208 protein-coding genes and 1 tRNA gene (2 of these 209 running past the window's edge) are annotated in these 227,376 nt (G+C 72.0%); 77 read left to right on the top strand and 132 right to left on the bottom strand.

What is annotated here, in order from left to right; genetic code table 11:
• Window positions 1-402: the beginning of an HNH endonuclease gene (locus tag ACWAUO_RS10095; RefSeq protein ID WP_460775113.1), read on the bottom strand. It extends 1,143 nt beyond the left edge of the window; the window shows 402 of its 1,545 coding nt (coding positions 1-402); it begins with the start codon at window positions 400-402; the stop codon falls past the left edge of the window.
• 154 nt (window positions 403-556) lie between these two features.
• On the opposite strand from ACWAUO_RS10095, the gene ACWAUO_RS10090 reads away from it, so the two are divergent.
• A complete protein-coding gene (locus tag ACWAUO_RS10090; RefSeq protein ID WP_460775111.1) occupies window positions 557-1,135 on the top strand; it encodes a carboxymuconolactone decarboxylase family protein in 579 nt (192 codons plus the stop codon).
• A gap of 104 nt (window positions 1,136-1,239) precedes the next feature.
• Here ACWAUO_RS10090 and ACWAUO_RS10085 read toward each other — a convergent pair whose 3' ends face one another.
• Window positions 1,240-1,521 carry a winged helix-turn-helix transcriptional regulator gene (locus tag ACWAUO_RS10085; protein ID WP_460775110.1) on the bottom strand — a complete coding sequence of 94 codons (282 nt, stop codon included), beginning with the start codon at window positions 1,519-1,521 and terminating at the stop codon, window positions 1,240-1,242.
• A 306-nt stretch (window positions 1,522-1,827) separates the two neighbouring features.
• On the opposite strand from ACWAUO_RS10085, the gene ACWAUO_RS10080 reads away from it, so the two are divergent.
• Window positions 1,828-3,078, top strand: a complete 1,251-nt coding sequence (locus ACWAUO_RS10080; protein ID WP_460775266.1) for an MFS transporter — start codon at window positions 1,828-1,830, stop codon at window positions 3,076-3,078.
• A 174-nt stretch (window positions 3,079-3,252) separates the two neighbouring features.
• On the opposite strand, the gene ACWAUO_RS10075 is transcribed toward ACWAUO_RS10080, so the two are convergent.
• On the bottom strand, window positions 3,253-3,888 hold the full coding sequence (locus ACWAUO_RS10075; protein WP_460775109.1) for a cyclase family protein: 636 nt from the start codon (window positions 3,886-3,888) through the stop codon (window positions 3,253-3,255).
• A 121-nt stretch (window positions 3,889-4,009) separates the two neighbouring features.
• Between ACWAUO_RS10075 and ACWAUO_RS10070 the strand changes: the two genes are divergently transcribed.
• Window positions 4,010-4,255, top strand: a complete 246-nt coding sequence (locus tag ACWAUO_RS10070) for a hypothetical protein (protein WP_460775107.1) — start codon at window positions 4,010-4,012, stop codon at window positions 4,253-4,255.
• Here the strand turns inward: ACWAUO_RS10070 and ACWAUO_RS10065 are convergent.
• The 4 genes from ACWAUO_RS10065 to ACWAUO_RS10050 all read right to left on the bottom strand — a co-directional run bounded on the left by ACWAUO_RS10065 (window position 4,252) and on the right by ACWAUO_RS10050 (window position 11,627).
• On the bottom strand, window positions 4,252-5,091 hold the full coding sequence (locus tag ACWAUO_RS10065; RefSeq protein WP_460775106.1) for a transposase: 840 nt from the start codon (window positions 5,089-5,091) through the stop codon (window positions 4,252-4,254). The genes ACWAUO_RS10070 and ACWAUO_RS10065 overlap by 4 nt on opposite strands.
• Before the next feature lie 235 nt (window positions 5,092-5,326).
• Window positions 5,327-8,398, bottom strand: coding sequence for a type I restriction endonuclease subunit R (locus tag ACWAUO_RS10060; RefSeq protein ID WP_460775104.1), 3,072 nt, complete (start codon window positions 8,396-8,398; stop codon window positions 5,327-5,329).
• 29 nt (window positions 8,399-8,427) lie between these two features.
• Window positions 8,428-9,573, bottom strand: coding sequence for a restriction endonuclease subunit S (locus ACWAUO_RS10055; RefSeq protein ID WP_460775103.1), 1,146 nt, complete (start codon window positions 9,571-9,573; stop codon window positions 8,428-8,430).
• 104 nt (window positions 9,574-9,677) lie between these two features.
• Window positions 9,678-11,627, bottom strand: a complete 1,950-nt coding sequence (locus ACWAUO_RS10050; protein WP_460775101.1) for a type I restriction-modification system subunit M — start codon at window positions 11,625-11,627, stop codon at window positions 9,678-9,680.
• A gap of 136 nt (window positions 11,628-11,763) precedes the next feature.
• Between ACWAUO_RS10050 and ACWAUO_RS10045 the strand changes: the two genes are divergently transcribed.
• The gene (locus ACWAUO_RS10045; protein WP_460775100.1) at window positions 11,764-13,029 is read left to right on the top strand and encodes a type I glutamate--ammonia ligase; all 1,266 of its coding nucleotides are present in this window, start codon (window positions 11,764-11,766) and stop codon (window positions 13,027-13,029) included.
• A gap of 6 nt (window positions 13,030-13,035) precedes the next feature.
• Here ACWAUO_RS10045 and ACWAUO_RS10040 read toward each other — a convergent pair whose 3' ends face one another.
• The 5 genes from ACWAUO_RS10040 to ACWAUO_RS10020 form a co-directional block, all read right to left on the bottom strand.
• Window positions 13,036-13,260 (bottom strand): PLDc N-terminal domain-containing protein, encoded by a 225-nt coding sequence (locus ACWAUO_RS10040; RefSeq protein WP_460775098.1) that lies wholly within the window; start codon window positions 13,258-13,260, stop codon window positions 13,036-13,038.
• Window positions 13,261-13,339: 79 nt separating this feature from the next.
• On the bottom strand, window positions 13,340-14,029 hold the full coding sequence (locus ACWAUO_RS10035; RefSeq protein ID WP_460775097.1) for an SDR family oxidoreductase: 690 nt from the start codon (window positions 14,027-14,029) through the stop codon (window positions 13,340-13,342).
• A 19-nt stretch (window positions 14,030-14,048) separates the two neighbouring features.
• Window positions 14,049-14,630, bottom strand: a complete 582-nt coding sequence (locus tag ACWAUO_RS10030; protein WP_460775095.1) for an IMPACT family protein — start codon at window positions 14,628-14,630, stop codon at window positions 14,049-14,051.
• Window positions 14,631-14,660: 30 nt separating this feature from the next.
• Complete coding sequence (locus ACWAUO_RS10025; protein WP_460775093.1) at window positions 14,661-15,116, bottom strand: aromatic ring-opening dioxygenase LigA; 456 nt, start codon at window positions 15,114-15,116, stop codon at window positions 14,661-14,663.
• Window positions 15,117-15,183: 67 nt separating this feature from the next.
• Entirely contained in the window at window positions 15,184-15,465 is a 282-nt protein-coding gene (locus ACWAUO_RS10020; RefSeq protein ID WP_460775092.1) for an alpha/beta fold hydrolase, read from the bottom strand.
• A 167-nt stretch (window positions 15,466-15,632) separates the two neighbouring features.
• On the opposite strand from ACWAUO_RS10020, the gene trxB reads away from it, so the two are divergent.
• Genes trxB through ACWAUO_RS09995 form a run of 5 tightly spaced genes read left to right on the top strand, consistent with a single transcriptional unit; the run spans window position 15,633 to window position 19,437 of the window.
• Window positions 15,633-16,607, top strand: coding sequence for a thioredoxin-disulfide reductase (gene trxB / locus ACWAUO_RS10015; RefSeq protein ID WP_460775091.1), 975 nt, complete (start codon window positions 15,633-15,635; stop codon window positions 16,605-16,607).
• Complete coding sequence (gene trxA / locus ACWAUO_RS10010; protein WP_460775090.1) at window positions 16,604-16,930, top strand: thioredoxin; 327 nt, start codon at window positions 16,604-16,606, stop codon at window positions 16,928-16,930. The genes trxB and trxA overlap by 4 nt, the downstream gene beginning before the upstream one ends.
• The gene (gene arsB / locus ACWAUO_RS10005) at window positions 16,927-18,015 is read left to right on the top strand and encodes an ACR3 family arsenite efflux transporter (RefSeq protein ID WP_460775088.1); all 1,089 of its coding nucleotides are present in this window, start codon (window positions 16,927-16,929) and stop codon (window positions 18,013-18,015) included. Before trxA ends, arsB begins: the two co-directional genes overlap by 4 nt.
• Window positions 18,012-19,016, top strand: coding sequence for a metalloregulator ArsR/SmtB family transcription factor (locus tag ACWAUO_RS10000; RefSeq protein ID WP_460775086.1), 1,005 nt, complete (start codon window positions 18,012-18,014; stop codon window positions 19,014-19,016). Before arsB ends, ACWAUO_RS10000 begins: the two co-directional genes overlap by 4 nt.
• Before the next feature lie 16 nt (window positions 19,017-19,032).
• Window positions 19,033-19,437 carry an arsenate reductase ArsC gene (locus tag ACWAUO_RS09995; protein WP_460775084.1) on the top strand — a complete coding sequence of 135 codons (405 nt, stop codon included), beginning with the start codon at window positions 19,033-19,035 and terminating at the stop codon, window positions 19,435-19,437.
• Window positions 19,438-19,685: 248 nt separating this feature from the next.
• Here ACWAUO_RS09995 and ACWAUO_RS09990 read toward each other — a convergent pair whose 3' ends face one another.
• A complete protein-coding gene (locus tag ACWAUO_RS09990; protein ID WP_460775083.1) occupies window positions 19,686-19,967 on the bottom strand; it encodes a putative quinol monooxygenase in 282 nt (93 codons plus the stop codon).
• Between the two features lie 242 nt (window positions 19,968-20,209).
• On the opposite strand from ACWAUO_RS09990, the gene ACWAUO_RS09985 reads away from it, so the two are divergent.
• A complete protein-coding gene (locus tag ACWAUO_RS09985; protein ID WP_460775081.1) occupies window positions 20,210-20,623 on the top strand; it encodes a DUF1801 domain-containing protein in 414 nt (137 codons plus the stop codon).
• A gap of 76 nt (window positions 20,624-20,699) precedes the next feature.
• On the top strand, window positions 20,700-21,101 hold the full coding sequence (locus ACWAUO_RS09980) for a hypothetical protein (RefSeq protein WP_460775080.1): 402 nt from the start codon (window positions 20,700-20,702) through the stop codon (window positions 21,099-21,101).
• Window positions 21,102-21,263: 162 nt separating this feature from the next.
• Here ACWAUO_RS09980 and ACWAUO_RS09975 read toward each other — a convergent pair whose 3' ends face one another.
• From ACWAUO_RS09975 to ACWAUO_RS09955, 5 genes are all read right to left on the bottom strand, one after another.
• Window positions 21,264-21,821: a TetR/AcrR family transcriptional regulator gene (locus ACWAUO_RS09975; protein WP_460775079.1), complete on the bottom strand. Its 558-nt coding sequence runs from the start codon at window positions 21,819-21,821 to the stop codon at window positions 21,264-21,266.
• A gap of 386 nt (window positions 21,822-22,207) precedes the next feature.
• Entirely contained in the window at window positions 22,208-22,417 is a 210-nt protein-coding gene (locus tag ACWAUO_RS09970; protein ID WP_460775077.1) for a hypothetical protein, read from the bottom strand.
• A 51-nt stretch (window positions 22,418-22,468) separates the two neighbouring features.
• Window positions 22,469-23,290, bottom strand: coding sequence for a siderophore-interacting protein (locus ACWAUO_RS09965; protein ID WP_460775076.1), 822 nt, complete (start codon window positions 23,288-23,290; stop codon window positions 22,469-22,471).
• Window positions 23,291-23,360: 70 nt separating this feature from the next.
• Window positions 23,361-24,434, bottom strand: a complete 1,074-nt coding sequence (ychF, locus tag ACWAUO_RS09960; RefSeq protein ID WP_460775075.1) for a redox-regulated ATPase YchF — start codon at window positions 24,432-24,434, stop codon at window positions 23,361-23,363.
• Window positions 24,435-24,470: 36 nt separating this feature from the next.
• Complete coding sequence (locus tag ACWAUO_RS09955; protein ID WP_460775073.1) at window positions 24,471-25,298, bottom strand: class I SAM-dependent methyltransferase; 828 nt, start codon at window positions 25,296-25,298, stop codon at window positions 24,471-24,473.
• 7 nt (window positions 25,299-25,305) lie between these two features.
• Here ACWAUO_RS09955 and ACWAUO_RS09950 point away from each other — a divergent pair, with 7 nt between their 5' ends.
• The 3 genes from ACWAUO_RS09950 to ACWAUO_RS09940 all read left to right on the top strand — a co-directional run bounded on the left by ACWAUO_RS09950 (window position 25,306) and on the right by ACWAUO_RS09940 (window position 27,697).
• On the top strand, window positions 25,306-25,470 hold the full coding sequence (locus ACWAUO_RS09950) for a hypothetical protein (protein ID WP_460775071.1): 165 nt from the start codon (window positions 25,306-25,308) through the stop codon (window positions 25,468-25,470).
• Between the two features lie 103 nt (window positions 25,471-25,573).
• On the top strand, window positions 25,574-26,161 hold the full coding sequence (locus tag ACWAUO_RS09945) for an exonuclease domain-containing protein (protein ID WP_460775070.1): 588 nt from the start codon (window positions 25,574-25,576) through the stop codon (window positions 26,159-26,161).
• 222 nt (window positions 26,162-26,383) lie between these two features.
• Window positions 26,384-27,697, top strand: coding sequence for a DNA recombination protein RmuC (locus tag ACWAUO_RS09940; protein WP_460775069.1), 1,314 nt, complete (start codon window positions 26,384-26,386; stop codon window positions 27,695-27,697).
• A 3-nt stretch (window positions 27,698-27,700) separates the two neighbouring features.
• Here the strand turns inward: ACWAUO_RS09940 and ACWAUO_RS09935 are convergent, their stop codons facing one another.
• Window positions 27,701-27,883: a UDP-N-acetylmuramyl pentapeptide phosphotransferase gene (locus ACWAUO_RS09935; protein ID WP_460775067.1), complete on the bottom strand. Its 183-nt coding sequence runs from the start codon at window positions 27,881-27,883 to the stop codon at window positions 27,701-27,703.
• Window positions 27,884-28,104: 221 nt separating this feature from the next.
• Window positions 28,105-29,091, bottom strand: a complete 987-nt coding sequence (glpX, locus tag ACWAUO_RS09930) for a class II fructose-bisphosphatase (protein ID WP_460775066.1) — start codon at window positions 29,089-29,091, stop codon at window positions 28,105-28,107.
• A gap of 183 nt (window positions 29,092-29,274) precedes the next feature.
• Here glpX and fbaA point away from each other — a divergent pair, with 183 nt between their 5' ends.
• Window positions 29,275-30,303 (top strand): class II fructose-bisphosphate aldolase, encoded by a 1,029-nt coding sequence (gene fbaA, locus ACWAUO_RS09925; RefSeq protein ID WP_460775065.1) that lies wholly within the window; start codon window positions 29,275-29,277, stop codon window positions 30,301-30,303.
• Between the two features lie 175 nt (window positions 30,304-30,478).
• Here fbaA and ACWAUO_RS09920 read toward each other — a convergent pair whose 3' ends face one another.
• From ACWAUO_RS09920 to ACWAUO_RS09910, 3 genes are read right to left on the bottom strand one after another with little or no spacing between them, the layout of a single operon-like run.
• The gene (locus ACWAUO_RS09920; RefSeq protein WP_460775064.1) at window positions 30,479-31,027 is read right to left on the bottom strand and encodes an MOSC domain-containing protein; all 549 of its coding nucleotides are present in this window, start codon (window positions 31,025-31,027) and stop codon (window positions 30,479-30,481) included.
• On the bottom strand, window positions 31,027-31,623 hold the full coding sequence (locus ACWAUO_RS09915) for a DUF6264 family protein (RefSeq protein ID WP_460775062.1): 597 nt from the start codon (window positions 31,621-31,623) through the stop codon (window positions 31,027-31,029). The genes ACWAUO_RS09920 and ACWAUO_RS09915 overlap by 1 nt, the downstream gene beginning before the upstream one ends.
• A complete protein-coding gene (locus tag ACWAUO_RS09910; RefSeq protein WP_460775265.1) occupies window positions 31,620-32,660 on the bottom strand; it encodes a 4-hydroxy-3-methylbut-2-enyl diphosphate reductase in 1,041 nt (346 codons plus the stop codon). The genes ACWAUO_RS09915 and ACWAUO_RS09910 overlap by 4 nt, the downstream gene beginning before the upstream one ends.
• A gap of 78 nt (window positions 32,661-32,738) precedes the next feature.
• Between ACWAUO_RS09910 and xseA the strand changes: the two genes are divergently transcribed.
• From xseA to ACWAUO_RS09875, 7 genes are read left to right on the top strand one after another with little or no spacing between them, the layout of a single operon-like run.
• The gene (gene xseA, locus ACWAUO_RS09905; protein WP_460775061.1) at window positions 32,739-34,028 is read left to right on the top strand and encodes an exodeoxyribonuclease VII large subunit; all 1,290 of its coding nucleotides are present in this window, start codon (window positions 32,739-32,741) and stop codon (window positions 34,026-34,028) included.
• Between the two features lie 10 nt (window positions 34,029-34,038).
• Entirely contained in the window at window positions 34,039-34,269 is a 231-nt protein-coding gene (locus ACWAUO_RS09900) for an exodeoxyribonuclease VII small subunit (protein ID WP_460775060.1), read from the top strand.
• Window positions 34,266-34,907, top strand: coding sequence for a DUF4245 domain-containing protein (locus ACWAUO_RS09895; protein ID WP_460775058.1), 642 nt, complete (start codon window positions 34,266-34,268; stop codon window positions 34,905-34,907). The genes ACWAUO_RS09900 and ACWAUO_RS09895 overlap by 4 nt, the downstream gene beginning before the upstream one ends.
• A 38-nt stretch (window positions 34,908-34,945) precedes the next feature.
• Complete coding sequence (locus ACWAUO_RS09890) at window positions 34,946-35,545, top strand: carbonic anhydrase (protein WP_460775263.1); 600 nt, start codon at window positions 34,946-34,948, stop codon at window positions 35,543-35,545.
• Window positions 35,546-35,593: 48 nt separating this feature from the next.
• Window positions 35,594-36,988, top strand: coding sequence for a class II fumarate hydratase (locus ACWAUO_RS09885; RefSeq protein ID WP_460775057.1), 1,395 nt, complete (start codon window positions 35,594-35,596; stop codon window positions 36,986-36,988).
• Between the two features lie 40 nt (window positions 36,989-37,028).
• Window positions 37,029-38,483, top strand: a complete 1,455-nt coding sequence (locus tag ACWAUO_RS09880) for a sensor histidine kinase (RefSeq protein WP_460775056.1) — start codon at window positions 37,029-37,031, stop codon at window positions 38,481-38,483.
• Window positions 38,480-39,136: a response regulator transcription factor gene (locus tag ACWAUO_RS09875; protein ID WP_460775054.1), complete on the top strand. Its 657-nt coding sequence runs from the start codon at window positions 38,480-38,482 to the stop codon at window positions 39,134-39,136. The genes ACWAUO_RS09880 and ACWAUO_RS09875 overlap by 4 nt, the downstream gene beginning before the upstream one ends.
• Window positions 39,137-39,447: 311 nt before the next feature.
• Here the strand turns inward: ACWAUO_RS09875 and ACWAUO_RS09870 are convergent, their stop codons facing one another.
• Together ACWAUO_RS09870 and ACWAUO_RS09865 are read right to left on the bottom strand one after the other, a co-directional pair.
• Window positions 39,448-40,800 carry a PhoH family protein gene (locus tag ACWAUO_RS09870; RefSeq protein WP_460775052.1) on the bottom strand — a complete coding sequence of 451 codons (1,353 nt, stop codon included), beginning with the start codon at window positions 40,798-40,800 and terminating at the stop codon, window positions 39,448-39,450.
• Window positions 40,801-41,081: 281 nt separating this feature from the next.
• A complete protein-coding gene (locus ACWAUO_RS09865) occupies window positions 41,082-41,867 on the bottom strand; it encodes an isoprenyl transferase (protein ID WP_460775051.1) in 786 nt (261 codons plus the stop codon).
• Between the two features lie 88 nt (window positions 41,868-41,955).
• On the opposite strand from ACWAUO_RS09865, the gene trhA reads away from it, so the two are divergent.
• A complete protein-coding gene (gene trhA, locus ACWAUO_RS09860) occupies window positions 41,956-42,684 on the top strand; it encodes a PAQR family membrane homeostasis protein TrhA (protein WP_460775049.1) in 729 nt (242 codons plus the stop codon).
• 12 nt (window positions 42,685-42,696) lie between these two features.
• On the opposite strand, the gene ACWAUO_RS09855 is transcribed toward trhA, so the two are convergent.
• Window positions 42,697-42,984, bottom strand: coding sequence for a hypothetical protein (locus ACWAUO_RS09855; protein WP_460775048.1), 288 nt, complete (start codon window positions 42,982-42,984; stop codon window positions 42,697-42,699).
• A gap of 81 nt (window positions 42,985-43,065) precedes the next feature.
• On the opposite strand from ACWAUO_RS09855, the gene ACWAUO_RS09850 reads away from it, so the two are divergent.
• Both ACWAUO_RS09850 and greA read left to right on the top strand, forming a co-directional pair.
• Window positions 43,066-43,455: a DUF4307 domain-containing protein gene (locus ACWAUO_RS09850; protein WP_460775047.1), complete on the top strand. Its 390-nt coding sequence runs from the start codon at window positions 43,066-43,068 to the stop codon at window positions 43,453-43,455.
• A gap of 87 nt (window positions 43,456-43,542) precedes the next feature.
• Window positions 43,543-44,034, top strand: coding sequence for a transcription elongation factor GreA (gene greA, locus ACWAUO_RS09845; protein ID WP_460775045.1), 492 nt, complete (start codon window positions 43,543-43,545; stop codon window positions 44,032-44,034).
• A gap of 66 nt (window positions 44,035-44,100) precedes the next feature.
• Here the strand turns inward: greA and ilvA are convergent, their stop codons facing one another.
• On the bottom strand, window positions 44,101-45,327 hold the full coding sequence (gene ilvA / locus ACWAUO_RS09840) for a threonine ammonia-lyase (RefSeq protein ID WP_460775044.1): 1,227 nt from the start codon (window positions 45,325-45,327) through the stop codon (window positions 44,101-44,103).
• On the bottom strand, window positions 45,324-46,511 hold the full coding sequence (locus tag ACWAUO_RS09835) for an AI-2E family transporter (protein ID WP_460775043.1): 1,188 nt from the start codon (window positions 46,509-46,511) through the stop codon (window positions 45,324-45,326). Before ACWAUO_RS09835 ends, ilvA begins: the two co-directional genes overlap by 4 nt.
• 90 nt (window positions 46,512-46,601) lie before the next feature.
• On the opposite strand from ACWAUO_RS09835, the gene ACWAUO_RS09830 reads away from it, so the two are divergent.
• Window positions 46,602-47,858: a winged helix-turn-helix domain-containing protein gene (locus ACWAUO_RS09830; protein WP_460775041.1), complete on the top strand. Its 1,257-nt coding sequence runs from the start codon at window positions 46,602-46,604 to the stop codon at window positions 47,856-47,858.
• 73 nt (window positions 47,859-47,931) lie between these two features.
• Here the strand turns inward: ACWAUO_RS09830 and ACWAUO_RS09825 are convergent, their stop codons facing one another.
• From ACWAUO_RS09825 to ACWAUO_RS09765, 13 genes are all read right to left on the bottom strand, one after another.
• Entirely contained in the window at window positions 47,932-48,822 is an 891-nt protein-coding gene (locus ACWAUO_RS09825; protein WP_460775040.1) for a M48 family metallopeptidase, read from the bottom strand.
• A 24-nt stretch (window positions 48,823-48,846) separates the two neighbouring features.
• Window positions 48,847-49,413 carry a LemA family protein gene (locus ACWAUO_RS09820; protein WP_460775038.1) on the bottom strand — a complete coding sequence of 189 codons (567 nt, stop codon included), beginning with the start codon at window positions 49,411-49,413 and terminating at the stop codon, window positions 48,847-48,849.
• Window positions 49,414-49,448: 35 nt separating this feature from the next.
• Window positions 49,449-50,780 (bottom strand): D-arabinono-1,4-lactone oxidase, encoded by a 1,332-nt coding sequence (locus tag ACWAUO_RS09815; RefSeq protein ID WP_460775037.1) that lies wholly within the window; start codon window positions 50,778-50,780, stop codon window positions 49,449-49,451.
• Window positions 50,777-52,000, bottom strand: coding sequence for an alanine racemase (locus ACWAUO_RS09810; RefSeq protein ID WP_460775036.1), 1,224 nt, complete (start codon window positions 51,998-52,000; stop codon window positions 50,777-50,779). The genes ACWAUO_RS09815 and ACWAUO_RS09810 overlap by 4 nt, the downstream gene beginning before the upstream one ends.
• Before the next feature lie 37 nt (window positions 52,001-52,037).
• Window positions 52,038-53,255, bottom strand: a complete 1,218-nt coding sequence (locus ACWAUO_RS09805) for a sensor histidine kinase (RefSeq protein ID WP_460775034.1) — start codon at window positions 53,253-53,255, stop codon at window positions 52,038-52,040.
• Between the two features lie 28 nt (window positions 53,256-53,283).
• Complete coding sequence (locus tag ACWAUO_RS09800; RefSeq protein ID WP_460775033.1) at window positions 53,284-54,015, bottom strand: HNH endonuclease family protein; 732 nt, start codon at window positions 54,013-54,015, stop codon at window positions 53,284-53,286.
• A gap of 186 nt (window positions 54,016-54,201) precedes the next feature.
• Window positions 54,202-54,274, bottom strand: a tRNA-Leu gene (locus ACWAUO_RS09795).
• A gap of 81 nt (window positions 54,275-54,355) precedes the next feature.
• The gene (locus ACWAUO_RS09790; protein ID WP_460775262.1) at window positions 54,356-55,702 is read right to left on the bottom strand and encodes an NAD(P)/FAD-dependent oxidoreductase; all 1,347 of its coding nucleotides are present in this window, start codon (window positions 55,700-55,702) and stop codon (window positions 54,356-54,358) included.
• A gap of 47 nt (window positions 55,703-55,749) precedes the next feature.
• Window positions 55,750-57,021, bottom strand: coding sequence for a S8 family peptidase (locus tag ACWAUO_RS09785; RefSeq protein ID WP_460775032.1), 1,272 nt, complete (start codon window positions 57,019-57,021; stop codon window positions 55,750-55,752).
• Window positions 57,018-57,563 carry a DUF501 domain-containing protein gene (locus ACWAUO_RS09780; protein WP_460775030.1) on the bottom strand — a complete coding sequence of 182 codons (546 nt, stop codon included), beginning with the start codon at window positions 57,561-57,563 and terminating at the stop codon, window positions 57,018-57,020. The genes ACWAUO_RS09785 and ACWAUO_RS09780 overlap by 4 nt, the downstream gene beginning before the upstream one ends.
• A 37-nt stretch (window positions 57,564-57,600) precedes the next feature.
• Complete coding sequence (locus ACWAUO_RS09775; RefSeq protein WP_460775029.1) at window positions 57,601-58,092, bottom strand: septum formation initiator family protein; 492 nt, start codon at window positions 58,090-58,092, stop codon at window positions 57,601-57,603.
• A gap of 34 nt (window positions 58,093-58,126) precedes the next feature.
• Complete coding sequence (gene eno / locus ACWAUO_RS09770; protein WP_460775028.1) at window positions 58,127-59,407, bottom strand: phosphopyruvate hydratase; 1,281 nt, start codon at window positions 59,405-59,407, stop codon at window positions 58,127-58,129.
• A gap of 157 nt (window positions 59,408-59,564) precedes the next feature.
• A complete protein-coding gene (locus tag ACWAUO_RS09765; protein ID WP_460775027.1) occupies window positions 59,565-60,242 on the bottom strand; it encodes an O-methyltransferase in 678 nt (225 codons plus the stop codon).
• Between the two features lie 101 nt (window positions 60,243-60,343).
• On the opposite strand from ACWAUO_RS09765, the gene ACWAUO_RS09760 reads away from it, so the two are divergent.
• On the top strand, window positions 60,344-60,817 hold the full coding sequence (locus tag ACWAUO_RS09760; RefSeq protein ID WP_460775025.1) for a PaaI family thioesterase: 474 nt from the start codon (window positions 60,344-60,346) through the stop codon (window positions 60,815-60,817).
• 132 nt (window positions 60,818-60,949) lie between these two features.
• Here the strand turns inward: ACWAUO_RS09760 and ACWAUO_RS09755 are convergent, their stop codons facing one another.
• Genes ACWAUO_RS09755 through ACWAUO_RS09740 form a run of 4 tightly spaced genes read right to left on the bottom strand, consistent with a single transcriptional unit; the run spans window position 60,950 to window position 64,038 of the window.
• Complete coding sequence (locus tag ACWAUO_RS09755; RefSeq protein WP_460775024.1) at window positions 60,950-61,879, bottom strand: lysostaphin resistance A-like protein; 930 nt, start codon at window positions 61,877-61,879, stop codon at window positions 60,950-60,952.
• Window positions 61,876-62,868: a DUF1648 domain-containing protein gene (locus ACWAUO_RS09750; RefSeq protein ID WP_460775023.1), complete on the bottom strand. Its 993-nt coding sequence runs from the start codon at window positions 62,866-62,868 to the stop codon at window positions 61,876-61,878. Before ACWAUO_RS09750 ends, ACWAUO_RS09755 begins: the two co-directional genes overlap by 4 nt.
• Complete coding sequence (locus ACWAUO_RS09745; RefSeq protein ID WP_460775021.1) at window positions 62,858-63,214, bottom strand: GntR family transcriptional regulator; 357 nt, start codon at window positions 63,212-63,214, stop codon at window positions 62,858-62,860. Before ACWAUO_RS09745 ends, ACWAUO_RS09750 begins: the two co-directional genes overlap by 11 nt.
• A gap of 59 nt (window positions 63,215-63,273) precedes the next feature.
• Window positions 63,274-64,038 (bottom strand): AraC family transcriptional regulator, encoded by a 765-nt coding sequence (locus ACWAUO_RS09740; RefSeq protein WP_460775019.1) that lies wholly within the window; start codon window positions 64,036-64,038, stop codon window positions 63,274-63,276.
• An 87-nt stretch (window positions 64,039-64,125) separates the two neighbouring features.
• Between ACWAUO_RS09740 and ACWAUO_RS09735 the strand changes: the two genes are divergently transcribed.
• Window positions 64,126-64,623: a VOC family protein gene (locus ACWAUO_RS09735; RefSeq protein ID WP_460775018.1), complete on the top strand. Its 498-nt coding sequence runs from the start codon at window positions 64,126-64,128 to the stop codon at window positions 64,621-64,623.
• Between the two features lie 78 nt (window positions 64,624-64,701).
• Here ACWAUO_RS09735 and hisS read toward each other — a convergent pair whose 3' ends face one another.
• Genes hisS through ACWAUO_RS09720 form a run of 3 tightly spaced genes read right to left on the bottom strand, consistent with a single transcriptional unit; the run spans window position 64,702 to window position 67,826 of the window.
• The gene (gene hisS / locus ACWAUO_RS09730; protein ID WP_460775260.1) at window positions 64,702-65,967 is read right to left on the bottom strand and encodes a histidine--tRNA ligase; all 1,266 of its coding nucleotides are present in this window, start codon (window positions 65,965-65,967) and stop codon (window positions 64,702-64,704) included.
• A 33-nt stretch (window positions 65,968-66,000) separates the two neighbouring features.
• Window positions 66,001-66,672, bottom strand: a complete 672-nt coding sequence (locus ACWAUO_RS09725) for a nucleoside triphosphate pyrophosphohydrolase (protein WP_460775016.1) — start codon at window positions 66,670-66,672, stop codon at window positions 66,001-66,003.
• Window positions 66,669-67,826 carry a Na+/H+ antiporter NhaA gene (locus ACWAUO_RS09720; RefSeq protein ID WP_460775014.1) on the bottom strand — a complete coding sequence of 386 codons (1,158 nt, stop codon included), beginning with the start codon at window positions 67,824-67,826 and terminating at the stop codon, window positions 66,669-66,671. The genes ACWAUO_RS09725 and ACWAUO_RS09720 overlap by 4 nt, the downstream gene beginning before the upstream one ends.
• Window positions 67,827-67,964: 138 nt before the next feature.
• Here ACWAUO_RS09720 and ACWAUO_RS09715 point away from each other — a divergent pair, with 138 nt between their 5' ends.
• Window positions 67,965-70,631 carry a phosphoenolpyruvate carboxylase gene (locus ACWAUO_RS09715; protein WP_460775012.1) on the top strand — a complete coding sequence of 889 codons (2,667 nt, stop codon included), beginning with the start codon at window positions 67,965-67,967 and terminating at the stop codon, window positions 70,629-70,631.
• Between the two features lie 126 nt (window positions 70,632-70,757).
• Here ACWAUO_RS09715 and ACWAUO_RS09710 read toward each other — a convergent pair whose 3' ends face one another.
• Window positions 70,758-71,357: a gamma carbonic anhydrase family protein gene (locus ACWAUO_RS09710; RefSeq protein WP_460775011.1), complete on the bottom strand. Its 600-nt coding sequence runs from the start codon at window positions 71,355-71,357 to the stop codon at window positions 70,758-70,760.
• A 138-nt stretch (window positions 71,358-71,495) separates the two neighbouring features.
• On the opposite strand from ACWAUO_RS09710, the gene ACWAUO_RS09705 reads away from it, so the two are divergent.
• Both ACWAUO_RS09705 and gdhA read left to right on the top strand, forming a co-directional pair.
• Window positions 71,496-72,884, top strand: coding sequence for a basic amino acid/polyamine antiporter (locus ACWAUO_RS09705; protein WP_460775259.1), 1,389 nt, complete (start codon window positions 71,496-71,498; stop codon window positions 72,882-72,884).
• A gap of 107 nt (window positions 72,885-72,991) precedes the next feature.
• Window positions 72,992-74,344 carry an NADP-specific glutamate dehydrogenase gene (gene gdhA / locus ACWAUO_RS09700; RefSeq protein ID WP_460775009.1) on the top strand — a complete coding sequence of 451 codons (1,353 nt, stop codon included), beginning with the start codon at window positions 72,992-72,994 and terminating at the stop codon, window positions 74,342-74,344.
• 209 nt (window positions 74,345-74,553) lie between these two features.
• Here the strand turns inward: gdhA and ACWAUO_RS09695 are convergent, their stop codons facing one another.
• The 4 genes from ACWAUO_RS09695 to ACWAUO_RS09680 form a co-directional block, all read right to left on the bottom strand.
• Window positions 74,554-75,669 carry a linear amide C-N hydrolase gene (locus ACWAUO_RS09695; protein WP_460775008.1) on the bottom strand — a complete coding sequence of 372 codons (1,116 nt, stop codon included), beginning with the start codon at window positions 75,667-75,669 and terminating at the stop codon, window positions 74,554-74,556.
• Between the two features lie 186 nt (window positions 75,670-75,855).
• Window positions 75,856-79,437, bottom strand: a complete 3,582-nt coding sequence (mfd, locus tag ACWAUO_RS09690; protein ID WP_460775007.1) for a transcription-repair coupling factor — start codon at window positions 79,435-79,437, stop codon at window positions 75,856-75,858.
• 25 nt (window positions 79,438-79,462) lie between these two features.
• On the bottom strand, window positions 79,463-80,044 hold the full coding sequence (gene pth / locus ACWAUO_RS09685) for an aminoacyl-tRNA hydrolase (RefSeq protein ID WP_460775005.1): 582 nt from the start codon (window positions 80,042-80,044) through the stop codon (window positions 79,463-79,465).
• 123 nt (window positions 80,045-80,167) lie between these two features.
• Window positions 80,168-80,776 carry a 50S ribosomal protein L25/general stress protein Ctc gene (locus tag ACWAUO_RS09680; protein WP_460775004.1) on the bottom strand — a complete coding sequence of 203 codons (609 nt, stop codon included), beginning with the start codon at window positions 80,774-80,776 and terminating at the stop codon, window positions 80,168-80,170.
• 212 nt (window positions 80,777-80,988) lie between these two features.
• Between ACWAUO_RS09680 and ACWAUO_RS09675 the strand changes: the two genes are divergently transcribed.
• Window positions 80,989-81,135 carry a hypothetical protein gene (locus tag ACWAUO_RS09675; RefSeq protein WP_460775002.1) on the top strand — a complete coding sequence of 49 codons (147 nt, stop codon included), beginning with the start codon at window positions 80,989-80,991 and terminating at the stop codon, window positions 81,133-81,135.
• Window positions 81,136-81,187: 52 nt separating this feature from the next.
• Here the strand turns inward: ACWAUO_RS09675 and ACWAUO_RS09670 are convergent, their stop codons facing one another.
• The 4 genes from ACWAUO_RS09670 to ACWAUO_RS09655 are packed head-to-tail and all read right to left on the bottom strand — an operon-like array spanning window position 81,188 to window position 85,917.
• Window positions 81,188-82,723, bottom strand: coding sequence for a gluconokinase (locus tag ACWAUO_RS09670; RefSeq protein ID WP_460775000.1), 1,536 nt, complete (start codon window positions 82,721-82,723; stop codon window positions 81,188-81,190).
• A complete protein-coding gene (locus ACWAUO_RS09665) occupies window positions 82,720-83,754 on the bottom strand; it encodes a zinc-binding dehydrogenase (RefSeq protein WP_460774999.1) in 1,035 nt (344 codons plus the stop codon). Before ACWAUO_RS09665 ends, ACWAUO_RS09670 begins: the two co-directional genes overlap by 4 nt.
• Window positions 83,755-83,771: 17 nt before the next feature.
• A complete protein-coding gene (locus ACWAUO_RS09660) occupies window positions 83,772-84,539 on the bottom strand; it encodes an SDR family oxidoreductase (protein ID WP_460774998.1) in 768 nt (255 codons plus the stop codon).
• Entirely contained in the window at window positions 84,532-85,917 is a 1,386-nt protein-coding gene (locus ACWAUO_RS09655; protein ID WP_460774996.1) for a GntP family permease, read from the bottom strand. The genes ACWAUO_RS09660 and ACWAUO_RS09655 overlap by 8 nt, the downstream gene beginning before the upstream one ends.
• A 185-nt stretch (window positions 85,918-86,102) precedes the next feature.
• Here ACWAUO_RS09655 and ACWAUO_RS09650 point away from each other — a divergent pair, with 185 nt between their 5' ends.
• Window positions 86,103-86,810, top strand: a complete 708-nt coding sequence (locus ACWAUO_RS09650) for a FadR/GntR family transcriptional regulator (protein ID WP_460774995.1) — start codon at window positions 86,103-86,105, stop codon at window positions 86,808-86,810.
• Between the two features lie 399 nt (window positions 86,811-87,209).
• On the opposite strand, the gene ACWAUO_RS09645 is transcribed toward ACWAUO_RS09650, so the two are convergent.
• The 4 genes from ACWAUO_RS09645 to ACWAUO_RS09630 form a co-directional block, all read right to left on the bottom strand.
• Window positions 87,210-88,433 (bottom strand): IS256 family transposase, encoded by a 1,224-nt coding sequence (locus ACWAUO_RS09645; RefSeq protein WP_460774701.1) that lies wholly within the window; start codon window positions 88,431-88,433, stop codon window positions 87,210-87,212.
• 247 nt (window positions 88,434-88,680) lie between these two features.
• Window positions 88,681-90,093, bottom strand: coding sequence for an MFS transporter (locus tag ACWAUO_RS09640; RefSeq protein WP_460774994.1), 1,413 nt, complete (start codon window positions 90,091-90,093; stop codon window positions 88,681-88,683).
• 153 nt (window positions 90,094-90,246) lie between these two features.
• Window positions 90,247-90,999 carry an IclR family transcriptional regulator gene (locus ACWAUO_RS09635; RefSeq protein WP_460774992.1) on the bottom strand — a complete coding sequence of 251 codons (753 nt, stop codon included), beginning with the start codon at window positions 90,997-90,999 and terminating at the stop codon, window positions 90,247-90,249.
• Window positions 91,000-91,016: 17 nt separating this feature from the next.
• Window positions 91,017-92,078 carry a D-2-hydroxyacid dehydrogenase gene (locus ACWAUO_RS09630; RefSeq protein ID WP_460774990.1) on the bottom strand — a complete coding sequence of 354 codons (1,062 nt, stop codon included), beginning with the start codon at window positions 92,076-92,078 and terminating at the stop codon, window positions 91,017-91,019.
• A gap of 98 nt (window positions 92,079-92,176) precedes the next feature.
• Here ACWAUO_RS09630 and ACWAUO_RS09625 point away from each other — a divergent pair, with 98 nt between their 5' ends.
• From ACWAUO_RS09625 to ACWAUO_RS09595, 7 genes are all read left to right on the top strand, one after another.
• Window positions 92,177-93,082 carry an NAD(P)-dependent oxidoreductase gene (locus tag ACWAUO_RS09625; protein WP_460774989.1) on the top strand — a complete coding sequence of 302 codons (906 nt, stop codon included), beginning with the start codon at window positions 92,177-92,179 and terminating at the stop codon, window positions 93,080-93,082.
• Between the two features lie 77 nt (window positions 93,083-93,159).
• A complete protein-coding gene (gene gndA, locus ACWAUO_RS09620; protein WP_460774988.1) occupies window positions 93,160-94,608 on the top strand; it encodes an NADP-dependent phosphogluconate dehydrogenase in 1,449 nt (482 codons plus the stop codon).
• Between the two features lies 1 nt (window position 94,609).
• Entirely contained in the window at window positions 94,610-95,047 is a 438-nt protein-coding gene (locus tag ACWAUO_RS09615) for a VanZ family protein (RefSeq protein WP_460774986.1), read from the top strand.
• 11 nt (window positions 95,048-95,058) lie between these two features.
• Window positions 95,059-95,493 carry a TlpA family protein disulfide reductase gene (locus tag ACWAUO_RS09610; protein WP_460774984.1) on the top strand — a complete coding sequence of 145 codons (435 nt, stop codon included), beginning with the start codon at window positions 95,059-95,061 and terminating at the stop codon, window positions 95,491-95,493.
• Window positions 95,486-95,992 (top strand): DUF4395 domain-containing protein, encoded by a 507-nt coding sequence (locus tag ACWAUO_RS09605; protein ID WP_460774983.1) that lies wholly within the window; start codon window positions 95,486-95,488, stop codon window positions 95,990-95,992. The genes ACWAUO_RS09610 and ACWAUO_RS09605 overlap by 8 nt, the downstream gene beginning before the upstream one ends.
• A gap of 302 nt (window positions 95,993-96,294) precedes the next feature.
• A complete protein-coding gene (locus ACWAUO_RS09600) occupies window positions 96,295-96,720 on the top strand; it encodes an OsmC family peroxiredoxin (RefSeq protein WP_460774981.1) in 426 nt (141 codons plus the stop codon).
• Window positions 96,713-97,615, top strand: a complete 903-nt coding sequence (locus tag ACWAUO_RS09595) for a TIGR01777 family oxidoreductase (protein WP_460774980.1) — start codon at window positions 96,713-96,715, stop codon at window positions 97,613-97,615. Before ACWAUO_RS09600 ends, ACWAUO_RS09595 begins: the two co-directional genes overlap by 8 nt.
• Window positions 97,616-97,763: 148 nt before the next feature.
• On the opposite strand, the gene ACWAUO_RS09590 is transcribed toward ACWAUO_RS09595, so the two are convergent.
• Together ACWAUO_RS09590 and dapB are read right to left on the bottom strand one after the other, a co-directional pair.
• Window positions 97,764-98,213, bottom strand: a complete 450-nt coding sequence (locus tag ACWAUO_RS09590; RefSeq protein WP_460774979.1) for a hypothetical protein — start codon at window positions 98,211-98,213, stop codon at window positions 97,764-97,766.
• Window positions 98,210-99,025 carry a 4-hydroxy-tetrahydrodipicolinate reductase gene (gene dapB / locus ACWAUO_RS09585; protein ID WP_460774977.1) on the bottom strand — a complete coding sequence of 272 codons (816 nt, stop codon included), beginning with the start codon at window positions 99,023-99,025 and terminating at the stop codon, window positions 98,210-98,212. The genes ACWAUO_RS09590 and dapB overlap by 4 nt, the downstream gene beginning before the upstream one ends.
• Window positions 99,026-99,057: 32 nt before the next feature.
• On the opposite strand from dapB, the gene ACWAUO_RS09580 reads away from it, so the two are divergent.
• Entirely contained in the window at window positions 99,058-99,528 is a 471-nt protein-coding gene (locus ACWAUO_RS09580) for a GNAT family N-acetyltransferase (protein WP_460774976.1), read from the top strand.
• A 232-nt stretch (window positions 99,529-99,760) separates the two neighbouring features.
• On the opposite strand, the gene ACWAUO_RS09575 is transcribed toward ACWAUO_RS09580, so the two are convergent.
• The 3 genes from ACWAUO_RS09575 to ACWAUO_RS09565 form a co-directional block, all read right to left on the bottom strand.
• The gene (locus ACWAUO_RS09575; RefSeq protein WP_460774974.1) at window positions 99,761-100,363 is read right to left on the bottom strand and encodes a histidine phosphatase family protein; all 603 of its coding nucleotides are present in this window, start codon (window positions 100,361-100,363) and stop codon (window positions 99,761-99,763) included.
• A gap of 58 nt (window positions 100,364-100,421) precedes the next feature.
• Window positions 100,422-101,426, bottom strand: coding sequence for an aldo/keto reductase (locus tag ACWAUO_RS09570; RefSeq protein WP_460774973.1), 1,005 nt, complete (start codon window positions 101,424-101,426; stop codon window positions 100,422-100,424).
• 209 nt (window positions 101,427-101,635) lie between these two features.
• The gene (locus tag ACWAUO_RS09565) at window positions 101,636-103,900 is read right to left on the bottom strand and encodes a polyribonucleotide nucleotidyltransferase (RefSeq protein WP_460774971.1); all 2,265 of its coding nucleotides are present in this window, start codon (window positions 103,898-103,900) and stop codon (window positions 101,636-101,638) included.
• Window positions 103,901-104,268: 368 nt separating this feature from the next.
• Here ACWAUO_RS09565 and ACWAUO_RS09560 point away from each other — a divergent pair, with 368 nt between their 5' ends.
• Both ACWAUO_RS09560 and ACWAUO_RS09555 read left to right on the top strand, forming a co-directional pair.
• Window positions 104,269-104,442, top strand: a complete 174-nt coding sequence (locus ACWAUO_RS09560) for a hypothetical protein (RefSeq protein ID WP_460774970.1) — start codon at window positions 104,269-104,271, stop codon at window positions 104,440-104,442.
• 53 nt (window positions 104,443-104,495) lie between these two features.
• Entirely contained in the window at window positions 104,496-105,677 is a 1,182-nt protein-coding gene (locus tag ACWAUO_RS09555) for an aggregation-promoting factor C-terminal-like domain-containing protein (protein ID WP_460774969.1), read from the top strand.
• Here ACWAUO_RS09555 and ACWAUO_RS09550 read toward each other — a convergent pair whose 3' ends face one another.
• The 5 genes from ACWAUO_RS09550 to ACWAUO_RS09530 form a co-directional block, all read right to left on the bottom strand.
• Window positions 105,678-106,436: a fructosamine kinase family protein gene (locus ACWAUO_RS09550; protein WP_460775258.1), complete on the bottom strand. Its 759-nt coding sequence runs from the start codon at window positions 106,434-106,436 to the stop codon at window positions 105,678-105,680.
• Between the two features lie 23 nt (window positions 106,437-106,459).
• Window positions 106,460-106,942, bottom strand: coding sequence for a hypothetical protein (locus ACWAUO_RS09545; RefSeq protein ID WP_460774967.1), 483 nt, complete (start codon window positions 106,940-106,942; stop codon window positions 106,460-106,462).
• A 30-nt stretch (window positions 106,943-106,972) separates the two neighbouring features.
• Window positions 106,973-107,602 (bottom strand): FMN reductase, encoded by a 630-nt coding sequence (locus tag ACWAUO_RS09540; RefSeq protein WP_460774966.1) that lies wholly within the window; start codon window positions 107,600-107,602, stop codon window positions 106,973-106,975.
• Between the two features lies 1 nt (window position 107,603).
• Window positions 107,604-108,800, bottom strand: coding sequence for an LLM class flavin-dependent oxidoreductase (locus ACWAUO_RS09535; protein WP_460775256.1), 1,197 nt, complete (start codon window positions 108,798-108,800; stop codon window positions 107,604-107,606).
• Between the two features lie 151 nt (window positions 108,801-108,951).
• Window positions 108,952-109,836 carry an alpha/beta fold hydrolase gene (locus tag ACWAUO_RS09530; RefSeq protein WP_460774964.1) on the bottom strand — a complete coding sequence of 295 codons (885 nt, stop codon included), beginning with the start codon at window positions 109,834-109,836 and terminating at the stop codon, window positions 108,952-108,954.
• 90 nt (window positions 109,837-109,926) lie between these two features.
• Between ACWAUO_RS09530 and ACWAUO_RS09525 the strand changes: the two genes are divergently transcribed.
• The 3 genes from ACWAUO_RS09525 to ACWAUO_RS09515 all read left to right on the top strand — a co-directional run bounded on the left by ACWAUO_RS09525 (window position 109,927) and on the right by ACWAUO_RS09515 (window position 113,485).
• Window positions 109,927-110,988: an acyltransferase family protein gene (locus ACWAUO_RS09525; protein ID WP_460774963.1), complete on the top strand. Its 1,062-nt coding sequence runs from the start codon at window positions 109,927-109,929 to the stop codon at window positions 110,986-110,988.
• Window positions 110,989-111,138: 150 nt separating this feature from the next.
• Entirely contained in the window at window positions 111,139-112,356 is a 1,218-nt protein-coding gene (locus tag ACWAUO_RS09520; protein WP_460774961.1) for an oxygenase MpaB family protein, read from the top strand.
• Between the two features lie 109 nt (window positions 112,357-112,465).
• Complete coding sequence (locus ACWAUO_RS09515; protein ID WP_460774960.1) at window positions 112,466-113,485, top strand: isopenicillin N synthase family dioxygenase; 1,020 nt, start codon at window positions 112,466-112,468, stop codon at window positions 113,483-113,485.
• A gap of 177 nt (window positions 113,486-113,662) precedes the next feature.
• Here the strand turns inward: ACWAUO_RS09515 and rpsO are convergent, their stop codons facing one another.
• The gene (gene rpsO / locus ACWAUO_RS09510; RefSeq protein ID WP_460774958.1) at window positions 113,663-113,932 is read right to left on the bottom strand and encodes a 30S ribosomal protein S15; all 270 of its coding nucleotides are present in this window, start codon (window positions 113,930-113,932) and stop codon (window positions 113,663-113,665) included.
• Between the two features lie 188 nt (window positions 113,933-114,120).
• Between rpsO and ACWAUO_RS09505 the strand changes: the two genes are divergently transcribed.
• Together ACWAUO_RS09505 and ACWAUO_RS09500 are read left to right on the top strand one after the other, a co-directional pair.
• Complete coding sequence (locus tag ACWAUO_RS09505; protein ID WP_460774956.1) at window positions 114,121-115,428, top strand: MFS transporter; 1,308 nt, start codon at window positions 114,121-114,123, stop codon at window positions 115,426-115,428.
• Between the two features lie 79 nt (window positions 115,429-115,507).
• Window positions 115,508-116,515: a DMT family transporter gene (locus ACWAUO_RS09500; protein WP_460774955.1), complete on the top strand. Its 1,008-nt coding sequence runs from the start codon at window positions 115,508-115,510 to the stop codon at window positions 116,513-116,515.
• Here ACWAUO_RS09500 and ACWAUO_RS09495 read toward each other — a convergent pair.
• Together ACWAUO_RS09495 and ACWAUO_RS09490 are read right to left on the bottom strand one after the other, a co-directional pair.
• Window positions 116,475-117,035, bottom strand: a complete 561-nt coding sequence (locus ACWAUO_RS09495; RefSeq protein WP_460774953.1) for a YceI family protein — start codon at window positions 117,033-117,035, stop codon at window positions 116,475-116,477. The genes ACWAUO_RS09500 and ACWAUO_RS09495 overlap by 41 nt on opposite strands.
• Window positions 117,036-117,184: 149 nt before the next feature.
• Complete coding sequence (locus tag ACWAUO_RS09490) at window positions 117,185-117,553, bottom strand: FKBP-type peptidyl-prolyl cis-trans isomerase (protein ID WP_460774951.1); 369 nt, start codon at window positions 117,551-117,553, stop codon at window positions 117,185-117,187.
• A 163-nt stretch (window positions 117,554-117,716) separates the two neighbouring features.
• On the opposite strand from ACWAUO_RS09490, the gene ACWAUO_RS09485 reads away from it, so the two are divergent.
• Window positions 117,717-118,295: a TetR/AcrR family transcriptional regulator gene (locus ACWAUO_RS09485; RefSeq protein WP_460774949.1), complete on the top strand. Its 579-nt coding sequence runs from the start codon at window positions 117,717-117,719 to the stop codon at window positions 118,293-118,295.
• Window positions 118,296-118,350: 55 nt separating this feature from the next.
• On the opposite strand, the gene ACWAUO_RS09480 is transcribed toward ACWAUO_RS09485, so the two are convergent.
• The 7 genes from ACWAUO_RS09480 to ACWAUO_RS09450 all read right to left on the bottom strand — a co-directional run bounded on the left by ACWAUO_RS09480 (window position 118,351) and on the right by ACWAUO_RS09450 (window position 126,385).
• Window positions 118,351-119,709: an NtaA/DmoA family FMN-dependent monooxygenase gene (locus tag ACWAUO_RS09480; protein WP_460774948.1), complete on the bottom strand. Its 1,359-nt coding sequence runs from the start codon at window positions 119,707-119,709 to the stop codon at window positions 118,351-118,353.
• Window positions 119,706-120,695, bottom strand: coding sequence for an adenosine deaminase (gene add / locus ACWAUO_RS09475; protein ID WP_460774947.1), 990 nt, complete (start codon window positions 120,693-120,695; stop codon window positions 119,706-119,708). The genes ACWAUO_RS09480 and add overlap by 4 nt, the downstream gene beginning before the upstream one ends.
• Before the next feature lie 92 nt (window positions 120,696-120,787).
• Window positions 120,788-122,002 carry a PrsW family intramembrane metalloprotease gene (locus tag ACWAUO_RS09470; protein ID WP_460774945.1) on the bottom strand — a complete coding sequence of 405 codons (1,215 nt, stop codon included), beginning with the start codon at window positions 122,000-122,002 and terminating at the stop codon, window positions 120,788-120,790.
• Window positions 122,003-122,012: 10 nt separating this feature from the next.
• Window positions 122,013-123,512 carry an aspartate ammonia-lyase gene (locus tag ACWAUO_RS09465; RefSeq protein ID WP_460774944.1) on the bottom strand — a complete coding sequence of 500 codons (1,500 nt, stop codon included), beginning with the start codon at window positions 123,510-123,512 and terminating at the stop codon, window positions 122,013-122,015.
• A 116-nt stretch (window positions 123,513-123,628) separates the two neighbouring features.
• Window positions 123,629-124,552: a phosphodiesterase gene (locus tag ACWAUO_RS09460; protein ID WP_460774942.1), complete on the bottom strand. Its 924-nt coding sequence runs from the start codon at window positions 124,550-124,552 to the stop codon at window positions 123,629-123,631.
• Between the two features lie 34 nt (window positions 124,553-124,586).
• Complete coding sequence (locus ACWAUO_RS09455) at window positions 124,587-124,919, bottom strand: peptidase (protein ID WP_460774941.1); 333 nt, start codon at window positions 124,917-124,919, stop codon at window positions 124,587-124,589.
• On the bottom strand, window positions 124,916-126,385 hold the full coding sequence (locus ACWAUO_RS09450; protein WP_460774939.1) for an inorganic phosphate transporter: 1,470 nt from the start codon (window positions 126,383-126,385) through the stop codon (window positions 124,916-124,918). Before ACWAUO_RS09450 ends, ACWAUO_RS09455 begins: the two co-directional genes overlap by 4 nt.
• Window positions 126,386-126,571: 186 nt before the next feature.
• Here ACWAUO_RS09450 and ACWAUO_RS09445 point away from each other — a divergent pair, with 186 nt between their 5' ends.
• On the top strand, window positions 126,572-128,689 hold the full coding sequence (locus ACWAUO_RS09445; protein WP_460774938.1) for a S9 family peptidase: 2,118 nt from the start codon (window positions 126,572-126,574) through the stop codon (window positions 128,687-128,689).
• 158 nt (window positions 128,690-128,847) lie between these two features.
• Here ACWAUO_RS09445 and ACWAUO_RS09440 read toward each other — a convergent pair whose 3' ends face one another.
• The 4 genes from ACWAUO_RS09440 to ACWAUO_RS09425 all read right to left on the bottom strand — a co-directional run bounded on the left by ACWAUO_RS09440 (window position 128,848) and on the right by ACWAUO_RS09425 (window position 135,821).
• Window positions 128,848-129,765, bottom strand: coding sequence for a DUF559 domain-containing protein (locus tag ACWAUO_RS09440; RefSeq protein WP_460774936.1), 918 nt, complete (start codon window positions 129,763-129,765; stop codon window positions 128,848-128,850).
• A gap of 227 nt (window positions 129,766-129,992) precedes the next feature.
• Window positions 129,993-131,021, bottom strand: coding sequence for a 6-phosphofructokinase (locus ACWAUO_RS09435; RefSeq protein WP_460774935.1), 1,029 nt, complete (start codon window positions 131,019-131,021; stop codon window positions 129,993-129,995).
• Between the two features lie 126 nt (window positions 131,022-131,147).
• Window positions 131,148-133,307 carry a DEAD/DEAH box helicase gene (locus ACWAUO_RS09430; RefSeq protein WP_460774933.1) on the bottom strand — a complete coding sequence of 720 codons (2,160 nt, stop codon included), beginning with the start codon at window positions 133,305-133,307 and terminating at the stop codon, window positions 131,148-131,150.
• A 273-nt stretch (window positions 133,308-133,580) separates the two neighbouring features.
• Window positions 133,581-135,821, bottom strand: coding sequence for a heavy metal translocating P-type ATPase (locus tag ACWAUO_RS09425; RefSeq protein WP_460774932.1), 2,241 nt, complete (start codon window positions 135,819-135,821; stop codon window positions 133,581-133,583).
• A 61-nt stretch (window positions 135,822-135,882) separates the two neighbouring features.
• Between ACWAUO_RS09425 and deoC the strand changes: the two genes are divergently transcribed.
• Window positions 135,883-136,599 carry a deoxyribose-phosphate aldolase gene (gene deoC, locus ACWAUO_RS09420; protein ID WP_460774930.1) on the top strand — a complete coding sequence of 239 codons (717 nt, stop codon included), beginning with the start codon at window positions 135,883-135,885 and terminating at the stop codon, window positions 136,597-136,599.
• Between the two features lie 343 nt (window positions 136,600-136,942).
• On the opposite strand, the gene ACWAUO_RS09415 is transcribed toward deoC, so the two are convergent.
• From ACWAUO_RS09415 to truB, 4 genes are read right to left on the bottom strand one after another with little or no spacing between them, the layout of a single operon-like run.
• Window positions 136,943-137,890 carry a bifunctional riboflavin kinase/FAD synthetase gene (locus tag ACWAUO_RS09415; protein WP_460775255.1) on the bottom strand — a complete coding sequence of 316 codons (948 nt, stop codon included), beginning with the start codon at window positions 137,888-137,890 and terminating at the stop codon, window positions 136,943-136,945.
• Window positions 137,887-138,342, bottom strand: coding sequence for a hypothetical protein (locus ACWAUO_RS09410; RefSeq protein ID WP_460774929.1), 456 nt, complete (start codon window positions 138,340-138,342; stop codon window positions 137,887-137,889). The genes ACWAUO_RS09415 and ACWAUO_RS09410 overlap by 4 nt, the downstream gene beginning before the upstream one ends.
• 27 nt (window positions 138,343-138,369) lie before the next feature.
• Window positions 138,370-138,738, bottom strand: coding sequence for a hypothetical protein (locus tag ACWAUO_RS09405; RefSeq protein ID WP_460774927.1), 369 nt, complete (start codon window positions 138,736-138,738; stop codon window positions 138,370-138,372).
• Entirely contained in the window at window positions 138,735-139,640 is a 906-nt protein-coding gene (truB, locus tag ACWAUO_RS09400) for a tRNA pseudouridine(55) synthase TruB (protein ID WP_460774926.1), read from the bottom strand. Before truB ends, ACWAUO_RS09405 begins: the two co-directional genes overlap by 4 nt.
• Before the next feature lie 36 nt (window positions 139,641-139,676).
• Here truB and ACWAUO_RS09395 point away from each other — a divergent pair, with 36 nt between their 5' ends.
• Window positions 139,677-140,546, top strand: a complete 870-nt coding sequence (locus ACWAUO_RS09395) for an HhH-GPD family protein (protein WP_460774924.1) — start codon at window positions 139,677-139,679, stop codon at window positions 140,544-140,546.
• A gap of 7 nt (window positions 140,547-140,553) precedes the next feature.
• Here the strand turns inward: ACWAUO_RS09395 and ACWAUO_RS09390 are convergent, their stop codons facing one another.
• From ACWAUO_RS09390 to rsmI, 3 genes are read right to left on the bottom strand one after another with little or no spacing between them, the layout of a single operon-like run.
• On the bottom strand, window positions 140,554-141,435 hold the full coding sequence (locus ACWAUO_RS09390; RefSeq protein ID WP_460774922.1) for a TatD family hydrolase: 882 nt from the start codon (window positions 141,433-141,435) through the stop codon (window positions 140,554-140,556).
• A 41-nt stretch (window positions 141,436-141,476) separates the two neighbouring features.
• Window positions 141,477-143,051: a methionine--tRNA ligase gene (gene metG / locus ACWAUO_RS09385; protein ID WP_460774921.1), complete on the bottom strand. Its 1,575-nt coding sequence runs from the start codon at window positions 143,049-143,051 to the stop codon at window positions 141,477-141,479.
• A gap of 50 nt (window positions 143,052-143,101) precedes the next feature.
• Window positions 143,102-143,920, bottom strand: a complete 819-nt coding sequence (rsmI, locus tag ACWAUO_RS09380) for a 16S rRNA (cytidine(1402)-2'-O)-methyltransferase (protein ID WP_460774919.1) — start codon at window positions 143,918-143,920, stop codon at window positions 143,102-143,104.
• Between the two features lie 22 nt (window positions 143,921-143,942).
• On the opposite strand from rsmI, the gene ACWAUO_RS09375 reads away from it, so the two are divergent.
• Entirely contained in the window at window positions 143,943-145,484 is a 1,542-nt protein-coding gene (locus ACWAUO_RS09375; protein WP_460774918.1) for a dolichyl-phosphate-mannose--protein mannosyltransferase, read from the top strand.
• A 9-nt stretch (window positions 145,485-145,493) separates the two neighbouring features.
• On the opposite strand, the gene ACWAUO_RS09370 is transcribed toward ACWAUO_RS09375, so the two are convergent.
• Both ACWAUO_RS09370 and ACWAUO_RS09365 read right to left on the bottom strand, forming a co-directional pair.
• A complete protein-coding gene (locus ACWAUO_RS09370; RefSeq protein ID WP_460774917.1) occupies window positions 145,494-146,039 on the bottom strand; it encodes a MarR family winged helix-turn-helix transcriptional regulator in 546 nt (181 codons plus the stop codon).
• A gap of 23 nt (window positions 146,040-146,062) precedes the next feature.
• A complete protein-coding gene (locus tag ACWAUO_RS09365) occupies window positions 146,063-147,880 on the bottom strand; it encodes a thioredoxin domain-containing protein (protein WP_460774915.1) in 1,818 nt (605 codons plus the stop codon).
• A 198-nt stretch (window positions 147,881-148,078) separates the two neighbouring features.
• Here ACWAUO_RS09365 and ACWAUO_RS09360 point away from each other — a divergent pair, with 198 nt between their 5' ends.
• The 10 genes from ACWAUO_RS09360 (at window position 148,079) to ACWAUO_RS09315 (ending at window position 167,469) form a co-directional block, all read left to right on the top strand.
• Entirely contained in the window at window positions 148,079-149,215 is a 1,137-nt protein-coding gene (locus ACWAUO_RS09360) for a serine/threonine-protein kinase (RefSeq protein ID WP_460774914.1), read from the top strand.
• 3 nt (window positions 149,216-149,218) lie between these two features.
• Window positions 149,219-155,230, top strand: a complete 6,012-nt coding sequence (locus tag ACWAUO_RS09355; protein ID WP_460774912.1) for an Ig-like domain-containing protein — start codon at window positions 149,219-149,221, stop codon at window positions 155,228-155,230.
• The gene (locus tag ACWAUO_RS09350; protein WP_460774911.1) at window positions 155,227-156,192 is read left to right on the top strand and encodes an AAA family ATPase; all 966 of its coding nucleotides are present in this window, start codon (window positions 155,227-155,229) and stop codon (window positions 156,190-156,192) included. Before ACWAUO_RS09355 ends, ACWAUO_RS09350 begins: the two co-directional genes overlap by 4 nt.
• Window positions 156,189-157,553 (top strand): DUF58 domain-containing protein, encoded by a 1,365-nt coding sequence (locus tag ACWAUO_RS09345; RefSeq protein WP_460774909.1) that lies wholly within the window; start codon window positions 156,189-156,191, stop codon window positions 157,551-157,553. The genes ACWAUO_RS09350 and ACWAUO_RS09345 overlap by 4 nt, the downstream gene beginning before the upstream one ends.
• Entirely contained in the window at window positions 157,550-160,045 is a 2,496-nt protein-coding gene (locus ACWAUO_RS09340; RefSeq protein WP_460774908.1) for a transglutaminase domain-containing protein, read from the top strand. Before ACWAUO_RS09345 ends, ACWAUO_RS09340 begins: the two co-directional genes overlap by 4 nt.
• A complete protein-coding gene (locus tag ACWAUO_RS09335; RefSeq protein WP_460774906.1) occupies window positions 160,042-160,872 on the top strand; it encodes a PP2C family protein-serine/threonine phosphatase in 831 nt (276 codons plus the stop codon). The genes ACWAUO_RS09340 and ACWAUO_RS09335 overlap by 4 nt, the downstream gene beginning before the upstream one ends.
• Entirely contained in the window at window positions 160,865-161,716 is an 852-nt protein-coding gene (locus ACWAUO_RS09330) for an FHA domain-containing protein (RefSeq protein WP_460774905.1), read from the top strand. The genes ACWAUO_RS09335 and ACWAUO_RS09330 overlap by 8 nt, the downstream gene beginning before the upstream one ends.
• Window positions 161,713-162,474: a hypothetical protein gene (locus ACWAUO_RS09325; RefSeq protein WP_460774904.1), complete on the top strand. Its 762-nt coding sequence runs from the start codon at window positions 161,713-161,715 to the stop codon at window positions 162,472-162,474. Before ACWAUO_RS09330 ends, ACWAUO_RS09325 begins: the two co-directional genes overlap by 4 nt.
• A gap of 22 nt (window positions 162,475-162,496) precedes the next feature.
• Complete coding sequence (hrpA, locus tag ACWAUO_RS09320) at window positions 162,497-166,441, top strand: ATP-dependent RNA helicase HrpA (RefSeq protein ID WP_460774902.1); 3,945 nt, start codon at window positions 162,497-162,499, stop codon at window positions 166,439-166,441.
• A gap of 86 nt (window positions 166,442-166,527) precedes the next feature.
• On the top strand, window positions 166,528-167,469 hold the full coding sequence (locus ACWAUO_RS09315; protein ID WP_460774901.1) for a quinone oxidoreductase family protein: 942 nt from the start codon (window positions 166,528-166,530) through the stop codon (window positions 167,467-167,469).
• 350 nt (window positions 167,470-167,819) lie between these two features.
• On the opposite strand, the gene ACWAUO_RS09310 is transcribed toward ACWAUO_RS09315, so the two are convergent.
• The 7 genes from ACWAUO_RS09310 to ACWAUO_RS09280 form a co-directional block, all read right to left on the bottom strand.
• On the bottom strand, window positions 167,820-169,262 hold the full coding sequence (locus ACWAUO_RS09310; protein WP_460774899.1) for an LLM class flavin-dependent oxidoreductase: 1,443 nt from the start codon (window positions 169,260-169,262) through the stop codon (window positions 167,820-167,822).
• An 83-nt stretch (window positions 169,263-169,345) separates the two neighbouring features.
• Window positions 169,346-170,605 carry an MFS transporter gene (locus tag ACWAUO_RS09305; protein WP_460774898.1) on the bottom strand — a complete coding sequence of 420 codons (1,260 nt, stop codon included), beginning with the start codon at window positions 170,603-170,605 and terminating at the stop codon, window positions 169,346-169,348.
• Between the two features lie 55 nt (window positions 170,606-170,660).
• Window positions 170,661-170,978, bottom strand: a complete 318-nt coding sequence (locus ACWAUO_RS09300; protein WP_460774897.1) for a thiamine-binding protein — start codon at window positions 170,976-170,978, stop codon at window positions 170,661-170,663.
• Window positions 170,978-172,264, bottom strand: coding sequence for a glycosyltransferase 87 family protein (locus ACWAUO_RS09295; protein WP_460774895.1), 1,287 nt, complete (start codon window positions 172,262-172,264; stop codon window positions 170,978-170,980). Before ACWAUO_RS09295 ends, ACWAUO_RS09300 begins: the two co-directional genes overlap by 1 nt.
• Before the next feature lie 44 nt (window positions 172,265-172,308).
• The gene (locus ACWAUO_RS09290; RefSeq protein ID WP_460774894.1) at window positions 172,309-173,157 is read right to left on the bottom strand and encodes an ADP-dependent NAD(P)H-hydrate dehydratase; all 849 of its coding nucleotides are present in this window, start codon (window positions 173,155-173,157) and stop codon (window positions 172,309-172,311) included.
• Window positions 173,158-173,185: 28 nt separating this feature from the next.
• Window positions 173,186-174,238 (bottom strand): hemolysin family protein, encoded by a 1,053-nt coding sequence (locus tag ACWAUO_RS09285; protein ID WP_460774892.1) that lies wholly within the window; start codon window positions 174,236-174,238, stop codon window positions 173,186-173,188.
• On the bottom strand, window positions 174,235-175,578 hold the full coding sequence (locus tag ACWAUO_RS09280; RefSeq protein ID WP_460774891.1) for a hemolysin family protein: 1,344 nt from the start codon (window positions 175,576-175,578) through the stop codon (window positions 174,235-174,237). Before ACWAUO_RS09280 ends, ACWAUO_RS09285 begins: the two co-directional genes overlap by 4 nt.
• Before the next feature lie 318 nt (window positions 175,579-175,896).
• Here ACWAUO_RS09280 and ACWAUO_RS09275 point away from each other — a divergent pair, with 318 nt between their 5' ends.
• A complete protein-coding gene (locus tag ACWAUO_RS09275) occupies window positions 175,897-179,589 on the top strand; it encodes a multifunctional oxoglutarate decarboxylase/oxoglutarate dehydrogenase thiamine pyrophosphate-binding subunit/dihydrolipoyllysine-residue succinyltransferase subunit (RefSeq protein WP_460774889.1) in 3,693 nt (1,230 codons plus the stop codon).
• 108 nt (window positions 179,590-179,697) lie between these two features.
• Here the strand turns inward: ACWAUO_RS09275 and ACWAUO_RS09270 are convergent, their stop codons facing one another.
• The gene (locus ACWAUO_RS09270; protein ID WP_460774887.1) at window positions 179,698-179,943 is read right to left on the bottom strand and encodes a zf-HC2 domain-containing protein; all 246 of its coding nucleotides are present in this window, start codon (window positions 179,941-179,943) and stop codon (window positions 179,698-179,700) included.
• Window positions 179,940-180,578: a sigma-70 family RNA polymerase sigma factor gene (locus tag ACWAUO_RS09265; protein WP_460774885.1), complete on the bottom strand. Its 639-nt coding sequence runs from the start codon at window positions 180,576-180,578 to the stop codon at window positions 179,940-179,942. The genes ACWAUO_RS09270 and ACWAUO_RS09265 overlap by 4 nt, the downstream gene beginning before the upstream one ends.
• A 62-nt stretch (window positions 180,579-180,640) precedes the next feature.
• On the opposite strand from ACWAUO_RS09265, the gene aroA reads away from it, so the two are divergent.
• From aroA to bcp, 3 genes are read left to right on the top strand one after another with little or no spacing between them, the layout of a single operon-like run.
• Complete coding sequence (aroA, locus tag ACWAUO_RS09260) at window positions 180,641-181,963, top strand: 3-phosphoshikimate 1-carboxyvinyltransferase (protein WP_460774883.1); 1,323 nt, start codon at window positions 180,641-180,643, stop codon at window positions 181,961-181,963.
• Complete coding sequence (gene rsgA / locus ACWAUO_RS09255; protein WP_460774881.1) at window positions 181,960-183,030, top strand: ribosome small subunit-dependent GTPase A; 1,071 nt, start codon at window positions 181,960-181,962, stop codon at window positions 183,028-183,030. The genes aroA and rsgA overlap by 4 nt, the downstream gene beginning before the upstream one ends.
• A 10-nt stretch (window positions 183,031-183,040) precedes the next feature.
• On the top strand, window positions 183,041-183,508 hold the full coding sequence (gene bcp, locus ACWAUO_RS09250) for a thioredoxin-dependent thiol peroxidase (RefSeq protein WP_460774880.1): 468 nt from the start codon (window positions 183,041-183,043) through the stop codon (window positions 183,506-183,508).
• 18 nt (window positions 183,509-183,526) lie between these two features.
• On the opposite strand, the gene ACWAUO_RS09245 is transcribed toward bcp, so the two are convergent.
• The gene (locus tag ACWAUO_RS09245) at window positions 183,527-183,943 is read right to left on the bottom strand and encodes a histidine kinase (protein ID WP_460774878.1); all 417 of its coding nucleotides are present in this window, start codon (window positions 183,941-183,943) and stop codon (window positions 183,527-183,529) included.
• Between the two features lie 239 nt (window positions 183,944-184,182).
• Between ACWAUO_RS09245 and ACWAUO_RS09240 the strand changes: the two genes are divergently transcribed.
• Window positions 184,183-184,431, top strand: coding sequence for a WhiB family transcriptional regulator (locus tag ACWAUO_RS09240; RefSeq protein WP_036295594.1), 249 nt, complete (start codon window positions 184,183-184,185; stop codon window positions 184,429-184,431).
• Window positions 184,432-184,476: 45 nt separating this feature from the next.
• Here ACWAUO_RS09240 and ACWAUO_RS09235 read toward each other — a convergent pair whose 3' ends face one another.
• From ACWAUO_RS09235 to ACWAUO_RS09225, 3 genes are read right to left on the bottom strand one after another with little or no spacing between them, the layout of a single operon-like run.
• Window positions 184,477-185,970: a sensor histidine kinase gene (locus ACWAUO_RS09235; RefSeq protein WP_460774877.1), complete on the bottom strand. Its 1,494-nt coding sequence runs from the start codon at window positions 185,968-185,970 to the stop codon at window positions 184,477-184,479.
• A gap of 9 nt (window positions 185,971-185,979) precedes the next feature.
• Window positions 185,980-187,230 carry an AAA family ATPase gene (locus tag ACWAUO_RS09230; protein WP_460774875.1) on the bottom strand — a complete coding sequence of 417 codons (1,251 nt, stop codon included), beginning with the start codon at window positions 187,228-187,230 and terminating at the stop codon, window positions 185,980-185,982.
• On the bottom strand, window positions 187,227-187,853 hold the full coding sequence (locus ACWAUO_RS09225) for an SAF domain-containing protein (protein ID WP_460774874.1): 627 nt from the start codon (window positions 187,851-187,853) through the stop codon (window positions 187,227-187,229). The genes ACWAUO_RS09230 and ACWAUO_RS09225 overlap by 4 nt, the downstream gene beginning before the upstream one ends.
• 101 nt (window positions 187,854-187,954) lie before the next feature.
• Between ACWAUO_RS09225 and ACWAUO_RS09220 the strand changes: the two genes are divergently transcribed.
• Window positions 187,955-188,236 (top strand): helix-turn-helix domain-containing protein, encoded by a 282-nt coding sequence (locus ACWAUO_RS09220; RefSeq protein ID WP_460774873.1) that lies wholly within the window; start codon window positions 187,955-187,957, stop codon window positions 188,234-188,236.
• A 1-nt stretch (window position 188,237) separates the two neighbouring features.
• Here ACWAUO_RS09220 and ACWAUO_RS09215 read toward each other — a convergent pair whose 3' ends face one another.
• A complete protein-coding gene (locus ACWAUO_RS09215; RefSeq protein WP_460774871.1) occupies window positions 188,238-188,828 on the bottom strand; it encodes a hypothetical protein in 591 nt (196 codons plus the stop codon).
• Between the two features lie 116 nt (window positions 188,829-188,944).
• On the opposite strand from ACWAUO_RS09215, the gene ACWAUO_RS09210 reads away from it, so the two are divergent.
• On the top strand, window positions 188,945-189,382 hold the full coding sequence (locus ACWAUO_RS09210; protein WP_460774870.1) for an Rv3235 family protein: 438 nt from the start codon (window positions 188,945-188,947) through the stop codon (window positions 189,380-189,382).
• Window positions 189,383-189,395: 13 nt separating this feature from the next.
• Here the strand turns inward: ACWAUO_RS09210 and ACWAUO_RS09205 are convergent, their stop codons facing one another.
• The 7 genes from ACWAUO_RS09205 to ACWAUO_RS09175 all read right to left on the bottom strand — a co-directional run bounded on the left by ACWAUO_RS09205 (window position 189,396) and on the right by ACWAUO_RS09175 (window position 197,030).
• Entirely contained in the window at window positions 189,396-191,033 is a 1,638-nt protein-coding gene (locus tag ACWAUO_RS09205) for an FAD-dependent oxidoreductase (RefSeq protein WP_460774869.1), read from the bottom strand.
• 1 nt (window position 191,034) lies between these two features.
• A complete protein-coding gene (locus ACWAUO_RS09200) occupies window positions 191,035-191,385 on the bottom strand; it encodes a hypothetical protein (protein WP_460774868.1) in 351 nt (116 codons plus the stop codon).
• Between the two features lie 70 nt (window positions 191,386-191,455).
• A complete protein-coding gene (locus tag ACWAUO_RS09195; RefSeq protein WP_460774866.1) occupies window positions 191,456-192,682 on the bottom strand; it encodes a pyridoxal phosphate-dependent aminotransferase in 1,227 nt (408 codons plus the stop codon).
• Window positions 192,683-192,860: 178 nt separating this feature from the next.
• A complete protein-coding gene (locus ACWAUO_RS09190) occupies window positions 192,861-193,709 on the bottom strand; it encodes an ABC transporter permease (protein ID WP_460775254.1) in 849 nt (282 codons plus the stop codon).
• A gap of 2 nt (window positions 193,710-193,711) precedes the next feature.
• Window positions 193,712-194,632, bottom strand: coding sequence for an ABC transporter permease (locus ACWAUO_RS09185; protein WP_460774865.1), 921 nt, complete (start codon window positions 194,630-194,632; stop codon window positions 193,712-193,714).
• 2 nt (window positions 194,633-194,634) lie between these two features.
• Window positions 194,635-195,807 (bottom strand): ABC transporter ATP-binding protein, encoded by a 1,173-nt coding sequence (locus ACWAUO_RS09180; protein WP_460774863.1) that lies wholly within the window; start codon window positions 195,805-195,807, stop codon window positions 194,635-194,637.
• Complete coding sequence (locus ACWAUO_RS09175) at window positions 195,804-197,030, bottom strand: ABC transporter substrate-binding protein (protein ID WP_460774862.1); 1,227 nt, start codon at window positions 197,028-197,030, stop codon at window positions 195,804-195,806. The genes ACWAUO_RS09180 and ACWAUO_RS09175 overlap by 4 nt, the downstream gene beginning before the upstream one ends.
• A 188-nt stretch (window positions 197,031-197,218) precedes the next feature.
• Between ACWAUO_RS09175 and ACWAUO_RS09170 the strand changes: the two genes are divergently transcribed.
• On the top strand, window positions 197,219-197,680 hold the full coding sequence (locus tag ACWAUO_RS09170; RefSeq protein WP_460774860.1) for an Lrp/AsnC family transcriptional regulator: 462 nt from the start codon (window positions 197,219-197,221) through the stop codon (window positions 197,678-197,680).
• Between the two features lie 16 nt (window positions 197,681-197,696).
• Here ACWAUO_RS09170 and secA read toward each other — a convergent pair whose 3' ends face one another.
• Window positions 197,697-200,492, bottom strand: a complete 2,796-nt coding sequence (gene secA / locus ACWAUO_RS09165) for a preprotein translocase subunit SecA (protein ID WP_460774859.1) — start codon at window positions 200,490-200,492, stop codon at window positions 197,697-197,699.
• A gap of 193 nt (window positions 200,493-200,685) precedes the next feature.
• On the opposite strand from secA, the gene ACWAUO_RS09160 reads away from it, so the two are divergent.
• Both ACWAUO_RS09160 and ACWAUO_RS09155 read left to right on the top strand, forming a co-directional pair.
• Complete coding sequence (locus tag ACWAUO_RS09160; protein ID WP_460774857.1) at window positions 200,686-201,270, top strand: PadR family transcriptional regulator; 585 nt, start codon at window positions 200,686-200,688, stop codon at window positions 201,268-201,270.
• 9 nt (window positions 201,271-201,279) lie between these two features.
• The gene (locus tag ACWAUO_RS09155; RefSeq protein WP_460774856.1) at window positions 201,280-202,587 is read left to right on the top strand and encodes a hypothetical protein; all 1,308 of its coding nucleotides are present in this window, start codon (window positions 201,280-201,282) and stop codon (window positions 202,585-202,587) included.
• Window positions 202,588-202,973: 386 nt separating this feature from the next.
• On the opposite strand, the gene hpf is transcribed toward ACWAUO_RS09155, so the two are convergent.
• The 8 genes from hpf to ACWAUO_RS09115 form a co-directional block, all read right to left on the bottom strand.
• Complete coding sequence (gene hpf, locus ACWAUO_RS09150) at window positions 202,974-203,636, bottom strand: ribosome hibernation-promoting factor, HPF/YfiA family (protein WP_460774855.1); 663 nt, start codon at window positions 203,634-203,636, stop codon at window positions 202,974-202,976.
• 85 nt (window positions 203,637-203,721) lie between these two features.
• Window positions 203,722-204,396: a ComF family protein gene (locus ACWAUO_RS09145; protein ID WP_460774853.1), complete on the bottom strand. Its 675-nt coding sequence runs from the start codon at window positions 204,394-204,396 to the stop codon at window positions 203,722-203,724.
• Window positions 204,397-204,483: 87 nt separating this feature from the next.
• Window positions 204,484-206,154, bottom strand: coding sequence for an LpqB family beta-propeller domain-containing protein (locus ACWAUO_RS09140; RefSeq protein WP_460774851.1), 1,671 nt, complete (start codon window positions 206,152-206,154; stop codon window positions 204,484-204,486).
• Window positions 206,151-207,821, bottom strand: coding sequence for an MtrAB system histidine kinase MtrB (gene mtrB, locus ACWAUO_RS09135; RefSeq protein WP_460774850.1), 1,671 nt, complete (start codon window positions 207,819-207,821; stop codon window positions 206,151-206,153). The genes ACWAUO_RS09140 and mtrB overlap by 4 nt, the downstream gene beginning before the upstream one ends.
• 4 nt (window positions 207,822-207,825) lie before the next feature.
• Complete coding sequence (gene mtrA / locus ACWAUO_RS09130; RefSeq protein ID WP_460774848.1) at window positions 207,826-208,506, bottom strand: MtrAB system response regulator MtrA; 681 nt, start codon at window positions 208,504-208,506, stop codon at window positions 207,826-207,828.
• Window positions 208,507-208,685: 179 nt separating this feature from the next.
• The gene (gene katG, locus ACWAUO_RS09125; RefSeq protein ID WP_460774847.1) at window positions 208,686-211,034 is read right to left on the bottom strand and encodes a catalase/peroxidase HPI; all 2,349 of its coding nucleotides are present in this window, start codon (window positions 211,032-211,034) and stop codon (window positions 208,686-208,688) included.
• A gap of 38 nt (window positions 211,035-211,072) precedes the next feature.
• Window positions 211,073-211,501, bottom strand: coding sequence for a Fur family transcriptional regulator (locus ACWAUO_RS09120; RefSeq protein ID WP_460774845.1), 429 nt, complete (start codon window positions 211,499-211,501; stop codon window positions 211,073-211,075).
• A 59-nt stretch (window positions 211,502-211,560) separates the two neighbouring features.
• Window positions 211,561-211,767, bottom strand: a complete 207-nt coding sequence (locus ACWAUO_RS09115; protein WP_460774844.1) for a DUF3499 family protein — start codon at window positions 211,765-211,767, stop codon at window positions 211,561-211,563.
• A gap of 88 nt (window positions 211,768-211,855) precedes the next feature.
• Here ACWAUO_RS09115 and ACWAUO_RS09110 point away from each other — a divergent pair, with 88 nt between their 5' ends.
• Complete coding sequence (locus ACWAUO_RS09110; protein WP_460774842.1) at window positions 211,856-212,293, top strand: metallopeptidase family protein; 438 nt, start codon at window positions 211,856-211,858, stop codon at window positions 212,291-212,293.
• A gap of 6 nt (window positions 212,294-212,299) precedes the next feature.
• Here the strand turns inward: ACWAUO_RS09110 and ACWAUO_RS09105 are convergent, their stop codons facing one another.
• The 4 genes from ACWAUO_RS09105 to manA form a co-directional block, all read right to left on the bottom strand.
• Window positions 212,300-213,706 carry a DUF5719 family protein gene (locus tag ACWAUO_RS09105; protein ID WP_460774841.1) on the bottom strand — a complete coding sequence of 469 codons (1,407 nt, stop codon included), beginning with the start codon at window positions 213,704-213,706 and terminating at the stop codon, window positions 212,300-212,302.
• Window positions 213,703-216,579: a glycosyltransferase gene (locus ACWAUO_RS09100; RefSeq protein WP_460774839.1), complete on the bottom strand. Its 2,877-nt coding sequence runs from the start codon at window positions 216,577-216,579 to the stop codon at window positions 213,703-213,705. Before ACWAUO_RS09100 ends, ACWAUO_RS09105 begins: the two co-directional genes overlap by 4 nt.
• Window positions 216,580-216,672: 93 nt before the next feature.
• A complete protein-coding gene (locus ACWAUO_RS09095; protein WP_460774838.1) occupies window positions 216,673-216,999 on the bottom strand; it encodes a WhiB family transcriptional regulator in 327 nt (108 codons plus the stop codon).
• A gap of 152 nt (window positions 217,000-217,151) precedes the next feature.
• The gene (gene manA / locus ACWAUO_RS09090) at window positions 217,152-218,300 is read right to left on the bottom strand and encodes a mannose-6-phosphate isomerase, class I (protein WP_460774836.1); all 1,149 of its coding nucleotides are present in this window, start codon (window positions 218,298-218,300) and stop codon (window positions 217,152-217,154) included.
• Window positions 218,301-218,341: 41 nt separating this feature from the next.
• On the opposite strand from manA, the gene ACWAUO_RS09085 reads away from it, so the two are divergent.
• From ACWAUO_RS09085 to ACWAUO_RS09075, 3 genes are read left to right on the top strand one after another with little or no spacing between them, the layout of a single operon-like run.
• Window positions 218,342-219,745, top strand: coding sequence for an O-antigen ligase family protein (locus ACWAUO_RS09085; protein WP_460774834.1), 1,404 nt, complete (start codon window positions 218,342-218,344; stop codon window positions 219,743-219,745).
• Window positions 219,742-221,085, top strand: coding sequence for an O-antigen ligase family protein (locus ACWAUO_RS09080; RefSeq protein ID WP_460774833.1), 1,344 nt, complete (start codon window positions 219,742-219,744; stop codon window positions 221,083-221,085). Before ACWAUO_RS09085 ends, ACWAUO_RS09080 begins: the two co-directional genes overlap by 4 nt.
• Window positions 221,086-221,097: 12 nt before the next feature.
• Window positions 221,098-222,084, top strand: a complete 987-nt coding sequence (locus ACWAUO_RS09075) for a glycosyltransferase family 2 protein (protein WP_460774832.1) — start codon at window positions 221,098-221,100, stop codon at window positions 222,082-222,084.
• A gap of 26 nt (window positions 222,085-222,110) precedes the next feature.
• Here the strand turns inward: ACWAUO_RS09075 and ACWAUO_RS09070 are convergent, their stop codons facing one another.
• The 4 genes in view from ACWAUO_RS09070 to ACWAUO_RS09055 are tightly spaced (at most 50 nt apart) and all read right to left on the bottom strand, a layout consistent with a single transcriptional unit that may run on beyond the window.
• A complete protein-coding gene (locus ACWAUO_RS09070) occupies window positions 222,111-222,869 on the bottom strand; it encodes an ABC transporter ATP-binding protein (protein ID WP_460774830.1) in 759 nt (252 codons plus the stop codon).
• Window positions 222,869-223,660, bottom strand: a complete 792-nt coding sequence (locus ACWAUO_RS09065; RefSeq protein WP_460774828.1) for an ABC transporter permease — start codon at window positions 223,658-223,660, stop codon at window positions 222,869-222,871. Before ACWAUO_RS09065 ends, ACWAUO_RS09070 begins: the two co-directional genes overlap by 1 nt.
• A 50-nt stretch (window positions 223,661-223,710) precedes the next feature.
• Complete coding sequence (locus ACWAUO_RS09060; RefSeq protein ID WP_460774826.1) at window positions 223,711-225,714, bottom strand: DUF6541 family protein; 2,004 nt, start codon at window positions 225,712-225,714, stop codon at window positions 223,711-223,713.
• A gap of 6 nt (window positions 225,715-225,720) precedes the next feature.
• Window positions 225,721-227,376: the 3' portion of a glycosyltransferase gene (locus ACWAUO_RS09055; protein ID WP_460774824.1), read on the bottom strand. It continues 162 nt past the right edge of the window; the window shows 1,656 of its 1,818 coding nt (coding positions 163-1,818); its start codon lies beyond the right edge, outside the window — the gene reads right to left on this strand; it ends in the stop codon at window positions 225,721-225,723.

The raw sequence follows: 227,376 nt of genomic DNA, 5'->3' as shown, positions 1-227,376 counted from the left end.
GTACTCGGGCCGGACCTCGGCCGGCAGGATCATGCCGAGGTCGGTGATGATCCGGACGTGCGAGCGGTTGATCCGGCCCGCCTCCCACGCGGCGAGCGTGGCCGGGTAGTCGTGCACGAGCTCGCGCGCCTCGTCGATCTGCCGCTGCACGGACCGGTCGGTCACCCGCAGCACGCCCGCGAGTTCTGCCGCGATGGAGCGCAGCGCCATCTCGTGCTCACGCGTCTTCGCGGAACTCCGCGCCGCCTGCTTCTCGGCGAGGTCGGCGGCCCGGGCGAGCGCGCGGATGCGGGCGACCTGCGCCTGTGCCTCCAGCATCCGCGTCTTGTCGACGTCCGCGGCGATCTGCGCCAGCTCGGCGGTGTCGCCGTCGCTGTTCCAAACCGCCCCGTTCGAATGCATATACCAAGTCTTGCAGCACCCTCCGACATTGACTCTCGGAGATACAGACGATGTGAGAAACCTGCCGCGCACCAAACCTGGGGAGGAGAGATCGACACCGCTGTCGCCGCGCGCGGACCAGGCGTACCGTCCCTCACGAGAGAGGGGAATCACCATGCTCATCACTCCCCCGAGCCGCGACGACGTCACCGGATACGCCGCCGACCTCTACGCACAGGACCTCGCCGATGACGGCGTCGTCTTCGGCCACACGCAGGCGATGGCGATGAATCCCGAGGCGCATGCGGCGTTCGAGGCCCTCATCCACGCGGTCGTGCCGTCGATCGGCGTGCGCGTCTACGAGGCGGCGACGCTCGGCGCGGCGCGCGCGCTCGGGTCGTCGCATTGCAAGCTCGCGCACGGCCGCCGGTCGGTGCGTGCCGGCGTGCTCGACGAGGCCGGACTCGCCGCGTTCGCGGCGGGCGACGACAGCGGGTTCAGCGAGGCGGAGCGCGCGGTCATCCGGTTCGCCGAGCGGCTGTCGACGGATGCGGCGGCGATGACGGATGCGGACACCCAGACCCTGCGCGACGTGGGCTTCTCCGACCGGCAGATCGTCGACATCACGCTCGCCGCAGCAGGCCGGAACTTCTTCAGCCGTGCGCTGCTCGCCCTGGCCGTGCCGACGGACGAGATGCCCGGCCTCGATCCCGCGATCGCCGCCGCCCTCGTGGCCGCGCCGCGCCAGACCTGACGCTCGACCGCACCGCACCGCCGCGCCAGACCCGATCCGCACCGCGCGAGACGCGCACCGCCGCGCCCCCGCACCGCGCGAGACGCACCGCCGCACCCCACCCCCTACTCCCCCGCGGCGCCCCACCGCCCGAGCGCGTCGATCGCCTCCCGCAGCGCCATCCCCCGCTCGGTCAGCGCGTACGCGCGGGTGTTGTGCTTCAGCGGCAGCCGCACGAGCACCCCGGCCTCCTCGAGTTCGCGCAGGCGCGTGGCGAGCATGTTCGTCGGCACACCGAGGTCGCGTTGCAGGTCGCCGTACCGCTGCGGCCCGTCGAGCAGGCGCTCCACGATCCGCAGCGCCCACCGCGCGCCGACGATCTCGAGTGCGGCGGCGAGGTCGCTCACGCGGCGTCGGGCTTCATCCAGAACGGCGAGTAGTGGGGCAGGTGATGAAGAGGCTCATGCGCACACACTTGTATTTTGCAAGTGACCCGTCAAGACCTCGTCGCGACCGGGGCATCGAGGCACAGCATCCGGATGCTGCCACGCACCGTCCGCGGACTGCCGACCCGGGCGCAGCCACCCAAGCCGCGCGTCGTCGCTGGCTAGACTCCACGGGTCCCCCGCACGAGAAAGACCCGCCGGACGACCGACCCGAGGGCCACCCCGCTCGCACCCACGAGCACCCTCGATTCCCCGCAGCGTCACCGCATCCACCCGGCATGGTGGGTCGCGGGGGTCGCGTTCCTGTCGCTGCTCGCCGCGGCCGGCTTCCGCGCGGCGCCGGGCGCGCTGATGACGCCGCTGCATCACGAGTTCGGCTGGTCGACGGGGATGATGTCGGCCGCGGTGAGCGTGAACCTGCTGCTGTACGGACTCACGGCGCCGTTCGCGGCCGCGCTCATGGACCGGTTCGGCATCCGTCAGGTGATCGCGGCGGCGCTCGTGCTCATCGCGCTGGGTTCCGGATGCAGCGTGTTCATGACCGCGTCGTGGCAGCTGCTCGTGTTCTGGGGCCTGCTCATCGGGCTCGGCACCGGCTCGATGGCGCTGGTGTTCGCGGCGACGGTCGCGAACCGCTGGTTCGTGGCGCGGCGCGGGCTCGTCATGGGTGTGCTGACGGCGGGGTCCGCGACGGGGCAGCTCATCTTCCTGCCGCCGGTCGCGGCGGTGGCCGAGTCGGAGGGGTGGCGGCCCGCATCCCTGCTCATCGCCGGCGCGGCGCTCATGGCGGTGCCGATCGTGTGGGCGGTCATGCGCGATCGTCCATCCGACCGCGGGGTGCTCCCCTACGGCGCGGATGCCGCGACGTACGTCGAGCCGCCGCGCACCGTCTCGGGCAACGCGGCGCGGCGTGCGCTCGAGGGACTCGCGTGGGCGGCGCGGAAGAAGTCGTTCTGGGCGCTCGCGGGCGCGTTCGCGATCTGCGGCGCGACGACGAACGGCCTGGTCGGCATCCATTTCATCCCGTCGGCGCACGATCACGGGATGCCGGCTACGACCGCCGCGACCCTGCTCGCCGTGGTCGGGATCTTCGACATCGTCGGCACGGTCGCGTCGGGCTGGCTGACGGACAAGTTCGATCCGCGGAAGCTGCTGCTCGCGTACTACGGGTTCCGGGGGGTGGGGCTGCTCGTGCTGCCGTGGCTGCTCGCCGACACGGTGCACCCGAGCATGGTGCTGTTCATCGTGATCTACGGGCTCGACTGGGTCGCGACGGTACCGCCGACCTCGGCGCTGTGCCGGGAACTCTACGGCGACCGCGGCACGATCGTGTTCGGCTGGGTGTTCGCGTCGCACCAGGTGGGTGCGGCGATCGCCGCGTTCGGCGCCGGCGTCATCCGCGACGTGTTCGGCGAGTACACCTACGCGTGGTGGGGCGGCGCCGCACTGTGCGCGATCGCCGCGGTGCTGTCGATCGCGGTGAAGCGGGCGCGGGCGGAGGATGCGGTCGCGGGGTGAGGTGGTGCGGGTTCGGCTCCCGTCATCCCGCCGGTACGCGTGGCAACTCCCGTTGGATACTGCGGCCCCACCCGGCCGGATCTACCACCTGAGCAACCCCAACGCGGCTGAAGTGGCAGTCTCTGCCGCATTGCACACGCTGACTCCGCGTGAGCCGCCACTTCAGAACACGGTCTACACCCACGCGACCCCACGGACCGGCGCACCGTCGTCCTGCAATGCCAACGGGAAGAATCCGACCCGAACCCGCGCAGGCAGCCGGTCGACGTTGGTCATGTTCTCGACGATGAGTCCGTCGCGACCGAGCACGAGGTCGTGAACCGGGATGCCTCCACTCCCAGAGCCCGTTGGGTCAGGGCTCAGCGTGTCGACGGCGAGCACCCGCATCCCGCGCGCCCAGAGTTCCTCCGCCGCGTCCGGCGCGAGGAACGGATGATGCACCGCGTCAGTCGTGTCGAACTTCGCCGCCCACCCCGTGTCGATGAGCACGATCCGCGGCAGCTCGGCCGGGACCGCTCCCCCGTCGAACGTGAGGTCACGCATACGGTAGGCAGTCCCGGCGCTCGCGTGCGCACGCAGTACGACGGCGTCGCCGACCAGTTCCTCCAGGGCGATGTCGGCCATCGTGCGCCCGCCCGGGACGGTGTGTGCGGGCGCGTCGACGTGCGTACCGGTGTGACTGCCGAGGTGGACGCGCGCGACCGACGCACCGTCTTCCGCGTAGGTGAGTGCGGGTTCGATTCCCACCTCGGGGTCGCCCGGGTAGACCGGCATCCCGTCGCGAATCGGGTGGCTCAGGTCGATCAGCATGCTTCCCAGGATGCCGCAGGCGGATGATGGGCACACGCCCCGCGGCAGCGCTAAGGTCCTAACCAAGAGTCTTCCGGCGCCCTCACTGAAAGCGGCCGGGCGGACCGAAGGCGGGGGGGTCATGGCAAAGATCGCGAAGCTCATTCCTGGGAGCAGAGACGTTAGGCCGCCGCAGAGCGAGGTCGACGGCTATTTCCAGACTGTCGACGCGCCGGACGGCACTCGATACCTGTACCTCTACAACTACGCATCGGGCGGCCCCCGCGATGGCGCGTCACCCACACAGAGCATTCATTTCGACCGGGCCTCTGCAATGGAGTTCCGCCGGATCATCGATGTGGTGTTTGGCGCACCGGACGGGCGCTAGTCATCCAGTTCGTCTTGCGTTCTTTCGACTTCCTTCCTTGCGCGAGTTGACCGGGCCATCGCTTCCTTCCGCTCAGTCTCCAGCTCGTCGACCACGTCATCCGCGACGTCGGTCTCATCCATGACCCGCTGTAATTGCGTGCGGAGGTCCTCGGCCCGCTCGTGCAGCATGTCCGCGTGCTCGCGAGCCTTCGCCAGCTGGGCCTCGATCTTCGCAAGTGCGCGCTCGGCCTCGGATGCCGCGCGCTCGGCGGCCTTCGCCGCGGCTTCGGCCGCCTTTCGGGCGCGCCGCTCCGCGAGGTCGTCCCGAGACTTCGGATGCTGCGGCTGGACGTCTGCGATAGCGCCGGCGACGTGACCCGCGAGATCATCGAGGTCGCCTGCCTCGAGCGGTTTGATGAGCCGCCCGGTCAGCACGGCCGCGGCCGCGCGCTCGTCCATCACGGCGGCGTTGATCGTCGCCGCCACGGATTCCTGCGCCGACGCGCTCAACGTACCGCCTTGCTCCTTCACAAGTTGGCCCGCACGTTTGGCGAGGGAAGCCACGAGTTCGCGGCGCTGCCGGCTGAGCTGTTTCAGTTCCGCCGCGTCGAGGTCTTCCTGCGCTTCGCGCAGTGCGGCCGATAATTCGATGGCCTGCGCGAGCTGACCGTCGGCGACGAGGAGATTGACCGCCCATGCGGCGACCGTCGGCTTCCGGAGCGCCTTGACCTGCTTCGCTGCCTCACCGGTCAGTTCGGCGGCGCGGGCGTTTCGCGCGGCGGTGAACTGGACGGGCGGGAGGACATACAGCTCCGCAGCCGACGATCCTGCATCGTTGCCGGATACCGGCACCATCTTCCTTTCCCTCCCTATTGCGGCACGCTGATCCACTCGGCTCCCGTCAAGGTGGCAATCGGCACACGCTGCCGCCCCAGTTGGCGCATCGATGGGTCCGTTCTAGACCCACGGTGAAGAGACCTCCTGCGGTGCGCGGGCCAATGTGAACGCGCTCGAAGGTGTCGCGCTTGGAGATGCCTTCATCTTCAAGGTTCATGGACTCCTCAGCTCGCTCCAACGGACGGTCGTGTGTTTAGGCGTGTGCAGTGCCCTTGTTTGCGAAGAACTCGTAGAGCATCGCCGGCAACGCTTTGCCAAGCTCGTTGAACAAAGCGCTGTCGCCGAGCAGATCATCAATGAACGCGGGGGTCTCGTCCCGCACCTCTACGACGGCTTTGGCGAAGGCTTTCGGCAGGACGGGTGACTCGGCGAACTGCTGCGGGGTGTTGACTCCGGCTTGGCGGGCGAGGTCAATGTCGAGGGCGAGCTTCCCGACGATGTGGTTCATGGTGATGTCGATGACCCCGACGCCGTACTTGTCGCCGAGGCGTTCGTTGAGCTTCTCGATGATCTCCTCGAGAGCGCTGCGGTGCTTTTCATGGATCGCGCCCGAACCGATCGCAGTGATGGGATCGAGGCCAGGGCCCTGTTCGAGGTTGAGCTTCACCGTCTCGCCGGCCTTGATGTTGTACCCGACGAGCTGCACCTGCGACACATCGACCGGTGCGTCATACGTGGCGGTGGACAGTTGCGGCAGGATGCGGCGGAAGAAGTAGTGCCTGCGGGGGAGGTCGGGGTCCTCGAGGTTACGGATCTGTGAGACGAAGTCGTACAGCTTCACGAACTGGTTGACGTCGGACTTGAACAGCTTCAGCTCGTCCTGCTCGGTCTTGTCCCCGTCGAGCACGGCTGTGACCCATCGCTTGTTGAAGCGGTCGACGGCAGGTGCAGTCGCGGCCGAGATCTTCGAGTTGGCGTTGGTGCCGCCGGTGAGCGCGGCGTCGAACGCCTGGCGAATTTCTGCTATGTCGTAGATGCCGGACGAGTCGAGTTTGGCGACGAGGTCGTAGATGATGTGCGGGTCGGTGGTCGCGGTGAGGAACGCCTTGCGGTAGTACGGCAGGAACGCGTCGAGCACGTCCTGCGGCTCGTTGACGAAGTCGAGGACGAAGGTCTTGTCCTTGCCCGGGTACGTGCGGTTCAAGCGCGACAGGGTCTGCACGGCTTGCACTCCGCCGAGCTTCTTGTCGACGTACATGGCGACCAGGCGCGGCTGGTCGAACCCGGTCTGGAACTTCTCGGCGACGATCATCACGTTGAAGGTGGCGGGCTTGAACGCCTCGGCCAGGTCGCTCTGCGCGCCCGGGTTCTGCGTGCGTTCAGTGAGGTTTTCACCGACGTCTTCAGGGTCGTCGACGGTGCCGGAGAACGCCACCAGCGAGCGGACGTCGGTCACACCGGTGTCATCCAGGTACTTGTCGAGGTACTTCTTCCACCGCACCGCCTCTTTGCGGGAACTGGTGACGACCGTTGCCTTCGCCTTGCCGTCCAGCAAGGGGCGCACGTAGGCGCGGAAGTGGTCGACGACGATCTTCGCCTTCTGGCTGATGTTCGTCGGATGCAGTCGCACGAACTGCACGAGCGCCTTCACCGCCGTCGACTCATCGACCTCCTGATCGCTGTCGTACTCAGCGCCCGGATGCTGCAGCTTCCACGCGACCTTGTACGGGGTGTAGTTCTGCAGCACGTCGAGGATGAACCCCTCCTCGATCGCCTGCTGCATCGAGTACAGGTCGAACGGCTCCGGGGCGTCACCGCCATCCGGGACGCGACCGAACAACTCCAGCGTCTTCGCTTTCGGGGTGGCGGTGAACGCGAAGTACGAGATGTTCGGCGCGGATGCGGTGACCTCCATCGCCCACTGCAGGTACGCCTCCGAATCCACGGGCGCACCCTCCGCGACCGCGGCCTGCTCAGCCGGCGACAACACCTTCGTGAGCGCGCCCGCCGTCGACCCGGTCTGCGACGAATGCGCCTCGTCCGCGATCACCGCGAACCGGCGCCCCTGCAACTCCGGGAGCGTCTGGATCGCAGTGATGAGCGCTTCGAACGACTGGATCGTGACGATCACGATGTTCTTGCCACCGGTCAGCGCCGCCGCAAGCTGCGCCGACTTGGACTCGCCACCGTCTCGGGTGATCGACTGCACCACCCCGGACTGCTTCTCGAACTGCGTGATCGCGTCCTGCAACTGCTTGTCGAGCACGGTGCGGTCAGTGACCACCACAACGGTGTCGAACACACGGTTGTTGGCATCGTCGTGAAGCTGGGTGAGACGGTGCGCAAGCCACGAGATCGAGTTGGTCTTTCCTGACCCTGCCGAATGCTGAATCAGGTAGCGGCGCCCGGCGCCCTCCTCACGTGCAGCTTCCACGAGCCGAGTGACGGCACGCCACTGGTGGTAGCGAGGGAAGAGCACCTTCTCGGTGCGGGTCTTCTTGCCCGTGTCGGGGTCGGTGTCGACCTCGACCTGCAGGTGCACGAAAGACGCGAACAGCCGCAGCCACGTGTCGCGCTGCAGGATCTCCTTCCAGAAGTAGGACGATGCCGACCCGTTCGGGTTCGGTGGGTTCCCCGCCCCCTGATCATGCCCCCTGTTGAACGGAAGGAATCGAGTCTTCGGGCCGGCGAGCTTCGTCGTCATCCGCACCTCGGAGTTCGACACCACGAAATGCACCAGCGACCGCCGCGCGAAACCGAACAGCGGCTCCCCGGCAGGGTTCCGATCGAACTGATACTGCGCCACCGCGTTGCCGATCGACTGCGTGAAGTCCGTCTTCAACTCGATCGTCGCGACCGGGATGCCGTTGATGAACAGCACCAGATCGAGCGCCTTGTTCGGGTGCTTTACCGAGTAATGCACCTGCCGCATCACCCGCACCCGCATCTTGCCGTAGGCCGCAAGCGTCTCCGGATTGTTCGTCGTAGACGGACGGAACTGCGCCATCCTCAGCTTCGCCGTCCCACCGTGCGGCGGCAACACCGTGAACCCGTCATGAAGCATCCGGATCGTGCCGCCGTTCTTCAACGGGTCGTTATCGAGCGTTTTCGCCAGCCGCTCAATCAGGAACCGCCGGGAGGCCTCCTGCTTCTCAGGGGTGTCGTGCGGGCGGACGACCTTCGCGAACTCGGTCGGCTGCGAATCAGCCAGCCAGCCGAGCACATCCTCGGGGAACAGCGCGAGCTCACGGTCGTAGCCGGCGTCGGTCGGCGAATACAGCCACCCGTTCGCCGCGAGATGCTCTGCGATCTCGTTCTCCAGCACCGACTCCAGATGCGCCCCAGCAACACCACTCACACCGCCACCCCCACATCGATCTTCCCCGTCACCGCAGCCGAAATCAGCGCAGCCCGTCGTTCGCGTGCGAGGGCGACGCCGCGGTGAGCTGTTTGGATTGCGGCATCGATTCGAGTCGTCTGCGCGCGAATGTAGTCGACAATGACGCCCTGCTCCTCCACCGGTGGGACCGGGATACGCAGGGTCGCGAGCTTGTCATTGTTGAGGATCGGCAGCGTGTTGCCAACTGAGAGACGCGCCACCGCTTCGCGCGCAGCCACGAACACCCAGTAAAGAAACTCGTCATTCAACGCCCAGCTGACCGACGTGATCTGCTGGTTGAAGTATGAGGCACGCTCAATGCGACCCGACTTGCCGAGCGTCGCACCGATTGTGCATACAAGCGTTGCACCTGGAACCGCAGGTCTCCCCTGCGTAGCGCCTTCCGGAGTCAACCATCGCGAGGCAACGCTTGCCGCGCCCGACACATCAAGGTCGTCGGGCCGGATCCACGGTTCGCCCGGCTCGTCTGCAAAGACCATGTCACCGGAAGGCGTCGTACCAGTTCTGATCCGCGCGGACCACCGAAGAGGGCGGACATCCCAGTTGGCCGGAATCGACCCGATCCAGTCGACGCCGCTGTCCACGAGGCGCGCTTCCTGTCGGACACCCCCGGTCGCTGCATCAGCGATGACGGCGGCGCGGCGTTCGGTGAGGAGGGCGATGAGCTCCTCGTTCTTCGCGATGAACGCGTCGATCTGCGCCGTCTCCCGATCCAGATAGTCCGCAATCGCCCGCTGTACCTCGACGCGGGGCGCGGGCACCCGGAAGCTCGCAGCGAAGGAATCGGGCACACGTCGAAGTCCGCCGGACCCGGTCATCTGCGACACTCCGGAAGACCGGAAGTCGCCGGACTGCAGGATCCAAGCGAGGAAGCGAGCGTCCAGACCGTGCCGCGGACGGAGCACAGAGATCTCGGTCGTCGCGAAGGCGTATCCGTTCGGGAGATCCCTCGCTAAGAGCCCCTTGCCGTTCTCGAAGCACGGCGTGACCTTCGCATACGCGACGTCGCCGTCTGCGACAAATGAATACCCGCTGAGGAGATCGCTCGTCGGTCGCGTCCGCGAGGTGTCAGTGCCGCCAAACTCGCTGATCGCTTCCATCGGTAGGTAGCAAGACTCGTCGCTCGTCGGACGTGGTCTGGGGTTGAACTCGACGAGATACCGAAGAGGGATCCGGGGAGCCGCAGCCAGTTCCGCCCGTGGATTCATCGTTCCACCTCCGCGAGCATCGCGCGGAGCTCGTCCATGACGCGTTCGAGGTCGCGGTCGATTTCCTCGAGGGGACGCGGTGGCACGTACTGGTAGAAGTGGCGCGTGAAGGGGATTTCGGCGCCGTCTTTGGTCTTCGTGTGGTCGACCCAGGCGCTGGGGGCGTAGGGGAGCACTTCGCGGGCAACGTACTGGTCGATGTCTTCGTCCCACGGCACGTTCTCGGTGTCGCGCAGCGAGGTGTCGGGTTCGGGGTTGCCCTTGGCGTCGCGGCAGATGTCGGCGGTGTCGTCCTGCTCGCCGAGCTCCATCGTCACCGCCTTCAGCAGCGGCGCCGGCAACGTGAGACCTTCGGCCTTCGCGGCATCCTTCAGTGCTTTGTGGAACTCTGCACGGTTGGTCCACACCTTGTCTGATCCGAGTCGGTCGAGCGCGGCGCGGAGGGCGGCGGCATCCGTCTCGTTCAGCTTCTGCACGGTCTTGGCCTCGAACACGGTGTCGATGCGGTCGGAGGTCGCCTGCCAGCTCAGCTGCAGCGGACGCTCGACCGTGATGGTGCGGTAGAGGAAGTCTTCGTTGCGGAAGATCTTCGAGTGCTCGTCGGCCTCGAATCGGGAATACAGCTCGACGATGGTGTGGATGTTCTCGGCGGACAGTTCGTTGCGCTTGGAGCCGAGGCCTTTGCGAAGTTTGGTGAACATCTCGCGGGCGTCGATGAGCTGCACCTTGCCGCGGCGTTCGTCCTGCTTGCGGTTGGTGAGGACCCAGATGTAGGTGGAGATGCCGGTGTTGTAGAACATGTCCTTCGGCAGGCCGATGATCGCCTCGACGAGGTCGTTGTCGAGTAGCCACTTGCGGATGTTCGACTCGCCGCTGCCCGCGCCGCCCGAGAACAGGGGCGACCCGTTGAGGACGATCGCCATGCGCGAGCCGCCGTCCTCGGGTTTGCGCATCTTCGACACGAGGTGGAGGAGGAACAGCATCGCCCCGTCGCTGACGGTCGGGGTGCCGGGGCCGAATCGGCCTTTGAACCCGAGCTTGTTGTGCTCGTCTTCGACGACGGCGCGCTGGTCTTTCCAGTCGACGCCGAAGGGTGGGTTGGACAGGCCGTAGTCGAACTTCTTGTCTTCGAAGGCGTCTTCGGTGAGGGTGTCGCCGAGGGCGATGTTGTCGACATCCTGACCCTTGATAACCATGTCGGCTTTGCAGATTGCGTAGGAGGCGTCGTTGTAGTCCTGCCCGTACAGGCTGAGCTGGATGCCGGGGTTCGCACGCCGCAGGTACTCGTCGGCGACCGACAGCATGCCGCCCGTGCCCGCTGTCGGGTCGTAGATCGAGCGGACGACACCGGACTTGGTGAGCGCGTCATCGTCGAGTGCGAAGATCAGCTGCACCATCAGCGAGATCACCTCACGCGGGGTGTAGTGGTCGCCGGCGGTCTCGTTTGAGCGTTCATTCGCCCACCGGATGAGCTCCTCGAACACGAGCCCCATCTGGATGTTGCTGACGGTGCGCGGGTGGAAGTCTGCTTGGGCGAACTTCTCCGTGACGGCGAAGAGTTTGTTCTTCTCGGCGAGTTTGTTCAGCGTCTTGTCGAACTCGAATCGCTCGAAGATGTCACGCACGTTGGACGAGAACCCTGCCAGGTACGCGGCGATGTTGGAACGCAGGTCCTGCGGATCGGCGACAAGCTTGCCGAAGTCAAACGCGCTGGTGTTGTAGAACTGGTGCCCCGCTGCCTCGGTGAGCTTCATGTGCTGCAGCACATCCGGCAGGTCGGCTACCGAGGGGGCCACCTTGAGTACTTCGGCCTTCGTGTCGGCAAGGACTGCGTCGAGTCGCCGGAGGACGGTGAACGGCAGCACGACCGACCCATACTCGGACGGCTTGAAGGGGCCCCGAAGAGACTCGGCGATATTCCAGATGAAGTTGACGTGGTTGACCACCGGTGAAGCACTCCCCTAGGCGAACACATGGGGCATTTTGTCCCCCACCCTCATCCTCGCCCAAGATGCGTGGGCACACTCGCGCGTCGGGGAGCGTGTCTCGCGCGCTCCGCCAAGAGCCCGCTACGTTCATCTCATGTCCGTCACCGCCGACGAGCAGCTGCTGATCGGGTCTCTGATCGACCCGGGAGGTGTCGCGCGCGCGAAGGCGGTTCCCGCTGCGCGTACGCACGAGTTCGCGACCTCCGGGATGGGCGCCTCACCGAGTTGGAACGTGTTCCGCGCTGACGATCAGCTGGCGTTCACGCAGCGGTTCTCCCCCGCCGGCGACATGCGGCTGCGGATCGTCGCCGAAGCCGCTCGCGCGCTGGGCGACGGGCTCAGCTGGGGTCCCGTCACCGCTCACACGCTGGACGGTGACGTCGATCCCACCTGCAGCCGCTCTGTGCTCGCGCGAACAGTGGCCCGGCTACAGGATGCGGGCATCACCGCATCCGTCGGGCACGAGCTGGAGTTCCAGCTCTTCCCGAACGCCCCGGCGCCGAACGAGGGTTGGTCGGCGTACGGCCTCCGCGCCGTCGCCGACCACGCGACGTTCCTCCAGCTCGTGCTCGCGCGAGCGCGAACCGCCGCGCTCGACATCGTGCAGATGCACGCAGAAGCGGGGCCGAACCAGTTCGAACTGTCGATCGCACCGAGACCGCCGGTCGAAGCAGCCGACGACCTCGTGCTCGCCCGGCTCATCGTCGGGCTCGCAGCGCGCGACACCGGCTACGGCGTCTCGTTCTCGCCGCTCCCTGAAGCCGGCGCCGCGGGGAACGGCGCGCACCAACACCTCTCGCTGCACGCCGACGACGGCCCGCTGTTCTCCGGTGGCGACGGGCCGTACGGGCTCACGGACCGCGGTGCTGCGGCGATCGCCGGCATCCTCGCGACGCTGCCCGACATCGGCGCGGTCCTCGCAGGGTCTCCGCTCTCCGCAGAGCGACTGAAGCCGGGCATGTGGTCCGGTGCGACCTGCCGGTGGGGGCTCGAGGATCGTGAGGCCACGGTCAGGCTCGTCGCCGCGACAGCGGGCACGCCGTCCGGCGCGAACATCGAGATCAAGCCGATCGACGCGTCAGCGAACCCGTATCTTGCGACCGCGCTCATCCTCGGCGGCGCGCTCGACGGCATCAAACGAAACGCACCGCTTCTGCCCGAGGCATCCGACGATGCCCCGTTGCTTCCCACCGACACGAACGAGCAACTCGCCCGGCTCGAACGGTCACCCATCGCGAACCGCGTACTGGGACCGGAGCTCGTCGAGGCGATCACCGCCGTCCGCCGACTCGAGCACGAGACGTGGAGCGAGCGCGGCGTCGAGGAACGCGCGGAGCGGTTCCGCTTCACCTGGGGCTGAGCGGCCTCACCTGCGGTGTTTGATCCCTACCAGGAAGTAGGCGGCGGGGCCGATCCAGTTCACGAGGATCGCCGGGATCCACGCCGGCTTCGGCCCGCGGATCTCTGAGGCGTCGCGGAACGCGAGGTCCCAGAACGCGAGGAACGCGAACGCGACCTGCACGATCCCGAGCAGGCCGAGACCGATCTTGCCGCCCGTCGACACCGTGGCATCCGTCTTCGTCGTCATCATCGACCTCCCCTTGAGTGGATGAGGTCAGGCTAGCGAGTGAGGATGCGTTTCGTCTCGCCTCGCGCGTCGATCGACGCCGTCAAACGCCGGGGCGGATGTGCAGCTCGGGCACCTGCGCGTCGCGGGGCATGTCGAGGGCGGTGAGGATGCCGGCGACCACCGACGCCGGGTCGATGAACGCATCCGGGTCGTAGGCCTTGCCCTCCTGCTCGTGCACGCGCTCCTGCATCGGCGTCGCCGTGCGCCCGGGGAACACCGACGACACCCGCACGCCGTGCGGCGCCTCCTCCTGCCGCAGCGAGTCGGCGAGCGCCTTCAGCCCGTGCTTCGACGCCGCGTACGCCGACCACTCCGGCGCGGCACGCAGTCCGGCACCGGAGTTCACGAACAGCACCTGCCCCTTCGTCGCGCGGATCGCGGGCAGCAGGATGCGGGTGAGCTCGGCCGGACCGATGAGGTTCACGTTCAGCTGCCACTCCCACGACGACACCGGCAGGTCGGCGACCGGCCCGAGGTCGACGACACCGGCGCCGTGGATGAGCGCGTCGACCCGCTCGGGCAGCCGCTGACCGGCGAGCGCCGACGCGATGGTCGCGGGCACGTCGAGGTCGGCCACCAGCGTCGTCGAGCCCGGGAACCGGTCCTCGAGCTCCTCCGCACGCTCGGCGCTGCGGGCGACGAGCACGAGGTCGTCACCTCGCTCGCGCAGGCGCGTCGCGAGCGCCGCCCCGATCCCCGAACCTGCACCGGTCAGCACGTGGAGAGCCATGGGTTCATCGTCCCATGCGTCAGCCCCAGACGGCCCGCCCCTGCGACACGTCGTCGATCCGCGCGGCGACCTCGGCGGCGCGGTCCTCGGCCAGCTCGAACGCGATCGTCACGCCCTCGCCGTGCTGCACCTCGCCGAGTGTCGCCCCGTGCGCGTCGAGCTCGCGGCGCACCAGCCCCTCGAGGGCGTACGGCACGGTCACGCGGAGCGTCCGGGTGCGCACGAGCGGCACGCGCTCCGCATCCGTGAGGGCCTGGGCGACGGCATCCGTGTACGCGCGGACGAGTCCGCCGGCGCCGAGCTTCACGCCGCCGAAGTAGCGGACCACCGTCGCGAGCACGCCCTCGAGCTCCTGGAACCGCAGCACGTCGAGCATCGGCCGTCCGGCGGTGCCGCTCGGCTCGCCGTCGTCGACCGCGGCGGAATGCCCGCCCGCCATGAGCGCCCAGCAGATGTGCCGGGCGTCCGGATGCTGCGCCCACAACTCCTGCACGCGCGCGACCGCCTGCTCTCGCCCGGAGACGGGTTCGACGCAGCCGATGAAGCGGCTCTTCTTGATGAGGAGCTCGCTGTGCACGGGCGCGGCGAGGGTGAACGGCATCCGTTCCAGTCTCCCACTGACGCTGCGCGGTCAGCCGCGGCGGAGCACCCGCCCGGTGACGAGGAAGAACGCACCGAGCCCTGCGACGAGCGCGCTCACGCCGTACGCGAGCACCGACGTCATGAGCGAGGTGCGCAGCGACGCCGCGGTCGACAGCGCCGCGCTCTGCCCGCGCAGCTTCCGCTCCTCGTCGCTCCCCTTCTCGACGGTCTTCAGCTCCTCGCTGATGTCGGCGAACGTCTTGCCCGCCGACCCGCGCTCGGCGTTCCGCTTGATCACGAGCGCCTCAGCGTATGCGGTGACCGGCCCCTGCACGGGCTTGCCCGGCAGCACGTCGGCGTCATCGGGCACCGAGATCTTCTCGGCGCCCAGCTGCTGGGTCACGACCGCCCACGCGGCGGCACCGCCCGCGAGCAGCAGCGTGCCGGCAGCGGTCGTGAGGCGACCCACGGTGACGAGAGCGGATGCGGACTGCGAAGACGTCATGGCGTCCTTTCGGGTGACGGATGAGCTCGACAGCATCCTGCCAGCAACCGGACGCGTGATGCGCATGTCAGCGCGCCGCGACCTGGGCGGCCCAGTCGCGCAGCAGCGCGCGGACCGCATCCGGTGCGTCGATCGAGAGATTGGGCCCGGCACGGTCGAGCATGGCGTAGGTCGCGCGCGGCAGCCGCTGCGCGAGCGCCCACTGGTCCTCGACCCCGACGACCGAGTCCTGCCGCCCCGTCACGATGAGCACCGGGCGGTCGAAGGCGTCGAGCCGCTCGTCCGGGAGCTCGGGCAGCGCGTACTCGCGGGCGAGATGCGCCATGGCGCGGACGTCGGCTGCGCGCACTGGTAGGTCCGATTGTTGAAGAGTGCACTTTTCGCGCTTCTTCGTCGATGATGCGGAGGTCGCGCGCAAAGGGCGTTGATGGTCATGCCTGAGCACGGCAGGTGAACATCCGGTGGCAAAGCCATCGCGGACTCTCGGATTGATTCGATAGATGTCAATATAGAAGCATGTCGAACCAAGAAGTCGAACTGGTCATCGTGGGGTCCGGTCCCGCGGGGTACACGGCCGCGGTCTACGCGGCGCGTGCGGGGCTCGAGCCGGTGGTGATCGCGGGTTCGGTGACCGCGGGCGGTGCGCTGATGACGACGACCGAGGTGGAGAACTTCCCGGGTTTCGTCGATGGTGTGCAGGGGTCGGAGCTCATGGAGTCGATGCGGGCGCAGGCGGAGCGGTTCGGCGCTCGGATCGTCTACGACGACGCGATCCGCCTCGAGCTCGACGACGACGTGAAGACCATCGAAACCGGTGCAGGGGCGACGTACCGGGCACGCGCAGTGATCCTCACGATGGGTTCCGCGTACCGGAAGCTCGGCCTTCCCGGGGAGGAGCGCCTGTCCGGGCACGGTGTGTCGTGGTGCGCGACGTGCGACGGGTTCTTCTTCCGCGAGCAGGAGATCGTCGTGGTCGGCGGCGGGGACTCCGCGATGGAGGAGGCACTGTTCCTCACCCGGTTCGCGTCGAAGGTGACCGTGGTGCACCGCAGGGACGAGTTCCGGGCGTCGAGGATCATGGCGCAGCGCGTGCTCGATGATCCGAAGATCGAGGTCGCCTGTAACAGCGAGGTCGCCGCGATCCTCGGCGACGAGCAGGTCACCGGGCTCACGCTGCGCGACACCGTCACCGGAGCCGAGCGGAGGCTCGACGCGACGGGGGTGTTCGTCGCGATCGGGCACGACCCGCGCTCCGAGCTCGTGACCGGGCAGGTCGACACCGACGCGGACGGGTACGTGCGGGTCGCGCACCCGTCGACGAGGACGAACCTGGCCGGGGTGTTCGCGGCCGGGGATCTCGTCGATCACACGTACTGGCAGGCGATCACCGCCTCGGGCACGGGCTGCGCGGCGGCGCAGGACGCCCAGCACTACCTGTCGAACCTCGCACCCGCCACCGTTTCCGAGCTTGCTTTGGAGGTCTCCGCATGAGCACCGTCACACCCGTCACCGACGCCACCTTCCAGGCGGAGGTGCTCGAGTCCGAGCTGCCGGTCGTGGTCGACATCTGGGCGACCTGGTGCGGCCCGTGCAAGGCGATCGCCCCGATCCTGGACCATCTCGCCGGCGAGTACGCGGGCCGGGTGAAGATCGTGAAGGTCGACGCCGACCAGAACCCCGAGACCGTGACCGCGGCCGGCGTGACCTCGATTCCGACCCTCGGCTTCTACCGGAACGGGGAACGGGGAGACGTGCTGATCGGCGCGCACCCGAAACCCGTCTACGCGGCGAAGATCGAGGAGCTGCTCGCATGACCGACACACTGACCCGCACCGCCCCAAAGCGGCTCTCCACCCTCGATAAGTGGCTGCCGCTGTGGATCGGCCTCGCGATGGTCGCGGGCCTCCTGCTCGGCCGTTTCGTGCCCGCGCTCTCGGGCGCGCTGTCCGCGATGGAGGTCGGCGGGATCTCGATCCCGATCGGGCTGGGCCTGCTGGTGATGATGTACCCGGTCCTGGCGAAGGTCCGCTACGACAAAGTCGCCGCCGTCACGGGCGACAAGAAGCTTCTTGTCTCCTCGCTCGTGCTGAACTGGCTCGTGGGGCCCGCGGTGATGTTCGCGCTCGCGTGGATCTTCCTGCCCGACCTGCCGGAGTACCGGACCGGGCTGATCATCGTGGGGCTGGCCCGCTGCATCGCGATGGTCGTGATCTGGAACGACCTCGCGTGCGGTGACCGGGAGGCGACCGCGGTGCTGGTGGCGATCAACTCGGTCTTCCAGGTCGTGACGTTCTCGGTGCTGGGCTGGTTCTACCTGACCGTGCTGCCGGGCTGGCTGGGGCTGGATGCGCAGGGGCTGGAGATCTCGGTCTGGCAGATCGCCTTGAACGTGCTCGTGTTCCTCGGTATCCCGCTCGTCGCGGGCTTCGCGTCCCGGTTCGTCGGTGAGAAGCGCAAGGGGCGCGACTGGTACGAGGAGAAGTTCCTCCCGAGGATCGGGCCGTGGGCGCTCTACGGGCTGCTGTTCACGATCATGCTGCTGTTCGCCCTGCAGGGCGAACAGGTCACCTCCCACCCGATGGACGTCGCCAGGATCGCGCTGCCGCTGCTGGTTTACTTCGCGCTGATGTGGTTCGCCGGCATCCTGCTGGGCAAGGCACTCGGCCTGGGCTACGCGCGCTCCACGACGCTCGCGTTCACCGCCGCGGGCAACAACTTCGAGCTCGCCATCGCGATCGCGATCGGCACCTTCGGCGCGGCATCCGGCCAGGCCTTGGCCGGGGTCGTCGGCCCGCTCATCGAAGTGCCCGTGCTCGTGGGCCTCGTCTACGTCTCACTCTGGGCCGCGAAGGCCTGGTTCCACACCGACCCCTACGCCACCGAATCGAGGACGTCATGACCGACACGACCGTCATCTCTGACGCCGACACGTGCGCACCGTCCACGGCGCACGCGATCGGCACCGAGGTCGCCACGACCGTGGCCGGGGCACTGAAAGCGCTCGCTGACCCGCTGCGGCTGCGGATGCTCTCCGCGATCGCGACCGACCCGCGCGGCGAGTCCTGCGTGTGCGACCTCGCGGACCTCGCCGAGGTGTCGCAGCCGACCGTTTCGCACCACTTGAAGGTGTTGAAGGAGACCGGGATGCTGCTGTCCGAGCGGCGCGGCACCTGGGTGTACTACCGCATCGCACCGGGCAAGCAGCGCGCCGTCGCGGCCCTCCTCGACGCGTTCGCTCCCGCCGCGGCCGTCACCGACGAGCCCGAAGACACCGCAGCACGGGCCGAGGCCCTGCAGCAGATGGACGCCCGCGTGACCCGCCTCGCCGATGAGCTCGCGGACGAGCTGTCCGGGCTGAATCGGGACCTCGTGATCGCGATCGTACGCGAGTCCTACGCCAGCCTGGTGCGTTCGGCCAAGCTGACCGCGCACATGATCCCGCTGACCGAACGGTTCGCCCGGCAGCGCCTCGCCGACCTGACGCGGGACCGCTCGGCCGGGGTGCCGCAGGTGTTGTTCGTCTGCGTGCAGAACGCGGGCCGCTCCCAGCTCGCCGCCGCGATCGTCAACCAGCTCGCCGACGGCCGCGTCGTCGCACGCTCCGCAGGATCCACCCCGGCGTCGGACGTGCACCCGCACGTGCGCTCGCTGCTCACCGAGATCGAGGGCGCGCAGGAGGCCGAGACGGCGTTCCCGAAGCCGCTCACCGATGACGCCGTGCGCGCGGCCGACGTCGTGGTCACGATGGGCTGCGGCGACGTCTGCCCGATCATCCCCGGTGTCCGCTACGAGGACTGGGCCGTGGGCGACCCTGCGCTGGCCTCGCCCGAGGGCGTCGAAGCGATCCGTCAGGACATCGAGGGCCGCGTCCGCGGCCTCCTCGCTACCCTCACCGACTGAAAGAAGCGAAAGAACCATGACCGACCAGAAGCCTTCCGTCCTCTTCGTCTGCGTCCACAACGCCGGGCGCTCCCAGATGGCCGCCGGCTATCTCCGCGAACTCGCAGGCGGCCGCGTCGAGGTCCGTTCCGCCGGATCCATGCCCGCCGACCAGATCAACCCGGTCGCCGTCGCGGCCATGCGCGAGGAGGGCATCGACATCACCGCCGAGCAGCCGAAGGTGCTCACCACCGAAGCGGTGCAGGACTCCGACGTCGTGATCACCATGGGCTGCGGCGACGCGTGCCCGTTCTTCCCGGGCAAGCGCTATGAGGACTGGACGCTCGACGATCCCGCCGGGCAGGGCATTGAGTCGGTGCGCCCGATCCGGGACGAGATCAAGGGCCGCGTCGAAACGCTGCTGGCGGAACTGCTCGGCTGAACCGAGCCCCTTCCTGTTGTCCGCGACTCAGCGGCCAGCGGGTGCCATGCCGAGCTGGATGCGCTGCGGCGCAGGGGCGCAGCAGGACCCGGCTGAACTAGGTCGGTGCGCGGCGTGGGTCGCTGCCGCCGGTCGCTGCTCCGGATTGCCGCCGGCACGGCCCGGCCGAGTGCGCACCCGTTTCGTGAGGGGGTATCCGATCGGGTGCGCGCTCGCGAAACGGGTGCGCGTTCGCGAGTGGGCGCGGCTCAGTCGGCCTCGGTGACGTTGTACTCGCGGGCGATCCCGGCGGTCGCGCGACCCCACTCACTCGCGGCGACCCGTGCCTGGTGCGCGTCGAAGGCGGCACGGTCGGCGAACAGCTCGGCGACCTCCCACACCAGCGGATCGGCGGTCGCCGTGACCTCGAACCGCAGACACCCCGGCTCGGCACGGCTCAGCGCGGTGTGCAGCGGCAAGTGCCGCACGACGGTGGCGGCAACATCCGTGTCCGCGCAGACGAGACGTCCGCGGAGTTCGACCTGGCCCATCCACGGAGCGTACGCGGCCGAGCACCCGCACCCGCCCCAACTGCATGTGGTCTCGAGTGATGGATGCGGTCTCGGCGGTGTGTGCGGAACAGCGACCCCCGCCGGGCGCACCCACCCCGCCCGAGTGCGCATCCGTTTCGTGAGGGAGTATCCGATCGGGTGCGCGCTCACGAAACGGGTGCGCACTGGCGAACGGTCGCGCCGTGCACACCGGGGTGCGGCATCCGTATACGCTCGACGGCATGAGCGACGAGGCACCGAGGCTGCTGTCGGGCGGGAACCCGCAGATCCCGAAGGGCGACGGCGATGCGCCCGTGCAGGCGTACATCGCGGCGATGCCGGAGTGGAAGAGCGACATCGGGCGCACGCTCGACCGGCTCATCGCCGAGAGCATCCCCGATGTCCGCAAGGCCGTGAAGTGGAACCAGCCGTTCTACGGCACGGACGGCGAAACGTGGCTGCTGAGCTTCCGCTGCTTCACGAAGTACGTGCAGATCGCGTTCCACCGCGGCACGTCGCTCACCCCGGAACCCCCGAAGGCGTCGAAGCACCCCGAGGTGCGCTATCTCGACATCCGCGAGACGGACGACCTCGACGAGGCGCAGCTGCGCTCGTGGTTCGAGCAGAGCGGGAAGCTCCCCGGCGAGAAGCTCTGAGCCGGCACGGCATCGCCGCCGGCACGGCACCGCCGTGAGCGGGACGGAGCCGCGGGCAGGACCGAGCCGCTACGGTATGGCCGTGCCGTTCGTCCTCGCCTTCACCGTCGTCCTCGGTCTGCTCGCGGTCTTCCAGCTCGCGCTCGCGCTCGGCGCACCGCTCGGCCACTTCGCGTGGGGCGGCAAGGACCGCGTCCTCCCCGCCGGCAGACGTGTCGCGAGCCTGGTCGCGATCCTCGTCTACGCCGTCATGGCGCTCATCGCGTGGGACCGCATCGGGTTCCTCGAGGTGTTCCCCGACCTCTTCAGCGTCATCGCGATGTGGGTCGTGTTCGCATACCTCCTCTTCGGCGTCCTCGCGAACCTCGCATCCCGCAGCCGCCCCGAGCGCCTCACGATGACGCCGGTCTCGCTCCTCCTCGCCGTCTTGGCGTTCTTCGTCGCGATCGGTTTCGGCTCCTACGCCGTCCTCGCGTGACGCGCAGCGGATGCGGCCGGCACTCCGCCGCATCCTCCGACCGCCGAGCGCTGACCGCGCCAGCGCGCATCCGTTTCGCGACCGCGCATCCGATCGGGTGCGCACTCACCGAACGGATGCGCACTGGGCCGAAGCCTCGAACCCACATCGGGTGCCGTGGGATCAGCCGCGCAGGAGCCCGTCGACGAGCACACCGGTCATGCGGCCGCCGTCGGGGCCCTCACCGGCGAGGCGGCTGAGGGCGAGAATGAGGTCTTCGGCGGTGACGTCGGCCCGGATCGTCCCCGCGACGGCGCCGTCGTCGAGGATGCGCTGCACCCGGGGGGCGAGGGTGCCGAGGAAGTACGCGGGGAGCGACTGGTACGCGGGGTCGCCGGAGTGCAGCGCGTCCTTCAGCCCGCGCTTGGTCGAGACGAACCGCGCGAAGCCCTCTGCCCACAGCCGCAGCGCCTCGGCGGGCGGATGCTGCGCGCCGAGCTCCTCGGCGGCGAGCGCCGTGGCGTCCACCTCCAACCGGAACACCGCGATGATGAGGTCCGACCGCTGCGGGTAGCTGCGGTAGATCGTCCCCACGCCGACGCCCGCCCGTGCGGCGATGTCGCGCATCGGGGTGTCGACGCCCGTCTCCGCGAACGCCGCCTTCGCCGCCTCGAGCACGGCTTCGGCGTTGCGGACCGCATCCGCTCGACGACGGGGCGACACGGCCGTGGGTTCGGTCATGCAGACTCCTCTTCACAATCGGAACAGCGTTCCGCATAGTTCCGGAATACCGTTCCGCTTCAGCGTAGCGCTCCCATCCCCCGATCTCCAGGAGTCCACATCATGCGCTACCGCCCTCTCGGCCGCACCGGCATCCACGTCTCGCCCTTCGCGCTCAGCGCGATGATGTTCCGCTCGTTCGGCAACAGCGACCAGGACGACATCGACCGGAGCGTCGGTCGCACCCGGCCCGGCGCTCCCCACGCCCCCACCGCCGAGCCACCCCCTTTCCTGCGACCCACCCCGTTGTCTGCATCAGATACAGGGGTGGTTCGATGGAAGAGGGGTGGCTCGGCGGCGGATGCGGCCGGCGCACGGAGACGCCGGGGTCCCGTGGACTGCGCGCCTCAGGCGATCGCGGCGCGGACGATCGCTGCGATGCGTCGCTCGGTCACCTCGTCGACGGCGTCGAAGTACCACGCCGCCGGCATCAGCATCCCCTCGGTGCCGCCGGCCGGGCGGAGCTCGACCTTCTCGGTCAGCGCGAGGTTGACCCGCTCGTCGTCACGCAGCGTGATGAGCGCCGGCGCACCCGCCGACCGCGCGTACACCGGCATGCCGTACCAGATGCGCGGTTTGAGCTCGGGCCCGCCGCCCTCACAGGTGGCTCAGCTGGTCGCGGCCCGGCCGTGGCGCCAGTAGCCGACGAAGTCCACGTGCCGTTTCGAGACCCCTCGTTCGTGCACGAGGTGACGGCGCGCGCCGGTCGCGAGCGCGGACTCGCCGATGGTGTGGGCGTGCACCACACCGTCGGGCAGCGCCGTCGCCATCAGGGTCTGCAGCGCGAGTTCGCCGGGCTTCGCGCCCGCATCCGCCGACTCGCTCCGGACGACCCACCTGATCTCCATGCCGTCCGGTGCAGGGAACGCCTGACGGTCATCGGCGGTGGGCACCTCGATGATCGCGAGGCCGACGGCGTCCTGCGGGAGCGAGCCGCAGATACCCGCGACAGCGGGCAGCGCCGTCTCATCGCCCACGAGGAGGGTCCAGTCGTGCGGGTGGTCGGGCGTGAATCCGATGCCCTGGTCGAGGAAGCCGACGCGGTCCCCGGGCTCCGCCTCCAGCGCGAATCGGGCAGCAGGTCCGATGTTCCCGTCGTCGTCGACGTGGATGACGAAGTCGATGTCCACCTCACCCAGCTCGGGGCGCACGTCGCGCAGCGTGTAGGCGCGCACCCACGGCCGTCGCGCGCGCGGCGTCGCGAGGTACTGCACGTACCAGCCGATCTCGGTGGTGCTGCTGGGTAGCGCCAGGACGTCCTGCCCCTCCCGTGTGAAGAACAGGCGGCACCAGTGGTCGGCGCCGCGCGGCTGGAGGCCCGCCAACCCGCCGAGGGTCACGCGGACGAAGTGCTCGCTCAGCCGCTCGCTCCGGACGACGTGCGCCACGATGAATTCGCGCTCGGACGGCGTGTTCTTCTTCCTACCCACGAGGTAAGCCTAGCCTTACCCGACCCGCGGAACGGATGCGGGGGGGGACAGCCGCCCGAGCCAGGCGCGCTCAGACGTTGAAGCGGAACTCCACCACGTCGCCGTCCTGCATGACGTACTCCTTGCCCTCCATACGGGCCTTGCCCTTGGCGCGGGCCTCGGCGACCGAGCCGCACTCGACCAGGTCGTCGAAGGAGATGACCTCGGCCTTGATGAAGCCGCGCTCGAAGTCGGTGTGGATGACGCCGGCGGCCTGCGGGGCCTTCCAGCCCTTGCCGATCGTCCAGGCGCGCGCCTCCTTCGGACCCGCCGTGAGGTAGGTCTGCAGGCCGAGCGTGTCGAAACCGATGCGGGCGAGCTGGTCGAGACCCGACTCGTCCTGACCGGTCGCGGCCAGCAGCTCGGCGGCATCCTCGGGGTCGAGGTCGATGAGCTCCGACTCGATCTTCGCGTCGAGGAACACCGCCTGCGCGGGCGCCACGAGCGCGGCGAGCTCGGCCTTGCGGTCGGGGTCGGTGAGGACGTCCTCGTCGACGTTGAAGACGAAGATGAACGGCTTCGCGGTGAGCAGGCCCAGCTCCTTGATGGGGGCGAGGTCGATCCCGGATGCGGAGAGGAGCACGCCGCGCTCGAGCGCGTCCTTCGCGGCGACGGCCGCTTCGAGGACGGCCGGGTCGGTCTTCTTGCCCCGCACCTCCTTCTCATAGCGGGTGATCGCCTTCTCGAGGGTCTGGAGGTCGGCGAGCTGCAGCTCGGCGTTGATGGTCTCCATGTCGTTCTTCGGGTCGACCTGACCGTCGACGTGCACGACGTCGGAGTCGGCGAACCCGCGCACGACCTGCGCGATGGCGTCGGCCTCACGGATGTTCGCGAGGAACTGGTTGCCCAGGCCCTCGCCCTCGCTCGCGCCGCGCACGATGCCGGCGATGTCGACGAACGACACCGCGGCGGGGAGGATGCGCTCCGACTTGAAGATCTCGGCGAGCTTCTCCAGGCGCGGGTCGGGCAGGTTCACCACGCCCACGTTCGGCTCGATCGTCGCGAACGGGTAGTTCGCGGCGAGCACCTGGTTCTTGGTCAGGGCGTTGAACAGGGTGGACTTGCCGACGTTGGGCAGTCCGACGATTCCGATGGTGAGGGCCACGGGAGTCCAGTCTACGTGGCGGATCTCCGCGAGCCGTCAGGGGCGGACGGCCCGGTACGCGTGCGTGACGTACGGCAGCTCGACGACCGCATCCCCCACCGCACCGATCTCGCCGCACAGGGCGCCCAGCGCCTGCTCGATGCGCGCGCGCTCCGCCGGCTCGGCGGTGATCACGTGGCTGCGCGAGCGGGCCATCGCGAACAGGTCCGCACGGGTCACGGGGCGCGACCAGGTCCAGGTGCGCACCTCGAGCCCCGCGAACGGCTCCCCCACGCTCGGACCGTCGCCGTCGATGAGAGCTTCGGCATGACTGCCGCGCATCGCCTCGGTCAGCCGGCGCACCCAGTCGACGCTCCCGTCACGGATGTTCCAGACCAGCCCGAGCACGCCGCCGGGGCGCAACACGCGGCCGCACTCGACGGATGCGGCCGCCACGTCGACCCAGTGCCACGCCTGACCGAACACCACCGCGTCGACCGCAGCATCCGCCAGCGGGAGCGATTCCGCCCGCCCGGTGAGCGTCGGGACGTCGGGGAGGTTCGCGCGGAGCGTGGCGAGCATCGCCGGGTCGGGGTCGACCGCCGTGGCCGCCGCCCCCAGGTCGACGAGCACGCGGGTGAGCTTGCCGGTGCCGGCGCCCACGTCGACGACCGTGACCGGGCTGCGCGCCTCGACCGGCTGCAGCAGCCACCGCACCGCATCCGGCGGGTACGACGGGCGACCCGCCTCGTACTCCTGCGCGGCGCCGCCGAACGACGTGGACAGCTCCTCACGACCCACCATGGCGCCGACGATACGCCCGCCCGACGACATGCGGATGCGGGTGGCGAGCCCCTTCCGTTCCGCCACCGACGGGCCTAGCATGCGGGCCATGATGACGGACGAACTGACGCTGGAGCAGACGGTCCTGCAGGTCCGCTCCCGCCTTGCCACGCTGCCGATCGGCTCCACCGAGTACACGGAGACGAAGACACGACTCGGTCACCTGCTCGAGGCGCTCGCCCGCGTCCGCGGGCAGTCCCCCGGCACGGACTGACCCCCCGCCGCGCAAAGGCCCGGCGCTCGCATCGGACGACCGACGCGCCGGGTCTTCGGCGTGCCTGGGCACGATCGCGGGATGCTGCGGCGAGGGTGGAGTCGTGCCACTGGATTTCACCGCGATCGACTTCGAGACGGCGAACGCATCCAGCGCCTCCGCGTGCAGTGTGGGTCTCGCCCGCGTCCGCGACGGCGTGATCGTCGAGACCGCGGGCTGGCTCATCCGCCCGCCCGCCGGGCACGACCGCTTCTTCGACCTGAACATCGGCATCCACGGCATCCGCCCGGAGGACGTGATCGGCGCGAAGAGCTGGAGCGAGCAGCTCGACGACCTCGTCGCCTTCGCCGGTGACGACACCCTCGTCGCGCACAACGCCGGATTCGACATGGCGGTGCTGCGCCGCGCCTGCGAGGCGACCGGCGACGCCTGCCCGCCGTACCGGTACGCCTGCAGCCTGCAGGTCTCGCGCAAGCTCTACGAACTGCCCTCGCACCGGCTGCCGATCGTGGCCGCCCACGCCGGGTTCGGCGAGTTCGCACACCACGACGCGACCGCCGACGCCGCCGCCTGCGCGCACATCATGACGCACGCCGCGCGCCTGCAGGGCGCCGCCGACATCGAGACCCTCATCGCGTCCTGCGGCCTGAAGGTCGGCGCGATCGAGATCGCCGAGGTCGTCGCGACGTAGGGCGCGCGCGACGGTTCACCGCCCCATCCGGGCCGGCCGCCGCATCCCGGCGCCGCATCCGGGTCGGCCGCCGCATCCGCGCGCCGCCTCCTCCACGGGCGTGTCCCACGTTCTGCGGAACATGTCCCACTTCCTGCAGCTATGGGCACCGCAAAGCGGCAGGAAGTGGGACATGCTCGCGGGGGTCCGGGCGATGTCGGAGGCCCCGGGCACACTCGAAGCATGGATGCAGTGCTCATCACCCTCGTCGCGGTCCTCGCGCTCGTCATCGGCGCCGCGGGCGGGTGGTTCGCCGCGTCCGGTCGCGCGTCCGCGTCGCGGGCCGACGACCTCGCGAAGGTCGCCGCCGCCGAGGCGACCGCGCGCGCGGCACTGCAGCAGCTCGATGAGGCCCGGCGGGAGCGCGAGGCGCAGCACGAGCGCGAGGCACGGGAGCAGTCGGTGCTCCGTGCGCTCGCCCCGGTGCGCGAGAGCCTGTTCGACATGCAGCGCAAGGTCGAAGACCTCGAGCGCGATCGGCACAACCAGTACGGCGCCCTCGCCGAGCAGCTGCGCCGCGCGCAGGAGGCCGACGAGTCGCTGCGCCGCACGACCGACTCCCTCGCGAGCGCGCTGCGCTCCTCCAGCGCCCGCGGCGTCTGGGGCGAGACGCAGCTGCGCCGCATCGTGGAGGCCGCGGGCCTGACCCGCCACGTCGACTTCGACCTGCAGTCCGGCATGACGACGGATGCGGGTGCCGGCCGCCCCGACATGGTGGTGCGGCTTCCCGGCGGCAAGGCGATCGCCGTCGACGCGAAGGTGCCGCTGGACGCGTTCCTCGAAGCGTCCGAGATCTCGGATGCCGCGGGCGGCGCCGAGGGGGCACGCCGTCAGCAGCTGCTGGCGAAGCATGTGAAGGCCGTCCGCGCACACGTCGACGCGCTCGCGAAGCGGGCGTACTGGAATGGGCTGGAGAGCAGTCCCGAGTTCGTCGTCTGCTTCCTCCCGAGCGAGTCGCTGCTCTCGACCGCGCTCGACGCCGATCCGGGCCTGCTGGAGTACGCGTTCGGCCGCCGCGTCGCCCTCGCCTCCCCGGTGAACCTCTGGGCGGTGCTCAAGACCGTGGCGTACACCTGGACGCAGGAGGCCGTGTCGGAACAGGCGCGGGAGTTGTTCACGCTCGGCAACCAGCTGTACGACCGCCTCGGCAGCATGGTCGGGCACGTCGACGATCTGCGCCGCGGCCTCGAACGCACGGTCGACAGCTACAACCGGTTCGTCGGCTCCCTCGAGACGCGCGTGCTCGTCAGCGCCCGGAAGTTCCCCGGCATCGACGAGACCCGCCTGGCCGCGACCACCACGCCGCCGCTCGTCGAGCACCGGCCGCGGTCGCTCAGCGCACCCGAGTTCGCCGAAGCGCTCGACGGCGTGACGAAGCGCGTGGACGCGGAGCCCGTGGGCGCACAGACGTCCGACGCGGATGGGGTGGACGCGGAGCCCGCTGATGCGGATGCGGTGGGCGCGCAGGCGTCCGACGCCGAAGCGTCCGCCGGCTGAGGCTTACGCGCCGCCGGGGACGAAGCTGAAGAGGAAGATCACGACGGCGGAGACACCGACGAAGGCGCCGACCATCCACCACGGGCTCGCCTGCTGCCCCTCTTCACGACGGACGCGGAACAGCACGTCGGGTCGGCGGGCCGGGTCGATCTGCGCCTGCGGCGCGACGGCCGCGTTGGCCTTCACCGCGTTGGCGACAACGGCATGTGCACCGGTGCGAGGTGCGGAATCGTTCGCCGGATTCGACACTCGGATCCCTCTTCTCGGTCGACCCACCAGGGGCAGGCGCCATCGATCGATGACACCCACCATTGTGCCAAACGAAAGCTGAACGCCCCCGGAGGTTGACATCGCGATCCGGTCACGACACCCCGTCGAGGGGCGCTCGACCGGTCGTCACGAACCGGTCAGAGCCACTTCGAGACGAGGTGGTCCGAGCTGATCCGGCGGAGCGTGCCCGACGCGCCGCGGAGCACGACGCTCTCGGTGTAGACGTAGCCGTCCTCACGGCGCACGCCCTTCACGAGCGCGCCGTCGGTGACGCCCGTCGCGACGAAGATCGTGTTGTTGCCGCGCACCAGGTCGTCCGCCTCGTACACGTGGTCCATCTTCAGCCCCGCGTCGATGCCGCGCTGACGCTCGTCATCCGTCTGCGGCCAGAGCCGGCCCTGGATGTGGCCGCCGAGCGCCTTGATCGCGCACGCCGTGACGATCCCCTCCGGGCTGCCGCCGACACCGACGCACATGTCGGTACGGGCGTCGTGCCGCGCGGCATTGATGCCGCCGGCGACGTCGCCGTCGCTCATGAGCCGCGTGCCGGCACCCGCATCCCGGATCTCCTGGATGAGCTGCGCATGGCGGGGACGGTCCAGCACCGAGACGACGATCTCCTCGACCGGCTTGTCCATGGCCTTCGCCAGCCGCCGGATGTTCTCGCCGATCGGCAGGCGGATGTCGACGACGCCCACCCCGGCGGGGCCGGTGACGAGCTTGTCCATGTAGAAGACGCTGGACGCGTCGAGCATCGTGCCGTGGTCGGACACCGCGAGCACCGACAGCGCGTTGTTGCGGCCGGCGGCCGTCAGCGAGGTGCCGTCGATCGGGTCGACCGCGACGTCGCACTGCGGCCCACGGCCGGTGCCGACCCGCTCGCCGTTGAAGAGCATCGGGGCGTCGTCCTTCTCGCCCTCGCCGATGACGATCACGCCGTCGAAGTTCACCGTGGTGAGGAACGCGCGCATCGCGTCGACCGCCGCACCGTCGGCCTTCTCCTTCTGGCCGCGCCCGATCCACGGCACCGACCGGATCGCGGCCGCCTCCGTCGCTCGGACCAGCTCGAGGGCCAGGTTTCGGTCGGGATGCAGCGGACTCATGTCGGCGGTCAGGCTCACCATGGCCCCACCCTAATCACGCGGCCGTGGGCTGTTCGAGGTCTTTCCGCCAGATTCGCCGGAAGGATCCGCGAAAGTTTCCGCACCGTCACGAGAACCGGCCGGACGCGCCCGGCTCCCCTCCCCTCAGCCGGAAAGGGCCGCTTCGATAGAGTTGACGTGAGATCCCAGAGCTAAGGAGCTGACATGCCCGTCGCCACCCCAGAGCAGTACGCCGAGATGCTTGACCGCGCGAAGAACGGCGGCTTCGCGTACCCCGCCATCAACGTGTCCAGCTCGCAGACCATCAACGCAGTGCTGCAGGGCCTCACCGAGGCCGGCTCCGACGGCATCCTGCAGGTCACGACCGGTGGCGCCGACTACTTCGCCGGTCACACCGTCAAGGGCCGCGCCACGGGCGCACTGGCCATGGCGCGCTACGTCACCGAGGTCGCCAAGAACTACCCGATCACGGTCGCCCTGCACACCGACCACTGCCCGAAGCCGGCGCTGGAGGACTTCGTCCTGCCGCTCATCGCCGAGTCGGAGAAGGTCGTCGCCGAGGGCGGCAACCCCATCTTCCAGTCGCACATGTGGGACGGCTCGGCCGTGCCGCTCGACGAGAACATCGCGATCGCCAAGGAGCTCCTCCCCCGCATGAAGGCGATCAACGCCATCCTCGAGGTGGAGATCGGCGTCGTCGGCGGCGAGGAGGACGGCGTCAAGCACGAGGGCACCAACGACGCCCTGTACACCACCACCGGTGACGTCGCCCAGGTCGTCGAGGCGCTCGGCCTCGGCGAGGACGGCCGCTGGATCGCCGCGCTCACCTTCGGCAACGTCCACGGCGTCTACAAGCCCGGCAACGTCAAGCTGAAGCCGGAGCTGCTCGGCGAGATCCAGGAGGGTATCGCCGCGAAGTTCGGCACCTCGGCGAAGCCGCTCGACCTCGTCTTCCACGGCGGCAGCGGCTCCACCGACGAGGAGATCGCCACCGCGGTCGCCAACGGCGTCATCAAGATGAACATCGACACCGACACCCAGTACGCGTTCACGCGCTCGGTCGCCGGGTTCATGTTCACCAACTACGACGGCGTCCTGAAGGTCGACGGCGAGGTGGGCAACAAGAAGGTTTACGACCCGCGCGCCTGGGGCAAGGTCGCCGAGTCCGCCATGGCCGCCCGTGTCGTCGAGGCGACCCAACAGCTCGGCTCCCACGGCAAGAGCCAGTCGTAACCCATCAGCACCACACGGATGCCGCGGCCCTCGGGTCGCGGCATCCGTCGTTCTCGGGGGCCCGTGTGTGCAGAACTCAGGACGGATGGGCCACGGAACCCCGCGAGCAGCGTGATCACGCGGCGGGTCTCGGAATGTCCTGAGTTCTGAACACCGGAAGACGGATGCGGCGGCCTCAGCCCGCGAACACCTCGCGGACGGTCGGGGCGCCCTCGGGGCGCGACAGCACTTCGATCGGGTCGCCGGCGGCGACCACCCCGGCGCGCACGACCCGCAGGTACGGGCCCGGACGCTGCGCCTGCGTGAACCGCCTCACCCAGCCGCGGGTCTCGGCGCCGCCCACCCACCGGGCGAACGTGCCGCAGGCGGTGCGCGGCTCGGTGACCTCGAGGATGAGCCGGTCGCCGACCGCCCAGCGCTCCCCGATCACGGCGTCGTTCACGGCGATCCCGGACGTGCGGAGGTTCTCGCCGAACCAGCCGTGCGGCAGCTCGCGGCCGAGCTGCTCCTCCCAGTACGCGGCGTCCTCGTCGGCGTAGGCGTAGATGGCCCGGTCGAGCCCGCCGTGGTGCTTGCGGTCGCACTGCACGTCGGCGTACACCCCGTACCTCCCGACGCGGACGGGCTTTCCCACCGGCCGCTTGTCGATGCCCGTCACCCCGACCCAGCCGGTGTCGCGGCGCAGCTCGTGCACCGCGCAGACGGCGAGGACGGTGCCGGGCATCAGGGGGTCCGGACGGCGACGGACTGGATCGCGCTCCACACCGCCGGGTCGGTCATGAGCGGCATGATGAGCAGCACCGACGAGATCATCGTGAAGACGATGCCGGCGGTCAGCGGGATCCAGAACGAGACGCGGCCGGCGCGGAGGTTCAGCCACGACAGCGCCGCGGTGGCGACCCAGCCGACGCCGAGGATCAGGTTCGAGGCGAGCACCCAGCCGCGCGCGGCGCCGGGATCGCTGAGCGTCGCCTCCGCGCCCATCGTCGCGAGCAGCGTGTCTGCGAAGGCGGCGTAGTCGGCGACCGCGGGGATCGTGGTGAGCACGGTGAACAGCCCGTAGGCGAGCAGCGCGATCGTGATGACGCGGTCGAGCACCGACCCGCGGCGGGCGGATGCGGCGGCCACCGACTGCGCACCGGCCGCCGGGGCGACGGGCGCGGGCGGCACGGCGGCGACCTCGGCCGGGGTGACGCCGGCGGAAAGCGCCTCGCTCACGGCGGGCTCCTTGATGCGGGCGCGCTGCTCCTCCGGCGTCGCGTACTCGCCGTACTTCGGTCGGGGCCGGCCGTCGGGGCCGATCTCGGGTGCGTAGCTCACGCGCGGCTCCGACCGCCGAGGGCGCGCTCGTCGCGGCGACCCGACTGGTCCTGGCGGAGCTCCTTGGGGAGCGAGAACATGAGGTCCTCCTCCGCGGTGCGCACCTCCTCGACATCGCGGTAGCCGGCGTCGGCGAGCGATTCGAGCACCTCCTGCACGAGCACCTCCGGCACGGACGCGCCGCTGGTGACGCCGACGGTCTCGACGCCCTCCAGCCACTCCTGCCGGACCTCGTCGGCGTAGTCCACGCGGTACGCGGCCTTCGCGCCGTGCTCCAGCGCGACCTCGACGAGACGGACGCTGTTCGAGGAGTTCGCGGAGCCGACGACGATCACGAGGTCGGCACCGGTCGCGACCTTCTTGATCGCGACCTGGCGGTTCTGCGTGGCGTAGCAGATGTCGTCGGAGGGGGGGTCCTGGAGCTCGGGGAACCGGGCCCGCAGGCGACGCACGGTCTCCATGGTCTCGTCGACGGAAAGGGTGGTCTGCGACAGCCACACGACGCGCGACGGGTCGCGCACCTCGACCGTGTCGGCCTCGTCGGGCGAGTTCACGATCGTGACGTGCTCGGGCGCCTCACCGGCGGTGCCCTCGACCTCCTCGTGGCCGAGGTGGCCGATGAGCAGGATCTCGAAGTCGTCGCGGGCGAAGCGCACGGCCTCGCGGTGCACCTTCGTCACGAGCGGGCAGGTCGCGTCGATCGCCTGCAGCCCGCGGTCGGATGCGGCGTTGACGACCGCCGGCGACACCCCGTGCGCGCTGAAGACGACGTGGGCACCCTCGGGCACCTCGTCCACCTCGTCGACGAAGATCGCGCCCTTCGCCTCGAGCTCGGTGACGACGTGGATGTTGTGCACGATCTGCTTGCGCACGTACACCGGGGCACCGAACCGCTCGAGCGCCTTCTCGACCGCGACGACGGCGCGGTCGACGCCGGCGCAGTAGCCGCGGGGCGCCGCCAGCAGCACCCGCTTGGTCCCGGCGACGGGGATATCCTGAAGGCGTCCGCGGCGGGCAGGGACCCGCGGAACGGGCAAGTGGACGGCAGGGGTGCTCACCCCACGATTCTACGGGCGACGCCCTGAGCGGGGGCCGAGCACCGGCGAGGGGGTAGGGTGGCGAACTTCGCACCGGACGACGGTGTCGCGACCGGCGACGCCGTGCATCCGCGGGACTCCACCGCCGACGCCCCGACCTCGGTCGGCCGCTTCAACGACACCATCCGGGCGTTCGTGTCCAACTGGGGCTCGGTGTGGGTCGAGGGCGAGATCACCTCGTGGAACGTGCGCGGCGGCAACGTGTTCGGGCGTCTCAAGGACCTCGGCACCGATACCAGCGTGTCGTTCCGCCTCTGGAGCAGCACGCGGCAGCGGCTCGCCGGGGACATGAAGGTCGGCGACCACGTCGTCGCGTGCGTGAAGGCCGACTACTTCGTGAAGACCGGCGACTTCTCGGTCGTCGTGTCGGCGATGCGTCACGTGGGGCTCGGCGACCAGCTCGAGCGGCTCGAGCGCCTGCGCGCGCAGTTGCGCCGCGAAGGGCTGTTCGACGCATCGCGCAAGCGACCGCTGCCGTTCCTCCCCCACGCGATCGGGCTCATCACCGGCGAGCGCTCCGACGCCGAGCGCGACGTGCACCGCAACGCCGAACTCCGCTGGCCCGGTGTCCGCTTCCGCACCGTGTACGCGGCCGTGCAGGGCGACCGGTGCGTCCCCGAGACGCTCGGCGCGCTGAAGGTGCTCGACCTCGACCCGGAGGTCGACGTCATCATCATCGCCCGGGGCGGCGGCGACCCACAGCACCTGCTCCCCTTCAGCGACGAACGCCTCGTGCGGGCGGTCGCCGCCGCATCCACCCCGGTCGTGAGCGCCATCGGGCATGAGAACGACCACCCGCTGCTCGACGACGTCGCCGATCTCCGGGCATCCACCCCGACGGATGCGGCGAAGCGCGTCGTGCCGGACGTCGCCGAACAGCGCGCACTCATCGCGCAGCTGCGGGCCCGGCTCACCACCCGGCTCAGCATGCGCATCTCGCACGACATCGCCCAGCTCGAGCAGTTGCGCAGCCGCCCCGTGCTGCACCGCCCGGAGGAGCTCGTGGAACGCCGCGCGCACGAGATCGAGCTGCTCGTCGGCCGTGGCCGCGACACGCTCGACCGCGCCCTCGCGGAAGGGTCGCTGCGCACGCGCGAGCTGCGCGCGTCGCTCCGCGCCCTCTCCCCCGCCGCGACCCTCGCCCGCGGCTACGCCATCGCGCACCTGTCCGACGGGGTCATCCTCCGCGAGGCGTCGCAGGCGCCGGCGGGCACCGAACTGACGGTCACCCTCGACCGCGGGTCGATCGCCGCGCGCTCGCACGGCGAGGTCGCCGAGGCGGACGGCGCGTCGCCGGGGGCGATCTAGGATGGAGGTCATGTCCGTGCCCGCCGAACGCGAAGCCGACGTCGCAGCACTCTCCTTCGAGCAGGCCCGCGACGAACTCGTGCGCGTGGTCGCGGAGCTCGAGCAGGGCGCCCCGACCCTCGAGCACTCGCTCGCGCTGTGGGAACGGGGCGAGGCCCTCGCGGCCCGGTGCGAGCAGTGGATCCTCGGCGCGAAGCAGCGGCTCGACGCCGCCCGCCCCTCGGCGGAGGACGCCTCGTGAGCCCGCGCGGCCCCCGCATCGTCGCCGAGCTCGGCCGCCCGGAGACGCCGGAGGAGACCGCGGCGCGCAAGGCCGAGTCGTCGCAGCGCTACCGCTCCAGCCAGACCTTCCGCCACCTCATTGCGGCGCTGCTGGTCACCCTCGCGGTCGTGCTGATCGTCGTGCTCGGCGTCCCCCGGGGCACCGTCACCGACGGTGAGGGCGTCGACGTGGCCGATGAGGCCGCGAAACTGTCCGAGGTGTACGACCGCACGGTCCTCGCCCCCGATGTGCCCGAGGACTGGCGCGTGAACTCCGCACGCATGGAGGGCGACAACGTGCAGGCCTGGACCGTCGTGTACGTGCCCGACGACCTCAGCTTCATCCGCGTCGCGCAGGCGATCGAGCCGGACGCCGCCTGGGTCTCCCGCACCCTCGGCGGGGCGACCCCCACCGGCACCGTCACGGTCGACGGCATCGTGTGGGACGAGTACGAGATCGACGACCCCGACCGCGCGGGCAACATCAGCTACGCGCTGGCCACCGATGCAGGCACCGACCGGGTGCTGCTCTACGGCACCGCCGACGCCGACACCACCGCCGTCGCGGCGGCCGCCGTCGCCGACCAGGTGCGCACCCTCCGGGAGGAGACCAAGTGACCGAACGCCGCCTCACGCCCACCGAGGTGTGGCAGGGGATGCTGGAGGGCAACGCCCGCTTCGTCGCGGGCGACCCGCGACACCCCCGGCAGGACGCCGACCGCCGACACGAGATCGCCGCCGCCCAGAAGCCCCGTGCGGCGCTGTTCGGTTGCGCGGACTCGCGCCTCGCGGCCGAGATCATCTTCGACGAGGGCCTCGGCGACCTGTTCGTCGTCCGGAACGCCGGCCAGGTCATCTCCGACTCGGTCGTCGGCAGCCTCGAGTACGCGGTCGCGGCGCTCGACGTCGCGCTCATCGTCGTGCTCGGCCACGACGCCTGCGGTGCCGTCGCCGCCGCGATCGAGAGCACGGCACCGGATGCGGCGCCCCTCCCCCCGCACGTGTGGCGCCAGGTCGCACCCATCGTCCCCGCGGTGCGCCGCGTGCAGGCCGAGGACCACAGTGCCGCCGGCCACATCGACCCCGAGCACGTCGGCCGCGAGCACCTGCGGGACACCGTCAAGGAGCTGCTGCACTCGTCCGAGCTGATCAGCCAGGCCGTCGCCGACGGCTCGCTCGGCATCGTCGCCGTGAACTACAGGCTGGCCGAGGGCACCGTCGTCCCCGACGTGACCCTGGGCATCACGGCATCCTGAGACCCCCTCCCCTCCACCACACCGAACGAACGTCAGAGGAGACACGACGTGGCTGAGATCGAGTACCGCATCGAGCACGACACGATGGGCGAGGTGCGGGTCCCCGCATCCGCGCTGTACAGCGCACAGACCCAGCGTGCCGTCGAAAACTTCCCGATCTCGGGCAAGGGTCTCGAGTCGACCCAGATCGCTGCGCTCGCCCGCATCAAGAAGGCCGCCGCGCTCGCCAACAAGGAGCTCGGCGTGCTCGACGGCGCGGTCGCCGACGCGATCGCCGCCGCCGCCGACGAGGTCGTCACCGGCGTGCACGACGAGCACTTCCCGGTCGACACCTACCAGACCGGCTCCGGCACCTCCTCGAACATGAACATGAACGAGGTGCTCGCGAACCTCGCGACCCGCAAGCTCGGCTCGGCCGTGCACCCGAACGACCACGTGAACGCCTCGCAGTCGTCGAACGACGTGTTCCCGACCTCGGTGCACATCGCCGTCACCCAGGCGCTCATCGACGACCTCATCCCCGCGCTCGACCACCTCGCCGTCGCCCTCGAGGCGAAGGCCGAGCTGTGGAAGGACGCGGTGAAGTCCGGCCGCACCCACCTCATGGACGCGACCCCCGTCACCCTGGGCCAGGAGTTCGGCGGCTACGCCCGTCAGATCCGCCTCGGCATCGAGCGCGTGCAGGCCGTCATCCCCCACGTCGCCGAGGTGCCGCTGGGCGGCACGGCCGTCGGCACCGGCATCAACACCCCGCTCGGCTTCCCGCAGAAGGTCATCGAGCTGCTCGCGGCCGAGACCGAGCTGCCCATCACCGAGGCCAAGGACCACTTCGAGGCGCAGGCGAACCGCGACGGCCTCGTCGAGACCTCCGGGGCCCTGCGCACCATCGCGGTCTCGCTGACGAAGATCAACAACGACCTGCGCTGGATGGGGTCCGGCCCGAACACCGGCCTCGGAGAGCTGCACATCCCCGACCTGCAGCCGGGTTCCTCGATCATGCCGGGCAAGGTCAACCCGGTCGTCCCCGAGGCGACCCTCATGGTGTGCGCCCGCGTGATCGGCAACGACGCGACCGTCGCCTGGGCCGGCGCGTCCGGCTCGTTCGAACTGAACGTCGCCATCCCGGTCATGGGCACGGCGCTGCTCGAGTCCATCCGCCTGCTCTCGAACGCCATGCGCGTGCTCGCGGACAAGACCATCGACGGCCTCGAGGCCAACCTCGACCGCGCCGCCGCGTTCGCCGGCATGTCGCCCTCGATCGTCACCCCGCTCAACAAGGTGATCGGCTACGAGGCAGCCGCGAAGATCGCCAAGCACTCGGTCGCCAAGGGCATCACGGTGCGCGAGGCGGTCATCGACCTCGGCTACGTCGAGCGCGGCGAGATCACCCTGGAGCAGCTGGACGCGAAGCTCGACCTGCTCTCCATGACGCACGCCGGATGACCGGGGTGCCGCGGGCGGTCGCACGCGCCATAATCGGAGCGTGAGGCAGACGCCGAGAATGCTCTCGGCGCGCGCGAAGACGTTGGGGGTCATCCTCATCGTGGCGTGCGCCGGGCTCATCATCGCGGGCGGGATCAGCTTCGCGTTCCAGTACGCGACCACGCTCGCGGGGATCGACGCGCGCCTGATGAGCAAGGTCGAGTCGCTGCCCGCCGCCGAGCCCGGGGAGGACACCCGCTCACATCTCCAGCGTGAGGTGAGCGGGTTCCTCCCGCTGGAGAACGAGGCGGTCGTCGGCGTCGTGGACGGCGAGGTCGGGGCGCTCCCCGACGCCGGGGTCGAGTTCGAGGCGGTCAACGACCCTGCGCTCATCGCGGCGGCGGTGGACGCCGTCCGGGAGGCCAGCGGGCTGGCGCTCGGGACGGCGCCGACCGCGCAGGGCGATGTCCGGTTCATCGCCGCCCCGGCGGGCGTGGGCGTCGACCCGAGCGAGGGCGTCTACCTCCGCATCGTCGGGCTGGATGCGGAACTCGTGCCCCTCCACGGCGCCGTCCTCACGTACGCGCTCACCGGCGTGCTCGTGCTCGGCGCGCTCGGCGCGGCCAGCTGGTTCGTCACCGGCCGACTCCTGTCCCCGCTCCGCCGGCTGCGCGACGCGGCCGACTCGGTCACGATCGACGACCTGCGCACCCGCGTGCCCGAGAACGGCGACAGCGAGTTCGGCGAGCTCTCCCGCACCATGAACCTCATGCTGGAGCGGCTCGAATCGGCGGTGGACAGCCAGCGGCAGCTGCTCGACGACATCCGCCATGAGCTGAAGACCCCGATCACGATCGTCCGCGGTCACCTCGAGATGATGGACGTCGACGACCCGATGGACGTCGTCACGACCCGCGACATCGGCATCACCGAGCTCGACCGCCTCACCCGGCTGGTCGAGGACATCGACCTGCTCTCGTCGGCGCAGGACGACCAGTTCTCGATGCGGCCGCTCGACGTGGGACTGCTCACCGAACGCGTCGGCGAGCTCGTGTCGGCCCTGCCGGACCATGCGTTCTCGATCGCCCGCATCGCCCGCGGCGTCATCATGGGCGACGCCGACCGGCTCACCCAGGCGTGGCTGCAGCTCGCCGACAACGCGGCGAAGTACACCCCCGTCGGCACGCCGATCGAGATCGGCAGCGACCTGGACGGTGACGAGGCCCGCCTCTGGGTGCGCGACCACGGGGCCGGCATCCCCGCAGCCTCCCGGCGCCGCATCTTCCGGCGGTTCGACCGTGCCGAGGCGCACCGCACCGTCGGCGGGTCCGGGCTCGGGCTCGCGATCGTCGAGGCGATCGCGGTGGCGCACAAGGGCAACTGCGAGGTGACGGACACCGAGGGCGGCGGCGCCACGTTCACGATCCACCTGCCGGTGGGCGACCGGCCCGATACCCTCATTCCGAGCCCCGTGCGAGCCGGGGACGTCGTGCTGCAACGAGAGGCCACCACATGACGCTGATCCTGATCGCTGAGGACGAACCCCGGATCTCCTCGTTCGTGAAGCGCGGCCTGGAAGCGGCCGGCTTCGCGACGGAGGTCGTGGAGGACGGTGCGGTGGCGCTCGAGCGCGCTCAGTCGAGCGGCGTCGACCTGCTCCTGCTCGACGTCGGCCTCCCCACGATGGACGGCTTCGAGGTGCTCCGCCACCTGCGCGGTCAGGGTTCCACCCTCCCGGTGATCATGCTCACAGCGCGCAGCAGCACGCGCGACACGGTCGACGGCCTCAACGCGGGCGCGAACGACTACGTGCCGAAGCCGTTCAAGTTCGACGAGCTGCTCGCCCGCGTCCGCTCGCGGCTGCGGGAGAACGTCGCCACCGGCTCCATCGCCATCGTCCACAGCGACGTCCGGCTCGACGTGCTCGCCCGCCGCGCGACGGTCGCAGGCCGCGACATCGACCTGTCCGCGCGCGAGTTCGCCCTCGCCGAGCAGTTCCTGCGCCACCCGGGCCAGGTGCTCAGCCGCGAGCAGCTGCTCTCGAGCGTGTGGGGCCTCGACTTCGACCCGGGCTCCAACGTCGTCGACGTGTACGTGCGCTATCTGCGCGCCAAGTTCGGCCACGAGCGCATCACGACGGTGCGCGGCGCCGGCTACCGCTGGGAGTGACGCCCGCGGATGCGGCCGCCCGCCGCATCCCGACATGGTCGCCGCCGCGCCCCGGAACGAGAATGGCCCCCGGCGCTGGGGGACGCCGGGGGCCGAATCGGAGCACCACGAGACCCGAACCCGTGCTGTCGGTCCCGGTACCGGGGGGAATCAAGAACCGACGACTCCGTAGGGTTTCTCCGCCCGCCGGTCTGGGGGAACCGTGCGGTGGAGGGGAACACTGCTGTTCCGTGCCTCCATCTTGCGGGGGCGGCGTGAGAAGCGCTTGAAGGGGGCGTGAGAATGCTCTCACGCCCCCTCCGCACGCGGTCTCAGGCGAGTTCGCCCTGCTCCAGGAGGTCGGTCACGAGCGCTGCGATCGCCGACCGTTCGGAGCGCTGGAGCGTCACGTGGCCGAAGAGCGCGTGGTCCTTCAGGGTCTCGATCACCGAGGCGATGCCGTCGTGCCGGCCGACCCGCAGGTTGTCGCGCTGGGCGACGTCGTGGGTGAGCACGACCCGCGAGTTCTGCCCGATGCGGCTCAGCACCGTGAGTAGCACGTTGCGCTCGAGCGACTGCGCCTCGTCCACGATCACGAACGCATCGTGGAGCGACCGGCCGCGGATGTGCGTGAGCGGCAGCACCTCGAGCAGGCCCCTGGCGAGCACCTCCTCCAGCACGTTGCCGGACACGACCGACCCGAGGGTGTCGAACACGGCTTGCCCCCAAGGGTTCATCTTCTCCGCCGCGTCGCCGGGGAGGTAGCCGAGCTCCTGGCCGCCGACCGCGTACAGCGGGCGGAACACGATGATCTTCCGCTGCTGCTGGCGTTCCAGCACGGCCTCCAGGCCCGCGCAGAGCGCCAGCGCGGACTTGCCGGTGCCGGCCCGCCCACCGAGCGAGACGATGCCGACCTCGGGGTCGAGGAGGAGGTCGATCGCGATGCGCTGCTCGGCCGATCGCCCGTGCAGCCCGAACACCTCGCGGTCGCCGCGGACGAGCCGGAACTCCCCCGGCCCCGTCACGCGGCCGAGGGCGGACCCGCGCTCGGAGTGGATGACGAGGCCCGTGTTCACCGGGAGCCCCTTCACGTCGTCGGCGACGGCGACCTCCGACTCGTACAGGTCGCTGAGGTCATCGCCCGACAGGTGCAGGTCGGCGATGCCGGTCCAACCGGAGTCGGCGGCCTGCTCGGCGAGGTACTCCTCGGCGTCGATGCCGAGGGAGGCGGCCTTCACCCGCATCGGCAGGTCCTTCGAGACCATCGTGACGCGGTGCCCCTCGTGCATGAGGTGCATCGCGACCGCGAGGATGCGGGTGTCGTTGTCACCCAGCCGCATCCCGGCGGGCAGGACGGACGGGTCGGTGTTCGTGAGTTCGACGCGGAGGGTGCCGCCGTCGCCCACCACCACGGGGTAGTCGAGTCGTCCGTGCTCGACCCGCAGCGCGTCGAGGTGACGCAGCGCCTGCCGCGCGAAGTAGCCGAGCTCCGGGTCGTGCCGTTTGGCCTCGAGTTCGGTGATGACGACGACCGGGATCACGACCGAGTGCTCCTTGAAGCGGAAGAACGCGCTCGGATCGCTGAGGAGGACCGACGTGTCCAGAACATAAGAGCGCAGGTCAGTTTCCTGATCTGCGCTCTGGACGAGGTCCTGCCGGCTCTGCTGTGGTGCTCGTGTGGTCACAACCCGCTCCCACTCCGGGGAACACCCCGGGGCTCCTCGCGTCGACCGTGGGCTGCGAGTCGCATCCGTCGGCCGACCCGATCGGGCGCCTTGCCCGATGGGATGACCGTACTTCGCCGCATCCGCCGCGCACCAGAGCGCACTCGGGCGTGTCGCGTTACGTGTTCGTGAACTGTGCCGCTCTCTCTCCCCCTCCGCTCGACTTGCCTCAGATGTACGCCAAAGGGCGCGCTGGGCGTGCATCCGGGGCAAGTCGATCCGGGTGGAGAGACGGATGCGGCTCAGCGGCCGAAGCGGCGGTCGCGCTCGGCGTAGTCGCGGATGGCGCGGAGGAAGTCCACCTCGCGCAGATCGGGGCCGAGCGCCTCCACGAAGTAGAACTCGCTGTGCGCCGACTGCCACAGCAGGAAGTCGCTCAGCCGCTGCTCCCCCGACGTGCGGATGACGAGGTCGGGGTCCGGCTGCCCGCCGGTGTAGAGGTGCTCGCCGATCTGCTCCGGCGTGAGGCTCGCCGCGAGCTCCTCGAGCGAGCCGCCCCGCTCGTCGTGCTGCTTGATGATGCTGCGCACGGCGTCGACGATCTCGCCGCGGCCGCCGTAGCCCACCGCGAGGTTCACGTGCATACCGCGGCGTCCGGCGGTGCGGCGCTCGGCCTCGGCGAGGGAGTCCTTGAGCCCCTGCGGCAGGAGCGAGGTGCGTCCCATGACCTGCACGCGCCAGTCGCGCTCGACCGACAGCTCGGCGGCCAGTTCCGCGATGATCTCGATGAGGTCGGCGAGCTCCTGCGAGTCGCGCTTGGTGAGGTTGTCGACCGAGAGCAGGTACAGCGACACCACCCGCACGCCCAGGTCGTCGCACCAGCGGAGGAACTCGCGCATCTTCGCGGCACCGGCCCGGTGCCCGTCGGCCGCGGTCGCGTACCCGAGCTGGCGGGCCCAGCGACGGTTGCCGTCGATCATCATCGCGACGTGCTGCGGCACGCCCTCCGGCGGGATGCGGCGGCGCAGCCGCTTGCTGTAGAGGCGGTAGAGCGGTCCCCGTTCCCCCTGCTCGCGGCTGCTCGTCACCCCTCTACGCTACTCCGACTCCTTGCACACTCCCTGACCGGCTCGCAACGTACCCCGCCGGGCATACGTCCGGGCATAGCCTGGGCACGTGAGTCGACGCCCGCAGGAATCCGACGCCCCCGACGTCCCGTCCCTCCCCCTCGTCGAGGAGGCCGCGTCTCATCGGGACGAGGCCGAGATCAGGCCCACCTGGCGCGGCTGGATCCATGCGGGCACGTTCCCGGTCGCCATCGCCGCCGGCATCGTGCTCATCTGCCTCGCACACGGCACCGCGGCGAAGTGGTCCGCAGCCGTGTTCATGGTCAGCTCGCTGCTCCTGTTCGGCAACTCCGCGCTCTACCACCGCTTCGACTGGAAGCCGCGCGTGAAGGCCGTCCTCAAGCGCATCGACCACGCGAACATCATGCTGCTCATCGCCGGCACCTACACGCCGATGGCGGTGCTGGCGCTGCCCACCGACAAGGCCGTCATCCTGCTGTCGGTGGTGTGGGGCGGGGCGATCCTCGGCATCCTCTTCCGGGTGTTCTGGATCAACGCGCCGCGCTGGCTGTACGTCGCGCTCTACCTCGCGCTCGGCTGGGCGGCGCTCATGTACATCGGCGACCTGTTCGCCACGAACGCCACGATGATGGTGCTCGTGCTCATCGGCGGCGTGCTGTACTCCGGCGGCGCGGTCGTCTACGCGCTGAAGAAGCCCAACCCGTGGCCGGGGGTGTTCGGCTTCCACGAGATCTTCCACGTGTGCACCGTGCTGGCGTTCCTGTGCCACTGGGCCGCGAGCCTGCTGATCTGCCTGCAGCCCGCCTACCACGGCTGAGCCGCGGCGACCTCACCGCTGCGCGGGGTCGGTGTCCTCGTCGTCGGTGTCGCTGTCGCGCACCGCGGCGTCGCCCTGCCGGGCGGCGGCCTCCTCCGCATCCAGCTCCTCGCGGATCTCGGACCGGTAGCGGGCCCGACGGATGCGGCGGAGCATGTCGACCACGAGCAGGATCACGACGACGGCGAGCAGCGCGATGATCGCGAAGCCCCACGGGCCGGGGGTGACGAGGTCCGGGTCGACCTGGCTCGTCTCGTCCGGTGAGGGGACGAAGGCCGAGGCCTGGAGCAGCAGATTCATGTGTGGGTCCTCGTTCCGAACTCGCCGGGCCGCGCCAACGCTTAGCCTGGAAGTCCAGCCTATTCCCGACGCGAGAGTGCGATGACAACCCAGCAGATGCTCGACGACCGCTACGGCCGTACGAACCGCGGCCGGCGGTTCTGGATCGTGTTCGCGGCCGTCGCGCTCACGATCGCCGTCGCGGGCACGGCCTGGTTCGCCCTGTCCGCCAGCTCGGGCACCGCGGACGCGAGCACCACCTCCTTCGACCTCGTCGACGATCACACGGTGACCGTCGGCTTCCAGGTCTCCGCCCCGGCGGGCAGCCCCATCGCCTGCGCGATCGAGGCGCAGGACGAGGAGCACGGCATCGTGGGCTGGCGGATCGTGGAATACCCGGCATCCGATCGGCACACCCGGTCGTTCACCGAGACGGTCCCCGTGCTGTCCCCGGCCGCCACCGGTTTGGTCAACTCCTGCTGGGTGCCGTAACCTATCCGGAACGAATCGACGCCCCGGTCACTGCCGGGGCGTCTTGGCATTCGCGGCCGGGAGGCCGCCACCACGAAGGAGACGACCGTGTCTGCAGAGGCCCCGGTGACCTTCCTCACTCAGGACGCATACGACCGGCTCGTGGCCGAGCTCGAGCACCTGTCCACGACCGGCCGCGAGGAGATCGCGAAGCGCATCGAGGCCGCCCGCGAAGAGGGCGACCTCAAGGAGAACGGCGGCTACCACGCCGCCAAGGACGAGCAGGGCAAGCAGGAGGCGCGCATCCGCACCCTCCAGGCCCTGCTGAAGAACGCCACGGTGGGCGAGGCTCCCGAGAGCAGCGGCGTCGTCGAGTCCGGCACCGTCATCACGGCGACCATCGCCGGCGGCGAGGAGGTCTTCCTCCTCGGCAGCCGCGAGATCGCGGCGGGCAGCGAGCTCGACGTCTACAGCGAGCAGTCGCCGCTCGGTGCGGCGATCCTCGGGCTGAAGGAGGGCGAGAAGACCTCCTACACCGCGCCCAACGGCAAGGAGATCCCGGTCGAGATCATCAAGGTCGAGACCTACAACGGCCAGTGACCTCCGTCACGACGGACGCCGGGCGCCCTGCGGGGTGCCCGGCGTCCGTCGTCTGCGGGCCGGTGGTCAGTCGGGGACGATGGAGGGGTCGAAGCCCGCATCCCGCAGCGCCTGCATGACCTGCTCGCGGTGCTCGTCGCCGCGGGTCTCGACACTCAGCTGCAGGATGACCTCGCTGATCTGCAGGCCGTGCCCGTGGCGGGTGTGCAGCACCTCGATGACGTTGGCGCCGACCTCGGCGAGCAGCTCGGAGACGCGCGCGAGCTGACCCGGGCGGTCGGGCAGCGGGATCTGCAACGTCATGTAACGGCTGGATGCGGCGAGACCGTGCGCGATGACGCGCTGCAGCAGCAGCGGGTCGATGTTGCCGCCGGAGAGGATGGACACGGTCGGGCCGGTCGCCTTCACCTTGCCGGTGAGGATCGCGGCGACGCCGACGGCGCCGGCGGGCTCCACCACGAGCTTCGCGCGCTCCAGGAGCACGAGGATCGCGCGGGCGATGTCGTCGTCGGAGACCGTCACGACCTCGTCGACGACGTCCTTGATGATCGAGAACGGGATGTCGCCGGGGCGGGCCACCGCGATGCCGTCCGCGATCGTCGGGGAGGTCTCGATCTGCACCGGGCGGCCCTCGGCCAGCGAGGGCACGTAGGGCGCGGAGTTCTCCGCCTGCACGCCGATGACCCGCACGGTGCGCCCCTCGGCCGCCGCGCGCGCCTTCACCGCTGCCGCGACACCGGCGATGAGCCCGCCGCCGCCGATGCCGACGATGACCGTGTCGAGGTCGGGCACGTCGTCCCACAGTTCGAGGCCGACCGTGCCCTGCCCGGCGATGATGTCCGGGTGGTCGTACGGCGGGATGAGCACCGCGCCGGTGCGCTCGGCGTACTCGGCCGCCAGCCGCAGCGGCGTCTCGACGGTGGTGCCCTCCAGCACCACCTCGGCGCCGTACCCGCGGGTCGCGAGGAGCTTCGGCACGGGCACCCCGAGCGGCATGAAGATCGTCGCCGGGATGCCGAGTCGCTTCGCCGCGAGCGCGACGCCCTGCGCGTGGTTGCCGGCGGATGCGGCCACGACACCGCGGGCCCGCTCCTCGGCCGTCAGCCGGGACAGCCGGTAGGCGGCCCCGCGCACCTTGAACGAGCCGGTGCGCTGCAGGTTCTCCGCCTTGAGCTGCACCGGCACCCCGAGCACCTCCGACAGGTACTCGGAGTCGTTCATGGGGGTGCGGCTGATGAGCGGCGCCAGGACGGCGGCGGCATTCTCGTAGTCGGCCAGCGTAGGCAGGGTCACGCCCGTTTCCTCCTCTGTCGGGGAACTGTGCTCCAGATGAGTTCGCCCGGCATGGGGCGCACGCCCGTCTCCCAGGAGCGGCGGGAGAGGTAGACGAAGACGACGTTCACGAACGCCGCGAGCGGCACCGCGAACAGGGCGCCGGGGATGCCCCCGACGAGCGCGCCGCCGGCGACGACGAGCACGACCGCGAGCGGGTGCACCTTCACGGCGGAGCCCATGAGCAGCGGCTGCAGGATGTGCCCCTCGATCTGCTGGACGGCGAGGACCACCACCAGCATCCAGAACGCGATCCAGAACCCGTTGTAGACCAGGGCGAGGAACACCGCGAGCGCGCCGGTGAGCACCGCGCCGACGAACGGCACGAACGCGCCGAGGAACACCAGCACGCCGACCGGTATGGCGAGGGGCACCCCCAACGCGAAGGCGCCCACCCCGATGCCGATCGCGTCGATCGTGGCGACGAGCAGCTGCGTGCGGGCGTAGTTCACGACCGTGACCCAGCCGGCGCGGGCGGCGCCGTCGACGGCGACGCGGGCGCGCTCGGGGAAGAGGCGCTTGGTCCACCGCCAGATGCCGCCGCCGTCGGCGAGGATGCACAGCAGGATGAAGAGGGTCAGCAGCGCCCCGGTGGCGACGTGCCCCACCGTGGAGCCGATCGCGAGCGCCCCGGAGACGAGGAGCTCGCCCTGCTCCTGCAGGAGGTCGCCCGCCTGGCTGAGCAGGTCGTCGATCTGCGCGGCGGTGAGGTTGAGCGGGCCGTCCAGGAGCCAGTCCCGGAGCTGTGCGACGCCGTCGACGGTCTTGTCGCGCACCGACGCCCACTGCCGCACGATCTGCCAGACCGCGAGCCAGACGAGGCCGGTGATCACGGCGATCGTCACGAGCACCGAGATCACGATCGCGAGCCAGCGCGGCACGCGGCGGCGCAGCATCCAGGTGAAGGCGGGCCAGAGGAGCGCGGAGAGCAGGATCGCGACCAGCAGCGGGATGACGAGGAACTTCAGCTGGATGACGAGCCAGATCGCGACCGCGGCGGCACCCGCGATCACGAGGAACCGCCATGCGTAAGCGGTGGCGATCCGCAGCCGCCGGGGCACGGCGTCGGTCACGTCGGTGGAGACCGTCCGGGTGCGCAGCGCGTCCCAGAACGACCCGCGGGGGCTCGGGTCGGGATCGCTCATCCCGCCAGTCTAGGACCGCGGCGCCGCGCGTGTCGGCGCATGTCGGGAGCCGCCGGGTCGGGTGTCGGCGGCCGGTCGTAGGCTGACGTCGTGCGCACCCGTCTCACCCGCCCGCAGGCACGTCGCGTGGCCCTCGCCGCGCAGGGCGTGGGCGCCCCGGCACCGGATGCGGTCACCGCCCGGCACCTGCACCGCGAGCTGTCGCGCATGTCGACGCTGCAGATCGACTCGGTGAACGTCTTCGCCCGGTCGCACTACATGCCGCTGTTCTCGCGGGTCGGCCGCTACGACGTCGACCGGCTCGACCGGCTCCTGTTCCACCGCCGCGCCCCCTACGTGGAGTTCTGGGCCCATCAGGCCGCGTTCGTCGCGGCGACCGACTGGAACCTCTTCGACTTCCGCATGGCCGAGCACCGGGAGCGGCACGAGCGCACCGGCTGGTTCGCCGTCGACGACGACACGCTCCGCTGGGTGCGCGGCGAGCTCGCCGAACGCGGCCCCGTCCGTCCGGCGCAGATCGAGGAGGACGCGCACCGCTCCGCGCGGGGGCCCTGGTGGGACTGGAGCGCGGTGAAACAGGCGTTGGAGTACCTGTGGTTCGCCGGCGAGGTCGCGATCGCGGGTCGCCGCGGGTTCGAGCGCGTGTACGGCCTCGCCGCCGACGTCATCCCCGCCGAGACCCTCGCCTCCCCGGTCCCGAAGGCGGAGGCGCTGCCGGTGCTCGTGGAGCGCGCCGCGCGGGCGTGCGGGGTGGCGACGATCGCCGACCTCGACGACTACTGGCGGTTCCGCGACCAGAAGACCGTGGCCGCGGTCGTCGCCGGGCTCGAGGCGGCCGGCGTGCTGCATCCGGTCGAGGTGGACGGGTGGCGGCGGCCCGCCTGGCTGCACGCGTCGGTCTCCGTGCCGCGCCGTGTGGACGCGGCGACCATCCTCACGCCGTTCGACCCGGTGGTGTGGTTCCGCCCGCGCGCCGAGCGCATCTTCGACTTCGACTACCGCATCGAGATCTACACGCCCGCGCCGAAGCGGCGCTACGGGTACTACTCGCTGCCGGTCGTGGTCGGCGACCGCGTCGTCGGCCGGGTCGACCTGAAGGCCGACCGCGCCGCGTCCGTGCTCCTCGTGCAGTCCGCGTGGTGGGAGGCCGATCCGCCGGCGGAGGCCGCCGAGCGGCTCGCCGGGGTGCTGCGCCAGGCCGCGGCCTGGCAGGGGCTGCAGGGCGTCTCGGTGTCGCAGTGGGGCGACGCCGTGGACGACGTCGCCCGGGCCCTCGGCCCCGACACCGCCAGGCACGTCGCCGGCCCCGAGGCCGTGCCGCTCGCGCCCGACGAGCCCGTCGCCTGACGCGATCCCCGTGCGGGCCGGTCGCGCCGCGTGGTGTGTCGCGCCGTACGGGCCGAAGCCGCGTGATGCGGACCTAGAAGCGGCCGCCCATCTCGTGCAGCCGCTCGATGCGGGCGGGCAGGGGCGGATGCGTCGCGAACAGGCGGTGCAGGGCGCTCGGTCGCAGCGGGTCGGCGATCCAGCGGTGCGCCATCGACGTGTTCGCCTTCTGCAGCGGTGCGCCGTACGTCGCGAGTTTTCCCAACGCGGAAGCGAGCCCGTCGGGGTCGCGGGTGGTGAGGGCGCTCGTCGCGTCGGCGAGATACTCGCGCTGCCGGGAGATCGCGGCCTGCACCGCGCCCGCCAGGAGCGGCGCGACGACGGCGGCGACGACGCCCAGGACGAGGAACACCACCTGGGCCTGGCCGCTGTTGCCGCCGCGACGCCCGCCGCCGAAGAGCAGCATCCGGAGGAACACGTCCGCGACGATGCCGAGGGCGACCACGAGTCCGAAGACGACGAGCGAGACGCGGATGTCGTAGTTGCGGATGTGGCCGAGCTCATGCCCCAGCACGCCCTCGAGCTCCCGGTCGTCCATGAGCTCGAACAGCCCCGTCGTGACCGTGATGGCGGCCTTCTCGGGGGTGCGGCCGGTCGCGAACGCGTTCGGGGCGGGGTCGTCGACGACGTGCAGCGCCGGCATCGGGGTGCCCGTGGCGATGCAGAGGTTCTCGACGAGCCGGTGGAATCGCGGTGCGTCCTCCCGGCTCACCGCGACGGCGCCGGCGAGCGCGAGCGCCTCCCGGTCGGCCGCGAAGTACTGCACCGCAGCGTAGCCGCCCGCGAAGACGAGCACGATCGCGGTGATCCACCAGTTGTTGCCGGTCAGCCACCCCGCCAGCAGCCCCACGCCCCCGAGCAGCACGACGAAGGCCGTGAGGATCAGCCAGGTGTTGCGCTTGTTCCGTGCGATCGCCGAGTACACCGGTCCCCCAGGTCCGGCGCGCGGTCAGAACTGGACGCGGGGCGGTTCGGCGATCGACGCGCCGCCGACCACCTCGAAGAACTCGCGCTCGTGGAAGCCGAGCCGGCGGGCGAACAGGTTGTTCGGGAAGACCTTGATCTTCGTGTTCAGCTCCCGCACACCGCCGTTGTAGAACCGGCGCGACGCCTGGATCTTGTCCTCGGTGTCGACGATCGACTGCTGCAGCTGCAGGAAGTTCTGGCTGGCCTGGAGCTGCGGGTAGGCCTCGGCGACCGCGAACAGCGACTTCAGCGCCTGCTGCATGTGCCCCTCGGCGATACCGGCCTCCGCGGGTCCGGTCGCGTTGATCGTCTCGGCGCGGGCCTGGGTGACATTCTCGAAGACGGCCTTCTCATGGGCGGCGTAGCCCTTGACGGTCTCGATGAGGTTGGGCAGGAGGTCGGCTCGGCGCTTGAGCTGCACCGTGATGTCGCTCCACGCCTCGTCGACCCGGACGTTCAACTGCACCAGCGAGTTGTACGTCGCCCAGAGGTAGATTCCGACGATCACCACGAGCGCGACGACGATCAGAACCGGGATGAGCCATTCCATGTCGGTGCGTTCTCCATTCCCCGTTTTCGGACATCCTACGCCGGGGTGCCCGAGTCCTCCCCCAGGATGCGGGCGAGGTACCCGTTGGCGAAGCGGCGGTGCGGATCGAGCCGGTCGCGGAGGGCGACGAAGTCGTCGAACCGCGGGTACCTGGTGCGGAGCGTCGCCGCATCCAGCCGGTGCATCTTGCCCCAGTGCGGGCGTCCGTCGAACCGGGCCATGAGCGCCTCGACCTCGGTGAAGTAGTCGGTCGGGTCCTCCCGCCAGTACCGGTGCACCGCGATGTAGCCGCTGTCGCGCCCGTAGGCGGTCGACAGCCAGCGGTCGTCGCCCGCGGCGACCCGCACCTCGACCGGGAACGAGATCGGCCACGGCCGGTCGTCGATGAGCTGCCGGAGCGCCTCGAACGCCTCCCGCAGACGCTCCACCGGCACCGCGTACTCCATCTCACGGAACCGCACGCTCCGGTGCTGCGTGAACACGCGGTTCGAGCGGTCGGTGTACTCGCGCTGCCCGACCGTGGTCGCGCCGAGCCGGGCGAGGGGCGTCGCAAGCGCCGGGACGGTGGCGGATGCGGCGCACAGCGCCCGGTACGCGTGGTTCGACAGGAGCGAGTCCTCGACGAACTTCCCCACCTTCGGCAGGGGCTTCCGGGGCGCGCTCTCCGGCAGCCGGACATTGGTCTTCGTCTTGGCCACATCGGTGCGCGGGAACCAGTAGAACTCGAAGTGGTCGACCGCGGTCGCACGGGCGTCGAGGTCGGCGAGCAGCGCGTCCAGCGGTTCGCGCCGCTCCACCGCGTGCAGCAGGAACGCCGGCACCACGCGGAGGGTGACCTCCACCAGGATGCCGAGGGCGCCGAGCCCGAGGGCGACCGCCGGCAGCAGCTCCGGGTTCTCGTCGTCGTCGACACGGAGCAGCTCGCCGTCGGCGGTGACGAGCGTCACGCCGACCACCTGCGTCGACAGGCCGCCGAACCGGGCGCCGGTGCCGTGCGTGCCGGTGGAGATCGCGCCGGCGATCGTCTGCCGGTCGATGTCGCCGAGGTTCTCCATCGCCCACCCGTAGGGGGCGAGCAGGCGCGGGATCTGCCACAGGTTCGTGCCGGCCCGGAGGGTCACGCGCCGCCGCTCACGGTCCACCCGGACGAGGCCGGACAGGTCTCGGAGATCGAGGAGCACGTCGGGCGCGGCCGCGATGTCGCTGAAGCTGTGCCCCGCACCCACCGCCTTCACGCGCAACCCGCGGTCGGCGGCGGCCTTCACGGCGCGGCGGACCGCATCCGTCGACGCCGGGAACTCCATGCGCAGCGGTCGCACCTTCGCGGTCCGGCCCCAGTTGCGCCACACGCCGCCCGGACGGGTCATAGGAACGCCTTCCCCTCGCCTCGGTACGTGGGCACCTCGCCCACGACCCCTGCCTGTGTCACGAGCGCGTACCGGTCGACGCGCTCGGCGAGCTCGCCGCTCTTCGCGTGCCGGAACCACACCCGGTCGCCCACCGCCAGCCCGTTCGCCGCGGCACCCTGCAGCGGCGTCTGCACCTCGCCCGCACCCTCGCGGCCGAGCGTCCGGAGGCCCACCGGCCACACCGGCTCGGGCTGCCGCGACGCGACCGGCGGCCCGGAGGCGATCCAGCCGCCGCCGAGGACGGTCGCGATGTCGGGCAGGGGTTTGCGGACCACGTCGAGCGCGAACGCGGCGGCGGGCGCCGGGTCGAACGCGCGGTAGTGCGAGAACAGGTGCCCGGCGAGCAGCCCGCTGCCGGCGGTGAGCTCGGTGACGGCCTCGTCGCGGGCGGTCACCTCGAGCGACCCCGTGCCGCCGCCGTTGACGAACTCGAGCGGGACGACGTCGCGAAGGGCGGTGACGATCGCGCCCCGCCGGTCCTGCAACTCGGCGGCGGACCGCCGCTGCATCCAGCGGATGACGGGGTCGCCGGGCCCCTCGGCGTCGGGCTGCCCGGCGATCTGCGCCTCGTACATCATGAGACCGACGAGCGCGAAGCCCGGACGGGCGGCGACGGCGCGGGCGAAGCGGGTCACCTCGCTCGCCTCGTGGAGCGGCGAGCGGCGCACCCCGACGTGGCCGAGCCCGGGCGCACGCCAGGACGCGTCGGCGTCGATCGCGACCCGGACGACGGGCCGCGAGCCGGGAGCGGCGACCGCGTCGACGAGGTCGAGCTGCGCCACGTCGTCGACCATGAGCGTGATGCGCGACGCCGCACGCTCGTCGGCCACGAGCCGGGCGAGTGCGGCGCGGTCGGCGGTCGGGTAGCCGAGCACGATGTCGTCGTGGTCCTCGGCGAGCCACAGCGCCTCGGCGAGCGTGAACGACAGGATGCCGCGATAGCCGGGCAGGCGCAGGAGGGCGTCGAGCAGTTCGCGCACGCGGATGGACTTGCTCGCGACGCGCACCGGGACCCCGGATGCGCGGACGAGCATGTCGAGCGCGTTGTGCCGGAGCGCGTCGAGGTGGACGGCGGCGAGCGGCGCAGGACGGTCCGCGACCGCATCCGTCATCGCACCCCAGTACCCGGCAGGGTCACGCCACGGCTGTGCGCCGGCGCCCCGCAGCAGATCGATCATGCCGCTGCCCCACCGCGTCGTGCCCGCATCATGCCGCCTAGCCTACGGGTGCGGCGTCCGTGCCCACCCCGTCCGGGGCGGGCAGCGAGAAGAAGAACGACGCGCCCACGCCCCGCTCGCCCTCGGCACGGACCGACCCGCCGTGCAACCGCACGATGCGGGCGACGGATGCGAGGCCGAGGCCCGTGCCGGGGAACTCCTTCGCCGTCTCAAGGCGGGTGAGGGGGCGGAAGAGTCGCTCGGCGTCCGCCTGGTCGAACCCCACCCCGTTGTCCCGCACCACGAAGGTGCGCAGGGGCCCGTCGCCCGGCACCGCCTCGATGTGGATGCGCGCCTGCGGCCTGCCGGCGGTGTACTTCACCGCGTTGGAGCAGAGGTTCACGAGCAGCAGCCACGCGAGGACCGGGTCGACCTCGGCGACCATGCCGTCCTCGACGTCGATCTCCACGTCGCGGTCCCCCACGTCGCGGAGCACCTCGACCCTGACCTCCCGCGCCAACGCGCTGAGGTCGACCCGTTCGGGCTTCGGCGGGTGGCTCGTGATGCTGTACACCGACAGCATCCGTTCGATCTGGGTGTTCATCCGCTCGCCGGCGCGGAGGATGGCGTCGACGTGCCGACCGACCTTCGGGTCGTCGATCTCGTCGCTCACGAGCTCGGCGAAGCCGATGATGGCGCCGAGCGGGCTGCGCAGGTCGTGCACGAGCGAGTGGATCGCGACCTCCAGCTCGTCGGCGCGGGCCGCGCTCGCGTCGAGCTCCTGGGACCGCAGCTCCAGCGCGCCCCGCAGCTCGAGGTTCTCCATCGCGACGGCGGCGCTGTGGGCGAGCATCTCGAGCTGGCGCAGGGTCGCCGGCGGCGGTGTGTGCTGGTCGGCCCAGTAGATCCCGAGCGCGCCGATCGGGTCGTCGGCGCGCACCGGGACCATCGCCATGCTCCGCACGAACGTCGGGAGGTACAGCTCGCGGTGCACGCGGGGGTCGTCGCGCACGTCGTGCACGACGGTCGTCTCGCGCCGGTCCATGGCCCAGCCGCTGACGTCGCCGACGACGCGCCGGCCGAGGAGCAGCGGCGCGATGGCGTCCTCGTGCACGTAGTGGCTGTGCTCGGGCTCGCGCACCAGGAACGCCACCCCGTCGGCGCCGGCGAGCTGCCGGGCGGCGCTGGAGGCGATGCGGGTGACCGCCTCCAACGACGGGGCGATCGAGAGGTCCTCGATGGCGCGCGTCAGCAACGCCGGAGCATGGGTGGGCACAGCACTCCTACAGGGGATCTTGTTCGGGTCAAGACCCTCCGAGCCTATCGACCGACCCGGCTCCGGTCGCGCCGCAGGCCGTGAGGACGCCGACCAGTGCGGCCCGGTCGTCCCGGGTGACGGCGAGGTCCCAGTCCGCGGCGATGCGGGTGTACCGGTCGGCGTAGTCGCACCGGTACGAGGGGTCCGGCGGGAGCCAGGCGCCGGGCCCCTTGCTGCCCTTGCCCTGGTTCGCGGCGCCGTCGACGGCGAGCAGGTGATCGAGCGTGTTCGCGAAGCGGAGGCGCTCCGCATCCGTCCACGCGTGCGCACCGCCGCGCCAGGCCGCGGCGAGGCTCACGACGTGGTCGATCTGCACCGCGGTGCTGCCGGGCTCGCCGGGGGAAGCGACCCGGTCGTGCCGGAACTCGACGGTCTCCCCCGTGTACGGGTCGTCGAGCACACCGGTCAGCACGACGCAGCCGTCGCGGGTGATCCCGGTGAGGTCGCGGGCGAGCACGTCCTGCCGCTGCGCACACCCGTTGCCGTCGATGTCGGTCCATGCGTCGCCGAACGCCTCCCGGCGGTAGTCCGGGACGGCGGCGTGCTCGTCGACGAGCGCCAGCGCACGCGCCAGCTCCACCGCATCCGTCGGCGCACCGATCCCCGGCCACGCCGACCGCACCCAGCCGAGGAGCACGCCTGCGACCACGGCGATCGCGGCCGTGATCGCGAGCAGCAGGATGCGGCGGCGGAGGCGGCGGACGGTTCGGGTACCCACGACCTTCGAGTCTCCCCCGGGCCGGGCCGATCACCCCGCAGCGACGCGGACTGCCCGCGTCACCGAATTCGGACCGTCACCGGATTCGGGGATGTCACCGGATTCGGGCCGGATGCGGCGAATCGCTCCGAACGCCGTGACATCGCCGAATGCGGTGCCGAACAACGCCGGACAGGATGCGGACGGTACCCCCGGTGGGACTCGAACCCACACTGAAGCGATTTTAAGTCGCCTGCCTCTGCCATTGGGCTACGGGGGCGCGCGCCCGTGCGGGCGCACACCAACTGTAAACGCGAGACGCCGCCGGATCCTCTCGGATGCGGCGGCGTCTCGCGTCGCGTTACTTCGAAGCCGGCTCGGCAGCCGGGCGCGGCTTGGCCGCGTACGCCTCGAAGAAGCCGCGAGGCTGCTGCACCGCTTCGAGGTTGACGATGTCGCGGCCGAGCCAGAAGTTGTTCCACCAGCCCCAGAGCACGCGCCACTTGCGCTCCCACGACGGCATGGCCAGGCCGTGGTAGCCGCGGTGGGCGCCCCAGGCGAGGAAGCCCTTGAGCGCGATGTTGCCGGACTGGAAGACGCCGGTGTAGAGGCCGAGGCCCGCCACCGCGCCGAGGTTCTTGTGGACGTAGTCCTTGGGGGTCTCACCGCGCAGCACTGCGATGATGTTCTTCGCGAGCCGCTTGGCCTGGCGCACGGCGTGCTGGGCGTTCGGCACGCAGTAGCCGCCGACGCCGCCACCGGTCAGGTCGGGCACGGCCGCGACGTCACCGGCGGTCCAGGCGCCCTCGACCACGTTGCCCTCGGCGTCGACGACGCGGAGGTCGGCCTGGGCGCGGATGCGGCCGCGCTCCTCGGTGGGGAGGTCGCTGCCCTTGACCACCTGCGGGTTGGCCATGACACCGGCGGTCCACACGATGATGTCGGACGGGATGACCTCGCCGGTGGAGAGCTCGACGTTGCCGTCGACCGCGCCGGTGACCTGCGTGTCGAGATGCACGTACGCGCCGCGGGTGGCGAGGGACTTCAGCACCCACTCGCTCGTCTTCAGCGACACCTCGGGCATGATCCGGCCCATGGCCTCCACCAGGTGGAAGTGGGTCTCGTCGAACGACAGCTGCGGGTACTTCTCGAGCAGGCTCGAGGCGAGCGAACGCAGCTCGCCGAAGGTCTCGATGCCGGCGAACCCGCCACCGACGACCACGACGGTCAGCAGTCGCTCGCGCTCGGGACCGGCCGGCAGCGCCGCGGCCTTGTCGAAGTTCGACAGCAGCTTGTCGCGGACCCAGACGGCCTCCTCGATCGCCTTCATGCCGATCGCGTTCTCGGCGATGCCGGGGATCGGGAACGTGCGCGAGACGGAGCCGGCGGTGACGACGATCTGGTCGTACTCGAACTGGTACGGCTCGCCCTCGGAGGGCGTGATCGTGGCGACCTTGCGGGCATGGTCGATGTTCGTGACCTTCGCCGTGATGACCGTCGTCTTCTTGAGGTGGCGGCGCAGGGCGACCACGGCGTGGCGCGGTTCGATGGAGCCCGCGGCGACCTCCGGCAGGAACGGCAGGTAGGTCATGTAGGGCAGCGGGTCGACGACCGTCACGACGGCCTCACGCTTGCGAAGCTGCTTCTCGAGCTTCCACGCGGTGTAGAACCCGGCGTACCCGCCACCGACGATGAGGATTCGAGGCACGACGCTGGTCACTGTGCTTGTCACGATGGGAAAGAACTCCTGAGGAATCAACGGCGCGGTGCGGTGGGCGGCCGCACCGATCGGACGCGTCGGACAGCAGCAGTGACGCCGAGCGTAACCATTATAGCGGCCACGGTGACCACGAGCAGCGGCAGCGACCCGTAGAGCAGGGTCTGCTCGGTCGGGAGCAGGGGCGAACCGTCCGCGCTGGGGCGGTCGGCCTCGGGCAGCGGCGGCACCTCGACGGGCGCGGAGACGTCGTCCGGCGCAGGCGTGCCGGCAGCGCGTCGGTGCACCCGGATCCACTCCCGCAGGTCGCCCAACGGGTTCGAGGTGACGAGCGCGACGTCGGCGCCGACCGCCGCCGCGGCGTCCACGAGGCCGTACCCGTAGAGCGGATTCGGCAGGTCGCGGGCGGATGCGGGCGGCTTGGCGGTGCGGATGATCCGGTTGATGACGTTCGCCGCGTCGAGGTCGGGTTCCGCGGCGCGCACGAGCGCGGCGATCCCGGCGACGATGGGCGCCGCGCCGCTGGTGCCGTTCCACACCACGAGCTGTCCGTCGGCGGAGACGCCGAGGAGCTCCTCGCTCGGGGCGGCGACCCCGATGGTGATGCCCTGCGTGGAGGCGTTGACGCTCGCACGTCCCTCCGGGTCGACGCCGGCGACGGTGAGGACGCCCGGGATCGTGGCGGGCGCGCCGACCCGCGAGGTGCCGCTGCCCCGGTTGCCGGCGGCGACCACGACCACCACGTCGTGGTCGAACGCGTACAGGAACGCCTCGTCCCAGCTGGGATCCCACTCGAGGGTGTTCGTCGTGAACGAGAGGTTGATGACGTCGGCGCCGTTGTCGACCGACCAGCGGATGGCCTGGGCCACCTGCGTGGCGATCGGCACCGTCGTGCTCGACCCGAACCCGACCGACACCGACAGCAGCTCCGCCTCGGGGGCGACGCCGATCATGCCGCCGGGGAGGTCGCGTGCGGCCGCGAGCGAGGCCACCCAGCTGCCGTGGTTCGCGTCGACGACGCCCACCGGGGTGCGCCCGTCAGCGCTCCCCTCCCCCGACACGTCCGTGCCGGCGACGACCGCGCCGTCGAACGCGGGGGCCCTGCCGATGCCGGTGTCGATGATCGCGATGCGCACGCCCTGGCCACGGGTCGTCGCCCAGGCCTCACGGATGCCGTACTCGTCGAGCCAGTACTCCTGGCTGCGGACCGGCTCCGGCGTGGTGTCCGGCGTCGCGGCCAGGGCGGACGTGGGCGCGAGCACCCCGAGCGCGATCCCGGCGGCCACGACGGCCCGGAGCATCCTTCTCATCCAGGCTGCTCCGAGGGGGCGGATCCGGCGAGCGCGGCGCCCGGTTCCGCGCACTCGCACCGCTCCGGCGACCAGTCGCCGCGGGCGAGCGCCGCGTCGCCGATGGGGTTCACGCCGGGACCGGCCGCGAGCGCGTGCCCGGCGAGCGCGTGCAGGCACTTGACCCGGGTGGGCATGCCGCCCGCGGAGACGCCCGCGATCTCCTCGACCTCGCCGTAGCGCGCGCGGTCCGCGAGGTACGCCTGGTGGGCGCGCAGGTAGGCGGCGGCCACCTCCTCGTCCTCGAGGGTCGCGGCGAGTTCGGGCATGACGTGCGTCGCCTCGAGCCGACTCATCGCCGCGGTCGCGGCGGGGTGGGTCAGGTAGTAGAACGTCGGGAACGGCGAGCCGTCGTCAAGCCGCGGTGCGGTGGCGACGACGGTCGGGTTGCCGCACGTGCAGCGCGCGGCGATGCCGACGGCGCCGCGGACCGGGCGCCCCAACTGTGCGTGGAGCACCGCGTGCTCGGCTTCCGTGACGGGGGCGAACGGCGGAGTACTCACCCGCCCAGGCTACCCGGCGCCGCCCGGGAGCACCCCGTCAGTCGACCGGGCCGGTCGCGGTCTGCGAGGTGCCGGCGACGACGACCGAGCGCACGAGCTGCGACATCCAGTCGGTGCGGGTCTGCTCGACCTCGTCGCTCACCGCTCCCTGCTCCTGCGGCTGCTGCGCTTCGGACAGGTCGTTGTCGACGAGGTAGAAGATCTCGCCGGGCTGCGTGTAGTACAGCCGCTCGCGGGCCTGCGTCATGATGTACGCCGGATCGCTCCAGCGCTGCCCCTGCTCCTCGAGCTCGTCGATCTCGTCCCGGGTGAGCTGCACGGCGTGCTCGAGCGCCGCGATCCGCTGCCGCTGGTCCATGTACGTGCCGATCGTCGGCACCAGCACGAGGACGGCGAGCACCACGAGTCCGAGCATGATGATCATGAACCCGGACAGGCGGATGCCGCCGAGCCACTCCCGCACGTCGACGCGCCGCGCCTGCGGGCTTCGACGGCGGGATGCGGAAGGGGGAGCCGGCCTTCTGGTCACGACTCCCCCTCCCTCTCAGATCCGTACGGTGCGCTCAGCCCTGGAACCGGGGGAACGCGCTGCGGCCGGCGAACACGGCCGCCTCACCGAGGTCCTCCTCGATGCGCAGAAGCTGATTGTATTTCGCGACGCGCTCGGAACGGGCGGGCGCGCCGGTCTTGATCTGACCGCAGTTGGTGGCGACGGCCAGGTCGGCGATCGTGGTGTCCTCGGTCTCGCCGGAGCGGTGCGAGAGCATCGCGGTGTAGCCGCTGCGCTGGGCGAGGCTGACCGCATCCAGCGTCTCGGTGAGCGTGCCGATCTGGTTCACCTTCACCAGCAGCGAGTTCGCGACGCCGCGGGTGATGCCGTCCTGCAGACGCGAGGGGTTGGTGACGAACAGGTCGTCGCCGACGAGCTGGACCTTCGAGCCGAGCGCCTCGGTGAGGTGCTTCCAGTTGTCCCAGTCGTCCTCGGCGAGCGCGTCCTCGATCGTGACGATCGGGTAGTCGTTGACCAGGCCCACGTAGTACTCGGTGAGCTCGGCGGCGTTCCAGTCCTTGTTGTCGAGGCGGTACACGCCGTCGTTGAAGAACTCGGTCGCGGCGACGTCGAGGCCGAGGGCGATGTCCTTGCCCGGGGTGAAGCCCGCCTTCTCGATGGCCTTCAGCAGGAAGTCGAGGCCCTCGCGGTTGCTGGGCAGGTCGGGGGCGAAGCCGCCCTCGTCGCCGAGACCCGTGGCGTAGCCGGCGGCCTTCAGCTCGGCGCGCAGCACGTGGTAGGTCTCCACACCCCAGCGGAGCGACTCGGCGTAGGTCTCGGCGCCGATGGGGGCGAGGAAGAACTCCTGCATGTCGATGCCGTTGTCGGCGTGCTCGCCGCCGTTGATGACGTTGAACAGCGGCACGGGCATGACGTGCGCGTTCGGGCCGCCGAGGTAGCGGTACAGGGGCAGGTCGGCCGAGTCGGCGGCGGCCTTGGCGACCGCGAGGCTCACGCCGAGGATGGCGTTCGCGCCGGTGCGCTGCTTGTTGGCGGTGCCGTCGGTCTCGATGAGGACGGCGTCGATGACGCGCTGCTCGCTGGCCTCGAGACCCTCGATGGCCGGGCCGAGCTCGTCGAGCACGGCGTCGACGGCCTTGCGGACGCCCTTGCCGCCGTAGCGGCTCTTGTCGCCGTCGCGCAGCTCGTACGCCTCGAAGGCGCCGGTCGATGCGCCGGAGGGGACGGCCGCGCGCTGGACGATCCCGTCGTCGAGCAGCACCTCCACCTCGACGGTCGGGTTCCCGCGCGAGTCGAGAATCTCGCGCGCGCCTACAGCCTCGATCAGTGCCACAGAGGACTCCTTGAGTTGGTTCGGTCCCCTCCCGCGAGGCGCGGTGTGCGCATGCTGTGGAGGGTTTGGTTCTCGGAGCGTCGTCGATCCGTTCCCGAGTCTACTGACCCGGCCCGTCGCGCAGGAGGGGCACGGCGGTCGGCGACCGGATGCGGGGTCAGACCGCGTCGGTCAGCACGGCGATCGCGACGCCGTCCCAGCCCTTCGCGTCGAGGGTCTGCAGCGCCGTCGCGTCGAAGCGGGGATCGGCGCCGAGCATCGCGAGGCCTGCCTGCGTGCCGCGTACGTCGCTGCGGGCGGCGCCGGGGTCGGCGACCGCGCCGCCGCGGCCCACGTTGTCGACCACCACGACGGTGCCCGGGTGCCCGAGCCGCGCGGCCCAGTCGAGGTACACCGTGTTCGATTCCTTGTCGGCGTCGATGAAGACGAGGTCGAACGGCTCGCCCCCGTCGAGCGTGGGCAGCACGTCCTCGCCGCGCCCGACCCGGATCTCCACGCGGTCCCCCACCCCCGCACGGTCGATGCTCGCACGGGCGATCCGGGCGTGGTCGGGTTCGGCCTCGATCGTGACGACGCGCCCGTCCTCGGGCAGCGCCCGGGCGAGCCAGATGGTGGAGTACCCGCCGAGCGTGCCGATCTCGAGCACGCGCCGGGCACCGGCGATCCGGGCGAGCAGGTGCAGGAACTTGCCGTTCAGCGGGGCCACCTCGATGTCGGGCATGTGCGCCGCACGCTGGTCGGCGACCGCCTGCTCGAGTGCCGGGTCGGTGCCGACGAGCGTGCCGGTGAGGTACGCGTCGACGGCCAGCCATTCCGCACGGGTGGGTTCGCTCATCTGTTCAGCACATCGCCCCCGGGCGGGGGTCGTCAAGGCGATGTTGGAGGCGTCCCACAACGGATGCCGACCGCATCCGCCGATCTCGGCACACTCGGGGCATGCGCATCACACCCCGGAGACTGGCGATCGGGATGAGCCTGTGGCTGCCGAACCTCGCGAGCGGCATCCGCGTGCGGGAGTTCGCGGACGACTGGACGCACGCGACGGTCGAGCTGCACGTGAACCCGCTCACCCGCAACTACGTGAAGACCGCGTTCGGCGGGTCGATGTCGGCGATGACCGACCCGTACTTCTTCATGCTCGTCATGCACCAGCTGGGCCGCGACCACGTGGTGTGGGACACCCGCGGCGAGATCGAGTTCGTCAAGCCCGGGCGCGGCGTGCTCACCGCCCGGTTCGAGGTGCCGGCGGCGAAGGCCGAGGAGCTGCGCGAACGCGCCCGCGGCGGCGCGAAGGTGCTCGAGTGGTTCGAGACCGAGATCACGGATGCGGAGGGCGACGTCGTGGCGAGGGTGCGGCGCGAGGTCTACATCCGTGAGAAGCGCCGCGTGACCGAGTCCGCCGCGCGCTGAGCGCGCCGGGCGCGTTCGGTTCACGGTCGCGTTCAGGTGGCGGATGCTGCGGCATCCCTCCCCCGCATCCCGCACGATCTGACACCCGAGCCCGCCGAAGGCCAGTTCGCCCGTGACGACGGGCGAACGGGGTCAGGCGAGGGGGTCGAGCTCGAGCTTGTCGCGGCGGAACTGTCCGCACAGGGCGAGGACCGCCACCACGACGGCGAGCACGATCCATGCGGCGAGGCCCAGCGGGCCGGCGAGCGCCGGGTCGGGCGAGCTGTCGGCTGCCACGACGAGCAGGGCGACGGATGCCGCGGCGTTCAACGATCCGTGGCCCAGCGCCGCGGGCCACACCGACCGGCTGCGCAGGCGCAGCCAGCCGAAGAACACGCCCCAGGCGACGCAGCCGCCGATCATGAGCAACAGCCCCGTGACGTCGGTGCGGCCGAAGTTGTAGCCGAGCAGGATGACCGGCGCGTGCCACAGGCCCCACACCACGCCGGTGACGAGCATCGCGGGCCACACGCCGAGCGGCAGCAGCGCGGTCTGCAGCCAGCCCCGCCAGCCGATCTCCTCACCGGCCGCGAAGATCGTGTTCACGAGCGCGCCGACCGGGAGCGACAGCAGCTGCCCGATGACGAGCAGGCCCATGGGCGGCAGCGGCGTGCCCTCGGGGATCAGCGCAGCCAACTGGGTCGCGAAGCCGGAGAACTCCACCAGGTCGAGCTCGATCCAGCCGGCGAGCGCCGCGACGGCGATCCCCGCGGCCACGATCAGCATCGGCGCGAACAGCGCGATCCCGAGGAACAGCAGGAAGCGACCCACCGGCCGAAGGGGCCACACACCGAGGAACCGGGCGCGGCCGGTGGCCGGCGCACGGAACGCGAACACCACCACGAGCGTCGCGAGGGTGGGCGCGAACATCATCAGCGTGATCCACACGGTCGCCAGCGGCGTCGCGAGCCCGTCGCCGAGCCACAGCGGGAGCGCCGGGAGCCAGGCGAGCGCGTACGAGATGACGACGAACAGGACGACGGGCACCCAGCGGACGCGGGCGGGATGCTGCAGGGCGGTCATACGTTCGCCTCCTCGGTGTAGGCACGGAGGACGCCGGCTGCGGTCGCGGCGTCGGGGACGGACACGGTGAAGCGCTTGCCGTTCCTCCGGCTCACGTCGAGGGCGTCGCCGGCGCGCAGCACCACCCCGAAGCGGCCGGGCGCGGAACGCACGCCGTAGCCGCCGAACTCCCCCATGGGCTGCACGTGCACGTGGTCGACGCGCTCGATGTCGGCGAGCGGCACGCGAAAGCGGGGCGCCCCCAGCACGGAGGTGACGTGGAGCCCCGCCGCGTCCACGCGGACGTGGAAGGCGGCAGTGGCCGCGACCGCTGCGAGAACGAGCACGGTGACGAGGGTCACGACGAGCGCCGCAGCGAGCTCGCCCAGCATCCACATCGCGATCGTGGCGAGCACGAGTACGACGAGCGTGAGCGTCAGGGCCACGACGGCGCCGCGGGTCAGCGAGGTCGTCCGCATCCAGACGACGCGCTCCCCCGGGCGGATGGTGACGGCGGTGACGTCGTCGAGGCGGCGGGCGACCGCATCCTCCTCGGGCAGCACGGCCCAGCCGACGAGCCCGGCCACCGCGCCCGCGGCGAACGCGGCGATGAGCACGGGGAGGGCGGACGGCCCTTCGGCCGCGTCGCCCAAGCCCTGCTGGATCGCGAGCGTGCCGACGCCGAGCGCGGCGAACAGTGCGGCCAGCGCGAGGGCTGCGGCGCCGAGCAGCCGGAACGCGACGCCGCGCTCACCGCGGCGGACCGCGGGCAGCGTGGTCGCAGCCAGGAGTCCCGGGAGCGCGAGCGTGCCGAGCGCGGTGAGCACGATGACGAGCACGGGCGGCGCGAAGCCGTCCGGGCCGCCGCCCCAGCCCCAGTGCACCGCGACCGGCGTCGGCAGGGTCGGCAGCAGCACGAGCTGCACGGCGAGCGCGGCCACGCACACCAGGGCGGGCAGGATCACGGCGACCCACACGAGGCGGAGGGCGGTGTTCGGTTCAGTCGTCATCGGTGGCGTCCTTCACGAGGGCGGCGAGGGAATCGGCGGAAAGTCGGAGGGCGCGGGCCTTGCGGGCCAGCGCGCGGATGTCGCCGTAGAGCGCGGCGAGGTCGGCGGCCGCATCCGTGACCACGGCACCGCGACCACGGCGCATGTCGACCAGGCCCTCGTCGCGGAGGTCCTGGTACGCGCGGAGCACGGTGTGGAGGTTCACCTCGAGCGCCGCGGCGACCTCGCGAGCGGCCGGCAGCCGGTCGCCGGCGACGAGCCGTCCGGCGGCGATGTCGGCGCGGACGGATGCGGCGATCTGCGCGAACAGCGACACCTCGCTGGCTGGGTCGATCCGGATGAGCATAAAATGATTCTAGAACAACTAGAACAATGCCCACAAGATCCGCGGCGCCGGACGCGGGGTCAGACCTCGGCGCGGTAGTCGCTCGCGCGCATGCCCAGCACGGCACGGAAGTCGTTCGCGAGGTGCGCCTGGTCCGTGTAGCCGAGGACGGCGGCGATGCCGGCAAGGGATGCTGCCGAGTCCTCCCGCACGCGCTGCGCCGCCTCCTGCAGTCGCCGCCGGCGGATCATCGCTGCCGGCGACAGCCCCACGCTTCGATGCGCGAGCCGTTGCAGGGTACGCACCGAGACGCGGAGCCTCGCCGCGGCGTCCTCGACGCGGAGGATCGCAGCATCCGTCATGAGGAGGTCTGCCATTGCGTTCGCGAGGCGTCCGTCGGCGGTCTCCTCCCCCGCCGCCTCCCGCAGCCACGCAGCGAAGGCCCCGACGGCACGCCCCAGGTCGGGCATCGCATCCGTCACCGCGGCGACGAGTTCCGGCGCCTCCACCGGCATCGATCCGTCGATGATGCCGCTCGGGTCGTCGTGCAGGCGCAGGAGCGCGGCGGGTCGCAGCAGCGCACCGACCGCCCAGCCGCGACCGCGCAGCACCCGCTCCGACACACGCGTGGTGGGCCCCCACAACCGCGCGTGCCCGTCGGACTCCACCACGAGGTTGGCGGCCGGGTAGCCGAGCACGGGCTGGCGCGACTCGGCGCCGTCCGGCAGGTCCCACTGCGGGATCCAGAACCACCCCGCCGTGTGCGCGACCGCATCCGGTGCCGGCAATCGCGTGAAGCGCGGCAGACGATCCGGGAAGAGCACGCCGCGGGTGGGGTCGGTCACCCCGGCAGGCTAGCCACCGGCGCTGCCGCGCGGAAGTCGTCGCGAATCTCCAAGCCGCGGGGCACTGCGGCACGCGACGATCGGGGCATGGACACATCGACGACGGGCGTCACCGGCGCCCACACCACCGACGGCCGCCCGAACACGGCCACCTCGCTCACCCCGTTCCTCGCGATCCCCGGCGCCAAGGCGGCGCTCGCGTTCTACCGTGACGTCTTCGGCGCACGCGTCACCGACGTCACCGAGTTCGACGGCGTCGTCGTGCACGCAGGGCTCGACTTCGGCACCGGGCTCCTGCAGGTCGGCGAACCCTCCGCGCAGTACGGCACGGTCCCGCCGCCGGAGGGCGACACCGCCTGCTACTCCCTGGGGCTGTACGTGCCGGACGTCGACGCGGTCACCGAACGCGCCGCCGCCGCGGGCGCCACGGTACGCGAGGCGCCCGCGACCTTCGTCTCCGGCGACCGATTCGCCAGCATCCGCGACCCGTTCGGCATCCGCTGGTCGATCATGACGCGCGTGGAGGACCTCTCCGAGGAGGAGAGCGCCCGCCGCGTCGCCGAGTGGGCCGCCTCCCTCACCTGACCCGGAAACTCGCCCGTCACGGATGCGGGGTCGCGGCCGGCGACACCCGGCATGTGCGACGGGCGAACTCGGGTGGCACTAGGAGAGGGACTTCACCTCGAGGTCGCCGGGGGCGGCGCCGGCCGAGACCGTCGCGAACGCGCTGTAGCCGTCGGCGGCGGCCCGCTCGAGCAGCCCCTTCAGGTTCTTCGTGCGCTGCTCCAGCCGCACACGGGCGCCGGTGGCGACGAGGGCCGTCTTGTGCGCGATGAGCTCGGCGACCGGCACGTCGCGGTCGTGCACGAGCACGACGGCGGATGCGGCGTCGTCGGCGTTCGCGTCGAGGAGGTCGACGATCCGCTCGAAGCCGATCGAGAACCCGACGGCGGGCACGTCCTGGCCGAGGAACCGGCCGATCATGCCGTCGTAACGACCACCGCCGCCGAGCGAGTACGAGACGGACGGGTGCGCGAGCTCGAAGATCGTGCCGGTGTAGTAGCCCATGCCGCGGACCAGGAACGGATCGAACACGAGCGGCACGCCCTGGAACGGGTCGTTCTCCCGCGCGGCGGCGATCGCCTCGCCGACACCGGCCAGGTGGGCGACGACCTCGTCCGGCACGCCCTCCGGGAGGGCCTTGCGGATCTGCGCCTCGCCGTAGGGGATGAATTCCAGCGTCTGCGGGCGGTTCAGGAACGCGGCGAACGCGTCCACCGCCGCCGGCGTCGCGCCGCGCTCGCGCAGCTCCGCCTCGACGCCGGAGGGACCGATCTTGTCGAGCTTGTCGATCGTGATGAGCACGCCGGGGCGCTCGGCGGCGTCGAAGCCGAAGACGTCGAGCATCGCGTCGAGGGCGCGGCGGTCGTTGATGCGCACGGAGGCGCCGGTGAGTCCGAGCGCGTCGAGCGTGTCGAGCGTCGCGGTGATGAGCTCGGCCTCCGCGCGCGCGGTCGCGTCGCCGATGATGTCGATGTCGCACTGCACGAACTGGCGGTAGCGGCCCTTCTGCGGGCGCTCCGCACGCCACACCGGCGCGATCTGGATCGAACGGAACACCGAGGGCAGCTCGGCGCGGTGCGACGCGTAGAAGCGGGCCAGCGGCACCGTCAGGTCGTAGCGCAGACCGAGGTCGCTGAGGGCGGCTGGGTCGTCGGCGGCGGCGCGGATGCCGTCGGCGTCGAGGCCGCGCTTGAGCACGTTGAACGCGAGCTTCTCGTTGTCGCCGCCGATGCCGGCGTGCAACCGGGCGTAGTCCTCGACGACGGGGGTCTCGATCTCGTCGAAGCCGTGCGCACGATAGCGCTCACGGATGACGGCCAGCACGCGCTCGCGGCGCGCCTTGTCTGCGGGGAGGAAGTCGCGCATGCCGCGCGGCGGGTTGACGGTAGCCACGAGGGTCTATTCTCCCAGGTCCGCCGCGGTGCCCGCGGCCTCGGTCCCGCGGGCGCGCGCCTCGGCGTCCCGCACCTGCGTCTCCACGGCCCGCGTGCGCTCGCGCAGCGCCCGCTCGGCGTCCCAGCCACGGGAGCGGGCGAGAGCGACGAGCCGCAGCAGCGCCTCCCCCAGTTCCGCCTCGCTCGAGGGCCCCTCGGCCGCGTCCGGCCCCGGGACGACGGATGCCGCGCGCCCGAGCACCTTCTGCGCCCGGGCGAGTGCCGGCATCCCCCCGGGCACGCCGTCGAGCACACTCGTGCGCTCGCGCTTCTCGGCGGCCTTCGCCGCGTTCCAGTGGACGAGCACCTCCTCGGGCGTCGTGGCGACCGCATCCGCGAACACGTGCGGGTGGCGGCGGATCATCTTGTCGGCGAGGTCGCCGGCGACGTCGTCGATGTCGAACGGGTCGTCCGCGTCGCGCGAGGCGATCTCGGCATGGAACAGCACCTGCCACAGCAGATCGCCGAGCTCCTCCCGCAGCTGCGCCCGGTCGCCCGACTCGACGGCGTCGATCACCTCGTGGCTCTCCTCCACGAGGTAGGGCACGAGGGCGCGGTGGTCGATCCGCTGCGTCCACACGCAGCGGTCGCGCACGGCCCGCATCGTCTCGGCGGCGCGGCGCAGCTCATCGGTCATGCGGGGATGTCCTCCCGGGCCAGGCGGCGGTAGTGGTGTGCCCGCAAGGATACGAGCACACCCGCCAGCACGAGCGAGATCGCGGACCCGGCGAGGACGCCGAGCACCGCCTCGTCGCGCAGCACGGCCTCGCCGGCGAACGCGAGCTCGCTCAGCAGCAGCGACACGGTGAACCCGATGCCGCCGAGCGCGCCGGCGGCGAGCAGGTCGGGCAGGTGCAGCCGGTGGTCGGCCGGCACCCGCATGACCTGCTGCGCGACCCAGCCGGCGCCGGCGATGCCGATGAGCTTGCCGACCGGCAGCGCGATCACGATCGCCCAGAACACCGGCTGCAGCTCGGAGAACCCGACCGAGGGGATGACGACCATCGCCGCCGACAGGGCGAACACCGGCAGCACGAGACCGTTCACCCACGGCTCCAGCACGTGCCGCACGCGGAGGGCGGGCTGCTGGCGCATCGCGAGGCCGAGGGCGACACCGGCGATCGTGGCGTGCACGCCCGACCGCAGCACGAGCAGCCAGACCGCGACCGCGACGAGCACGAGCAGCACGCCGAGCAGCGCGGTGCGGCGACCGCCCAGCATCCGGCTGAGGACGCCGAAGACAGCTACGAGCACGACGGCGCCGATGAGCGCGACGAGGTCGAGGTCGGAGGTGAACAGCACCGCGATGAAGAGGATGCCGACGATGTCGTCGAGGATCGCGAGCGCCAGCAGGAACACCCGGATCGCGGGCGGCAGGCCCTTGCCGAACACCGCGAGCACGCCGAGCGCGAAGGCGATGTCGGTCGCGGTGGGGATCGGCCACCCCGGCGCGGAATCGGTGCCGACCGTGATCGCGGCGAAGACCACGATCGGGACGAGCACGCCGCCGGCGGCGCCGATCGCGGGGCGGAGCCCCTTGCGGACGGAGTTCAGCTGCCCGTTCGTGAGCTCGTACTGCAGTTCGACGGACGCGACGAAGAAGAAGATCGCGAGCAGGCCGTCGGCGATCCAGTGCTCGACCGACAGCTCGAACACCCCCGGGATCCCGAGGGACAGGTGCTTCACGTCGAGCGCGGCGGGGCCGAGCGGCGAGTTCGCGAGGACGAGGCCCACCGCGGCGGCGGTGAGCAGGATCACGGCGGGGAAGCGCTCCGAGCGCAGCAGGGACATCCGTCTCCCATCGGTGGCAGGCGCCACGGTCTTTCGTCGCGACCGGTCGACGCGACGAGCCGACCAGACTTCCCGGCACACCTCCGACCCATGTTACCCGTCACATGCCCGTGATCTCTCAGGGCTAGCGTTGATGCCATGCATGAACCGACCCCCACGGAAGCCCTCGACCTCGTCGGCCGCTACGAGGCCGGGCAGGAGATGCCGGAACGCATGCGTGCCGACGTACGCCTGCTCGGGACGCTGCTCGGCCGGGTGCTGAAGGAGAGCGGCTCCGAGGGGCTGTTCGAGGACGTCGAGCGACTGCGCGCCGCGACGATCCAGGCCTACACGGATCCCGGCTCGGACGCGTTCGCCCGCGCCGCGCGGATCGCGGACTCCTTCACGGTCGCCCGCGCCGACGAGGTGGCGCGCGCGTTCACCGCGTACTTCCACCTGGTGAACCTCGCCGAGGAGCACCAACGCGTGCGGGTCCTGCGTGAACGCGACGGGGAGTCGCGGCCCGGCGCCGGTGACACCCTCGCCGGCGCGTTCCGCTCGCTGGCCGAGGAGGTCGGCGAGGACGAGGCGCTCACCCGGCTGCAGGACCTCCGCTTCCACCCCGTCTTCACCGCGCACCCGACCGAGGCCCGTCGCCGCGCGGTGTCCACCAGCATCCGCCGGCTCTCGAGCCTCCTCGAGGGCTACGGCGACACGGGCGACGGCAGCGCCGAGCGCCGTCGCGCCGAGCGCCGGATGCTGGAGGAGATCGACACGCTCTGGCGCACCGCGCCGCTGCGCGCCGAGAAGCCCTCACCCACCGACGAGGTGCGCTCGGTCATGGCCGTGTTCGACGACACGCTGTTCACCGCCGTGCCGCACGTCTACCGCCGCGCCGACGACGCGCTGCGTCCCGGCGGCGGCGCCCGCCCGCCCGTCGTGAAGCCGTTCGTCCGCGTCGGCTCCTGGGTCGGCGGTGACCGCGACGGCAACCCGTTCGTCACCGCGAAGGTCACCCGCAAGGCCGCGGCCATCGCGAGCGAGCACGTGCTGCTCGGTCTCGAGCGCGCCGCGACGCGCATCGGCCGCGGGCTCACCCTCGACGCCACCACCACCCCGCCCTCCCCCGCGCTCGACGCGCTGTGGACGCGGCTGCGCGGCGCCGACGAGGAGGCCGCCGCGGAGATCGCGAAGCGCTCCCCGAACGAACCGCACCGGCGCATCATGCTGCTCATCGCCCGGAAGATCGCGGCGACCCTGAGCCGGAACGCCGACCTCGCGTACCGCGACCCGGAGCACCTGCTCGCGGACCTGCGCGTCGTGCAGGACTCGCTCGCCGCGGCAGGAGCCGCCCGCCAGGCCTACGGGCACCTGCAGCAGCTCATCTGGCAGGTCGAGACCTACGGGTTCCACCTCGCCGAGCTCGAGGTGCGCCAGCACTCGGCCGTGCACGCCAAGGTGCTCGCCGAACTGGACGCCGGCGGCGAGCGCAGCGAGCTCACCGAGGAGGTGCTGGAGGTCTTCCGCGCGATCGCGTTCGTGCAGGAGCGCTTCGGCCCCCGCGCCGCCGGCCGCTACATCGTCTCGTTCACCCGCTCCGCCGACGACCTCGCCGCCGTGCACCGGCTCGCCCGGTACGCCGTCGGCCCCGACGGCACGCCGCCGGTGCTCGACGTCATCCCGCTGTTCGAGACCTTCGCCGACCTGCAGGCGGCGCCGGCCATCCTCGCCGAGATCGTGCAGCATCCCGCGTTCGCGGCACGGCTCGAGGCGACCGGCCGGCACCTGGAGGTCATGCTCGGCTACTCCGACTCCTCCAAGGACGTCGGGCCCGTCGCGGCGAACCTCGCGCTCTACGAGGCGCAGGCGCTCATCGGGCAGTGGGCCAAGGACAACGACATCAAGCTCACGCTGTTCCACGGCCGCGGCGGTGCGCTCGGCCGCGGCGGCGGTCCCGCGAACAGCGCGATCCTGGCGCAGGCGCCGTACTCGGTCGACGGCCGGTTCAAGCTCACCGAGCAGGGCGAGGTCATCTTCGCCCGGTACGGCGACCCCGCCATCGCGCAGCGGCACATCGACCAGGTCGCCTCGGCGGTGCTCCTGGCATCCGCCCCTTCGAACGAGCAGCGCAACCGCTCGGCCGCCGAGCGGTACGCCGCGATGGCGCAGACCATGGAGGACGCCTCCAAGGCCCGCTTCTACGCGCTCGTGCAGGCGCCGGGGTTCGCGCCCTGGTTCGCGACGGTCACCCCGATGGAGGAGGTGGGCCTGCTCGCCCTCGGCTCCCGCCCGGCCCGCCGCGGCCTGTCGGTGGAGTCGCTGGAGGACCTCCGCGCGATCCCGTGGGTGTTCGCGTGGACGCAGGCGCGCATCAACCTCGCCGGCTGGTTCGGCCTGGGCACCGCGCTCGAAGCCGTGGGCGACGAGGCGTTGCTGCGCGAGGCCTACCGCGAGTGGCCGCTGCTGCGCGCGATGATCGACAACGTCGGCATGAGCCTGGCGAAGGCCGACGACCGGATCGCCCGCGAATACCTCATGCTCGGCGACCGCGAGGACCTCGCCGAGCTCGTGCTCGAGGAGATGGCCCTCACCCGCTCCTGGGTGGTGCGGATCGCCGGCGGCGACGACCTGCTCGCGAACAAGCCGGTGCTCCAGCGGGCGGTGAAGCTCCGCAGCCCCTACGTCGACGCACTGTCGCTGCTGCAGCTGCGCGCCCTCCGCGCCCTCCGCGAGGCCCCGCAGGACGCCCCGGCCGACCCGGAGCTGCAGCGCCTGCTGCTCCTCTCGGTTTCCGGCGTCGCCGCGGGCCTGCAGAACACCGGCTGACCCGCATCCGTCCGGCCCCTCGCCCCCTTCGGACCGCGAGACTGCATCTGACCGCCGAGACTGCGGGGTAACCCCGCTGTTTCGGCGACAGGATGCAGTCTCGCGGTTCGTGCGTTCGGGGGCGGGTCAGTCGAGGGGGACGTCGTCGGCGTGGCGGGAGAGGCTGCGGCCGTAGCGCTCGGTGAGCTGCACCATGAGGTCGGGGGTCTCACGGTCGAGGCCGAACACGTACCCGGGGAAGTCGAGCTCCTGCTGGCGCGCCCAGATCTCGTCGTGCTGGTCGGGCGACACGACGATCGCCGGATCCCCCACCGCGACCCACGCGATCGGCACGACGCTGCGCTCCGGCAGCCGCGTGCGCAGGTGCACGACGGCGTTGATGCGCACCTCGCTGCGGTCGCCGATGACCGCGCCGTTGAACACGCGCACCCCCGTCGCGAGGAACACCTCCGACCCCACGGTCGCGCCCGAGATGCTCGCCATCGGGCCGATGAGCGTGTGGTCGCCGATGTGCACCGGGTTCGTGGCACTCGCGCGGATCACCGCGTTCTCCATGACCACGCAGTCGCGGCCGACCGTGACCGGGCCGCCCTCGCTCGTCAGCACGGCGCCGTGCAGCACCTGCGTGCCCGCGCCGATCTCGACGTCACCGCTGATCACGGCCGTCGGCGCGACGACGGCGTCCGGATGGATGCGGGGACTCGCCCCGAGATGCTCGAACCGCATGCGCACTCCTCGCGTTTGCGGTCAGCGTAGAGGCACCGGCCGCCGCGCGTCGAGGCCCGGTCGGCCGGGGGCCGACGGCGCTACGGTGGGCCCGTGACCACCTCGGAGGACGCCGCACCTGCACCCGCACGCGTCTCGATGTTCACCCTGGCGGCGTTCGTCGTCGGCTCGATGGTCGGTGCGGGCGTGTTCTCGCTCCCCGGCGCGTTCGCCGCCGAGACCGGCGTCGCCGGCGCGCTCATCGCGTGGGCGATCGCGGGCGGCGGGATGCTGACCCTCGCCCTCGTGTTCCGGATGCTGGCGGTGCGCCGCCCCGATCTGGACGCCGGCGTGTTCAGCTACGCGAAGGCGGGGTTCGGCGGGTTCGCCGGGTCCCTCTCCGCGTTCGGCTACTGGGCGAGCGCGTGCGCCGGGAACGTCTTCTACTGGGTGTTCATCATGTCCACCCTCGGCGCCGTGTTCCCCGAGCTCGGCGCCGGCGACACCGTGCTCGCGGTCGCGCTGTCGTCGGTCGGGGTGTGGCTGTTCTTCGTGCTCATCCGGCGCGGCGTCCGGCAGGCGGCATCCCTCAACCGGATCGTCAGCGTCGCGAAGACCGTGCCGATCGTCGTGTTCGTGGTGCTGTGCCTCACCGTGTTCGATCCGGCGGTGTTCGCCGCGAACTGGGGCGGCGGGACGGATGCGGCACCCCTGTTCGAGCAGGTGCGCGCGACCATGCTCGTCACGGTGTTCGTGTTCATCGGGGTGGAGGGCGCGAGCGTGAACTCCCGCCACGCCAGGAACCGGCGGGACGTCGGGCGGGCGACGCTCCTCGGGTTCCTCAGCGTGCTGGCGGTGTTCGCATCGGTCACGATCGTCGCGTACGGGGTGCTCCCCCGCGACGAGATCGCCGCGCTCGACGAGCCGTCCATGGGCGGCGTGCTGGCCGCCGCGGTCGGGGACTGGGGCGCCGTGCTCGTCGGGGTCGCGCTCATCGTGGCGGTGCTCGGCGCGTACCTCGCGTGGACGCTCATGGCGGCCGAGGTGCTCCTCGCAGCCGCCCGCGCCGGCGACCTGCCCCGGTTCCTCCGCCGCGTCGACCGGCGCGACACCCCGGTCGCCGCGCTGCTCCTGTCGAGCGTGCTGGTGCAGGCCATGCTCGTGCTCGTGCTGTTCGCGCAGGATGCGTTCGACGTGGCGCTCGCGCTGACGAGCTCCCTCATCCTCATCCCGTTCCTGCTGTCGGCGGCGTACGCGCTGAAGCTCGCGCTCTCCCGGGACGGCACGGCGGGCCGCTCCCGCACCGGCGACCTCGTGATCTCCGTGCTCGCCACGGTGTACACCGCGTTCCTGCTGTACGCGGCCGGGCTCACGTACCTGCTGCTGTCGGTGCTCATCATCGTGCCGGGCACCGTGCTCTACGTCGTCGCCCGGCGCCGGCGCGGCGCCCGCGTCTTCACCCCCGTCGAAGCCGTCGTCTTCGTGCTGGCGGTGGTCGCCGCCGTCGCCGCCGTGGTGCTGCTCGCGACCGGCGTCATCGCCCTCTGACGCCCGCGGGTCGGGAGGGGGTGCGCGGCGGGAGTACCCTGAGAGTGTCCGCATCCACTGGGACCCGCTCCTCTTCGCGCGTCTCCCACTCCCCCGAGAGCACCACTGTGACCGAGACCGTCCTCCCTGAAACCGTCGCGCCCGTTTTCGAGGAGGTGATCCGCCGCAACCCCGGGGAACGCGAGTTCCACCAGGCCGTGCGCGAGGTGCTCGAGAGCCTCGGCCCGGTCGTCGCGAAGCACCCCGAGTACGCCGACGCCGAGGTCATCCGGCGTCTGTGCGAGCCCGAGCGGCAGATCATCTTCCGCGTGCCGTGGACCGACGACGCCGGCCGCGTGCAGCTGAACCGCGGCTTCCGCGTCGAGTTCAACTCCGCGCTCGGCCCGTACAAGGGCGGCCTCCGCTTCCACCCGAGCGTGTACCTCGGCATCGTGAAGTTCCTCGGCTTCGAGCAGATCTTCAAGAACTCCCTCACCGGCCTCCCCATCGGCGGCGGCAAGGGCGGCTCCGACTTCGACCCCAAGGGTCGTTCGGAGGCCGAGATCATGCGGTTCTGCCAGTCGTTCATGACCGAGCTCTACCGCCACCTGGGCGAGCACACCGACGTCCCCGCCGGTGACATCGGCGTCGGCGGCCGCGAGATCGGCTACATGTTCGGCCAGTACAAGCGCATCACGAACCGCTGGGAGGCGGGCGTGCTCACCGGCAAGGGCCTCACCTGGGGCGGCTCGCAGGTGCGCACCGAGGCCACCGGCTACGGCACCGTGTTCTTCGTCGACGAGATCCTCAAGGCGACCGGCGAGGGCATGGAGGGCAAGCGCGCCGTCGTGTCGGGTTCCGGCAACGTCGCGATCTACGCGATCGAGAAGATCCAGCAGCTCGGCGGCACCGTCGTCGCGTGCTCCGACTCCAGCGGCTACGTCGTCGACGAGGCGGGCATCGACCTCGACCTCGTCAAGGAGATCAAGAACGTCCGCCGCGGCCGCATCTCCGAGTACGCCGAGCACCGTTCCTCCGCCCGGTTCGTCGCCGGCGGCTCCATCTGGGACGTCCCGTGCGAGCTCGCGCTCCCCTGCGCGACGCAGAACGAGCTGGACGAGGACGGCGCCGCATCCCTCATCGCGCACGGATGCCTCGTGGTCGCCGAGGGCGCGAACATGCCCACGACGCCGGCCGCCGTGCGGGCGCTGCGCGCCGCGGGCGTGAAGTTCGCCCCCGGCAAGGCCGTGAACGCGGGCGGCGTGTCCACGAGCGCCCTGGAGATGCAGCAGAACGCGTCGCGCGACTCGTGGAGCTTCGAGCACACCGAGGAGCGCCTCGCGGAGATCATGCGCTCGATCCACGACCGCTGCCTCGAGACGGCCGACACCTACGGCGCCCCCGGGGACTACGTCGCGGGCGCGAACATCGCGGGCTTCATCCGCGTCGCCGACGCGATGCTGGCCCTCGGCCTCGTCTGACCCTCGCGGTTCCGAAGGACCCCGCCCTCCCGGGCGGGGTCCTTCTGCGTGCGGCCGGCGGGCGTGCTGGGCCGCGAGACTGCATCTGCGCGCCGAGACTGCGGGGTAACCCCGCAGTCTCGGCGGCCCAATGCAGTCTCGCGGTCCGCAAGGCCCGGGAACGAGGAAGGACCCCGCCGAGGCGGGGTCCTTCCGGTGGTGACGGCGGGTCAGGCGGCTTCGGCCGCGCGGGTCTTCACCCCGTCGGCGGCCTGGCTGCGACGCTCGGCATCGACCTCGGCCTTCAGCTTCTCGATCTCGTGGTACGCCGTGGTGGCGACCTCGAGGAAGGTGCGGCCCGTGTCGAGCGCGAAGTTCACGAATTCGCCGGCGTCGGAGAACTTGTGGCTGCAGTCGCCGGCGAGGCCGCCCTCGAGCGACAGCTTGCCGACGAGGTCGAGCTTGAGCGCCTTCGTGCCCTTCTTGAAGCTCAGCTTGTCGAAGTCGACCCACACGATGTTCGGGCGCGTGGTGGACTCGTACACGTAGCGCAGGTTGGTGAGGTCGAGCACGACCTGCCAGATCGTCTGCGACGCGTCGGGCTTGCCCGGGTCGGGCTCGCGGAACGGCTGCGCGGCGTTGCGGATGACGCTGAACATCGCCGCGACGGCATCCAGCTGGGTCTTGGGCTTGGTGAGCCGGCCCTCGTAGTAGGTCGCGCGGGCGAAGCGCTGCGCGGCCTCGGTGCCGCCGGGGATCGTCTTGTCGCCGCCGAGACCGTCGTACTGCTTGACGAGCTCGAGCTGCTGGTCGAAGGTCGGCGAGTTCGTCATGACCTTGTAGTCGCGCGAGTGGTACACCTTGGCCTTGCCGTCGATGTACTCGATGATCGCGGAGTCGCCGCTCTTGTCGTTGATGGCGAGGTGCAGCGTCGGGGTGCTCTTGCCGGTCGGGTCCGGGATCTGCACGATGCGCACGTCGTTCTGCTCGGTCCACTCGACCGCCTCGGCCACGGTGGCGAAGTTGTCGAGGTAGTACTGCAGCCACACGGCCTGGCTCAGCTGGGTCTCGGACTGGTCGATCTCGCCGTACTCGGACTCGGCGAGCCACAGGATGTGCCCCGCGAACCCGGCCTCGTTCATGCCGTCGACCGCGACGAGGTCGAACGCCATGGCGACGACGCTGCCGTACGTCGACTCCCACTCGAGCTTGCCGTGGACGCCGTCGTTGCGCTTCATCCCCCGCGGCAGCTTCCACAGGTTCGTCAGGAGATCCATGTGGAAGTCCATGTTCCGACCGACGATGACGGACCCGTTCGCGTCCGGCCACACCACGCGTGTGCACATACGAGAGACCAACCCTTTCAGCTGATGAGGGCGCCCCGGTCACTCGAATGGTGACGGTCGGGCTCGTCCCCTCAGCTTCCAGCGTGCCCGCGCGCGCGAGGGCGCCCCGCCCATCCCGGCGAAGTTCACACCGCGTCTCACCCGTCGCGTCACCCGCCCCTCACCCGCGTGCGGGCGCCGCCCGCGTCAGGCGGATGCGGCGGGCACCGGCTCCGGGAAGATGGCGTCCAGCAGCTGCTGCACCCAGGCGATGAGGTCGCCGTCGGAGAGCGGCTCGCCGCCCGCGGACGGCAGCGGCACGACGAGCGCCTCGCCGCTGGCGACGAGCTTCGCCTTCGGGTACAGCCGCTGCAGGCGCACCCGCATCGAGTCCGGGAGCTTCGCCGGCGCGACCCGCAGGTTCGGCCCCATCGCGACGACGTCGCTGAGCCCGGTGCGCGCCGCGCGGCGGCGCAGCCGCGCCATCCGGACGAGCCCCTCCACCTCGGCCGGCGGCGCGCCGTAGCGGTCGGTGAGCTCCTCGACGACGAGGTCGATCGCGTCGTCCTTCGCGGTGGCGGATGCGGCCGCCGACAGCTTCTGGTACGCCTCCAGGCGCAGCCGCTCGCTGTCGATGTAGGTCTCCGGGATGCGGGCCTGCACCGGCAGCTCGAGCCGCAGCTCGGCCGGCCCCTCGGTGTCCTCGCCGCGGAAGGTGGCGACGGCCTCGCCGATCATGCGGAGGTACAGGTCGAAGCCGACGCCGGCGATGTGGCCCGCCTGCTCGGCGCCGAGGAGGTTGCCGGCGCCGCGGATCTCGAGGTCCTTCAGTGCGACCTGCATGCCGGAGCCGAGGTCGTTGTTCACGGCGATCGTCTCGAGCCGGTCGGCGGCGGTCTCCGACAGCGGCTTCGTGTCGTCGTAGAGGAAGTACGCGTAGGCACGCTCGCGGCCGCGGCCGACGCGGCCGCGCAGCTGGTGCAGCTGGCTGAGGCCATACTTGTCGGCGCGGTCGATGATGATCGTGTTCGCGTTCGAGATGTCGAGGCCGGTCTCGACGATCGTGGTGCACACGAGCACGTCGGCGCGGCGCTCCCAGAAGTCGTCCACGACCTGCTCGAGCTGGTGCTCCCCCATCTGTCCGTGGGCCACGGCGATCCGCGCCTCCGGCACGAGCTCGGCGAGCTGGGCGGCGACGCGCTGGATGGACGAGACGCGGTTGTGCACGAAGAACACCTGGCCCTCGCGCAGCAGCTCGCGCCGGATCGCGGCGGCGATCTGCTTGTCCGACCGCGGCCCGACGTACGACAGGATCGGGTGCCGGTCCTCCGGCGGGGTGGCGAGGGTCGACATCTCGCGGATGCCGGTGACCGCCATCTCGAGCGTGCGCGGGATGGGGGTGGCGCTCATGGCGAGGATGTCGACGTTCGTCTTGAGCTTCTTCAGGGCGTCCTTGTGCTCGACGCCGAAGCGCTGCTCCTCGTCGATGATCATGAGGCCGAGGTCTTTGAAGACGACCTTCTCGGTGAGGATGCGGTGCGTGCCGATCACCATGTCCACCGTGCCGTCGGCGAGGCCCGCCACGACCTCGCGCGCCTCCTTGTCGGTCTGGAAGCGCGACAGCGCGCGCACCTTGACCGGGAACCCGGCGTACCGCTCGGTGAAGGTCTCCAGATGCTGCTTGACCAGGAGGGTCGTCGGCACGAGCATCGCGACCTGCTTGCCGTCCTGGATGGCCTTGAACGCGGCGCGGACGGCGACCTCGGTCTTGCCGAAGCCGACGTCGCCGGACAGGAGCCGGTCCATCGGGATCGGCTTCTCCATGTCGGCCTTGATCTCGTCGATCGTCTGCAGCTGGTCCGGGGTCTCCGCGAACGGGAAGGCCTCCTCGAGCTCCCGCTGCCACGGGGTGTCGGGCCCGAAGGCGTGTCCCTTCGCCGCGACGCGCGCCGAATAGAGCTTCACGAGCTCGACGGCGATGTCGCGGACCGCCTTGCGCGCCTTGCTCTTCGCGGCGGCCCAGTCGCTGCCGCCCATCTTGGACAGGGTGGGCGCCTCGCCGCCGACGTAGCGGGAGAGGAGGTCGAGCTGGTCGGTGGGGACGTACAGCTTGTCGCCCGGGTGCCCGCGCTTGGACGGCGCGTACTCGAGCACGAGGTACTCGCGCATGCTCTTGACCGGGTTCCGGCCGCCGGAGGAGACCTCCCGCTGCACGAGCTCGACGAACCTGCCGATGCCGTGGGTGGCGTGCACGACGATGTCGCCCGGCTTCAGCTGCAACGGGTCGACGACGTTGCGCCGCCGCGACGCGAGCTTCTTCGGCCGGGCGTCGCCGGAGACGGCGCGGCCGTAGAACTCCGATTCGGTGATCACGGCGAGCTTCGCGCCAGGCGCCTGGAACCCTCGTTCCAGCCCGCACGCGACGATGAGCGCCACGCCGGGCTCGGGCGGGGTGAGGATCTCATCGACCCGCCGCGCGGCGATCCCCCGCTCGGCGAGCACGTCGCGGGCGCGGTCGGCGAGGCCGGCGCCCGCGGCGGTGACCGCGACCCGCCAGCCGTCACGGAGGAGGTCGGCGACGAGCTCGGTGGCACCGTTGACGTTGCCGGCGAACGAGGGAACGGTGCTCGCCTCGATGCGCTGCCCGTCGTGGTCGACCTCGAGGCCGAGCTCGGCGGCGTCCGCGGCGCCGGAGTCGAAGGCGCTGAGGGTCCACCACACGCCCCCTCGGGATGCGGCGGCCTCACGCAGTTCGTCGAGCGTGACGAAGTCCCCCGCACCGAGGTCGACCGGGGTGTCGGCGCCGGCGACGGCGGCGCTCCACGCGGCCTCCAGGAACTCGCGGTTCGTGTCGGCGAGGGTCGTCGCGCGGGTGCGGGCGCGCTCGGGGTCGACGAGGGCGACGGCCGCCCGCTCGGGGAGGTAGTCGACGAGGGTGACGAGGTCGTCGAGGAGCGCCGGGGTGAGCGATTCCATGCCCTCGGCAGGGATCCCCTGCGACATCTTCTCCAGCATCCCCGACAGGCCGGGGAACGACGAGGTGAGCCCGGCCGCGCGCTCGCGCACCTCCGGGGTGAGCAGCAGCTCACGGCTCGGGAGGAGCTCGACGCGGTCGATCGCGCCGGGCAGGGAGCGCTGGTCGGCGACGGAGAAGGCGCGGATCTCGTCGACCTCGTCGCCGAAGAACTCGACGCGGTACGGGTGGTCGGCGGTCGGCGGGAAGACGTCGAGGATGCCGCCGCGCACGGCGAACTCGCCGCGACGGGCGACCATGTCGACGCGGAGGTAGGCGCGGTCGATGAGCTGCGCGATCACCTCGTCCAGTTCGGTGCCACGCCCGCCGGTGGCCAGCACGATCGGCGCGACGTCGGCGAGGCCCGGCGCGAGCGGCTGCAGCGCGCCGCGGACGGACGCGGTGACGATGAGGGGGGCACCGCCGTCCCACGCGGCGATGCGCCGCAGCACGTCGAGCCGGCGGCCCACGGTCTCCGGGCTCGGGCTCAGCCGCTCGTGCGGGAGGGTCTCCCACGCCGGCATGTGCAGCACCTCGGCCCCCGGGATGAGGGCCTCGAGCGCGGGCCCGAGCGAGTCGGCGCGCCGACCGGTCGGGGCGATGAGCAGCAGCGCCGCGGGTTCACCGCGCTCCCGACGCCGTTCGAGCAGGCCGGCGAGCAGCGGCGCGTCGAGTGCCGACGGCAGCGAGAAGCCGGCGTCGACGCCGGCGGAACGCAGGGCCTGATCGAAGGTGTCGGACTGTGCGAGGGCGCGGACGATCCCAGGAACTGTCACCAGTCGATCCTACGTTCCCGCCCGGTCAGCGGGGCGCGTGCCAGCGCTGCTGTGCGGCGAGCAGGCCCTCGTCGACGACGAGTTCGACCGCATCCGCCGCGTCGGCGATGAGGTTGGGCAGCACCTTGCGGTCGGCCGCCGAGAACGGGTCGAGCACCCAGTCGGCCGGGTCCTGGCGCCCGGGCGGGCGTCCGATGCCGACCCGCACCCGCGGGAACTCCGGGGTGCCGAGCGCCTTGGCGACGTCGCGGACGCCGTTGTGCCCGCCGTGGCCGCCGCCGATCTTGAGCTTGAGGGTGTCGAACGGGATGTCGAGCTCGTCGTGCACGACGATCACGCGTTCGGCGGGCACACTGTAGAAGGCGGCGACGCCGGAGACCGGACCGCCGGAGACGTTCATGAAGCTGTTGGGCTTCACCAGGATGAGCTTGTCACCGCCCGGGCGCAGCCAGGTCTCCGCGACGCGCGCGTTGGCCTTGTGCGCACGGAACGCCTCGGAGCGGCGTGCCGCGAGCTCGTCGACCACCATCTGTCCGACGTTGTGCCGGGTGGTCTCGTAGCGGGGTCCGGGGTTGCCGAGGCCCACCACCAGCCAGGTCTGCGCCATGTCCGCATCCTTCTTCATCGTGCGTGAACGACCATGTCCCACTTCCTGCCGGTCTGGGGTACCCGAACCGGCAGGAAGTGGGACATGAAGCGGGGTGACCGGGATCCGGTCGGGGTGCGGGTGTTACTCCGCAGCCTCCTCCGACTGCTCGGCGGCGGCCTCGGCGTCGGCCTCGGCGATCTCGTCGGCGGCGGCGGACGGGGCCGAGACGGCGACCACGAGGGTCTCGCCGTCGACGGCGAGCGAAGCGCCCTTGGGGAGCGTCAGGTCGGCGGCGGTGATGTGCGCGCCCTCCTCGAGGCCCTCGACCGAGACCTCGACGTGCTCCGGGATGTGGGTGGCCTCGACCTCGAGCGAGATCGTGGTGGCGTCGAGGTTGACGATGGTGCCGGGCGCGGCCTCGCCGACGACCGTGACGGGCACCGAGACCTGGACCTTCTCGCCCTTCTTCACCACGAGCAGGTCGATGTGCTCGATGATCTGGCTCACCGGGTCCTTCTGCACGTCCTTGACGAGCGCGAGGTGGTCGGTGCCGTCGACCGAGAGCTCGAGCACGGCGTTGGCGTGACGGACCAGCAGCAGCATCTGGTGGCCAGGGAGGGCCAGGTGCAGCGGGTCGGTGCCGTGGCCGTAGAGGACGGCGGGGATCTGGCCGGCGGCGCGGAGGCGACGGGCGAAGCCCTTGCCGAACTGCGTGCGCAGCTCGGCTGCGACCTTGTTGTCTTCCGACATGATGGTTCTCCTTGCGGGGCCCACAGGCCCAATCAGATGGATCGGTTTCGACTCGAACGCGAGTGCGTGAGGAAGCCGGAGGCCTGCACACCCTCGTCGATAACGGATGCTGCGACAGCTGGCGGCCGCATCCCTCGCCGAAGTTCGGTCACGAGTCTACCAGCGGCCCGATAACATGAGAACCGTCCCACCCGACCCACGAAGGGCCCGCAATGACCGTGCAGCTGACCAACCTCGTGACCCCGACCGTCGCCTCCGACGCGCTCGTGGGCGTCATCGTCGCGCTGGTGCTGGTCGGCGCCGTCGCCGGCTTCGGCGCGCTGTTCGCGATGGGTCGCGAGCCCTTCCGCCGCAAGTAAGGCCGCGGTCGCCGGACCCGCCGCAGCGGGCCCGGCCCGGGCATCCCCCGCGTCAGCCCTCGTCGAGCTCGATCGGCAGCGACGGCGCGAGCCGGCGGAGGCTCTGATAGGTCGGCACGAGGTGCCCGTACAGCTCGTCGAAGATCGGCTGGATCTGGCGGTACACCGCCGCCGTCGCCGGCTCCGGGCGCACCCGCTCGCGGACCGGGATCATGTCCGCCGCCACGTCGATCGAGTCGATGAGTCCGAGCGCCTCCATGCCGAGGAGTGCGGCACCGAACCCGGAGCCCTCCTGCCCCTCGGCGAAGTCGAGCGTCGTGTCGAGCGCACAGGCGAGGATCTGCCGCCACAGGTCGCTGCGGGTCACTCCCCCGGTCGCCCGGATCTGCGTGATGTCCAGGCCCGCGGCGCGCATCGAGGCGAGCACGAGGCTCAGCTGCAGGCACACACCCTCGATCGCGGCACGGATGAGGTGCTCCCGCCGGTGGGCGCGGGTGAGGCCGACGTAGGCGCCCTTGGGCAGCGCGCTCCAGTGCGGTGCGCGCTCGCTGAGCAGGTACGGAAGCATGATGAGCCCGCCGGAACCCGCCTTCGCCCTCGCGGCCAGGGCGAGCAGTTCCGCCTCGTCGCCGCGGGAGAGCTCGGGCGCGAGGAGGTCGCGCACCCAGTCGAGGGTCGCCCCTCCGTTGTTGATGGCGCCGCCGACGACCCAGCGGTCCTCGGTGAGGGCGTAGCAGAAGACCCCGCCCTGCGGGTCGACGGCCGGGTGGTCGACCGCGACGCGCAGCGCCCCGCTCGTGCCGATCGAGCACGCGGCGACGCCGGGCCGCACCGCGCCGACGCCGAGGTTCGCGAGCGGGCCGTCGCCGGCGCCGACGACGACCGGGGTGCCGGCGGGCAGCCCCATCCGTTCGACGGCCTCCTCGGTGAGTCCCTGCAGGATGTGGCGGGTCGGCACGAGTTCCGGCAGCTGCTCGGGCGAGATGCCGGCGAGCGCGAGCGCCTCGTCGTCCCAGTCGAGCGTGTGGATGTTCAGCAGTCCGGAGCACGACGCGAGCGAGTGGTCGACGACCAGGGCTCCGCACATCCGCACGAGCACCCAGTCCTTCACGCCCGCCCAGAACGGCACCTTCTCGTGCAGCTTCGGCTCCGCCTCGCGGAACCAGATGAGCTTGCACAGCGGCGACATCGGATGCACCGGGGTCCCGGTTCGGCGGTGCAGCCCGAGGCCGCGGGTGCCCGCGCGGAGCACCTCCGCCTGCCGGTCGGCACGGGTGTCACCCCACGTGATGACCGGGGTGAGCGGCCGGGAGCGATGGTCGAGGCCGAGCAGGCTGTGCATCGCCGACGAGAAGGAGATGCCGGCGACGCGGTCCGCACCGACCTCGGCGACGACCGCCCGTGCGGCCGTGTAGACCGCGTCCAGGATCAGCTCCGGGTCCTGCACCGCGTACCCCGGATGCGGGGTCTCCAGCGGGTAGCCCGCGGACGCGGTCGCGACGAGGTCGCCCGCCGGCGTGTAGGCGCCGGCCTTCGTGCTCGTGGTGCCGATGTCGATCGCGAGGACGATCGGGTCCGGGTGGGTCATGGCCGTGCTCCGTCCTCTTCCTCGTCCTCGCCGAGCGACACGACGACCTTGCCGCTGCGGGTCGGGTCCTTCGCGAGTTCGAACGCCTCGGCTCCCGCCGCGAGCGGCAGCACGTGCGTGATCACCCGCTCGATCTCGGGGCGCTCGGCGAGCAGCGTGATCGCCGCGTCGATCTCGTCCTTGAACCGGAACGCGCCGAGCAGCGACACCTCCTTCGACACGAGGGGTGCGACGTTCACCGGCCGTGCCTCGTCGGGAAGGATGCCGATCTGCACGACGGTGCCGCGCCGGCGCACGGCGCGCAGGGCCGTGGTCAGCGCGGGCGCCGCACCGGAGCACTCCAGCACGACGTCGAACCACTCCGCGGCGATCGCGTCCGCGCCCGCTGCGACCGTCTCCGCCCCGAGCGCGGCGGCGCGCTCGAGCGGCTCGGGCAGCACGTCGGTGGCGACGACCTCGGCGGCGCCGCCGGCCTGCGCGGCGACGACGGCGAGGAGGCCGATGGGGCCGGCACCGGAGACGAGCACCCGCGCACCGCGGAGGTCGCCGGCGCGGGCGGCACCGTGGAGGGCGACCGCGAGCGGCTCGGCGAGCACGGCCCGACGCACCGGGAGCGCGTCGGGCAGCACCCGCAGCATCCCCGCCTCGACGACGAGCAGCCCGCTCATCGCGCCCTGCGTGTGCGGGGTGGTCGAGGCGCTGCCGAGGTAGGAACCGTGCGGCCACAGGTGCGGCTCGGTCTCGATGCCCGGCCGCGGTTCGCCGAAGCGGGCGGGGTGCACCGTGACGGGCGTGCCGGGGGCGAGCCGCCCGGACGGGTCGAGGTCGACGCGTCCGGCCAGCTCGTGGCCGGGGATGAGCGGCTCACGGACGACGAACGCGCCGTTCGCGCCCTCGAAGTAGTAGTGCAGGTCGGAGCCGCAGATGCCGACGACGTCGACGCGGATGCGGACCTGCCCCTCCCCCGGCGTGGGATCGGGGAGCTCGACCTGCGCGAGGTCGAGCCTGCCGTTGATGACGAGTGCCTGCATGGTCTCTCCCGGGTGCGTCAGACGACGGAGGTCATGCCGCCGTCGACGAACAGGTTCTGGCCGCTGACGAAGCGGCTCGCGTCGGAGGCGAGGAAGACGAGCGGTCCGCGGAGCTCGGCGACGTCGCCCCAGCGTCCGGCGGGCGTGCGCTGACCGACCCAGGCGGTGAACGCCTCGTCGGCGACGAGCGCCGCGTTCATCTCGGTGGCGAAGTAGCCGGGCGAGAGCGTGTTGACCTGGATGTCGTACCGGGCGAGGTCCGCGGCCATGCCGCGGCTCAGCTGGGCGATGCCGCCCTTGCTCGCCGAGTACGGCGCGATCGTCTGGCGCGCGAGCATCGACTGCACCGAGGCGATGTTGATGATCTTGCCGCTGCCGCGCTCGATCATCCCCGGCACCACGAACCGCGACACGTAGAACGCGCTCGACAGGTTCGAGGTGACCACCGCATCCCAGTCCGAGACCGCGAACTCGTGGAACGGCGCGCGACGCTGGATGCCCGCGTTGTTCACGAGGATGTCGGGGACACCCTCGCTCGCGACGAGTTCCGCGATCGCGGCCTCGACCGCGGCCGCATCCGTCACGTCGAAGAGCGTGACCGCGGGACGGTACCCGTGCTCGCGCTCGATGAGGTCGGCCGACGCCTCGGCGGCGGCCGCGTCACGCCCGTGGACGATGACGCGGGCGCCGGCCGACGCGAGCCCGAGGGCGAGGGACTGCCCGAGGCCGCGGGACGATCCGGTGACCAGGGCGGTCCGCCCGGTGAGGTCGAACAGGTCAGACAAGCGACACCACCCCGAAGATCACGAGCACGAATGCGAAGCCGACGACCGATTCCAGCGCCTGCTGCACGGTCCAGGTCTTCAGTGTGGTCTTGACGTCCATGTGCATGAGGCGGCCGACGAGCCAGAAGCCGGAGTCGTTCACGTGCCCGGCGAACACCGATCCGGCGGCCGTGGCGAGCACGACGCAGGCGAGCTGCAGCGGGTTGAAACCGGCCTCGATGACGGCGGGGGCGACGAGGCCCGCGGCCGTCACGAGCGCGACCGTGGCCGAGCCCTGCGCGACGCGGAGGATGACCGCGATGAGGTAGGCGGCGAAGATGACCGGGATGCCGAGCGAACCGAGGCTGTCGGCGAGCGCGTCGCCGATGCCGGAGGCGCGCAGCACGCCGCCGAACATGCCGCCGGCGCCGGTGATGAGCACGACCGAGCAGATCGGGCCGAGGGACTTCTCGACGATCGACTCCAGCGCGGTGCCCTTCACACCGCGGCGGGTGCCGAGCACGACGAGCGCGACGAGCACGGCGATGAGCAGCGCGATCTGGCTGGTGCCGATGAGCATGAGCACCTGCACCCAGGTGGCGTCGAGGTCGACGATTCCCTCCGCACCGAGTGCGGACAGGCCGGTGTTCATGAAGATGAGCACGAGCGGCACGAGCAGGATGCCGATGACCGTGCCGGCCTTCGGCGGGTTCTTCGCCTCGACGTCGGGGGCGCTGAACAGGTCGAGCACGGGCATCGGGATGCGGCGGTCGACGAACTTCGCCCACATGTAGCCGGAGAGGTACCACGTCGGGATCGCGACGACGAGGCCGACCAGGAGCACGAGACCGAGGTTCGCCTCGAAGACGGTGGAAGCGGTGATCGGGCCCGGGTGCGGCGGCACGAACACGTGCATGACCGACAGCGCGGCGGCGGAGGTGAGGCCATACAGCAGCATGTGCTTGCCGCCGATGCGGCGGGCGACGGCGAACACGATCGGCAGCATCACGATGAGGCCGGCGTCGAAGAAGATCGGGAAGCCCATGACGAGCGAGGCGACACCGAGCGCGAGGGCGGCGCGCTTCTCACCGAAGACGGAGACCATCTTGTCGGCGAGCACGCGCGCGCCCCCCGACGATTCGACGAGGGCACCGAGCATGGCGCCGAGTCCGACGAGCAGCGCGACGGAGCCGAGGGTGCTGCCGAACGCGCTGATCAGCACGTTCGTGACCTGGTTCAGCGGGATGCCGGTCGCGATCGCGGTCGCGAGGGACACCACCGTCAGCACGAGGAACGCGTGCAGTTTGACGACGATGACCAGGAACAGGATGAGCGCGATGGCCGCGGCCGCGATGAGCAGCAGCGGGCCGGCGCCCAGCGTCTGGGTGAAATCTTCCATGGTGGGGGCCTGATTCTCCGATGAATGCGTGGTGAGCGGTCCACGTGGACCACTGCCCGGGGGATCGTTGCGCGGGTCCTGGGAGGGACCCCGGACCACGCTGCCACATTCGTAGTACTTTTTCAAAAGTACTATTTGTGCTGGGGACAACGCGCGTCCCCGGTCCGTACGACGAGATGAGCACGATGGCGTCCACGAGCACCGTTCCCGCATCCCACGCGGCCCTCGTCGAGGAGCTCGGCCGCCGTATCGCCGGCGGCGCGCTCCCGGCGGGGACGACCATGACCGCGAGCACGCTCGAGCGCGAGTACGGCGCATCCCGGACCGTGGTGCGCGAGACCGTCCGCGTGCTCGAGGCCCACGGACTGGTGGCGTCGCGCCGCCGGGTCGGCATCGTGGTGCGCCCGCGCGAGGAGTGGGACCACCTCGACGCGAACGTCATCGAGTGGGCGCTGGACGGCCCGCGCCGGGCGGAGGTGCTCCGCGACCTCACGCAGCTGCGTGCGGCGGTGGAGCCGATGGCGGCCAGGCTCAGCGCGATGCACGCGCGCGATGAGGACCGCGCCGAGCTCCTGCGGTTGGCGACGCGCCTGCGCGACCTGGGTTCGGCCGGGCTCGGCGACGGCGACGACTACCTCGACGCCGACATCGCGTACCACTCGCTGCTCCTGCGCAGCGGCGGCAACGCCCTGTACGCCCGCCTCGCGAGCCCCATCGCCGAGATCCTCCGCGGCCGGGCCACCCGCGGGCTCACCCCCGGCATCCCCCACGTCGGCACGCTCGAGGCGCATCTGGCGACGGCCGAGGCGATCTCCCGTCGCGACCCCGACACCGCCGAGGCCTCGGCCCGCGAGCACCTCACCCTCGTCTCCGGCGAGGTCGGCGCGGCCTGACGCCCCGCATCCGCCGCCGGTGCATGTGGTGGCCGCCGGTGCGTGTGGTGGCCGCCGGAACATGTCCCACTTCCTGCCGGTATGGGCACCCCAAAACAGCAGAAACTGGGACATGCACCCTCGCGCCGCGCACGGACACAGGAGAACGCACCGGAACAGGACGATCCCCGCGGAATCCTCCTGCGTGCGTGAGATCTCCTGCTCCGGTGCGGGCAGCATCCGTATGCGGCGGGCGCGGATGCGGCAAGCATGCGCGCGCGGCGGCTCACCCGCATCCGGTGGTCGCCGCCGGCGCATGTCCCACTTCCTGCGGAACATGTCCCACTTTCAGCCGGTATGCGCGGTGACGTCCCGCTGAGTGGTGGAGTTTCTCGACACCGTGCGGGTCAGTTGTCTTGATTATGCCGCGGTCAGTTCGGGGATGTTCACCTCCTTGGTGTCGGCGAGCAGCAGCGCCATGGAGTGCTCGGAGAAGTAGCGGCGGTCGGCGCCGTCCCATTCGTCGTGCTGCTCGATGAGGACGTGACCGGCCAGGCGCAGCAGCGCGGCGGGGTTGGGGAAGGTGCCGACCACGTCGGTGCGGCGTTTGATCTCCTTGTTCACCCGCTCCAGCGGGTTCGTGGACCAGATCTGCCGCCAGTGCTGCTGCGGGAAGCCGCAGAACGCGAGCAGGTCGTCTTTCGCGTCCTCGAGCATGTCCGCGATCTTCGGGTGCGACCGGCCCAGCATCCGGGTGACCTCGTGGAACTGGGTGAAGACATGCTCGGTGTCGGGCTGGGCGAAGATCGTGCGGATGATGGACGCGACCATCGGGCCGGCGGCCTTGGGGACGGCGGTGAGCACGTTCCGCATGAAATGCACCCGGCACCGCTGCCAGCTGGCGCCTTGGAACACGGTCTGAATCGCGGCGGTCAGCCCGGTGTGCGCGTCGGAGATGACCAGCTTCACCCCGCCCAGCCCGCGCGCCTTGAGCGACCGCAGGAACGTGGTCCAGAACGGCTGCGACTCCGTCTCCCCGACCTCGAAGCCGAGCACTTCGCGTCGCCCGTCCGCGGCGACCCCGACCGCGACCACCACGGCCTGGGACACCACCCGCCGGCCGACGCGGGCCTTGCAATAGGTCGCGTCGAGGAACAAATACGGGTAGGCGGTGTCCGCCAGCGGGCGGTCGCGGAATGCGGCGACGTCCTCGTCCAGGTGCGCGCAGATCCGCGACACCTCGGACTTCGAGATGCCGGCGTCCGCGCCAAGCGCTTTCACCAGGTCGTCGACCTTGCGGGTGCTCACGCCGTGGACATACGCCTCCATCACGACGGCGAACAGGGCCTGATCGACCCGGCGGCGGCGTTCCAGCAGCGACGGGAAGAACGACCCGGTGCGCAGCTTCGGGATCCGCAACTCCAGATCCCCGGCCGTCGTGCTGAGGGTTTTCGGGCGGCTGCCGTTGCGTTGCGTGGTCCGGTCCGGGGTGCGTTCGAACGGGGCGGCGCCGATGAACGCGGCCGCTTCCGCGTCGATCAGCTCCTGGTAGAGCGTTTCGGTCGCGACCCGGATCCGGTCGGACACGTCGGTGAGTTTCAGTTCCCCGAGCAGCTCGAGGAGGGCAGACTGGTCAAGAGCCATCGTGCGTTTGTGTCTTCCTGTTGAGATTCCTAGACAGTTCTCACTGACCATCGCACGATGGCTCACCAACGTCTACGACGCCGGCAACCCCATCGAAATCTCCACCACCACAGGGGACGTCACCGGTATGCGCACCTCAGAGCAGCAGAAACCGGGACACGCACCGTCGCCCGCGGGCCGCCACGCACGCCGCCGGCCCGGGGGCGGCGGTGCGCCCGCCGGGCCGGCGGTGTGGAGCGGATGCGGGTCAGCGCACGGTGCGGATGGTCACCGTCGTCGCGGTGACGTCCTCCCCCGCCTCCTCCCGCGACACCTTCACGGCGTCGTCCGTGCGGGTGAGGTCGCGGCGGAGCGTCTCGGGCACGAGGAACGTGGACATCGTGGTGATGAGCGCGAGCGCCGCCATGTAGATCGCGAGCAGCACCCAGTTGCCGTCGCTCACGGCGATGAGGTACGCGCCGAGCACACCCGCGAGGCCGCCGGCGAGGACCGCGGAGAGCTCCCGCGCCATCGCGACGCCGAGGTAGCGGTGGCGGTTGCCGAAGAGTTCCGGGAGCATCGCGCACTGCGGTCCGAGCATGGTGTTGACCGCGACGCCGATGCCGACCGCGATCACGCCGATCGCGAGGGCGTGGTTGCCGAGCGAGAGCAGCCACCACGCCGGGAACGTGTAGGCGAGCATGAACACGGCACCGAACCGGTAGACCGTGCGCCGGCCGAAGCGGTCGGACAGGTGCCCGGTGAACGGCACCGAGAAGACGCCGATGAGCGAACCGAGCGTGACACCCCAGGTGAGCAGGCTCTTGTCGGCGTCGGGGCCGACGACCGAGACGAAGAACGCCAGCGACAGCGTCTGGAACATGTACGAGCCGCCGTTCTCCGCCATGCGCAGACCGATGCCGACGATCACGCCGGGCAGGCCGTGCGTGAAGATGTCGCGGAACGGCCGGTCGACGACCTCCTCGTGCTTCTCCAGCTCGACGAACGTCGGCGTCTCACGGAGCCGCATCCGGATGAACAGCGCCGTGAGGATGAGGACGAACGACGCCAGGAACGGGATGCGCCAGCCCCAGCTGAGCAGCTGCTCCTGCGGCATGAGCGAGATGAGGCTGAAGACCAGCGCGGCCAGCACCGTGCCCGCCTGGATGCCGATGAACGGCAGCGCGGCGAAGAAGCCGCGGCGGCGCACGGGCGCGTACTCGGCCATGAGGACCGTGGACCCGGCCTGCTCGGCACCGGCGCCGAAGCCCTGGAGCAGGCGCATGAGCACGAGGAGGATCGGCGCCCAGATGCCGATCGCCTCGTAGGTCGGCAGCAGGCCGATCGCGGTGGACGCACCGCCCATGAGCAGGATCGTGACCACGAGCACCCACTTGCGGCCGAGCTTGTCGCCGAGGGCGCCGAAGAAGAACCCGCCGAAGGGCCGCGCCACGAAGCCGACGCCGAAGGTCGCGAACGCGGCGACCGTGGCGAGGGCCGGGTCGTCCTGCGGGAAGAACAGCACATTGAAGATCAGCGCGGTCGACAGGCCGTAGAGGGCGAAGTCGAAGTATTCGAGCGCGCTGCCGACGCTCGAGGCGAGCGTGGCGCGGCGCAGGTTCGCGGCGTATTCCGGGTCCTCGGTCGGCGGCGTCGCCGTGGCGGTGAGGTGCTCTGACATGGGCCATCTCCTTCGATCGCAGCCCGAAGTGGGGGGTGGATGGAACTGTAACAACATACTGGCCTTTGTTCAATATGTTGAACACCCGGATGCGGCGAGGTCGCCCGCGCACGCCGAAGACCCCGTTCGCACGGGGTTTCGGTGAAGCGGGACTCAGCGGCGCGCCGACGCGCCGAGCGGGTTCGTGAGGGCTGCGGCCGCATCCTGCAGCGCTTCGGCCACGCGCGCGAGGTGCGCCGCATCGGCCCGGTCGGCGGGCATGCCGACGCCGAGGGCGAGCTGCGGGTCGCCGGGCGCCCAGCCTTCGAGGGGCACGGCGACGCCGACGATGCCTGCGATGCCCTCGCCCTCGTCGAGGGTCCAGCCCCGTTCGCGGGCGGCGGCGAGGCGCCCGAGCAACGCGTCGTCGGCGCCGGGGACGAGTTCGCGCACCTCGTCGTCCGGACGCGTCATGAGCAGCGCCTGTCCCGACGCCGTGACCGCCGCGGGCAGCCGCGAACCGAGCGGGGCGCCGAGCCGCTCGCTGCGCGCCCCCTCGTGGCGGGCGAGGTAGAGCACGTCGGCACCGTCGAGCACCGCGACCTGCACGAGTTCGCGCGAGAGCACGGGTGATGCCTCGCAGACGCTGTAGAACTCGCGCACCTGGTTGAACTGGGCCGCGAACGCGCCGCCGAGCTCGGCGATGCGCAGCCCCAGCCGATACCCGGTCGCGACGCGTTCCACGACCCCGGCCGCCTCCAGGGCGAGACAGAGGTTCGCGGTGGACGACTTCGCAAGGCCCAGGGCACCCGCGAGCTCGGTGAGCGTCATGGGGCGGCCGGCATCGGCGAGCACGCCGAGCAGCCGGATGCTGCGCGTGACGGCGGGCGCGGGGTCACGCCCGCCGCGGTCGTCGGTGTCGGACACGGCTCCCCCGGGTTCGTTCAGTAGAACTCGACCGTATCGACCTCTGCCCGCATCGGTCGCCCGTCCAGCAGGCGCGTCGCGTTCTCGGCGAACCGGCGCGCGATCCGCTCCTCCTCCTTGCTGTTGAGCGCCGCCGTGTGCGGGCTCACCAGCACGCGGGGGTGCGACCACAGCGGCGAGTCCGCGGCGAGCGGCTCGCGCTCGAACACGTCCATCGCGGCGAACCCGATCCGGCCGTCGTCGAGGGCTGGCAGGAGGGCCGCCTCGTCGATGACGGTGCCGCGGCCGACGCTGGCGAGGATGGTGCCGGGCCGCACGTTCGCGAAGACCTCGGCGCCGATGAGGTGGTGGGTCTGCTCGGTGCCGGGCAGGGTGACGACGATCGCGTCGACCTCGCCGGCGACGGCCGCGATGTCGTCGGGACGCACGAGCCGCTCGACGCCGTCGACCGGTGTGCCCGAGCGCGAGGTACCCCACACCCGTGCGCCCAGGGCGTGGAACCGGCGGGCGCACTCGGTGCCGATGCCGCCGAGTCCGACGACGAGGACGGTCAGGTCGTCGACCTGACGCATCTCCCAGCGGTCGGCGGGCCAGGTGCGGTCGCGCTGGTCGGCCAGCAGGCGCGGGAGGTCCTTGGCGCCGGCGATCACCCCGAACACGGCGAACTCGGCGAGCGGACCGCCGTGGACGCCCGCGCTCGTGGTGAAGCGGATGCGCTCGAGCGCGTCCGCGGGCAGTCCGGCATCCTTGATCTGGCTGCCGCCGCCGGCGGCGGTGGTCATGACCCAGCGCAGCGAGGGGTTCGCCGCGACGGTGCGGGCGAGGGCGGCGGAGTCGACGTCGGGGATGCCGAACAGCGCGTCCGCGGAGTCGACCATGGCGTCGAAGGCGGCCTGCTGCTCGGGGGTGCGCCGGTAGTCCGGGTCGCCCGACCAGTCGGCCGGTCCGCGCATCGGCTTGTACAGACGGTGGTCGCGGACCACCTCGACGCGCGGCTCCAGCGTCTCGATCAGGCGGCAGTGCTCCTCGGCGAGCGGGACGGCGACGACCGCCCGCAGACTGGTGGCGCGTTCAGACATGCGTGTTCCCTCCATCGGTGGACGCTGGGCGCCCAGCCTAGCGCAGATTCAACCTGCTGGCCCTGGTTCCACATGCTGGATCGGACTAGGCTGAGCGCATGGCCGCACCCGATCACGATGCCACGTCCACTCCCCTCCGCGTCGGCGTGCTGGGCCTCGGCTCGATGGGACACCCCATGACGGTGCGGCTGCTCGCCGCGCACGGCACGGTGACCGTCCACGCCCGGCGCCGGCGCCCGGAGCTCGAGGCGCTCGGCGCGGTCTGGGCGGCCACGCCGCGCGAACTCGCCGACCGGAGCGACGCGCTGCTCGTGATGCTCCCCGACCTTCCCGACCTGGAGCGCCTCCTCGACGGCGACGACGGCCTCCTCGCGGCCGGCGGCGATCTCCTCCTCATGATCGGCTCCACCTCGTCTGCGCCGGGTGTGCGCGAGCTCGCCGCGCGACTCCCCGGCCGCATCCGCGTCGTGGACTGCCCCGTCTCGGGCGGTGAGGACGGCGCGATCGCGGGCACGCTGTCGATCATGCTCGGCGGCACGGATGCGGATACCGCCCGGGCCGCGGCGGCCCTCGCCCCGTGCGGCACACCCGTGCACCTCGGCCCGCTCGGCGCCGGCGAGGTCGCCAAGGCGTGCAACCAGCTCGTCGTGGCCTCGACGATCCTCGCGCTCGGCGAGGCCAGCGTCATCGCGGAGCGCTCCGGCATCGACCTCGACGCGCTGTGGCGGCTCCTCGGCGGCGGGTACGCCGGCAGCCGCCTGCTCGAGAGCCGCCGCGACAAGCTCGTGACCGGCGACGACGCACCCAGCGGCGTCGCGAAGTACATGGTCAAGGACCTCCGGTTCGCCGCCGAGGCGGCGGCGGCCGGGGCGGTCTCCCCGGCCCTGCTGCCGGCGCTCCGCGAGGCGTTCGACGAGCTCGTCGAGGCCGGACTCGGCGACCGCGACATCTCCACCACCCGTCGCTTCATCCAGGAGCGCTCGGGGTCCCGCGACCGTTCGTGACCGCGGCGCGGGACTACCCTGTCACTATCCCCCTTCGTTTCTTCTCTTTCTCCCCGCCTGCCTGAACAGGAGTGACCGTGTCGGAAGCCACTGCCAACATCGGAGTCGTCGGACTCGCCGTGATGGGCTCGAACCTCGCCCGCAACCTCGCCTCCCGCGAGGGCAACACGGTGGCGGTGTTCAACCGTTCCCGCTCGAAGACCGACGAGCTGCTCGCCGCGCACCCCGAGGCGGAGTTCGTGCCCGCGTTCTCGTACGAGGAGTTCGCCGCGTCGCTGCAGAAGCCGCGCACCGCGATCATCATGGTGAAGGCCGGCCGGCCCACCGACGCCGTGATCGAGGAGCTCATGCGCGTCTTCGAGCCGGGCGACATCATCGTCGACGGCGGCAACTCGCTGTTCACCGACACCATCCGCCGCGAGAAGGCGGTCGGCGAGGCGGGCTTCAACTTCGTCGGCATGGGCGTGTCCGGCGGCGAGGAGGGCGCGCTGAACGGCCCGTCGCTCATGCCCGGCGGCCCCGACGCGTCCTGGGTGACCCTCGGCCCGATCCTCAAGTCGATCGCGGCGGTCGCCGAGGGCGAGCCGTGCGTCACGCACGTCGGCCACGACGGCGCCGGCCACTTCGTCAAGATGGTGCACAACGGCATCGAGTACGCCGACATGCAGCTCATCGGCGAGGCGTACGACCTCATCCGCCGCGGCACCGGCAAGACCCCCGCCGAGATCGCCGACATCTTCACCGAGTGGAACGCGGGCGAGCTCGACAGCTACCTCATCGAGATCACCGCCGAGGTGCTCCGCCAGACCGACGCCGCCACCGGCAAGCCGCTCGTCGACGTCATCGTCGACGAGGCCGGCGCCAAGGGCACCGGCGCCTGGACCGTGCAGACCGCGCTCGACCTGGGCGTGCCGGTGTCCGGCATCGCCGAGGCCACCTTCGCCCGCTCCCTCTCCAGCCACCGCGAGCAGCGCGACGCCGCCGTGGGCCTGCCCGGCCCGAGCGGCGAGCTGACCGTCGCCGACCCCGACGCGTTCATCGAGCAGGTGCGCCTGGCCCTGTACGCCTCGAAGATCGTCGCCTACTCGCAGGGCTTCGACGAGATCCGCGCCGGCGCCGCCCAGTACGGCTGGAACATCGACCTCGGCGCGGTCTCGAAGATCTGGCGCGGCGGCTGCATCATCCGCGCCCAGTTCCTCAACCGCATCGCGGAGGCCTACGCCGCCGAGCCCGAGCTGCCCGTGCTGCTCACCGCGCCGTACTTCGTCGAGGCCCTCGGCCGCGCGCAGGACGCCTGGCGCGAGATCGTCACGCTGTCGGCGACCTCCGGCATCCCGGCCCCGGCGTTCGCGTCGTCGCTCGCGTACTACGACGGGCTGCGCGCGGAGCGCCTGCCCGCCGCTCTCATCCAGGGCCAGCGCGACTTCTTCGGCGCGCACACCTACCGCCGCACCGACAAGGCGGGCACCTTCCACACGCTGTGGTCCGCGGACCGCAGCGAGATCGAGGCCGAGGACACGCACTGACGTGACGGATGCGGCCACGGACACCGTGCGTGGCCGCATCCTGCTCGCCGTGCTCACGGCGGGCTACCTCGCGGTCCTGGCGTCGCTGACGCTGGGGCCGCAGCCCGAGACCGCCGGCGGGGTCATCCGCGCCCTCGCCGACTTCTTCGGCGGATGGGCGCCGACCGCCTGGATCGGCGAACCACTGCTGGAGTTCTGCGCGAACATCGTGCTGTTCGTCCCGGCGGGCCTCCTCGCCTGCTGCTGGCTCCCCCGCCGCCGGGCCCTGCTCGCGGTCGCGATCGGGCTCGCGCTCAGCGCGCTCATCGAGCTGACCCAGGCCCTGCTCCTCCCCGACCGCGTCCCGGATGTGCGAGACCTCGTGTCGAACACGCTCGGCAGTGCGGTCGGACTCGTCATGTTTCGTCTCTTCGGCCCTCGGCCCTCGCGGCGCCGTTAGCCTGGGACGCTGTGGATCTCACCGTCGCCCTCATCGTGATCGCCGCCCTGCTCGCGGCGACCGTCGTGCTGGGCTTCGCGCTGCGCCGGGCGCAGCGGCGCCCACGCTCGGTCGACGTGCACGAGGTCGTCGACCCGGCACGGCTCGGCGCCGACGGGCTCGGCGAACACGCCACGCTGCTGCAGTTCAGCACCGAGATGTGCGCGCGCTGCCCCGGCGTGCACCGCGTGCTGTCGGAGATCGCGGACGGCCGCGACGGGGTGCGCCACCTCGACGTCGACCTCACGCACCGCCCCGACATCGCCCGGCACTTCGGTGTGCTGCAGACCCCGACCACCATGATCCTCGACCGCGACGGTGTCATCCGCACCCGCTTCGGCGGCGTGCCCGGCCGCGACGTCCTGGAACTCGAACTCTCCCGCATCCTCGAGGAGTCCCATGTCTGAGCCCGCCCGCATCGACGCCCGCGGTCCCCGCTTCGCCGCGACCATCACCGCCGTCCTGCTGCTCGTCGACGTGCTGCTCGGCCTCGTCGGCCCCGCCGCGACGCCGGCGCTCGCGTCCGCGTCGCTCGCGGAGCGCGCGCTCGACCCGGCGTTCCTCCTCCTCGGGGTGATCGTCCTGCTGTTCGCGTGGGGCGTGCTCGCCCCGCGGACGGCGCCGTGGGGCGTGCTGTACCGCACCGTGGTGCAGCCGCGACTGCGGCCCGCGTCCGAGTTCGAGGACCCTCGCCCGCCGCGCTTCGCGCAGGGCGTCGGCCTGTTCGTCACGGTCGTGGGGCTCGTGCTGCAGCTCGTCGGCGTGCCGTGGGGGCTGCCGATCGCCGCGGCCGCCGCGTTCGTCGCCGCGTTCCTGAACGCCGCGTTCGGTCTGTGCCTCGGCTGTCAGCTGTACCTGCTGCTGCAGCGCGTCGGCCTCGTCGGCCGCGCCCGCGCCGCCGCCTGAGTCCCCCCGCGGCTCGCCCGCGCCCGCGCCCGCTGACCGCGTCACCGCGCGCCGCTCGCGTCGTCTGGACCTGCTCACCTGTCGCGTTCTGCCGCGTGGGCGCGCACATCGCGACAGGTGAGCCTCGGTTCATCCGTCGCGAATGCCGCATCCGGGGCGCCCGGACCCCGCATTCGCGACCGATGAACGCAGCGGATGCGGCGGCGCGCGCGGGCGGTGTCAACAGGTCGCGCCGGGTCGGGGCGCCCGGATAGCCTGACGACGCGGGCGCGGATGGTCTGCGCCGCGCGGAGGAGGAACCGATGAGCGTCACGAGCGAAGCCACCACGTCCTGGAAGGGCAGCCTCACGGAGGGCTCCGGTCAGGTCGCCCTGGAGAGCTCGAACCAGGGTCCGTTCGCGGTGAACTGGAAGGCCCGGAGCGAGGGCTCGGAGTCGGTGACCACGCCCGAGGAGATGCTCGCCGCATCGCACTCCGCCTGCTTCAGCATGGCGCTCTCGCACGCCCTCGCCGGCAACGGCACCCCGCCCGAGAGCGTGGAGACCACGGCGTCGGTCACCTTCATCCCCGGCACCGGCATCACCGGCAGCCACCTCAACGTCAACGCCGTCGTGCCCGGCCTGTCCGCCGAGGACTTCGCGCGCATCGCCGACGAGGCCAAGGCCGGCTGCCCGGTCTCGCAGGCGCTCGCGGGCATCGAGATCACGCTCGAGGCGACGCTTGCCTGATCGCCGCGTCGTCCTCGCGGGCGCGTCGGGGCTCATCGGCACGGCACTGGCCGCGTCGCTGCGCGCGGACGGGATCGGGGTCACCCGGCTCGTCCGCCGCCCCGCCGCCGCGCCCGACGAGGTCACCTGGCAACCGGGGGCGGCACCCCTCGACCCCGACGTCCTGGCCGGTGCGACGGCGGTGGTCGGCCTCTCCGGCGCCACCATCGGGCGCTTCCCCTGGACGTCGCGGTACAAGAGCACGCTGCTGTGGTCGCGGCTGTCGGCGACCCGCACCCTCGCGGCCGCGGTCCGCACGCTCGGCGAGGAGGCACCCGCCTTCGTGTCGGCGTCCGCGGTCGGGTACTACGGCACCCGCGGCGAGGGCCTCGACGAGCGCTCCCCCGCTGGCCGCTCCTTCCTCGCGCGGTTGTGCGCGGCGTGGGAGCACGAGGCGCTCCGTGCCGGCCCCCACGCCCGCGTGGCGCTGCTGCGCTCCGCACCGGTGGTGCACGCCGACGGCGTGCTGAAGCCGCTCATGCTGCTCACCCGCGCAGGGCTCTCCGGTCCGATCGGCCGCGGCACGCAGGCCTGGCCGTGGATCTCGCTCGAGGACGAGGTGCGCGCGATCCGCCACGTCATCGACGCCGGGATCACCGGGCCGGTCAACCTCACGGGTCCCGAGCGGGCGACCGCGAACGACCTGGGTTTCGCGCTCGCGATGCGGATGCGCAAGCCGTACGTCCTGCGGACGCCCGCCCCCGCCCTGCAGCTCGTGCTGGGGAGGGATGCGGCGGAGGCGCTGCTCACGTGCGACCTCGACGTCGCGCCCGCGGTGCTCGCCGCATCCGGGTTCTCGTTCACGCACCGCACCGTCGAGGACGCGGTCGCCGCCGCGGTCCCCGCCGCCGCCTGAACGCGGCTGCATCTCTCGCCGCGCTGCCGGCTCACCTGTCGCCAACTGCTGCCCGTAGCCGCACACGCGACAGGCGAACCCGGATTCCTCCGGCTCGCCTGTCGCGACCTGTCGCCCGCGACCGCACAACGCGACAGGCGAACCGGGGTCAGGCGGCGCGGTGCGACTTCTCGAGCCGGATGGCGGTGCGCACCGCTGCGCGTGCACGCTTGCGGTCGCCCGAGCCGTCGTACGCGAGCCCGAGCCGGTACCAGGCGCGCCAGTCCTCGGGTGCAGCCTCGACGGCCTCCCGGTAGCGCGGGAACACCGCATCCGCCTCCTCGCGCAGCACGCGGCCGCTCGGGCGGGCGGCGAGCTCCTCGTCGGGCAGCGCGTGCTCCTGCTCGAGCATCCGGCCCAGGCGCGCGGCCTGCACGCCGAACAGCAGCTCACGTCCGAGCGCCCACACCGCGATGAGCGGCAGCACGATGAGCGCGAGCCCCATCACGACGCCGACCGGCTCGCCGCTCACGAGGAAGAGGTACGCGCGCTGGCCGACCAGCACGATGTACAGCAGCAGGCCGAGCGAGATGACCGCGACGCCGATGCGCGCGCTCATGCGCCCGTGACCCGCGCGACCTGTCCGGGCACGCCGTCGTCCGCGACGGGTGCGCCCTCGTCGCGGCGGCGGGACGACCCGATGCCGATGTCGAGGAACGCGTCGAGTCCGACGAGCACGCCGGTCGCATCGCGCGCGCCGGCGAGGGCGAGCCGGATGCCGGGGGCGTACGCCTGCGCCGGGTCGACCGTGTCGTGGGTGATCGTGAGCGACTCCCCCGCACCGGAGAGGATGACGTCCTGCTTGGCGATGACGCCGGGGCGACGCAGCGAGTGCACCGGGACGCTCGCGACCTGCTGCCCGCGGGCGCGCTGGTCGACGTGCGGGGACTCGACCGGGCCGACGCCGGCGCGGGCGGCGGCGATGAGTTCGGCGGTGCGCACGGCAGTGCCGCTCGGCGAGTCGATCTTCGTCTCGCGGTGCGCCTCGATGATCTCGATCGACCCGAAGAACGGGGCGGCCGCAGCCGCGAGGGCCGTGCCCAGCACCGAGCCGAGCGAGAAGTTCGGGATGAACACCGCGCCGGTGCCGGCGTCGGCGACGAGCGGCCGCACGAGGGCGATGCGCTCCGCGGACCAGCCGGAGGTGCCGACGAGCACATTGATGCGGCGCTCGATGGCGGCGCGCACGACTTCCAGCGACACGGCGGGGGTGGACGCGTCGACGACGAGGTCGGCGCCGTCGATCGCCGAGATCGGGTCGGCCGAGCCGAGCACCGCGTGCACGTCGTAGCCGTCCTCCGCCTCCACGACGGTCCGGATGATGCGTCCGAGCTTCCCGCTCGCCCCCACGATGGCCACACGCGTTGTCATGCCTCCAGCCTAGGCGGCGTAGGGTCGAGGTCATGGCCCGCCTGCGTCCCGCCCGCGTCGACGACCCGGATTCCCACCGCCTGCTGACCGAGTACTTCGCCATCCGCGCCGACGGGTTCCCGGGCGGCTCGTACCGCACGACCTTCCCCGACCCGGCCGTGTTCACCCCGCCGGCGGGCGTGTTCCTCGTGCTCGACGACGACGAGGGCGTCGCGGCGGGATGCGGCGGCATCCGTCGACTGCCGGACACCGGCGACGAGGTGACCTACGAGGTGAAGCACCTGTTCGTGCGCGAGTCCGGTCGCGGTCGCGGCTGGGGCCGGCTCATCCTCGACGACCTGGAGCGCCGGGCCCGGGATGCGGGCGCCACCCGCCTCGTGCTCGACACCCACCACTCGCTCAAGGCCGCCGGCGGCCTCTACGCCCGGTCGGGGTTCGCGTCGGTCGAGCCGTACAACGACAACCCGAACGCGACGCGCTGGTACGCGAAGCCCCTGCGCTGACCCGCCCCGCCCGTCCCGCCCCGTCCCAGCGCCGAGCCACCCCTCTTTCTGCGAGCCACCCCTCTTTCCGCACCAGAAAAAGGGGTGGCTCGCAGAAAAGGGGGTGGCTCGGCGGCCCGGCGCGCAGCGCGCGACCCGCAAGCAACGTGCGGGTGCAGCGCAGCGCGGGCGCAGCGCAGCGCAGCGCGGGCGCAGCGCAGCGCGCGGGCGCAGCGCGCGACACGTGCGACGGTCAGACCGGGGGGACCTCGGGCAGGCCCGTGCGAAGCTCGAACGGCAGGTGCGACAGGTCGTTGTGCGAGACCAGCGTCCACGGGCGGCCCGGCTTCTGCGCCAGGATCGTGAGCCCGCAGTGCGCCTGGTTCAGCGTCATCCAGCGCCACTCCGGCGCGTCCATCACCTCACGGACGAACCAGCTGATGACGAAGTTGTGCGTGATGAGCAGCTCGTGCGCATCGCCGGGCTTGCGCACCAGGTACGCGGCCAGGGCGTCGGCCATCTGCGCGCGCCCCGCCTCGACCTCCGCCTCGGTGATGGACCCGAAGAACGGCTCGAACGTGGCCGGGGTCTCCGGGGTCATCCCCGTCGGGATGCAGTCGAACAGGAGGGACGAGGGCTCCGGGTTCACCGCGGGCAGCCGCTCCGCGACCGCCTTCGCGGTCTCCGCCGCACGGACCAGGGGCGAGTGCCACACCGCGTCGAGGGGCACGCCGGAGAGCCGGTCGGCGATGAGTTCGGCCTGCCGGCGACCACGGGCCGAGAGAGGGCCGTCGACCATCCCGTGCTCGGCGTCCTGGTGCTCACCATGGCGCACGAGGTACAGATAATGCGTCACTGGGACTCGCTTCGTCGGTGTCAGGGATCCGCAGGCGCGGTCTTCCCACCATAACCCGCTACTGCGACGCCCGCTCGATCTCGGCGAGCTGCGCACGGGTGAGCCGCACACCGACGCCCTGGACGAGCTCCTCGATGTGCTCGACCGCGTAGGCGTTCACGATGGGCGCGGCGACGATCCGCTGCGCCAGCAGCCATCCGATCGCCACGGCCGCGTTCGGCACCCCGAGCTCGGCGCCGATCGCGTCGAGCGCGCGGAGCGTGCGCTGGCCGCGTTTGGTGAGCCCGGCCGCGAGCTGCCCGCCGCGCACCGATCGGACCTCCTCGCGCCGGCGCACGCGCCCGGCGAGGAACCCGTGCTCGAGGGGGTGCGAGGGCGTGAGCACCATGTTCTGCGCACCGGCGACGAGCCGCAGGTCGCCGGAGAAGTCGTCGCGCCGCAGCACGTTGTAGGGCACGTCGAGCACGGTGAGATGGGGGTAGCCGGCGCTGGAGAGGATGCGGGCCTCGACGAGCTGTTCGGGACGGAATCCGAACGCACCGAGGTGGCGGACCTTGCCCGCCTCGACGAGCCAGGCCGCCGTCGCGAGGGTCTCCTCCAGCGAGCTCGTGCCGCTCGTGGCGTCGAGGTAGAGCAGGTCGATGCGGTCGGTGCGCAGCCGCTGCAGCGACGCCTCGACGGCGCGGACGAGGTTCACCGGGCCCAGCCCCGGGTGGTCGGGGTGGTGTCCCACGCGCACCGCGAGCACGACGTCGTCGCGCACCCCGCGGGTGTGCACCCACTGCCCGATGATGTGCTCGCTGCGGCCGCCGCTGAAACTGTCCGCGGTGTGGAGCGCGTTGCCGCCGGCCTCCGCGTACGCGTCGAGGATGCGGTGGGCGGCGACGAGGTCGACGTTCCAGCCGAACTCCGCACCGCCGAGCATGAGCGGGAACGCGTCGGGACCGCCGTCGCCGAGGGGGATGCGGATGCCGGAGCCCACACCGGGGCCCTGCACCGGGATGGGTGCCGAGGGGTGGATGGGCGGCGCGGGCGTCGTCGCGCCGATCCCGAAGATCTTCACGAGCACCCCCTGCCGCTCCGGTCACCGTCGGTCGACACGGGACGGCTGCCTCGTGGCGAGTCCGACGTTGCTGCTTCCGAGCGTAGAGCAGCCCGGGCGCCCCTCCCCCGAATGCTGCGCCGTATGGCGCAACATTGCATAACTGTTTGATCACGCACGACGGCCCCGATCCCGCTGCTGCGGGGTCGGGGCCGTCGTGGCGAGGGGGATCAGGCCTCGGCGGGCGCCTCGGCCGGAGCCTCCGCGGACTCCTCGGCCTCGTCGGTGACGGGCTCAAGCGAGAGCTTGCCGCGGTCGTCGATCTTGGTGATCTTCACCAGGAGCTTCTGACCGACCGAGAGGACGTCCTCGACGTTCTCGACGCGCTTGCCACCGGCGAGCTTGCGGACGGCGCTGACGTGCAGCAGACCGTCCTTGCCCGGGAGGAGCGAGACGAACGCACCGAAGGTCGCGATCTTGACGACCGTGCCCAGGAACTGCTCGCCGACCTCCGGGTTGGTGGGGTTGGCGATGGCGTTGACCTGCGCACGCGCGGCCTCGGCCGACGGGCCGTCGACGGCGCCGATGTAGACGGTGCCGTCCTCCTCGATGGAGATCTGCGCGCCGGTCTCGTCCTGGATCGCGTTGATCGTCTTGCCCTTGGGGCCGATCAGCTCACCGATCTTGTCGACCGGGATCTGGACGCTGATCACGCGGGGCGCGGTCGGTGCCATCTCGTCGGGCGCGTCGATCGCGGCGTTCAGGACGTTCAGGATCGTGAGGCGAGCCTCCTTGGCCTGGGTCAGGGCACCGGCGAGCACCGACGACGGGATGCCGTCGAGCTTCGTGTCCAGCTGGATCGCGGTGACGAACTCGCTGGTACCGGCGACCTTGAAGTCCATGTCGCCGAGGGCGTCCTCGGCGCCGAGGATGTCGGTCAGCGCGGCGTAGCGCGTCTGCCCGTCGACCTCGTCCGAGACCAGGCCCATGGCGATGCCGGCGACGGGTGCGCGCAGCGGCACACCGGCGTTCAGCAGCGACAGGGTCGAGGCGCACACCGAGCCCATCGAGGTCGAGCCGTTGGAGCCCAGCGCCTCGGAGACCTGACGGATGGCGTAGGGGAACTCCTCGCGGGAGGGCAGCACCGGCACGAGGGCGCGCTCGGCGAGGAAGCCGTGCCCGATCTCGCGACGCTTGGGGCTGCCGACACGACCGGTCTCACCGGTCGAGTAGGGCGGGAAGTTGTAGTGGTGCATGTACCGCTTGCTGGTCGTGGGCGACAGCGAGTCGATCTGCTGCTCCATCTTCAGCATGTTCAGCGTGGTGACGCCCAGGATCTGGGTCTCACCGCGCTGGAAGATCGCGGAGCCGTGCACGCGCGGGATGACCTGCACCTCGGCGTCCAGCGGACGGATGTCCGCGAGACCACGACCGTCGATGCGCACGCCCTCGGTGAGGATGCGGCCACGGACGATCTTCTTGGTGACGGACTTGTACGCGTTGCCCACCTCGGCACCGGCGGACTCGGGGAGCTCCCCGGCCTCGACGGCGGCGGCGACCTCGGCCTTGACGCGGTCCTTGAGCGCGTCGTCGGCGTTCTGGCGCTCGATCTTGTCGGCGATCTGGTAGATGCCCTTGAGTTCTTCGGTGGCGCGGGCGGCGACGAAGTCGTAGACCTCGGTGCTGTACGCCGGGAAGACCGGGTAGGGCTGGATCTCCTTGGCGGCGGTGCTCGCGACGGCGTTCTGCGCGGCGACGAGCTCCTTGATGAAGGGCTTCGCGGCCTCGAGACCCTCGGCGACGACCTCCTCGCTGGGCTTCACGGCGCCGCCGCGGATGAGCTCCCAGCTGTTCTCGGTGGCCTCGGCCTCGACCATCATGATCGCGACGTCGCCGTCGGGCAGGACGCGACCGGCGACCATGAGGTCGAACACGGCCTGGCCGACCTGCTCGGCGTTCGGGAACGCGATCCACTGGTCGGCGTGCTCGCCCTGGCCGGGGATGAGCGCGAGGCGCACACCGGCGATGGGGCCGGAGAACGGCAGACCGGAGATCTGGGTCGACAGCGACGCCGCGTTGATCGCGAGCGCGTCGTAGTACTCGCCCGGCGCGATCGAGAGCACGGTCACGACGATCTGGACCTCGTTGCGCAGGCCGTCGACGAACGACGGGCGCAGCGGGCGGTCGATGAGACGGCAGACGAGGATCGCCTCGGTCGAGGGGCGGCCCTCGCGACGGAAGAACGAGCCGGGGATCTTGCCGGCGGCGTACGAGCGCTCCTCGACGTCGACGGTCAGCGGGAAGAAGTCGAAGCCCTCACGCGGGTGCTTGCCAGCGCTCGTGGCGGACAGCAGCATCGTCTCCTCGTCGAGGTAGGCGGCGACGGAGCCCTGGGCCTGCTGTGCGAGACGGCCGGTCTCGAAACGGATCGTGCGGGTACCGAAACGGCCGTTGTCGAGAACGGCTTCGGCGGCGGTGATTTCCGGACCTTCCAAGAGGTCCCTCCTTCTTTGTTTAGGCTCGCCGCCCCGTGTGGGCGACGAGCAACGTGCGAAGGAGCAGGAACAGGCAGATATGGGCGCGCGGCAAGGATCTGCGGATCGCCTGCGCTGGCCACCAGTAGAAAGCCACCCGGCGGGATGCTGCGGCATCCGTCGACGGGGAACCCACCACAGGGGACCAGCTTCCTGCCGGCCTGCTCCGTGCAGTTCGTGTGTGGAATTGCACGTCCACCCGGAGGGCGGACGGTTCCACACTAGCAGCGACCCCCGCGATCAGGGCATTCCCGTCTGCCCTGTCGGATGTCGGCGGTGCGCCCTATCGTTGGCGGAACACCGACCGCGACGCAGTTTGGGAGCAAGGCATGAGCGACCCCGACATCCCCACCACCAACGACGACGAGCGCGAAGTGCCCATCGACGACGAGACCGAACTCGAAACCCCGCCGCCCACGATCGATCCCGAGGAGCGGATCGAGCGGGAGGAGCTCCTGCGGGAGCTCGAGTTCGACGCGTTCGAGCAGGGCATGCAGGGCTGAGACCCCCACGGCCGCATTGGTGCCGGGGACGGCGGGCCGGTTAGCGTGAGTGCATGCCGGCCCGCCGTCCCCGTCGCCTTGTCTGGCCGGGCGTCCTCGCGGTCGGAGCGCTGCTGACGGCGTGGGCCGCCCCCGCGGCGGCGGTGGAGCCGCCCTCCTGGTCCGACGTGGAGGACGCACGACGCTCCACCGCCTCGACCACCACGATGATCCGCACGCTCGAGCGCACCCTCGACGTCGCCGAGTCCGAAGCCGCCGCGCAGTCGACCGCCGCGCTCGAGCTGGCCGCCGACGCGGCCGACGCGCGTGCCGCCGCCGATGCCGCCGGCGAACGCGCCGTCGCACTCGCGGCCGAGCGCGACGCCGTGCTGACGGAACTCGGCGCGCTGCAGGACCGGCTCGGCGCGGTCGCGGCCGAGCGGTACCGCAACGGGACGGCGGCGATGCCGGTGCGGCTGCTCACCGCATCCGACCCGGACTCCCTGCTCACCCACCTCGGCCTCCTCGATCGGCTCACCGCGACCTGGAGCGGCATGCTCGGGCAGGCCGAGCGGAGCGCACGCACCGCCGAGGCACTGCACGCGCAGGCGGAGGACGCCCGCCAGACGCAGGAGGCCGCGGCGACCGCAGCGGAGGAACGGGCGGCGGCGGCGCAGGCCGCCGCCGATGCGGAGGCGGCCACGGTCGCCGTCGTGCGCGGGCAGGTCGAGACCCTGTACGCACAGCTCGCGGCGCTGAAGCGCACGGATGCGGAGGCCGAGCGCGCGGCCCGACTCGCACGGCAGGCGGCGAACACGACCGCCGCAGGCACCGGCGGCCCCTCCGGCACCGGCGGCGGGTCCGGCCAGAGCGGGTCGGGCTCGAACGGCGGATCAGGTTCGGGTGGCGCCGGTGCCGGTGCGGGCAGCGCACCCACCGGGGTCACGGTCGACCCGGCGGGCGCGAAGGCGTACGCGCGCACGGCCGTCGCGCGGTACGGCTGGGGCGACGACCAGTACCAGTGCCTCGTGCTCCTGTGGAACCGGGAGTCCGGGTGGCGGGCCGACGCGCTGAACCGCTCGAGCGGCGCCTACGGCATCCCCCAGTCGCTGCCGGCAGAGAAGATGGCGGCCGCCGGCGCCGACTGGCGCACCAACGGCAACACCCAGATCGAGTGGGGACTCTCCTACATCACGGGCCGCTACGGCTCCCCCTGCGCAGCCTGGGACCACTCGCAGCGCACCGGTTGGTACTGATCAGCCGAGGAGCGCCCGCACCCGTCGCGCGGCGTCGGCGAGCGCGTCGCCGTAGGCGGGGCCGTGCCCGACGGCGTGCACGGCCAGCGGATGCAGCTGATGCAGCGGGATGCGGTCGCGCCACCCGTCGCGGAGCGGATGCGCCTGGTCGTACCCGGCGAGCACGTCGTCCAGGAACGGGCAGCCGAAGAGGTCGAGCATGGCGAGGTCGGTCTCCCGGTGGCCGCCGTGCGCGGCGGGGTCGATGAGCGCGACGCCGTCCGGCGTCCACAGCACGTTCCCGTTCCAGAGGTCGCCGTGGATCCGTGCCGGGGGTTCGTCGTCGTCGAAGGCCCCGTCGGCGATGGCGTCGCAGAGCCCGTCGACCGCATCCGCGTCCGACGAGGCGAGGTTGCCGTTCGCCACGGCCCGCGCCAGGAACGGGCGCACCCGCTGCTCGGCGTAGAAGCGGCCCCACGAGGCATCGGGGTCGGCGGGCTGCTCGAGCCGGCCGATGAACACCGGTCCGTCCCATCCGTCGGGCGGCGCGCCGAACGCCGGCGCCCCGGCGTCGTGCGTCGCGGCCAGCGCGGTTCCGAACGCCCGCGCGGCGGCGGCGTCCGGGCGTGCGGACCGGAGCCGCTCCAGTTCGATGCGGCCCGGGGCGACCGCGACGACGCGGACGATCCGCGCCCCGCCCCCGGCTGCGGCGAGCCAGCGGAGGCCGGCCGCCTCCGCCTCGAAGAAGCCGCGGGGCGCGTCGTCCCGGGTCTTCACGATCGTGTCCACGGCGCTCCCCGCGATCAGTGTGCGACCGGCTCGCGCCCGGCGACCGGCGAGGCGGCCACGGCGAGGTGCCGGCGGGCGGACTGCACGATCAGCCAGACCAGCAGCACGGCGAGCACCACATCGGAGACGATGTACAGGTAGTGGAGGACCGACTCTCCCGGGTCGCCGCCGGCGATGACCACGTCGCTGCGGGCGTTGAGGGGCGGCCGGATGACGAGCGTCTGCACCACGAGCACGACCGCGGTCGAGGCCAGCAACCACACGTGCGGGCGTCCCGGCCGGGGCCGGGCGAACGCGAGCGCGACCAGGACCGCGAACAGCAGCCAGCTCCCCGCCTCGAGGGCGAAGAACACGAGGCGGCCGATGCCGAGCCCGAGCGCCGTCGTGATGCCCGGTGCCTGGAACTTCAGCGGCGCCTCGATGAACGCCAGTCCCAGCAGCAGCCCCAGCCAGAGGGCGGGCACGACGAGGCGGAGGGCGATCACGGCACGGGTCACCCCTCCAGGCTACCCAGCGCGAACGGGGAGCTAGCGGAGGAGGTCCTCGAAGGACGAGCCGCCGGCGAGGTAGCTGGCCGGGTCGAACGGGTCGGCGGATGCGGCGGGCTCGCGCCGCGCGATTGCGTCGGCGAACTCGCGGGCGGCCTTGTCGATCCGCTCGCGCAGCGGCGCCACGCCGTCGTCGCCCGCGCCCCAGTCCGAGGAGGCCGCGAACACGCCGGTCGAGACCGCATCCGCATGCAGGTACGCGAACAGGGGCCGGATCGCGTAGTCGATCGCGAGCGAGTGCCGCGGCGTCCCCGCGGTCGCACCGATGAGCACGGGCTTCCCGCGCAGCGCGTCCGGGTCGAGCACATCGACGAACGACTTGAACAGCCCGGAGTAGCTGGACGCGAAGATCGGCGTCACGACGATCACCGCGTCCGCGGAGGTCACCGCGTCGATCGTGGCGGCGAGCGCCGGGGGCGCGAAGCCGGTCAGCAGCCGGTCGGTGAGCTCGTGCGCGTGGTCGCGCAGTTCGAAGGTCTCCGTGGTCACCTGGATGCCGCGGGCGTCCAGCTCCCGGGCGACCGCCGCCAGCATCCGGTCCGCCAGCATCCGCGAGGACGACGGCGTCGACAGGCCCGCGGTGACGACCGCGATGCGTCGCGTGGTCATCTCAGGCCTCCTTCCCGAGCCCGAACGCCGACCCGCTGCGTGCGGGGGTGTCCTCGTACGGGGAGCCCGCGGTGAGGTTGTCGCCGCGGTTCTCGCGCGGACGCGCCTGCCGGCCCGGCCCGTCGCCGTAGACCGCGCGCACCCGCGCTGCGTGGTTCGGGGCGTCCGGCACCTCGGCCGGCCGGTTCCGGGCGAGTTCGCGCCGCAGCACCGGCACGACCTCCTCGCCGAGGAGGTCGATCTGCTCCAGCACGGTCTTCAGCGGCAGCCCGGCGTGGTCCATGAGGAACAGCTGCCGCTGGTAGTCGCCGAAGAGGTCGCGCATGCCCGCGTACCGGTCGATCACCTGCTGCGGCGACCCCACCGTGAGCGGGGTCATCTCGGTGAAGTCCTCCATCGCGGGACCGTGCCCGTAGACCGGCGCGTTGTCGAAGTACGGACGGAACTCGCGCACGGCGTCCTGCGAGTTCTTCCGCATGAACACCTGTCCGCCGAGCCCCACGATCGCCTGCTCGGGCGTGCCGTGCCCGTAGTGCGCGTAGCGCTGCCGGTACAGCCCGATGAGGCGCTGATAGTGCTCGGCCGGCCAGAAGATGTTGTTCGCGAAGAAGCCGTCGCCGTAGTAGGCGGCCTGCTCCGCGATCTCCGGGGTGCGGATCGAGCCGTGCCACACGAACGGGGCGACGCCGTCGAGCGGGCGCGGGGTGGCGGTGAAGCCCTGCAGCGGCGTGCGGAACTTCCCCTCCCAGTCCACGACGTCCTCGCGCCAGAGGCGCTGCAGCAGCGCGTAGTTCTCGATCGCCAGCGGCAGCCCCTGGCGGATGTCCTTCCCGAACCACGGGTAGACCGGGCCGGTGTTGCCGCGGCCGAGCATGAGGTCCATGCGCCCGCCGGACACGTGCTGCAGCATCGCGTAGTCCTCGGCGAGCTTCACCGGGTCGTTCGTGGTGATGAGGGTCGTCGCCGTCGAGACGATGAGCCGCTCGGTCTGGCCGGCGATGTACGCGAGCGTCGTCGTGGGCGACGAGGACCAGAACGGCGGGTTGTGGTGCTCGCCGAGCGCGAAGACGTCGAGGCCCGCCTGCTCCGCGTGCTTCGCGATGGTGATGGTGTCCCGGATGCGCTCCGCCTCGCTCGGCGTGCGCCCCGCGACCGGATCCCGCGTCACGTCGCTCACGCTGAAGAGGCCGAACTGCACCTGGGGTGCCGCCTGGGTCCGGTCCGCGCCGGTGTGCTCGCTCACGATGTCATCCCGATTCCCGGATGCCGCAGCATCCGTTTTCATGCGATTGAATACAACTGGGTGAACGCGTCACGGGCCAGGGTATTCCCGATGGCCGCCGGGCGGCTCAGGCGGCCGCGAACAGGCGCAGCAGATCACGGCAGAGCTGGTGCGGGGCGGTCTCGCACGGGCTGTGCCCGGTCTCGTAGACGACGAGCTCGGCGCCGATCCGCGCGGCGTACGCTCGGTACTGCGACACCGGCCACAGGTCGTGCTCGGACGCCGCGACGAGCTTCGGGATCGGTGAGGCCGCGACCTCGTCGACGACGTCGGGCGTGTCCATCATCGCCGCGACGATGTCGTCCACACTGTCGCGGCGGGTGAGCGCGAAGCGCGACTTCACGAACGCGAGGCGGCGCGGGCCGACCCGGTTGAGGTTGTTCCGGATGCCCCACAGCATGAGCGTCGCCGCGGTGCGGGGCCCCGCCGCATCCGAGAGCCGCCCGATCCGCTTGACGCCGCGGAACACCTGGCCGCTCGCGGGCGGGGTGGTCAGCAGCGTGAGGCTCGCGAACAGCCCTGGGCGCTCCGCAAGCGCCTGCTGTGCGACCAGGCCCGCGAAGCTGTACCCGAGCACGTGCGCGGGGGTGCGCCCGGCCTCGAGCACGGCGACGAGGTCGTCGACGAACAGGCGGTGGTCGTACCGGGGTCGCGGCGGCGTGAGCCGCTCGGGACCTGCGGCCGCCGACTCGTACTGGCCCGCGAGGTCGTACGCCTCGACCCGGTAGCCCGCGGCCGTGAGGATCGGCAGCATGAGGACGAAGTCCTCCTTCGATCCGGTGGCACCGGGCACCAGGACGACGCGCTGCGCGTCGTCGGGGCCGGCGACCAGCCGTGCGAGCAGACCGCTCGGCGCCGCGACGGTGTCGAGCCGGGCGCCCTCCGGCAGCGCACGCCAGTCGATGTCCCCGAGCGCCTCGTCCCGCCGGCGCGCCTCGTCGATGATCGTCATCAGCGCCTCCCCCACGGATCGAGGCCAGGATAGCGCCGCGGGGCAAGCCCCCGGATGGCGGCGCGTCCCGACGGATAGTCTGGGGCCGCCATGAGCGAGGCGACGACGACGACCGTGCGGGCGCGGGTGCCCTTCTGGGACAACGCGCGGTTCGCGTGCATCGCACTGGTCGTGCTCGGGCACGCCGTGCAACGCATGACGTACGACTCGGATGCGGCGCTCACGCTGTACCTCGTCGTCTACGCGTTCCACATGCCGGCGCTCGCGGTCATCTCGGGGTACTTCTCGAAGTCCGACCCGCCGGGGCGCACCCGGATGACCCGGGTGATCACCGACATCCTGCTCCCCTACGTGATCTTCGAGACGCTGTGGACGCTCACGAAGTGGCTCGTGGAGGGCAGCGCGAACCCCAACCCGACGAAACCGTCGTGGACGCTGTGGTTCCTGCTGGCACTCGGACTCTTCCGCCTGGTGCTCCCCTACCTGGCGCTGCTGCGCTGGCCGCTGCTGTGGGCGGTGGTCGTCTCGGTCGGCTCCGGCTACCTGCCGAACATCGACTCCACCCTCTCGCTGTCGCGGACCTTCGGCCTCCTGGCGTTCTTCACGTTCGGCTGGTGGCTGCGCGAGCACGACGTCGTCGCCCGCTGGCGCCTCCTCGACCGCCGGCCGTGGTGGGCCGTCGCCGCCGCGGTGCTCCTGTTCGCCGGCGCCTTCGCGCTGGCCTGGGGCTTCAGCGACGCCTGGCGCGACATGAACCTGCGCACCTGGATGTTCTACGACGACGCGTACGCCGCGCTCGGCGGCACCGAATGGTGGGCGGGAGGCGTCCGCATCCTGCTCATGCTCTGCGCCGTCGTGCTCATGACCGCGTTCTTCGTACTGCTGCCCTGGCGCGAGACGTGGTGGACGCACTTCGGCCGCGCCACGATGTACGTCTACCTGCTGCACTCCTTCGTGCTCTACCCGTTCCGCGAGTCCGGGGCGCTGCGCGGCCTCGACCCCACCTGGCTGTGGTTGCCGGTCGTGTGCGTCGCGTCCGTGCTCGTCGCCCTGGCGCTCGCGACGAAGCCGGTGCGTACGGTCTTCCGGCCCCTCGTCGAGCCGCGGGCGGCCTGGCTCTTCGCCGAACGGGAGCCGGTCGGAAAGCGCTGACGACCGGGGCGGAACCGGGTCTTGTGCTCGTCGCGATCTGCCCATAAGTTAACGCGCAATCACATCCCCCCAGATGGATTCCCCCGCACGACCGCGGCATCGACGACGACGACGCGGCCAGGGTCCATCGCGCTCTGGAACAGGTGACGCATGTCAGAGATCAGCCGACGATCCGTCCTCACGCTGGGAGCCGCACTCGGGCTCACCGGCGTCGTGGCGCCGCACGCCGCCCACGCCGCCTGGTCGTGGTCGCCCTCCCGCTCGGTGCTCGGCACCGGTGCGGGCACCGACCCGCAATGGGTCTGGGACGACGACATCGACCGCATCATGGCCGATGTCACCGTCACCGGGCAGGTCCCCGCGGTCAACGCCGCGATCCTGCCGTGGGTCGACAACGGCCACCCGCTCCCCACCGGGCTCCCGCCCGAGCTCGAGGCGTGGCTCGGGCAGGCGGTCGCGCTGCCGTCCTGGGCGGATGCGGCGAAGATGCGCCAGGCCGCCGACTTCAACCGCCGCATGGACATGTACCTCTTCATGATCTACGGCATCGGCGGCGGCATCATGAGCACCGTGATCCCCCGGGAGGCGAAGTCCGTCTACTGGTCCAAGGGCGGCGCCGACATGCAGGACCGCGCCGCGAAGACCTTCACCTTCGGCTACGACCTCGGCGACCGGAACGCGTTCGAACCCGGCGGCCAGTTCATCGTCACGGCGAACAAGACCCGGATGGTGCACGCCACCGTCCGGCATCTGCTGCCGCAGTCGCCGTACTGGAAGGCGGTCGCGGACGAGGAGATCCCGATCAGCAACGCCGACATCCTCGTCACCTTCCACAGCACCGGCACGTTCGCGCACAAGAAGCTCAAGGAGTGGGGCGTGCGGATGTCGGCGGCCGACGAGGAGGCGTTCCTGCACTCGTGGCAGCTCGCCCTGCACTTCCTCGGCGTGCGCGACGAGTACATCCCGGCGACGTGGGCGGATGCGCACGCACAGGCCGACCAGGTGCTCACCCCGAAGCTCGCCTGGACGCCGGAGGGGCAGGAACTCGCGGAGGTCCTCCTCGGCCTCACCGCGCAGGTCGACCTCGGGGTCACCCGCGGGTTCCTCAACGAGTTCGTGCGGTACCAGCTGGGCGACGAGGTCGGCGACTGGCTCGGCCTCAAGCGCGACCCCGCCTCGAAGGTGTTCATCAAGACCGGGTGGCCCACCTACATCAAGGTGCGGGACGGGCTCATCCCGGTGGCGCCCGCGAGCTTCTGGGTCTTCGACAAGTTCATCAAGGCCCTGGCGATGGCGTTCCTGAACAAGGGGTCGTCGGGCTCGACGACGCCCATCACGATCCCGGACATGAACCGGCCCGGGGTCTGAACCGCGGCCCGGCCCCCGGTTCGCGGACGGGGACCGGGCCGCATCCGGCCGATCGGTAACGGTCGGCAACAAAGCTGCGCACGGATCCCTTCGGACGTAGCGTCGTGGCATGAGCGATCTGAACCTCCCCGTCCTCGACCTCTCCCTGCTCGACCAGGGCGATGACGCGGCCGCCGCGTTCCGCACGCAGCTGCGCCAGGCGACGCACGAGGTCGGCTTCTTCTACCTGGTGGGCACCGGCGTGACCCCCGAACTCGAGTCCCGTCTGCTCGGCGCCGCCCGCGACTTCTTCAACCTCCCGGAGGAGGACAAGCTCGCGATCGAGAACGTGAAGAGCCCGCAGTTCCGCGGCTACACGCGCGTCGGCGGCGAGCGGACGCAGGGCAAGGTCGACTGGCGCGAGCAGATCGACATCGGCCCGGAGCGCGAGGCCGTCGCCGAGCCGGTGCACGACTTCGACCGCCTCACCGGCCCGAACCTGTGGCCGGCCGCGCAGCCGGAGCTGCGCGAGGTCGTCACCGAGTGGCACGACCGCCTCACCGAGGTCGCCCACCGCCTGCTGCGCGCGTGGGCGCAGGCCCTCGGCGCGGAGCCGGACTTCTTCGACCGCCACTTCGAGGACCCGCAGACGCTCATCAAGATCGTCCGCTACCCCGGCAAGGACGACCCGACCCCGCAGCAGGGCGTCGGCGCGCACAAGGACTCCGGCGTGCTCACCCTCCTCTGGGTCGAGCCCGGCAAGGGCGGGCTCCAGGTGCAGCGCGACGGCGAGTGGGTCGACGCTCCCCCGGTGCCCGGCGCGTTCGTGGTGAACATCGGCGAGCTGCTCGAGTACGCCACGAACGGCTACCTCATCGCCACGAACCACCGCGTCATCTCGCCGACGTTCCCGGACGACCGCATCTCGGTGCCGTTCTTCTTCAACCCCGCGCTGGACGCCCGGCTGCCGCTGCTCGACCTCCCGGCCGAGCTCGCCGCCGCCGCGGCCGGCGTCACCGAGGACCCGCAGAACCCCATCTACGCGACCTACGGCGAGAACGCGCTGAAGTCGCGCCTGCGCGCCCACCCCGACGTGGCCGCCATCCACCACCCCGACCTGGTGGCCGCGCGCGCGGCCGCCGCATCCTGACCCTCCTCCTCAGGGCACCGAGACTGCATCTGACCGCCGAGACTGCGGGGTTACCCCGCTGCTTCGGCGGTCGGATGCAGTCTCGCGGTCTTTTCGGGGTTCACGGGGCGGGAACGGCGGAAGGCCGCCCCACACCGGTGGGACGGCCTTCCGAGAAAGCGATGTACGCGGGTGCGCTCAGCGGCGAAGCCCCAGGCGCTCGATCAGCTTGCGGTAGCGAGCGATGTCGATGTCCTGGAGGTAGCCGAGGAGGCGACGGCGCTGACCGACGAGCAGGAACAGGCCACGACGCGAGTGGTGGTCGTGCTTGTGCTCCTTGAGGTGCTCGGTGAGGTCCTTGATGCGCTGCGTCAGCAGCGCGACCTGCACCTCGGGGGATCCGGTGTCACCGGGGTGCGTCGCGTACTCTTCGATGATCGCCTTCTTGACGTCTGCTTCCAGTGCCATAGATTCGATCCCCTTCCTCGTTGTTGCGCGGTGCTCGTCACCCGATGTGCGAGCGCTCTTTATCCGCGGCCGATCCAACGGCAACCTGAAGAGTCTACCAGCACGCGGATGCGGCGGCGACCGGCGGCGGCGCACGGCGCTAGCCTCAAAGCCGTGATGCCGCACTCGAACCCGGAGCCCGGAGCGTGATGGCGCGACTGGGCGCCCGCCACTTCATCGACCTGCGTCCGTTCCGCACCTCGCCCGCCTTCACGAGGCTCTGGATCGGCTCGACGCTGTCCGGCATGGGCGGGCAGCTCACGATCGTCGCCGTCATGCTGCACGTCTACGCCCTGACCGGGTCGGACTTCGCGGTCTCGATGGTCGCGGTGGCGGGACTCGTGCCGATGGTGATCGCCGGGCTCTACGGCGGGATGCTGGCCGACGCGTTCGACCGGCGCACCGTCGCGCTGGTCGCGGCGACCGTCACGTTCGCGTCCACGCTGCTGCTCGCCGTGCTCGCCTGGACGGGCGACGAGACCGTCTGGTGGCTGTACGCCCTGAGCATCGTGAACTCGGCTGCCAACTCGATCGTCGGCGCCACCCGCTCGGCGATCACCCCGCGGCTGCTCCCCCGGGAGCTCCTTCCCGCCGCGGCAGCGCTCCACGGCATCACGGTCGGGATCATGGTCATGGCCGGCCCCGCCCTCGCCGGCGTCCTCGTCGCGGTCTCCGGGTACGCGTGGACGTACACGATCGACGTCGTGCTCATGCTGTCGCTGTTCCTGGGCCTGTGGACCCTGCCTTCGATCCGGCCCGAGGGCGAGATCGTGCGCCCGGGGCTGGAGTCCCTCCGCGACGGGATGCGGTTCCTCCGCCGCGCCGGGAACATCCGCCTGCAGTACATCCTCGACATCTGCGCGATGACCTTCGGCCAGCCGCTCGCGCTCTTCCCCGGCATCGGCGCGGTGCTCCTGGGCGGCGGGGCGATCACGACGGGCCTGCTCACCGCGGCGGTGGCCGCCGGCGCGTTCCTGTCGAGCCTGTTCTCCGGCCCGGTCGGCCGCTACCGGGCGCACGGCATCGGCATCCAGCGATCGATCCAGGCGTACGGCCTCGCGATCGCCGCCTTCGGACTCGTGCTCGTGGCGGCGCAGCTCGGCTGGTTCGCACCCGGCACGGTGGACGAGACGCACGCGAACGTCGTGCTCATCGCCGTGGGCTGCGTGCTCCTCGCGGTGTCGGGGGCGGCCGACAACGTCTCGGCGATCTACCGGTCGACCATGATGCAGGCCGCCGTGCCCGACACCATGCGGGGCCGCCTGCAGGGCGTCTTCATGGTGGTGGTGGCCGGCGGCCCGCGCCTGGGCGCCCTGTACGCCGGCGCGCTCGCGACCTTCACCGCGCTGTGGTTCCCGCCGCTGCTCGGCGGCGTCCTCATCGTCGCGATCGCGGGCGTGCTGGTGCGCCTGTCCCCCGGGTTCCGCGCCTACGACGCCGAGCACCCGGTGCCCTGACACGCGGGTTCCTGCCGAACACCGCCGGAATCCCGCCGCCGGGTCCCGGGCCGTCCGCACCCGGGACTACGCTCGGCTCGTGGCCACCGCATCCCGCCCCTCGAACGTGTCGATCTCGGTGCAGTTCGTGCTGGTCGGCCTCATCTGGGGCTCGAGCTTCCTGTTCATGAAGGTGGGCCTGACGGGGCTGTCGTCGCCGCAGGTGGTGTGGGCCCGGCTGGTCCTCGGCGCCCTGACGCTCGGGGTCTTCGTGCTGCTGCGCCGGGAGCGTCTCCCCGCCGCCCCGCGCGTGTGGGGCCACCTCACGGTGCTGGCGGTGACCTTCTGCGTCGTCCCGTTCCTGCTGTTCTCGTGGGCCCAGCAGCACGTGACCTCGGGGCTGGCGAGCATCTACAACGCCACGACCCCGATCATGACGGCGATCGCCGCCGCGCTGCTGTTCCGGGTGGAGCGCCTGTCGCGGTCGCAGACCCTCGGGATCGCGCTGGGCATCACGGGCGTCGTCGTCATCATCGGCCCCTGGGCGGGGCTCTCGTTCGGCCAGGACCTCACGGCGCAGTTCGCGATCCTCGGCGCGACGGCCTGTTACGGCTTCAGCCTCGCGTACATGCGCCGGTTCCTGGCCGACTCCGGCACGACCCCGCTCATGTTCTCGTTCCTGAACATCGGCATCGCGGGCGTGATCATGCTGGCGCTGACGCCGTTCGTCGCGGTCGGCCCGGTGCGGCTCGACGCCCCGGTCGTGCTGTCGATGCTGGCGCTCGGCTGCGTCGGCACCGGCGTCGCGTACATCTGGAACCAGAACGCGGTGCGCGCCTGGGGTCCCACGCGCGCGTCGACGGTGACCTACATCACCCCGGTCGTCGGCGTCGTCCTCGGCATCATCGTGCTGGGCGAGCACATCACCTGGAACGAGCCGGTCGGCGCACTCGTCGTCTTCGCCGGCATCCTGCTCGCCCAGGGCCGGCTCCGGCGCCGCCGGCGCACGGACGGAACGGGGGCGGATGCCGCAGCATCCGCCCCCGTGAAGGCCCGTCCGGGACGGATCAGGCCTGGATCGAACCCTGCAGGTCGAGCTCGATCGTGACGTCCTTGCCGACCAGCACGCCACCGGTCTCGAGCGCGGCGTTCCAGGTCAGGCCGAAGTCCTCGCGGTCGATGACCGTCTTGGCGGTCGCACCGGCCTTGTAGTTGCCCCACGGGTCGGTGCCGAAGCCGCCGAACTCCACCTCGAAGGTGACGGGCTTCGTGGTGCCGCGGATGGTGAGGTCGCCGTCCACGAGGAAGTCGCCGCCCTCGACGCGCACGCCGGTGGAGACGAAGTCGATGGTGGGGTGGGTCTCGACGTCGAAGAAGTCGGCGGAGCGCAGGTGGCCGTCGCGGCCCTCGTCCTGCGTGTTCAGCGACGCGGCCTCGGCGGAGGCGGTCACCGACGCCTCGAGCGGGTTCTCCGGCGCGACGATGGTCGCGGTCTTCACGGCGAAGACGCCGCGGACCTTCGAGATCATCATGTGGCGCACGGTGAAGCGCACCTCACTGTGCGAAGGGTCGAGCACCCAGGTGCCCGCCTTGTACCCGGGGATGTCGATCGTGGCGTTGCCGGTCATGTCCGCTCCAAGTGTTTCGCCGCGCGCTTCGCGGCACTCAGAGGGGTGGAACGCCGCCCCGGCAGCATCTATTCCCGTGAATGAAAAATTCCTCATCCGGAGACGACGGAGCCCCGGACCGCGGTCCGGGGCTCCGTGCGGTGATCGGGTCAGCCGACCTTCAGCAGGTCGATGATGAAGATGAGGGTCTTGCCGCCGAGGAAGTGGCCGCCGGCGGGGCCGTAGGCCAGGTGCGGCGGGATGACGAGCTCGCGACGGCCGCCGACCTTCATGCCGGGGATGCCGTCCTGCCAACCCTGGATGAGGCCGCGCAGCGGGAACTGGATGCTCTCGCCACGACCCCAGGACGAGTCGAACTCCTCGCCCGACTCGTACTCGACGCCGGCGTAGTGGACCGTGACGGTGTCGCCGGGCTTCGCCTCGTCGCCGTCGCCCACGATGATGTCGCGGATCACCAGGTCGCTGGGCGCGGGGCCGGCGGGCGCGTCGAACTCGGGCTTGGTGCGGTTGTCAGTCATGACTCCATCCAAGCATCTCGGGCGCCCGCGCGCCGCGACCTCTTGACACGTCGCCGGGCCGGACGCATCCTGGTGTCACAACTCAGCGCCCGGGAAGACTCGCAGGCATCGCCGCGGCACCGGGCGCTGAGTCTTGTCCCGGGCACTCCCCTAGGCTTGCCGTGTGCCCGATCCCGAGTCCCCGGAAGCACGCCGCCTGCTCGACGCGGCGGTCTCGGTGATCCTCGATCGCGGGGTCGTGTCGCTCTCGCTCACCCAGCTCGCGAAGGCGATCGGCTCGAACAACCGGATGCTGCTGTACTACTTCGGCTCGAAGGACGAGGTCTTCACCCGCGCGAGCCTGATCGCGTACGAGCGCTTCCCCGGGCTCGCCGAGCTCCTGCCCTCCCTCGCCGACCCCGCACCGATGCCGGAGGTGCTGGCGGCGGGCTGGCGGGTGCTCCGCGACGACGTCCACCGGGACTATCTGCGGCTGTTCTTCGACCTGGTCACCCTGTCGACCCGCGCGCCCGAGGAGCATCCGATGCACCTGCGCGTCCTCGCGACCCATTGGCCCGACGGCATCCGCGCGGGGTTCCGCGCACACGGCTGGGGACCCGAGGCCGCCGGACGGGCCACCCTGCAGCTGCTCTCGCTGTGGCGCGGCCTGCAGATCGAACTGCTCACCGGCGCCGAGGTCGCTGCGCTCGACGACGCGCACGACGCGGCGGTCGCGGTGCTGTTCGCCACCCCCGCTCCCTGAGACGCCGACGCGCCCGCCCCGCGGGTGCGGGGCGGGCGCGTGACGGGCGGCGGAGTCAGGCCAGGCGGGTCCGACCCTCGACACCGCTCAGGTGCTCGCGCAGGGTCGCGCCGACGGGCTCGGCGGCGAGGCCGCGCTCGCGGAGGATCGGCAGCACCTGCTCACCGAACACCTGCACGTCGCGCAGGCCGAAGACCGGCTCGAGCATGTAGCCGTCGAGGTCGCACCGCTCGGCGAGGTCGGCGAGACCGTCCGCGACGGTCTGCGGCGACCCGACGAGGCGGAACCCGCGGGTGCCGCGCCCGCGCAGCTCGTCGAGGATCTCGCGCACGGTGGGCGCGGGACGGCCGGCGCCCTCGCGGAACCGGTCGATGTTGCTCGTGCCCAGCTGCCCGACCGGGCCGCCGCGCTCGAACGCCTGCTCGATCGTGCCGTCCGGGTCGAGGTCGAGCAGGTTGATCCCGGTGTTGCCGGCGTAGAGCGACGCGACCATCTCGTCGGACTGCATGGCGAGGAACTCCGCGTACAGGGCCTCGGCCTCCGCGTCGGTGTCGGCGACGACCACGGTGACCCCGGCGATGATCTTGATCCCCTCCGGGTCGCGCCCGGCCTCGGCCGCGAGCCGGCGGATGTCGGCCGCGTTCTTCGCGGTGAACTCCGGTGTGGTCGCCTGGATGAAGACGCCCTCGGCCTGCGCCGCAGCGAGCGCCTTGCCCTTGGGCGAGGTGCCGGCCTGGAACAGCACGGGGGTGCGCTGCGCGGACGGCGGCACGGTGAAGTGCCCCCAGGTGCGGTAGTGCCGCCCGTCGTAGCGGACCGCGCGGATCCCGTCGGGGTCGATGGCGAGCTCGGTCTCCCGGTCGAGCCGCAGCGCGTCGTCGTCCCAGCCCTCCTCCCAGAACTTGCGGGCGAGCTCGACGTACTCGGTCGCGATGTCGTACCGGTCGTCGTGCGCGGTCATCCCGTCCTGCCCGAAGACGGCCGCGACGGCGTTCTGCGACGAGCCGGTGACGATGTTCCAGCCGATCCGGCCGCGCGTGACGTGGTCGAGCGAGGCGTACTTGCGCGCGAGCTGCGCCGGGTGGTCGATGCCGGTGCTCGCGGTCACGACGAATCCGAGGCGCTCGGTCGCGTAGGCCAGGACAGGGATGATCGTGGCGGGGTCGAGGTTCGGGAAGTTGATGGCGCGTTTGACCGACATCTCCGCGATGTCGTCGTCCACCATCGGGTACCCGAAGCTGTCGGCGAAGAACAGGAAGTCGTACCCGGTGCGGTCCATCACCTGGGCGACGCGCACCCAGCGGTCGGGATCGAGGAAGTCGATCTTGTCGTTCGCCGGGTGCGACCAGCTGTAGGTGCCGCCCACCTCGGGCGAGAACACCTCGAAGACGCCGAAGTGCAGCGGACCGCTCATGCCGCGCCTTCCAGCCAGGCCGCGATGGCGTCCTTCGCGCGGGCCTTCGTGGCGGCCGAGGCGAGCGTGGTCTCGATGGAGCTCCAGGCGCACGCCGCGAGCTGCTCGTCGGTGAGACCGATCTGCTCCCGCGCCGCGACGTACTCGTCCAGGATGCCGGGTCCGAACAGGATCGGGTCGTCGGCGTTGATCGAGCAGCGGACGCCGGCGGCCAGCAGCTGCGGGAGCGGGTGGACCGAGAGGTCGTCGACGACGTCGAGCAGCACGTTGGAGGTCGGGCAGACGTCGAGGCAGATCTCGCGCTCGGCGAGGAGCGTCACCAGTGCCGGGTCCTCGACGGCGCGGACGCCGTGGAGGACGCGGTCGGCGTGCAACACGTCGACGGCCTGCCAGATCGATTCCGGTCCGACGAGCTCCCCGGCGTGCGGCGTGGACTGCAGGCCGGCCTCGCGGGCGATCGCGAACGCCTCGGCGAAGTCGGCGGCGGGGTACCCGCGCTCCTCGTTCGCGAGGCCGAGCGAGACGACGCCCCTGCCGGCACGGGATGCGGCGACCTCGGCCACCGCGATCGACTGCTCGAGTCCGAGCGTGCGGTCGACCGTCACCATGAGGCCGACCTCGACGCCGTGCTTGCGACCGGCGGCCTCGGCGGCGGCGATGTGCGCGTCCAGCGCCGCCTCGGTCGAGCCGAAGGTGGCCGCGTGGTAATCCGGGCTGATCCCGAACTCGGCGTACACGACCCCGTCGCGGGCCGCGTCCTCGACGGCCTCGTCGATCAGCCGGTCGAGGTTCTCCGGGGCGCCGAGCACGGCGAGCAGGCCCTGGTAGGTCTGGGAGAACGCGGTGAAGCCGGAGAAGCCGCTCGTCTCCGGGATGTCGACGCCCATCTCGGCGGCGAGCACGGTGAGGGTCGCGGGCCGCATGGCCGCTTCCAGGTGGATGTGAAGGTGACCCTTGGGCAGGGCGGCGAGGTCGCGCGATGACATGGCATCCTCCGGGACGGTGCGTGAACTGATCGGTTCAGACCGTATCGGCATCGTGTTACGCGGACGTGTCCGTGCGGGGACGCCCCATGACCTCAGCCGGCGAAGAGCGCCTGCCGGGCCGCGACCACCCGCGCGAGGAGGGTCCGCTCCTCGACCGCCGCCTTGGGATCGCGTCCTGAGACGAGCCGCTGCCGTGCGGCGGCGAGCGCCGTCGCCTCGCGGATGAACGCCCGCATCCGGTCGCGCCGGTCGCCCGGCAGCCTGGCCGCCCAGGCGAGGCCGGCACGCCTGCCGGGACCGGTCGCCAGCATCCGGACCTCCTCCGGCGTGAACCATCCCGTGGCGGCGTACTCCTCGAGCCTCACCCTGGTGAGCCGCGACTCCTCGCGGCGCAGCGCGAGGACACCGAGGATGAACAGGACGAACAGCGGCACCTGGAGCGTCGCATACAGCGCGAAGAAGTCGCCGAAGACGGCGGAGCCGTTCCACAGGGCGTGCAGCCCGATGGCGCCGAGGAGTCCCAGCAGCCAGGCCGGGAACACCCGGCCGCCACGGGCGCCGCGACGCACGGCCAGCCCGACGGCGAACCCGGTGAGCGTGGTGAACATGACGTGGGCGAAGGGAGAGAGGATGCCGCGGAGGAAGAACACCGCGCCGGCCTGGGCCGCGCCGCCCTCGAGCATCGCGACCGCGAAGTACTGGATGTTCTCGGTGAAGGCGAACCCCGCGCCGATGAGCCCGCCGTAGACGATGCCGTCGACCGGGCCGTCGAAGGCCCGGCGCCCGATCACGAGGATGAGGAGGAGGCCGAGGCCCTTGGCGAGTTCCTCCACGATCGGCGCCTGGGCGACCGTGCCGAGCGCCTGTGCGGCGAAGGTGTCCTGGTAGCCGAACGTGATCACGAGGAGCAGGTCGACCAGCAGGGCGATCACGACCGAGGCGATCGCGCCCCACGCGAGGGCGAACACGACCAGCGCCCGCGGCTCCGGCTCCCACCGGTCGACGGCGCGCAGTGCGAAGAACACCCCGACGAACGGCAGGAGCGCGAGCACCATGCCGAGCACCGACGCCAGTGGGCCCATCGCCGCGAGGAAGTACGCGACGAGCAGCGCCGACAGCAGCACGAGCACACCGAACAGCCACACCACACCCGCGCCCGTCCGCCGCACCGCCGGCAGCTCGACGCGCGGTGCGGCCGCCTGCGGCGGGGCGGCCGGCGGCGGCACCAGCAGCGTCGGCTGCGCGAGCGGGGAGGGGAAGGGTTCCTGGCGGGTTCGGTGATGTGATGCGGGCCCGGGCTGGCTCATGGGCGCCAGCTTAGGGCGCGGTCGACTCCGGGGCGGTGGTCTCCACAGGGCTGGTCACGGTCGGCACCGGGTCGGTGATGATCGGGATCGCCGCCGTGATCGCTTCCAGCCCGGACAACCGGGCGGGCGACAACTGCTTCGTCACCTCGTCGCGGCTCATCAGGCCCGCCTCGACCACGAGGTCGGCGACGTTGCGCTTGGTCAGCAGCGCCGTCTTCGCGAGCGCCGCGGCCGCCGCGTACCCGATGAACGGGGTGAGCGCCGTGATGACGCCCACGGAGGACCCGACCATGGCGCCCAACCGGTCGCGGTTGGCGGTGATGCCCTCGACGCAGTTCACCCGCAGCGTCCACATCGCCCGCTGCATCCAGGTGATCGACTGGAAGATGGAGTGGGCGATGACCGGCTCGAACGCGTTCAGCTGCAACTGTCCGCCCTCGACGGCCATCGTCACCGTCATGTCGGCGCCGACGACGGCGAACGCGACCTGGTTCACGACCTCCGGGATGACCGGGTTGACCTTCCCGGGCATGATGCTCGACCCGGCCTGGCGCGCCGGGAGGTTGATCTCCCCCAGTCCCGCCTGCGGGCCGGAGGAGAGCAGCCGCAGATCGTTGCAGATCTTCGACAGCTTGATGGCGTTGCGCTTGAGCGACGAGGAGAACGACATGAAGCCGCCGGTGTCGCTCGTGGACTCGACGAGGTCGATCGCCGTCTCCAGATCGAGCCCCGAGATCTCCCGCAGGTGCCGCAGCACGGTCGGCGCGTAGTCGGGGTGCGAGGTGATGCCCGTCCCGATCGCGGTGGCGCCGAGGTTGATCTCGTGCAGCAGCCACGCGTTCTCCCGCAACCGGTTCTCGTCCTCACCGAGCGTCGTGGCGAAGCCGTTGAACTCCTGCCCGAGGGTCATGGGCACGGCGTCCTGCAGCTGCGTGCGCCCCACCTTCAGCACGTCGTGGAACTCGACGGCCTTCTGCTTGAACGCCCGGCGCAGCAGGCTGAGCTCGTCCAGCAGGCTCGCGAGGCCGAGCGAGAGCCCGACCTTGATCGCGGTGGGGTACACGTCGTTCGTCGACTGCCCGCGGTTCACGTCGTCGATCGGCGAGAGGAACGCGTAGTCGCCCTTCGGCCGCCCCGCGAGTTCGAGCGCGACGTTCGTGATCACCTCGTTCGCGTTCATGTTCGTCGAGGTGCCCGCACCGCCCTGGATCACACCGACCACGAACTGGTCGTGGTAGCCGCCGTCGATGATGAGCTGGGCGGCCGCGTCGATGAGGTCGGCCTTGTCGCGCGCCAGCACGCCGATGTCGCGGTTCGCGCGCGCGGCGGCCTGCTTGACCATCGCCAGGCCCCGGACCAGTTCCGGGTAGACCGAGATGGGTCGCTTCGCGATGGGGAAGTTCTCCAGCGCACGGGCGGTGTGGATACCCCAGTACGCGTCGGCGGGGATCTCCATCGATCCGAGCGAGTCGGTTTCAGTGCGGGTACGCGTCGTCGCGTCCGTGTCCATGCGTCGTCCTTGTGGGTCGTCTGCCGGGTGGATGCCCCGAGCCTAACCTCGCCGCAGCACCCCCGGCGCTGGCCGCTGTGGACAGCCTCGCGCGCGCCGCGCGCCGTCGTGGCGGATCAGCGACCGGGCTTGCGGGAGAACGCCTCGAGCCGCTCCTCGGGGCTCAGCGCGGCCATCCGTTCCACCCACGCGCGGTCGAACCCGCCGGCCGTCTCGGCGTCGACGACCGGCACCACCGAGTGCGTGACGGTGTCGTCGTAGACGTGCACCAGGTGGAAGGACTGCCCTGCGTCCATCCCGTTCACCTCGACGCCGGGACGGGCGAGGTTCATCGTGTAGCAGGTGGCCGCGGCGACGCTCACCGGGATGCCGGCGAACGTGCCGCTGGTGGAGTAGTGCAGGTGCCCGGCGAGGATCGCGCGCACGTCGCTGCCGCGCAGGACCTCGGCCAGACGCCCCTGGTCGCGCAGCTCGAGGATGTCGAAGAGCGGGATGTGGCTCGGCAGCGGCGGGTGGTGGAGGGCGACGACGGTGCCGAGCGGCGCGGGCGTCGCGAGTTCGGCGGCCAGCCACGCGAGCTGTGCCTCGTCGAGGTCGCCGTGATGCCAGCCGGGCACCGAGGAGTCGAGCGCGATGAGCCGCAGCCCGCCGAGGTCCCAGACGCCGGTGACCGGTTCCTCGGTCGGTTCCTCGTCGAGGAGCCCTGCCCGGAGCGCGGGGCGCTCGTCATGGTTGCCCGCGACCCAGACGACGGGCGCCCCGAGCCTGGCCGCGACCGGCTCCACCGCGTCGCGGAGCGCGGCGTACGCCTCGGGCTCGCCGAGATCGGCGAGGTCGCCGGTGAACACGATCGCGTCGGGCCGCAGCCGCATCCGCTCGACCGTCTCGAGCGTGCGCCGCAGGTTCGCCGCGGTGTCGTAGCGGTCGCCGAGCCGGCGGCCGCCTGCCAGCAGGTGGGTGTCCGACAGGTGCAGCAGCACCCGGCGGGCGGGCGGGTACTGCCCGAACCGCACCGACTCCGCGTCCGTGTGCTCGCTCATCCGGCCAGGATATGCGCCGGGGCGGACGCCGCGCTCAGTGGAGGACGATGATGAGGAGGCTGGCGAGCACGGCCAGGCCGCACAGGCCGAACGAGCCGTACGCCGCGAACAGCGCCAGGCGCTTCTGCCCGTCCGTGAGCGGGCTCTTCTTCGCCGCCTTCGCCGCGGCCTTCGCCGCCTTCGCCCGCTGCTTCTCGGTCACGACGGTGATGGCGTCGGTGAACTCGGCCGGCGCCACGACCGGTGCGCGGCCGGCGCGCACCAGCATCCGCAAAGCCAGGGCGTAGAAGCCCACCACGACGACGGCGCCGACGAGCGCCACCGCGAACACCTCGAGGAAGGCGATCCAGTCGATCTCGACCTTCATGCGCGGCCCTCCTCGTCGACGGTGCGATCGGTCTCGGTGCGGGCGTCGACCTGCGGCGCCGGCGCGGTGGTCGGCGGAGTCGGCACGGTGGACGTGGACGTGGGTGCGGTGGTCGTCGGTGCGGCGCGGCGGGCCTGCTCGGCCTTCTCCGCCGCACGCTTGGCCTTCTCCGCCTTCTCGGCGGCGTGCTTGGCCTTGTCGGCGTCGCGCTTGTCCTTGTCGGCCTTGCGCTTCTTCTCCTTGTCGGCGGCGCGCTTGGCCCGCTCCTGCTCGCGCATGATCGCGCGCTGGCGGCGGGTGGGCGGCGGGTTCTTCTTCACCTTCACCGCACGACCGGATGCGGCCACCTCGCTCATCGCGTTGCCGGCGGTGACCTCGTCGCGACGGGAGCGCAGGAACAGGCCGAGCACGATCGCGACGGCGAGCACGGTGTCGATGAGGATGCCCCACATGCCGAGCCACGCGACGATGAGCGCGGCGACCGCGCCGACCGCGCCCGCCGCGGGGAGCGTGAGGAGCCAGCCGACCGCGATGCGGCCGACCGTGCGCCAGCGCACCTTCGACCCGCGGCGGCCCAGGCCCGAACCGATGACCGACCCGGAGGCGACCTGCGTGGTCGACAGCGCGAAGCCGAAGACCGAGGAGGCGAGGATCGTGGAGGCCGTGGAGGCCTCGGCGGAGAAGCCCTGCGCGGGCTTCACATCGGTGAGGCCCTTGCCGAGCGTGCGGATGATGCGCCAGCCGCCCATGTAGGTGCCGAGCGCGATCGTGAAGGCGCAGGCGAAGATGACCCACAGGTGCGGGTCGGCCTGCTCGGAGCTCTGCCAGCCGGCCATGATGAGCGCGAGCGTGATGACGCCCATGGTCTTCTGCGCGTCGTTCGTGCCGTGTGCGAGCGCGACCAACGAGGACGAGAAGATCTGGCCCCACCGGAACCCGTCGCGGCCGTCGGGCTTGCCGTCGTACCGGCGGGTCATCGCGTAGGCGACCTTCGTCGTCGCGAACGCGATCACGCCGGCGGTGAACGGCGCGACGAGGGCGGGCAGCACGACCTTGCTGAGCACCACGCCGAAGTCGATCGCGAGCACCCCGACGCCGACGAGCGTGGCGCCGATGAGCCCGCCGAACAGGGCGTGCGACGAGCTGGAGGGCAGCCCCAGCAGCCAGGTCAGCATGTTCCAGGTGATGGCGCCGATGAGTCCCGCGAAGATCAGCGGCAGGAACTCCGTCGGTGTGATCTGGTCCTCGCGGATGATGCCGTGCGAGATGGTCTTGGACACCTCGGTCGACAGGAACGCGCCGACGAGGTTCAGCACCGCCGCGAGGGCGACGGCGACCTTCGGCTTCAGGGCGCCGGTGGCGATCGGGGTCGCCATGGCGTTGGCCGTGTCGTGGAAGCCGTTCGTGAAGTCGAAGAACAGGGCCAGGACGATGACCAGGATGACGATCAGGGCAGCGGTTTCCACCGTTCGCTTTCGGATCTCGGGGGGCGGGAGGTGCCGAGGATGTCGGCGGCGCGAACGAACAGTTCACCGTAGATGCAGCATCCGGTAACCGGGCCAGGGGAAATCCTTCCATCGGTGCGTCGCCCGGTCAACTCGACCGGCCCCGTTCCGGCCGTGCGGCGGGTGCGCTGGCGTTAGCGTGAGAGGGTGACCGACACCGCATCCGCCCTGCAGCCCCCCGTCGCCCGTCGCGAGCGCACCGCCCGCGTGCACCACGGCGACGAGTTCGCCGACCCGTACGAGTGGCTCCGCGCGAAGGACGACGCCCGCGTGCGCGAGCACCTCGAGGCGGAGAACGCCTACACCAAGGCGCGCACCGCGCACCTCGCACCCCTGCGGGAGGCGATCTTCCAGGAGATCAAGGGGCGGGTGCAGGAGACCGACCTGTCGGTGCCGACCCGCCGCGGCGACTGGTGGTACTACGGCCGCACCCTCGAGGGCAAGCAGTACGGCATCCAGTGCCGCGCGCCCCTCGCCTCCCCCGACGACTGGACCCCGCCGCAGCTGTCACCCGACGAGCCGGTCCCCGGCGAGCAGGTGCTCCTGGACGGCAACGAGGAGGCCGACGGGCAGGAGTTCTTCTCCCTGGGGTCGTTCGAGGTGTCCACCGACGGCACGCTGCTGCTGTACGGCGTGGACGTCGAGGGCGACGAGCGGTACACGCTGCGCGTGCGGGACCTCCGCACCGGCGAGACCCTCCCCGACGTCATCGAGGGCACGTTCGCGGGCGCCTCCCTCTCCCCCGACGGCCGCTTCATCGTCTACACGACCGTCGACGACGCCTGGCGCCCCGACACCGTGTGGCTCCACGAGATCGGCACCGACACCGCATCCGACGTGAAGCTGCACACCGAGACCGACGAACGGTACTGGGTCGGCGCCGGGTTCACCCGCAGCGACCGCTACCTCGTGATCGGGGTCGGTTCGTCCATCACCAGCGAGGAATGGATCCTCGACGCCGATGACCTGCGCGGCACCCCGCGCGTCGTCTGGCCGCGCAAGGAGGGCGTCGAGTACGACACCTCGCACGCGGTCGTCGACGGCGAGGACGTGTTCTACGTGCTGCACAACGACGGCGCGCTCGACTTCGAACTCGTGCGGGTGTCCGCATCCGATCCGCAGGGCGAGCGCACCGTCGTGCTGCCGCACGAGCCCGGGCGGCGCCTGCTGGGCGTCGACACGTTCCGCGACTGGGGCGTCGTCGGCTACCGCCGCGACGGCATCGCCCGCCTCGGGATGCTGGACTACGCCACCGGCGGCGTGGACGAGCTCGCCTTCGACGAGCCGCTGTACTCGGTGGGCACCGCGGGCAACCCGGAGTGGGCGCCGCCGCTGCTGCGCATCGGCTACGGCTCGTTCACCACCCCGTCGACCGTGTACGACTACGACGTCGCCACGAAGGAGCTGCACCTGCGCAAGCGCCAGCCCGTGCAGGGCGGCTACGACCCCGCCGACTACGGGCAGGCGCGGGTGTGGGCGACGGCCCGCGACGGTGTGCAGGTGCCGGTCTCGCTCGTGTGGAAGCGCTCGTTCGGCGAGCCCGGCTCGGCCCCGCGGCCGGTGCACCTGTACGGGTACGGCTCGTACGAGCACTCGATCGAGCCCGGCTTCTCGGTCGCCCGCCTGTCGGAGCTCGACCGCGGCGTCGTGTTCGCGGTCGCGCACGTGCGCGGCGGCGGCGAGATGGGCCGGCAGTGGTACGAGGACGGCAAGCTGCTGCACAAGCGCAACACGTTCACGGACTTCGTCGACTGCGCGCAGCACCTCGTCGACCACGGCTACACCACCCCCGACCGCATGGTCGCCGAGGGCGGCTCGGCCGGCGGGCTGCTCATGGGCGCGGTGGCGAACCTCGCGCCCGAGCTGTTCGCCGGGATCGTCGCCGACGTGCCGTTCGTGGACGCCCTGACCACGATCCTCGACCCGTCGCTGCCGCTCACCGTCATCGAGTGGGACGAGTGGGGCGACCCGCTGCACGACCCCGACGTGTACGCGTACATGAAGTCGTACTCCCCGTACGAGAACGTCCGCGACGGCGTCGAGTACCCCCGCATCCTCGCCGTCACCTCGTTCAACGACACCCGCGTCCTGTACGTGGAGCCGGCGAAGTGGGTGGCGCGCCTGCGCGAGGTCGGGGCGGACGCGCTGCTGAAGTGCGAGATGGTCGCCGGGCACGGCGGCGTCTCGGGCCGCTACGACTCCTGGCGCGAGCGGGCGTTCGAGCTCGCCTGGCTCTTCGACGTCCTCGGCGTCGCCGGCGCGTAGCGGCGCGGGCGCGCGCGGCTCGGCGGGAGCGCGCGAGATCCGGAGCCTCCCACGTGCATGTCCCACTTTCAGCAAAACGTGTCCCACTTTCTGTCGCTTTGAGCTGCCGTAAGCGGCAGAAAGTGGGACATGCTGGGTGCGGATGCTGCGCAGCCCGCTCAGGCCGCGCCCGGGTGCCACCCCGCGCGGCGAAGGGCGCCGGCGACCTTCGCGACTGCGGCCGCGCCGTCGCCTCGCAGGTGGTGGTTGAGGATGCGGACGAGCTCCCACCCCTCGGCACGGATGCGGTCCCAGCGGTCGGCGTCACGCTCGAACTGCGCCGCATCCTCCGCGTGCACCCGTCCGTCATACTCGACCGCCACGCGGTAACGGGGATAGGCGAGGTCGAGTTCGGCGACGAACGCGCCTCGCGGGCTCCGGAGCAGCCAGCCGACCGCCGGTTCCGGCAGCGCCGCCCGGATCAGGCGCAGGCGCAGGCGTGTCTCCCGCGGAGATCGGACACCGCCACGGGCCAGCGCGAGCGCCCGCCGGAGCGGCGCGCCGGCGGCGTCCCCCATCACCTCGACCTCGTGGGCGAGGTCGTGCGCGTCCGCCCACCGCTGCGACACGATGTGATCCGCCGCCGCCACGAGGTCGTCGATGCGCCAGACCGTGGCGCACTGGCGCCAGGCACGGACCGGATGCTCGACCGGGAGACCGGCGGCGTCGCGGAGGACGGCGGGCTCACGCAGCTGCAGCCGGTGCCCGACGACGCCGCGCAGCCGTGGTTCGCGCGCGGGACGGTGCGCGGCGACGTGCAGCCCGGGGCGGTACGGCCACTCAGGGAGCGGTACGCCCAGCAGTCCCAGCGCCGTCTCGTGACTGAAGAACTGCCACGGTTTCAACCTCGGCGCGTACGCCAGGCAGAGGGCGCGGAGATCCGCCGCGGGCGGCGGGCCGCCGCGCACCCGCACCCCGCGGAACGGCACGTCCAGGTCCGTCCGTCGCAGCCGACCGGGCGGGATGCCCAGCGCGGCGGCCGTGGCGAGGTCGAAGGCTTCGGGCAGGTCGTCCGGAAGGGGCGGGGGTCGGCGCATGCCCTCAGCATCCGCATCCGTCGCCCCGCATCGCGCCCGCTGCCGCGCCCCGTGCACACGCTGTTGCCCCTTCACCCCTGTGCAGAACCCATCGCCCAACGCAGCGTGTCCCAGTTTCTGCCGCTTTCAGTGCGTCAAAGCGGCAGAAACTGGGACACGTTCTGCAGGAAGTGGGACATGCGCGACCGCGCGCGGAGCGGAAGCGCGGGCGTCGCGTGCCCGGAGGGTCAGCCGAAGAGGGCGGCCGCCTCCTCGTAGCGGTAGAGCGGGACGCTGTTGAGCTCGCCGAGGGCGTCGGCGAAGGGCACCCGCACGATGTCGGTGCCGCGGAGGGCCACCATCTGGCCCCAGGCGCCGTCGATCACGGCGTCCGCGGCGTGGAGGCCGAGGCGCGTGGCGAGCACCCGGTCGAACGCCGACGGCGCGCCGCCGCGCTGGATGTGGCCGAGCACCGTGGCGCGGGTCTCGATGCCGGTGATCCGCTCGATCTCAGGGGCGAGCACCTCGCCGATGCCGCCGAGACGCGGACGGTTGAAGGCGTCGAGGCCCTTGTCGCTGTAGGCCTCGTCCATGCCGGTGAGGGTGAAGCCCTCCGAGACGACCACGAGCGGCGCACGGCCGCGGTCGTGGGCCTTCGCGACCTGCTCGGTGATCTCCTGGATCGACATCGGGACCTCGGGGATGCAGATGACGTGCGCGCCCGCGGCGATGCCGGCGTGCAGCGCGATCCAGCCGACGTGGCGGCCCATGACCTCGGCGACCATGCAGCGCTGGTGCGAGTCGCCGGTGGTGCGCAGGCGGTCCATCGCGTCGGTGGCGATGTTCACCGCGGTGTCGAAGCCGAAGGAGTAGTCCGTGGCGCGCAGGTCGTTGTCGATCGTCTTCGGCACGCCCAGCACGTTGATGCCGTCGTTCGCGAGACGGTTCGCGGCCGCGAGGGTGCCCTCGCCGCCGATCGCGATGATCCCGTCGATGTGGTGGCCGTACAGCGTCTTCGCGATGTTCTCGGCGCCGCCGCGGGGGCCCTCGTACGGGTTCGTGCGGCTCGTGCCGAGGATGGTGCCGCCGACCTTCGACAGCCCCTTCACCTCGTGGCGGGTGAGGGGGAAGAAGTCGCCGTCCACGACCCCGCGCCACCCGTCGCGGATGCCCACGAACTCGATGTCGTGGACGCTCGTGCCCTTCAGCACGACGCCGCGGATGACCGCGTTCAGGCCGGGGCAGTCGCCGCCGCTGGTCAGGATGCCGATCTTCATGGTGGGGGTCCTCGGGGATGGTGCTACATGGGCCGGCGACGCTGCCTCCCCGAGACTAGCGCCGCCCGCATCCCATCGCCACACGGCGGGATGCGGGCGGGTCGCCGCGGGGCGGACCGGGCCGGGTCAGGCGGCGCCGAGCGCGCTGCGGGTGAGGTGCATGAGCGCCGACAGCTGCACGGAGTCGCTGGAGCCGGGCTCGACCACGTGCCCGTCGAGGGCGCGCAGCGACAGGCCCTGCTTCGCGTCGATGAGCTCGGCGATCTTCGCGTCGATCGTGTGCGCGGCGATGATGCGCCATGCGGTGACCGGCTCGTCCTGGCCGATGCGGTGCACCCGGTCGATGGCCTGCGTCTGCTCGGCGGCGGTCCAGCTGAGCTCGGCGAGGACGACGTTGGATGCGGCCTGCATGTTCACGCCGACACCGGCCGCGGTCAGCGAGCACACCGCGACCGAGACCTCGGGGTCGTTGTTGAACGCGTCGATCGCGTCCTGCCGCGCCGTGGCGGTCTGGTCTCCCCGCAGCGACACGGTCTTGAGACCGGCCGCCGCGAAGTGCGCCTCCGCCGCATCCATGACGTCGATGTGCTTGGCGAAGAAGACGACCTTGCCGACCGAGCGCTGCAGCTGCACGGCGTAGTCCGCGGCGACGAGCGCCTTGGCCTGACCGATACGGCGCACCATGGTGAACACGTTCTCGGTGCCGGCGGATGCGGCCTTCGACTCGTCCAGCTCGTGCTGGGCGACCAGGCGCACGATGTCCTCGTCGAGTTCGCCGGGGGCGAGCCCGCGGTCGCCGCGCGCGTCGATGATGCGGCGGTACCGGTCGGCGAGGCGGGCCCCGAGTTCGCGCTCGGCCTGGCGGATCGAGCGGCCGTACTCGTCGTCGAGCTCGACGGGGAGGTCGGCGACGAGCTTGTCCGGAAGGTCCTTCGCGACGTCGGTCTTGCGGCGGCGGACGATCCCCATGGAGATCACCGCGGAGCGGGCCTCCGGGTAGAACGCCTTGTCGGCGGGGGTGAGCCCGGTCGCGTCGAGCTTCTCCATGAGCTCGGCCTCGGGCTTGGTGCCGTTGGTCCAGCCGAGGAAGCGCCAGATCGCGTCGAAGTCCTCGACGTCGTTGATGAGCGGGGTACCGGTGAGGGCCATGAGCAGCGGGTTCGCGACCCGCTCCCGGACGCGGGAGGCGAGCGCGAGCACGTTGCGGGAGCGCTGCGAGGAGAGGTTCTTGATGAAGTGCGCCTCGTCGACGACGATGCCCTTCAGCCCGATCTCGCTGAGCCACGACAGGTGCCGGTCGAGCACCTCGTAGTTGACGATGAACACGTCGGCGAACGCGTCGATGTCCTCGCCGTCGCCCTGGATGACGGTGGCGCGGCGCTGCGGCGTCCACCGCTCGACCTCACGGGCCCAGTTCATCTTCACGACGTTGGGGACGACCACCAGCAGCGGGTAGGCCTCGGCGACGGATGCTGCGAGCACCGACTGTGCGGTCTTGCCGAGGCCCGGCTCGTCGGCCAGCAGGAAAGAACGGTGACCGGTGCGGACGGCCTCGAGGAGCCGCGACTGGTGCGGCATGACCTCGAGCCCCTTGGGCGAGAGCCGGTCGAACTCGGGCACCGGGGGCAGCTCCATGGAGGCCGCTCCCCCGCCGGCGCCGGTCTCGAACGCCTTGTACAGCGGACCCATGAGCTCCCAGCCGTCGAGGCGGCGGCGCGGGGTCTCGGTCGGGATGCGGCGGCTGAGGTCGGGCGCGAGGAACGGGTTCGCCATCTGGCGCGCCTCCACCTGCGGCGGCACCACCTGGCGCTCGGCGAGCTGCGGCGGCACGACCGCGGCGGTCTGGGCGGGCGCCGCATCCGTGATGATGAGCTCGTCCGGCGGCAGGTCGGCACCGGACTCGATGAGCCAGTCCCGGCGCATGCGGCGGGCGACCGGCGAGGTGGCCTGGTCGACCTCGAGCAACTGGATGAGCGACGTGTCGCGGGCGGCGGTCTTCGCGAGGATCGTCGCGACGCCGTCGAGGCGCTTCAGCTGCTCGGCGCGGGACGCGTCGGTGAGCTCGGCGTCGTTCTTCACCCGGGCGCGCTCCTCGCGCACGAGGAAGGCGATCGCCTGGAACTTCACCCGGTTGGTGGGGCCGAGCTTGCCCTTCTGGGCCTTGGCCTCCACCTCCCGCACCTTGCGGGCGAGGATGGGGATGAGGGGGGCCTCGTCGTCGCGCTTGGCGGACGAGGTGTGCTTGCGCCGCGATGACTTCTGCGCGGCGGGCGCCGTGGTCGGCATGCTCCTCCTGAGCTGTGTACGGATCACTCCGAAACGCCGGAACCCCCTCCGAGGGAGGTCGGCGTGCCCCGCGGGCGGCTCGCTGCCGGGACGGACGCGGGATCGGTCTCCGGCGTGACGACGCACGGATTCGGCGCCGGGCGGTCGGGAGACCGGCTCCATCCTAGCGCAGGAGCGCCTCGCGCCGCGTCCTCGTCAGTCCCAGAGGGTCGCGGCGATGTCCCGACCCCTCCTCACCGCATCCGGTCCCCCAGGATGCCCCCGTGCAGCGGCTCAGGCGCGGCGCAGCCGCAGGCTGTTGCCGACGACGAACAGGCTCGAGAACGCCATCGCGGCCCCCGCGATCATCGGGTTCAGCAAGCCCAGCGCGGCGAGCGGCAGCGCCGCCACGTTGTACGCGAACGCCCAGAACAGGTTGCCGCGGATGATCCGCATGACCCGGCGGCCGAGCCGCAGCGCCGTGACGACCCCGGTGAGCCCCTGCGTGGTGAGCGCGATGTCGCTCGCGTGCGAGGCCGCATCCGTCCCCCCGCCCATCGCGATGCCGAGGTCCGCGGTGGCGAGCGCGGCGGCGTCGTTCACACCGTCGCCGGCCATCGCGACGCGCGCCCCGCCGTCCTGCAGGTCGCGGACGAGCGCGACCTTGCCCTCGGGGCTCACCCGGGCGTGGACGTCGTCGATGCCGACGGATGCGGCGACCTCGCGCGCGACGGGTTCGGCGTCGCCGGTGGCGAGCACGACGCGCAGCCCCATGCCGCGCAGGGCGGCGACCGCCTCGGCGGCGTCGGGACGGACCCGGTCGGCGACGGCGAGCACGGCCCGCGGAGCGAGCACGCCGTCCTCCTCCCAGCCGGCCACGACGACGGTCGCAGTGCGCTCGTGCGCCCGTGCGGCCGCGACGAGCCCGGACGACAGCGCCCGACCCGTGCGCTCCTCGGCGAATCCCGCGGAACCGGCGAACACGACGCGGCCCCCGACGACACCGGCGATGCCGCCGCCGGCGACCGCCTCGACGTCGGCGACCGGTGCCAGCCGGTCGGCGGCCGCCGCGATCGCGATGCCGACCGGGTGCTCGCTGGCGGCCTCGAGCGACGCGACGAGCCGGAGGGCGGCCGTCTCGTCCTGCCCGTCCTCGACGTGGACGGCGGCGAGCGCCATCGCGCCTGCGGTGACGGTGCCGGTCTTGTCGAGCACGACCGTGTCGATGCGGTCGGCGGTCTCGATGGCCTCGGGCCCGGTGAGGAGGATGCCGCGCTGCGCGCCGCGGCCGGATCCGACCAGGATCGCGATCGGGGTGGCGAGCCCGAGCGCGCACGGGCAGGCGACGATGAGCACGGCGACGGCCGCCGTGAACGCGGTCATCGGCTGCCCGGCGACGAGCCAGGCGATGAGGGTGACCGCGGCGAGGACGATGACGATCGGCACGAAGACCCCGGAGATGCGGTCGGCGAGCCGCTGCACGTCGCTCTTCGCGAGCTGCGCGTTCTCGACCAGCGCGGCGATGCGTGCGAGACGGGTGTCGGCGCCCACACCGGTGGCGCGCACGCGCAGGGTGCCGCCGTGCGCGATCGTGCCGCCGGTGACCTCCGACCCGGGTCCGACCTCGACCGGGACCGACTCCCCCGTCAGCATGCTCTCGTCGACGGCGGCGCGGCCCTCGAGCACGACGCCGTCCGCCGCGACCGTCTCACCGGGACGCACCAGGAACGCGTCGCCGACGGCGAGCTCCGCGACCGGGATGCGGACGCCGTCCGCCCGCTCGACCTCACGTGCGCCGAGTTCGAGGAGGGAGCGCAGCGCGGCGCCGGCGCGACGGCGGGCGCGGTCCTCGATCGCGCGGCCGAGCAGGAGGAACACCGTGACGACGGCGGCCACCTCGAAGTAGACCTCGGCGCCCTCGCCCATCCCGGCACCGGCGCCGCCGAACAGCAGCGCCCACAGGCTCCACAGGTACGCCGCGAGCGTGCCCATCGTGATGAGCGTGTCCATCGTGAGCGCGCCGTGGCGGAGGTTCTTGAACGTGGCGCGGTGGAACGGCCAGCCGCCCCAGCACACGACCGGCGTCGTGAGCACGAGACTCACCCACTGCCAGCCCGGGAACTGCAGCGCGGGCACCATCCCCAGCGCGAGCACGGGGGCCGCGAGCACGGCCGAGACGATGACACGGGTCCACGATGCGGAGGCGTGGTGCCCTTCGTGCCCGTCGTGGTCGTGTGCCTCTCCCTCCGGTCCGTGGTGGCCGTCGCGCGGGTGCTCCCCGTGCGCGGGCGCGTCGTGGCGGCGGACGGGCGTGGCGGGTCGGATGCGGGCGTGGTAGCCCGCGGCATCCACCGCCGAGGTGAGGCGTGCTTCGTCGAGGCCGGCCGGATACCGGACGCGGGCGCTCTCGGTGGCGAGGTTCACCCGGGCCTCGACGCCCTCGATCGCGTTGAGCTTGCGCTCCACCCGTGCGACGCAGCTCGCGCAGGTCATCCCCTGGATGTCGATGACCGCGGTCCGTTCCTCATTGTCCATGCCGTCATGATACCCCCCGGGGGTATAAGGCGGGTCGTTTCCGCCGACGTAGGCTTGGGGGATGCCCGAGATCACCGAAGCCCAGCTCGCCGCCACGATCGACCACGCCATCCTCGCCCCGAACCTCACCCGCGCGGAGGTCGACGCGCAGCTCGACGTCGCCCGCGAGTGGAAGGTGTTCAGCGTGTGCGTCCGGCCGTCCGACATCGCGCACGCGGTGGAGTACCTGGCCGGGTCCGGCGTCGCGGTCGGCACCGTGATCGGGTTCCCGCACGGCACCACGTCCACCGCCGCGAAGGTCGCCGAGGTGAAGCAGGCGATCGCCGACGGCGTCACCGAGGTCGACATGGTGGTCAACATCGGCTGGCTGCGCTCGGGCCTCGACGACCTCGTGGTCGAGGACATCCGCGCCGTCAAGGAGGCGGCCGGGTCGCTCGTGACGAAGGTGATCCTGGAGACCGCGTACCTCGACGACGAGCAGGTCGCCCGTGGCAGCCGGCTCACCGAGGCCGGCGGCGCCGACTTCGTGAAGACCTCGACCGGGTTCGCCGGCGGCGGTGCGACCGTCGAGCACGTGAAGCTCATGCGCGCGAGCGTCGGCGAGGGCGTCCAGGTGAAGGCGTCCGGCGGCGTCCGGGGCCTGTCGACCGCGCTGGAGATGCTCGACGCGGGCGCGACGCGGCTCGGCACGAGCGGCAGCGCGACCATCCTCGGCGAGCTGCGTACCGTCCTCGCCGGCGGCGAGGCCTCCGGCGCCGAGGACACCGCCTCCTACTGAGTTATTCGCCCGGGCGGGACGCGCGGGCGACCCCGCTCGGGTGGCGGCTTCTGCGGGTTCGAGCTCGCGGATGCCGCGGCAACCGCCACGTCAAGACCGCCGCATCCCCGCGCCTGCTCGCTCGTGTGGCAGTCCGTGCGGGGTCGAGCTCACTCGGGTGGCAGCTCCTGCGGGTTCACCCACGAGGATGCCGCGGGAACCGCCACCTGAACCCCGCCGCATCCGCACGCCTGCTCGCCCGTGTGGCAGTCCATGCGGGCCAGGATCGCTCGGGTGGCAGCTTCTGCGGGTTCACCAGCGCGGATGCCGCAGCAACCGCCACCTGAACGCCGGCGCGACGGTGTCAGGTGAGGGCGTCGCGCACCTGGGCGACGTCCTGCGCCATCTGCCGGATGAGCGCGTCGATGCCGTCGAAGGCGACCATCGGCCGCACGCGGTGCACGAACTGCACCTCGACGTGGTGGCCGTACAGGTCCAGCGTCTCGTCGAGGACGTACGCCTCCACCTGGCGGACCGGCACGTCGTCGAACGTCGGGTTCGTCCCGACGCTGATCGCCGCCGGGTACCGGGTGCCCGGACGCAGCCCCGCATCCTCGTCGACGAGCCAGCCGGCGTAGACCCCGTCGGCGGGCAGGAACCCCTCGAGGTCGGGCGACAGGTTCGCGGTCGGGTAGCCGAGCTCGCGCCCGCGCTTCAGCCCGTGCACGACCTCGCCCCAGACCGAGGGCGAACGGCCGAGCAGCCGCGCCGCGCGCTCGACGTCGCCGGCGGCCATCAGCTCGCGGATCCAGGTGGAGGAGACGCGGCGTCCCTCGTCGACCGCGCGCACGTCGTCGACCACGTCGACGCGGAACCCCTCCTCGGCGCCCAGTGCGGTGAGGGTCTCCGGCGTCCCGGCCCCGCCGGCGCCGAACCGGAAGTCGGTGCCCACGAGCACCGCGCGGGTGCCGAGCGGGCGGAGCACCTTCGCGACGAACTCCGCGGGGGTGAGCGAGGCGAGCGCCTCGTCGAAGGTGAGGACCATGACCGCGTCCACACCGGTGTCGGCGAGCAGGCGCACCTTCTGGGTGACGCCGATGAGGCTCGGCGGGCAGAGCTCCGGACGCAGCAGCGCGAGCGGGTTGCGGTCGAACGTGACCGCGACCACCTGCGCGTCGCGTGAGACGGCGTCGACCTGCGCGCGCTCGATCACGGCGCGGTGGCCGGCATGCACGCCGTCGAACTTGCCGATCGCGACGACCGAGGGTCCGAAGTCCGCGGGCACCTCCTCGGGCGCGCGGAACACGGTCACCATGTCGGGCCCGCCGTGGCCGCCTCGGCGTCCTCGTCCGCGCGGACGGCGCCGGCACGGTGGGTCCACAGCCACCAGATCCCGAACATCGGCAGCACGAGCGGCACGAACAGGTACCCGTCGCCGTACAGCGACCAGACCGTCGGATGCTGGAACAGCTCGGGCAGCACGATCGACAGCGTGCCGACCACGAGCACGCCGGCCAGCTCGAACAGCACGGCGACCCAGGCGATCACGTACCAGACGGCGGAACGGGAGAAGATCAGCGCGAGCGTCGCGAGGATGTACACGAGCGCGGATGCGGCGGACAGGCTGTACGCGAGCGGCGCCTCGTCGAACTCGCCGACGATCTGGACGAACGAGCGGCCGGTGGCGGCGAGCGCCATGACGCCGTACACCACGATGAGGACGCGGGCGGCGCCGGTGATGCGACGGGCGGGTGCGGTGGTCATGACGGGTCCCATCCTAGTTCCGCGCGCTCAGGCCAACTGCACGGTCCAGATGACCTCCATGCGCCAGACCATGACCGCGACCGCGAGCGCGGCGATGCCGAGCACCACGGTGCTCCACCGGCTGCGCTCGAGCAGTGCCCAGGCGACACCGGCCGGCGGCACGAGCAGCGCGCCGACGAGGTAGACCCACCACTCGAGCGGGTTGCCGGTCGGGGTGTTGCCCATGAGCGGCGCGACGATGCCCATGACCAGCTGGGCGATCAGCAGCACCTCGATGAGCGCGAGCAGGCCGACGGTCAGGTCGCTCGGGCGGCGCCCGGCGAGGCCGAGCACGACGCACACCAGGCCGCCGACGGCGGCGACGCCGACCTGGACGAGGGTGAACCACAGGATCATGAGGCGCGTTCCTCCGGCATGTTCATGGCGCTGCGCACGTCGGCGCCGCGGCGTTCGACGACGCCCACGAGGAGGCCGTCCGGGTCGATGGCGGCGCTGCGGGCACCGGGCAGGGCGTCGGCGAGTCCCGCGAGCCGTTTGCCGTGCCGCAGGTCGACGGCCTGCTGCGCGTCGACGTGCAGCACCGGGAGGGCGCGGGATGCGGCATCCGCCGGCGTCTGCAGCCCGTCGGGGGCGATGTCGTCGACCGCGATCGCCTCGTCGACGTCGAACCGGCCGATGCGGGTGCGGCGGAGCGCGGTGAGGTGCCCGCCGACGCCGAGGTCACGGCCGAGGTCGCGGGCGAGGGCGCGGATGTAGGTGCCGCTGGAGCACTCGACGACGACGTCGAGGTCGATCGCGTCGCCGGCGCGGCGGGTTTCGAGCACCTCGAAGCGCGACACGGTCACGCGGCGGGACTTCAGCTCGACCGTCTCCCCCGCGCGGGCCAGGTCGTAGGCGCGGCGCCCGTCGACCTTGATCGCCGACACCGTGCTCGGCACCTGGTCGATGTCCCCGCGCAGCCGGTCGATCCCGGCGGCGATCGCGTCGTCGGTGACGGCGGCGAGGGCCGCGGGATCCGCCGCATCCGTGATCTCGCCCTCGGCGTCGTCGGTCGTGGTCGCCGCGCCGAGCCGGATCGTGGCGAGGTAGGTCTTGTCGAGCCCGACGATGAAGGTGAGCAGCCGGGTCGCGGGACCGACCCCGAGGATGAGCAGCCCGGTCGCCATCGGGTCGAGCGTGCCGGCGTGCCCGACCTTGCGGGTGCCGAGGGCGCGGCGGGCGCGCGCGACGACGTCATGACTCGTGACGCCGCCCGGCTTGTCCACGAGGAGCACGCCGTTCGGGGAGGGTTCGGGCATGCCTTCCAGCCTACGTGGTGCGCCTACGCTGGATCGGTGCCCGCCCTCGACGTCCCCGCGCTGAACGGCTGGTTCCGCATCCACGCGCGCCCCCTCCCCTGGCGGGCGCCGGGCTTCGGGGCGTGGGGTGTGCTGGTCAGCGAGTTCATGCTGCAGCAGACGCAGGTCTCGCGGGTGATCCCGCGGCTCGAGGAGTGGTTGACCGCCTGGCCGACGCCGGCCGATCTCGCGGCCGCACCGCCCGCCGAGGCGGTGCGTCGCTGGGCGAACCTCGGCTACCCGCGGCGGGCGCTGTGGCTGCACCGGGCCGCGACCGAGATCCGCGACCGGCACGACGGCGTCGTCCCCCGCGACGTGGTCGCGCTCCTCGCACTCACCGGCATCGGCGACTACACGGCCCGCGCCGTGGCGGTGTTCGCGTACGGCGACCGGCATCCGGTGGTCGACACGAACACGCGACGGGTCATCGCCCGGGCGGTCGGCGGCAGGTCGCAGCCGGGGCCGCCGTCGAAGCGCGACCTGGACGACATGGCGGCGCTCCTCCCGGCCGATCGCGGCGAGTCCGCCGTGCTGAACGCCGCGATCATGGAACTCGGCGCGGTCGTCTGCACCGCGCGGGCGCCGCGCTGCGACGACTGCCCGATCGCGGCATCCTGCGCGTGGCGCGCGGCCGGATACCCCGACACCGGCGACACCCGCCGCAGGCAGGCGCGCTACGAGGGCAGCGACCGGCAGGCGCGCGGCGCCGTGCTGCGGCTGCTCCGCGCCGCCGCGGGGCACGAGGCGCCGCTCGACGCGGTGCTGCCGGACTGGGCCGACCCGCTGCAGCGCGACCGTGCGATCGACTCGCTCATCGCGGACGGCCTGGCCGAGGCGCAGGACGGGATGCTGCGCCTCCCCCGCTGAGGTCCGGTCAGTCCTCGAAGGGGCCGTACACCTCGAGCGTGTTGGCGGCCACCTGCGCGCACAGCTCGTCGACGTCCACGCCGAGCTCGGCGGCCATGAACCGCATCGTGACCGGCACGAGGTACGGCGCGTTCGGCCGGCCGCGGTACGGCGTGGGCGTGAGGAAGGGCGCGTCGGTCTCGACGAGGATGCGCTCGCGCGGGATCACCTGCAGCGCGTCGCGCAGGTTCTGCGCGTTCTTGAACGTCACGTTGCCGGCGAAGGAGAGCCAGTAACCGCGCTCGGCCGCGATCCGCGCCATGTCGGCGTCGCCGGAGAAGCAGTGGAACACCGTCTTCTCGGGCGCCCCGACCCGCTCGAGCGTGTCGAGCACCGCGTCGTGGGCGTCGCGGTCGTGGATCTGCATCGCGACGCCGTGCCGCTTGGCGAGGTCGATGTGCGCCTCGAAGCTGCGGAACTGCGCCGGCAGCCCGTCCTCCTCGGTGCGGAAGAAGTCGAGCCCGGTCTCGCCGATCGCACGCACCCGCGGCTGCGCGGCGAGCTCGTCGATGACGGCGATCGCCTCGTCGAGCCGACCGGCGGCGTCGTACAGCGGCGCCTCGTTCGGGTGGATCGCGACGGCCGCGAGCACGCGGGGGTGGGATGCGGCGGCCCACGCCGACCAGCGGCTCGACTCGATGTCGCCACCGGCCTGCACGACGCCGAGGATCCCGACCTCGACCGCCCGCTCGAGCTGCTCGTCGAGCGACATCGACGCCTCGCCGTCCTCGATCTCGAGGTGGCAGTGGTTGTCGTAGACCGCCACCGCGAGCGGCTCGGGCGCCGGCGGGTACGACACGTCGCGCGCGCCCTTCTCCCGTTGCCGCACGTACTGGCTGGGGTCGCTCATCCCCTCATCCTCCTTGCGGGGTCGCTGCGCAGCATCCGGGGTCAGGCGTTCTCGATCCGGGGGAAGAGCGGCGCGAGGCCGTTCACCGAGGAGCCCGGGCGCAGCGCGCCCCACTGCCCGGCGTCGCGGAGCGGCTGGTCCTGGAGCCGACCCACCGTCTCCGCCGCGCCGAGCGCGATCCAGAGCTTCTCGGTCGAGACCGGCATCACCGGCGACAGCAGCACGGTGAGGGCGCGCAGGCCCTCGGCGGCCGTGTACAGCACGGTGCCGAGCCGCTCGCGCTTCGCCTCGTCCTTGGCGAGCGCCCACGGCTCCTGCTCGGTGATGTAGCCGTTCAGGGCGTCGACGATCGTCCAGATGGAGGCGATCGCCTCGTCGATCCGGAAGCGCTCCACGGCCGCATCCGCCGTCGAGACCGCGTCGGCCACGACCTGCTGGATGTGCAGCTCGGCGTCGGTGTAGGCGCCGGGCGCCGGCACGATCCCCTCGAAGTACTTCTCGATCATCGCGACCGTCCGCGAGGCGAGGTTGCCGAAGCCGTTCGCGAGCTCTGCCTGGTAGCGGGCGGCGAGGTCCTCCCAGGAGAACGAGCCGTCCTGCCCGAAGGCGATCGCGGAGAGGAAGTAGAAGCGGTACGCGTCGGAGCCGAAGACGTCGGTGATCTCGGTGGGGGCGATGCCGGTGAGCTTCGACTTCGACATCTTCTCGCCGCCGACGAGCAGCCAGCCGTGCGCGAACACGCCCCGGGGCACCTCGAGGCCGGCAGCCATCAGCATGGCGGGCCAGATGACGGCGTGGAAGCGGAGGATGTCCTTGCCGACCACGTGGTAGGCCGGCCAGCGGCGGTCGAACTGCTCGGTGTCGACGCCGTACCCGACCGCGGTCGCGTAGTTCAGGAGCGCGTCCACCCACACGTAGATGACGTGCGTGTCGTCCCACGGCACCTTGATGCCCCAGTCGAACGCGCTGCGGGAGATCGAGAGGTCCTTCAGCCCGGAGCGCACGAACGAGATGACCTCGTTGCGGGCGGACTCGGGCCGGATGAAGTCGGGGCGCTCGCGGTAGAGCTTCAGCAGCGGCTCGGCGAACTCGCTGAGCTTGAAGAAGTAGTTCTTCTCCTGCAGCAGCTCCAGCGGCTTCGAGTGGATGGCGCAGACCTTCAGGCCCTCGAACTCGCCCGTGCCGTCGGCGATCTCCGCCTCCGGCTTGAACTCCTCGCAGCCCACGCAGTACAGCGCCTCGTACTCGCCGGCGTAGATGTAGCCGCGGTCGTAGATGGCCTGCACGAAGCGCTTCACGCCCTCCTCGTGCCGCTCCTGCGTGGTGCGGATGAAGTCGTCGTTGGCGACGTCGAGGGTCTGCAGCAGCGGGAACCACGCCTCGCCCACGAGCTTGTCGACCCACTCCTGCGGGGTGACGCCGTTGGCGGCGGCGGCGCGCAGCATCTTCTGCCCGTGCTCGTCGGTGCCCGTCAGCATCCAGGTGTCGTCGCCCGCCTGACGGTGCCAGCGCGCGAGCGTGTCGACGGCGACCGTCGTGTACCCGTGGCCGATGTGCGGCACATCGCTGGGGTAGTAGATCGGCGTCGTGATGTAGAAGGAACGGCCGTTGCTCACCCGTCGATTCTAGGCGGCGCGGATGCGGGTCCTCCGCGCGTGACGGTTCGTCAGCCGCGCACGGCGAGCGCGGCCTGGTAGAGCTCGCGCGAGGAGTGGCCGGTGTGCGCGGAGACCTCGCCCGCGGCGTCCTTCAGCCGCATCCCGTCGCGGGTGAGCTCGAGCACCTGCGTGACGGCGTCGGGGAACGGGAGCTCCCGAGCCGGCGCGCCCTCGACCACGACGACGATCTCGCCGCGGACTCCGTCCTCCGCCCAGGCGGCGAGCTCGGCGAGCGTGCCGCGGCGCACCTCCTCGTGGAGCTTGGTGAGCTCGCGGCAGACCACGGCGCGGCGGTCGGCGCCGAAGCCCTGGGCGAGGTCGGCGAGGGATGCGGCGAGCCGGGCGGGGCTCTCGAAGAAGACCATGGTGCGCCGCTCGGCGGACAGCGACGCGGCGAGCGTGCGGCGCTCCCCCGCCTTCCGCGGCAGGAACCCCTCGAACGTGAACCGGTCGGTGGGAAGCCCGGAGACGGCGAGCGCCGTCACGACGGCGGACGGCCCGGGCAGGGCGGTGACGGGCACGCCCTGGGCGGCGGCCTCGGCGACGAGGCCGTAGCCGGGGTCGCTGACGGTGGGCATGCCGGCGTCGCTGACCACGAGCACGTCCTGCTCGGCGGCGAGTGCGACGAGTTCGGCGGCGCGCTGCTTCTCGTTGTGGTCGTGCAGGGCGATGAGCCGCGGGCGATTCGCGACGCCGAGCGCCGACAGCAGCCGCTGGGTGGTGCGGGTGTCCTCGGCCGCCACGACGGCGGCCTGCTCGAGCGCCTCGACGAGCCGCCGGGAGGCGTCACCGAGGTTCCCGATGGGGGTGGCCGCGAGGATGATCATCCGGCCAGCATAGGCTGGGCGCGTGACCGCGACCGCCCCGCCGCTGCTGCCGCACGAACGGCCGTCGCGGTCCGACCGGTGGCTCCGGCGTCTGCGCACCGACCCGGTCCTCGCGCGTCGCGTGGACGTCCTGGCGCCCGTCCTGCTCACGGTGTTCGCGGGGCTCCTCCGCCTCGTCGGGCTGGGGCACCCGCGCGCCCTCGTGTTCGACGAGACGTACTACGTGAAGGACGCGTGGTCGCAGTGGCTGCTGGGGTACACGGCATCGTGGCCGGAGGGCGCCGACACCGCGTTCGTCGACGGTGTCGTCGATGGGTTCGACATCGCCCCGAGCTTCTCGGTGCACCCGCCGCTCGGCAAGTGGCTCATCGGCCTCGGCATGTGGCTCGTCGGCCCCGAGCACCCGTTCGGGTGGCGTCTCATGACCGCGGTCGCCGGCACGACGCTCGTGCTGCTCGTGTACCTCGTGACCCGGATGCTCACCCGGTCCACGCCGCTCGCCACCCTGGCCGGGTTCCTCCTCGCGATCGACGGTGTCGGGATCGTGCTCAGCCGGGTGGGGCTCCTCGACGTGTTCCTGGCGTGCTTCTCACTGTTGGCCTGCTGGTTCGTGCTCCTGGACCAACGGCAGCACATCGCCCGGCTGACGCGCGCGGTCGCCGGCCGCGCTGCGCCGATGTGGGGACCGCTGCGGTGGTCGCGCCCGTGGCTGCTCGCCGCCGGCGCCGCGGCCGGCGCCGCGTGCGCGGTGAAGTGGTCCGGACTGTACGTGCTCGCCGCGCTCGGCCTGTACGTCGTGGTCGTCGACGCCCTGGTGCGCCGGCGCCTGGGCATCCGGATGTGGCCCACGGATGCGGTGCGCCAGGGCGCCGCGGCGTTCGTGCTCCTGGTGCCGGTCGCGGTGGTCGTCTACCTCGCGTCCTGGACGGGGTGGCTCGTCTCGGACGGCGGGTACGACCGCCGCAGCGCGGACGGCGACCCGGCGACCGGGTTCTGGGCGTGGGTGCCGCTGCCGCTGCAGAGCCTCTGGCACTTCCACGTGGCGATCTACCGCTTCCACGTCGGACTGTCGACGCCGCACGGGTACGAGAGCCCGGCCTGGCAGTGGCCGCTGCTCGTGCGTCCGACCTCGATGTTCTGGGAGCAGGACGACCAGGGGGTGCAGGCGATCTCCAGCATCCCGAACCCGCTCATCTGGTGGGCGGGCGTCGCGGCGGTGCTGTACGTGCTGTACCGGTTCGTCCGCACCCGGCGGGTGGAGCACGCGTTCGTGCTCGCCGGGGTCGCGGCGACGTACGTGCCGTGGCTGCTGTACCCGGAGCGGACGATCTTCCAGTTCTACACGGTGGCCGTGGCGCCCTTCCTCGTCATCGCGATCGCCCTCGCGGTGCGCGATCTCCTCGCCACGCGAGACCCCGACCGGCGGCTCGCGGTGCGGCGGACCGTCGTGGTTTTCACCGTGCTGGCGACCCTCCTGTCGGCGTTCTGGTACCCGGTCTGGGTCGCCGCGGACGTGCCGTACGGGTTCTGGCGGCTGCACAACTGGCTGCCCACCTGGGTCTGACCCGCCGGGTCAGGAGACGCGCTGCTCCTGGGGCTCGTCCTGGTGCAGGTGCTCGGGTTCGACCTCGTCGACGGCCGCCTGCAGCCGGGCGAGGCAGTCCATCACGATCCGGGTCTCGTCAGGCGTCATGTCGACCACGGCCGACAGCATCCGCTCGTGCATCGCGCCGAGCGTGGCGCGCACCTCCGCGTCGGTGTCGCGGGTGGGGATGACGTAGATGCTGCGGCGGTCGCTGGCGTGGCGCTCGCGGCGCACGTGCCCCGACCGTTCGAGCCGGTCGACGACCGCGGTCATCGACGCGGTCGACACACCGAGGTAGCGGGCGAGTTCGCCCGGCGGCACGAACCGGCCCTCGCGCTGGGCCTTGAGGAGGTAGCGGAGCACGAGCAGGTCGTTCTCCCCCATGGACATCGCCTCCCGGGTGCGGCGGCGCATCGCCACCTCGGAAGCGCGGTAGAGCCGGAACGACTGCAGCAGCTCCACCGCGCGGCGGCGACGTGCGTCGTCGGTGTCGGCGTACCAGTAGCCGCTGCCGACCTCGGGCTCATCGGGCATGCGTCCGATGATAGGGCTCGGCGTCACCGCGCGGACGCCAGCGCGCCGGGGTCGACGACCGGCAGCCGGCACACGAACCCGCGGCAGTCGTAGGCCGTGGCGCGTCCGTCCTGCACGTCGCGGCCGTCGAACAGGGTGAACCCCGCCGCCGAGAACGCCCGGGCCTGCAGTGACGACACGACCGCGACCAGATCGGCGTCGACCTCGCGCGCGGCGGCCCGCATGGCCGTCTCCCCCGCCTCGGCGACCACGACGACCTGCCGGGGCGGGACGGCGAGTTCGGCCGCGACCCGGAGGATCGCGCCGTGGGCGGCCGGATCGGCGAGGGCCCGCGCCGCGTGCGCGGCGACGAGGGCCTCCGCGCGTTCGCGGTACGCGTCGCCCGCACCCATCCACCACAGCCGGAGCGCGGCGGCGGCGACCGACGCCGGTCCTCCCGGGTGGTCGCCGTCCGAGTCCTCACCCGGCGGCACCCCCAGCGCGTCGAGCGCCGGGTCACCGGTCGCGGTGCCGGCGCGGTCGACCAGCTCGCGCGCACGTTCGGCGTAGGCGACCTCGCCGGTCGCGCACGCCAGGGCGACGAGCCCCTCGGCGAGCGCCCCGTGGTCGGCCGCCGTCGCCACCGCGCGCGAGGTGACCTCGTCGAGCGAGGCGCGGCGGAGCACGCCGTCGGGCCCCACGTTCGCGCCGAGCACCGCGTCGACCGCGCGGCGGGCGATCCCCAGCGCCGACTCGTCGCCCGTCACGGCGGCGTACCGCGCGAGCGCGGCGACGGCCAGGCCGTTCCAGCCCGTCACGACCTTGCCGTCGACCGACGGCCGTTCGAGCCGGGCGCGCTCCTCGTCGTCCCGGGCGTAGTACCCGCCCTCGCTCCGCTCCCCGTCGATCCACGACTCCGAGTCCTGCGCGGCGGCGAGCCCGCCGCCCGGGCGCTCCATCACCTCGGCGAGGAAGGACACCACGCCGCGGGCGACCTCGAGGTCGCCGAGTTCGACGGCCAGCGCGAGCAGTCCGGCGTTGTCGGTCAGCATCCGCTCGTAGTGCGGCACGCTCCAGTCCCGCCGGGTGGCGTAGCGGAAGAACCCGCCGTCCCGGTCCCGGAGCGGCGACGCCGCCATCGCCCGGAGCGCCCGGTCCGCGACCGCCGCGGCGTCCGGCGCGTCGGCGACCACGAGCGGCGCGCGCAACAGCCGGAGCGCGGGCACGGTCGGGAACTTCGGGGTCTGCACGGGGGCGCCCGGCGCCGCGAACCCGCCGTACTCGGGATCCTCGAACCCGGCGAGGGTCCGCGCCGCCGCCACCACGGCGGCCGCGTCCGGCAGCGGGCCGGCACCGGCGCGGGCTGCCTCGGCGAGCGCGTCGCGAAGCGCCGCCGCGGTCGCCGCGACCTCGCCGCGACGCTCGGTCCACGCCTCGGTCACCGCGCGCAGCACGTCGCGGAACGCGGGGCTGCCGCCACGCGGCATCGGCGGCCAGTAGGTGCCGGCGAAGAACGCCGCCCCGTCCGCGTCGGTGAACACCGTGAGCGGCCAGCCGAGGTTCCGGGTGAACGCGGATGCGGCCGAGAGGAAGGCCCGGTCGACGTCCGGGTGCTCCTCCCGGTCGACCTTCACGGCGACGAACCCCTCGTTCAGCTGCGCGGCGGTGGCAGCGTCCTGGAACGACTCGCGCGCCATCACGTGGCACCAGTGGCAGGTCGAGTAGCCGATCGACACCATGACCGGCACGTCGCGCCGGCGCGCCTCCTCGAACGCCTCACGGCCCCACGGGCGCCACGCGACCGGGTTGTCGGCGTGGGCGCGGAGGTACGGGCTCGCGGAGGTCGCCAGTGCGTCGTTCATCCGTCCACGCTAGGGCCGCGCGCATGCACGCGGAACGGCTTGCGCCGGCCGGCCCCGCCGACCTCACGGGACGGCATACCGGTGCGGACCCGGTGTCCACAAGCGGCCGGGCGCGTCCAGGGCGCTGTGTTAGAAAGGATCGCACGGAGGCCGGGGCCTTCCGTGACCAGGGGTGCGTGAACGGCTGAGGAGGCGGGGGTGGCTCAGAGACTGCCCGCTGCACCCCCGGTGCTCCCCGGATTCTCGTACGTGCGCCCCCTCGGCACCGGCGGATTCGCCGACGTCTTCCTCTTCGAACAGGACATGCCCCGCCGTCCCGTCGCGGTCAAGGTGCTGCTCGAGGACATCGTCGACGACGGCCTGCTGCGCATGTTCAACGCGGAGGCCGACGTCATGGCGCGGCTGTCCGCGCATCCCTCGATCCTCACGATCTACCAGGCGAGCATCTCCTCCGACGGCCGCCCCTACATCGTGATGGAGTACTGCCCCACCTCGCTCACCTCGCGGTACCGGCGCGAGGAGATCCCGGTCGCGGAGGTGCTGCAGGTCGGCGTGCGGATCGGTTCGGCGTTGGAGACCGCGCACCGGTCCGGGCTCCTGCACCGCGACATCAAGCCCTCGAACATCCTCATCACCGCGTTCGGCGCCCCCGTGCTCTCGGACTTCGGCATCGCCTCCTCCGTCGCCGGCCGCGGCGAGGAGGAGGTCTTCGCGATGTCGGTGCCGTGGAGCGCCCCCGAGGTGATCGACGAGAAGGTCGCCGGGTCCGTCCCGGCCGAGGTCTGGAGCCTCGGCGCGACGCTGTACTCCCTGCTCGCCGGCCGCAGCCCGTTCGAGCGCGACGGCAGCGGCCGGAACTCCCGCGACCAGCTGAAGGCCCGCATCCGGCGCGCCGCGTACACCCCCATCGGCCGGGCGGACGTGCCGCCGAGCCTGGAAGCGGTGCTGCAGCGGTCGATGAGCCGCGACCCGTCGGCCCGGCAGGCCTCGGCCGCGCAGCTCGCGTACGAGCTGCAGCTCGTGCAGCACGAGCTCGGGGTGCCCCACACGCCGATGGAGGTCGCGGTCGACGAGTGGGCCGCCGCGGGCGCGCCCGTCACGTTCGACGACGACCGGATGCGGGGACCCGTGCGCCCCGCGGTGCCGTACGAGTCGCGGCGGCCGGGCCGCGCCCGCACCACCGATCGGCGGCGGCCCGACGAGGGCACCGTGCTGGCGGGGGCGCAGGGCCGGAGCCCTGGCCGGGCCCGTGCGGTGGTGCTCGGCGTCGCGCTGGCCGCCGTGCTCGTCGCCGCCGCCGTCACCGTGACCCTCCTCGTCGTGGGAGGCGGGTGACCCGTGGCAGGCAGGCCGAATCCCCCCGTCCACCGGCGCCCCTGGTTCATCGCCACCGCGATCACCGTCGCGGTGGCCGCCGTCGCGACCGTCGCGGTCGTCTGGCCCGGCTTCGACGCGCAGCGCACCCCGCCCGACGACGGGACCGTGTGGGCGCTGCAGGACGGCGACGGCCGGCGGTACGCCCGCGTGAACACGGTGATCGGCGAACTCGACACGGTCAAGCGCGTCGCGAGTCCCAGCGGCATCGTGCAGGACGCCGACCGTCTGTTCGTCTTCGCCGACGGCGACGCGCGGTTCGCCGAGGTGGACACCGCCCGCCCGGCCGACCTCGACGGCGACGAGGACGACACGTTCCAGAACACCCCGGCGGGCACGGTCGCCGTCGCCTCCGCCGGACGCCACCTCGCGTACCTCACCGACCGCGGCGCCGTGTCGGCCTCGTCGCTCGACGCTCCGGGCACGCTCGTGTCGATCGACCCGTACGCCGACGACGACCCCGACGACGAGCGCAACCGCACCTTCGTCGCCTCCGCGGTGGCGGTCGACGAGGACGGCACGGTCTACGCGTACTCCGCCGAGGAGGCGCGGGTCATCCGGGCGGATGCGGCGACCGGCCGCATCCGGGGCTCGGACGACGTGCCGGACGCCCCGACGGAGGACGTGCAGTTGACCGCCGTGGGCGGCGACTGGGCGCTGTTCACCCCCGACGACGGCACCGTGTGGGTCCGGGGCGCGGGCGACCCGGTCGACACCGACGCCGTCGGCGGCGTGCTGCAGGAGCCCTCCCGCGACGGGGACGCCGTGCACGTGGCCGACGCGACGGGCCTGTTCGCGGTGCCGCTGGACGGCTCGGGGGCACGGCGGGTGACCGCCGAGGGCGTCGTCCGGGGGACGCCCGCCGCCCCGGCCGTGCTCGACGGCGTGCTCTACGGCGCCTGGCTGCCCGCGGCGGGGGCCGGCGGCGTGCTGTGGTCGTCCGAGACGGGTGAGACCGACCTCGATTACGGCGGCGCCGAGCTCGGCGACGACGTCGCGCCGGTGCTCGCCCGCAACGGGTCGCGCATGATCCTCAACGAGACCCGGTCCGGGTGGGTGTGGACCGTGCCGGACGGCCGGCTCGTGCCCTCCTCGCAGCAGTGGGACGTCGACGAGGAGCAGCCCACCGTCCAGCAGGAGGACGTCACCGCCGAACGGGTCGTCGACCCGAAACCGCCGGTCGCGGTCGACGACGCCTTCGGCGTGCGGGCCGGACGCTCGGTCGTGCTGCCCGTGCTCCTGAACGACCACGACCCGAACGAGGACGTGCTGGCGGTCGACCCCGCATCCGTGGAGGGGCTCGACGCCGCCTTCGGCACGGTCGCGACCACGAACGAGCAGCAGGAGCTCGTGGTCCAGATCGCGTCCGGCGCCACCGGCTCCGCCACCTTCCGCTACCGGGCGACCGACGGCACGAGCGCGGACGGGCTCCTCTCCGAGCCCGCCACCGTCACCCTCACGGTCGTGCCGGAGGACGTCAACACCGCGCCCGTGTGGTGCGGGGTCGAGGGCTGCCTCGCGAGCTGGCCGGCCCCGCAGGTCGCGCCCGGCGGCACGGTCGCCGTCGACGTCCGCGAGGGCTGGGTCGACCCCGAGGGCGACCCCGTCTACGTGTCCGCCGCCGTGAACGGTTCCGGCGTGGGCTCGCTCGCCCTCGACCCGCAGGGCACCGTCACCTACCAGCACCCCAACCCGAACGAGGCGCAGGCGCAGACCGTGCCGGTCGCCCTCACCGTCTCGGACGCACGGGGCCTGTCCACCCCGGTCGAACTCGACATCGCCGTCACGCCGGCACCGCAGCTGGTCGCCGAGTCGTTCGCACTCGTCGGGGCCGTCGGACAGCCGCTCACGGTCGACGTCGCGTCGCACGTGACCGGCGCCACCGGCGGCGTCGCCGTCCGCTCGGCGACCGCGATCGACGAGTCCGGCGGGGAGATCGTCGTGAACTCCGTCGCGGGCAGCTTCTCGTTCACCGGCGCGACGCCCGGCTCGTACGTCATCCAGTACCTCGTCGCCGACGACGTCACCGAGGCGACCGGACTCGCGCGGGTCACGCTCGTCGACGCCGCGCAGACCCAGATCACGACGCCGCCGCTCACCGCCTTCGTCCGCCCGGGCGAGGATGCGACGGTCGACGTCGTCTCGGCCGTGACCAACCCGGCCGGGCTCGTGCTGCTCGCGAGCGACCTGCGCGTCGAGCCCGACGCGACCGCATCCCTCTCGGTCGACCTCGTCGGCGAGAGCATGCTGCGGGTCACCGGCACGACCGACAGCGGCGAGCCCGGGGTGCTCGGCGTCGCCCGCTACACTGTCTCCGACGGCACCGGCAACGGCTACACCACCGCCCAGGGCGAGGTGACCGTCGTGCTGCTGCCCGCCGCGATCGCGGAGCCGCCCATCGCCGTCGACGACGCCGTGACGGTGCGCGCCGGCGCACAGATCGACATCCCGGTGCTGCTGAACGACACCGCCCCCTCGGGCGCCCAGTTCTCGATCGACCCGTCGAAGGTGAGCAACGACGACGGCGCCGGGCTCGCCTTCGCGACCGGCCGACTGCTGCGCTACCTCGCCCCCGACGAGCCGGGCACGTACACCGTCGGGTACACGATCTACCGGCTCGGCTTCCCCGACATGACCGACACCGCCCGGGTGACGATCACGGTCGTCTCGGACGAGTCGAACTCCGCCCCGCTCCCCCGCACGCTCGTCGGCCGCGTGCTCAGCGGCGCGACCGTCTCGATCCCGTTCGACCGGTTCGCGGTCGACCCCGACGGCGACAGCGTCGCGCTCGACCGCATCACGGCGCAGCCCGAACGCGGCTCGGCCGTCATCAACGCCACCGGCGACGCCATCGTCTACACCAGCGCCCCCGGCGACCGCGGCCAGGTCACCTTCAGCTACCAGGTCCGCGACGCACAGGGCTCGACCGGCACCGGCGAGGTGCGGGTCGGCGTGCTGGATGCGGAATCCGACCCCGCGCCGGTGACCTACAGCGACTACCTGCAGGTGCAGGTGGGCCCCGAGGGCATCGCCCGCGTCCGCCCGGCCGACAACGACATCGACCCCGCCGGCGGCGACCTCGAGGTCATCGACGTCCGCCCGAACGCCGAGGTCGGCTCCGACGAGTACGCCTACCTCGAGAAGCTGCTCGGCGAGGTGTCCGAGGACGGCGAGGTGACGCTGCGGGCGGGGACGGAACTCGGCACCTACTCGTTCGCCTACACCGTCCGCAACGCCTTCGGCGACACCGCGATCGGGCTCATCGTGCTGAAGGTCGTCCGCGACCCGGTGCCCGACTACCCGGTCATCCGCGACACCACGCTCACGGTGGAGACGCGCCGGGACTTCCCGCGCGGGGTCGACGTGCTCGACGGCAAGGTGTCCTGGAGCGCCGGCGACACCGGCGGCCTGTCGCTCTCGCTCTGGGGCGACCCGCCCGCCGGGGTGGAGGCCCGCGGCGCCCGCATCTCCGGCGAGGTGCCGGAACAGACGCAGCTCATCCCGTTCGAGGTGTCCGGCACGACCTTCGACGGCACCGAGGTCACCTCCTACGGGTTCCTGCGCGTGCCCGGTACGAACGACCTGCAGCTCACGCTGCGCGCCTCCGCCTCGACCGTCGAGGTCGACGAGCGGCAGAGCGTGGAGTGGGACATGGCGGACGCGGTCGCCCTCCCGCCGAAGGCCGAGATCGAACTCGGCGGCAAGCTCTCCGTCGGCGGCGCGCGCGCCGAGGCGACCTGCGAGGTCGTCTCGGGGACGAGGGTGCGGTACACGGCCGGCGCGGGCGCGCCATGGACCGACTCGTGCACCGTCCCGGTGCGGTTGGCGGGCCAGGAGGACTACACCTACCTCGCCGTCCAGGTGCGGGTGATCGCCGAGAACCCGCAGCCCGAGCTCCGCCCCGCGGCCCTCACGGTGAGCCCCGGCTCGTCGGCGACCTACGACCTCACCGGGATGACGAGCTGGGCGGGCACCGAGGACTGGGCATCGCTGCGCTACGCGGTCTCCTACGTCGGCGACCAGTTCACCGTCGTGCAGGAGGGCACCGTGGTGACGGTGACGGCGAAGGACGCGTCGCGGCCGGGCCGCCAGGAGCCGGCGACGGTGACCCTCACGAGCCATCGCGAGGCGGTCCCGTCGACGCTCCAGCTCACGGTGGGCCCGGCCCCGTCCACGCTCCCCAAGGGCGCCACGCTCACCCAGACGTGCAGTCAGGCGAGCGGCGGCGGCTGCACCATCCAGGTCATCGGCGCCGCGGGCGAGGTGAACCCGCTCCCGGGCACGCCGCTGCGTCTGGTCGCGGTCGGCGGCACCTCCGGCGGCGTGTGCGCGGGGGTGAGCTTCGCGGTCGCGAGCGCCACGGCGATCCAGGCGTCGTGGACCCCGGATGCCGACGGCACCCGGTGCACGGTCGGGTTCAGCGTCGAGGACGCCCAGGGCCGGCAGTCCAGCGGCGACCGCGACGGGCAGGTGACGCTCGACCTGCAGGGCTACCCGAAGGCGCCCGCGAGCGTCGTGCAGAGCGCGTTCGGCGACCGCTCGATCACGCTCCGCGTCGACCCCGGCACGGCGGGCATCGCCTACCCTGCGCTCCAGGGCTTCCACGTCTACGAGGGTTCGCGCATGGTCACCACCTGTGACCCGTCCGGGGCGTGCCAGCCGTTCTCCGTCGACGCGAACGGACAGCAGCGCACGTACGAGGCGCGGGCGTTCAACAGCGTCGGCGACTCCCGCACCGGCGTCTCCGTGCGCGCCTGGGCGTACCGCGCACCGACCCTCGGCGACGTGACCGTCGAGCCGGTCTACGACCCGCGGCGCACGACGCTCGAGACCGGTGCCGTCCGCATCCGCATCGCCAACGCCGACCCGGAGGTGCGCTCGTACACCGTCACGGGCGCGGCATCCGACGTCTCGCGCGCACCCGGAGACACGACCGAGGTCGTCGTCACCCTCCCGGTGGGCCCGCAGACCGTGACGGTCACCCCCAACAGCGCCAACTCCGCCCCCGACGGCAGCGGCTCGGTCGGCGGCGCCGTCTCCAAGGGCGTCGCCGTGGCGGGGCTTCCCACGGCCGGTGGCGTGAGCGTCGTGAAGGAGTCGAAGACCTCGATCACGGTCTCCGTCCCGGAGGTGGGCCGCAACCACAGCACCCGCGACACCGAGATCGTCTACGTCGCCTTCCGGCCCGGCGGCGACTTCTCCTGCGCCGTCGACGGCGACGGGCACCTGCGCGGCGCCTCCGGCGGCACGACCTCCACGAGCCCCACCGTGAGCGGGCTGAACGAGAACACCGAGTACGTCGTCGGCGCCTGCGTCGGCAACGGCTTCGGCGCGGTCAAGTCCGGCACCGCCTCGGGATGGGCCTGGGAGCCGCCGGCCGCGCCGGAGACCGCGACCTACGGCATGGACCGCTCCGCCCGCGGCGGCAGCGTCGCGTACACCGCGACGTACCCGTCGGTGCCGAACCGTCCCGGGTTCGAGACCGTCGTCACCGGCTGGCAGCCCGGCATCGGCCAGGAGGGGTCGATGACCGCGAAGTACTGCGTCTGGGGTTCCGGGCAGAGCCGGTGCGGGCCGGAGAAGCGGGTCACCGCCGCCGACCCGACCCGGGCGGTGCAGGCCACCCTCGTGAACGCCCGCATCACGCAGTGCGTCGCCGGGTCCGCGCTGCGCGGCGCGCTCGACCAGAACCCCGGCGGCCTCGGCGCGACCTCCTTCGACCCCGCCACCGTGAAGTACCTCAAGCGCGGCGTCCTCGGCTTCAACTGGGTCGAGGTGGCCAAGGACCCGGAGAACCCGCTCGTGGTGCCCCGCGGCGCCGAGCGCGTCCAGGTCGACCTGCTGTTCACCTGGAACACCACCGGCGGTGCCCAGTACGGCGTCGACCGGTTCCCCCTCGACGCGTCGACGTGCGACCCCGGTGCGCCGGTCGACCCCGACCCAGAGCCCGACCCCACCGAAGGGACCACCCCATGACCATCACGCCCGAGCAGACCGCCTGGTTCCAGGACACCTTCGAGGCGCTCGTGGAGAACGTGGAGCAGGTCGTCCTCGGCAAGCGGCACGTCATCGAGCTGGCGTTCACCGCGATGATCGCCGAGGGGCACCTGCTGCTCGAGGACTTCCCCGGCACCGGCAAGACCTCGCTCGCCCGCGCCATGGGCCAGTCCGTGCAGGGCACGAGCAACCGCATCCAGTTCACCCCCGACCTGCTGCCCGGCGACGTCACCGGCATCACCGTGTACGACCAGAAGCGCGGCGAGTTCGAGTTCCACCCCGGCCCGATCTTCGCGAACGTCGTCCTCGCCGACGAGATCAACCGGGCGAGCCCCAAGACGCAGTCGGCGCTCCTGGAGGTCATGGAGGAGGGTCAGGTCACCGTCGACGGCGTGACGCGGCCCGTCGGCGCCCCGTTCCTCGTCGTCGCGACCCAGAACCCCGTCGAGCAGGCGGGGACGTACCGGCTCCCGGAGGCGCAGCTCGACCGGTTCCTGCTGAAGACCTCGCTCGGCTACCCCGACCACGCCGCCACCGTCCGCATCCTCGAGGGCTCCTCGCAGGTGCGGCGCGAGGTGTCGCCCGTCGTCACCCCGGATGCGGTCGTCGCGATGTCCGGCTTCGCTCGCGACGTCTACCTCAACCCGCTCGTGCTCGACTACATCTCCCGTGTCGTCGACGCCACCCGGCACGCGGCGCAGGTGCGGCTGGGCGTGAGTGTCCGCGGCGCACTTGCCCTCACCCGCGCCGCCCGCGCCTGGGCGGCCGCGCACGGCCGCTCCTACGTCACGCCGGACGACGTGAAGGCGCTCGCCGAGCCCGTCCTCGCGCACCGCCTGATCCTCGACCCGGAGGCGGAGTTCGACGGTGTGACGGCGAGCGCCGTCATCGGGCAGGTCATGCTCGACGTCGCGCCGCCCAGCCAGCGGGAAGCCGTGTGAGCACCGACGGCTCCTCCCGGCTGACGCGCACCGGCGGATCGACCTCGACGTCGACCTCGACGAAGACGCGCACCCGGTACGCGACCTCCCGGCAGACGACGGTCCTCGTCGTCGGGGGCGTCCGCTTCTGGCGGCGCGTCCGCCGGACGGTCGGGCGCGCCGCCGGGGCGGTCACGGCCACCGTCACCCCCGCCGGGTGGCTGTGCGTCGCGGTCGCCGTGCTGGGGCTGGGCCTCGGGCTGCCGTTCGGCTGGATCGAGTTCGCGGTCGCCGGCGTCATCGCCCTCGTGCTCCTGGTGTGCGCCGTCCCGTTCCTGTTCAGCGCGCGCGCCTACGACGTGACGCTCACCCTGGCGCACGACCGGGTGGTCGCCGGCGACGCGGTCACCGCCGAGCTCCGGGTCGCGAACGTGGGCTCGGGCGTCGCACTCCCCGGCCGGGTGGACGTCCCCGTCGGCGAGGGCATCGTCGACGTCGCGGTGCCGCTGCTGCGCAAGGGCGCGGCGCACACGCAGACCATCGACATCCCCGCGGCGCACCGCGGCATCGTCGACGTGGGTCCCGCCCGCACCGTCCGGGGCGACCCGCTCGGGATCCTGCGCCGCGAGATCGCCTGGCAGGACGTGCACACGCTGTACATCCACCCGGTCACCACCTCGATCCCCTCCACCGCCACGGGCTTCGTCCGCGACCTCGAGGGCAACCCCTCCACGCTCGTCGTCGACGCCGACATCTCGTTCCACGCGATTCGCGAGTACGCGCCGGGCGACTCGCAGCGACAGATCCACTGGAAGTCGACCGCGAAGACCGGCACGCTCATGGTCCGCCAGTACGAGGAGACCCGCCGCTCCCGCATGGTCGTGGTGCTCGCGGTCGGCGACGACGAGTACGCCGACCCGGAGCAGTTCGAGCTCGCGGTGAGCGCGGTCGGGTCGCTCGGTGTCCGCGGCATCCGCGACGGCCGCGACGTGTCCGTCGTCGTCGGCGGCGAGGTGCCGGAGTTCGCACGGCGGGCCGTCCGCACCACCCGCGACCTCACGACGCTGACCAGTCGCACCCTGCTGGACGACCTCGCCGGGCTCGAGCGGGGGGAGCACGTCACGTCCCTCGGCGACGCGGCCGCGCTCGCGGTCGAGGCGCACCGCGACGTGTCGATCGGCTTCCTCGTCTGCGGGTCCGTACCGTCCCTGCGCACGATCCAGCACGCCGCGCTCTCCTTCCCGCCCGACGTGGGCGTCGCGGCACTCGTGTGCGACCCCACCGCCGAGCCCTCGTACCGCACCATCGGCGGGGCGTCGATCGTCACGATCGGGCTGCTCGACGACCTGCGCCACGTCCTCGCCCGGAGCGCCCAGTCGTGAGCGCGCCCCCCGTCCCCCCGCTGCGGCGCACCCGCGCCGCCCGCACCCGCGCACGGTCACGGGGTGACCTCGTCACGCTCATCGGCGACGTCGCGTTCCTCGACGCACTCCTCGCGATCGGGGTCGTCGCCTGGTGGCCCGTGTTCCGTGACCCGTGGCTGTTCGTGACGGGGCTCGCGGCGATCGCGCTCGTCGACGTCATCGCCCTGCTCGGCCTGCGCCTGCGGTGGCCGGCCTGGCTCGTGGCCGCCGTCACGCTCGGCGCCTACCTGGTCGGCGGCGTCCCGCTCGCCGCGCCCGGCGCCCTCACCGACCTGCCCACGCTGCCCGCCATGTTCGTCGCCGTGCTCACCGCACCGGCGACCGGGTGGAAGAACCTGCTGACCCTCGATCTGCCCCTCGGCACCTACCAGGCGACGCTGGCGCCGCTGTTCCTGCTGCTGCTCGTCACCGGCGTGCTCGCGCTGTCGCTGACGATCCGCCGCACCCGGTTCTGGTCGCTCGCAGCGCCCATCACCCTCCTCGTGCTGGTCGCCGGCGTGCTCTTCGGCTCCAGCGCGGTCACGGGCACCGCGCGCATCGGCGTCTGGGAGGTCCCCGGCGTGCTCGAGGTCGCGGTCGGAGTGGGCGCCCTCGGCGTCGCCCTGGCCTGGTACCTGTGGCGTGCCGTCGCCACCCGGCGGGCGGCGCTGCGCACCGCGCGCGAGGCGACCGGGGTCCGAAGCCCCGCCCGCGCACACCGCAGCGTCCTCACCCGCCTCGTCGCGGGCACCGCGATGGCCGTCGTCGCGCTCGTCGCGGGGGTCACCCTCGCCCCTGCGGCCCTCGCCGGGTCGACGCGAGACGTGCTCCGCACCGGCGTCGACCCGGTCCTGCGCATCCGCGCCGAACTCAGCCCCCTCACGGACTACCGCGCGGCGTTCACGGACGACGCCTACGACACCGTGCTGTTCACCGTCTCCGGCGCGGGCGGCGCAGACCGGGTGCGCCTGGCGACCCTCCCCCACTTCGACGGCCGCGTCATGCAGGCGGTCGACCCGGACGCGGCCGACGGCGCCGCCTTCGTGCGGGTGCCCTCCCGCATCGACGCCGGCGAGGGCACGCAGATCGAGGCCCGTGTCACGGTCGAGGGCTACCGCGGGATCTGGGTGCCCACCGTCGGCGAGCTCCGCTCCCTCCGGTTCGACGGCGGCGCACGCGCCGCGCTGAGCGACGGCTTCTACTACGACGCCGCGCAGCGCACCGGCGTCGAGCTCGCCGACCCCGGCCTCACCGAGGGCGTCGACTACACGCTCACCGGCGTGCTCACGGCGGCCGACCGCGATCCGGCGACGCTCGAGCCGGGCGAGGACGGCGTCCGGATGGACCCCGACCTCATCCCGGACAGCGTCGACACGTGGATCGAGATGCAGGGCTCGCCGACCGGCGGCGCCGGACTCGCCGAGCTCATCGCCACGCTGCGCGCCCGCGGCTACCTGAGCCACGCCCTCAGCGTGCCCGCGGACGACCCGCCCGCCTGGATCTCCGATCTCGACGGCTACGCGTTCGAGCCCAGTCGCGCCGGACACTCCACCGACCGCATCGACGCGCTGTTCACCGAGCTCATCGACAAGCAGAACGACGTCGCCTCCGACGGCGACGCGCTGCTGGTCGCCGCCCCGGGTGACGACGAGCAGTTCGCCGTGGCCGCCGCGATGATCGCGGAACGGCTCGGGTTCGCCGCGCGGGTGGTGGTCGGCGCCCGGCTCGCGACCGACGACGACACCCTCCCGGTGTGCGAGGACGGCGCGTGCACGGGGGGCTCCCTCGCCGCCTGGATCGAGGTGCAGGACGCCGACGGCGGCTGGACCGCCGTCGACACCACCCCGCAGCACACCGTGCCGCTCTCGCCGGACGTGCAGCAGCGCCGCGACCCGCAGAACCCGACGGAGGTCGACCCGCAGCAGGCGGACACCGTGCTGCCGCCCGAGGCCGACCCGGCCGATTCCGGCGGCACCGACGACGACCCGGCGGCGCAGACCGACCTGGCGTGGCTGTGGGCGACGGCACGGATCGGCGGCATCTCGCTGTCCGTGCTGCTCATCCTCGCGCTGCCGGCCCTGGCGCTGCTGCTGGCCAAGCTCATCCGCTACCGCACCCGCCGCTCGAGTCCCGATCCGATCGACCGCGTCGTCGCGGGCTGGGACGAATTCGTCGACACGGCGCTCGACCACGGCGCCGACCTGCCCCGTGCCGCGACCCGCAGCGAGGTCGCCGCGGCCCTCGCCGCGGGATCGGCCGCGACCCTCGCCGCCGAGGCGGACCGCGCCGTGTTCGCGCCCGCACCGCCCGACCACGGCGACGGCGAGGCGTTCTGGGCGCTCGTGGACGCCGAACGCGAGCGGATGCGGCAGGAGTCCACCTTCTGGGGCCGATGGAAGGCCCGGCTGTCGCTGCGCTCGTTCCGCGAGCGCCTGCTGCCGCCTGCGCCGAGGAAGGGACGCCGGCGATGAGTGCGCGCGTGGTCGTCGCCGCGGGGATGCGCACCGAACGCGGTCGGACGCACGAGGTCAACGAGGACGCGGTGATCGCCGCGCATCCGGTGTACCTCGTCTCCGACGGCATGGGCGGCCACGAGGCCGGCGATCGGGCGAGCGCCGCCGTCGTCGACGCGTTCGCACCCCTCAGGGGCCGGCTCGACGTGCGGCCCGAGGAGGTCGTGTCGGCCCTCGCCGAGGCGCACGACGCGGTCGCGCGCATCGCGCGACGCCACACGCGCGGCGCCGGTGCCACCCTGTCCGGCGTGGTCGCGGTGGTGCAGCACGGTGTCCCGGTCTGGCTCGTCGTGAACCTCGGCGACTCGCGCGTGTACCGGTTGGTCGGCAGCGCCCTCGAACAGCTCACGGTCGACCACTCGGTCGTGCAGGAGCTCGTCGCCTCGGGCGCACTGCGCCCCGCGGAGGCGCACCGGCATCCGGAACGGAACGTGCTCACCCGGGCGGTCGGCGACCTCGCCGGCGACGCCGACTACTGGCTCGCCCCCATCGTCACCGGCGAGCGCCTGCTCGTCTGCACCGACGGCCTCAGCGACCGGCTGGGCGAGGAGGCCATCCGCGCCGGGCTCACGATGGGCGGTGCCGCCGCGCAGACCGCGCACGGACTCGTGGCCCAGGCCCTCGCCCGCGGTGCCCGCGACGACGTGACCGCGATCGTGGTCGACGTGCGCGAGGGCACCGTCACCCCGCGCGCCGACGACGTCACCGGCGGGTTCGGCACGAGCACGCAGGGCGGGGCGGAACCGGTCGACGCCGACACGCTCACCGGGAGGGACGATGACTGAACGGGTCTGGCTCGACGGTGCGCTTCCCGCGGTCGCGACCGAGACGTGGGCGGTGCTCGCGACCGGGCGCGGTGCGGTGCCCGCCGCCCGCCGCATCCTCGCCCTCCCGGCGGACACGGCCTCCCCCGCACCCGTGCTCGACGCGCTCGTCGCCGACGGGGTCGGCACCGCCCCCGGGTTCGCGCTCGTGGCCCTCGTGGACGGCCGGCTGACCGCGTTCCTGCGCGGCCCGTTCGCGCTGCGCATCGAGCACGAGGACGGCGGAGCGGCCCGCGTTGACGGGTACGGGGTGCACAGCTGGCGGGAGGTGGTGCTCGACGGCGTGCAGCGCGCGTGGGTGCTGCAGTCCCCCGCGATCACCCGCACGGACGCCGCCCTCCGCGCGACGCCGGTGCGCCCGGGACCGACCACCGCGTCGGGACTCGCCATGCGCACCGTCCGCGCGGTCGCCGCCGCCACCCCGCCCGCGATCACCGGAGCGGACGGGGCGCTGCCGGACGGACCGCCGCGGTGCATCGAGCTGCCGGACGGCGCCCGGGTCCCGATCGAGGGCGAGCTGCTCATCGGCCGGGGGCCCCGGACCGACCGGCTGGATGCGGCCGGCCTGCCCGTGCTCGTCGTCCTCGACCGGGCACCGCGCGAGCTCTCCCGCACCCACGTGCGGGTCCGCCGCGACGGCGACGAGGTGCGCATCGAGGACCTCGGCGGCGCGGGCGGCACGGCCCTGACCGGCGCCGACGGGGTCCCGCGGCGGCTGCGTGCCGCCGAACCCGTGCCGGTGGCGGCGGGACAGACCGCGGAGCTGCCCGGTGGTGTCCGCATCCGATTCCTGGGGGACGCATGAGCACGCACGACGACGACGAGGCCACCCGCATCAGCCGCCGGGGCGAGGCGCCGGAGGAGGCGACCCGTCGCTCCCGCCGCGTCCGCGACGACGTCGACGAGGCCACGCGCGTGACCCGGCGCGATGCACCGTCGGTGCGGGATGCCGAGGACGAGGAGGACGAGGAGGCGACCCGGCTCGTGCGCCGCCCCGCCGCGGCCGCCGTGACGCCGGACGACACGGCCGTGGACGACGACGCCACCCGGATCACCCGCCGCCCGGCCGAACCCGCACCGGCGCACGTCGAGGACGAGGACGACGCGACCCGCGTCACCCGCCGCCCGGCCGAACCCGACGACGACGCCACCCGCGTGTCGCGCCGGCCCGCCGAACCCGCACCGGCCCCCGCCGAGCCCGATGACGACGCCACCCGCGTCACCCGCCGCCCCGCCGAGCCCGATGACGACGCCACCCGCGTCACCCGCCGCCCGGCCGAACCCGCCGACGACGCCACCGCGGTCACCCGTGTGCGCGGCGCGCACCCGGTCGGCCCCCGCCCCGCGGACACGGCCGAGGCGGTGCCGCTGCGCACCCCGGAGGTCCGGAGCACCCCGCCGGCGGGTGCGCCGCTCCCCGACCCGGAGCCGAACGACGGCGGTGCCGCGGCCCGTGCCGCCCGCGGTCGCACGCTCGCGGTGCGCCTCGGCATCCTCGCCGGCGGGGCCGTCATCGCGCTCGTCGGCGCGGTCGTCGGGCTCGTGATGCTCCTGGGTGCGTGAGCGCGGGATAGCATCGAAGGCTGTGTCCACACCGGAACCCGTGATCTCGTACCCCCCGGAGCTGCCCGTCAGCGCGGCCCGGGAGGAGATCGCGCGCGCCGTCCGCGACCACCAGGTCGTCATCGTCGCCGGCGCCACGGGCTCCGGCAAGACGACGCAGCTGCCGAAGATCCTCCTCGAGCTCGGCCGCACCTCGATCGCGCACACCCAGCCGCGCCGGATCGCCGCCCGCACGATCGCCGAGCGCGTGGCGGAGGAGCTGCAGGTCCCGCTCGGCGGGGCCGTCGGCTACAAGGTGCGCTTCACCGACAAGGTGTCCGCCGACACGAGGATCGCGCTGGTCACCGACGGCATCCTCCTCAACGAGATCCACCGCGACCGGATGCTGCGCCGGTACGACACGATCATCATCGACGAGGCGCACGAGCGGTCGCTGAACATCGACTTCCTGCTCGGGTACCTCCGCCGCATCCTGCCCAAGCGTCCCGATCTGAAGGTGATCGTCACGAGCGCGACGATCGACCCGGAGAGCTTCGCGAAGCACTTCGCCGACCGCGACGGCACACCCGCCCCCGTGATCGAGGTCTCCGGGCGCACCTACCCCGTCGAGATCCGCTACCGCCCGTTCGGAACTCCGGACAGATCGGTCGAGGACGACGACGAGCCCGCTGCCCGCGGCACCGCACGTCGGAATGTCCTGAGTTCTGCGCAGGGTGACGACGACGAGGTGTCGGCGATCGTGTCGGCGCTGCGCGAGCTCGACCGCGAGCCGCCGGGCGACGTGCTCGTGTTCCTCCCCGGCGAGGCCGAGATCCGCGACGCGATGGACGCCGTGCGCGGCGCGTACGCGAAGGACGCGGCGCCCACCGAGGTGCTGCCGCTGTACGGGCGGCTCTCCGCCGCCGAGCAGCACCGGGTGTTCGAGCGCTCCACGGTGCCCGGCGTACGGCGCCGGGTGGTCCTCGCCACGAACGTCGCCGAGACGAGCCTCACCGTCCCCGGCATCCGCTACGTGGTCGACGTCGGCACCGCGCGCATCTCGCGCTACAGCAACCGGTCGAAGATCCAGCGGCTCCCGATCGAGGCCGTCTCACAGGCCTCCGCCCAGCAGCGCTCCGGCCGTGCCGGCCGCACCGCGCCCGGCATCGCCATCCGCCTCTACGCCGAGGAGGACTTCGATCGGCGCCCGGAGTTCACCGAGCCGGAGATCCTCCGGACCTCGCTCGCCTCCGTCATCCTGCAGATGCTCGCGCTCGGGTTTGGCGACATCTCCTCGTTCCCGTTCCTCACGCCGCCCGACTCCCGCGGCGTGTCCGCGGCGTTCGACCTGCTGACCGAGCTCGGAGCGGTGAAGCGCGAGCGCGACGGCGCGACGCTCACGAAGATCGGCCGCGAGCTGGCCCGCCTCCCGATCGACCCGCGCTTCGCCCGGATGCTGATCGAGGCCGAGCGCACCGGTGTGCAGCGGGACGTGCTCGCGATCGTCGCCGGCCTGTCCATCCAGGACGTCCGCGAGCGACCCGAGGAGCAGCGCGAGCAGGCGCAGGCCGCACACGCCCGCTTCACCGACCCGACCAGCGACTTCCTCACCCTGCTGAACCTGTGGAACCACCTCCGCGAGCAGCAGGCCGAGCTCGGTTCGAGCGCCTTCCGGCGCCTGTGCCGCTCGGAGTTCCTCAACTACGTGCGCGTGCGCGAATGGTTCGACGTGCACCGGCAGCTGTCACAGCTCGTCGGCGCGCCCAGGAACCCCGAGCCCGGCACCGCCGACCCCGACACGGTGCACAAGGCGATCCTCGCCGGGCTCCTCTCGCAGATCGGCGTGCTCGACGAGCGCGACCGCAAGGCGGAGAAGGGCCGCGCCGGCAAGGGCGGTCCGGCGCGCGCCGAGTACCGGGGCGCGCGCGGCGCGAAGTTCGCGATCTTCCCCGGCTCGGGGCTGCGCAAGAAGGGTCCGCAGGCCGTGATGGCGGCCGAGCTCGTGGAGACGAGCCGGCTCTACGCCCGCACGGTCGCGGCGATCGACCCCGCCTGGGCCGAACCCCTCGCCGGCGACCTGGTGAAGCGGCAGCTCTCCGACCCGCACTGGTCGAAGGACGCCGGTGCGGCGGTCGCGTCCGAGAAGGTCACGCTCTTCGGCGTCGAGATCATCCCGCGCCGCCGGGTGCAGCTCGCCCGGATCGACCGGCCGATGGCCCGCGACCTGTTCCTGCGTCACGCGCTCGTGGACGAGGAGTGGGACGTCTCGCACCTGCCCAAGCAGCTCACCGCCTTCGCCCGGCGCAACCTCGAGCTGCGCCGCCGCCTGGAGAAGGTCGAGGAGCGGGAGCGCCGCCGCGACATCCTCGCCGGCGACGAGGCCGTGTACGCGTTCTACGACGCCCGCGTACCCGCGGACGTGTTCGACGTCCGTTCCTTCGAGACCTGGTGGCGCACCGCCTCCACCCGCACGCCCCGGCTGCTCGACCTCTCCGAGGCCGATCTCCTCGAGGGGGCGGGACGCAGCGACGAGCGCGACTTCCCCTCCCGCTGGCAGCAGGGCGACCAGGTGCTCTCCCTCGCCTACCGCTTCGAACCCGGCGCACCGGACGACGGTGTGACGGTCGTCGTGCCGCTCGCCCTCCTCGCGCAGCTGCGCCCCGACGGCTTCGACTGGCAGGTGCCGGGGATGCGGGACGAACTCATCGCGGGACTCATCCGCGCGCTGCCGAAGGCCATCCGCCGCCACGTCGTGCCGGCGGCGGACTGGGCGGCGAAGTTCGCCGAGGAACTCGCCGCGGCCGGGCCCGAGCACCACGAGGGCCTGCCGAGGACGAACCTCCGCGAGGCGCTCGCCGCCCGCATCCAGCGCATCGCGAACCAGCCGGTCACCGCGGCGGACTTCGACCTGGAGCGGCTCCCCGGGCACCTGTCGATGTCGTTCCGCGCGGTCGACCACCGCGGCCGCGCGATCGGTTCCGACCGCGACCTGCGCGCGCTGCAGGCGCGCCTCGCCGACCGGGCGCAGGACGCGGTCGCGCGGACCGTCACCGGGCAGACGCGTCCGGGCCAACGGATACCGCGGCCCGCCGCATCCGCAGCGGCGTCCGGTCCCGCGTTCGTCGAACGCGCCGGACTCACCGACTGGACGATCGGCGACCTGCCCGAACTCGTGGACACCCCCGTCGCCGGCGGGGTCGTGCGCGGCTACCCGGCGCTCGTGGACACCGGCCAGGACGTGACCCTGCGCATCGAGGCGACGCCCGAGACGGCGACCGCCGCCACCCGCGCCGGCGTGCGGCGGCTCGTGCTGCTGTCGTCGCCCTCCCCAGCGTCGTACGTGCTCGAGCACCTCACCGCGAACGAGAAGCTCGCCCTCGCCTCGTCGCCGTACCAGCACGCGAAGGCCCTCATCGAGGACGCCCGCGTCGCGGTCGCCGACGCCGTCATCGTGCGCACCGCTCCCGACGGGATCGTGCGTGACCGGGCCGGCTTCGAGCGGGTCCGCGACGCCTTCTCGGCGGCCGTCACCGACGAGCTGTTCGCCGCGGTCTCGCTGACCGCCCGCATCCTCACCGCCGTCCGCGACGTCGAGCGCGAGCTGAAGCGGCAGAACTCCCTGACCCTCCTCGGGGCGCTCAACGACGTCCGCGGCCAACTCGGCGGCCTCGTGCACCCCGGGTTCGTGTCGCGCACCGGTCTCGACCGCCTCGCGCACATCCCCCGGTACCTGCGCGCCGCGCTGGAGCGCGTCCGCGGACTCGCCGACAACCCCGGCCGCGACCGGCAGCGGATGAGCGAGTTCGAGCGGATGCAGGCGCTCTACGTCGACGCCGGCGGCACCGTGCCGGTCGCACCCGACGCCCCGCCGCACCTCGTGCACGTGCGGTGGCTGCTCGAGGAGTACCGCGTGAGCCTGTACGCGCAGTCGCTCGGCACCGCCGAGCCGGTCTCGCCGCAGCGCATCACGAAGGCCCTGCGCGGGTGATCCTCGGGCGTGGGCGGGCGCTCGCGGCGGGTCTCGGGGCCGTCATCCGCGGCACGACCGACCACGCGCGCGGGTAGCCTCGGGGCATGGCCCATGCGATCGCGTACACCGAGTTCGGCGGCCCGGACGTACTCCGGGTGATCGAGGTCCTGCCGGCGGAACCCGCGCCCGGCGAGGTCGTGGTGCGGATCGAGGCGGCCGGGGTGAACCCGGTCGACGCGAAGCTCCGCGCCGCGATCCGCGTCTCCCCGCCCATCACCGAGCCGCGGCGGCTGGGCTCCGACGGCGCGGGCGTCGTGACCGCCGTGGGTGGGGACGTCGAGGGGTTCCGCCCGGGCGACGCGGTCGTGTTCACGGGCGCCCAGGGCGCGTACGCCGAGGAGATCGCGGTCCCCGCCGCACGGGTGCGCCCGCGGCCGCCGCAGGTGTCCGCCGCGGTCGGCGCGGCGCTCGGCATCCCGGTCGGCACCGCTTACCAGGCGCTCCGGTCGCTCGCCGTGCGCGCCGGCGACACGCTGCTCGTGCACGGCGGATCGGGTGCGGTCGGGCAGGCGCTCATCCAGTTCGCGGTGCGGTGGGGCGCCCGCGTCGTCGCGACCTCGTCGCCGGCGCGCGCCGACCGGGTGCGTGCGCTCGGCGCCGTGCCGGTCGCCTACGGCGAGGGCCTCGCCGACCGGGTCCGTGAGCTCGCGCCGGAGGGGGTGGACGTCGCGATCGACGCCGCCGGCACGGACGAGGCGCTGCACGTCTCGCTCGAGCTCGTCGCGGACCGCTCCCGGATCGCGACGCTCGTGCGCGGGGCGGATGCCGACGGCCTCGGCATCCGGGCCTTCGCCGGTGGCAGCCCGCATCCGTTGACGCCGCAGCAGCTCACGTGGCGGGCGGAGGCGATCCCGGTCGTCCTCGCGCTGCTGTCGGTCGGCGCCTTCGAGGTCGAGCTCGGTCCGGATCTGCCGCTGGCGGACGCCGCCGAGGCGCACCGGCTCGTCGAAGCCGGCACCCACGGCAAGATCACCCTCGTCCCGTAGCACTCCGCTCCGCTCGCGCGGCGAGCACAACTGCGGAGATCACACCCGACACGCCGCCCCACCCGCATCCGCCACCGGCGTGTCGCCCACAGACTCCGCAGTTGTGCACGCGGCGCGGAGCACGGCCGCGCGGCACCGCCGGAACCCGCCGGCACGGCTCGACCGAGCACGGCTCGCGGACGCGGCGAGCACAACTGCGGAGATCACACCCGACACGCCGCCCCACCCGCATCCACCACCGGCGTGTCGCCCACGGACTCCGCAGTTGTGCACGCGGCGCGGAGCCGCAGCCCGGTTGCGGCACGCGGCGCAGAGCCCGGCGGCGCGGAGCCGAACGCCGGCGCCGCGGGTCAGGCGGGGACGGCGGCGAAGTGGTCGGCGATCTTCGAGGGCAGGGTCGTGTCGTCGGCGGATGCGGCGCCGCTGAACGCACCGCGGTACGCGGCGGCGGGATGCGTCGCGTCGACGCGGGCGTGCCCCTCGCCGTACAGCGACTCGCGCAGCGTCGACCCGCTGTACTCGGTCTGGGCGCGGCCGCGGCGCTGCAGCTCGGGGACGACGTACTCCACGAGGTCCTCGAAGGTGCCGGGGGTGATGGCGTACGCGAAGTTGAAGCCGTCGATGTCGCCCTCGTCGACCCAGCGCTCGAGCTCGTCGGCGACGGTCTGCGGGCCGCCGACGATGACCGGGCCCATGCCGCCGATCGCGCGGTTGCGCACGATGTCGGCGGGGGTCCAGCGCCGGTGCGGGTCGATCTTCGCGAGGGAGGCGAGCACCGAGCGCAGGCTGTCGTTCTCGACCTCCTCGAGCGGCTGGTCCGGGTCCCACTGGCTGAAGTCGATGCCGGTCCAGCCGCCGTAGAGCGCGAGCACGCCCTCGCCCGACGCGTACTCGAGGTACTCCTCGAACTTCGCCTGGGCGGCAGCATCCGACTCCCCGGTGATGACCGTGACGAGCGCGAACAGCTTCACCGCGTCACGGCCGCGGCCCGCCGCCTCGGCGCGGTCGCGGATGTCGGTCGCGATCGCGCGCGCCTGCGCCGGGTTGGCGGGGCTGATGAACACGCCCTCGCCGTGCTTCGCCGCGAACGCGCGGCCGCGGGGCGACGCGCCGGCCTGGAAGATCACCGGGGTGCGCTGCGGCGACGGCTCGGAGAGGTGGATGCCGGGCACGGAGAAGTACTTCCCGTCGTGACCGATCGGGTGCACCTTCGTCGGGTCGGTGTAGACGCCGCGCTCGCGGTCGGCGACGACCGCGTCGTCGTCCCACGACCCCTCCCAGAGCTTGTAGGTCACGTCGAGGAACTCGTCCGCGATCTCGTAGCGCTCGTCGTGCGAGATCTGCTTGTCGAGGCCGAGGTTCACCGCGGCGGAGTTCAGGTAGCTCGTGACGACGTTCCACGCGACGCGGCCCTTGGTCAGGTGGTCGAGGGTCGTGAACTTGCGGGCCAGCGCGTACGGCTGCTCGTAGGTGAGCGCGGAGGTCACGCCGAACCCGAGGTGCTCGGTCACGAGCGCCATGGCGGGCACCTGCAGGAACGGGTCGTTCACGGGCACCTGGGCGGCGTCACGGAGCGCGGTGGCCGCGGAGTCCCGGTACACGTCGTAGGTGCCGACGACGTCGGCGATGAACAGCGAGTCGAAGCGGCCGCGCTCGAGGAGCTTCGCCAGGTCGGTCCAGTACGAGAGGTCCTTGTAGCCGGTCGCGTTGCTCTGCGGGTGCCGCCAGGTCCCCGCGGACTGGTGCGTGATGCACGTCATGTCGAAGGCGTTGAGGATGATGCGCGAGCCCATGCCTCGAGTCTCACATCCGTCGCCCGCGGGGCCGATTCGGCCGTCACACAGCGCAACGGTTCCCGCCCGGGAAACGGGTGCGGTCAGTCGAACGGCACCGGCTCGGGATGCCGCAGCGGCACCGTCGCCGCACCGGCGCGCTCCGCACGGTCCTGCACCCGGTAGGCGGTGAACGCGATCACGAGGCCGCCGAGCGCGAGCAGCACGCCTACCCAGGCCGGCGCGGCGAAGCCGAACCCGGCCGCGATGACGACACCGCCGAGGAAGGCGCCGAGGCTGTTGCCGATGTTCAGCGCCGAGTGGTTCAGGGCCGCCGCGATCGACTGGTTGTCGGCGGAGACGTCCATGAGCCGGGTCTGGATGGCGGGGCTGAGCGCCGCCGAGACGAGCCCCATCGCGAACAGCATGACGAAGAGGACGACGATCCATCCGGCGGTCAGGGCGAGCACCGCGAGCACCAGCGCCATCGCCCCCATGCCCCAGAGCAGGGTGCGGCGCAGGTTCCAGTCGGCCAGGTGTCCGCCGAGGATGTTCCCGATCGTCATGCCGAGGCCGGTGACCACGAGCACGAGCGGCACGACCCACGCGGGCGAGCCGGCCACATCCGTCACCAGCGGCGCGACGTAGCTGTACACCGCGAAGAAGCCGCCGAAGCCGATGGCGCCGGTCGCGAGGGCGAGCCACACCTGCGGGATGCGGAACACGCCGAGCTCGGCGCGGAGCGTGCGTCCCGGCTGCCCGGGCGTGCGCGGCACGAACGCGAGGATGCTGACGGTCGCGAGGGCGAAGATGCCGGTGACGACGGCGAACGCCACGCGCCACCCCAGCTGCTGGCCGAGGAATGTGCCGACCGGCACGCCGACGACGTTCGCGAGGGTGAGCCCGGTGAGGACGAACGCGACGCCCTTGGCACGCTTGCCCGGACCGAGCACGTCGGCCGCGACGAGTGCGCCGATGCCGAAGTACGCGCCGTGCGGGAGGGCGGCGAGCAGCCGCGAGGCGCCGACGAGCCCGAAGGTCGGGGCGATGACGGTGAGCGCGTTGCCGAGGGTGAGGGCGAGCGCGAGCGCGACCATGACGCGGTGACGAGGGAAGCGCGCCACCGAGCCCGCGATGGTGGGGGCGCCGATGACGACGCCGAGCGCGTACAGGCTGATGAGCCAGCCCGCCTGCGCGATGGCGTCCTCCTGGTTCGCGGCCCAGGCCTGCGGGAGGAGTTCCTCGGCGATCTCGGGCAGCAGGCCCATCATGGTGAACTCGGTCATGCCGATGCCGAAGGAACCGATGGCGAGGGAGAGGAGCGCCCACATCGCCGCCCCCCTCGAGCGGGTCGAGGAGGTCATCGCGCCATGCTAGCGGGGTGCGCACACCCGGCGCGAATCGATTCGTTCCGGCGTGTCAGGGGGCGGCGGGGCCGTCCTCCAGTGCCGTCTCGAGGCGCTCGATCTTCGCGTCCAGCTCACCCGACCAGCCCGGCCGGATGTCGGCCTTCAGCACGAGCGAGACGCGGGACCCGTACGGGGCGACCGCGTCGGTGGCGCGCTTGACGACGTCCATCACCTCGTCCCACTCCCCCTCGAGCTCGGTGAACATGCTGGTCGTGCGGTTCGGCAGCCCCGACGCGCGGACGACGGCGACCGCGGCGGCGACCGCGTCGTGGACGGAGCCGTCGGCGCGGCCGGTGCCGCTGGGTGCGACGGAGAAAGCGACGAGCATCAGTGACCTCCTGCGGGAGTGGGGTGGGGACGGTGGGATGCGGTGGCGCGGCGTCCGGGCGCGGGCACGACGCACAGGCGAACGACCGCCCAGAGCGTGAGGGCGATCAGCAGGACGTTCCGCAGCGTGATGACCAGGACCGGGACCGGCGCCGCGGCGAGCATCGCGTAATACGTGAGCGGGTAGATCACCTGCGTGCTCAGCGCGACGACGAGGGTCAGCACCGCCGGGGCGCGCCACCGCCGCCGGTCGAGGACGAGACCGGCGACGACCGGTGCGACGAGCCACACCATGAACTGCGGCGACCCGACCTTGTTGCACACGATGAGCACGCCGACCAGAGCCAGCGCGAGGGCCGGGAAGAGGCGCGCGAACGCGGCACCGCGCCAGGCCTTCACGCCCCCGACGACGGCGACGGCGGCGACCGCCACGGCCAGCACGGGCGTCATGGCCGAGACGATCGCGTCGGCGAACGGCCCGGCGACCTCGAACGTGAGCAGGTCCTCGTCGTAGTACACGGCGGCGCCGGGCACCCCGAGCATCGTCGCCCACAGGTAGCCGGTGCTGACCGCCGCCTCCACCTGCAGGTCGCGCCCGGTCTGGTCGCCGATGAAGCCGAACAGGTGTGCGCCGCCGCCGGCGAGCAGCACGACCCCGACCGTGACCGCGCAGACGGCGAGCGCACCCCACACCACCCGCAGGCGTCGGCGGACCGCCACCACGGCCGCGGCGAGCACGGCCGCCGGCCACACCTTCATCCAGGTCGCGACCGCGAGCAGGACCCCGGCGACGACCGGCCGGCGCACGAGCCAGAGGCAGCCGAGGATCGCGAGCGGCACGGTCACGGCGTCGATGCGGTACAGGGCGACGGGGCCGAGCAGCGCGAGGAAGGCGAGCCAGAACCATGCCGCGGTCGCCCGGCCGCGGGAGCGTCCGCGCCCGACGAGCACGGCGAACGCGACGGCGTCGAGCAGGGTCACGAGCAGCGCCCAGGCGGGCGTGTACGACAGCGCCCAGGCGAACGCCCAGGTCGCGAGCATGGGCACGAGCGCGAGGTGCGGATACACCCACGCCGAGTCGAATCCGACGAACCCGACGTACTCGCGGGTGTCGACGAGCCGGTACAGCCCGGGGTCGACGAACCCGCCGTGGAGGAAGGCGAGCGACCACTTCTCGTAGACGAGGTAGACGTCGCCCATCGGGCTGTTCGGCCACACCCAGCCGAGCACGGCGACCCCGAGGTGGACCAGTGCGAACGCGATCCACAGCACGGCCCGTCTCGTCACGGGTGCCATCCTAGGATGCGGTCCCGCCGCGGTCCCTCCGGGTGTCAGCCCGCGAGCGTCTCGGCGACCGCACGCGGCAGCGCCTCGGCCACGTCCAGCGCCGTGATCGGGCCGCCGGCGGGTCCGAGCGCCTGCGCGGCGAGCACGCCCGCCCGGGCATGCAGCCACGACGCGGTGGCCGCCGCATCCGCGAGCGCCGTGAGGTCGGGATCGCGGCGCGCGGCGAGCCCGGCGACGACCGCGCCGACCGCACCGGCGAGCACGTCGCCCGTCCCGGCGGTCGCGAGCCAGGGGGTGCCGGCGTCGATCCGGTGCACCGGGCCGTCGGGGGCGGCGGCGAAGGTGACCCCGCCCTTCAGCAGCACCACGGCGCCGAGTCGGGCCGCGGTCTCGGCGCAGGCGGCCGCCCGCGCACCGTCGCCGCCCGCGGGGTCGACACGCCCGAGTCCGAGCGCGCTGCGCAGCCCGTCGTGCTCCCGGTCGTGCGGTGTGACGATCACGCGCGCGGTCGCCCCGGGCACGAGGTCCAGGGCGCCGGCGTCCACGACGACCGGCACGTCCCCGCCCAGGATGCGGCGCAGCGCCGCGGTCTCGGGTGCGGTGCGCTGCGCGGGGTCGGTGCCGGAACCGACGACCCAGGCCTGGACCCGTCCGGGGGCGGCGACGGTCTCGGGCCGGCGTGCGAGGACGAGGTCTGCGGCCCTGACCGGGCCGAGGTAGCGCACCATCCCCACGCCGGTGCGCCACGCCGCCTCGACACCCAGCACGGCGGCGCCCGGGTAGGCGTCCGACCCGGTGCGCATCCCGACGACCCCGCGCCGGTACTTGTGGTCGTCGGCGGACGGCGCGGTCAGCGACCGCGCCGCATCCTCCGCCGTCCACCGCACGATCATGCGCCCACCCTAGCGAGCACGCCGCCGCTCAGCGCCGGCGCCGGGTGGCGTCCTCGACCTCGCCGACGAGTTCCTCGATGACGTCCTCGAGGAACAGCACCGCGGTGGTCTCCCCCGCCTCGTTCCGCACCTGCGCGAGGTGTCGGCCTGCGCGCCGCATGAGCGCGAGGGCGTCCTCGAGATCGGTGTCCTCGTGGAGCGGCACCATGTGGTGGATCCGCTTGGCCGGGACCGGACGGGCCAGGTAGACGTCGTCGGTCGCCTCGGCGACCCGCAGCACGTCCTTCAGGTGCACGTAGCCAACCGGCGTCCCGTCGGGATCCACGATGACGTACCGCGAGAAGCCGTGCTTGGACACCGCGCGCTCGATCTCGGCGGGCGTCGTGGTCGTCGGCAGCGTCACCAGCTCGGCGAGCGGCACCGCGACGTCGCGCACCTTCTTGTCGGTGAACTCCACGACCGCGGCGACCGTGCCGGCGCTGTCGTCGAGCACGCCCTCGATGCGCGACTGGTTCACGATCGTCGCGACCTCCTCAAGCGTGAACGTCGACGCCGCCTCGTCCTTCGGCTCCACGCGGAACAGGCGCACGAGGTGGTTCGCGGTCCAGTTCAGGGCGACGATGACCGGGTGGAACGCCTTCGAGATCCACACGAGCGGCGGCGCGAGCATGAGCACCGCACGGTCCGGCACCGAGAACGCGAGGTTCTTCGGCACCATCTCGCCGAACACGACGTGCAGGTACGACACCAGCACGAGCGTGACGACGAACGCGACGACGTCGACGACCGCCTCGGCCCAGCCGGTGAGCCCGAGCGGCACCGCCAGCAGGTGGTGGATGGCCGGCTCGGACACGTTCAGGATGAGCAGCGAGCAGATGGTGATGCCGAGCTGGCAGGTCGCCAGCATGAGCGTCGCGTGCTCCATGGCCCACAGCGCGGTCTTCGCGGACCGGGAGCCGCGCTCCGCGATCGGCTCGATCTGCGAGCGGCGCGCGGAGATGACGGCGAACTCGGCGCCGACGAAGAACGCGTTGCACACCAGCAGCACGACGAGCCAGACGATCCCCGCCCAGTCGTTCATCGGTCCTCACCCCCCTCGCGCGCGTCCGCGTCGTCGGCGGACTCCGGCAACGGCCTCGGGGTGAAGCGGACGCGGTCGACCCGGCGCCCGTCCATGCGCACGACCTCGAGCGTGCCGTCCTCGATCTCCACGCGGTCGCCCGCGGCGGGGATCCGTTCGAGCTCGCTCATGAGGAAGCCGCCCACCGTGTCGTACACCTCGTCCTCGGGGACCCGGACGCCGGTCCGGTCCAGCAGTTCGTCGGGTCGCAGGCTCGCGGGGAACGTGAGCGAGTCGGCGCCGCGGACGACGCCGGCCCGGCGGCGGTCGTGCTCGTCGAGCACCTCCCCCACGATCTCCTCCACGAGGTCCTCCAGGGTGACGACGCCCGCCGTCCCCCCGTACTCGTCGACGACGACCGCCATCTGGTAGCCGCGGGAGCGGAGCTCGGTGATGAGGGCGTCCAGGTGCACGGTCTCCGGGACCCGGAGCGCCTCGCTCGCCACGGCGGCGGCCGGCACCTCGCCGCGGCGTTCGCGGGGCACGCTCACGGCGGCCTTCAGGTGCACGATGCCGACGATGTCGTCCATGGACTCGTCGAACACGGGGAACCTGCTGTGCCCGGTGTCGCGCGCCAGCCGCACGACCTCCTCCACGGGGTCCGCCGCGGCGACCGCGTGCACGCGCGGCCGGGGCGACATCACGTCGGCGGCGGTGAGGCGCGCGAAGGTGAGGCTGCGGTCGAGGAGGGTCGCGGTGTCCTCCTCGAGCACGCCGGCGCTCGCGGAGCGCCGCACGAGGCTCGAGAGCTCCTCGGCGGTGCGGGCGCCCGACAGCTCCTCCTTGGGCTCGACGCCCATGGCGCGGAGCACCCCGTTGGCGCTGCCGTTCAGCAGTGCGATCGCCGGACGGAACACCGTCGTGAAGGCCACCTGGAAGGGCATGACCACCTTCGCGGTCACGCGCGGCACGGCCAGGGCGAGGTTCTTCGGCACGAGTTCGCCGAGGATCATCGAGAAGACGGTCGCGATCGCGATGCCGACCACCGCGGCGAGCGGAACGCGGATGGTGTCGGGCATCCCCCACGCCTCGAACACCGGCGCGAGCAGGTGCGAGATCGCCGGCTCCATCGTGTAGCCGGTGAGGAGGGTCGTGAGCGTGATGCCGAGCTGTGCGCTGGAGAGGTGCGTCGAGGTCTTGCGCAGCGCGTCGATCGTGAGCGACAGACGGGTCTCGCCCGCCGCGCGCCGTGCCTCGAGATCGGCGCGGTCGAGGTTCACCAGCGCGAACTCGCTCGCGACGAACAGTCCGGTGCCGATGGTGAGGAGCAGCCCCACGCCCAGCATGATGATCTCGGTCATGCGTCACCTCCCGCGCGGGAGGAGGGTCGGTGGGGCCTGTGACTGCAATGCGGAGGGTCGTCCATCGTGCCGACCATGGTACGGCAGCGCGGCGGGCGGGCGCCATGCGCGACCCGGACCGGGGATGGCGGGACGGTCCACCGGGTTGTCAAGGAACGCGATTCCTGACAACCCGGAAAAGGATGCGTGATCGTTCCCTGCGGATACCTGGGATCCGGTCCGGTACGGAGCCCGCTGGGATACCATTGGAACTCGTGTGCTCGGGTCGACGAAGGCCCGGTCTGACCGCAGCGAATCCACGAAAGCAGGCGATCTTCAGTGTCGAGCCAGGTGACGGGCGTCGGGGTGTCGAGCGAAGGGGAGTTCGGGGCCAACGAATGGCTCGTCGAGGAACTCTACGAGCAGTACAAGGTCGACAAGAACTCCGTGGACAAGTCGTGGTGGCCGGTCCTCGAGGCCTACAAGCCGGCGCAGGCGAAGGACGCGAAGACGCTGTCCACGCCGAGCGCCGCCCCCGCCCCGACCGCGGCCGAGCCGCGGCCCACCACCGCGGCGGTCCCCGTGATCGGCGCCGCGCCGGTCGCCCGCACGACCGCGAAGCCGGCCGCACCGCAGCCGATCCCGGCGCAGGCGCCGAAGGTGAAGCCCGCCTCCCCCGAGGCGTCCGCCGAGGAGGACAAGGTCACCCCGCTGCGCGGCATGACCAAGACCCTCGCGGTCAACATGGACGAGTCGCTCACGGTCCCGACCGCGACGAGCGTGCGCACCGTCCCGGCGAAGCTGATGATCGACAACCGCATCGTCATCAACAACCACATGTCCCGCACGCGCGGCGGCAAGGTCAGCTTCACGCACCTCATCGGCTGGGCGCTCATCCAGGCGCTCAAGGAGTTCCCGAGCCAGAACGTCTTCTACGCCGAGGTCGACGGCAAGCCCTCGGTCGTCGCGCCCGCGCACGTGAACCTCGGCATCGCGATCGACCTGCCCAAGCCGGACGGCACCCGCGCCCTGCTCGTCCCGAGCATCAAGCGCGCGGAGAGCCTCACCTTCACCGAGTACCTCGCCTCCTATGAGGACCTCGTCAAGCGCGCCCGGGCGAACAAGCTCACCGCGGCCGACTTCCAGGGCACCACGGTCTCGCTCACCAACCCGGGCGGCATCGGCACGGTCCACTCCGTCCCGCGTCTGATGAAGGGCCAGGGGTGCATCATCGGCGCCGGCGCCCTCGAGTACCCGGCGGAGTTCCAGGGCTCCAGCGCCACGACCCTCGCCGAGCTCGGCATCGGCAAGACCATCACGCTCACCAGCACCTACGACCACCGCGTCATCCAGGGCGCCGGCTCCGGCGAGTTCCTCAAGAAGGTCCACGAACTGCTCATCGGGCAGCGCGGGTTCTACGAGGAGATCTTCGCCGCGCTGCGCATCCCCTACGCCCCGATCCGCTGGTCCGCCGACATCCACGTCGACCTCGCCGAGCGCATCGACAAGGCCTCGCGGGTGCAGGAAATCATCAACTCCTTCCGCGTGCGCGGGCACCTCATGGCCGACATCGACCCGCTCGAGTACGTGCAGCGCACGCACCCCGACCTGGAGATCGAGAACCACGGCCTGACCTTCTGGGACCTCGACCGCGAGTTCGTGGTCGGCGGCTTCGGCGGCAAGCGCGTGATGAAGCTCCGCGACATCCTCGGCGTCCTCCGCGACTCCTACTGCCGCACCGTCGGCGTGGAGTACATGCACATCCAGGACCCGGCCCAGCGCAAGTGGTTCCAGGACAACGTGGAGGTGCCCTACCAGAAGCCCACCCGCGAGGAGCAGCTGCGCATCCTGTCGAAGCTGAACCAGGCCGAGGCGTTCGAGACCTTCCTGCAGACGAAGTACGTCGGCCAGAAGCGCTTCAGCCTCGAGGGCGGCGAGTCGCTCATCCCGCTGCTGGACGAGGTCCTGCGCGGCGCGGCGGACGCCGACCTGGACGGCGCGGCGATCGGCATGGCCCACCGCGGTCGCCTCAACGTGCTGACCAACATCGCCGGCAAGACGTACGGCCAGGTGTTCCGCGAGTTCGAGGGCACGAGCCTGCCCGGCAACAAGCGCGGCTCCGGTGACGTGAAGTACCACCTCGGCACCGAGGGCACGTTCGTGTCCGACTCCGGCAAGGAGCTGCCGGTGCTGCTGGCCGCGAACCCCTCCCACCTGGAGACGGTCGACGGCGTCCTCGAGGGCATCGTCCGCGCCAAGCAGGACCGCAAGCCGATCGGCACCTTCACCTGGCTGCCGATCCTCATCCACGGCGACGCCGCGTTCGCCGGTCAGGGCGTCGTGGTCGAGACGCTGCAGATGTCGCAGCTGCGGGGCTACCGCACCGGCGGCACCGTGCACATCGTCGTCAACAACCAGCTCGGCTTCACCACCCTGCCCGTCGACGGCCGCAGCTCGGTGTACGCCACCGACGTCGCCAAGACGATCCAGGCGCCGATCCTGCACGTGAACGGCGACGACCCGGAGGCCGTCGTCCGCGCCGCGGAACTCGCGTTCCGCTACCGGCAGGAGTTCCACCGCGACATCGTCATCGACCTCGTCTGCTACCGCCGCCGCGGGCACAACGAGGGCGACGACCCGTCGATGACGCAGCCGCTCATGACCAACCTCGTCGAGGCGAAGCGCTCCGTGCGCCGCCTGTACACCGAGGCCCTCGTCGGCCGCGGTGACATCACCGAGGAGGAGTACGACCAGGCCAAGCGCGACTTCCAGGACCGCCTCGAGGTCGCCTTCGCCGAGACCCATGCGGCCGAGACCGGCACGACCGGCGTGATCGACGTCACCGCCGAGGTCGAGCCCGCGGTCGGCGCCCCGGAGACCACCGGCGTCTCGGTCGAGGTCGTGCAGCTCATCGGCGACGCGTTCACGAACAAGCCCGAGGGCTTCTCCGTGCACCCGAAGCTGCAGCAGCTGCTGGACAAGCGCCAGGCGATGAGCCGCAACGGCGGCATCGACTGGGCGTTCGGCGAGCTGCTCGCGTTCGGTTCGCTCGTGCTCGAGGGCACCCCGGTGCGCCTCGCCGGCCAGGACGCCCGACGCGGCACGTTCGTGCAGCGTCACGCGGTGTTCCACGACCGGTCGAACGGCCAGGAGTGGCTGCCGCTGGTCAACCTGTCCGAGAACCAGGGCCGCTTCTTCGTCTACGACTCGCTGCTCAGCGAGTACGCGGCGATGGCGTTCGAGTACGGCTACTCGGTCGAGCGCCCCGAGGCGCTGGTGCTCTGGGAGGCGCAGTTCGGCGACTTCGTCGACGGGGCGCAGACCGTCATCGACACCTACCTCTCGTCGGCCGACCAGAAGTGGGGCCAGCAGTCGAGTGTCGTGCTGCTGCTCCCCCACGGCTACGAGGGCGCCGGTCCCGACCACTCGTCCGCCCGCATCGAGCGGTTCCTGCAGCTGTGCGCGCAGGACAACATGATCGTGGCGCGCCCCTCCACTCCGGCATCGCACTTCCACCTGCTGCGTCGCCAGGCCTACGCCCGCCCGCGGAAGCCGCTCGTGGTGTTCACGCCGAAGGCGATGCTGCGTCTGCGCGACGCGACGAGCCCCGTCGAGGACTTCACGCAGGGCACGTTCGAGCCGGTCATCGACGACGAGCGCGAGCTCGACCGCGAGGCCGTGACCCGCGTGCTCCTGCACGCCGGCAAGATCCACTGGGACCTCCGATCGGAGCTGAACAAGCGCCCGAACGAGAAGATCGCGCTGGTGCGTCTCGAGCAGTACTACCCGGCACCGGTCGACGAGCTCAACGCGGTCATCGACAGCTACCCGAACGCGGAGCTGGTCTGGGTCCAGGAGGAGCCGGAGAACCAGGGCGCCTGGCCGTTCATCGCGCTCGAGCTGGTGAAGTACCTCCACGGCCGCACGATCCGCGTGGTCTCCCGCGCCGCCTCGGCCTCGACCGCCGCGGGCTCCGCGAAGACCCACGCGATCGAGCACGCCGCGCTCATGGAGAAGGCGCTCACGCTCTGACCCGGAGCGGACACGACCGAGGGGACGGATGCTCCGGCATCCGTCCCCTCGGTCGTCCACCGGCGAAGCGGTGGGATGCGGCGGCGTCGGCGCGGCGCCGACCCGGCGTCAGTGGTGGCTGGCCTGCGCCTCGCGAAGTCGCGCGAGCACCTGGTCGCGCAGCTGCTCCGGCGCGCTCTCGCGGCACGCGCGCGCGACCACCTCGGTCAGCGTCCGGGCGACCAGCGCCTCCTCCCGGCACTCCGCGCACGTCTCCAGGTGCTCCCGGATGTCCGCGTGCTGGGTGTTGCAGACCTCGTCGCGCAGGTACTCCTCGAGGTCACGCCGGGCCTTCTCGCAACCGCAATCGGTCATTTCCTACTCCTGGGTGCAGGCGGGGTGATCCCCCGCTCCTTGGCGTACTCGGCCAGCAGGTCACGCAGCATCCGCCTGCCACGGTGCAGGCGGCTCATGACCGTGCCGATCGGTGTCTTCATGATGTCCGCGATCTCCTGATACGCGAAGCCCTCCACGTCCGCCAGGTACACCGCCAGGCGGAAGTCCTCCGGGATCGACTGCAGCGCGTCCTTGACCGCCGATGCCGGCATGTGGTCGATCGCTTCCGCCTCGGCGGAGCGGGACCGCATCGCGGTCGCCGACTCGGCGCCGCCGAGCTGCCAGTCCTCGAGGTCGTCGATGGCGCTCTGGAACGGCTCGCGCTGCTTCTTCCGGTAGGTGTTGATGTACGAGTTCGTGAGGATGCGGTACAGCCACGCCTTCAGGTTCGTGCCCTGGGTGAAGCTCGACCACGACGCGAACGCCTTCACGAAGGTCTCCTGCACGAGGTCCGCGGCGTCCGCGGGATTGCGGGTCATCCGCATCGCAGCCGCGTACAGCTGGTCCATGAACGGGAGCGCCTGCTCCTCGAACTGCGTACGCGCCTCGGCCTGGTCGTCCATCAGGCGCCAGTCTACGGCGGGCGCAGGCGGCAGCAGCACGGTCGCCGTCATCCGCATCCCTCCTCCGTCGCCGTCGTAGGCGCCCGGTTGCGCCCCTCGGTAGGGTGGAACCGATGAGCACTCCGCGGTATTCCCCCCGACATTGGGCGGCCCCGACGGTCACGGGTCCCGTGACCGCCACCGTCGCCGTGCCCGGCTCGAAGTCGCTGACCAACCGCGAACTCGTGCTCGCGGCCATCGCGGACGGTCCCGGGACCGTCCACGCACCGCTGCACTCCGACGACTCGGCCCGCATGATCAGCGCGCTGCAAGCATTGGGCGTACGGATCGAACGCGTCCCCGGGCAGGGGGCGTTCGGCGACGACCTGCACGTCACCCCGCCCGCACGGTTCGCCGCCGGCGGGACCGTCGACTGCGGGCAGGCCGGCACCGTCATGCGGTTCGTCACCCCGCTCACCGGGCTCGCGACCGGCGACGTGACCGTCACCGCGCACGAGAGCGCCCTGCACCGGCCGATGGGCGAGATGATCCGGGCGCTGCGCGAGGTCGGCGTCGACATCGCCGACGGCGGCACCTGGTCGCTCCCGTTCACGGTCCGCGGCCGCGGGCGCGTCGTCGGCGGCGAGGTCGAGATCGACGCCAGCGCGTCCAGCCAGTTCGTCTCCGGCCTGCTGCTCGCCGCCGCCCGCTACGACGTCGGCCTGCGGCTGCGCCACCGCGGCGCGCGGCTGCCCAGCATCCCCCACATCGACATGACCGTGGACGCGCTCGCGCGCCGCGGCGTGCACGTGGAGCGTCCCGCGGTCGGCGAATGGCTCGTGCCGCCGACCGTGCCGCACGCGAAGGACGTCACGATCGAGCCGGACCTCTCCAACGCCGCCCCCTTCCTCGTCGCGGCGCTCGTCACCGGCGGTTCGGTGTCGGTCACCGGCTGGCCCGCGCACTCGACGCAGCCGGGCGCCCAGCTGCCGCAGCTCCTGGCGGCGTTCGGCGGGCACGCGTCCCGCCGTCACGGCGCCATGACGGCGACCGGTGGCGACCGCATCGCAGCGGTCGATCTCGACCTGTCCGCGGTGGGCGAGCTCACCCCGACCCTCGTCGGCCTCGCGCTGTTCGCCGACGGGCCGAGCACGTTCACCGGCATCGGCCACATCCGCGGGCACGAGACCGACCGGATCGCCGCGCTCGTCGGCAACATCCGTGCGATCGGCGGTGAGGCGGAGGAGCTCCCCGACGGCATCCGCGTCATCCCCCGCGAGCTCACCGGCGGACTCTGGCGGGCGCACCACGACCACCGTCTGGCGACCACCGGGGCGCTCATCGGGCTGCGGGTGCCCGGGGTCGAGGTCGACGACATCGGCACGACCGCGAAGACCATGCCCGAGTTCCCCGAGCTGTGGGCGCGGATGCTCGAGCAGGAGGACACCGCCGCGTGAGCTGGCTGGCACCCGACGACGAGGACGACGAACCGGACTTCGACGAGTCCGACATCCGGGTGCGCCCGAACCCGAAGGGGAACCGGCCCCGCACGAAGCGCCGCCCGGCGCACGCGGACGCGCAGATCGCCCGGGTCCTCGGCGTCGACCGCGGCCGCTACACCGTGCTGGTCGACGAGGACGGCCCGGACGAGCGGGAGGTGACCGCCGCGCGTGCCAGGGAACTGCGCAAGCAGCCGATCGTCACCGGCGACCTCGCCCGGGTCGTGGGCGACCTGTCCGGCGCGGAGGGCACGCTCGGCCGCATCGTCGGGATCGAACCGCGCACGACGCTCCTGCGCCGCAGCGCCGACGACACCGACAACGTGGAGCGGGTGGTCGTCGCCAATGCCGACCAGATGCTGGTGGTGGTCGCGGCGGCCGACCCCGAGCCCCGCGCCCGGCTCGTCGACCGCTACCTCATCGCGGCGCTCGACGCCGGCATCCGCCCGATGCTCGTGGTCACCAAGACGGACCTCGCCGACCCGTCCGGGTTCCTCACCCACTTCGACGGCATCGATCTGCAGGTGTTCACATCACGGCGCGGCGAGATGCCGGTCGAGCGCATCGGCGCCGAACTCGTCGGACGCTCCACCGTGTTCGTGGGGCACTCCGGCGTCGGCAAGTCCACGTTGGTCAACGCGCTCGTCCCGGGCGCCGGGCGCGCGACCGGACACGTGAACGAGGTGACCGGCCGCGGCCGGCACACGTCGTCGTCCACCGTGTCGCTGCGCTACCGCGGCCAGGGCGGGTCGGGCTGGGTCATCGACACCCCCGGCGTCCGCTCCTTCGGGCTCGGACACGTGGATCCCGCGAACATCCTCAAGGCGTTCACCGACCTCGCCGTCGTAGCCGAGGAGTGCCCCCGCGGCTGCACCCACCTGCCCGACGCACCGGACTGCGCGATCGTCGACGCCGTCGCGGAAGGGCGGCTCGGCCCGACCGGCGCCGGCCGGCTGGACTCGCTGCAGCGGCTGCTCGCGACGTTCGCGTCGCGCGAGCCCGGCTACGGTCGCGCCGGCCAATAAGCTGGGAGGCATGAGCCTGCAGCCCGGAGACCTCGCGCCCGACTTCACCCTGCTGGACCAGGACGAGCGTCCGGTGTCCCTGCACGACCTCCGCGGCGGTCGCGTGATCCTGTACTTCTACCCGGCCGCGATGACGCCGGGATGCACCACGCAGGCCTGCGACTTCCGCGACAGCCTCGCCCCGCTCGCCGCGGCCGGCTACACCGTCCTCGGCGTCTCGCGCGACACCCCGGCGAAGCTGCGCGAATTCCGCGACCGCGACGGGCTCACCTTCCCGCTGCTGTCCGACCCGGACCACGCCGTCCACGACGCGTACGGCGCCTGGGGCGAGAAGATGAACTACGGCAAGAAGATCGAGGGCGTCCTGCGCTCCACGTTCGTGATCGACCCCGAGGGCCGGATCGAGCACGCCCAGGTCAACGTCAAGGCGACGGGCCACGTCGCACGCCTGCGCAAACTCCTGGGCGTCGACGCCTGAAACGTCCCGGCGCGGCGCTCAGGCGTCCGGGACGTCGCCCGTCCGCCCGGCGCTCCTCGGCCGGCGTTTCCCGGCCGCCGAGACCGCCGCGATGAGCAGCACGAGGACCACGATCGCCGGCACCGCGAGCGCGGCGCCGATCGCCGGATGGGCGTACGCACCCGTGGCCGCTCCCCCCGCGACGGCGAGGATCAGCAACTGCGTCACGATGCCGCCCGATCGCGCCCACCCCTGATCCCGCAGCGTCCCGAGCCCGAACGCGATCACGATCGCGGCCCCGACGACGGTCAGCACCAGCAGGGCCAGTGCACTCGTCACGGAGTCGGTGTTGCCCGCGATCAGCTCGACGACCTGCCACACCGCGAGCGCCCCGACCCCGATCCCCTCGAGCGTCACCAGGACGCCGGCGAGTCGTTCCGCGATGCCCGTGGTCATGCATGCTCCGATCGGATCCCGGCGTGTCGCGCCGACGGTGGGGAAGGTGCTGTGAACCGCGCGGAAACGCGCGGTGAACCTTGTCAATTCGTATGACGTTGTGGGACGATAGAGCACGTCGTGTGCTCCCACAGCGACGTGGGGCGGGCTGTGACGTCCGCACACCGAACAGAGTAACGGACAGTGATCCGACCTCTGAAAAGAACCCACCCGATCTTCGTACCCTGAGGAGCACAACCATGGATTGGCGCGACAAAGCCGCCTGCTTGACGGTAGACCCCGAGCTGTTCTTCCCGGTGGGGAACACCGGGCCTGCGGTCGACCAGATCGAGAAGGCCAAGGCCGTCTGCGCCCGGTGCACCGTCACCGAGATCTGCCTGCAGTACGCCCTCGAGTCCGGCCAGGATTCGGGCGTCTGGGGCGGGCTGTCCGAGGACGAGCGCCGTGCGCTGAAGCGCCGCGCCGCCCGCGCCCGCCGCGCCTCCTGACCCGACCCGCATGATCGACGCCTGAGCCCGGGGCGACTCCCCGGCTCAGGCGAGATCGCGGTCGATGTAGCGCAGCGGGATGTCGATCGTCACCTCGGTGCCGCTGCCCATCACGGTGTGCCAATCGATCGTGCCGCCCAGCTCCCCCTGGATGAGGGTGCGCACGATCTGCGTCCCGAGGCCCCGTCCGACCTGACCCTCCGGCAACCCGATGCCGGTGTCGCGGACGCGGACCTCCAGGTTCTCCGCCGTCCGGTCGGCGCTGATCTCGACCTCGCCCTCCTGCCCGGCGAGCCCGTGCTCGACGGCGTTGGTGACCAGCTCCGTGAGCGCGAGCGCGAGGGGCGTCGCGTACTCGCTCGGCAGGGTCCCGAAGGTGCCGGTCTTGCGCGTCTTCGCGCGCGTGTTCGGTGCGGCGGCCACCTCGGCGGCGAGCTTCAGCACGCGCGAGAAGACGTCGTCGAAGTCGACGTTCTGCGTGAGCCCCTCGCTCAGGGTGTCGTGCACCACGGCGATCGCCGCGACCCGGCGGGTCGCGTGCGTGAGCGCCTCCCGCGCCTCGTCGCTGTGCGTCCGTCGCGCCTGGATGCGCAGCAGCGACGCCACGGTCTGCAGGTTGTTCTTCACCCGGTGATGGATCTCCCGGATGGTGGCGTCCTTCGTGATGAGTTCCTGATCGCGGTGACGGAGCTCGGTCACGTCGCGGCAGAGCACGATCGCACCGATCCGGGTGCCGTGGTCGCGGAGCGGGATCGCGCGCAGCGAGACGGTGACCCCGCGGGCCTCCACGTCCGTGCGCCACGGCGCGCGCCCGGTGGCGACCACGGGCAGCGACTCGTCGAACTGCCGCTTCTCCGGCAGGATCTGGGTGATCACCTCGACGAGCGGCTCCCCCTCGAGCTCGTCGTCGAAGCCCATGCGGTTGAACGCGGACAGCGCGTTCGGGCTGGCGAACGTGGTGATCCCGTCGACGTCCAGCCGGATGAGGCCGTCCGAGGCGCGCGGTGCGCCGCGGCGGGGCGCCGTGGGCGCGGACAGGTCCGGGAACTCGCCCGAGGCGACCATGCCGAACACGTCGTCGGCACAGTCGTTGAAGGTGATCTGCTGCCGCGACGGGGTGCGCGCCTCGCCCAGGTTCGTGTGACGGGTCAGCACCCCGAGCACCCGCGCCGGGCGGTCCCCGCGTGCGGGTTCGCGCACGATCGGCACGGCGCGCACGCGGGTCGGGGTCTCCTCGAACCAGTCCGGCGAGGCCGAGTCGATGATCCGCGCGCTCTGGAACGCCTCCCGCACCTGCGCACGCCACTGCGGTCGCACCCGGTCGCCCACGATGTCGCGGTAGAAGAGCGTCGCCGCACCGCTGGGCCGGGTGTGCGCGACCGCGACGAACGAGTCGTCCGGGGTCGGCACCCAGATCACGATGTCGGCGAAGGCCAGGTCGGCGAGGAGCTGCCCGTCACCGGCGAGCCGGTGCAGCCATTCCACATCGGCCGGATCGGAGAAACCCTGGGCGTACACGAGGTCGGAGAGCGTCGACACGCCTTCAGCCTAAGGGACCGTCCGGGTGACTCCGGATGCGGCCCGCACCCGCCGCATCCGCCCGCGCGTGTCGGCGGCGCGGGCGTGCGACGTCGTCTCGGCCGGGGCGGGCAGCACGACCTCGGCGAGCCGCCGCACGGCGGACACGAGCGGCGAACGGGCCGCGACCTCCGCGGCCGGTCGGGCCGCCAGGCGTGCCGCATCCGTGCCGCGCGCGTCGTCTGGGAGGAAGCACACCTCGTCGACCGCGACGTAGCGCTCGAGCGCACGGCGGATCTGCCCCCGGGCGTCGAAGCCGACGGCGCCCGGCCGCAGCCGGTTCACCACGACCGTCACCTCGGCGCCGCCCACGGCCGCGCGCAGGTCGGACCAGGCACGGATGAACCGAGCCACCCCGACCGGCTCCGCGGCGCACACCGCCACCACCCGGTCCGCCGCCTCCAGCGCCGCCAGGGTGGCCGCGTTCCGGCGCGGTCCGTCGACGAGGTCCGACACGATCTCCTCGTCCCGCTCGAGCGACGCGGCGACGTCGACCACCGTCACCGGCGCCCACGCGCGGCAGGCGGCGAGCGCGCCGCCGACCCGGGATCGGGAGAGCTCCGGCCACCGCCCCGGCCGGTTGATCCCGGTCAGCACGTCGACCTCGCGGCCGGGCATGCCCAGCGGCACGCTGATCCGACCGAGTTCGGCGGCGTCGAGACCGCCGAGCCCGACCTGACGGCAGGCGGCGGGCAGTCCCGGCCCCTCGTCCGGCAGCCCGAGCGCGAGCGCGAGCGAGGGCGCGTGCGTGTCGGCGTCGACGAGGACGCTGCGCCCGTGCACCCGCGCCAGCTCGGCCGCGAGCTCGGTGGCCACCGTCGTCCGTCCCGGCGCGCCGTGCGGGCCCCAGACGGTGATGGTCGTCGGGCCGGTCACCGGCGCGGCCGTGCGCGCGGGCTCCCACCGCAGGATGCGGTCTGCGAGCCGGCGCGGCGATCCGCCGGCAGCGAGCGGCTCCCCCAGACCGAAGCCTGCCGCGAGGCGCACCGCACCCGCATCCGCCCCCACCGGGACGATGCGCGTGCCGGCACGGTCCGCCGCGGCCACCACGCCCGCGTGCAGCGTACGGTGCACCGCCCGCACGACGAGGAGGTCGACGCCGTCGAGGGAGGGCACCGGCTCGTGCTCGGGCACCGCGGTCGCCGTGACGCCACGCGCGACGAGCGCCGCCACGAGCGACGCCGACTGCGGCCCGGGGAGCATCACCACGACGTTCGTCATGGCACGCCCCCGGCCGCGGGCACCACCGACAGCACCGCGTCGGCGGCGAGCGCGGCCAGCAGGTCGGGGACGTCGGCACGCGGCACGACGAGTTCGAGCGAGGCGCCGCGGGACGCGACGAGCGCCTCGTCGGCCACGAGCCGGGCGACCGTCGCGTCGGCGACGAGGATGCGCGGCGGTTCGACGGCGCCGTCGGTGCCGGCGGGTGCGACCCAGACCTCGACGCGCGTGCCCGCGGCCACCGCGGCGGGCACCGCGGTGCCGGAGGGGACGACGACGACGGTGGTGCGCACGGCCTCCGCCGTGCCGACCGCGTCGACCGGCACCAGCTCGCCCGCCGGCACCGTGCGCAACGCGACCGCGTCGTCGGCGAGCGCGCCGGGCACGGCATAGTCGTCGGCGACGGTGCCGAGCGCCACCTCGGTGACGCGGACGTCACCGCTTCGCACCGGCTCCCCCGCGACGAGCGTGCGCGCGGCGACGAGCACCGGGGCCGTCTGGCGCGCGGAGGCGACGACGAACCAGACACCGGCGATCGAGACCGCGACCACCACGATCCCGATGAGGAACCGCGGGTCGACCCACACCGAACGGGCGCGCGGTCTGGGTGTCGTGCTGGTCATGCCGACCATGGTCGTCCAGCGGCCGCCTGGGCGTCGGGCGTTATCCACAGCGCGCCCGGAGACCGGTCCCGGCACCGACGGGCGCCGTCGATAATCGGAACATGCCCGAGTCGAACCCGTTCGCGGGGCGCCATGTCTCCCCCGCCGAGGTCGCGGAGGCCCTCGGCGTCTCGGTCGACGAGGTGCTCGCGCTCGTGCTCGACGGACGGCTGCGGGGTGCGCGGCTCGGGTCGCCCGCGCAGTGGCGGATCGACGAGGAGAGCGTCGTGCACTACCTCGACGATCAGGCCGAGGAGGCCCGGCGCATCGCGCTGTGGCGGCAGTCGAACGCCGCGAGCTTCCCCGAGCTGTGGGGGCTCGGGCCCGTCCGCAACCCGGACTGACTCAGCGTGCCCGTCGCTCGTCGACCCGCACCCAGGCGGTGGCGGCGCACGGCACCATCCGGAACCCCGTGACGTGCGCGGCACGGCGCGGCGTGCCCGGCTCGTGCACCGCGAGGTCGAAGTGGTCGGCACCCGCGCGGTCGATCGTTCCGGCGAGCACCGAGCCGTCCACCCGGTGCACCCGGACGGCGTCGCGACGGCGGGCGAGGTCCCGGAGCACGAAGGCGAACGGCATCCGCTCGGCGAGGGACCGGGGCGGGGCGGGCACCTCCCGGGCACTGTGCAGCAGGTCGACCTCGGGCATCCGGACACCGAGCACGGCCTCGGCCCGGATCAGCGCCGCCCCGCCGGTGTCGAGCCCGACGCCCAGCCAGTCCTCGCCGACCGCGTCGAGCGTGCCCGCCACGTCCTCCCCGCTCGGCAGATCGATCCGGACGGCGGCGGATGCGGCGGCGGGGACGGCGAGGCGTGCACGCAGCGGCAGGCGCGCGAGTCGCAGGCGTTCGGCCTCGGTGTCCAGCGCCGCGCGCTCCGCCTCCCACTCGGAGGCGAACTGGTCCTGCAGGTCCTCGAAGAGGCGTTCCCAGCGCACGCGCCGAGATTAGGGCACCCGGTGGGATTCGATGAGAAGTTTTCCACATTCCGTTCACGACCGGCGCCGCGTGCTGGACTGACCGTGCTCACCATCCCCCCAGCGAGTGAGGCACCATGGCACACCTGCAGGCAAGCGTCGCCACCGCGGCGCGGCCCACACGACGGACCGCATCCGCGGACTTCTTCGCCCCGCAGCCCACGCCCTCGGCCGAGCTGCCGGATCCGGTGCCCCTCCTGCGCAACCTCACCCAGGGCGTCCTCGAGTCCCTGGCCGGCGTCCGCGACCTGGACCAGCTCGCGCGCTGGCTCACCGAGGAGGCCTACCGCGGCCTGCTGACGCGGGTGAACCTCGCGATCCGCGCGCGCAGCGCCCGCGGGGTACCGGCGGCGCGTCCGGTGCACTCGATCCTCAGCGTCCACCACTCCGCCCCGGCCGACGGCGTCGTCGAGGCGGTCGTCGTGGTCGCGGGCCCCGCGCGTACCCGTGCCCTCGCGATCCGGCTTGAGGGCTTCGACCACCGCTGGCGCGCGACCTCGCTCGCCCTCCTCTGACCGGTTCGGGCGGTCAGCGCCCTGCGGCGTGCAGCGCCCCGAGGTAGCCGAACACACCGGCCGGGCCGATCGTGCTCCCCGGCCCCGGGTAGGTGTGCCCCATGACGGATGCGGTGGTGTTGCCGGCCGCGTACAGGCCCTCGATGACGCTCCCGTCCTCCCGCAGCACCCGCGCATGCTCGTCCGTGACGAGACCGCCCTTGGTGCCGAGGTCGCCGGGATAGATCTTCAACGCGGTGAACGGGCCGCGCTCGATCGCGCCGAGGTTCGGGTTGGGCCGCGCGAGGGGTGAGCTGTAGTACCTGTCGTACGCGGTGTCGCCGCGGCCGAAGTCGTCGTCCTTCCCCCGGCGTGCGAACCCGTTGAATCGGGTGACCTCCGCGAGGAATACCTGCTCGTCCACCCCCATCGCCCGCGCGAGGTCGGGCAGCGTGGCAGCGCGCACGAGTTCGCCCGCCGCGGTCAGCTTCGCGGCGGCACCGGGGATCATCAGGGTGGAGTTCAGGAACCGCATCCGGTGCCGGTGGTCCATGACGAGCCACGACGGGATCGCCGGGACGGTGCGGTCGCGCTCGAGCATGTGGTGGCCGAAGTCGACGTACGACTCCGACTCGTTCAGGTACCGCCGGCCGGACTGGTCGACGACGATGCTCCACGGGTCGGAGCGCTCGTTGAGGATGAAGCCGTGCTGCCGCCCGCCGTCGACCGTCTGCGCGGTGGCGCCCCACCACGCGTCCTCCATCATGGCCAGCGCACCGCCGACCTCCGCGCCCGCGGCGATCCCCTCGCCCTGCTGTCCGAGCGGCGCGCTCGACCAGCCGTCGACGCCCTGGTACCGGCGCCGCCACTCCCGGTTCTGCGCGAACCCGCCCGCGGCGAGCATGACCCCGCGCCGGGCGACGATCTCGAGTTCGATCCCGTGGCGCTCGACCACGGCACCGGTCACCCGGTCGCCGTCGGTGCGCAGCCGCCGCATCGGGGAGCGCAGCCACACCGGTGTGCCGCCCTGCCGGACCGCGTACAGGAGCGACGCGGCGAGCGCACCGCCCATGCCGTACAGCATCCGGCCCCGCGCGATCCCGCCGAGGGTGCGCAGCACCAGCCGCACCCCGCGCGCGAACCCGCTCGGCGACGACCAGGCCCGCGAGAGCAACCAGACGTCGTCGGTCATCACGGGCGCCGGCACGCTGACGCGCACGTGCCTGCGCCAGGCGCCCAGCCGTCGCATGTCGAACGGCGCCACCTCCACGGCGCGGCCGATGCGGCCGCTGGGGAGGTCGGGGTAGTAGTCGGGGTAGTCCGTGGCCATGACCCACCGCACCCCCTCCTCGGCGAGGACGCGCATGTACTCCGGGATCGTCTCGACGAACGCACGCTTGCGCGCTCGGCTCGTCCACGGGCCGACGTCGCCGACCGTGGCGTCCAGGTACGCCAGCGCCGTCTCGACCGAGTCGTCGACGCCCGCCGCGCGCATGAGCGGGTTGTTCGGCATCCAGAGTCCCCCGCCGGAGAGCGCGGTCGTGCCGCCCCAGGTCGGTTCGCGTTCGACGACGAGCACGTCGAGTCCGGCGCGCCGCCCCGCGATCGCGGCGCTCAGCCCCGCCACCCCGCTGCCGACGACGAGGAGGTCGACCGTGCGGGCGGCGGTCACGTCAGGCGTCCCGGTCGATGAGTTCGAGCAGCGACTTCAGCGCCGCCTCGATCTCGTCGTGGTCGTACTGGCCGGCGCGGCTCTCCGCCGAGATGACCCCCGAGCGGTGCACCTTGCGGAAGTCGCCGACCGGGAACGAGTACGCCCGCTTCGTCTCCGGGTTCTCGTGCCGGTCGACGCCGAGATGCCAGTGGGAGTACGCGGTCCACCCCTCGCGTTCGATGAAGTGGTTCTCCTCGTCGGCGGTGGGCGCGGCCTCGGACCAGTCGTCGCGCTCGTCGCGGACGACCTTGCCCTCGCGCACGAGCGCACGGGCGTGGCGGAGGGCGGGTTCGTTGAGTTCGATGGCCATGGCCCGGATGCTACGCCCGCACGCGGGCGCGACGGAACCGCTTGACGCCGGTCCGGCGCGCCGACGCGTCCTACTGCTTGTAGGAGGCCAGGAAATTGCCCATCCGCTCGATCGCCTCGCCGATGACCCTCGCCTCGGGCAGCGTCACGACCCGCAGGTGGTCGGGGGTGGGCCAGTTGAAGCCGGTGCCGGGTACGAGCAGGATGTGCTCGGACAGGAGCAGGTCGCGCACGAGCTTCTGGTCGTCGTGGATCTCGTGCACCCCGGGATCGAGCCGCGGGAACGCGTACAGCGCACCCTGCGGCTTCACGCAGCTGACGCCGGGGATCGCCTCCAGGCCCGCCCACGCGGTGTCCCGCTGCTCGCGGAGGCGCCCGGCGGGCGCGATGAGCGCGTTGATCGACTGCACGCCGGACAGCGCCGCCTGCACGGCGTGCTGCGCGGGCACGTTCGGGCACAGGCGGGTCGACGCGAGCAGGGTGATGCCCTCGATGAACCCGGCGGCGTGCGACTTGGGACCCGTGATGACGAGCCAGCCGGAGCGGTAGCCGGCCACCCGGTAGGTCTTGGACAGGCCGTTGAAGGTGAGGCACAGCAGGTCGGGCGCGAGCGTCGCGAGCGGGATGTGCTGCGCGTCGTCGAACAGGATGCGGTCGTAGATCTCGTCGGAGAGCAGCAGCAGCGAGTGCTCGCGGGCGACGTCGACGATCTGCTGCAGGACCTCCCGGCGGTAGACGGCACCGGTGGGGTTGTTCGGGTTGATGACGACGATCGCCTTGGTGCGGTCGGTGATCTTCGACCGGATGTCCTCGATGTCGGGTTCCCACCCGTTCTGCTCGTCGCAGACGTAGTGCACCGGGGTGCCGCCGCCGAGGCTGGTCATGGCGGTCCACAGGGGATAGTCGGGCGCCGGGATCAGGACCTCGTCGCCCTCGTCGAGGAGGGCCTGCATCGTCATGGTGATGAGTTCGGACACCCCGTTGCCCAGGTACACGTCGTCGGGGCTGAACGCGGGGAACCCGGGCACCTGCTCGTAGCGCGACACGACCGCGCGTCGGGCGGAGAGGATGCCCTTGCTGTCGCTGTAGCCGTGCGCGGTGGGCACCGCCGCGATCATGTCGCGGACGATCTGGTACGGCGCCTCGAACCCGAACGTCGCCGGGTTGCCGGTGTTGAGCTTCAGGATCGTGTGGCCCTCGGCCTCGAGCCGGTCGGCCTCCACGAGTGCCTCGCCGCGGATCTCGTAGAGGACGTTCTTCAGCTTGTTCGACTGGTCGAGGGGTCGCAGCGGGCTCATCGGATCAGGATATCCCCGCCCCCGCCCTGCCAATCGCCCTCCCCTGGCCCCCCGCATCCCCCCATGCACGAACCGCGAGACTGCATCGTGCCGCCGAGACTGCGGGGTTACCCCGCTGTCTCGGCGCGCAGATGCAGTCTCGCGGTCCGGGATGGCCGTCTGGGACGGATGCGGCGGGTCAGGCTCGGCGCTTGGCGCGGGAGGCCGAGACCACCTGGAAGATCAGCACCGCCGCGATCGCCAGCAGGAACACCGCGGAGGCGATGACGTTCGCCTGCGGCGGGATGCCGCGCTGGGCCGCCACGTACACGTACACCGGGAAGGTCTGGACCGTGCCCGAGGTGAAGTACGTGATGATGAAGTCGTCGAAGCTGAGGCTGAACGACAGCAGCGCGGCCGCGATGATGCCGGGCAGCAGCAGCGGGAACGTCACCCGCCAGAACACCTGGTTCGGGGAGCCGTACAGGTCGCGGCCCGCCTCCTCCAGCGCCGGGTCGAGCGAGAGCACGCGAGCACGCACCGTCACCACGACGAAGCTCAGGCAGAACATGGTGTGGGCGATGATGATCGTCACCAGGCCCTTGCTGATGCCGGCGGTGAGGAACTGCGCGGCGAGCCCCGCACCGATGACGACCTCGGGGGTCGCCATCGGCAGGAACAGCAGGACGCTGATCGCCGAGCGGGCGCGGAAGCGGTACCGCACCAGCGCGATCGCGATCATCGTGCCGAGCACCGTGGCGAGCACCGTGGACACGCCCCCGACGATGAGGCTGTTGCCGAAGGCGACGCACACGTCGGCCTGCGAGCACACGTTCATCCAGTTCGCGAGCGTGAACCCGTTCCACGAGATGTTCGAGCGGTTCGCCGCGTTGAACGAGAACACGAACGTGTACACGATCGGGATCAGCAGCAGTACGAACGCGATGGTCACGTACGTGGGCAGCAGCCAGCGGCCGAGGCCGATCTTCGTGCGCACCGGGTTCGGCCGCGCGAACGGCGCGGTGGCGGTGGAGGTCTCTGTCTTCATGCTCACAGGAGTTCGTCCGTCCCCGAGCGGCGCACGTACACGCTCACGATCACGACGATCACGGCCATGAGCAGGATGCTGAGCGCCGCCGCCTGCGGGTAGTTCACGGTGATGAGGAATTTCGACTGGATGACGTTGCCGATCATCGCGGTCGACGAGCTGCCGAGGAACGACTGGCTGGCGTTCACGTAGTCGCCGGTGGCCGGGATGAACGTCAGCAGCGTCCCCGACACGATGCCCGGCAGCGACAGCGGCAGCGTGATCCGCAGGAACGTCTGCCGCGGGCTCGCGTACAGGTCGCTCCCCGCCTCCAGCAGGCGCTTGTCGAGGCGGTCGAGCGTGGCGAACAGCGGCAGCGTCATGAACGGCACGTAGTTGTAGGTCAGACCGAACACGACGGCGAACGCGGTGCCGGTGATGTGCCCCTGCGGACCCATGAGCCCGAGGAACTGCAGCGCCGAGACGACGACGCCCTCATCCGAGAAGATCTGCTTCCACGCGAGCGTGCGCAGCAGGAACGAGATGAAGAACGGCGCGATGACGAGCACCAGCAGGAGGTTGCGCAGCAGCGTCCGCTCGCGGATCCGCACGCCGATGAAGTACGCGATCGGGTAGCCGATGAGCAGCGCGAACACGGTCGCGAGCAGGGCGAACCAGAAGGAGCGCAGCGCCTGCGGCCAGTACTGGGAGATGACGTCGACGTAGTTCTCCCAGCGGAAGCCGTAGTCGAACACGCCGTACTGGTCGGGGACGTTCACCCCGAACGAGGTCATCAGCAGGGAGACGAACGGGACGAGGAAGAACAGCGCGAGGTACGCCAGCCCCGGGGTGAGCAGCGCGAGCGCGATGATCCCGCCGCGGCGACGCCCCGGCGCGGCGGCGCCGGAGCCCGCACCTGCGGGTGCGAGGGCGGTGAGCGCCATGGTTACGCCGCCTCCCCCGCGGTGACGGGGTCGGCCGCGAGCTCGGGGTCGGCGACGGCGTCGCGCGCGTCCGCCTCGAGCCCGAAGGTGTGCTCGCGCTGGCCGGCCACCCACACCTCGTCGCCCTCGGCGAAGACCGCGCCGTAGACGAGGTTCTGCGAGAAGACGGAGATCGTCCCGACACCGGGGATCTCCACGAGGTACTGCGTGCTGACGCCGGTGAACGACACGTCGGTGATCCGCCCGGGGCCGAGCACGTTGTGGTCGCCGTCGCGGCGCGGCTCGGTGCCGTGGAGCATGAGCTTCTCCGGGCGGACGCCGACCGTGATGTCGCCGGAGCGGACGACGGCGCGGTCGCTCGGCACGGCCACCACCCCGCCGGCGGTCCGCACGGTGAGCAGACCGTTCGCCTCGGACTCGACCGTGCCGCGCACGAGGTTCGACTGACCGAGGAAGGTGGCGACGAACCCGGTGCGGGGGCGCTCGTAGAGCTCCTGCGGGCTGCCGAGCTGCTCGATGCGCCCCTTGTTCATGACCGCGACCGTGTCGGCCATCGTCATGGCCTCCTCCTGGTCGTGGGTGACGTGGAGGAAGGTCAGTCCGACCTCGCTCTGGATCGCCTTCAGCTCGACCTGCATCTGCCGGCGGAGCTTGAGGTCGAGGGCGCCGAGCGGCTCGTCGAGGAGCAGCAGCGCCGGTCGGTTCACGACCGCGCGGGCGAGCGCCACACGCTGCTGCTGGCCGCCGGAGAGCTGCGAGGGCCGGCGGTCGGCGACGTGGTCGAGCTCGACCAGTCGGAGTGCCTCGTGCGCCTTGCCGATCGCGTCGCCCACCCGGCGGCGCTTCAGGCCGAACGCGACGTTCTCGAGCACCGTCATGTGCGGGAAGAGGGCGTAGCTCTGGAACACCGTGTTGACCGGCCGCTTGTGCGGGGCGAGGCCGGTGACGTCCTTGCCGCCGAGGAGCACGTTGCCCGCGGTGGGCTGCTCGAGCCCGGCGACCAGGCGCAGCGTGGTCGTCTTGCCGCATCCGGACGGCCCGAGCAGGGCGAAGAACGACCCGGCCGGGATGAGGAGGTCGAGCTCCTCGATCGCGGTGAAGCCGGGGAACTCCTTGCGGATGCCGCGCAGTTCGAGGTCGGCGCCGGCGGCGCCGAAGTCCTGCCCCGCGCTCATGCGCCGAGCCCGACGGCCTCGAACTCGCCGTTGTAGCGCTGCTGCTCCTCGGGGGTGAGGTCACGGAAGATGTGCGCCTGGGCGAGCGTCTCCGCGCTCGGGAAGATGAGCTGGTTGTCGACCATCTCGGGGTCGATCTCGGCCATGGCCTCCTGCGCGCCGGCGACGGGCGTGATGTAGTTCACCCACGCGGCGACCTCGGCGGCCACCTCCGGCTGGTAGTAGTAGTCGATCAGCTTCTCGGCGTTGGTCTTCTGGCTCGACCCGATCGGGATGAGGAAGTTGTCGCTCCACAGGGTGCCGCCGGAGTCCGGCAGCGCGAAGCCGAACTTGTCGCCCACCTCGGCGTTGATCGCCGTGATGTCGCCCGACCACACGATCGCGGCGAGGGTGTCCTCGTTCTTGAGGTCGTCGGCGTAGGAGTTGCCCTTGATGTTGCGGATCTGCCCGTCGGAGACCTGCTTCGCGAACAGGTCGATCGCGTTCTGGAACTCGGTGTCGCCCCAGCTGTCGCTGGAGATGTCGACGCCCTGGCTGAGCATGATGATGCCGATGGTGTCGCGCATCTCGCTGAGCACCCCGACGCGGCCCTTCAGCTCCGGGTTCCACAGGTCCTCGACCGACTGCAGCCCGTTCGGCAGCTTCTCCTTGTTCCAGGCGAGTCCGGCGAAGCCCGACTGCCACGGCACCGAGAACTTCCGGCCCGGGTCGAAGCCGGGGTTCTGCAGGCTCGGCACGAGGTTCTTCGTGACGTTGGGCAGGTTCGCCTTGTCGAGCTCCTGCGCGTAGCCGGCGTTGATCCAGATGCCCGCCATCCAGTCGGTGAGGCAGACGGTGTCGGCGCCGATGTCCTGACCGAGCGCGAGCTGGTCGCGGACCTTCGCGAAGTAGGTGTTGTTGTCGTCGACGGCGACGTCGTACTTGACGTTCAGTCCGGTCGCCTCGTTGAACGCCTCGAGGGTCGGGTGGTTGCCGTCGTCGTCCTCGTCGAGGTAGAACGCCCAGTTCGCCCACGTCAGGTTCTTCTGCGAGGCGGACAGGTCCTCGGCCGCGGTCGCGGAGGCGTCGGTGCCCCCACCGACACGGCCGGAGCAGGCTGCCAGGAACGCGGCCATGGAGAGGCCGGCGGCGCCGACGAATCCGCGGCGGGTGAGGTTCGCGGCGCGGGCCTGAGCGATGAGCGCGCGGATCGCGGGGTCGGCGGGAAGGGGTCCTCGGGGCATCGGGATCTCCTCGAGTCGAGAGCGGACGGGTGCCAAGTGGTCCGATCCTGGCACAGCGCCCCCGACGCCCGCTACGTTTTCCGTGGTTCGAAACACGGAATTCACATGGATACCGCCGCAGGATCTGTTGGAAGAACTGTTTCCGCAGTAGCGTGGGGCGTCCCTGCGCATCCAGGACTGGAGGAGACGTGCCGACACACGGCCCACTGGACGACATCTCGAAGCGCATCATCGAGCAGCTGCAGGAGAACGGCCGACGCTCCTACGCGGAGATCGGCAAGGCCGTCGGCCTGAGCGAGGGCGCGGTGCGCCAGCGCGTGCAGCGGCTCACCGCATCCGGGGTGATGCAGGTCGTCGCCGTCACCGACCCGCTCCAGCTGGGCTTCCAACGGCAGGCGATGGTGGGCATCCGGGTGTCCGGCGACGTCCGGTCGGTCGCGGCGGAACTCGAACGCATCGAGGCGGTCGATTACCTCGTGCTCACTGCGGGGAGTTTCGACATCCTCGTCGAGGTCGTCTGCGCATCGGACGAGGACCTGCTGGAACTGCTGAACACCCGCATCCGCACGCTCCCGGGCGTCATCACGTCGGAGACGTTCGTCTACCTGGAGCTGCGCAAGCAGTCCTACGACTGGGGGACGGGCGCGTAGGCGCCCGCCCCGCACGTCACTTCTTCTTCGCCCGGCGCTGGGCGCGGTTCTGCGGCGCGGCCGCGGCGGTCTCCGGCGCGGTCTTCTGCCCGAACGCGCCACGGGGCGCCTCGGCCGCGGGGGCCTTCGGGGCGAACGGTGCCGCGGCGGCCTGCTTGGCGCGGCCGGTGGCGGCCTTCTGCACCTGCCCGCGGTCGTTGCGGACCTCGACGTCGCCGTCCTCGCTGGGGGCGGAGTACTCGAGGTTCGTCTCGACCGCGGCGGGCGCGGCGAGCCCCTTGGCCTCGACCTCGGTGCCGGCCTCGCCCTGACGGCGCACCTCGACCTCGAGGTTGAAGAGGAACCCGACGGCCTCCTCCTTGATCTGCCCCATCATCGCCTGGAACATCTCGTAGCCTTCGCGCTGGTACTCGATGAGCGGGTCGCGCTGGGCCATCGCCCGCAGGCCGATGCCGTCCTTGAGGTAGTCCATCTCGTACAGGTGGTCGCGCCAGCGACGGTCGAGCACCTGCAGCACCACACGGCGTTCGAGCTCCCGCATGGCCTCGGACCCCAGCTGCTCCTCGCGCTTGCCGTAGGCGATCTTCGCGTCGCTGATGAGTTCGCGCTTCAGGCCGGTGACGGTCACCCGTCCCTTCTCCCCCGCCTCGGCGATGACCTCGTCGATCGTGACGCCCACCGGGTACACGGTCTTCAGCTCGGTCCAGAGGGCGTCGAAGTCCCAGCTCTCGGTGCGCCCGCTGCCGGTCTTGTCCGTCACGATCGCGTCGACCGCATCCTCGATGAAGTGCTGCACCCGGTCGGCGATGTCGTCGCCCTGCAGGATGTGCCGGCGGTCGGTGTAGATCGCCTCGCGCTGGCGGTTCAGCACGTCGTCGTACTTCAGCACGTTCTTGCGCATCTCGGCGTTGCGCGCCTCGACCTGCGCCTGCGCGCTCTTGATCGCACGGCTGACCATGCCGGATTCGATGGCGACGTCGTCGGGGAAGTTCGTGCGGGCGAGGATGGCCTCGGCGGCGCCGGACTGGAACAGGCGCATGAGGTCGTCGGTGAGCGAGAGGTAGAACCGGCTCTCACCGGGGTCGCCCTGACGGCCCGACCGGCCGCGCAGCTGGTTGTCGATGCGGCGCGACTCGTGGCGCTCGGTGCCCAGCACGTAGAGGCCGCCGGTGGCGATGACCTTCTCGGCCTCCGCGTCGACCTCCTGCTTGACCCGCTCGTACACGGTCTCCCACTCGGCCTCGTACTCCTCCGGCGTCTCCACCGGGTCGAGCCCCTTCGCCTTCATCTCCTGCACGGCGAGGAACTCCGCGTTGCCGCCGAGCATGATGTCGGTACCGCGGCCGGCCATGTTCGTGGCGACGGTGACGGCGCCGAGCTTGCCCGCGCGGGCGACGATCTCGGCCTCGCGCGCGTGGTTCTTCGCGTTGAGGACCTCGTGCCGCACGCCCTTCTTCGCGAGCAGGCGCGAGAGGTACTCGCTCTTCTCGACGCTGACCGTGCCGACGAGCACCGGCTGCCCGGCCTCGTGACGGGCGGCGATGTCCTCGACGACCTGGGCGAACTTCGCCTGCTCGTTCTTGTAGACGAGGTCGGGCTGGTCCTTGCGGATCATCGGCTTGTTCGTGGGGATGGGGACGACGCCGAGCTTGTACGTCGACATGAACTCCGCCGCCTCGGTGTCGGCGGTACCGGTCATGCCGGAGAGCTTGTCGTAGAGACGGAAGTAGTTCTGCAGGGTGACGGTGGCCAGCGTCTGGTTCTCCGCCTTGACCGGCACGCCCTCCTTGGCCTCGATGGCCTGATGGATGCCCTCGTTGTAGCGGCGTCCGACCAGGATGCGGCCGGTGTGCTCGTCGACGATCATGACCTCGTCGTTCATCACGACGTAGTCGGTGTCGCGCTTGAACAGCGCGAGCGCCTTGATCGAGTTGTTCAGGAACGAGATGAGCGGGGTGTTCGCCGACTCGTACAGGTTGTCGATGCCGAGGTAGTCCTCGACCTTCTCGATGCCCGGTTCGAGCACGCCGATCGTGCGCTTCTTCTCGTCGACCTCGTAGTCGACGCCGGCTTCGAGCGTCCGCGCGATCTTCGCGAACTCGCTGAACCAGCGGTTGGCCTCACCCGAGGACGGCCCGGAGATGATGAGGGGGGTGCGGGCCTCGTCGATGAGGATCGAGTCGACCTCGTCGACGATCGCGAAGAAGTGGCCGCGCTGGACGAGGTCCTCCTTGCGCCAGGCCATGTTGTCGCGCAGGTAGTCGAACCCGAACTCGTTGTTCGTGCCGTACGTGATGTCGGCTTCGTACTGGGTGCGCCGCACCTGCGGGTTCTGGCCGGAGACGATCGTGCCCGTCGTCATCCCGAGTGCGCGGTAGACGCGGCCCATGAGCTCCGACTGGTACCCGGCGAGGAAGTCGTTGACCGTGACCACGTGGACGCCCTTGCCCGCGATCGCGTTGAGGTAGGCGGCGAAGGTCGCGGTCAGGGTCTTGCCCTCACCGGTCTTCATCTCGGCGATGTTGCCCAGGTGCAGCGCCGCGCCGCCCATGATCTGCACGTCGTACGGCCGCTGCCCGAGGGTCCGCTTGGCCGCCTCACGCACCGCGGCGAACGCCTCGGGCATGAGCTGGTCGAGGGTCTCCCCCGCCTCGTGCCGCGCCCGCAGTTCCGCCGTCTCGCCGCGCAGCTCGTCGTCGGTGAGCTTGGCGTACTCGTCCTCGAGCGCGCCCACCGCCTTCACGACCTGCTGGAGTCGGCGCAGCACGCGTCCTTCACCGGCGCGGAGCAGTCTCTCGAGAGGGTTGGCCACAGGGGATCTCCATCCATCGGTCGGCGCGGGCACGCCGGCGCGCGCCCGTCCGACGGGCACACCGCCCCATGTTATCCACCCGTGACCTGCGAAGGCACCGGATGCGGGCGGCGTTCGCTCTCGGCGAGCCGTCGCCCGGCGGGCTCTGGCTATGCTCGGAAGACATGTGCCGCCGGAGCGCGAGGGGGAAGGCATGTCCGTCCGCCACAGCCTGCTCGCGCTGCTGACGCTCGGCCCCTGCTACGGGTACCAGTTGCGCGCGGAGTACGAGCGGCGCACCGGCGCTGCCCGCTCGCTGAACGTGGGGCAGATCTACAACACGCTGGAACGGCTCGAACGCGACGGCCTGGTCGCCACCGCCGAGACGGATGCGCAGGGGCACGTCTACTACCGGATCACCGACGCCGGCCGCACCGCGGCCCGCGACTGGCTGGGGTCCGCCTCGCCGGAACTCGACCTCGACGCGCTGGCCGCGAAGATCGCGCTGGCCGCATCCCTCCCCGAAGGCGCCCAGGCGGCGATCGCGGCCGAGCGCGACGCGCTCGTGTCGCCGCCGGCCGCCTCCGGAGCGCCCGAGGATGCGGAGGCGATGGCCGCAGCGCTGGCGGCATCCGCCGCGAGCGCGGCCGCGCACGGGCGAGCGGACTGGCTGGACGCGGCGGAGCGGATGCTGCGGGAGCATCCGGTGCCGCCGCTCCCCCTCGCCCCCACGCGTCCCCGCCGCGGCAGGCCGTTGCGCGCCGCCACCCCCGACCCTGGGACGGGGAGCGAGACCTAGGATCGTTCCATGGCTGGACTGTGGGGCAAGCGCAAACGCGAACGTCAGGCGGAGGTCGACGCGCAGGACGCCGAACTGGCGCGCCGTGCCCAGCAGGGCCTCGTCGCGGTCGACGAGCGCATCCGCACGACGACCCAGGAGCTCGCGTTCGCCGAGGCGGAACTCGGTCCGAAGGCCGTGGGCGACCTGCGCGAGGCGCTCACCGCGGTGCGCACGCACCTCGCCGAGGCGTTCCACCTCCACCAGCTCAACCACGACGAGATCCCCGACACCCCGGAGGAGCTGCGCACCCGGAACGCACGGATCGCGCAGCTGTGCGAGTGGGCCGAGGAGCTCCTCGACGACCGCACCTCGGCACTGGCCGACCAGGTCGCCCGCATCCGACGCGCCCCCGAGGTGCTGGCCGGAGTGCGTCGCGACGCGCAGCGCCTCCGGGAGCGCATCCCGACCGCGCGGACGATCGTGGAACGACTCGCGACGCGCTACTCCGACAGCGCGCTCCGGCAGGTGTCGGGCAACCCGGACGAGGCCGAGCAGGTGCTCGGGTTCGCCGAGCACAGCGCCGACGTGTCCGAGCGCCGGCGCGACGCCGGCCGTGGCGAGGAGGCGAACCTCGCACTGGAGGCGGCGACCGAGTCCGTGCGCCGCGCCGAGGGCATGCTCGACGCGGTGGAGGACTTCGAGATCGAGGCGCTGCGCGCGGAGTCGACCCTCACCGATGTGATCGCGGACTCCCGCGGCGACCTGATGGCGGTGCGGGACGCGCCGCGCACCCCCGAGGTCCTGGCGGCGGCGGCACGACTCGAGGAGGCCCTGGCCTCGCTCGCGCCCTCGGGGACCCGCAACGACCCGTTCGACGAGCTGTCGCGTCTGCGGGAGGCGAACACCGCGCTGGACGCGGCCGTCGACGCGGCACGTGCCCGCGCGGCGCGGCCGCTGCCGAGCCCCGACCTCGTGCGCCACGCCGTCGACGACGCCGACCGGCAGATCGCCGTGGCCCGCAGCCTCATCGACGGCCACCGCGGCTGGATCGGCGCCGACGCCCGCACCCGGCTCGCGGAGTCGCAGCGGGTGCGCGCCGACATCGACCGGCTCCCCCCGGTGGACGACTCCCGTGAGCAGGCGCTGCCGATGGCACGCCGCGCGAGCGAGCTGGCAAGTGAGGCGCTCCGCCTCGCACAGCGGGACATCGACGAGTCCCGCCCCCGCGACCAGTGGGGTGGCGGTCCGCGCCCCGGGTCGGGGTCGGGCAACATCATGGGCGGGATCATCGGCGGCGTGCTGCTCGGCGGCCTGCTCGGCGACATGTTCGACTGACCGCCCCGTCCTCCGGGTGCCGCCCGCGGAGGTAGCGGCGGCGGATGCGGGCGCGCCCGCGGAGGTCGCGGATGCCGCGAGCACAACTGCGGAGACCACACCCGACACGCCGAGCCACCCGCATCCACCCACGGCGTGTCGCCCACGAACTCCGCAGTTGTGCACGCCCGAGCGCGCCGCCGCGACCGGTCCCCCTCCCCGGCCCCGCACCCCGGCCGTCGCGGATGCCGCGAGCACAACTGCGGAGACCACACCCGACACCCCGAGCCACCCGCATCCACCCACGGCGTGTCACCCACCAACTCCGCAGTTGTGCACGCCGAAGCGCGCCGCCGCGCACAGGAGGAGGGGGGAGCCGGATCGGCTCCCCCCTCCGGTCGGTCCGGTCAGACCGTGACGGCCGCGGGCTGCGCGGCGGTCTCGAGCGAGATCACGCCGTAGTCCCAGCCCTTGCGGCGGTAGACGACGCTGGGGTGGTCGGTCTTGGCGTCGATGAAGAGGAAGAAGTCGTGGCCGACGAGCTCCATGCGGTCGACGGCGTCCTCGACCGTCATCCACTCGGCCTCGAACGTCTTCGTGCGGATGACGACGGGCGTGTAGTCCGCCTCCTCGTCCGCGCCGGTCTGCACCGGCACCTCGCCGGTCGCGACGGCTGCCAGCACCTCGACGGATGCGGGGGTCACATCGATGCCGGCGAGTTCGCCGGTGCCCTTCTCGTAGTGGACCTTGCGGGGATGGTTGCGCGCATCGATCCGCTTCTCCTTGGCGCGGCGGATCTGCTCGCACAGCTTGTCGACGGCGAGGTCGAGGGCGGTGAACTTGTCACCGTCGACCGCCTCGGCGCGGACCACGGGGATGCCCTTGCCGGTGATCGTGAGCTCAACGGTCGAATCCTCCTGATGACCGTTGCGATAGGCGCGATGGGTGACTTTCACATCGAGCCGCTCTGCTCGCGGGGCGATGTTCTCGATGCGCGTGGACTTCTCCTCGACCACGGTGCGGAACCGGTCGGAGATACCGACGCCCACGCCGACGATGCTGGTTTCCATCCTTGCCTCCTTGTCGGGTCCACCCGGGTCAAGGGCGGACCTTGTCGCCTTGGTGTGCCCACCGTATCCCGGGAGGAGGCATGTGTCACGGGATGATCCCGAGCTTGACGGAATCGGTCGTCACGGGGTCCGGGAGGCGCCGCGGGGTGGCTGCGACGACGACCGCACCGACGACGTCCGCACCCGCCTGGCGGAGCGCGCGGACCGCCTCGAGGACGGTCGCACCGGTGGTCACGACGTCATCGACGACGAGGATGCGGCCGGTGTCCGTCCGCACCGCCGCGAGACTCCCCCGGACGTTGCCGGCGCGTTCCGCGCGTCCGAGCGCGCGCTGGTCCGCGGTCGCGCGGAGCGGTCGCAGCATCCGCGCCGGTTCGAGTCCCGCCCGTCGCATCACGAGCTCGACGGGACGGTATCCGCGCCGTCGGAAGGCGGCCCGCGAGGTCGGCATCGGGACGTACCGGTCGGCGTCCGGGGCGGCCGCCACCGCGGCGGCGAGCGCCCGGCCGAACGGGCGGGCGAGGGCCGTCCGGCCGTCCTCCTTGTAGGCGCGGATCGCGGACGCGGCGACGCCTTCGAACCGCAGCGCCGCGACCACCGGGACGCCACCGGGGAGGATGCGGGTGCGCGGCGCGGGCCGCAGTGCGCGTGCGCAGGCGTCGCACAGGCCCGTGTCGGGCGCCCCGCACCCCGCGCAGGCGATCGGCAGCACGAGGGCGAGCGCGTCGGCCAGCGCGACGCGCAGCAGCGGTTCCGGCATCCCCCGAGCCTGACCGTGGCGGGCGGTGTGCACACCGGCGGTCGAGGTTCCGGTGGACGGCGCATCCCTCGCCCGGCCTGGGGAGGATCAGTCGGGCAGACCCTGCTGCGTCGCCAGCACGGTGACGTCCTGCGCAGTCTGCACCCAGGTCGACGAGCGCCGCACGTAGAGTCCGCCGTCCTCGGTCAGGACGCGGACGCTGCCGACGAGGTTCGATCCGGCGACCGACCGCACCCCCTGCGGGGCGTCGAGGGTCGATGCCGCACCGCCCACCGGCACCTGGACGTACGTCGGGTCGCCGGCGACGACCGCGCCGAGCACGGCGTCGTCGAGCCACGCGACGTCGATCCCGTCGCCGGGGAGTTCGGCGAGCACCTGCGGGAACCCGAGACCGATCGGCGTCCCCCGGCCGTCCCGCAGGACGCCGGCGACGGCGACGACCGACCCGCCGCCGAACCCGAGGACGGCGGCCATCCGGGAGCCGTCCCGCGAGATCTGCATTGCGCTGATGCGGGCGGCGCCCGGCCAGGCGCCGGCGATCGCGATGAGGTCGCCGTCCGGGGTGGTCGCGCGGACCTCCCCCGGTGCCGACGCGGGGACGGTCCAGACCACGCCCGCGGGATCGATCGTCGGGTCGACGAGGCCGCTGCGCGCATCCACGCCCGCGACGGTGCCGTCGGCCGTCGCACGGACCACCGAGCCGTCCGGAAGGCGGAGCGCCGCGGTCTCCTGGTCGGCCGAGGTCTGCACCGCGACGGGCGCGAGTTGTTCGACGAGCGCCGACAGGCCCGGGATCTCCGTCACCTCCCCGGAGACCAGGAATCCGAACCCGTCCGGGGTGAGCACGAGCGCCCGCGCGTCGACCTTCGTGGACGCCGGGTCGACCACGCCGGCGTCGAGGACCGCGCCGTCGACGAGCATCTCGACGGCGGTCACCCCGGCGGTGGCGAGGCTCGCGGCGAGCTGCGTGTGCATCCGGTCGAGCGTCTCGTCGTCGACGGTGAGCGCCTGTTCGCTGAGCTCGGCCTGCGCCACGCCGGTGCCGCTGACCGGCACCGCCGGGATGAGGTCGACGTCCTCGGGGAACGCGGTCACGACGGACTCCGCGAGCCAGGCGGCGGGCTGCCCGTTCACCAGGCCCGAGGCGATGCGCCCGGCCGCGTTGAGGGTCGGGAACCACCGGACGTCCGGGACGAGGTAGCTCCACGTCGGGTCGAAGTACATGAGCTGGTAGTCGCGGAACACGCTCGCGAACAGGTCCTCGTCCATGAGGAGCCCCGCCGGGGCCTCCACGATGCGCCACTGCCCGTCCTCCTGCTGCTCCAGCCGGTAGGCGAACGGCGTCGAACCCTCCTCGGCGATCGTGTACGTGCCTGCGGCGTCCACGGTCGCGACGGGGGTCGTCTGCACCAGGATCTGGCTGCCGTCCTCGGATGCGGAGTACTCGCGGGCCGCGAACACGTCCACGACGACGCCCGCCTGCGGCACCCATTCGGCGCGGAAGTCGGGGGCGAGGAAGGACTGCGCGATCGCCCAGCCGTCCTCGGGACTGGACGCGGCGGTGATGAAGCCGTTGACGATCTGCTGCGGCGTCGCCCCGCGCTGCGGGCCCTCCGGCCGGAAGTCGAGCGAGGGCTGGTCGTCGCCGGCGGCGGCGGTGCGTCCGGCCTGCACCGGGCCGGACGTCGGCAGCCCGGCGCAGCCGGCGAGGGCTGCCAGGAGCACCGCCGCCAGCATGATGCGAAGGATGCGGTTCATGCGTCCTCCCCCCGTCGGAGACCGGGCACGCCGATCGGCTGGGTGAGTCCGAGATCCTCGATCGCGGAATCCTGCGGGTCCAGCGGGATGGGCGACACCAGCGGGCCGGCACCGCCGCGCCGCGGCAGCACGAGTACGAAGTGGCTGCCGCGACCGGGTTCGGACCAGACGTCGATCCGGCCGCCGTGCAGGCGCGCGTCGCCGAGCGAGATCGACAGCCCGAGCCCGGTGCCGCCGATCGTGCGCTTGCGTGACGGGTCCGCCCGCCAGAACCGGTCGAACACGCGCTCGGTGTCCTCCGGTCGCATCCCGAGCCCGTAGTCGCGGACGCCGAGGGCGACCGCATCCTGGTCGCTGTCGACCGTGACGACGATGGGGCGGCCCTCCCCGTGCTCGATCGCGTTGCCGATGAGGTTCCGCACGATGCGCCGGATGCGGCGCGGGTCCATGTCGACGGCGGAATACCCGCCGGGCGCGACGACGCGCACCTCGCTGCCGTGCTGCGCGGCGAGCTCGTGCATCGATGCGACGACGTCCTCGGCCAGGTGCGCCAGGCTCGTCGCCTCGATCTCCAGCTGCACGGAACCGGCGTCGTACCGGCTGATCTCGAGCAGGTCGGTGAGGAGCAGCTCGAAGCGCTGCACCTGGGCGTGGAGGAGTTCCGCGGCGCGCCCGGCGACCGGGTCGAGCTCGGTGCGGTGGTCGTTGATGACGTCGGCGGCGAGCCGGATCGTCGTGAGGGGCGTCCGCAGTTCGTGCGAGACGTCGGAGACGAACCGCTGCTGCACGAGCGAGAGGTCGGCGAGCTCCTTGATCTGCGTCTGGATGCTGTCGGCCATCGCGTTGAACGACCGCCCCAGGGTCGCGAGCTCGTCGTCGCCGTGGATGTCGACCCGGACGCCGAGCTGCCCGGCCGCGAGCTGGGCGCTGGTGTGGGCCGCCTCCGCGATCGGGGCGGTGACCGAGCGGACCACGATCCACGAGATCGCGCCGATGATGAGCACGAGCGCGACGCCCACGAACCACAGGGTGCCCTGGACGAACCCGAGGGTCTGCGCCGCGGCGGCGAGGTCGTAGGCGATGTACAGCTCGTAGGCGCCGACGCCGGGCACGGTCACCTGCTGCCCGACGACGATCCCGGGCACCCGTGCGCCGCGGTCGTCGGTGAGCGCGATGGACTGCCACCACTGCAGGTCGGATGCGGAGGCGACCTTCTCCCGCAGCTCGTCGGTGATCTCACGGTCCCAGTCGCCGCCGAGGGAGAACGGCACCGGCGCGTTCGTGCTGGGGCTCGCGTCGGCGCGGAACATGGCGATCCGGTCGGAGCTGGACAGCCGGTTCAGCGTGGACGCCACACTCGTGAACACGCTGCGCACCTGGGCGGTGTCGGTCTGGACGGACGAGTCGAGGGTCTCCTGCGCGGCGGCGGTCGCACGCGCCGCGTCGTCCAGCGCCTCGGTGCGCCGGGACTGGAACAGGTCGTTCTGGATCGCGAGGGCCATCCACACGCAGGCCACGAGGATGGCGAGGCTCGAGCAGAGCACGGTGACCGTGACGGTGCGGAACCGGAGGGAACGCAGCCACAGCCGCCCGACCTGCTCGGGCCACCGCCGCCAGGACCGCAGCCACCGGATGAAGGCGGCGCGGCGGCGCAGGGCCGTGGTCATGACCTCACACCACGGCGCCGGCGCGGTACCCGACGCCGCGCACCGTGGTCACGATCCGCGGGTTGTCCGGGTCGGGCTCGACCTTGGCGCGCAGTCGCTGCACGTGCACGTTCACGAGGCGCGTGTCGGCCTTGTAGTGGTAGCCCCAGACCTGCTCGAGCAGCATCTCCCGGGAGAAGACCTGCTGGGGCTTGGAGGCGAGCGCGACCAGCAGCTCGAACTCCAGCGGGGTGAGGGCGATGACCTGGTCGCCGCGTCGGACCTCGTGCGCGAGCACGTCGACGGTGAGGTCGCCGATGCGCAGCGCCTCGCCCGGACCGGAGCTCGCGGGGCGCAGCCGCGTGCGGATGCGGGCGACGAGCTCCTTCGGGTTGAAGGGCTTGACGATGTAGTCGTCCGCGCCGGACTCGAGCCCTCGGACGACGTCGGCGGTGTCGGTCCGGGCGGTGAGCATGATGATCGGCACACCCGACTCGGCACGGATGCGGGTGCAGATCTCGATGCCGTCCATCCCGGGCAGCATGAGATCGAGCAGGATCAGGTCGGGACGGCTGGTGCGGAACGCTTCCAGCGCGGCGTCGCCGTCGGCGCAGAAGACCGCCTCGAACCCTTCGGCCTCCAACACGATCCCGATCATCTCGGCGAGCGCCGTGTCGTCGTCGACCACGAGGATCCGTGCTGTCATCTCACGCGTCTTCCTTCACGTCCGGGCGCCCGGTCCCCTCGGATGCGGGACGGGCGACACCCCCTGAGACAGCGTAGACCACGCCCCACGGCTGCGCCCGTACCGCGTTCCGCGGTGTCGCCGGGACGGCGGACGGCCCGCCCCCGGTCGGGGACGGGCCGTCGTCGAGATGGGCCGGATCAGTTCAGGTCGAAGCGGTCGAGTTCCGTGACCTTGCCCCACGCCTTCACGAAGTCGCGGACGAACTTCTCGGTGGCGTCGTCGGAGGCGTACACCTCGGCGAGCGCACGGAGCTCGGAGTTCGAGGCGAACAGCAGGTCGACACGGGTGCCGACGCCGACCGGCTCGCCCGAGCCGTCCTTCGTGCCGGAGAACGCCTGCTTGGCCGGGTCGAGCGGCTTCCAGGTGTTGCCGAGCTCGAGCAGGTTGACGAAGAAGTCGTTCGTCAGCACGCCCTTGCGGTCGGTGAACACGCCGTAGTCGGAGTCGTCCCAGTTCGCGCCGAGGACGCGCAGACCGCCGACGAGCACGGTCATCTCCGGCGCGCTGAGGGTCAGCAGGTTCGCCTTGTCGATGAGCTGGTGCTCCTGGGGCAGGGTGGCCTTCTCGGAGTAGTAGTTGCGGAATCCGTCGGCGACCGGCTCGAGGTACGCGAACGAGTCGACGTCGGTCTGCTCCTGCGAGGCGTCGGTGCGGCCGGCGTGGAACGGCACCTCGACCTCGACGCCGGCGTCGGCCGCCGCCTTCTCGACCGCCGCGTTGCCGGCGAGCACGATGAGGTCGGCCAGCGACACCTTCTTGCCGTCGGTGCGGCCGTCGTTGAAGGACGCCTGCACGCGCTCGAGGGTCTCGAGCACCGTGGCGAGCTGGGCGGGGTTGTTCGCCTCCCAGTCCTTCTGCGGGGCCAGGCGGATCCGGGCGCCGTTCACGCCGCCGCGCTTGTCGCTGCCGCGGAACGAGGACGCGGCGGCCCACGTGGTCGACACCAGCTGCGAGACGGTGAGGCCGGACTCGAGGATCGCGGCCTTCAGCGCCGCGGCGTCGGCCGCGTCGATGAGCTCGTGGTCCACGGCGGGGAGCGGGTCCTGCCAGATGAGGTCCTCGGCCGGCACCTCGGCGCCGAGGTAGCGCGCCTTGGGGCCCATGTCGCGGTGCGTGAGCTTGAACCAGGCGCGGGCGAACGCGTCGGCGAAGGCCGCCGGGTCGTCCTTGAACTTCCGCGAGATCTTGTCGTACTCCGGGTCCATGCGCAGGGCCAGGTCGCTCGTGAGCATCCGGGGCTCGCGCTTGCCGTCCGAGTGCGCCAGCGGCACCATGTCGGCGCCCATGCCGTTCTTCGGACGCCACTGGTGCGCACCGGCCGGGCTCTTGAACAGCTCCCAGTCGTACGCGTAGAGGATGTGGAAGAACTCGTTGTCCCAGCGGGTCGGGTGGTAGGTCCAGGTGACCTCGAGCCCCGACGTGATGGTGTCGTCGCCGTTGCCGGTGCCGTGGTTGTTCTTCCAGCCGAGGCCCTGCATCTCCAGGTCGGCGGCCTCGGGGTTGCCCTCGAGGTTCGTGTCGGGGGCGGCGCCGTGGGTCTTGCCGAAGGTGTGACCACCGGCGATGAGGGCGACGGTCTCCTCGTCGTCCATGCCCATGCGGCCGAAGGTCTCGCGGATGTCGCGCGCCGAGGCCACCGGGTCGGGGTTGCCGTTCGGGCCCTCCGGGTTGACGTAGATGAGCCCCATCTGCACCGCGGCGAGCGGGCGCTCGAGCTCACGGTCGCCGGAGTAGCGCTCGTCGGCGAGCCAGGTGGTCTCCGGGCCCCAGTACACGTCGTCGTCCGGCTCCCACACGTCGGCGCGGCCGCCGCCGAAGCCGAAGGTCTCGAAGCCCATGTCCTCGAGCGCGACGTTGCCGGCGAGGATCATGAGGTCGGCCCAGGAGAGGTTCTGGCCGTACTTCTTCTTCACGGGCCACAGCAGACGACGCGCCTTGTCGAGGTTGACGTTGTCGGGCCAGCTGTTCAGCGGCGCGAAGCGCTGCATCCCGGCGCCGCCGCCGCCGCGGCCGTCGGTGGCGCGGTAGGTGCCGGCGGAGTGCCAGGCCATGCGGATGATGAGCGGGCCGTAGTGACCGAAGTCGGCAGGCCACCAGGGCTGCGAGGTGGTCAGGACCTCCTTGATGTCCTGCTTCACCGCGGCCAGGTCGAGCTGCTCGAACGCGGCCTTGTAGTCGAAGTCCTCACCGAGCGGGTTGGCGACGGCGGGGTTCTTCGCGAGCACCTTGAGGTTGAGCTGGTTCGGCCACCACACCTTGTTGGCGGAACCGGTGGTGGGGTGCGGCTGCTGTCCGACCCACGCGGGAGCGGCGGGTGCGCCGGCACCGTGGATCACGGGGCACTTGCCGGCATCGGTCTCGTTCGAGCGGGGACGGTCCTCGCCGTCGGCGCGCTCGTCGACCGGGGTGTCGATCGGGGTGACGGCCTGGTCGACGCCAGTCACGTCGTCGCCGATCTGGGACACGACGTCATCCTTGTCGGTCATGGTTGTCCTTCCGTGGGTGGTGGATGTGGGTTCGGGTGTCAGTCGGTGGGGGCGCAGTCGCCGCACAGGCCCCAGAAGGTGACCTCGGCGGTGTGGATGCGGTACCCGTTCGTGGTGGCCGGCTCGAGGCAGGGCGCCTGGCCGACGACGCAGTCGACGTCCTCGACGCGGCCGCAGGAGCTGCACACGAGGTGGTGGTGGTTGTCGTCGACCCGCATCTCGTAGCGGCCGGGCTGTCCGGCCGGTTCGATGCGGCGGGTGAGCCCGGCGGCGACGAAGTCGCCGAGGGCGTTGTAGACGGACTGCTTGTTGGGCGCCTCGAGCGCGTCGCGGAGCGCGTCGAAGACCTGGTCCGCGCTCGCGTGCGGGTGGGCGCTGAGCGCCTGGTAGACCGCGCGGCGGGTGGCGGTGACCTTCAGACCGGCCGCACGGATGGCGGCGTCCGCATCGCTGTCCGTCCTGTGCATGACTCGAGTCTAGCGAGTTCTTTTGAACGGATCAAAATTAGCCGTGTCGGGCGCGCCGCTCAGGTGCGGAGGGTCTCGTGCCGCACGACCAGCCAGCCTTTGGGGACGGAGAGCCGGTCCGCGTGCACGGCGCACAGGTCGTGGGCGTGCGGGTCGCCGGCACGACCGAGCGGACCGAGCGCCGCCATCTGGTCGCCGTAGTCGTACGTCAACGTCGCGACCGCTTCGCGCGCGCACCCCACCTTGGCGCAGACTCTCTCACCCATCGCGTCAACGATATCGGCGTCGTCCGCGTGTCCTCGGCGCCGCGCCGGGCACCGTCCCCGGCGGCCGCCCGACGCCTAGGATGGGCACATGATTCGGCGCAGGAGCAGGACGGGCACGCCTCCCGCACGGCCGAGCCGACACGGCCGCCACGGCCGCGAAGGGCGCAGCGCCGTGGTCCGCCCGCCCCTCCCTCCGCTGGAGACGCGGGTCGACCGGTTCGACCTGGCGGTCGGCAGCACGGCCGAGTTCCTCCGCGGGGCGTGGCCCGACCTCCGCGACGTGAGCTTCGAGATCGCCGACATGCCGACCGCGACGGATGCCGACGGCATCCCGCGGTGGAGCGTCTCGACCGCGCAGAAGCGCATCGTGCTGTACCGGCTGCCGATCGAGCGACTCGGTCATCTCCACCGCGACGACGACATGCACCGGCGGATGATGATCGAGAGCTGCGTGTTCCGCGCCGCCGCCGAGTACCTCGACCGCGACCCGTGGGACCTCGGTCCGGAGCGCTTCCGGTTCCTCTGAGTCCGCTCAGGGCAGGACGGTGAGCACGGCCGCGGCGGCGTCGGCCGGCCACACCGGGATGGCGGCGAGTGCGCCGCCGCCGGCGAAGGACACCATGGCGTGCACGGCCGCGTCCGTCTCCAGTCGGTAGGCCGTCTCCGCGGACACCTCGACCGCGACGGTCTCCCCGGCCCCCACTGCGACCCGCTCGCCCGAGCCGCCGCGGTCGGGGGTGACGACGACCTCGACCGGACCGCCGACGGCGGTGAGCACCAGACGGGGCGAGGGTCCCTCGGGAACGGCCAGGAGCGTCTCCCCGGTGATCTCGGGGGTCGCCGCGTACCAGGCGAAGTCCGCGCCCTCCCCGAATCCGGTCGTCTGCCAGGCGGCGGCGACGACCGGGGCGTCCGCGGTAACGGTGACGGTGTAGACGCCTTCGGGCAGGTCGCTGAGGCCGGCCTCGGACGGGACGCCGGTGGCAAGCGGCACGTCGGCCGTCGCGGCGACCTCGCCGTCCGCGTCGGTGACGGCGACCCGCGCGGTGGCGTCCGCCTGCGCGGAGAGGATCCGCACGCGGGTCGTGGCCCCCGCCTCCGCCGCGGCGACCGCGGTGTCGGTGACGGTGACCCCGGGGATCACGACGGCGGTGGCGGCCGAGACCGCCGGGCCCGTCTGGTCGACGCCGCCCGGAAGAAGGGTCCGGGTGATGCTCGACTGGAGCGCCGCCGTGACCGGGGCACCGGACGCGGTGACCCGCAGGACGGGCGCCTCCTCGCCGACGCCGATGGACGAGAGCGGGACGAGTTTCAGGGTGCCGGGCGCCACGACGATGCCGCGCGCCGCGGGCGGGGTCTCGGGACCGGCGGCGCCGTACAACGTGAGCTCCACGGTCGCGGGCTCCTCCCCCGGGTTGCCCAGCAGCACGACGTCGCCGGCACCCGTCGTGGTCGCCCCGGCGACGAGCCAGGACTCCATCGCCGGCGCCCGGCACGCGGATGCGGCGTACCCGCGCAGGTCGGCGGCGTCGACGAAGGCGGACCCGGCGGCGGCGATGTCGGTGCGGACCCCGCCGGTCGGCGCCGCGGTGAGCACGGCGGCGCCGGTGTCGCCCTCGACCGCCGGGGAGGCGGTGAGCGCGGAGGTCTCGGCCTCGGCCCCGCCGGTGGCGTGGACCACCTGCTGCGCGGCCGCGAGCGTGAGCTCCGACGCGGCTGTCACGTTGCGCCCGAGCGCCACGAGTCCGCCGGGGCACGCGGCGACGGTGTCGGCGGCGGCGGGCGTGACCTCGACGGATGCCGGGGCGGCCACAAGCGTCGGCCACGGGGCGGCCACCCCGAGCGCGACGGCGAGGACCGCCGCGGCGGCCACCGCGGCGCCGACGATCAGCCGGGTGCTGGTCGCGGCCCACTTGAGGATGCGTCGACGGTCGCTCATCGTTCCTCCTCCCGCGCCCGCGGACCGACGACCCGGGACGTACGGCGGGCCTGACGCCTGGAGGCGGACGTCGGCACGGACAGCAGCAGCGCCACGGCGACCACCACGAGTTGGCCGACCACGACCAGTCGGGCGACGCCCTCGACGGCGACGCCCGGCGCGGGGCGTGCGGCGACGTCGGTCGCGACGCGCCACAGCGCGCCCTTGGGCGTCTGCCCGACGCCTTCGAGGCCGTCCCTCGAGTCGAGCGAGGTCGCCGCGGTCAGCCGCAGCGCTCGGGCCTGATCGGAGTCGTCGTCGCCCGCGACGACCACGAACCGGATGCCGTGCGCGGCGAGGCGGTCGACGACGTCGGGAGCGGCGGGCGTGACGAGGTCGGCGACGAGCTGTGCGGCCTCGCGCTCGGTCTCGGTCAGTTCGGTGCGGGTGGCGAGCACGGTGGACGTGCCGGTGAGGGTGTCGCTGCCGCCCCAGACCACCCGGGACGCGACGGCGCCGTCGGCGCGGGGGGTGATCACCAGGGTGCCGACGGACGCGTCGCCCCGCCCCTGCGCCGCGATGTACGCCGGCAGCGTGGAGGTGGGACCGTTCTGCAGCGGCGACTGGTCACGGACGGTCGCGGTGAACGCGGGAGCGACCGCCGCCGCGGTTGTGAGCATGAGCACGGTCGCCGCGACCGCGCGGACCCGCCGCTGGGACGGAGCGGACCCGGCGTCGAGCGCCACCGCGGCGCCGGCGACCAGACCGAGCCAGGCGAGGCTGAGCGCGGGCCCGGGCCAGATCGCCACGGGGTCGCCCGCGGGGGTGTGCGCGACCTGCAGGCCGACGACCGCGAACGCGGTGCCCAGGCCGAGGAGGGTCACGACCGTGAGGACGGCTGCGACCATCCAGCGCGGGGTCAGCAGTGCGCACAGGGCGGCGACGAGCAGCGGCACGACGAGCACGGCGGCGGACCAGCCGGGGATCGCGATCCGCCACTGGGCGGCGAGGTCCGCGAGGAACAGGTCCCACCCGCCGTACGCGTCCGTCGGGAAGCCCGCGGCGAGCGCGAGTCGCCCGGCGGCGTCCGCCGTGGCGCCGGTGGTCACGGCAGGTCCCGGGTCGGCGAGCAGGCCCCACACGTTCCCGCCGTGCAGCTGCCCCCACACGACGGGCGCGAAGAGCGCGATGGCCGGTACGACGACCCAGACGATGTGCCCGACACCGGCGCCCCCGCGGGCGACGACCGTGAGCATGACGGCGACCGCCCACAGCACCACGAGCGCGGGGGCGAGCGACGGCGCGCACGCGACGACCGCGGCGAGCAGCAGCGAACTCGCGCCGGCGGCGGCCCAGGAGCGGTGCGCGACGGAGCCGGCGTAGAACAGCCACGGCAGCAGCAGGTGCGCGATCACGGCGGCGGGACGGCCTTCGACGAGCGACACCCAGAACGACGGGGCGAGCGCCCACAGCACGCCCGCGCAGTTGCGCAGCAGCGAACGACTGGTCACCCGGGTGGCGGCGAACCAGCCGCCCAGCACGGCGAGCGGGGTGGCGAGCAGCCACAGGAGCACGATGGCACGCGAGGGTTCCCACGGCGTGAGCGAGCCGATGATCGCGATCACCGCGGCGAACGGGTCGGCGGGTCCCACCTCGCCGAGCCCGACGGCGCGGACGCCGAACGCGGCGTCCTCCCACAGCCGGCCGACGGTGGCGGCCAGCGGTGCGAGTGCGCCGCCGCCGAGCACCGGCCAGGCGAGCAGGGCGGGGAACGCGGCGACCGATGCGACGAGCGCGGCCAGGACGACCCAGGCGGCACCGCCGGTGAAGAAGCGGAGTTCCTCGCGCACGGGCCGCACGGCGGCATCCCGGTCGCCGTCGACGTCGAGCCGCTGCCGGAGTTGCGTCCGCGTGATCCGGAGCGGCGCGAGCTGCGACCAGGCGACCGTGCGCGCCCGACGGATGCGGGTGCGCGAACGCGCGATGGCGCCCCAGCGCCAGAAGGCGACGATGCTCGCCCGCCACTCGGGCACCACGCGGGAGGGCTGCTTCGCGACGAGCGCGGCGGCGGCGCGCCACACCGCGAGGACGATGAGCGACAGCCAGTGGAGCGGCACCGTGGCCGCGGGCGCGTAGGCGAGACGGCGCTGCAGCTGGGCGAGACGGACGGCGTACGCGTTGCGCCGACGCCGTCGACGCGTGGTCGGGGCGGGGAGCGAGGCGACGCCGTCGCTCGCCGTCGCGACCACGGCGGCGGGGACGACGCTGACCCGGTGCCCTGCGAGGTGGGCGCGGACACCGAGGTCGAGGCCCTCGTCGGCGCCGTGCAGCGCGGGGTCGATGCCGTCGAGCTGATGCCAGGTCGCGGCCCGGACGAGCATTCCGCGGACGTCGGCGCCGAGCACGTCGGCGTCGACGTCGTGCTGGCCCTGGTCGAACTCCCCGTCGGCGAGCCCGACGGTGCGACCGAGCCGCGTCATCGTCACGCCGAGCGACACGATGCGCGTGCGGTCGTCCCAGTCGACGAGCTTCGGTGCCGCCACGGCCACCGACGGCGCGAGTTCGAGCGCGCCGGTCAGGGCGCGGAGCGCGTCGGGCTCGGGAGCGGTGTCCTGCGCGAGCAGCCACACGAGGTCGCCCTGGATGCGGGAGGCGGCCAGGCGCACGGCTGCGGCGTAGGAGGTGCCGGCGGCGGCGGTGACCACGCCCTCGGCCCCGGATGCGGTCGCGAGTTCGGTGACGGCACGGTCCCCGGCGCCGCACAGGACGATGGTCAGTGCGTCGGGGCGACGGGTCTGCTCGGTCAGCGCGGCGAGGGTGCGCTGAAGGTGCGCGGCGGCTCCGGTACGCCCGTCGGGGCGCACGACGAGCAGGGCATGGACACGGGCGGGCATGACCAGGTCAGCCTAGGCCGCGTGAGGCGCGGACCTGGGCGAACGCGCCGGGAAGCCGGATTCGGGTTCCGATCGCACGTGCGACGGCGGGGTTCAGCCGGCGCGGCGCTTGAGCTTGCGCCGCTCGCGCTCGCTGAGGCCGCCCCAGATGCCGAAGCGCTCGTCGTTTTGCAGCGCGTATTCGAGGCACTCGGTGCGCACGTCGCAGCTCGTGCAGATCTTCTTGGCGTCGCGGGTCGAGCCGCCCTTCTCGGGGAAGAACGCCTCGGGGTCGGTCTGCGCGCACAGCGCGTCGGTCTGCCAGCTGAGCGGATCGGCCTCGTCGACGTGGTCGTGGCGGCGGACGCCGGGCACCCCGAGGAACACCGGGTCGACGAACCAATTGTCGGGAACGCCCGAACGGTAGCCTGCTCCCGTCATTTCCCTCTCCCACCTGGTCGCCGCACGCGGGCTGCGCGCTGAATAAATTACACAGGTGTGATTCGTCCGGGTCAAGTCGCACATCGTAAAGCCTCAACAGATCGTTGAAGCTTCACGGCGTGTCGTCGGCGTGTCGCCTGTCGTCGCGCCGCTCAGCGCCCCGGCAGCGCGAGGTAGAGCATCCCCTCGCCGGAGATCTCGAGGACCTGTTCGTCCGCCGTCGCGAAGGCGGCAGTGCCGGGACGGAGCGCCAACCGGGTCTCCCCCGCCGCCACGGCGACCCCGCCGGAGACGGCGAGCGCGATGGCCGGCCCGTGGAGGGCGACGGTGCGCGGGGCGACGCCGTCGACGCGCACGCGCCACAGTTCGAAGTCCGGCACGTCGGGCCGGTACACCTCGACACCGTCGGCCACGGGTTCGGGCGCGATCCGCGGCGGCGCGCTCGGGCGCGTGTCCACCACGCGCAGGAGCTCCGGCACGTCGATGTGCTTGGGGGTGAGGCCGCCGCGCAGCACGTTGTCGCTCGCCGCCATGATCTCGACCCCGAGACCGTCGAGGTAGGCGTGCAGCACGCCGGCGGGGGCGTAGAGCGCCTCACCGTCCTCCAGCACGACGAGGTTCATGAGGAGCGCGACGACCACGCCGGGATCTCCGGGGTAGCGCTCGGCGATCCGTCGGACGGCGGACAGCTCCGCGGTGAACCCGGGCACGTCCTGCGCGTCGGCGACGGCGGCGATCACCTCGGCCACGGCACCCCCGGCCTCGCCTGAGAGGAGCCAGTCGAGCGCCCCGCGGAGGGCCGCCGCATCGTCGTCGCCGACCAGGTGCGCCGCGAGGGCGCGGACACCCTCCGTCTGCGGCAACCCGGCCAGCAGTTCCCGGGTGCGGACGAGGTCGCGCAGTCCCGCGAGCGCCTCGAACGGCCCGCCCAGGGCCACGAGGATCTCCGGCTTGTGATTGTCGTCGCGGTAGTTCCGCTCCGCACCGTCGCGCGGGATCCCGGCGCGTTCCTCCGCGGCGTACCCGGCCTCGGCCTGGGCCTTGGTGGGGTGCACCTGGATGGACAGGGGGGATGCGGCGGCGAGGAGCTTCAGCAGGTAGGTGAGCGAGGGCTCACCGCGCGCCGCGAGCCGCTCCCCCAGCGCCGAGCCGTCGGCGAGCCGGGCCGGCGACCCGGGGTGGTCCCCGAACCACACCTCCGCCTCCGGGGCGCCGGAGGCCTCACGTCCCTGCAATCCGGCGATGAGCGTGGTCGACCCCCACGCGTAGTCGCGCGGGGCGTTCTCGAGCGGTGCCAGCACAGCCCCAGCCTAGAGCCGTCGCGGGATACGCTTGCCGCATCATGGCAGTGCACACCCAGCATCCCGCGTGGCCGGTGCCGACCGCGCCGGAGCGGGAGCGGACGGCGCATCTGCTGCTGCGCGCGTGGTGCGTCTTCGTGCTCTTCCTCGGCGTGACCGGCGTGGCCTGGGTGCTCGCGTTCGGCGCGGTGGCGGCCGGCGCCGTCGCGATCACGGCGGGCATCGTGTCCTCCGTCGTGTGGCTCGTGGTGCGCCCCCCGCTGAACGGGCGCCGCCTCCCGTGGTTCGTACTCGCCTATGTGCTGTGGGCGGGGCTCTCGGTGCTGTGGTCGGCGTGGCCCGGCGCCACCGTGCCGACGTGGCTGCTGCTCGCGGTCACCACCCTGCAGGGGCTGTTCGTGGCCGCCGTCCTCACCTGGCGGGAACTCGTCGCGTCGATCGCGTCCGCGCTGAAGTGGGCGCTGGGGCTCTCCCTCGTGTTCGAGCTCGCCGTGTCACTGTTCGTGCAGGCGCCCCTGCTGCCCGGCTTCCGGCTGCGTGCACCCGACGCGACCTACGACCCGATCGAGTACTGGTCCCGGGACAACCTGTTCGACGGCGGCCGCATCCAGGGCCTGTTCGGCAACGCGAACCTCCTCGCGGCGGTCGCGGTGCTGGCGCTCATCGTCTTCGCCGTCCGCTTCGCCGCCGGCGCCCCGCGCCGCGTGCTCCTCGTCGGCTGGATGCTGCTGGCCGTCTTCCTCCTCGTGCGCGCCGGCTCCGCGACGGCGTACCTGTCGGCGCTCGCCGTGCTGGTCGTGCTCGGCACCGTCCTGCTCATGCGGACCGTCGAGCACGCCGGCGGGCGGACGAAGTACTACCTCCTCTATGCACTCGTCGGGCTCGGCGGCGCCGCCGCACTGTGGTTCGGCCGCGACGCGATCTTCACCGCGCTCGGCCGCTCGGCCGATCTCACCGGGCGGGAGCGCATCTGGGACGCCGTGCTGGAGCGCGCATCGCAGCATCCCGTCGTCGGCTGGGGGTACTCCACCCCGTGGCTCACGAGCGACCCCGCCTTCGACGGCTGGATCGTGGACCACGGCGTGAGCGTGCAGCAGGCGCACAACATGTGGCTGGACGTCTTCCTGCAGCTCGGCGCGGTCGGGCTGGTGCTCGTCGTCGGCATCTACCTGTCGTTCATCTGGCGTTCCTGGTTCTTCGCGATCGACCGACCGCGGTGGGACCTGCGCGCCGACCGCCCGTACTCCCCCCTCACCCTCCTGCCGACCCTGCTCGCGACGCTGCTGCTCGTGCAGGGTGTGACGGAGTCGGGCCCGTTGCTGCTGTGGGGCTGGATGCTGGTCGTCGCCCTCGGCACGAAGATCACGCAGGCGCCGCTGGTGGGCGTCGGCCCCGCGGAGCAGTCGGTGGCGCTGGAGCGCGGCGACGCCGTGACGGGGCCATGACCGGACCGCGCGTCCCCCGCGGCCTGCGCGGCACGGTCGTCGACCTGCTGCGCTCCGCGTCGTTCGCCCGGGCGTTCGCGCTCACGACGGTGGGGGCGGCGTTCGCGGGATTCGCGGTCGAGCGGATCTCCAGCCGGGTGACCTACATGACCGCGATCGCCGGCCTGTGCGTCCTCGCCGTGGCCATGCTCGTCGCGCGACGCCGGGAGCTGTCGCTGCTCCGGCTCGCCCCCACGTCGCTCCTCGTCTTCCTCGCCTGGGCGCTCGTCAGCGTGTTCTGGACGCGCGACGAACCGAAGACGCTGCTCGGGTGGGCGGGGACGTTCGCCTTCGCGCTGCTCGCCGTCGCGGTCGCACACGTGCGCGACACCCTGCAGACCGCCCGCACCGTGGGCGACGTATTGCGGGTGCTGCTGTCGATCTCGCTCGGGGTGGAGATCCTGGCCGGCATCCTGTGGGACACCCCGATCCCGCTCCTCGGCATCCAGGGGTCGATCGCGGACCTCGGGCCGGTGCAGGGTGTCTTCGGTACGCGCAACGCGCTCGGCTTCGTCGCGGTCATCGCACTGGTGACCTTCCTGGTCGAGTGGCGCACCGCCTCCGTGCGTCCCGGGCTCTCGGTGTTCTCGGTCGTCCTCGCCGGCGGGCTGGCGGTGCTGTCGGACTCCCCCACCGTGCTCGTGATCGGCGTGGTCGTCGCCGTCGCCGCGGCGACCCTGACGCTGGTGCGCGGCGTCGCGCCGACGCGTCGCCCCATGCTGCAGTGGACCGTCGGTGCCGGGCTCGTGCTCGTCCTCGTGGTGCTCTCCCTCAACCGCGCCGCGGTGGTGGCGTTCCTGGGGGCGGGGTCGGACTTCTCCAGTCGCGCGACCCTGTGGCGTTCGATCCTGGACTACGTGCGCGCCTACCCTGTGCAGGGCTGGGGCTGGTACGGCCCGTGGCCCGACACCGAGTTCCCGTTCTTCGCGATCAACACGGCGCTGCGCCAGGACCACGCGTCGGCGCTGAACGCGTACTTCGACGTGCTGCTCCAGCTCGGGTGGCTCGGCCTGCTCCTGTTCGTCTTCCTCTGCGGGTTCGCGCTCGTGCGCTCCTGGCTGGACGCGAGCGAGCGGCGCTCCATCGTCTTCACGTGGACGCCGCTCGTGCTCATCACCCTGCTCGTCGACTCGATGTTCGAGAGTTTCACGCTCCACTCGTTCGGCTGGTTCATGCTCGTGCTGTGCGCGACCCGCGCGGGGCTCTCCCGCTCCTGGCGCGAGCGCGTGCACGCGCGGGTTCCGGCGACACCCGACCTGCCGTCGAGCGGCGTTCAGGGTGGTCCCGGGTCCGCAGGGTAGGATCGGGGCGTTATGGCCGCCGCATCCGAACGTCTCGACGCGCCGACACAGACCGGGTTCGACCCCGCATCCGCGACGATCGCCGTCGTCACCTACAACCGCTCAGCCCTGCTGCGACGGTTGCTCGACTCGATCGAGCGGATGGATCCGAAGCCCGGTCATGTCGTCATCATCGACAACGCCTCCACCGACGACACCACCGAGCTCGTGGAGTCCTTCCGCGACCGGCTCGGCACCGAGCTGGTCTACCGCAGGCTCGAGACGAACACCGGCGGGTCCGGCGGGTTCAGCGAGGGCATGCGCACCGCGTACGAGCTCGGTTCGACCTGGATCTGGCTCATGGACGACGACGTCGAGGTGATCCCCGACGGCCTCGCGAAGATGGGTTCCTGGGCACCGCGGTTCAAGAGCATCCAGGGCCGCCGTTACGACTTTGACGGCAGCGAGTTCTACTGGCAGTACCGCATCGCCGACCGCATGGGCATCCCGATCCCCTTCGCGCCGGCCGGGTTCGACGCGTCCGGGTTCAAGGAGATGAACTCCGGATGCTTCGAGGGCATGTTCATCCACCGTGACATCGTGAAGCAGATCGGCCTGCCCGACCCGCGGTTCTTCATCTACTGGGACGACCAGACCTACGGCTGGCTCGCGTCGCGGCTGACGACGTCGGTGATCGTGAACGAGTTCGTGCTGCGCCGCACCCGCGAGATCAAGCAGTGGGACATGGGCATCCGGCACATGAACGCCTCGAGCGACGCGTACCGGTACTACATCATGCGCAACCGCGGGCACATCAAGCAGTACTACCGCTCGCTCGGTGTCTACAACCCGGTGCTGTTCGGCCTCGGCACCGCGCTGACGTTCGGCAAGGAGCTCATCCGCCTCTTCGTGGTGGAGCGCAAGGTGCGTGGCACCTCGAACCTGTTCCGTGGCCTGCGCGACGGCGGCAGGATCGCCCGCGACACGTCGTGGAAGCCGATGCCGCCGCTCGAGGACTGAGGCCCCGGCACGCCGCGTCGTGCGTCTCAGGCGGTCGGGTTGTCCGCGTTGTACGCGTCGAGCACCTCGGCGATCGGCGCGTCCAGCTTCAGCGCGCCCTTCGCGAGGTAGAGGCCCCGCGTGCAGAAGCGCCGCAGGTCCCGCTCGTTGTGGCTGACGAAGAAGAGCGTGCGCCCCTCCGCGAGCAGTTCGTCGATGCGTTTGTAGCACTTGTCGCGGAAGGCCTTGTCCCCGACCGCCAGCACCTCGTCGACGAGCAGGATCGGCTCCTCCAGCTGCGACACCACGGAGAACGCCAGGCGCACCTTCATGCCGTTCGACAGGTGCTTGTAGGGGGTGTCGACGAAGTCCTGCAGCTCGGCGAACTCGATGATCGAGTCGAACCGGCGCGAGACCTCGGCCTTCGTCATCCCGTGGAGCCCCGAGGTGAGGCGCACGTTCTCGCGCACCGTGAGGTCGCCGACGAACCCGCCGGTGATCTCGATGAGCGGGGCGACCCCGCCGTTGACGACGACGCCGCCCTCGTCCGGGAGCAGCACACCCGCGACGAGCTTCAGCAGGGTCGACTTGCCCTGCCCGTTCCGTCCGACCACGCCGATCGACTCGCCGGGGCGCACGTCGAAGCTGACGTTGCGGAGCGCCCAGAACTCGCCCGGCCGGTTGCGGCGCGATGCGCCGGCGAACAGGTCCTTGATCGTCCGGCGACCGCGACGGTTGCGGCGGAACCGCACGCCCAGGTCGTGCACCCGGATCGCCACGTCGGTCTCCACCTTGTCGTGCACCATCACAGCTCCTTCAGCACCGAGCGCTCCAGGCGCCGGAACGTCCACAGTCCGATCAGCAGGATCGCGACGGACATCACCGCGCCGACCACGACGCTGAACGTGTCCCACTGCCCGGGGAAGAACCCGGCGCGGTAGAGCGTGAAGATGCCCGAGAGCGGGTTGAACGCGGCGAGGTCGTGGAACGGGGCCGGCAGGTCGGAGATCCCGTAGATGATCGGCGTCGCGTAGAAGAGGGCGCGCAGGATGAGCCTGGTCGTGCGCTCGAGGTCACCCCACATGACGCACAGCGGGGCGACGATGAGCCCGAGGCCCACGAGCAGGATCGTCTGCAGCAGCACCGCCACGGGGAACAGCAGCAGCCCCCAGCCGACCGTCCCGCCGGCGAAGATCGCGAACGCCACGAGCACGGGGATCGAGAAGAGGAATTCGACGCCCTTGCTCAGCACGATCCGGTTCACCCAGATGGTGCGCGGGATGGCGGTGGAGCGCACCAGCCGCGCGTCCTTGTTGAACGCCCGGGTGAAATCGCTCACGGCGGCGTTGAACCACACCCAGGGCAGGAGCGCCGTGATGAGGAACAGGATGTAGGGCTGTTCGCCGGCCCCGCGCTGGAAGACCTGCGTGAAGACGAACCAGTAGATGACGCTCATCACGAGCGGATCGAGCACCGACCACAGGTACCCGAGGGCGCTGGTCGCGTAGCGGACGCGCAGATCCCGCGCCGAGAGCAGCCACAACGAGTGCACGTATCGCCGCGGCGAACCGGGGGCACCCACAGCGGCAGAACTCACGTCCCCGAGTCTATGGGGATGCGGCGCATCGGCCGCGGAACGCGCGCGCCTCACCGTGGGAGCGGTCCGCACTGGTCGATGCGGTACAGCGTGGAGTCGCCGTCGGTGGCGACCTCGGTGAACAGTCCGGCGTCGACCGCGGTGTGCACACCGATGAAGTGGTTGCCTGACGGGTCTCCGCCGCCGAACTCGTGCGGGTGGAAGAGCACGTGCCGCACCCGGAGCCGGTCGAGCGCGTCGCAGACCGCGGGATCGGTCTCGATGTCCTGGAGACGCCATGCGAGCATCTGCCGGTCGGCGTCCCATTGCCCGTTGACGTGCGGGAACACCGGTTCCACTCCTCCGTACAGCAGCGTGAGCGCGCCGCCGTCCCAGGGGTCGCCCAGGAGCAGTTCGTCGTCCGGCACGACCGTGTCGAGCTGCTGCATGAACGCGATCTGCGCGGCCGAGACCACCTCGTCGTCGGCACCGGTCGCGGGCAGCCGGAACACGGATGCGACCGTCGAGGTGACCGCACCGAGCGTGACCGCGGCGGTGAGCGCGGTCAGCCAGGCCGCCGCCACCGCCGCGACCCGGGCGGCCCGCGGCCGCCGGAGCCACGAGGCCGCGGACAGGATCCCCAGCGTGCCGAGCGCCACCCCGAGGACCGGGACGGCGGAACTCAGCCGATAGCGGTCCTTGTACCAGAGCGCCGTGGTGAGCTTGGCGACGACGTCGTCGCTGCCGGCGGCGAGCGCGAAGAGCACGGCGACCAGCGCATAGGCGACGACGACCCAGCGCAGACCGCTGGTGCGGGTCGCCACCACGATGCCGATGAGGACCGCGACGGCGAGGAGGACGGCGGGGAACGTGACGGTCGCCCCCACGCCGAGGGGCCACGACTGCGACACCACCTGCCACAGGCCGACGGCGACGCTCTGCGTGGCCATCGCCTGCGGGCCGCCGAGCCGGTCGTCGAGTGGCCGGTCGAAGAGCCCGAGCCGGAGGACGAGGTAGGCGAAGGCCGCCCCCGCGAAGACGACCGCCAGGACGACGAGGCTGCCGAGCGCCCACAGTGCCGACGCACGCGCCCGGCCTCCGGCACGGTACGCCGCACGGAACATCCGAACGCCCTCGGCGAGCGCGAAGGGGATGAGCAGCAGCGCCCACGTCACGAGCACGCGCGGCTGCGCGAACCCCACGGCGGTGAGCGCGAGCAGGGTTCCGGCGACGCCGAGGGCGATCGGGATGCGGGTGCCGGATGCGTCGCCGGCGCGTCGCCAGGCGGCGAGCGGCACCGCGACGGCCGCCGGGAGCAGCGCGGTGCCGAGGAACGTGGGGTAGAGCGTTCCCCAGGTGAGGAGTGCGTACGGCATCGCCGCGAACGCCGCCCCCAGCGGCAGCGCGACGAGCGCCACCCGTCCGGGCTCGGACCTCCGCAGGATCACCTGCGCGAGCCAGGCCACCCCGGGCAGCCAGACGGCCGCGCTGACGGCGATCCATGCGGCGTTCACGGCGACCGGCACCGTGACGCCGGTCAGCTGCACGGTCGCCGCGACGAGGGCGTGCCACCCGGCCGGGTAGAACGACCAGGTCCGGTCGGTCTCGATGAGGGTCCGGAGCGTCAGCGACGAGGCGTCGCCGGTCTGCAGGATGTGCGCGATCGCGGAGAGGTGGAAGACGTTGTCGTAGGTCTGACTGATGCGGTCCGGCGACGGAAGCGACCAGAAGGCGACGCACGCGATGAGGATCGCGGCACCGGCCCAGCTGAGGACCGGCCACCACCACCGCACCCCCGCCCGGGCGATGCGGGCCGGCCGGAGGCGCCGACGGAACGCCCAGGCGAGCAGCCCGAGCAGGAACGCCGGGACGAGCGGCTGCCAGGGACCGAACGGCATGCCGAGCAGGCCGAACACGACGCCCGCGACGCCGAGGCAGGCGACGCTCGTCACGGCGGCCAGCGCGGCGCGTGCGACGAGCCCGAGCCGCAGGGGCGCCGTCGCGAGGAGTCCGGGCACGAGCAGCAGTGCCAGCGCGGCGAGGACGGCGGGGAGCGCGGCGATCCACGCGGTCACCTCAGCTCACCCCCGACCGAAGATCCGTGACCAGGCCCGTGGCGACGTGAGCTCCGGCGCGGCCGACCGGTAGCGGCGGGCCAGTCGCGGCCACCGCCACCACAACGTCGCGTGCAGCCGGATGCTGCGCCCCAGCGCCCGGAGCGTCTCCCGGCGACTGCGCACGTAGCGGACGACGGCGGCACCGTCCGCGGTGTCGACGTACGCGGCGTCGATCGACGCGAAGGTCCACCAGCCGAGCGCTCGCGCCGGCACCCGCACCGCTCGCCCCGTCGCCGGGCGCTCGGCCCGCAGCAGATGACGGGCCGCCACCCGGAGCAGGGTCGCCGCCTGCGCAGCGCGTCCGGCCGGGGCGGGCGCGGGCGCATCGGCGTCGTCGGGCGCCGACACCGGCATCGCGTCTGTGAACTGCGACCACAGCGCACGGACCTCGCCGGCCCGGGCGTCGAGCCACCCGGGGAGCCGTTCGGGGCCGGCGAGCACGTCGACGGCCGCGAGCGCGCGCAGCCGCACGGCCGAGTACTGCAGGGTGAGCAACGGCTTCAGATCGCCGAGGAAGGAGTGCAGCAGCATCCGCGTGGCACGCCGGTCGGGGTTGTGCAGCACCTCGGTGATGAGCCGGTTGCGGTGCAGGAAGTACGCCTCCCAGGTGCGGGTGGGTGCCTTGCCGCCCCAGCCCATGTGCCACAGCGCGATCCCGGGAGGACTGACCGTTCGCACGCCGGCCGCACCGGCGCGGAGCCCGAACTCGACGTCGTCGCCCTTGAGGAACAGGGGCATCGACAGGCCGGTCTCGCGCAGCAGGGCGAGCGGGATGAGGCACATCCACCACCCGTTGAAGTCGGAGGTCTGTCGACGGTGGAAGAAGCGTGCGTCGCGGAACGGCACGGCGGCGAAGTCGTGGTCGTAGGCGCCCTCGCGGTCCAGGCGCACCCAGCCGATCCGACGGTCCCACTGCTCGCTCTGCGTGTACAGCACGCTTCGGCGGTCGAGGTGCAGCATCCCGCCGCCGACGATCACCGGCTCGCGAGCGGCGTCGGCGAACCGGACGGCGCGGAAGATCGCCTCGGGTTCGGAGATCGCGTCGTCGTCGAGGAGCAGCACGGCGTCGCTCGTCCCCGCCTCGAGCGCCTCGAGCATGCCGCGGGAGAAGCCGCCGGATCCACCGAGGTTCCGCTGGCGCACGAGGAGGAGACGATCGCCGAGGGCCGCGGCGGTCTCGGCGAAGCCCGGCTGGTCGGCGACGAGGTCGCCGCCCTGATCGGCCACCACGATGCGGTCGATCACGTCGGCCATGTCGGGGTCTTCGGCGATGGCCCGCAGCTGTGCGTGGCAGTCGGTCGGCCGGTTGAACGTGGCCATGGCGACGGATGCGGTCGCCCGCGCCGTCCCCGGGACCGACCATTCCGCCGACTCCAGCGTGAGACCGTCGTCGCCGCCGGCGAGGTCGATCCAGAGCGCACCGCCGTCGGCCGACCCGGTCAGCGGCACGTCGACGGTGTACTCGGTGCTCCCGTCGACCGCGCGACGGTCGACGACGCGGGTCACCGCGTCGGCGTCGGAACGCACGACGCGCACCTCCCCCGTCCCGCTCGCGCGGACGGCCAGTCGCACCGCCTCATGCGCGGTCTCGGCCGCCCAGTACGCGGCCGGGAAGGCGTT

The organism is Microbacterium sp. GXF7504 (genome assembly GCF_054798235.1).
Note: the sequence above shows the minus strand (reverse complement) of the source record. Positions and strands in the feature narration are given on the sequence as shown.

Coding starts and splice junctions, on each gene's coding strand:
- ACWAUO_RS10090 (WP_460775111.1), top strand. CDS start 557: ATGCTCATCACTCCCCCGAGCCGCGACGACGTCACCGGATACGCCGCC.
- ACWAUO_RS10075 (WP_460775109.1), bottom strand. CDS start 3,888: ATGCTGATCGACCTGAGCCACCCGATTCGCGACGGGATGCCGGTCTAC.
- ACWAUO_RS10070 (WP_460775107.1), top strand. CDS start 4,010: ATGGCAAAGATCGCGAAGCTCATTCCTGGGAGCAGAGACGTTAGGCCG.
- ACWAUO_RS10065 (WP_460775106.1), bottom strand. CDS start 5,091: ATGGTGCCGGTATCCGGCAACGATGCAGGATCGTCGGCTGCGGAGCTG.
- ACWAUO_RS10055 (WP_460775103.1), bottom strand. CDS start 9,573: ATGGAAGCGATCAGCGAGTTTGGCGGCACTGACACCTCGCGGACGCGA.
- ACWAUO_RS10045 (WP_460775100.1), top strand. CDS start 11,764: ATGTCCGTCACCGCCGACGAGCAGCTGCTGATCGGGTCTCTGATCGAC.
- ACWAUO_RS10040 (WP_460775098.1), bottom strand. CDS start 13,260: ATGATGACGACGAAGACGGATGCCACGGTGTCGACGGGCGGCAAGATC.
- ACWAUO_RS10035 (WP_460775097.1), bottom strand. CDS start 14,029: ATGGCTCTCCACGTGCTGACCGGTGCAGGTTCGGGGATCGGGGCGGCG.
- ACWAUO_RS10030 (WP_460775095.1), bottom strand. CDS start 14,630: ATGCCGTTCACCCTCGCCGCGCCCGTGCACAGCGAGCTCCTCATCAAG.
- ACWAUO_RS10025 (WP_460775093.1), bottom strand. CDS start 15,116: ATGACGTCTTCGCAGTCCGCATCCGCTCTCGTCACCGTGGGTCGCCTC.
- trxB (WP_460775091.1), top strand. CDS start 15,633: ATGTCGAACCAAGAAGTCGAACTGGTCATCGTGGGGTCCGGTCCCGCG.
- trxA (WP_460775090.1), top strand. CDS start 16,604: ATGAGCACCGTCACACCCGTCACCGACGCCACCTTCCAGGCGGAGGTG.
- arsB (WP_460775088.1), top strand. CDS start 16,927: ATGACCGACACACTGACCCGCACCGCCCCAAAGCGGCTCTCCACCCTC.
- ACWAUO_RS10000 (WP_460775086.1), top strand. CDS start 18,012: ATGACCGACACGACCGTCATCTCTGACGCCGACACGTGCGCACCGTCC.
- ACWAUO_RS09995 (WP_460775084.1), top strand. CDS start 19,033: ATGACCGACCAGAAGCCTTCCGTCCTCTTCGTCTGCGTCCACAACGCC.
- ACWAUO_RS09990 (WP_460775083.1), bottom strand. CDS start 19,967: ATGGGCCAGGTCGAACTCCGCGGACGTCTCGTCTGCGCGGACACGGAT.
- ACWAUO_RS09985 (WP_460775081.1), top strand. CDS start 20,210: ATGAGCGACGAGGCACCGAGGCTGCTGTCGGGCGGGAACCCGCAGATC.
- ACWAUO_RS09980 (WP_460775080.1), top strand. CDS start 20,700: ATGGCCGTGCCGTTCGTCCTCGCCTTCACCGTCGTCCTCGGTCTGCTC.
- ACWAUO_RS09975 (WP_460775079.1), bottom strand. CDS start 21,821: ATGACCGAACCCACGGCCGTGTCGCCCCGTCGTCGAGCGGATGCGGTC.
- ACWAUO_RS09970 (WP_460775077.1), bottom strand. CDS start 22,417: ATGCCGGTGTACGCGCGGTCGGCGGGTGCGCCGGCGCTCATCACGCTG.
- ACWAUO_RS09955 (WP_460775073.1), bottom strand. CDS start 25,298: ATGCTAGGCCCGTCGGTGGCGGAACGGAAGGGGCTCGCCACCCGCATC.
- ACWAUO_RS09950 (WP_460775071.1), top strand. CDS start 25,306: ATGATGACGGACGAACTGACGCTGGAGCAGACGGTCCTGCAGGTCCGC.
- ACWAUO_RS09940 (WP_460775069.1), top strand. CDS start 26,384: ATGGATGCAGTGCTCATCACCCTCGTCGCGGTCCTCGCGCTCGTCATC.
- glpX (WP_460775066.1), bottom strand. CDS start 29,091: ATGGTGAGCCTGACCGCCGACATGAGTCCGCTGCATCCCGACCGAAAC.
- fbaA (WP_460775065.1), top strand. CDS start 29,275: ATGCCCGTCGCCACCCCAGAGCAGTACGCCGAGATGCTTGACCGCGCG.
- ACWAUO_RS09920 (WP_460775064.1), bottom strand. CDS start 31,027: ATGCCCGGCACCGTCCTCGCCGTCTGCGCGGTGCACGAGCTGCGCCGC.
- ACWAUO_RS09900 (WP_460775060.1), top strand. CDS start 34,039: ATGTCCGTGCCCGCCGAACGCGAAGCCGACGTCGCAGCACTCTCCTTC.
- ACWAUO_RS09890 (WP_460775263.1), top strand. CDS start 34,946: ATGCTGGAGGGCAACGCCCGCTTCGTCGCGGGCGACCCGCGACACCCC.
- ACWAUO_RS09875 (WP_460775054.1), top strand. CDS start 38,480: ATGACGCTGATCCTGATCGCTGAGGACGAACCCCGGATCTCCTCGTTC.
- ACWAUO_RS09855 (WP_460775048.1), bottom strand. CDS start 42,984: ATGAATCTGCTGCTCCAGGCCTCGGCCTTCGTCCCCTCACCGGACGAG.
- ACWAUO_RS09850 (WP_460775047.1), top strand. CDS start 43,066: ATGACAACCCAGCAGATGCTCGACGACCGCTACGGCCGTACGAACCGC.
- ACWAUO_RS09835 (WP_460775043.1), bottom strand. CDS start 46,511: ATGAGCGATCCCGACCCGAGCCCCCGCGGGTCGTTCTGGGACGCGCTG.
- ACWAUO_RS09820 (WP_460775038.1), bottom strand. CDS start 49,413: ATGGAATGGCTCATCCCGGTTCTGATCGTCGTCGCGCTCGTGGTGATC.
- ACWAUO_RS09815 (WP_460775037.1), bottom strand. CDS start 50,780: ATGACCCGTCCGGGCGGCGTGTGGCGCAACTGGGGCCGGACCGCGAAG.
- ACWAUO_RS09810 (WP_460775036.1), bottom strand. CDS start 52,000: ATGATCGATCTGCTGCGGGGCGCCGGCGCACAGCCGTGGCGTGACCCT.
- ACWAUO_RS09785 (WP_460775032.1), bottom strand. CDS start 57,021: ATGAGAAGGATGCTCCGGGCCGTCGTGGCCGCCGGGATCGCGCTCGGG.
- ACWAUO_RS09765 (WP_460775027.1), bottom strand. CDS start 60,242: ATGAGCGAACCCACCCGTGCGGAATGGCTGGCCGTCGACGCGTACCTC.
- ACWAUO_RS09760 (WP_460775025.1), top strand. CDS start 60,344: ATGCGCATCACACCCCGGAGACTGGCGATCGGGATGAGCCTGTGGCTG.
- ACWAUO_RS09755 (WP_460775024.1), bottom strand. CDS start 61,879: ATGACCGCCCTGCAGCATCCCGCCCGCGTCCGCTGGGTGCCCGTCGTC.
- ACWAUO_RS09750 (WP_460775023.1), bottom strand. CDS start 62,868: ATGACGACTGAACCGAACACCGCCCTCCGCCTCGTGTGGGTCGCCGTG.
- ACWAUO_RS09745 (WP_460775021.1), bottom strand. CDS start 63,214: ATGCTCATCCGGATCGACCCAGCCAGCGAGGTGTCGCTGTTCGCGCAG.
- ACWAUO_RS09735 (WP_460775018.1), top strand. CDS start 64,126: ATGGACACATCGACGACGGGCGTCACCGGCGCCCACACCACCGACGGC.
- hisS (WP_460775260.1), bottom strand. CDS start 65,967: ATGCGCGACTTCCTCCCCGCAGACAAGGCGCGCCGCGAGCGCGTGCTG.
- ACWAUO_RS09725 (WP_460775016.1), bottom strand. CDS start 66,672: ATGACCGATGAGCTGCGCCGCGCCGCCGAGACGATGCGGGCCGTGCGC.
- ACWAUO_RS09720 (WP_460775014.1), bottom strand. CDS start 67,826: ATGTCCCTGCTGCGCTCGGAGCGCTTCCCCGCCGTGATCCTGCTCACC.
- ACWAUO_RS09715 (WP_460775012.1), top strand. CDS start 67,965: ATGCATGAACCGACCCCCACGGAAGCCCTCGACCTCGTCGGCCGCTAC.
- ACWAUO_RS09710 (WP_460775011.1), bottom strand. CDS start 71,357: ATGCGGTTCGAGCATCTCGGGGCGAGTCCCCGCATCCATCCGGACGCC.
- ACWAUO_RS09705 (WP_460775259.1), top strand. CDS start 71,496: ATGTTCACCCTGGCGGCGTTCGTCGTCGGCTCGATGGTCGGTGCGGGC.
- ACWAUO_RS09695 (WP_460775008.1), bottom strand. CDS start 75,669: ATGTGCACACGCGTGGTGTGGCCGGACGCGAACGGGTCCGTCATCGTC.
- pth (WP_460775005.1), bottom strand. CDS start 80,044: ATGGCGCAGACCTGGCTGGTGGTGGGCCTCGGCAACCCCGGACCCCGC.
- ACWAUO_RS09680 (WP_460775004.1), bottom strand. CDS start 80,776: ATGTCGGAAGACAACAAGGTCGCAGCCGAGCTGCGCACGCAGTTCGGC.
- ACWAUO_RS09675 (WP_460775002.1), top strand. CDS start 80,989: ATGACCGTGCAGCTGACCAACCTCGTGACCCCGACCGTCGCCTCCGAC.
- ACWAUO_RS09670 (WP_460775000.1), bottom strand. CDS start 82,723: ATGACCCACCCGGACCCGATCGTCCTCGCGATCGACATCGGCACCACG.
- ACWAUO_RS09665 (WP_460774999.1), bottom strand. CDS start 83,754: ATGCAGGCACTCGTCATCAACGGCAGGCTCGACCTCGCGCAGGTCGAG.
- ACWAUO_RS09655 (WP_460774996.1), bottom strand. CDS start 85,917: ATGGAAGATTTCACCCAGACGCTGGGCGCCGGCCCGCTGCTGCTCATC.
- ACWAUO_RS09650 (WP_460774995.1), top strand. CDS start 86,103: ATGGCGTCCACGAGCACCGTTCCCGCATCCCACGCGGCCCTCGTCGAG.
- ACWAUO_RS09645 (WP_460774701.1), bottom strand. CDS start 88,433: ATGGCTCTTGACCAGTCTGCCCTCCTCGAGCTGCTCGGGGAACTGAAA.
- ACWAUO_RS09640 (WP_460774994.1), bottom strand. CDS start 90,093: ATGTCAGAGCACCTCACCGCCACGGCGACGCCGCCGACCGAGGACCCG.
- ACWAUO_RS09630 (WP_460774990.1), bottom strand. CDS start 92,078: ATGTCTGAACGCGCCACCAGTCTGCGGGCGGTCGTCGCCGTCCCGCTC.
- ACWAUO_RS09625 (WP_460774989.1), top strand. CDS start 92,177: ATGGCCGCACCCGATCACGATGCCACGTCCACTCCCCTCCGCGTCGGC.
- ACWAUO_RS09605 (WP_460774983.1), top strand. CDS start 95,486: ATGTCTGAGCCCGCCCGCATCGACGCCCGCGGTCCCCGCTTCGCCGCG.
- ACWAUO_RS09600 (WP_460774981.1), top strand. CDS start 96,295: ATGAGCGTCACGAGCGAAGCCACCACGTCCTGGAAGGGCAGCCTCACG.
- ACWAUO_RS09590 (WP_460774979.1), bottom strand. CDS start 98,213: ATGAGCGCGCGCATCGGCGTCGCGGTCATCTCGCTCGGCCTGCTGCTG.
- dapB (WP_460774977.1), bottom strand. CDS start 99,025: ATGACAACGCGTGTGGCCATCGTGGGGGCGAGCGGGAAGCTCGGACGC.
- ACWAUO_RS09580 (WP_460774976.1), top strand. CDS start 99,058: ATGGCCCGCCTGCGTCCCGCCCGCGTCGACGACCCGGATTCCCACCGC.
- ACWAUO_RS09560 (WP_460774970.1), top strand. CDS start 104,269: ATGAGCGACCCCGACATCCCCACCACCAACGACGACGAGCGCGAAGTG.
- ACWAUO_RS09555 (WP_460774969.1), top strand. CDS start 104,496: ATGCCGGCCCGCCGTCCCCGTCGCCTTGTCTGGCCGGGCGTCCTCGCG.
- ACWAUO_RS09540 (WP_460774966.1), bottom strand. CDS start 107,602: ATGACCACGCGACGCATCGCGGTCGTCACCGCGGGCCTGTCGACGCCG.
- ACWAUO_RS09530 (WP_460774964.1), bottom strand. CDS start 109,836: ATGACGATCATCGACGAGGCGCGCCGGCGGGACGAGGCGCTCGGGGAC.
- ACWAUO_RS09525 (WP_460774963.1), top strand. CDS start 109,927: ATGAGCGAGGCGACGACGACGACCGTGCGGGCGCGGGTGCCCTTCTGG.
- ACWAUO_RS09520 (WP_460774961.1), top strand. CDS start 111,139: ATGTCAGAGATCAGCCGACGATCCGTCCTCACGCTGGGAGCCGCACTC.
- ACWAUO_RS09515 (WP_460774960.1), top strand. CDS start 112,466: ATGAGCGATCTGAACCTCCCCGTCCTCGACCTCTCCCTGCTCGACCAG.
- rpsO (WP_460774958.1), bottom strand. CDS start 113,932: ATGGCACTGGAAGCAGACGTCAAGAAGGCGATCATCGAAGAGTACGCG.
- ACWAUO_RS09505 (WP_460774956.1), top strand. CDS start 114,121: ATGGCGCGACTGGGCGCCCGCCACTTCATCGACCTGCGTCCGTTCCGC.
- ACWAUO_RS09495 (WP_460774953.1), bottom strand. CDS start 117,035: ATGACCGGCAACGCCACGATCGACATCCCCGGGTACAAGGCGGGCACC.
- ACWAUO_RS09490 (WP_460774951.1), bottom strand. CDS start 117,553: ATGACTGACAACCGCACCAAGCCCGAGTTCGACGCGCCCGCCGGCCCC.
- ACWAUO_RS09480 (WP_460774948.1), bottom strand. CDS start 119,709: ATGAGCGGTCCGCTGCACTTCGGCGTCTTCGAGGTGTTCTCGCCCGAG.
- add (WP_460774947.1), bottom strand. CDS start 120,695: ATGTCATCGCGCGACCTCGCCGCCCTGCCCAAGGGTCACCTTCACATC.
- ACWAUO_RS09470 (WP_460774945.1), bottom strand. CDS start 122,002: ATGAGCCAGCCCGGGCCCGCATCACATCACCGAACCCGCCAGGAACCC.
- ACWAUO_RS09465 (WP_460774944.1), bottom strand. CDS start 123,512: ATGGACACGGACGCGACGACGCGTACCCGCACTGAAACCGACTCGCTC.
- ACWAUO_RS09460 (WP_460774942.1), bottom strand. CDS start 124,552: ATGAGCGAGCACACGGACGCGGAGTCGGTGCGGTTCGGGCAGTACCCG.
- ACWAUO_RS09455 (WP_460774941.1), bottom strand. CDS start 124,919: ATGAAGGTCGAGATCGACTGGATCGCCTTCCTCGAGGTGTTCGCGGTG.
- ACWAUO_RS09440 (WP_460774936.1), bottom strand. CDS start 129,765: ATGCGCCGACCCCCGCCCCTTCCGGACGACCTGCCCGAAGCCTTCGAC.
- ACWAUO_RS09435 (WP_460774935.1), bottom strand. CDS start 131,021: ATGAAGATCGGCATCCTGACCAGCGGCGGCGACTGCCCCGGCCTGAAC.
- ACWAUO_RS09430 (WP_460774933.1), bottom strand. CDS start 133,307: ATGCCGACCACGGCGCCCGCCGCGCAGAAGTCATCGCGGCGCAAGCAC.
- ACWAUO_RS09425 (WP_460774932.1), bottom strand. CDS start 135,821: ATGGACAATGAGGAACGGACCGCGGTCATCGACATCCAGGGGATGACC.
- deoC (WP_460774930.1), top strand. CDS start 135,883: ATGCCCGAGATCACCGAAGCCCAGCTCGCCGCCACGATCGACCACGCC.
- ACWAUO_RS09410 (WP_460774929.1), bottom strand. CDS start 138,342: ATGACCACCGCACCCGCCCGTCGCATCACCGGCGCCGCCCGCGTCCTC.
- ACWAUO_RS09405 (WP_460774927.1), bottom strand. CDS start 138,738: ATGATCCTGTGGTTCACCCTCGTCCAGGTCGGCGTCGCCGCCGTCGGC.
- truB (WP_460774926.1), bottom strand. CDS start 139,640: ATGCCCGAACCCTCCCCGAACGGCGTGCTCCTCGTGGACAAGCCGGGC.
- ACWAUO_RS09390 (WP_460774922.1), bottom strand. CDS start 141,435: ATGAGCGACCCCAGCCAGTACGTGCGGCAACGGGAGAAGGGCGCGCGC.
- rsmI (WP_460774919.1), bottom strand. CDS start 143,920: ATGATCATCCTCGCGGCCACCCCCATCGGGAACCTCGGTGACGCCTCC.
- ACWAUO_RS09370 (WP_460774917.1), bottom strand. CDS start 146,039: ATGCCCGATGAGCCCGAGGTCGGCAGCGGCTACTGGTACGCCGACACC.
- ACWAUO_RS09365 (WP_460774915.1), bottom strand. CDS start 147,880: ATGAACGACGCACTGGCGACCTCCGCGAGCCCGTACCTCCGCGCCCAC.
- ACWAUO_RS09350 (WP_460774911.1), top strand. CDS start 155,227: ATGACCATCACGCCCGAGCAGACCGCCTGGTTCCAGGACACCTTCGAG.
- ACWAUO_RS09335 (WP_460774906.1), top strand. CDS start 160,042: ATGAGTGCGCGCGTGGTCGTCGCCGCGGGGATGCGCACCGAACGCGGT.
- ACWAUO_RS09330 (WP_460774905.1), top strand. CDS start 160,865: ATGACTGAACGGGTCTGGCTCGACGGTGCGCTTCCCGCGGTCGCGACC.
- ACWAUO_RS09325 (WP_460774904.1), top strand. CDS start 161,713: ATGAGCACGCACGACGACGACGAGGCCACCCGCATCAGCCGCCGGGGC.
- ACWAUO_RS09315 (WP_460774901.1), top strand. CDS start 166,528: ATGGCCCATGCGATCGCGTACACCGAGTTCGGCGGCCCGGACGTACTC.
- ACWAUO_RS09310 (WP_460774899.1), bottom strand. CDS start 169,262: ATGGGCTCGCGCATCATCCTCAACGCCTTCGACATGACGTGCATCACG.
- ACWAUO_RS09305 (WP_460774898.1), bottom strand. CDS start 170,605: ATGACCTCCTCGACCCGCTCGAGGGGGGCGGCGATGTGGGCGCTCCTC.
- ACWAUO_RS09300 (WP_460774897.1), bottom strand. CDS start 170,978: ATGCTCGTCGCTTTCTCCGTCGCACCCAGCGGCACCGGCCGCGCCGAC.
- ACWAUO_RS09290 (WP_460774894.1), bottom strand. CDS start 173,157: ATGATCGTGCGGTGGACGGCGGAGGATGCGGCGCGGTCGCTGACCGCG.
- ACWAUO_RS09285 (WP_460774892.1), bottom strand. CDS start 174,238: ATGAACGACTGGGCGGGGATCGTCTGGCTCGTCGTGCTGCTGGTGTGC.
- ACWAUO_RS09280 (WP_460774891.1), bottom strand. CDS start 175,578: ATGACCGAGATCATCATGCTGGGCGTGGGGCTGCTCCTCACCATCGGC.
- ACWAUO_RS09270 (WP_460774887.1), bottom strand. CDS start 179,943: ATGACCGATTGCGGTTGCGAGAAGGCCCGGCGTGACCTCGAGGAGTAC.
- ACWAUO_RS09265 (WP_460774885.1), bottom strand. CDS start 180,578: ATGACGGCGACCGTGCTGCTGCCGCCTGCGCCCGCCGTAGACTGGCGC.
- aroA (WP_460774883.1), top strand. CDS start 180,641: ATGAGCACTCCGCGGTATTCCCCCCGACATTGGGCGGCCCCGACGGTC.
- bcp (WP_460774880.1), top strand. CDS start 183,041: ATGAGCCTGCAGCCCGGAGACCTCGCGCCCGACTTCACCCTGCTGGAC.
- ACWAUO_RS09245 (WP_460774878.1), bottom strand. CDS start 183,943: ATGACCACGGGCATCGCGGAACGACTCGCCGGCGTCCTGGTGACGCTC.
- ACWAUO_RS09240 (WP_036295594.1), top strand. CDS start 184,183: ATGGATTGGCGCGACAAAGCCGCCTGCTTGACGGTAGACCCCGAGCTG.
- ACWAUO_RS09230 (WP_460774875.1), bottom strand. CDS start 187,230: ATGACGAACGTCGTGGTGATGCTCCCCGGGCCGCAGTCGGCGTCGCTC.
- ACWAUO_RS09225 (WP_460774874.1), bottom strand. CDS start 187,853: ATGACCAGCACGACACCCAGACCGCGCGCCCGTTCGGTGTGGGTCGAC.
- ACWAUO_RS09220 (WP_460774873.1), top strand. CDS start 187,955: ATGCCCGAGTCGAACCCGTTCGCGGGGCGCCATGTCTCCCCCGCCGAG.
- ACWAUO_RS09210 (WP_460774870.1), top strand. CDS start 188,945: ATGGCACACCTGCAGGCAAGCGTCGCCACCGCGGCGCGGCCCACACGA.
- ACWAUO_RS09200 (WP_460774868.1), bottom strand. CDS start 191,385: ATGGCCATCGAACTCAACGAACCCGCCCTCCGCCACGCCCGTGCGCTC.
- ACWAUO_RS09195 (WP_460774866.1), bottom strand. CDS start 192,682: ATGAGCCCGCTGCGACCCCTCGACCAGTCGAACAAGCTGAAGAACGTC.
- ACWAUO_RS09190 (WP_460775254.1), bottom strand. CDS start 193,709: ATGAAGACAGAGACCTCCACCGCCACCGCGCCGTTCGCGCGGCCGAAC.
- ACWAUO_RS09185 (WP_460774865.1), bottom strand. CDS start 194,632: ATGGCGCTCACCGCCCTCGCACCCGCAGGTGCGGGCTCCGGCGCCGCC.
- ACWAUO_RS09180 (WP_460774863.1), bottom strand. CDS start 195,807: ATGAGCGCGGGGCAGGACTTCGGCGCCGCCGGCGCCGACCTCGAACTG.
- ACWAUO_RS09175 (WP_460774862.1), bottom strand. CDS start 197,030: ATGCCCCGAGGACCCCTTCCCGCCGACCCCGCGATCCGCGCGCTCATC.
- ACWAUO_RS09160 (WP_460774857.1), top strand. CDS start 200,686: ATGTCCGTCCGCCACAGCCTGCTCGCGCTGCTGACGCTCGGCCCCTGC.
- ACWAUO_RS09155 (WP_460774856.1), top strand. CDS start 201,280: ATGGCTGGACTGTGGGGCAAGCGCAAACGCGAACGTCAGGCGGAGGTC.
- hpf (WP_460774855.1), bottom strand. CDS start 203,636: ATGGAAACCAGCATCGTCGGCGTGGGCGTCGGTATCTCCGACCGGTTC.
- ACWAUO_RS09145 (WP_460774853.1), bottom strand. CDS start 204,396: ATGCCGGAACCGCTGCTGCGCGTCGCGCTGGCCGACGCGCTCGCCCTC.
- ACWAUO_RS09140 (WP_460774851.1), bottom strand. CDS start 206,154: ATGAACCGCATCCTTCGCATCATGCTGGCGGCGGTGCTCCTGGCAGCC.
- mtrB (WP_460774850.1), bottom strand. CDS start 207,821: ATGACCACGGCCCTGCGCCGCCGCGCCGCCTTCATCCGGTGGCTGCGG.
- mtrA (WP_460774848.1), bottom strand. CDS start 208,506: ATGACAGCACGGATCCTCGTGGTCGACGACGACACGGCGCTCGCCGAG.
- katG (WP_460774847.1), bottom strand. CDS start 211,034: ATGACCGACAAGGATGACGTCGTGTCCCAGATCGGCGACGACGTGACT.
- ACWAUO_RS09120 (WP_460774845.1), bottom strand. CDS start 211,501: ATGCACAGGACGGACAGCGATGCGGACGCCGCCATCCGTGCGGCCGGT.
- ACWAUO_RS09115 (WP_460774844.1), bottom strand. CDS start 211,767: ATGGGTGAGAGAGTCTGCGCCAAGGTGGGGTGCGCGCGCGAAGCGGTC.
- ACWAUO_RS09110 (WP_460774842.1), top strand. CDS start 211,856: ATGATTCGGCGCAGGAGCAGGACGGGCACGCCTCCCGCACGGCCGAGC.
- ACWAUO_RS09105 (WP_460774841.1), bottom strand. CDS start 213,706: ATGAGCGACCGTCGACGCATCCTCAAGTGGGCCGCGACCAGCACCCGG.
- ACWAUO_RS09100 (WP_460774839.1), bottom strand. CDS start 216,579: ATGCCCGCCCGTGTCCATGCCCTGCTCGTCGTGCGCCCCGACGGGCGT.
- ACWAUO_RS09095 (WP_460774838.1), bottom strand. CDS start 216,999: ATGACGGGAGCAGGCTACCGTTCGGGCGTTCCCGACAATTGGTTCGTC.
- ACWAUO_RS09085 (WP_460774834.1), top strand. CDS start 218,342: ATGGCAGTGCACACCCAGCATCCCGCGTGGCCGGTGCCGACCGCGCCG.
- ACWAUO_RS09080 (WP_460774833.1), top strand. CDS start 219,742: ATGACCGGACCGCGCGTCCCCCGCGGCCTGCGCGGCACGGTCGTCGAC.
- ACWAUO_RS09075 (WP_460774832.1), top strand. CDS start 221,098: ATGGCCGCCGCATCCGAACGTCTCGACGCGCCGACACAGACCGGGTTC.
- ACWAUO_RS09070 (WP_460774830.1), bottom strand. CDS start 222,869: ATGGTGCACGACAAGGTGGAGACCGACGTGGCGATCCGGGTGCACGAC.